Origin of the sequence: Sphingomonas hankyongi (assembly GCF_023516575.1) — a bacterium.
In the GTDB taxonomy this organism is placed as follows: domain Bacteria; phylum Pseudomonadota; class Alphaproteobacteria; order Sphingomonadales; family Sphingomonadaceae; genus Sphingomicrobium; species Sphingomicrobium hankyongi.
Genome location: NZ_JAMGBE010000003.1, coordinates 228,606 through 452,055 on the forward strand (window position 1 = coordinate 228,606; position 223,450 = coordinate 452,055).

The 223,450-nt window shown below is 63.3% G+C and carries 220 protein-coding genes, 4 tRNA genes, 2 other RNA genes, 3 pseudogenes and 1 riboswitch (2 of these 230 only partly in view); of the genes and pseudogenes, 118 read left to right on the plus strand and 111 right to left on the minus strand.

The window, feature by feature from the left end; genetic code table 11:
- Positions 1–851, plus strand: partial view of a recombinase RecA gene (recA, locus tag LZ538_RS09580; protein ID WP_249831795.1) — the 3' portion only. Its footprint begins 232 nt before the window's first position; only the last 851 of its 1,083 coding nucleotides appear in the window; the start codon falls outside the window, past its left edge; its stop codon occupies positions 849–851.
- Positions 852–958: 107 nt separating this feature from the next.
- On the opposite strand, the gene LZ538_RS09585 is transcribed toward recA, so the two are convergent.
- Positions 959–2,239, minus strand: coding sequence for a multidrug effflux MFS transporter (locus LZ538_RS09585; protein WP_249831796.1), 1,281 nt, complete (start codon positions 2,237–2,239; stop codon positions 959–961).
- Positions 2,240–2,300: 61 nt separating this feature from the next.
- Here LZ538_RS09585 and LZ538_RS09590 point away from each other — a divergent pair, with 61 nt between their 5' ends.
- The gene (locus tag LZ538_RS09590) at positions 2,301–3,110 is read left to right on the plus strand and encodes an agmatinase family protein (protein ID WP_249831797.1); all 810 of its coding nucleotides are present in this window, start codon (positions 2,301–2,303) and stop codon (positions 3,108–3,110) included.
- On the plus strand, positions 3,107–4,351 hold the full coding sequence (locus LZ538_RS09595; protein WP_249831798.1) for a M24 family metallopeptidase: 1,245 nt from the start codon (positions 3,107–3,109) through the stop codon (positions 4,349–4,351). Before LZ538_RS09590 ends, LZ538_RS09595 begins: the two co-directional genes overlap by 4 nt.
- Here the strand turns inward: LZ538_RS09595 and LZ538_RS09600 are convergent.
- Positions 4,348–5,664: a dicarboxylate/amino acid:cation symporter gene (locus LZ538_RS09600; protein ID WP_249831799.1), complete on the minus strand. Its 1,317-nt coding sequence runs from the start codon at positions 5,662–5,664 to the stop codon at positions 4,348–4,350. The two genes, LZ538_RS09595 and LZ538_RS09600, sit on opposite strands and share 4 nt — an antisense overlap.
- Before the next feature lie 100 nt (positions 5,665–5,764).
- Here LZ538_RS09600 and LZ538_RS09605 point away from each other — a divergent pair, with 100 nt between their 5' ends.
- Complete coding sequence (locus LZ538_RS09605; protein WP_249831800.1) at positions 5,765–6,577, plus strand: TIGR01459 family HAD-type hydrolase; 813 nt, start codon at positions 5,765–5,767, stop codon at positions 6,575–6,577.
- Between the two features lies 1 nt (position 6,578).
- On the opposite strand, the gene LZ538_RS09610 is transcribed toward LZ538_RS09605, so the two are convergent.
- A complete protein-coding gene (locus LZ538_RS09610; protein WP_249831801.1) occupies positions 6,579–7,538 on the minus strand; it encodes a polysaccharide pyruvyl transferase family protein in 960 nt (319 codons plus the stop codon).
- A 52-nt stretch (positions 7,539–7,590) separates the two neighbouring features.
- On the opposite strand from LZ538_RS09610, the gene LZ538_RS09615 reads away from it, so the two are divergent.
- On the plus strand, positions 7,591–8,709 hold the full coding sequence (locus LZ538_RS09615; RefSeq protein ID WP_249831802.1) for a glycosyltransferase: 1,119 nt from the start codon (positions 7,591–7,593) through the stop codon (positions 8,707–8,709).
- Here the strand turns inward: LZ538_RS09615 and LZ538_RS09620 are convergent.
- A complete protein-coding gene (locus LZ538_RS09620) occupies positions 8,671–10,005 on the minus strand; it encodes a lipopolysaccharide biosynthesis protein (RefSeq protein WP_249831803.1) in 1,335 nt (444 codons plus the stop codon). The genes LZ538_RS09615 and LZ538_RS09620 overlap by 39 nt on opposite strands.
- A gap of 39 nt (positions 10,006–10,044) precedes the next feature.
- The gene (locus LZ538_RS09625; RefSeq protein WP_249831804.1) at positions 10,045–12,072 is read right to left on the minus strand and encodes an elongation factor G; all 2,028 of its coding nucleotides are present in this window, start codon (positions 12,070–12,072) and stop codon (positions 10,045–10,047) included.
- Between the two features lie 172 nt (positions 12,073–12,244).
- Here LZ538_RS09625 and LZ538_RS09630 point away from each other — a divergent pair, with 172 nt between their 5' ends.
- On the plus strand, positions 12,245–13,273 hold the full coding sequence (locus tag LZ538_RS09630; protein WP_249831805.1) for a YihY/virulence factor BrkB family protein: 1,029 nt from the start codon (positions 12,245–12,247) through the stop codon (positions 13,271–13,273).
- Between the two features lie 2 nt (positions 13,274–13,275).
- Here the strand turns inward: LZ538_RS09630 and rpoH are convergent, their stop codons facing one another.
- Positions 13,276–14,184, minus strand: coding sequence for an RNA polymerase sigma factor RpoH (gene rpoH / locus LZ538_RS09635; RefSeq protein ID WP_249831806.1), 909 nt, complete (start codon positions 14,182–14,184; stop codon positions 13,276–13,278).
- A gap of 66 nt (positions 14,185–14,250) precedes the next feature.
- Complete coding sequence (locus LZ538_RS09640; RefSeq protein WP_249831807.1) at positions 14,251–15,177, minus strand: RluA family pseudouridine synthase; 927 nt, start codon at positions 15,175–15,177, stop codon at positions 14,251–14,253.
- A 106-nt stretch (positions 15,178–15,283) separates the two neighbouring features.
- Between LZ538_RS09640 and LZ538_RS09645 the strand changes: the two genes are divergently transcribed.
- The 7 genes from LZ538_RS09645 (at position 15,284) to LZ538_RS09675 (ending at position 21,915) form a co-directional block, all read left to right on the plus strand.
- A complete protein-coding gene (locus LZ538_RS09645; protein ID WP_249831808.1) occupies positions 15,284–15,925 on the plus strand; it encodes a histidine phosphotransferase family protein in 642 nt (213 codons plus the stop codon).
- A gap of 98 nt (positions 15,926–16,023) precedes the next feature.
- The gene (locus tag LZ538_RS09650; protein WP_249831809.1) at positions 16,024–18,360 is read left to right on the plus strand and encodes a chemotaxis protein CheA; all 2,337 of its coding nucleotides are present in this window, start codon (positions 16,024–16,026) and stop codon (positions 18,358–18,360) included.
- Positions 18,357–18,797 carry a chemotaxis protein CheW gene (locus LZ538_RS09655; RefSeq protein WP_249831810.1) on the plus strand — a complete coding sequence of 147 codons (441 nt, stop codon included), beginning with the start codon at positions 18,357–18,359 and terminating at the stop codon, positions 18,795–18,797. The genes LZ538_RS09650 and LZ538_RS09655 overlap by 4 nt, the downstream gene beginning before the upstream one ends.
- A 60-nt stretch (positions 18,798–18,857) precedes the next feature.
- Complete coding sequence (locus tag LZ538_RS09660) at positions 18,858–19,223, plus strand: response regulator (protein WP_249831811.1); 366 nt, start codon at positions 18,858–18,860, stop codon at positions 19,221–19,223.
- 10 nt (positions 19,224–19,233) lie between these two features.
- Entirely contained in the window at positions 19,234–20,337 is a 1,104-nt protein-coding gene (cheB, locus tag LZ538_RS09665) for a chemotaxis-specific protein-glutamate methyltransferase CheB (protein WP_249831812.1), read from the plus strand.
- Positions 20,338–20,399: 62 nt separating this feature from the next.
- The gene (locus tag LZ538_RS09670; protein ID WP_249831813.1) at positions 20,400–21,200 is read left to right on the plus strand and encodes a CheR family methyltransferase; all 801 of its coding nucleotides are present in this window, start codon (positions 20,400–20,402) and stop codon (positions 21,198–21,200) included.
- Positions 21,201–21,240: 40 nt separating this feature from the next.
- The gene (locus LZ538_RS09675; protein WP_430741970.1) at positions 21,241–21,915 is read left to right on the plus strand and encodes an N-acetylmuramoyl-L-alanine amidase; all 675 of its coding nucleotides are present in this window, start codon (positions 21,241–21,243) and stop codon (positions 21,913–21,915) included.
- Between the two features lie 266 nt (positions 21,916–22,181).
- Here the strand turns inward: LZ538_RS09675 and LZ538_RS09680 are convergent, their stop codons facing one another.
- The 3 genes from LZ538_RS09680 to LZ538_RS09690 all read right to left on the minus strand — a co-directional run bounded on the left by LZ538_RS09680 (position 22,182) and on the right by LZ538_RS09690 (position 23,315).
- A complete protein-coding gene (locus LZ538_RS09680) occupies positions 22,182–22,361 on the minus strand; it encodes a hypothetical protein (protein WP_249831814.1) in 180 nt (59 codons plus the stop codon).
- 145 nt (positions 22,362–22,506) lie between these two features.
- Complete coding sequence (locus LZ538_RS09685; RefSeq protein ID WP_249831815.1) at positions 22,507–22,923, minus strand: response regulator; 417 nt, start codon at positions 22,921–22,923, stop codon at positions 22,507–22,509.
- Positions 22,887–23,315, minus strand: coding sequence for a response regulator (locus tag LZ538_RS09690; protein WP_249831816.1), 429 nt, complete (start codon positions 23,313–23,315; stop codon positions 22,887–22,889). Before LZ538_RS09690 ends, LZ538_RS09685 begins: the two co-directional genes overlap by 37 nt.
- 202 nt (positions 23,316–23,517) lie before the next feature.
- Between LZ538_RS09690 and rnpB the strand changes: the two genes are divergently transcribed.
- An RNA gene (gene rnpB / locus LZ538_RS09695) (RNase P RNA component class A) lies at positions 23,518–23,914 on the plus strand.
- 88 nt (positions 23,915–24,002) lie between these two features.
- Positions 24,003–24,542 carry a J domain-containing protein gene (locus tag LZ538_RS09700; RefSeq protein WP_249831817.1) on the plus strand — a complete coding sequence of 180 codons (540 nt, stop codon included), beginning with the start codon at positions 24,003–24,005 and terminating at the stop codon, positions 24,540–24,542.
- A 7-nt stretch (positions 24,543–24,549) separates the two neighbouring features.
- Here the strand turns inward: LZ538_RS09700 and LZ538_RS09705 are convergent, their stop codons facing one another.
- The 8 genes from LZ538_RS09705 to pspA all read right to left on the minus strand — a co-directional run bounded on the left by LZ538_RS09705 (position 24,550) and on the right by pspA (position 27,546).
- A complete protein-coding gene (locus LZ538_RS09705) occupies positions 24,550–24,753 on the minus strand; it encodes a hypothetical protein (protein ID WP_249831818.1) in 204 nt (67 codons plus the stop codon).
- Positions 24,754–24,824: 71 nt separating this feature from the next.
- Positions 24,825–25,241: a SufE family protein gene (locus tag LZ538_RS09710; protein WP_430741971.1), complete on the minus strand. Its 417-nt coding sequence runs from the start codon at positions 25,239–25,241 to the stop codon at positions 24,825–24,827.
- A 35-nt stretch (positions 25,242–25,276) separates the two neighbouring features.
- A complete protein-coding gene (locus LZ538_RS09715) occupies positions 25,277–25,519 on the minus strand; it encodes a hypothetical protein (RefSeq protein WP_249831820.1) in 243 nt (80 codons plus the stop codon).
- Positions 25,516–25,800 carry a hypothetical protein gene (locus LZ538_RS09720; RefSeq protein WP_249831821.1) on the minus strand — a complete coding sequence of 95 codons (285 nt, stop codon included), beginning with the start codon at positions 25,798–25,800 and terminating at the stop codon, positions 25,516–25,518. The genes LZ538_RS09715 and LZ538_RS09720 overlap by 4 nt, the downstream gene beginning before the upstream one ends.
- Positions 25,800–26,111, minus strand: coding sequence for a hypothetical protein (locus LZ538_RS09725; protein WP_249831822.1), 312 nt, complete (start codon positions 26,109–26,111; stop codon positions 25,800–25,802). The genes LZ538_RS09720 and LZ538_RS09725 overlap by 1 nt, the downstream gene beginning before the upstream one ends.
- A 42-nt stretch (positions 26,112–26,153) precedes the next feature.
- A complete protein-coding gene (locus LZ538_RS09730; RefSeq protein WP_249832203.1) occupies positions 26,154–26,483 on the minus strand; it encodes a PspC domain-containing protein in 330 nt (109 codons plus the stop codon).
- A 109-nt stretch (positions 26,484–26,592) separates the two neighbouring features.
- On the minus strand, positions 26,593–26,871 hold the full coding sequence (gene pspB, locus LZ538_RS09735; protein ID WP_249831823.1) for an envelope stress response membrane protein PspB: 279 nt from the start codon (positions 26,869–26,871) through the stop codon (positions 26,593–26,595).
- Positions 26,872–26,877: 6 nt separating this feature from the next.
- A complete protein-coding gene (pspA, locus tag LZ538_RS09740; RefSeq protein ID WP_249831824.1) occupies positions 26,878–27,546 on the minus strand; it encodes a phage shock protein PspA in 669 nt (222 codons plus the stop codon).
- Between the two features lie 167 nt (positions 27,547–27,713).
- Between pspA and pspF the strand changes: the two genes are divergently transcribed.
- Entirely contained in the window at positions 27,714–28,769 is a 1,056-nt protein-coding gene (pspF, locus tag LZ538_RS09745; protein ID WP_249831825.1) for a phage shock protein operon transcriptional activator, read from the plus strand.
- A 79-nt stretch (positions 28,770–28,848) separates the two neighbouring features.
- On the plus strand, positions 28,849–29,421 hold the full coding sequence (locus LZ538_RS09750) for a tetratricopeptide repeat protein (protein WP_249831826.1): 573 nt from the start codon (positions 28,849–28,851) through the stop codon (positions 29,419–29,421).
- A gap of 61 nt (positions 29,422–29,482) precedes the next feature.
- Here LZ538_RS09750 and LZ538_RS09755 read toward each other — a convergent pair whose 3' ends face one another.
- Complete coding sequence (locus LZ538_RS09755; RefSeq protein ID WP_249832204.1) at positions 29,483–30,061, minus strand: urate hydroxylase PuuD; 579 nt, start codon at positions 30,059–30,061, stop codon at positions 29,483–29,485.
- Between the two features lie 160 nt (positions 30,062–30,221).
- Here LZ538_RS09755 and LZ538_RS09760 point away from each other — a divergent pair, with 160 nt between their 5' ends.
- A complete protein-coding gene (locus LZ538_RS09760) occupies positions 30,222–30,875 on the plus strand; it encodes a superoxide dismutase (protein WP_249831827.1) in 654 nt (217 codons plus the stop codon).
- Here the strand turns inward: LZ538_RS09760 and LZ538_RS09765 are convergent.
- Entirely contained in the window at positions 30,872–31,789 is a 918-nt protein-coding gene (locus LZ538_RS09765) for a helix-turn-helix domain-containing protein (protein ID WP_249831828.1), read from the minus strand. The two genes, LZ538_RS09760 and LZ538_RS09765, sit on opposite strands and share 4 nt — an antisense overlap.
- Here LZ538_RS09765 and LZ538_RS09770 point away from each other — a divergent pair.
- On the plus strand, positions 31,761–33,602 hold the full coding sequence (locus tag LZ538_RS09770) for a hypothetical protein (RefSeq protein WP_249831829.1): 1,842 nt from the start codon (positions 31,761–31,763) through the stop codon (positions 33,600–33,602). The genes LZ538_RS09765 and LZ538_RS09770 overlap by 29 nt on opposite strands.
- On the opposite strand, the gene LZ538_RS09775 is transcribed toward LZ538_RS09770, so the two are convergent.
- Genes LZ538_RS09775 through dapF form a run of 6 tightly spaced genes read right to left on the minus strand, consistent with a single transcriptional unit; the run spans position 33,574 to position 38,765 of the window.
- Complete coding sequence (locus LZ538_RS09775) at positions 33,574–34,335, minus strand: ABC transporter permease (protein WP_249831830.1); 762 nt, start codon at positions 34,333–34,335, stop codon at positions 33,574–33,576. The genes LZ538_RS09770 and LZ538_RS09775 overlap by 29 nt on opposite strands.
- Positions 34,332–35,270: an ABC transporter ATP-binding protein gene (locus LZ538_RS09780; RefSeq protein ID WP_249831831.1), complete on the minus strand. Its 939-nt coding sequence runs from the start codon at positions 35,268–35,270 to the stop codon at positions 34,332–34,334. The genes LZ538_RS09775 and LZ538_RS09780 overlap by 4 nt, the downstream gene beginning before the upstream one ends.
- The gene (locus LZ538_RS09785) at positions 35,271–35,897 is read right to left on the minus strand and encodes a septation protein A (RefSeq protein WP_249831832.1); all 627 of its coding nucleotides are present in this window, start codon (positions 35,895–35,897) and stop codon (positions 35,271–35,273) included.
- Entirely contained in the window at positions 35,894–36,811 is a 918-nt protein-coding gene (gene ftsY, locus LZ538_RS09790; protein WP_249831833.1) for a signal recognition particle-docking protein FtsY, read from the minus strand. The genes LZ538_RS09785 and ftsY overlap by 4 nt, the downstream gene beginning before the upstream one ends.
- Positions 36,808–37,968, minus strand: a complete 1,161-nt coding sequence (locus LZ538_RS09795) for a MiaB/RimO family radical SAM methylthiotransferase (protein ID WP_249831834.1) — start codon at positions 37,966–37,968, stop codon at positions 36,808–36,810. Before LZ538_RS09795 ends, ftsY begins: the two co-directional genes overlap by 4 nt.
- Positions 37,965–38,765: a diaminopimelate epimerase gene (gene dapF / locus LZ538_RS09800; protein ID WP_249831835.1), complete on the minus strand. Its 801-nt coding sequence runs from the start codon at positions 38,763–38,765 to the stop codon at positions 37,965–37,967. Before dapF ends, LZ538_RS09795 begins: the two co-directional genes overlap by 4 nt.
- Positions 38,766–38,816: 51 nt before the next feature.
- On the opposite strand from dapF, the gene LZ538_RS09805 reads away from it, so the two are divergent.
- The 4 genes and pseudogenes from LZ538_RS09805 (at position 38,817) to rimM (ending at position 42,163) form a co-directional block, all read left to right on the plus strand.
- Positions 38,817–39,248: a hypothetical protein gene (locus LZ538_RS09805; protein WP_249831836.1), complete on the plus strand. Its 432-nt coding sequence runs from the start codon at positions 38,817–38,819 to the stop codon at positions 39,246–39,248.
- Positions 39,249–39,388: 140 nt separating this feature from the next.
- Positions 39,389–40,879 (plus strand): signal recognition particle protein, encoded by a 1,491-nt coding sequence (gene ffh, locus LZ538_RS09810; RefSeq protein WP_249831837.1) that lies wholly within the window; start codon positions 39,389–39,391, stop codon positions 40,877–40,879.
- A gap of 25 nt (positions 40,880–40,904) precedes the next feature.
- Positions 40,905–41,393, plus strand: a pseudogene (gene rpsP, locus LZ538_RS09815) (30S ribosomal protein S16); the annotation flags it as partial.
- 275 nt (positions 41,394–41,668) lie between these two features.
- Entirely contained in the window at positions 41,669–42,163 is a 495-nt protein-coding gene (rimM, locus tag LZ538_RS09820; RefSeq protein WP_249831838.1) for a ribosome maturation factor RimM, read from the plus strand.
- Here the strand turns inward: rimM and LZ538_RS09825 are convergent.
- Complete coding sequence (locus LZ538_RS09825) at positions 42,160–43,122, minus strand: NAD(P)/FAD-dependent oxidoreductase (RefSeq protein WP_249831839.1); 963 nt, start codon at positions 43,120–43,122, stop codon at positions 42,160–42,162. The genes rimM and LZ538_RS09825 overlap by 4 nt on opposite strands.
- 37 nt (positions 43,123–43,159) lie before the next feature.
- Here LZ538_RS09825 and trmD point away from each other — a divergent pair, with 37 nt between their 5' ends.
- Positions 43,160–43,882: a tRNA (guanosine(37)-N1)-methyltransferase TrmD gene (gene trmD / locus LZ538_RS09830; RefSeq protein ID WP_249832205.1), complete on the plus strand. Its 723-nt coding sequence runs from the start codon at positions 43,160–43,162 to the stop codon at positions 43,880–43,882.
- 14 nt (positions 43,883–43,896) lie between these two features.
- A complete protein-coding gene (gene rplS, locus LZ538_RS09835) occupies positions 43,897–44,295 on the plus strand; it encodes a 50S ribosomal protein L19 (RefSeq protein ID WP_249831840.1) in 399 nt (132 codons plus the stop codon).
- A gap of 16 nt (positions 44,296–44,311) precedes the next feature.
- Here the strand turns inward: rplS and LZ538_RS09840 are convergent, their stop codons facing one another.
- The gene (locus tag LZ538_RS09840) at positions 44,312–45,148 is read right to left on the minus strand and encodes a DUF2189 domain-containing protein (RefSeq protein WP_249831841.1); all 837 of its coding nucleotides are present in this window, start codon (positions 45,146–45,148) and stop codon (positions 44,312–44,314) included.
- Positions 45,149–45,225: 77 nt separating this feature from the next.
- Complete coding sequence (locus LZ538_RS09845; protein WP_249831842.1) at positions 45,226–47,427, minus strand: M20/M25/M40 family metallo-hydrolase; 2,202 nt, start codon at positions 47,425–47,427, stop codon at positions 45,226–45,228.
- A 111-nt stretch (positions 47,428–47,538) separates the two neighbouring features.
- Between LZ538_RS09845 and LZ538_RS09850 the strand changes: the two genes are divergently transcribed.
- Positions 47,539–48,567, plus strand: coding sequence for an aspartate-semialdehyde dehydrogenase (locus LZ538_RS09850; RefSeq protein ID WP_249831843.1), 1,029 nt, complete (start codon positions 47,539–47,541; stop codon positions 48,565–48,567).
- Between the two features lie 3 nt (positions 48,568–48,570).
- Here the strand turns inward: LZ538_RS09850 and LZ538_RS09855 are convergent, their stop codons facing one another.
- Both LZ538_RS09855 and LZ538_RS09860 read right to left on the minus strand, forming a co-directional pair.
- Positions 48,571–49,233 (minus strand): Fe2+-dependent dioxygenase, encoded by a 663-nt coding sequence (locus LZ538_RS09855; protein ID WP_249831844.1) that lies wholly within the window; start codon positions 49,231–49,233, stop codon positions 48,571–48,573.
- Positions 49,234–50,256 carry a hypothetical protein gene (locus LZ538_RS09860; RefSeq protein ID WP_249831845.1) on the minus strand — a complete coding sequence of 341 codons (1,023 nt, stop codon included), beginning with the start codon at positions 50,254–50,256 and terminating at the stop codon, positions 49,234–49,236. It abuts the gene before it with no gap.
- A 47-nt stretch (positions 50,257–50,303) separates the two neighbouring features.
- Between LZ538_RS09860 and LZ538_RS09865 the strand changes: the two genes are divergently transcribed.
- From LZ538_RS09865 to LZ538_RS09875, 3 genes are read left to right on the plus strand one after another with little or no spacing between them, the layout of a single operon-like run.
- Positions 50,304–50,750: a GFA family protein gene (locus tag LZ538_RS09865; RefSeq protein WP_249831846.1), complete on the plus strand. Its 447-nt coding sequence runs from the start codon at positions 50,304–50,306 to the stop codon at positions 50,748–50,750.
- On the plus strand, positions 50,747–51,505 hold the full coding sequence (locus LZ538_RS09870; protein ID WP_249831847.1) for an alpha/beta fold hydrolase: 759 nt from the start codon (positions 50,747–50,749) through the stop codon (positions 51,503–51,505). Before LZ538_RS09865 ends, LZ538_RS09870 begins: the two co-directional genes overlap by 4 nt.
- 53 nt (positions 51,506–51,558) lie before the next feature.
- Positions 51,559–53,421, plus strand: a complete 1,863-nt coding sequence (locus LZ538_RS09875; RefSeq protein WP_249831848.1) for a M2 family metallopeptidase — start codon at positions 51,559–51,561, stop codon at positions 53,419–53,421.
- 53 nt (positions 53,422–53,474) lie between these two features.
- Here LZ538_RS09875 and LZ538_RS09880 read toward each other — a convergent pair whose 3' ends face one another.
- Both LZ538_RS09880 and LZ538_RS09885 read right to left on the minus strand, forming a co-directional pair.
- Positions 53,475–53,909, minus strand: a complete 435-nt coding sequence (locus LZ538_RS09880) for a hypothetical protein (protein WP_249831849.1) — start codon at positions 53,907–53,909, stop codon at positions 53,475–53,477.
- 116 nt (positions 53,910–54,025) lie between these two features.
- The gene (locus LZ538_RS09885) at positions 54,026–54,514 is read right to left on the minus strand and encodes a peroxiredoxin (RefSeq protein ID WP_249831850.1); all 489 of its coding nucleotides are present in this window, start codon (positions 54,512–54,514) and stop codon (positions 54,026–54,028) included.
- 144 nt (positions 54,515–54,658) lie between these two features.
- On the opposite strand from LZ538_RS09885, the gene LZ538_RS09890 reads away from it, so the two are divergent.
- The 7 genes from LZ538_RS09890 to addB all read left to right on the plus strand — a co-directional run bounded on the left by LZ538_RS09890 (position 54,659) and on the right by addB (position 64,179).
- Positions 54,659–55,189 carry a YqgE/AlgH family protein gene (locus LZ538_RS09890; RefSeq protein WP_249832206.1) on the plus strand — a complete coding sequence of 177 codons (531 nt, stop codon included), beginning with the start codon at positions 54,659–54,661 and terminating at the stop codon, positions 55,187–55,189.
- A gap of 108 nt (positions 55,190–55,297) precedes the next feature.
- On the plus strand, positions 55,298–56,710 hold the full coding sequence (ahcY, locus tag LZ538_RS09895) for an adenosylhomocysteinase (protein WP_249831851.1): 1,413 nt from the start codon (positions 55,298–55,300) through the stop codon (positions 56,708–56,710).
- 64 nt (positions 56,711–56,774) lie between these two features.
- Positions 56,775–59,138, plus strand: a complete 2,364-nt coding sequence (locus tag LZ538_RS09900; protein ID WP_249831852.1) for a sensor histidine kinase — start codon at positions 56,775–56,777, stop codon at positions 59,136–59,138.
- Complete coding sequence (tsaE, locus tag LZ538_RS09905; protein WP_249831853.1) at positions 59,135–59,569, plus strand: tRNA (adenosine(37)-N6)-threonylcarbamoyltransferase complex ATPase subunit type 1 TsaE; 435 nt, start codon at positions 59,135–59,137, stop codon at positions 59,567–59,569. The genes LZ538_RS09900 and tsaE overlap by 4 nt, the downstream gene beginning before the upstream one ends.
- On the plus strand, positions 59,554–60,552 hold the full coding sequence (locus LZ538_RS09910; protein WP_249831854.1) for an aminoglycoside phosphotransferase family protein: 999 nt from the start codon (positions 59,554–59,556) through the stop codon (positions 60,550–60,552). The genes tsaE and LZ538_RS09910 overlap by 16 nt, the downstream gene beginning before the upstream one ends.
- On the plus strand, positions 60,549–61,310 hold the full coding sequence (locus LZ538_RS09915; RefSeq protein ID WP_249831855.1) for a nucleotidyltransferase family protein: 762 nt from the start codon (positions 60,549–60,551) through the stop codon (positions 61,308–61,310). The genes LZ538_RS09910 and LZ538_RS09915 overlap by 4 nt, the downstream gene beginning before the upstream one ends.
- Entirely contained in the window at positions 61,303–64,179 is a 2,877-nt protein-coding gene (gene addB / locus LZ538_RS09920; protein ID WP_249831856.1) for a double-strand break repair protein AddB, read from the plus strand. Before LZ538_RS09915 ends, addB begins: the two co-directional genes overlap by 8 nt.
- An 8-nt stretch (positions 64,180–64,187) precedes the next feature.
- Here the strand turns inward: addB and LZ538_RS09925 are convergent, their stop codons facing one another.
- Positions 64,188–64,331, minus strand: coding sequence for a hypothetical protein (locus LZ538_RS09925; RefSeq protein ID WP_249831857.1), 144 nt, complete (start codon positions 64,329–64,331; stop codon positions 64,188–64,190).
- Between the two features lie 41 nt (positions 64,332–64,372).
- Here LZ538_RS09925 and addA point away from each other — a divergent pair, with 41 nt between their 5' ends.
- The 7 genes from addA to LZ538_RS09960 all read left to right on the plus strand — a co-directional run bounded on the left by addA (position 64,373) and on the right by LZ538_RS09960 (position 76,758).
- Positions 64,373–67,774 (plus strand): double-strand break repair helicase AddA, encoded by a 3,402-nt coding sequence (addA, locus tag LZ538_RS09930; protein WP_249831858.1) that lies wholly within the window; start codon positions 64,373–64,375, stop codon positions 67,772–67,774.
- Between the two features lie 59 nt (positions 67,775–67,833).
- The gene (trxA, locus tag LZ538_RS09935; protein WP_249831859.1) at positions 67,834–68,154 is read left to right on the plus strand and encodes a thioredoxin TrxA; all 321 of its coding nucleotides are present in this window, start codon (positions 67,834–67,836) and stop codon (positions 68,152–68,154) included.
- Positions 68,155–68,382: 228 nt separating this feature from the next.
- Positions 68,383–71,121, plus strand: a complete 2,739-nt coding sequence (secA, locus tag LZ538_RS09940; RefSeq protein WP_249831860.1) for a preprotein translocase subunit SecA — start codon at positions 68,383–68,385, stop codon at positions 71,119–71,121.
- Entirely contained in the window at positions 71,100–74,252 is a 3,153-nt protein-coding gene (gene putA, locus LZ538_RS09945) for a bifunctional proline dehydrogenase/L-glutamate gamma-semialdehyde dehydrogenase PutA (RefSeq protein ID WP_249831861.1), read from the plus strand. The genes secA and putA overlap by 22 nt, the downstream gene beginning before the upstream one ends.
- A gap of 183 nt (positions 74,253–74,435) precedes the next feature.
- Positions 74,436–74,750: a UrcA family protein gene (locus LZ538_RS09950; protein WP_249831862.1), complete on the plus strand. Its 315-nt coding sequence runs from the start codon at positions 74,436–74,438 to the stop codon at positions 74,748–74,750.
- 143 nt (positions 74,751–74,893) lie between these two features.
- Positions 74,894–75,985 carry a sensor histidine kinase gene (locus tag LZ538_RS09955; protein WP_249831863.1) on the plus strand — a complete coding sequence of 364 codons (1,092 nt, stop codon included), beginning with the start codon at positions 74,894–74,896 and terminating at the stop codon, positions 75,983–75,985.
- A gap of 5 nt (positions 75,986–75,990) precedes the next feature.
- Positions 75,991–76,758 (plus strand): LytR/AlgR family response regulator transcription factor, encoded by a 768-nt coding sequence (locus tag LZ538_RS09960; RefSeq protein WP_249831864.1) that lies wholly within the window; start codon positions 75,991–75,993, stop codon positions 76,756–76,758.
- Between the two features lie 160 nt (positions 76,759–76,918).
- Here LZ538_RS09960 and LZ538_RS09965 read toward each other — a convergent pair.
- Together LZ538_RS09965 and LZ538_RS09970 are read right to left on the minus strand one after the other, a co-directional pair.
- A tRNA-Asn gene (locus LZ538_RS09965) sits at positions 76,919–76,993 on the minus strand.
- A gap of 98 nt (positions 76,994–77,091) precedes the next feature.
- Positions 77,092–77,850, minus strand: a complete 759-nt coding sequence (locus LZ538_RS09970; protein ID WP_249832207.1) for an NAD kinase — start codon at positions 77,848–77,850, stop codon at positions 77,092–77,094.
- A gap of 244 nt (positions 77,851–78,094) precedes the next feature.
- Between LZ538_RS09970 and LZ538_RS09975 the strand changes: the two genes are divergently transcribed.
- Complete coding sequence (locus tag LZ538_RS09975; RefSeq protein ID WP_249831865.1) at positions 78,095–78,874, plus strand: EAL domain-containing protein; 780 nt, start codon at positions 78,095–78,097, stop codon at positions 78,872–78,874.
- 2 nt (positions 78,875–78,876) lie between these two features.
- On the opposite strand, the gene mfd is transcribed toward LZ538_RS09975, so the two are convergent.
- Together mfd and LZ538_RS09985 are read right to left on the minus strand one after the other, a co-directional pair.
- Complete coding sequence (gene mfd / locus LZ538_RS09980) at positions 78,877–82,368, minus strand: transcription-repair coupling factor (RefSeq protein ID WP_249831866.1); 3,492 nt, start codon at positions 82,366–82,368, stop codon at positions 78,877–78,879.
- On the minus strand, positions 82,365–82,691 hold the full coding sequence (locus LZ538_RS09985) for an FAD assembly factor SdhE (protein WP_430741972.1): 327 nt from the start codon (positions 82,689–82,691) through the stop codon (positions 82,365–82,367). The genes mfd and LZ538_RS09985 overlap by 4 nt, the downstream gene beginning before the upstream one ends.
- 4 nt (positions 82,692–82,695) lie before the next feature.
- Here LZ538_RS09985 and recG point away from each other — a divergent pair, with 4 nt between their 5' ends.
- Positions 82,696–84,753, plus strand: coding sequence for an ATP-dependent DNA helicase RecG (gene recG / locus LZ538_RS09990; RefSeq protein ID WP_249832209.1), 2,058 nt, complete (start codon positions 82,696–82,698; stop codon positions 84,751–84,753).
- Here recG and tyrS read toward each other — a convergent pair.
- Positions 84,750–85,961 (minus strand): tyrosine--tRNA ligase, encoded by a 1,212-nt coding sequence (gene tyrS, locus LZ538_RS09995; protein ID WP_249831867.1) that lies wholly within the window; start codon positions 85,959–85,961, stop codon positions 84,750–84,752. The genes recG and tyrS overlap by 4 nt on opposite strands.
- 46 nt (positions 85,962–86,007) lie before the next feature.
- Here tyrS and LZ538_RS10000 point away from each other — a divergent pair, with 46 nt between their 5' ends.
- From LZ538_RS10000 to LZ538_RS10015, 4 genes are all read left to right on the plus strand, one after another.
- Positions 86,008–86,538 carry a DOMON-like domain-containing protein gene (locus LZ538_RS10000; RefSeq protein WP_249831868.1) on the plus strand — a complete coding sequence of 177 codons (531 nt, stop codon included), beginning with the start codon at positions 86,008–86,010 and terminating at the stop codon, positions 86,536–86,538.
- A gap of 9 nt (positions 86,539–86,547) precedes the next feature.
- Positions 86,548–87,747 carry an exo-beta-N-acetylmuramidase NamZ family protein gene (locus tag LZ538_RS10005; protein WP_249831869.1) on the plus strand — a complete coding sequence of 400 codons (1,200 nt, stop codon included), beginning with the start codon at positions 86,548–86,550 and terminating at the stop codon, positions 87,745–87,747.
- A 76-nt stretch (positions 87,748–87,823) separates the two neighbouring features.
- Positions 87,824–89,221, plus strand: coding sequence for a methyl-accepting chemotaxis protein (locus LZ538_RS10010; protein ID WP_249831870.1), 1,398 nt, complete (start codon positions 87,824–87,826; stop codon positions 89,219–89,221).
- Between the two features lie 118 nt (positions 89,222–89,339).
- Positions 89,340–90,011, plus strand: a complete 672-nt coding sequence (locus tag LZ538_RS10015; RefSeq protein WP_249831871.1) for a DUF6975 family protein — start codon at positions 89,340–89,342, stop codon at positions 90,009–90,011.
- 2 nt (positions 90,012–90,013) lie between these two features.
- Here the strand turns inward: LZ538_RS10015 and LZ538_RS10020 are convergent, their stop codons facing one another.
- Complete coding sequence (locus LZ538_RS10020; RefSeq protein WP_249831872.1) at positions 90,014–90,304, minus strand: PspC domain-containing protein; 291 nt, start codon at positions 90,302–90,304, stop codon at positions 90,014–90,016.
- A 244-nt stretch (positions 90,305–90,548) separates the two neighbouring features.
- Here LZ538_RS10020 and panD point away from each other — a divergent pair, with 244 nt between their 5' ends.
- Together panD and LZ538_RS10030 are read left to right on the plus strand one after the other, a co-directional pair.
- Positions 90,549–90,986: an aspartate 1-decarboxylase gene (panD, locus tag LZ538_RS10025; protein ID WP_249831873.1), complete on the plus strand. Its 438-nt coding sequence runs from the start codon at positions 90,549–90,551 to the stop codon at positions 90,984–90,986.
- Positions 90,987–91,020: 34 nt separating this feature from the next.
- Positions 91,021–91,827, plus strand: a complete 807-nt coding sequence (locus LZ538_RS10030; RefSeq protein WP_249831874.1) for a S1C family serine protease — start codon at positions 91,021–91,023, stop codon at positions 91,825–91,827.
- A gap of 193 nt (positions 91,828–92,020) precedes the next feature.
- Here the strand turns inward: LZ538_RS10030 and LZ538_RS10035 are convergent, their stop codons facing one another.
- Together LZ538_RS10035 and LZ538_RS10040 are read right to left on the minus strand one after the other, a co-directional pair.
- On the minus strand, positions 92,021–92,791 hold the full coding sequence (locus tag LZ538_RS10035) for a class I SAM-dependent methyltransferase (RefSeq protein ID WP_249831875.1): 771 nt from the start codon (positions 92,789–92,791) through the stop codon (positions 92,021–92,023).
- A gap of 92 nt (positions 92,792–92,883) precedes the next feature.
- The gene (locus tag LZ538_RS10040) at positions 92,884–93,126 is read right to left on the minus strand and encodes a YgaP family membrane protein (RefSeq protein WP_249831876.1); all 243 of its coding nucleotides are present in this window, start codon (positions 93,124–93,126) and stop codon (positions 92,884–92,886) included.
- 102 nt (positions 93,127–93,228) lie between these two features.
- Between LZ538_RS10040 and LZ538_RS10045 the strand changes: the two genes are divergently transcribed.
- On the plus strand, positions 93,229–93,762 hold the full coding sequence (locus LZ538_RS10045) for a hypothetical protein (protein ID WP_249831877.1): 534 nt from the start codon (positions 93,229–93,231) through the stop codon (positions 93,760–93,762).
- Between the two features lie 35 nt (positions 93,763–93,797).
- Here the strand turns inward: LZ538_RS10045 and LZ538_RS10050 are convergent, their stop codons facing one another.
- The 3 genes from LZ538_RS10050 to LZ538_RS10060 form a co-directional block, all read right to left on the minus strand.
- On the minus strand, positions 93,798–94,229 hold the full coding sequence (locus LZ538_RS10050; RefSeq protein ID WP_249831878.1) for a hypothetical protein: 432 nt from the start codon (positions 94,227–94,229) through the stop codon (positions 93,798–93,800).
- Between the two features lie 118 nt (positions 94,230–94,347).
- On the minus strand, positions 94,348–95,061 hold the full coding sequence (locus LZ538_RS10055) for a hypothetical protein (RefSeq protein WP_249831879.1): 714 nt from the start codon (positions 95,059–95,061) through the stop codon (positions 94,348–94,350).
- Positions 95,062–95,459: 398 nt separating this feature from the next.
- Entirely contained in the window at positions 95,460–95,675 is a 216-nt protein-coding gene (locus LZ538_RS10060; protein ID WP_249831880.1) for a dodecin, read from the minus strand.
- 191 nt (positions 95,676–95,866) lie between these two features.
- On the opposite strand from LZ538_RS10060, the gene LZ538_RS10065 reads away from it, so the two are divergent.
- A complete protein-coding gene (locus tag LZ538_RS10065) occupies positions 95,867–96,373 on the plus strand; it encodes a hypothetical protein (RefSeq protein WP_249831881.1) in 507 nt (168 codons plus the stop codon).
- A gap of 260 nt (positions 96,374–96,633) precedes the next feature.
- On the opposite strand, the gene LZ538_RS10070 is transcribed toward LZ538_RS10065, so the two are convergent.
- The 3 genes from LZ538_RS10070 to LZ538_RS10080 all read right to left on the minus strand — a co-directional run bounded on the left by LZ538_RS10070 (position 96,634) and on the right by LZ538_RS10080 (position 97,709).
- A complete protein-coding gene (locus tag LZ538_RS10070) occupies positions 96,634–97,056 on the minus strand; it encodes a GreA/GreB family elongation factor (RefSeq protein WP_249831882.1) in 423 nt (140 codons plus the stop codon).
- 64 nt (positions 97,057–97,120) lie between these two features.
- On the minus strand, positions 97,121–97,516 hold the full coding sequence (locus tag LZ538_RS10075; RefSeq protein ID WP_249831883.1) for a hypothetical protein: 396 nt from the start codon (positions 97,514–97,516) through the stop codon (positions 97,121–97,123).
- A complete protein-coding gene (locus LZ538_RS10080; protein ID WP_249831884.1) occupies positions 97,491–97,709 on the minus strand; it encodes a hypothetical protein in 219 nt (72 codons plus the stop codon). Before LZ538_RS10080 ends, LZ538_RS10075 begins: the two co-directional genes overlap by 26 nt.
- 578 nt (positions 97,710–98,287) lie before the next feature.
- Between LZ538_RS10080 and LZ538_RS10085 the strand changes: the two genes are divergently transcribed.
- Positions 98,288–98,827, plus strand: a complete 540-nt coding sequence (locus LZ538_RS10085) for an Lrp/AsnC family transcriptional regulator (RefSeq protein ID WP_249831885.1) — start codon at positions 98,288–98,290, stop codon at positions 98,825–98,827.
- Positions 98,828–98,877: 50 nt separating this feature from the next.
- Here LZ538_RS10085 and LZ538_RS10090 read toward each other — a convergent pair.
- Positions 98,878–99,134 (minus strand): annotated as a pseudogene (locus LZ538_RS10090) (hypothetical protein); the annotation flags it as partial.
- A gap of 108 nt (positions 99,135–99,242) precedes the next feature.
- Between LZ538_RS10090 and LZ538_RS13295 the strand changes: the two are divergent.
- From LZ538_RS13295 to LZ538_RS10100, 3 genes are read left to right on the plus strand one after another with little or no spacing between them, the layout of a single operon-like run.
- The gene (locus tag LZ538_RS13295; RefSeq protein ID WP_283937753.1) at positions 99,243–99,371 is read left to right on the plus strand and encodes a hypothetical protein; all 129 of its coding nucleotides are present in this window, start codon (positions 99,243–99,245) and stop codon (positions 99,369–99,371) included.
- Positions 99,368–99,634: a hypothetical protein gene (locus tag LZ538_RS10095; protein WP_249831886.1), complete on the plus strand. Its 267-nt coding sequence runs from the start codon at positions 99,368–99,370 to the stop codon at positions 99,632–99,634. The genes LZ538_RS13295 and LZ538_RS10095 overlap by 4 nt, the downstream gene beginning before the upstream one ends.
- A 23-nt stretch (positions 99,635–99,657) precedes the next feature.
- Positions 99,658–100,176 carry a pyridoxamine 5'-phosphate oxidase family protein gene (locus tag LZ538_RS10100; RefSeq protein ID WP_249831887.1) on the plus strand — a complete coding sequence of 173 codons (519 nt, stop codon included), beginning with the start codon at positions 99,658–99,660 and terminating at the stop codon, positions 100,174–100,176.
- A 4-nt stretch (positions 100,177–100,180) separates the two neighbouring features.
- On the opposite strand, the gene rpoD is transcribed toward LZ538_RS10100, so the two are convergent.
- Positions 100,181–102,232 (minus strand): RNA polymerase sigma factor RpoD, encoded by a 2,052-nt coding sequence (gene rpoD / locus LZ538_RS10105; protein ID WP_249831888.1) that lies wholly within the window; start codon positions 102,230–102,232, stop codon positions 100,181–100,183.
- A 26-nt stretch (positions 102,233–102,258) separates the two neighbouring features.
- Entirely contained in the window at positions 102,259–104,115 is a 1,857-nt protein-coding gene (dnaG, locus tag LZ538_RS10110; protein WP_249831889.1) for a DNA primase, read from the minus strand.
- Between the two features lie 189 nt (positions 104,116–104,304).
- On the opposite strand from dnaG, the gene LZ538_RS10115 reads away from it, so the two are divergent.
- Entirely contained in the window at positions 104,305–104,682 is a 378-nt protein-coding gene (locus LZ538_RS10115) for a hypothetical protein (protein ID WP_249831890.1), read from the plus strand.
- A gap of 59 nt (positions 104,683–104,741) precedes the next feature.
- Here LZ538_RS10115 and LZ538_RS10120 read toward each other — a convergent pair whose 3' ends face one another.
- The gene (locus LZ538_RS10120; protein ID WP_249831891.1) at positions 104,742–105,194 is read right to left on the minus strand and encodes a GatB/YqeY domain-containing protein; all 453 of its coding nucleotides are present in this window, start codon (positions 105,192–105,194) and stop codon (positions 104,742–104,744) included.
- 120 nt (positions 105,195–105,314) lie between these two features.
- Between LZ538_RS10120 and carA the strand changes: the two genes are divergently transcribed.
- The 6 genes from carA (at position 105,315) to LZ538_RS10150 (ending at position 111,780) form a co-directional block, all read left to right on the plus strand.
- Entirely contained in the window at positions 105,315–106,493 is a 1,179-nt protein-coding gene (gene carA / locus LZ538_RS10125; RefSeq protein ID WP_249831892.1) for a glutamine-hydrolyzing carbamoyl-phosphate synthase small subunit, read from the plus strand.
- 2 nt (positions 106,494–106,495) lie between these two features.
- Positions 106,496–106,948: a hypothetical protein gene (locus tag LZ538_RS10130; protein WP_249831893.1), complete on the plus strand. Its 453-nt coding sequence runs from the start codon at positions 106,496–106,498 to the stop codon at positions 106,946–106,948.
- Positions 106,945–107,220 carry a hypothetical protein gene (locus LZ538_RS10135; RefSeq protein WP_249831894.1) on the plus strand — a complete coding sequence of 92 codons (276 nt, stop codon included), beginning with the start codon at positions 106,945–106,947 and terminating at the stop codon, positions 107,218–107,220. The genes LZ538_RS10130 and LZ538_RS10135 overlap by 4 nt, the downstream gene beginning before the upstream one ends.
- A 12-nt stretch (positions 107,221–107,232) precedes the next feature.
- A complete protein-coding gene (gene carB / locus LZ538_RS10140; protein WP_249831895.1) occupies positions 107,233–110,589 on the plus strand; it encodes a carbamoyl-phosphate synthase large subunit in 3,357 nt (1,118 codons plus the stop codon).
- A gap of 76 nt (positions 110,590–110,665) precedes the next feature.
- The gene (gene greA, locus LZ538_RS10145) at positions 110,666–111,145 is read left to right on the plus strand and encodes a transcription elongation factor GreA (RefSeq protein WP_249831896.1); all 480 of its coding nucleotides are present in this window, start codon (positions 110,666–110,668) and stop codon (positions 111,143–111,145) included.
- An 8-nt stretch (positions 111,146–111,153) separates the two neighbouring features.
- Entirely contained in the window at positions 111,154–111,780 is a 627-nt protein-coding gene (locus tag LZ538_RS10150) for a rhomboid family intramembrane serine protease (RefSeq protein ID WP_249831897.1), read from the plus strand.
- On the opposite strand, the gene LZ538_RS10155 is transcribed toward LZ538_RS10150, so the two are convergent.
- The 5 genes from LZ538_RS10155 to LZ538_RS10175 are packed head-to-tail and all read right to left on the minus strand — an operon-like array spanning position 111,777 to position 113,730.
- Positions 111,777–112,016, minus strand: coding sequence for a DUF4170 domain-containing protein (locus LZ538_RS10155; protein ID WP_249831898.1), 240 nt, complete (start codon positions 112,014–112,016; stop codon positions 111,777–111,779). The two genes, LZ538_RS10150 and LZ538_RS10155, sit on opposite strands and share 4 nt — an antisense overlap.
- A gap of 31 nt (positions 112,017–112,047) precedes the next feature.
- Positions 112,048–112,461: a hypothetical protein gene (locus tag LZ538_RS10160; RefSeq protein ID WP_249831899.1), complete on the minus strand. Its 414-nt coding sequence runs from the start codon at positions 112,459–112,461 to the stop codon at positions 112,048–112,050.
- Positions 112,458–112,829, minus strand: a complete 372-nt coding sequence (locus LZ538_RS10165; protein ID WP_249831900.1) for a DUF3618 domain-containing protein — start codon at positions 112,827–112,829, stop codon at positions 112,458–112,460. The genes LZ538_RS10160 and LZ538_RS10165 overlap by 4 nt, the downstream gene beginning before the upstream one ends.
- Positions 112,826–113,173 (minus strand): phage holin family protein, encoded by a 348-nt coding sequence (locus LZ538_RS10170; RefSeq protein WP_249831901.1) that lies wholly within the window; start codon positions 113,171–113,173, stop codon positions 112,826–112,828. Before LZ538_RS10170 ends, LZ538_RS10165 begins: the two co-directional genes overlap by 4 nt.
- On the minus strand, positions 113,173–113,730 hold the full coding sequence (locus LZ538_RS10175) for a hypothetical protein (protein ID WP_249831902.1): 558 nt from the start codon (positions 113,728–113,730) through the stop codon (positions 113,173–113,175). Before LZ538_RS10175 ends, LZ538_RS10170 begins: the two co-directional genes overlap by 1 nt.
- Positions 113,731–113,875: 145 nt before the next feature.
- Between LZ538_RS10175 and eno the strand changes: the two genes are divergently transcribed.
- The 7 genes from eno (at position 113,876) to LZ538_RS10210 (ending at position 119,899) form a co-directional block, all read left to right on the plus strand.
- The gene (eno, locus tag LZ538_RS10180; protein WP_249831903.1) at positions 113,876–115,165 is read left to right on the plus strand and encodes a phosphopyruvate hydratase; all 1,290 of its coding nucleotides are present in this window, start codon (positions 113,876–113,878) and stop codon (positions 115,163–115,165) included.
- A gap of 83 nt (positions 115,166–115,248) precedes the next feature.
- Positions 115,249–115,560: an FtsB family cell division protein gene (locus LZ538_RS10185; protein WP_249831904.1), complete on the plus strand. Its 312-nt coding sequence runs from the start codon at positions 115,249–115,251 to the stop codon at positions 115,558–115,560.
- A 73-nt stretch (positions 115,561–115,633) separates the two neighbouring features.
- Positions 115,634–116,167 carry a c-type cytochrome gene (locus tag LZ538_RS10190; protein ID WP_249831905.1) on the plus strand — a complete coding sequence of 178 codons (534 nt, stop codon included), beginning with the start codon at positions 115,634–115,636 and terminating at the stop codon, positions 116,165–116,167.
- Positions 116,168–116,249: 82 nt separating this feature from the next.
- Entirely contained in the window at positions 116,250–117,302 is a 1,053-nt protein-coding gene (pdhA, locus tag LZ538_RS10195) for a pyruvate dehydrogenase (acetyl-transferring) E1 component subunit alpha (RefSeq protein ID WP_430741973.1), read from the plus strand.
- Positions 117,302–118,729 carry a pyruvate dehydrogenase complex E1 component subunit beta gene (locus LZ538_RS10200; RefSeq protein ID WP_249831906.1) on the plus strand — a complete coding sequence of 476 codons (1,428 nt, stop codon included), beginning with the start codon at positions 117,302–117,304 and terminating at the stop codon, positions 118,727–118,729. The genes pdhA and LZ538_RS10200 overlap by 1 nt, the downstream gene beginning before the upstream one ends.
- A gap of 40 nt (positions 118,730–118,769) precedes the next feature.
- Positions 118,770–119,405: an isoprenoid biosynthesis enzyme family protein gene (locus LZ538_RS10205; RefSeq protein WP_249831907.1), complete on the plus strand. Its 636-nt coding sequence runs from the start codon at positions 118,770–118,772 to the stop codon at positions 119,403–119,405.
- Positions 119,406–119,593: 188 nt separating this feature from the next.
- Positions 119,594–119,899, plus strand: coding sequence for an EF-hand domain-containing protein (locus LZ538_RS10210; RefSeq protein WP_249831908.1), 306 nt, complete (start codon positions 119,594–119,596; stop codon positions 119,897–119,899).
- On the opposite strand, the gene LZ538_RS10215 is transcribed toward LZ538_RS10210, so the two are convergent.
- Positions 119,896–120,678, minus strand: coding sequence for a LytTR family DNA-binding domain-containing protein (locus tag LZ538_RS10215; RefSeq protein WP_249831909.1), 783 nt, complete (start codon positions 120,676–120,678; stop codon positions 119,896–119,898). The genes LZ538_RS10210 and LZ538_RS10215 overlap by 4 nt on opposite strands.
- Before the next feature lie 100 nt (positions 120,679–120,778).
- On the opposite strand from LZ538_RS10215, the gene LZ538_RS10220 reads away from it, so the two are divergent.
- Together LZ538_RS10220 and LZ538_RS10225 are read left to right on the plus strand one after the other, a co-directional pair.
- Positions 120,779–121,276 carry a hypothetical protein gene (locus LZ538_RS10220; protein WP_249831910.1) on the plus strand — a complete coding sequence of 166 codons (498 nt, stop codon included), beginning with the start codon at positions 120,779–120,781 and terminating at the stop codon, positions 121,274–121,276.
- Between the two features lie 70 nt (positions 121,277–121,346).
- Complete coding sequence (locus LZ538_RS10225; RefSeq protein ID WP_249831911.1) at positions 121,347–121,763, plus strand: BLUF domain-containing protein; 417 nt, start codon at positions 121,347–121,349, stop codon at positions 121,761–121,763.
- Here LZ538_RS10225 and trmFO read toward each other — a convergent pair.
- Positions 121,760–123,091: a methylenetetrahydrofolate--tRNA-(uracil(54)-C(5))-methyltransferase (FADH(2)-oxidizing) TrmFO gene (trmFO, locus tag LZ538_RS10230; protein ID WP_249831912.1), complete on the minus strand. Its 1,332-nt coding sequence runs from the start codon at positions 123,089–123,091 to the stop codon at positions 121,760–121,762. The two genes, LZ538_RS10225 and trmFO, sit on opposite strands and share 4 nt — an antisense overlap.
- Positions 123,092–123,120: 29 nt before the next feature.
- Positions 123,121–124,224, minus strand: a complete 1,104-nt coding sequence (locus LZ538_RS10235; protein ID WP_249831913.1) for a hypothetical protein — start codon at positions 124,222–124,224, stop codon at positions 123,121–123,123.
- Positions 124,225–124,297: 73 nt separating this feature from the next.
- Between LZ538_RS10235 and LZ538_RS10240 the strand changes: the two genes are divergently transcribed.
- Together LZ538_RS10240 and LZ538_RS10245 are read left to right on the plus strand one after the other, a co-directional pair.
- Positions 124,298–124,744, plus strand: a complete 447-nt coding sequence (locus tag LZ538_RS10240) for a DUF488 domain-containing protein (protein ID WP_249831914.1) — start codon at positions 124,298–124,300, stop codon at positions 124,742–124,744.
- A gap of 66 nt (positions 124,745–124,810) precedes the next feature.
- Positions 124,811–125,392, plus strand: coding sequence for a DUF4142 domain-containing protein (locus LZ538_RS10245; protein WP_249831915.1), 582 nt, complete (start codon positions 124,811–124,813; stop codon positions 125,390–125,392).
- Between the two features lie 48 nt (positions 125,393–125,440).
- Here the strand turns inward: LZ538_RS10245 and LZ538_RS10250 are convergent, their stop codons facing one another.
- Together LZ538_RS10250 and gyrA are read right to left on the minus strand one after the other, a co-directional pair.
- Positions 125,441–125,908 (minus strand): host attachment family protein, encoded by a 468-nt coding sequence (locus LZ538_RS10250; protein WP_249831916.1) that lies wholly within the window; start codon positions 125,906–125,908, stop codon positions 125,441–125,443.
- 95 nt (positions 125,909–126,003) lie between these two features.
- The gene (gyrA, locus tag LZ538_RS10255; protein WP_249832211.1) at positions 126,004–128,736 is read right to left on the minus strand and encodes a DNA gyrase subunit A; all 2,733 of its coding nucleotides are present in this window, start codon (positions 128,734–128,736) and stop codon (positions 126,004–126,006) included.
- 349 nt (positions 128,737–129,085) lie between these two features.
- Here gyrA and LZ538_RS10260 point away from each other — a divergent pair, with 349 nt between their 5' ends.
- From LZ538_RS10260 to LZ538_RS10275, 4 genes are all read left to right on the plus strand, one after another.
- Positions 129,086–130,405, plus strand: a complete 1,320-nt coding sequence (locus LZ538_RS10260; RefSeq protein WP_249831917.1) for a tetratricopeptide repeat protein — start codon at positions 129,086–129,088, stop codon at positions 130,403–130,405.
- Between the two features lie 158 nt (positions 130,406–130,563).
- Positions 130,564–132,171 (plus strand): sensor histidine kinase, encoded by a 1,608-nt coding sequence (locus LZ538_RS10265; RefSeq protein ID WP_249831918.1) that lies wholly within the window; start codon positions 130,564–130,566, stop codon positions 132,169–132,171.
- 58 nt (positions 132,172–132,229) lie between these two features.
- A tRNA-Ile gene (locus tag LZ538_RS10270) sits at positions 132,230–132,304 on the plus strand.
- Between the two features lie 63 nt (positions 132,305–132,367).
- Positions 132,368–132,444, plus strand: a tRNA-Pro gene (locus LZ538_RS10275).
- Positions 132,445–132,465: 21 nt separating this feature from the next.
- Here the strand turns inward: LZ538_RS10275 and LZ538_RS10280 are convergent.
- The 5 genes from LZ538_RS10280 to LZ538_RS10300 all read right to left on the minus strand — a co-directional run bounded on the left by LZ538_RS10280 (position 132,466) and on the right by LZ538_RS10300 (position 137,797).
- Positions 132,466–132,723, minus strand: coding sequence for a hypothetical protein (locus LZ538_RS10280; RefSeq protein WP_249831919.1), 258 nt, complete (start codon positions 132,721–132,723; stop codon positions 132,466–132,468).
- A gap of 23 nt (positions 132,724–132,746) precedes the next feature.
- On the minus strand, positions 132,747–134,153 hold the full coding sequence (locus LZ538_RS10285) for a M28 family peptidase (protein WP_249831920.1): 1,407 nt from the start codon (positions 134,151–134,153) through the stop codon (positions 132,747–132,749).
- Positions 134,154–134,218: 65 nt separating this feature from the next.
- Entirely contained in the window at positions 134,219–135,289 is a 1,071-nt protein-coding gene (locus LZ538_RS10290; RefSeq protein ID WP_249831921.1) for a PA0069 family radical SAM protein, read from the minus strand.
- Positions 135,290–135,332: 43 nt separating this feature from the next.
- A complete protein-coding gene (locus LZ538_RS10295; protein WP_249831922.1) occupies positions 135,333–137,096 on the minus strand; it encodes a lytic transglycosylase domain-containing protein in 1,764 nt (587 codons plus the stop codon).
- Complete coding sequence (locus LZ538_RS10300; protein WP_249831923.1) at positions 137,093–137,797, minus strand: uracil-DNA glycosylase family protein; 705 nt, start codon at positions 137,795–137,797, stop codon at positions 137,093–137,095. The genes LZ538_RS10295 and LZ538_RS10300 overlap by 4 nt, the downstream gene beginning before the upstream one ends.
- Before the next feature lie 102 nt (positions 137,798–137,899).
- On the opposite strand from LZ538_RS10300, the gene LZ538_RS10305 reads away from it, so the two are divergent.
- From LZ538_RS10305 to LZ538_RS10325, 5 genes are read left to right on the plus strand one after another with little or no spacing between them, the layout of a single operon-like run.
- Complete coding sequence (locus LZ538_RS10305) at positions 137,900–139,546, plus strand: electron transfer flavoprotein-ubiquinone oxidoreductase (protein WP_249831924.1); 1,647 nt, start codon at positions 137,900–137,902, stop codon at positions 139,544–139,546.
- A gap of 31 nt (positions 139,547–139,577) precedes the next feature.
- On the plus strand, positions 139,578–141,200 hold the full coding sequence (locus LZ538_RS10310; RefSeq protein ID WP_249831925.1) for a tetratricopeptide repeat protein: 1,623 nt from the start codon (positions 139,578–139,580) through the stop codon (positions 141,198–141,200).
- Positions 141,197–142,009, plus strand: coding sequence for a 4-(cytidine 5'-diphospho)-2-C-methyl-D-erythritol kinase (locus LZ538_RS10315; RefSeq protein WP_249831926.1), 813 nt, complete (start codon positions 141,197–141,199; stop codon positions 142,007–142,009). Before LZ538_RS10310 ends, LZ538_RS10315 begins: the two co-directional genes overlap by 4 nt.
- 9 nt (positions 142,010–142,018) lie before the next feature.
- Positions 142,019–143,368, plus strand: coding sequence for an NAD(P)H-hydrate dehydratase (locus tag LZ538_RS10320; RefSeq protein ID WP_249831927.1), 1,350 nt, complete (start codon positions 142,019–142,021; stop codon positions 143,366–143,368).
- On the plus strand, positions 143,368–144,537 hold the full coding sequence (locus LZ538_RS10325) for a class I SAM-dependent RNA methyltransferase (protein ID WP_249831928.1): 1,170 nt from the start codon (positions 143,368–143,370) through the stop codon (positions 144,535–144,537). Before LZ538_RS10320 ends, LZ538_RS10325 begins: the two co-directional genes overlap by 1 nt.
- On the opposite strand, the gene LZ538_RS10330 is transcribed toward LZ538_RS10325, so the two are convergent.
- The 4 genes from LZ538_RS10330 to LZ538_RS10345 all read right to left on the minus strand — a co-directional run bounded on the left by LZ538_RS10330 (position 144,534) and on the right by LZ538_RS10345 (position 148,580).
- Positions 144,534–144,989, minus strand: a complete 456-nt coding sequence (locus LZ538_RS10330) for an MAPEG family protein (protein ID WP_249831929.1) — start codon at positions 144,987–144,989, stop codon at positions 144,534–144,536. The genes LZ538_RS10325 and LZ538_RS10330 overlap by 4 nt on opposite strands.
- 31 nt (positions 144,990–145,020) lie before the next feature.
- Positions 145,021–146,094, minus strand: a complete 1,074-nt coding sequence (locus LZ538_RS10335; protein ID WP_249831930.1) for a winged helix-turn-helix domain-containing protein — start codon at positions 146,092–146,094, stop codon at positions 145,021–145,023.
- A 65-nt stretch (positions 146,095–146,159) separates the two neighbouring features.
- Positions 146,160–147,242 carry a 1,9-bis(guanidino)-5-aza-nonane synthase gene (locus LZ538_RS10340; RefSeq protein WP_249831931.1) on the minus strand — a complete coding sequence of 361 codons (1,083 nt, stop codon included), beginning with the start codon at positions 147,240–147,242 and terminating at the stop codon, positions 146,160–146,162.
- Between the two features lie 117 nt (positions 147,243–147,359).
- Positions 147,360–148,580 carry a type III PLP-dependent enzyme gene (locus tag LZ538_RS10345; RefSeq protein ID WP_249831932.1) on the minus strand — a complete coding sequence of 407 codons (1,221 nt, stop codon included), beginning with the start codon at positions 148,578–148,580 and terminating at the stop codon, positions 147,360–147,362.
- A gap of 210 nt (positions 148,581–148,790) precedes the next feature.
- On the opposite strand from LZ538_RS10345, the gene LZ538_RS10350 reads away from it, so the two are divergent.
- Complete coding sequence (locus LZ538_RS10350) at positions 148,791–149,513, plus strand: aspartate/glutamate racemase family protein (protein ID WP_249831933.1); 723 nt, start codon at positions 148,791–148,793, stop codon at positions 149,511–149,513.
- The gene (locus LZ538_RS10355; protein ID WP_249831934.1) at positions 149,513–150,472 is read left to right on the plus strand and encodes a threonine ammonia-lyase; all 960 of its coding nucleotides are present in this window, start codon (positions 149,513–149,515) and stop codon (positions 150,470–150,472) included. The genes LZ538_RS10350 and LZ538_RS10355 overlap by 1 nt, the downstream gene beginning before the upstream one ends.
- Here the strand turns inward: LZ538_RS10355 and LZ538_RS10360 are convergent.
- A complete protein-coding gene (locus tag LZ538_RS10360) occupies positions 150,469–150,717 on the minus strand; it encodes a hypothetical protein (protein WP_249831935.1) in 249 nt (82 codons plus the stop codon). The two genes, LZ538_RS10355 and LZ538_RS10360, sit on opposite strands and share 4 nt — an antisense overlap.
- A gap of 58 nt (positions 150,718–150,775) precedes the next feature.
- On the opposite strand from LZ538_RS10360, the gene LZ538_RS10365 reads away from it, so the two are divergent.
- A complete protein-coding gene (locus LZ538_RS10365) occupies positions 150,776–150,943 on the plus strand; it encodes a hypothetical protein (protein WP_249831936.1) in 168 nt (55 codons plus the stop codon).
- On the opposite strand, the gene LZ538_RS10370 is transcribed toward LZ538_RS10365, so the two are convergent.
- Positions 150,915–151,598: an alpha/beta hydrolase gene (locus LZ538_RS10370; RefSeq protein WP_249831937.1), complete on the minus strand. Its 684-nt coding sequence runs from the start codon at positions 151,596–151,598 to the stop codon at positions 150,915–150,917. The genes LZ538_RS10365 and LZ538_RS10370 overlap by 29 nt on opposite strands.
- Positions 151,599–151,682: 84 nt before the next feature.
- On the opposite strand from LZ538_RS10370, the gene LZ538_RS10375 reads away from it, so the two are divergent.
- Genes LZ538_RS10375 through LZ538_RS10385 form a run of 3 tightly spaced genes read left to right on the plus strand, consistent with a single transcriptional unit; the run spans position 151,683 to position 154,239 of the window.
- Complete coding sequence (locus LZ538_RS10375; RefSeq protein WP_249831938.1) at positions 151,683–152,792, plus strand: cysteine desulfurase family protein; 1,110 nt, start codon at positions 151,683–151,685, stop codon at positions 152,790–152,792.
- The gene (locus tag LZ538_RS10380; RefSeq protein ID WP_249831939.1) at positions 152,789–153,907 is read left to right on the plus strand and encodes a cysteine desulfurase family protein; all 1,119 of its coding nucleotides are present in this window, start codon (positions 152,789–152,791) and stop codon (positions 153,905–153,907) included. The genes LZ538_RS10375 and LZ538_RS10380 overlap by 4 nt, the downstream gene beginning before the upstream one ends.
- Positions 153,904–154,239, plus strand: a complete 336-nt coding sequence (locus tag LZ538_RS10385) for a 2Fe-2S iron-sulfur cluster-binding protein (RefSeq protein ID WP_249831940.1) — start codon at positions 153,904–153,906, stop codon at positions 154,237–154,239. The genes LZ538_RS10380 and LZ538_RS10385 overlap by 4 nt, the downstream gene beginning before the upstream one ends.
- Here LZ538_RS10385 and LZ538_RS10390 read toward each other — a convergent pair.
- Positions 154,236–154,949, minus strand: coding sequence for an EF-hand domain-containing protein (locus LZ538_RS10390; RefSeq protein ID WP_249831941.1), 714 nt, complete (start codon positions 154,947–154,949; stop codon positions 154,236–154,238). The genes LZ538_RS10385 and LZ538_RS10390 overlap by 4 nt on opposite strands.
- Positions 154,950–155,061: 112 nt before the next feature.
- On the opposite strand from LZ538_RS10390, the gene ffs reads away from it, so the two are divergent.
- The 6 genes from ffs (at position 155,062) to LZ538_RS10420 (ending at position 160,861) form a co-directional block, all read left to right on the plus strand.
- Positions 155,062–155,156, plus strand: an RNA gene (gene ffs, locus LZ538_RS10395) — signal recognition particle sRNA small type.
- Positions 155,157–155,191: 35 nt separating this feature from the next.
- Positions 155,192–156,826, plus strand: a complete 1,635-nt coding sequence (locus LZ538_RS10400; RefSeq protein ID WP_249831942.1) for a DNA polymerase III subunit gamma/tau — start codon at positions 155,192–155,194, stop codon at positions 156,824–156,826.
- Position 156,827: 1 nt separating this feature from the next.
- Complete coding sequence (locus tag LZ538_RS10405) at positions 156,828–157,151, plus strand: YbaB/EbfC family nucleoid-associated protein (protein ID WP_249831943.1); 324 nt, start codon at positions 156,828–156,830, stop codon at positions 157,149–157,151.
- A gap of 54 nt (positions 157,152–157,205) precedes the next feature.
- The gene (locus LZ538_RS10410; protein ID WP_249831944.1) at positions 157,206–158,822 is read left to right on the plus strand and encodes a long-chain fatty acid--CoA ligase; all 1,617 of its coding nucleotides are present in this window, start codon (positions 157,206–157,208) and stop codon (positions 158,820–158,822) included.
- Between the two features lie 65 nt (positions 158,823–158,887).
- Positions 158,888–160,567, plus strand: coding sequence for an energy-dependent translational throttle protein EttA (gene ettA, locus LZ538_RS10415; RefSeq protein WP_249831945.1), 1,680 nt, complete (start codon positions 158,888–158,890; stop codon positions 160,565–160,567).
- A gap of 3 nt (positions 160,568–160,570) precedes the next feature.
- Complete coding sequence (locus LZ538_RS10420) at positions 160,571–160,861, plus strand: DUF1905 domain-containing protein (protein WP_249831946.1); 291 nt, start codon at positions 160,571–160,573, stop codon at positions 160,859–160,861.
- Positions 160,862–160,864: 3 nt separating this feature from the next.
- Here LZ538_RS10420 and LZ538_RS10425 read toward each other — a convergent pair whose 3' ends face one another.
- Positions 160,865–161,593 (minus strand): NYN domain-containing protein, encoded by a 729-nt coding sequence (locus LZ538_RS10425; protein ID WP_249831947.1) that lies wholly within the window; start codon positions 161,591–161,593, stop codon positions 160,865–160,867.
- 167 nt (positions 161,594–161,760) lie between these two features.
- On the opposite strand from LZ538_RS10425, the gene LZ538_RS10430 reads away from it, so the two are divergent.
- Positions 161,761–162,141: a hypothetical protein gene (locus tag LZ538_RS10430; RefSeq protein WP_249831948.1), complete on the plus strand. Its 381-nt coding sequence runs from the start codon at positions 161,761–161,763 to the stop codon at positions 162,139–162,141.
- 21 nt (positions 162,142–162,162) lie between these two features.
- On the opposite strand, the gene LZ538_RS10435 is transcribed toward LZ538_RS10430, so the two are convergent.
- Positions 162,163–162,798: a carbonic anhydrase gene (locus LZ538_RS10435; RefSeq protein ID WP_249831949.1), complete on the minus strand. Its 636-nt coding sequence runs from the start codon at positions 162,796–162,798 to the stop codon at positions 162,163–162,165.
- Between the two features lie 65 nt (positions 162,799–162,863).
- Here LZ538_RS10435 and lipA point away from each other — a divergent pair, with 65 nt between their 5' ends.
- On the plus strand, positions 162,864–163,784 hold the full coding sequence (gene lipA, locus LZ538_RS10440) for a lipoyl synthase (RefSeq protein WP_249832212.1): 921 nt from the start codon (positions 162,864–162,866) through the stop codon (positions 163,782–163,784).
- On the plus strand, positions 163,784–164,245 hold the full coding sequence (locus tag LZ538_RS10445; RefSeq protein WP_249831950.1) for a type II toxin-antitoxin system RatA family toxin: 462 nt from the start codon (positions 163,784–163,786) through the stop codon (positions 164,243–164,245). The genes lipA and LZ538_RS10445 overlap by 1 nt, the downstream gene beginning before the upstream one ends.
- On the opposite strand, the gene LZ538_RS10450 is transcribed toward LZ538_RS10445, so the two are convergent.
- A complete protein-coding gene (locus LZ538_RS10450; protein WP_249831951.1) occupies positions 164,206–164,706 on the minus strand; it encodes a CinA family protein in 501 nt (166 codons plus the stop codon). The genes LZ538_RS10445 and LZ538_RS10450 overlap by 40 nt on opposite strands.
- On the minus strand, positions 164,706–165,848 hold the full coding sequence (locus LZ538_RS10455) for a bifunctional 2-C-methyl-D-erythritol 4-phosphate cytidylyltransferase/2-C-methyl-D-erythritol 2,4-cyclodiphosphate synthase (protein WP_249831952.1): 1,143 nt from the start codon (positions 165,846–165,848) through the stop codon (positions 164,706–164,708). Before LZ538_RS10455 ends, LZ538_RS10450 begins: the two co-directional genes overlap by 1 nt.
- A 50-nt stretch (positions 165,849–165,898) precedes the next feature.
- On the opposite strand from LZ538_RS10455, the gene dusB reads away from it, so the two are divergent.
- Genes dusB through hflX form a run of 5 tightly spaced genes read left to right on the plus strand, consistent with a single transcriptional unit; the run spans position 165,899 to position 172,412 of the window.
- Entirely contained in the window at positions 165,899–166,897 is a 999-nt protein-coding gene (gene dusB / locus LZ538_RS10460; RefSeq protein ID WP_249831953.1) for a tRNA dihydrouridine synthase DusB, read from the plus strand.
- A gap of 58 nt (positions 166,898–166,955) precedes the next feature.
- Complete coding sequence (locus tag LZ538_RS10465) at positions 166,956–169,214, plus strand: sensor histidine kinase (RefSeq protein ID WP_249831954.1); 2,259 nt, start codon at positions 166,956–166,958, stop codon at positions 169,212–169,214.
- Complete coding sequence (gene ntrX / locus LZ538_RS10470; protein ID WP_249831955.1) at positions 169,214–170,596, plus strand: nitrogen assimilation response regulator NtrX; 1,383 nt, start codon at positions 169,214–169,216, stop codon at positions 170,594–170,596. Before LZ538_RS10465 ends, ntrX begins: the two co-directional genes overlap by 1 nt.
- 12 nt (positions 170,597–170,608) lie before the next feature.
- Entirely contained in the window at positions 170,609–171,109 is a 501-nt protein-coding gene (gene hfq, locus LZ538_RS10475; RefSeq protein ID WP_249831956.1) for an RNA chaperone Hfq, read from the plus strand.
- The gene (hflX, locus tag LZ538_RS10480) at positions 171,027–172,412 is read left to right on the plus strand and encodes a GTPase HflX (protein ID WP_249831957.1); all 1,386 of its coding nucleotides are present in this window, start codon (positions 171,027–171,029) and stop codon (positions 172,410–172,412) included. The genes hfq and hflX overlap by 83 nt, the downstream gene beginning before the upstream one ends.
- On the opposite strand, the gene mazG is transcribed toward hflX, so the two are convergent.
- The 9 genes from mazG to LZ538_RS10525 all read right to left on the minus strand — a co-directional run bounded on the left by mazG (position 172,391) and on the right by LZ538_RS10525 (position 180,809).
- Entirely contained in the window at positions 172,391–173,137 is a 747-nt protein-coding gene (mazG, locus tag LZ538_RS10485; RefSeq protein WP_249831958.1) for a nucleoside triphosphate pyrophosphohydrolase, read from the minus strand. The genes hflX and mazG overlap by 22 nt on opposite strands.
- A 66-nt stretch (positions 173,138–173,203) precedes the next feature.
- Positions 173,204–173,791, minus strand: a complete 588-nt coding sequence (locus LZ538_RS13385) for a retropepsin-like aspartic protease family protein (RefSeq protein WP_249831959.1) — start codon at positions 173,789–173,791, stop codon at positions 173,204–173,206.
- A complete protein-coding gene (locus LZ538_RS10495; protein WP_249831960.1) occupies positions 173,788–174,552 on the minus strand; it encodes an MBL fold metallo-hydrolase in 765 nt (254 codons plus the stop codon). Before LZ538_RS10495 ends, LZ538_RS13385 begins: the two co-directional genes overlap by 4 nt.
- The gene (locus LZ538_RS10500; protein ID WP_249831961.1) at positions 174,549–175,328 is read right to left on the minus strand and encodes a TatD family hydrolase; all 780 of its coding nucleotides are present in this window, start codon (positions 175,326–175,328) and stop codon (positions 174,549–174,551) included. Before LZ538_RS10500 ends, LZ538_RS10495 begins: the two co-directional genes overlap by 4 nt.
- On the minus strand, positions 175,325–176,836 hold the full coding sequence (metG, locus tag LZ538_RS10505) for a methionine--tRNA ligase (RefSeq protein ID WP_249831962.1): 1,512 nt from the start codon (positions 176,834–176,836) through the stop codon (positions 175,325–175,327). The genes LZ538_RS10500 and metG overlap by 4 nt, the downstream gene beginning before the upstream one ends.
- A 27-nt stretch (positions 176,837–176,863) precedes the next feature.
- On the minus strand, positions 176,864–177,844 hold the full coding sequence (locus LZ538_RS10510) for a DNA polymerase III subunit delta' (protein ID WP_249831963.1): 981 nt from the start codon (positions 177,842–177,844) through the stop codon (positions 176,864–176,866).
- On the minus strand, positions 177,841–178,467 hold the full coding sequence (gene tmk / locus LZ538_RS10515; RefSeq protein WP_249831964.1) for a dTMP kinase: 627 nt from the start codon (positions 178,465–178,467) through the stop codon (positions 177,841–177,843). The genes LZ538_RS10510 and tmk overlap by 4 nt, the downstream gene beginning before the upstream one ends.
- Complete coding sequence (locus LZ538_RS10520) at positions 178,464–179,642, minus strand: D-alanyl-D-alanine carboxypeptidase family protein (protein ID WP_249831965.1); 1,179 nt, start codon at positions 179,640–179,642, stop codon at positions 178,464–178,466. The genes tmk and LZ538_RS10520 overlap by 4 nt, the downstream gene beginning before the upstream one ends.
- Before the next feature lie 42 nt (positions 179,643–179,684).
- Complete coding sequence (locus LZ538_RS10525) at positions 179,685–180,809, minus strand: lytic murein transglycosylase (protein ID WP_249831966.1); 1,125 nt, start codon at positions 180,807–180,809, stop codon at positions 179,685–179,687.
- A gap of 116 nt (positions 180,810–180,925) precedes the next feature.
- On the opposite strand from LZ538_RS10525, the gene LZ538_RS10530 reads away from it, so the two are divergent.
- A tRNA-Ser gene (locus LZ538_RS10530) sits at positions 180,926–181,015 on the plus strand.
- A 17-nt stretch (positions 181,016–181,032) separates the two neighbouring features.
- Here the strand turns inward: LZ538_RS10530 and LZ538_RS10535 are convergent.
- On the minus strand, positions 181,033–181,470 hold the full coding sequence (locus LZ538_RS10535) for a hypothetical protein (RefSeq protein WP_249831967.1): 438 nt from the start codon (positions 181,468–181,470) through the stop codon (positions 181,033–181,035).
- 144 nt (positions 181,471–181,614) lie between these two features.
- Here LZ538_RS10535 and LZ538_RS10540 point away from each other — a divergent pair, with 144 nt between their 5' ends.
- The 4 genes from LZ538_RS10540 (at position 181,615) to LZ538_RS10555 (ending at position 187,017) form a co-directional block, all read left to right on the plus strand.
- A complete protein-coding gene (locus LZ538_RS10540; protein ID WP_249831968.1) occupies positions 181,615–181,995 on the plus strand; it encodes a BlaI/MecI/CopY family transcriptional regulator in 381 nt (126 codons plus the stop codon).
- Positions 181,992–183,803 (plus strand): M56 family metallopeptidase, encoded by a 1,812-nt coding sequence (locus LZ538_RS10545; protein WP_249831969.1) that lies wholly within the window; start codon positions 181,992–181,994, stop codon positions 183,801–183,803. The genes LZ538_RS10540 and LZ538_RS10545 overlap by 4 nt, the downstream gene beginning before the upstream one ends.
- 92 nt (positions 183,804–183,895) lie before the next feature.
- Complete coding sequence (locus tag LZ538_RS10550; RefSeq protein ID WP_249831970.1) at positions 183,896–184,762, plus strand: hypothetical protein; 867 nt, start codon at positions 183,896–183,898, stop codon at positions 184,760–184,762.
- A gap of 122 nt (positions 184,763–184,884) precedes the next feature.
- Positions 184,885–187,017 (plus strand): outer membrane beta-barrel protein, encoded by a 2,133-nt coding sequence (locus LZ538_RS10555; protein ID WP_249831971.1) that lies wholly within the window; start codon positions 184,885–184,887, stop codon positions 187,015–187,017.
- Positions 187,018–187,021: 4 nt separating this feature from the next.
- Here LZ538_RS10555 and LZ538_RS10560 read toward each other — a convergent pair whose 3' ends face one another.
- Positions 187,022–188,401 (minus strand): HlyD family type I secretion periplasmic adaptor subunit, encoded by a 1,380-nt coding sequence (locus LZ538_RS10560; protein WP_249831972.1) that lies wholly within the window; start codon positions 188,399–188,401, stop codon positions 187,022–187,024.
- Positions 188,398–190,143 (minus strand): type I secretion system permease/ATPase, encoded by a 1,746-nt coding sequence (locus tag LZ538_RS10565; protein WP_249831973.1) that lies wholly within the window; start codon positions 190,141–190,143, stop codon positions 188,398–188,400. Before LZ538_RS10565 ends, LZ538_RS10560 begins: the two co-directional genes overlap by 4 nt.
- A gap of 230 nt (positions 190,144–190,373) precedes the next feature.
- On the opposite strand from LZ538_RS10565, the gene LZ538_RS10570 reads away from it, so the two are divergent.
- From LZ538_RS10570 to LZ538_RS10580, 3 genes are read left to right on the plus strand one after another with little or no spacing between them, the layout of a single operon-like run.
- Positions 190,374–191,597, plus strand: a complete 1,224-nt coding sequence (locus LZ538_RS10570) for an acyl-CoA dehydrogenase (RefSeq protein WP_249831974.1) — start codon at positions 190,374–190,376, stop codon at positions 191,595–191,597.
- A 55-nt stretch (positions 191,598–191,652) separates the two neighbouring features.
- Positions 191,653–192,225, plus strand: a complete 573-nt coding sequence (locus LZ538_RS10575; protein WP_249831975.1) for a LemA family protein — start codon at positions 191,653–191,655, stop codon at positions 192,223–192,225.
- Between the two features lie 2 nt (positions 192,226–192,227).
- On the plus strand, positions 192,228–194,126 hold the full coding sequence (locus tag LZ538_RS10580; RefSeq protein WP_249831976.1) for a DUF2207 domain-containing protein: 1,899 nt from the start codon (positions 192,228–192,230) through the stop codon (positions 194,124–194,126).
- Here the strand turns inward: LZ538_RS10580 and LZ538_RS10585 are convergent, their stop codons facing one another.
- The 3 genes from LZ538_RS10585 to LZ538_RS10595 all read right to left on the minus strand — a co-directional run bounded on the left by LZ538_RS10585 (position 194,127) and on the right by LZ538_RS10595 (position 195,526).
- Positions 194,127–194,678, minus strand: a complete 552-nt coding sequence (locus LZ538_RS10585) for a GNAT family N-acetyltransferase (RefSeq protein ID WP_249831977.1) — start codon at positions 194,676–194,678, stop codon at positions 194,127–194,129.
- Positions 194,679–194,906: a 50S ribosomal protein L31 gene (gene rpmE, locus LZ538_RS10590; RefSeq protein ID WP_249831978.1), complete on the minus strand. Its 228-nt coding sequence runs from the start codon at positions 194,904–194,906 to the stop codon at positions 194,679–194,681.
- An 89-nt stretch (positions 194,907–194,995) separates the two neighbouring features.
- Positions 194,996–195,526 (minus strand): DUF6580 family putative transport protein, encoded by a 531-nt coding sequence (locus LZ538_RS10595; RefSeq protein ID WP_249831979.1) that lies wholly within the window; start codon positions 195,524–195,526, stop codon positions 194,996–194,998.
- 55 nt (positions 195,527–195,581) lie between these two features.
- A riboswitch (cobalamin riboswitch) is annotated at positions 195,582–195,729 on the plus strand.
- A 90-nt stretch (positions 195,730–195,819) separates the two neighbouring features.
- Between LZ538_RS10595 and LZ538_RS10600 the strand changes: the two genes are divergently transcribed.
- Positions 195,820–197,661 carry a TonB-dependent receptor plug domain-containing protein gene (locus tag LZ538_RS10600; protein ID WP_249831980.1) on the plus strand — a complete coding sequence of 614 codons (1,842 nt, stop codon included), beginning with the start codon at positions 195,820–195,822 and terminating at the stop codon, positions 197,659–197,661.
- Here the strand turns inward: LZ538_RS10600 and fabZ are convergent.
- The 13 genes from fabZ to LZ538_RS10665 form a co-directional block, all read right to left on the minus strand.
- On the minus strand, positions 197,630–198,100 hold the full coding sequence (fabZ, locus tag LZ538_RS10605; protein WP_249831981.1) for a 3-hydroxyacyl-ACP dehydratase FabZ: 471 nt from the start codon (positions 198,098–198,100) through the stop codon (positions 197,630–197,632). The genes LZ538_RS10600 and fabZ overlap by 32 nt on opposite strands.
- Before the next feature lie 5 nt (positions 198,101–198,105).
- Entirely contained in the window at positions 198,106–198,690 is a 585-nt protein-coding gene (locus LZ538_RS10610; protein WP_249831982.1) for an OmpH/Skp family outer membrane protein, read from the minus strand.
- A complete protein-coding gene (bamA, locus tag LZ538_RS10615) occupies positions 198,690–201,320 on the minus strand; it encodes an outer membrane protein assembly factor BamA (protein WP_430741978.1) in 2,631 nt (876 codons plus the stop codon). The genes LZ538_RS10610 and bamA overlap by 1 nt, the downstream gene beginning before the upstream one ends.
- A gap of 78 nt (positions 201,321–201,398) precedes the next feature.
- The gene (locus LZ538_RS10620) at positions 201,399–202,526 is read right to left on the minus strand and encodes a M50 family metallopeptidase (protein ID WP_249831984.1); all 1,128 of its coding nucleotides are present in this window, start codon (positions 202,524–202,526) and stop codon (positions 201,399–201,401) included.
- The gene (locus LZ538_RS10625) at positions 202,526–203,686 is read right to left on the minus strand and encodes a 1-deoxy-D-xylulose-5-phosphate reductoisomerase (RefSeq protein ID WP_249831985.1); all 1,161 of its coding nucleotides are present in this window, start codon (positions 203,684–203,686) and stop codon (positions 202,526–202,528) included. Before LZ538_RS10625 ends, LZ538_RS10620 begins: the two co-directional genes overlap by 1 nt.
- Positions 203,683–204,315 carry a phosphatidate cytidylyltransferase gene (locus LZ538_RS10630; RefSeq protein WP_249831986.1) on the minus strand — a complete coding sequence of 211 codons (633 nt, stop codon included), beginning with the start codon at positions 204,313–204,315 and terminating at the stop codon, positions 203,683–203,685. The genes LZ538_RS10625 and LZ538_RS10630 overlap by 4 nt, the downstream gene beginning before the upstream one ends.
- On the minus strand, positions 204,312–204,980 hold the full coding sequence (gene uppS / locus LZ538_RS10635; protein ID WP_249832213.1) for a polyprenyl diphosphate synthase: 669 nt from the start codon (positions 204,978–204,980) through the stop codon (positions 204,312–204,314). Before uppS ends, LZ538_RS10630 begins: the two co-directional genes overlap by 4 nt.
- A gap of 74 nt (positions 204,981–205,054) precedes the next feature.
- On the minus strand, positions 205,055–205,597 hold the full coding sequence (frr, locus tag LZ538_RS10640) for a ribosome recycling factor (RefSeq protein ID WP_249832214.1): 543 nt from the start codon (positions 205,595–205,597) through the stop codon (positions 205,055–205,057).
- A 21-nt stretch (positions 205,598–205,618) separates the two neighbouring features.
- A complete protein-coding gene (gene pyrH / locus LZ538_RS10645) occupies positions 205,619–206,341 on the minus strand; it encodes a UMP kinase (RefSeq protein WP_249831987.1) in 723 nt (240 codons plus the stop codon).
- 81 nt (positions 206,342–206,422) lie between these two features.
- Positions 206,423–207,367 (minus strand): translation elongation factor Ts, encoded by a 945-nt coding sequence (tsf, locus tag LZ538_RS10650; protein WP_249831988.1) that lies wholly within the window; start codon positions 207,365–207,367, stop codon positions 206,423–206,425.
- A 93-nt stretch (positions 207,368–207,460) separates the two neighbouring features.
- Positions 207,461–208,216 carry a 30S ribosomal protein S2 gene (rpsB, locus tag LZ538_RS10655; RefSeq protein WP_249831989.1) on the minus strand — a complete coding sequence of 252 codons (756 nt, stop codon included), beginning with the start codon at positions 208,214–208,216 and terminating at the stop codon, positions 207,461–207,463.
- A gap of 439 nt (positions 208,217–208,655) precedes the next feature.
- Positions 208,656–209,423, minus strand: a complete 768-nt coding sequence (locus LZ538_RS10660; RefSeq protein ID WP_249831990.1) for a CDP-alcohol phosphatidyltransferase family protein — start codon at positions 209,421–209,423, stop codon at positions 208,656–208,658.
- A complete protein-coding gene (locus tag LZ538_RS10665) occupies positions 209,420–210,160 on the minus strand; it encodes a phosphatidylserine decarboxylase (RefSeq protein WP_249831991.1) in 741 nt (246 codons plus the stop codon). Before LZ538_RS10665 ends, LZ538_RS10660 begins: the two co-directional genes overlap by 4 nt.
- A 103-nt stretch (positions 210,161–210,263) precedes the next feature.
- Between LZ538_RS10665 and LZ538_RS10670 the strand changes: the two genes are divergently transcribed.
- The gene (locus LZ538_RS10670; RefSeq protein WP_249831992.1) at positions 210,264–211,493 is read left to right on the plus strand and encodes an NADP-dependent isocitrate dehydrogenase; all 1,230 of its coding nucleotides are present in this window, start codon (positions 210,264–210,266) and stop codon (positions 211,491–211,493) included.
- Positions 211,490–212,146: a hypothetical protein gene (locus LZ538_RS10675; RefSeq protein WP_249831993.1), complete on the plus strand. Its 657-nt coding sequence runs from the start codon at positions 211,490–211,492 to the stop codon at positions 212,144–212,146. Before LZ538_RS10670 ends, LZ538_RS10675 begins: the two co-directional genes overlap by 4 nt.
- Here LZ538_RS10675 and LZ538_RS10680 read toward each other — a convergent pair.
- Together LZ538_RS10680 and LZ538_RS10685 are read right to left on the minus strand one after the other, a co-directional pair.
- On the minus strand, positions 212,123–213,334 hold the full coding sequence (locus LZ538_RS10680) for an FAD-dependent oxidoreductase (RefSeq protein WP_249831994.1): 1,212 nt from the start codon (positions 213,332–213,334) through the stop codon (positions 212,123–212,125). The two genes, LZ538_RS10675 and LZ538_RS10680, sit on opposite strands and share 24 nt — an antisense overlap.
- A 32-nt stretch (positions 213,335–213,366) precedes the next feature.
- On the minus strand, positions 213,367–213,576 hold the full coding sequence (locus tag LZ538_RS10685) for a hypervirulence associated TUDOR domain-containing protein (RefSeq protein WP_249831995.1): 210 nt from the start codon (positions 213,574–213,576) through the stop codon (positions 213,367–213,369).
- A gap of 79 nt (positions 213,577–213,655) precedes the next feature.
- Between LZ538_RS10685 and LZ538_RS10690 the strand changes: the two genes are divergently transcribed.
- Positions 213,656–215,461: a cation:proton antiporter domain-containing protein gene (locus LZ538_RS10690; RefSeq protein WP_249831996.1), complete on the plus strand. Its 1,806-nt coding sequence runs from the start codon at positions 213,656–213,658 to the stop codon at positions 215,459–215,461.
- On the opposite strand, the gene LZ538_RS10695 is transcribed toward LZ538_RS10690, so the two are convergent.
- Together LZ538_RS10695 and alaS are read right to left on the minus strand one after the other, a co-directional pair.
- Entirely contained in the window at positions 215,416–215,862 is a 447-nt protein-coding gene (locus LZ538_RS10695; protein WP_347402764.1) for a GFA family protein, read from the minus strand. The two genes, LZ538_RS10690 and LZ538_RS10695, sit on opposite strands and share 46 nt — an antisense overlap.
- Positions 215,859–218,510, minus strand: coding sequence for an alanine--tRNA ligase (gene alaS / locus LZ538_RS10700; protein ID WP_249831998.1), 2,652 nt, complete (start codon positions 218,508–218,510; stop codon positions 215,859–215,861). Before alaS ends, LZ538_RS10695 begins: the two co-directional genes overlap by 4 nt.
- Before the next feature lie 148 nt (positions 218,511–218,658).
- Here alaS and mtgA point away from each other — a divergent pair.
- Together mtgA and LZ538_RS10710 are read left to right on the plus strand one after the other, a co-directional pair.
- Positions 218,659–219,327, plus strand: a pseudogene (gene mtgA, locus LZ538_RS10705) (monofunctional biosynthetic peptidoglycan transglycosylase); the annotation flags it as partial.
- Between the two features lie 340 nt (positions 219,328–219,667).
- Positions 219,668–220,327 (plus strand): hemerythrin domain-containing protein, encoded by a 660-nt coding sequence (locus tag LZ538_RS10710; protein WP_249831999.1) that lies wholly within the window; start codon positions 219,668–219,670, stop codon positions 220,325–220,327.
- Between the two features lie 6 nt (positions 220,328–220,333).
- On the opposite strand, the gene dnaE is transcribed toward LZ538_RS10710, so the two are convergent.
- On the minus strand, positions 220,334–223,450 hold the 3' portion of the coding sequence (dnaE, locus tag LZ538_RS10715; RefSeq protein ID WP_347402765.1) for a DNA polymerase III subunit alpha. The gene runs 330 nt beyond the window's last position; the window shows 3,117 of its 3,447 coding nt (coding positions 331–3,447); the start codon falls outside the window, past its right edge — the gene reads right to left on this strand; the stop codon is at positions 220,334–220,336.

Genomic DNA, 223,450 nt, shown 5'->3' on the forward strand with positions numbered 1-223,450 from the left:
ATGGGCCGGAGAGCTCGGGCAAGACGACGCTGGCGCTGCATGCGATCGCCGAAGCGCAGAAGAACGGAGGCACAGCTGCATTCGTCGACGCGGAGCATGCGCTGGACCCGGTCTACGCTCGGAAGCTTGGGGTCGACATCGATGAGCTGATCGTCTCGCAACCCGACACGGGCGAGCAGGCGCTCGAGATTGTCGACACTTTGGTTCGTTCGAATGCGATCGACGTGCTGGTGGTGGATTCGGTTGCGGCCTTGGTCCCTCGCGCCGAAATCGAAGGCGAGATGGGGGATAGCCATGTCGGCCTACAGGCGCGCCTCATGAGCCAGGCGCTCCGCAAGCTCACGGGATCGATCAGCCGCTCTCGCTGCACGGTCATCTTCATCAACCAGGTGCGCATGAAGATCGGTGTCATGTACGGCAATCCGGAGACCACGACCGGCGGCAATGCGCTGAAATTCTACGCCTCGGTCCGCCTCGACATCCGCCGCACCGGCCAGATCAAGGACCGGGACGAAATCGTCGGCAACGCGACGCGCGTGAAGGTGGTCAAGAACAAGGTCGCGCCGCCTTTCAAGCAGGTCGAGTTCGACATCATGTACGGTGAAGGGGTGAGCAAGGTCGGCGAGACCCTCGATCTCGGCGTGAAGGCCGGCCTGATCGAGAAATCGGGCTCCTGGTTCAGTTATGACTCGGTGCGGATCGGCCAAGGTCGTGAGAACGCCAAGACCTATCTCAAGGAGAACCCCGACATCGCTCAACGGATCGAGAATGCGATCCGCGGCCGGACCGAAGAGGTCGGCGAGGCACTGATGAGCGGCGTTTCCGACGACGACGATATCGCCGTCGAGTAGGGGCCGTCAGGGCGGCACGCTGACTGCGACTGTAATATTAAGGTTTTGAGAGGCTCCCCGGCGGTGGACGGGACTATCCCTTCGCTCGTCCGCCGTCTCCCTGCTTCCTAGCAGAGATCGTCGGGCATCAAGGGCGTCGGATCTGCGCTCGTGTCGACCTGGATCGGCGCGAACAGCTTGCGAGGTTCAGTGAGGACAATGAGCATCAGCGCGAGCGAGGCGCAAATCGCTGTTCCGACCAAATAGGGTGTAGCGGTACCATCGAAAGATCGGCCAATCAGGAAGCCGACTACGGCCGCTCCAATTGTCCCGACCACCCCCTGGACCGATGATGCTGTGCCGGCGATCGGCGCCATATGCTCCATCGCGAGCGTGCCGAGATTCGATGACGTGAAAGCGAAGCAGCACATCGCCAGCGATTGCAGCACGATGAAGACCGGCAGGCTCTCATGCCCGGACAAGGCAATCGCGGCGTGCGTCAGCACGACCATTGCGAACGCCACCGCCGCCGTGTGACCCACCCGACGGAGACCGAAGCGTCCGACAACGCGGGAGTTGGTCCAGGACGCAAGCGCCATCGGCGCCGCGATCGCGGCGAATACGAGCCCGATTAGGTGAGGGGTGCGGAAATAATCGAAGACGATCTGCTGGACGGAGGAAATATAAGCGACGAGGCAGGCGAAAGTGACCGTCAGCGCCAGGGTGTACCCGCGGGATTGCGGCTCGCGCAGGGTCTGCCAAGCGGCACCTCCGACTTCGCGCCAATTGAGCGATCTTCTGAATTCGGGATGTAGCGTCTCGGGGAGACGCACCCACGACCAGATCAACATCATGATGGCGTAACCAGCCAGTACCATGAAGATTGCTCGCCACGACGCGACGAGCAGGATGGCCTGGCCGATGTTCGGTGCGAGCACCGGGACCAGCATGAAGACCATGAAGACAAGGCTCATCACCCTGGCCATCGCTTCCGCTTCGAACAGGTCGCGTACCATGGCGACCACGAGGACACGGGTAACTGCGGCCGAAGCTCCCATCGCGACCCGGCCCGCGATCAGCAGAGGGAAGCTGCCCGCGAATGCGCAGAGCGACGCAAACAGACCATATAGGATCACTCCCGCCGCCAGGATCGGCTTGCGCCCAAATCGGTCGGCGAGCGGTCCCCAGAGGAGTTGAGTGGAAGCGAAGCCGATGAAATAAGCGATAACGACCAGCTGACGGTCGTTGTCCGCTGCGACGTGCAGCGAGCGCCCGATGTCCGGAAGGGCCGGGATCATCGCATCGATGGCGAGCGCGTTCAGCGCCATGAGACCCGCAAGCAGCGCGGTCATCTCGCGTGTGCCGGGCCGACGGGTGGTCCCGGGTGGATGAGCAATCTCGAAAGGCATGAGGGCGTGCCTGCTGGCGTAGGAGCGCGCGCCATGCAAGAGAGAAGCAGGGGGTGAGCAAGTGAATTCGAAGACGATCCGCCTCATCGGATTGCCGACCGATAGCCATTCTTCTTTTCTGCGCGGGCCGGCTCAAGCTCCGTCAGCCGTTCGCGCGGCGCTCGCATCCGAGCACGGCAACATGGCGACAGAATCCGGGGCCGAGCTTGGCGAAGACATCCGCATTGAGGACAGTGGCGACCTGCCGCTCGACGAAGGCGAGGGAGATTTCGAACGCATCCGCACCGCTGCGGAACGCGCGGCTGGTAGCGGCTCGGTTCCGATTTTCATCGGCGGCGATCACATGATCAGTTTCCCAACTGTCGCGGGAATTGCGGCTGCCTGCGGTCCCATCAACATCCTGCATTTCGACGCTCACCCCGACCTGTACGACGACTTCGGAGGCGATCCGCTGAGCCATGCATCGCCCTTCGCGCGAATTATGGAGGGCGGCCATGCTTCCCGGCTGGTGCAAGTGGGGATCCGAACGCTCAACCGTCACTGCCGCGTGCAGGCCGAACGCTTCGGCGTCGAGGTCATCGAGATGCGCGACTTTAACCCGGAACGCGTGCCGATCCCGGACGCCCCTCTGTACATCAGCATCGATCTCGACGCGCTCGACCCGGCATTCGCGCCCGGCGTGTCGCATCACGAGCCAGGCGGGCTTACTGTGCGCGACATCCTGTCGGTGCTCCATCGGGTGTCCGGACCGATCGTTGGCGCTGACGTTGTCGAATATAATCCGACGCGAGACGTGAACGGAGTCACGGCGGTAGTTGCGGCCAAGTTGGTCAAGGAGCTTGCCGCACTGGCAATGGGGGATGAACGATGAGGGCACGGCTGTCGCGCAGGACCATGCTTGCCGGAATGGCGGCGGCGACGCTTCCCGTCGGGCGCCTGGCTGCCCAGGCTGCGGAGGAGCTGAAGCCCATCCCGATTCCGCCGCCAATCAGCAGCGCCGAGCGACTTCAGAGGCTCACGAGGGCGCGCGACATGATGCGGCAAAAGGGTATCGGCGCGATCCTCATCGAATCCGGTCCTAGCCTCGATTACTATACGGGCATCCAATGGTGGCGCAGCGAACGCCTGACCGGTGTGGTCATCCCCGCCGAGGGCGACCCGATCGTCGTGACACCCTTCTTCGAGCGGCCGAGCATTGAGGAGATGCTCTCGGTCAAGGCCGAAATCCGCACGTGGCAGGAGGACGAGGAGCCCCTCAAGCTCGTTGCCGATTTCCTCAAGGAACGGAAGGTCGTCGGCGAGCCGGTAGGATTTGAGGAAACGAACCGCTTCTTCCTCGAAGATCGGCTGAAGCAGCAGCTTTCCGGCGCTCCAATCGTTAGCGCCAACCCGGTCGTGCGGGCGCAGCGCATGATCAAGTCGCCGACCGAATTGGCGTTGATGCAGGCGGCGGCCGACATAATGGCGGCCTCACTCCGCTATGCCGGTCAGCGCACACGCGTGGGAATGGCGCCACCAGAAATCGATGGGCTCATTGCCGCGGCTCAGAAAAAACTCGGCGGGGCTTATGACGGTGGGCTGGTCCTGATCGGGGAAGCGTCCGCTTATCCTCACGGAAGCAAGCAGCCGCATACGGTCCAACGCGGCGATGTGGTCCTGCTGGACTGCACATGCTCGGTCCACGGTTACCAGGCCGACATCACGCGCACGTTCGTCGTGGGAGACCCGTCGCCGGAAGTGCGCAAGGTCTGGGACCAGGTCCACCGTGGCCAGCAGATTGCGATGACGGCGGCCAAGGTTGGCGCACCCGCGGGAAGCGTCGACGATGCTGTTCGCGGCACCTACGAGAGTTGGGGCTACGGTCCGCGTTACAAGTTGCCGGGAACGTCGCATCGAACCGGGCACGGGATCGGCATGGAAGTGCACGAGCCGATCAACCTTGTGCACGGTGAGACGACGCCCTTGGCGCCTGGCATGTGCTTCTCCAACGAGCCGGGCATCTACATCCCCGGAAAATTCGGCATCCGGCTTGAGGACTGCTTCCACATCACTGCCGACGGGCCGAAGTTCTTCACCACGCCTCCGCCGAGCATCGATCGTCCGTTCGACTAGAAGTGGTCTTCGATCTTGCCTGTACGCTGCACGTGCGAAGGCGCATGCGGCGGTTCGATGTCGGCAGGCTCCTCCTCGTCCAGCTCACCTTCCCAACGCGCGACGACGCTCGACGCGACTGCGTTGCCGACCACGTTGGTTGCTGAACGGCCCATGTCAAGGAAGTGATCGACTGCGAGAATCAGCAGCAGGCCCGCTTCCGGAATGTTGAACATGGACATGGTCGCCGCGATCACCACCAGGCTCGCCCGCGGCACGCCGGCCATTCCCTTCGAGGTGATCATCAGGACCAGCAGCATGGTGATTTCCTGCCCCATGCTGAGGTCGATGCCGTAAGCCTGCGCGATGAAGATCGTCGCGAAGGTCATGTACATCATCGAACCGTCGAGATTGAACGAGTAGCCGAGCGGAAGGACGAAGCTCGCGATGCGCGGGGGCACCCCGAAACGGTCGAGCGCCTCTAACGTGCGCGGGTAGGCAGCCTCGCTCGACGCGGTCGAGAAAGCGAGGACGATCGGATCGCGAATGTATCGGACGAGGTGGCGTGTGCGGGGACCGACGATCACGAACGCCGCTCCGATGAGGAACAGCCAAAGGATCGCGAGGCCGAGATAGAAACTGCCTACAAACTTTCCGAGCGTGGCAATGATGCCCGGCCCGCTCTCGGCAAGCGCGCTGGTCACGGCCGTGAATACTGCGAAAGGCGCAAAGCGCATCACGTAATCCGTGATTTGCAGCATGACTTTGACGAGGGCTTCGACGCCGCGGACGATCGGCATTCCGCGTTCCCCGACTGCGGTCAGCGCAACGCCGAAGAAGATCGAAAAGATGACGATCGGCAGGATTTCGTTGTTGGCCATCGCGTCGAAGATCGACGCCGGGACGAGGTGGGTAACGAAATCCTTGAGATTGAACCCAGCGGTCTCGACGCCGCTGGCAGCCGTTGCAGCGGGGAGGGGTAGGTTCAGCCCGACACCGGGCTGTAGCAGGTTCACGAGAAGGAGGCCCAGCGTCAACGACACGAGGCTTGCGAGGATAAACCATGTGATCGAACGCACTCCGACGCGGCCGAGCGCGGCGATGTCGCCCATGTGCGCGATGCCCGCGACGAGGGTCGAAAACACGAGGGGCGCGATGATCATCTTGATGAGCCGCAGGAACAATGCCGTTACGATGCTCAGATATTCCGCGATCTGCTTGAGCCTGGCGGCGCTTTCTGGCGTGCCGTCGTCGATCGCGGCATTGATTGCCCACCCGGCAATAACGCCGAGCAAAAGCGCAAGCAGGATGAACCTGGTCAACTTCTTGGCCATGCTTCTCCCCTGATTGACGCTGGCGATCGAACCCAAGCCGCTGAGCGGCTAACCGTCAAGCGCTTGCGCCTTTGATGACCGCCTCGCTACGGACTGCGCCGTGACCGACCGTGAAAGCTTCTGGTACAGGCTCGATCCCAGATATCGCCTGATCCTCTGCGACATATGGGGTGTGATCCACAACGGGCGTCAGCTTTATCCGGGCGCTCAGGAGCGCCTGCTCCACTGGCGGGCGGACGGGCGCTGTGTCGTGCTCATCACCAACGCGCCACGTCCGGCCGAGGCCGTTCAAGCTCAACTCGCGCGGATTGGCCTCTCGGACGACGCATGGGACGCAATCGCGTCGAGCGGCGAGGCGGGCGTGGAAGCGCTGAGCAATATCGGCCGGCCGGTCGGTTTCGTTGGGACATCGAGCGATCGCGCTATCCTCGAGGCCCGAAACGTCGCGATCAGCGACGACGATGGTTTTCGCGACGTCGTCTGCTCCGGATTTGAAGAGGGCCGATTCGATGTCCAGGACTATCGCGCCGAGCTGGAACGGATGGTCGAGCGCGGCGTGACTTTCCATTGCCTCAACCCGGACCGGGTCGTCGATTACGGCGGCACCATGTTGCCGTGCGCGGGCGCGCTCGCAGACGTGTATGAGGCGATGGGCGGACACGTCATCTGGTACGGCAAGCCGTTTCGCACCATCTACGATTATGCGCTGGCGCACGGTGGGCATCCGCCTACTGAGGAGGTGCTGGCCGTGGGCGACGGTCTTCAGACTGACATGCTCGGGGCAGCATGGATGGGATTCGATGCGATTTTCGTCAGTGGGGGTATCCACGCCGGCAAGCCGTTTCCGGAAGACTTCGCTGCAAGTCATGGGCTCGGGGACTGGCGCCCCACCGCAGTCGTCGAGCGGCTCTAGGCTAATCGCGCAGGGCGCCGATCAATCGCCGGAAGACCCCGCGATGTTTTGTTTGTGGCAGTGGCTTAGTTGGAAATCGTTCACGGAGTGCTGACCGCAGTTGCCGGTCCGTGGGTTCCAATGTCCTCCGAGCATCAGCCGCAACCGATCGAGCCCTACTGCGACCCTCTTCAGACATGCACCAGGCGAAGGTCTTGGCGATCCACTCGGGCGAAGCATTCTCGACTGTCGACACCGCGGGCCAGCCCAGCATTGCCGCCTGAGCCGTCACCTTGTCTCCGCCCAGCACGGGATCGAATGCAATCACCGGAACGCCAGCCTTCAGCGCATAGACCATCCCGTGCAGCCGGTTAGTGAGCAGAAGGTCGAGCCGACTCATGACCGCGAGCAGCTCGGCTGGTGAGCGAAGCCCTCCTGAATTCCGCGACGCCGGCCAGCGCGTATCGACCTCGATCGTCGCGACATCCCGGCTTGCGACGATGCCTTTCATTAGCCCGATCGCCTCCCGGTGCCGCTGTCGGGGCCCGTATTCCTTCTGCCGTGCAATCGTGCACAGCCCGACGACGGGAACGGGCTTCGTTTCTTGCATGAAAGTGATGTCGGGTCTTGCCGTCCGGTCGGAATCCCGTTCGATGAGAAGATGGAAAGGATCCCATTTCTCCACGGGGAGTACCATTGTCAGGTTGACGCCTATGCGCGTGCAATGCGCGAAACGCTCAAGAGCGATACCCTTGCGCTCGAGCAGTTCGGGCCAGATTGGACCGCAAACGACGATCAGGTGGGTGTAGGCAGCCGGATCAAGAGCCTTCAGCGAAATGGCTCCCGGCAGCGATCGCGCTATCTCGGGCTTGTAGGGCAGGACGTCGTAGGCGATCCCTTCCGTCCCCAGCACATGCTCGACATATTCGAGGCTCTCGATATCGCCGACCGTGGAGAAATGTCCGAGTATCAGAGCCCGCATCGCCTCGTTTCTCGCTTTGCCCGAAAATGGCAGTCGTCCAAGGGTCTCGTGAATGCAACCTTCGCCTGACGTCGCAATTCTGCTCGACCGTTTCGGTTCAGGCGGAGTCGAGCGCGTTGCCTGTCACGTTGCGAATGGCCTGCATGCCGCGGGAATTCGTGTTGAGATGGCCGTGCTGGAGGACAGCGGTCCCGTGCGATCGCTGCTAGACCCGCAAATTGCCGTGGTTTGCATTGGAGCTTCGCGTGCCGGCCGGCGGGAAAGCCGAACGATGGCCGCAGTTCCCGCCATTGCTCGCTATCTGCGGCATCGTAAGCCTCGAATAATGCATTCGCCTGGTAACCATACGAATCGCCCCGTTGCCGTTGCCTGCGCGCTTGCGCGCTTCGCGGGCATGTTCGTTCCCAAGATCACCAACCCGATACTGAACGCGCGGATGGGTCGCCGTCAGCGCTTGATCCGTCGACTGGTGTATCGCTGGGTTCTTCGGCGCGCTCAGACAATCATGGTCTTATCGCGCGCGGCGACCGCAGAAGTCGCGGACATCGATCCGAGCCTCAACGAGCGCGTCCGCGTTGTCCACAATCCTTACGTAAGCCAGGACATGCTGGCGAAGGCCGGAGACCGGAATCCAACTTGCCCACCCATAATCCTCTCGATCGGCCGCCTTTCTGAACAGAAGAACCAGGCGCTGCTCCTGCGCGCTGCTGCCCGTTTGGGTGAGCGCCCGTGGAAGGTCCGGATTTGCGGGACGGGTCCGGACGAGGGCGCGCTGCGGGAATTGGCCGCGGATCTCGGCATAGCCGAACGCGTCGAGTTCGCGGGTTTCGTCAGCGATCCGACAGACGAATATGGAAGAGCAACCGTGCTTGCCCTTTCATCGCGATGGGAAGGACTTCCGGCCATTGCGCTGGAAGCCATCGCCTGCGGCTGTCCTGTCGTGTCTACCGCGAGCTCGCCCGGATTGGTCGAATTGCTCGCGGAGGTCGGTGCGCGTCCGCCAGTCTCGCTCGACGATGAGGCCGGATTTGCCGAGGCGCTGGCGGCGGCTTTAGATGGCGATCTACCTCACGTCCCGAGCAGCGCGAGCATCCCCTACAGTATCCAGGCCTCGCAGGCCGACCATGCGCAGTTATTCGGCGAGCTTCTCGGCCACACGAGCCTGAGATGACGGGCCGATGCGCTGATATTCTCTCCAAACCTGGAGAACGAGTGCCGCAACCATGACCACATAACCGAGAACGAAGGCCGCGGCCGCGCCGCTGAGTCCGAAGCGCCAGGTCAGCGGTGCAACGATAGCAAAATAAACGACCACTCCGATCAGTCGAGCAAGGAAAGGCCCTTCCGGCCGGTCGGCGGCGTAGAGCATCGAGGGAAGCGGGAAGCTGATCATCGCCAAGAGCGGCGCGATGATCAGGATCGCCAGCGCGGAATAAGCGGGCACGAACTGCTTTCCGAAAATCAAGCCGATCAGCGGCTTTCCGCCGAGCAACACGAGCGCGACCAGAAAGAGCCCGACGGAGCCTGCGAGGACCATGCCGCGAAGCATCAGCTTCCATGGGCGCTTGGTTGAATGATCCATGCGCATGACTTCGGGATAGAAGGCGCGGCCGAGGAGATCGGTCGGTTTCTGAGCGCTGTCTGCGAGGCTGGCAGCGGTTCGGTAAAGTGCGGCGCTGGCCGGACCGAGAAGCGCGCCGACTAGCAGTCGTGCGATGGGGCCCCATGCGGCCAGCAGGCTCGAGTTGAGGTTGACATGGATCGCGAAGCGCCAGGCGTTCGGCAGCTCCTTTGGCGATAGTGTCGGCTTCAGGCCTTGCAACAACTCGTGTCGCCTTAGCTCCCGGAATGCGAAGAACCACAGCAGCAGGTCGCCAAGCATATCCGTGGCGAACCAGATGACGACATAGGCGAGGAGAGGAGCGCCCGAAGCCCAGGCCGCGCCCGCCAGGATCGCCCTGACGATCGGGTGGACGATACCCGCGCCGCTTATGAGGTCGAAACGATCGAAAGCGCGAAGCACCCCCTGCGGAGTCATTGCTCCCATTGTCGGGAGCACAAGGCAGTAAAGGACAGCCACGCCGATCAACTCGTCTGGGAGGCCCACGCGCCCACCGATGAAGGGCAGGAGAGCCATGGCGACGATCATTCCCCCGATGCCGCTGGCGATATCGAGGCCGAGTGCGAAATCCGTCGCGCTTCTGAACTCTTGCGTCTTGCTCCCCGTGAGGACCTGGCCGCCGTAGCGGACGACCACCTGCCACGATTGGAACTTGCTGAGACCGCTTGCTGCCTGAGCGTAGCTGTGGATGAGGATCAGCAGGCCGAATGCGGTCACTCCCAGTCCCCGACCCGCGAATGCAAGCGTGGCTATTCCCGCGATCGCGGCGATGATCTTGGACGCGCCGAGATAGCTGCTGTTCTTCAGCAGCGAACGAAAATGCTGGTCCCTGAACCAATGCCTCATTGGCGCGATCTAGGGGATCGATCTCGCCAAAGCGAGGATCTACGCGGGCTCGGGCACCTTCTGCTGGATCACCCGATCCGCGAGCGGACCGTTAAGCTCGGCCAGATGATCGAACGTCGCCTCATAGGTGGCGAGTCCCTGGCTTTGCGATCTGAGTTCTGCTTCCAGACCGCCCAGCTCTGCCTCAGGGATAAGCGCGTCAATGCGGTCCCAACCCGTCCAGCCGTCGCGCGGCGCCATCCCGAGCATCTGGCCGCGACGGCCGGCGATGGCGGAGGTTATGCGGCTAGCCGCACTGGACGGACAAACAACTGTCAGCTTGTGCATGGGTTCGAGCAAGTGCGGGTGCGCACCCGAGAGCGCCTCCTGCATGGCGAGCCGCCCGGCCAGGCGAAATGCCAGTTCTGAGCTGTCCACGCTGTGATAGCTGCCGTCGACTAGCGTCACTGCGACATCAACGACCTGGAAGCCGAGCGGTCCTTTGACCATCGCTTCGCGAACTCCGTCCTCGACCGCTGGGATCCACTGCTTGGGTACCGCTCCGCCGTGAATCTTCTCTTCGAAGACGAAGCCTTCGCCGCGCGAAAGCGGGCGGATCTCGATGATGACGTCGCCGAACTGGCCGTGGCCGCCCGACTGTTTCTTGTGACGTCCGTGCTGGCGCATGGGTTTGCGGATGGACTCGCGATAGCCGACCGCCGGCGCATGCGATTTCACCTCGACGCCGTACCGCCGCTTGAGGCGAGCAAGGACGGTATTGAGATGCTCATCGTTGACGCCTCGCAGGCGGATTTCGTGATTGGCGTCGTCATGCTCGACGATCAGCCCGGCATCCTCTTCGGTAAGGCGCTGCAATGCGCCTGACAGTTTGACGTCGTCCTTCCGATCCGCCGGTTCGATCGCGATGGCGCAGTTACGCGGCGAGTACTCAACGTCGATCGCAGCCGGTACCGCGCCCGAGCCAAGCCATTGGCCGGCCTTCACGGCATCCACCTTGGCGACGGCGACGACATCGCCCGGAGAGCCTTCGCTGACCTTCTGGGTCTTCTCGCCCTGAACCTTGAACAGTGACCCGACACGGGAGTGGCTGCCGTCATCCGTCTTGAGATCGGATCCTTCGGCGATCTTGCCGCCGAGCACCCGAGCAAGCGCCAGCCGGCCAATCGATCCATGCAAGATCTTGAAAATGTACATTGCGGGAGAAGATGCGCCCAGTCGCTCTGCGGCGACCTGCGGCCCCGGCACCTCATGACGCAGGGCCTTCAGGAGCCGTCGGACGCCCCAGGAGCTGCTTGCCGAACCAAACAGGACCGACACGCCAAGGCTCTCGCCTGTTTCTCGCGCAAGATCCTGAAGAACCTTCTCCTGCGTCGGCGCTTCGTCCATCAACAATTGCTCCAGCAGCTCGTCGTCATGATCGGCAAGCTGTTCGAGCATCTGCGTGCGCGCCTGAATTTCGCGTTCCTGCAGGTCGGCGGGGATTTCTATCCGCTCGGATTGCTGACCCGGCCGATATTTGAATGCGCGTTCGAGGGCGAGGTCGACGAAGCCAGCAACCGTCTCTCCGTCCCAGATCGGAATCTGGCGCGCGATCAGCGGCGAAACGCTCATTGGTTGAAGCGCGGAAAGCAGGTCGCGAATGCGGCCATGCGCCTGATCGATGCGATTGACGAAGATCAGGTGCGGGATGCCGAGTTCGTCCAAAGCGCGCAATGCGGGCGCGGCGAGGGGAGCGCGCGCAGGGTCGGGATCGACGACGACGATTGCGACATCGGCGATGGCGAGCGCTCGCGATCCATCCGCGGCGAAGCCAATCGACCCGGGCGAATCCAGGATGGCGAATTCGTCGCCGAGATATTGGAAATTGTAGACATTGAGCTCGGTTGAGCCGCCGCGCTGGCGGCTTTCAGGGCTAGAATCGCCGATGCTGGAGCCGTTGGCCGTGGATCCCAGGCGATCCGTGGTTCCGGCTGCGAACAGCATCGCTTCGGCAAGGCTGGTCTTTCCTGCGCCGGCGGGTCCCACCAGCGCAATCACTCGGGTGCCTTTGGATGGTTGTCCGGCCATGCGACTCTCCCTTCGTCCGTTTTACGGGCGCACGAGTCGCTCAGAGAAGGCGCTCGGGCGCCTGATGGAAACCTCCACCGTCCGCCTGTTTTTAATCGTTGGCAAGGGGGGTCGTTACGGCCCCGTCGCGCTTCGTCGCGGAACGCGCCCGCAAGGCCGTTGTTAAACGGCCATGGTCGATCCGAAAGGTCATCTGGCGACATCGCCCTGGCAGATGCGCGCTCCCGCATGGCAGGACATTGCCAAGCGTACATATGTCCGCACGTGGGACGACAATGTCGGCCTCGTCGCGGCGGGAGTCGCCTTCTACGCCTTTTTCGCGCTCCTTTCTCTGCTCGGCCTCATCGTCCTCATTTACGGCTTCATCGCCGATCCGCTGACCGTCGTTGACCATATGCGCCGGCTGATCGGGATCCTTCCCAGCGACGTCATTCTCCTCATCGGCGACCAGTTGATGACCGCCGTTCACTCCTCCGAGGGAACCAAGGGGGTGGGAGTCGTCATCGCCTTCGCGGTCGCGTTGTACGGCGGCACGAACGGAGCGGCCGCGATCCTGACCGCGCTCAATATCGCTTATGAAGAGAAGGAGAAACGCAGCCTGGCGCGCTTCTACCTCGAAGCGGTGGCGATGACAGTTGCAGCGCTTATTGTTGCGTTAGTCGGGATCGGAGCGACCGCTGCGATAGCCTATTTCCAGCAGCTTTTGCCGGAGGCCACGTCGGCGGCCGTCATCGCTGGCAAGGCCGTCGGTTACGTCCTGCTGATGTTCGGAGCCGCGGCCATAGCGGCTACGCTGTACCGGTTCGGTCCATCGCGCGAGGAGGCCCGCTGGAAATGGATTACGCCGGGTTCGCTCTTGGCCGCGGGCACCTGGCTCCTGCTGACGCTCGCCTTCGGCTATTATCTCGGCAACGTGGCCGATTACAGCGCGAGCTACGGCTCACTTGGGGCCGTGGTCGCGCTTCTCACCTGGCTGTACCTTTCCGCTTATGTGTTCATCGTCGGGGCCGAACTGAATAGCGAGATCGAGCACCAGACCGCGAAGGACAGCACAACGGGCGCCCCCGAGCCGCTCGGTGAGCGCGGGGCATGGGCGGCAGACAATGTCGCGATGACCGATGAGGTCCAAGACCGGCCCGAAGAGGCGAGGGAAGGCGAAAAGCTGACCCAAGCCCAGCCGGAGCTCGTGGACGAACAGTAGGCCTAAGCCGCCGGCAACAATCTCCGCTCGCCGGCCAGGCGCAGGAGCGCGGCCTGCAACTTTTCGAAGGCGCGAACCTCGATCTGCCGGATGCGCTCTCGGCTGACGTCATAGACCTGACTCAGCTCCTCGAGCGTCTTCGGCTCATCGGCCAAGCGACGCTCCATCAGGATGTGGCGCTCGCGGTCATTGAGCGACTCCAGCGCCGTCATCAGCAGGTCGTGGCGAACGCGGCTTTCCTGGTCCTCCGCGATCGCTTCGTCCTGAAGCGGCCCGGTATCGACCAGGAAGTCCTGCCACTGGCCTTCACCGCCTTCATCGCCTTTCAGCGGGGCATTGAGCGAAGTGTCGCCACCCATGCCCATGCGGCGGTTCATCGATACGACCTCTTCCTCGGACACGCCGAGGTCGGTCGCGATCTTGGTCACCGCTTCTGGACGGAGGTCGCCTTCTTCGAACGCGTCGATCTGGTTCTTCATGCGGCGCAGGTTGAAGAAGAGCTTCTTCTGCGCAGCCGTCGTGCCCATTTTGACCAGGCTCCACGAGCGCAGGATGAATTCCTGGATCGAGGCGCGAATCCACCACATGGCGTAGGTTGCGAGGCGGAAACCCCGATCCGGCTCGAACTTCTTAACGCCTTGCATCAAGCCGATATTGCCCTCGCTTATCAGCTCGCTGACCGGCAGGCCGTAGCCGCGATATCCCATGGCGATCTTGGCCACGAGACGAAGATGCGAATTGACGAGCTTCGCGGCGGCTTCGGTGTCCCCATGCTCACGCCAGCGCTTGGCGAGCATATATTCTTCCTCCGGAGAGAGGATCGGGAACTTCTTGATCTCGGCGAGATAGCGGTTGAGTCCGGCCTCCCCGCCGGATGCAGGAAGCGATACGATCCCTTTTTTCTCAGCCATAAACGCTCGTATTCCTCCCTTTGCGAGGGTGCCCGAGAGTGGCGGGCCGCCCTAGCTTGTTAATCCTTATACACCAAGTGCGTTGAACAGTTCCTGCATGTCGGGCGGCATGGCGCTTGCAAACGACAGCCTGCGCTTGGCGACCGGGTGCGTGAACCCAAGCTCCGCGGCGTGCAGAGCTTGGCGATGAAATCCTAGTTCCTTCAATATCTTGCCGTGCGTCTTTCCCGATCTGCCGTAGACCGGATCTCCGACCAGCGGATGGCCGAGGGACGCCATGTGCACGCGAACCTGGTGGGTACGGCCGGTCTCCAGCCTGCATTCGACCAGCGCAGCTTCGCGCAGCACTTCGATACGTCGCCAGTGCGTAACTGCCCGCTTTCCGCGCGCGCCTTCGACGATGGCGATCTTTTTCCGGTTCGTCGTCGACCGCGCGAGGGACGCGTCCACCTTCCCCTCGTTTAATCTTGGCACACCCGTGACGATCGCGAGATAGCGCCGGTCGATGCTATGCGCTGCGAACTGCTTCGCCAGCCCCTCATGGGCGACGTCTGTCTTGGCGACAACGAGCAGGCCGGATGTGTCCTTGTCGATGCGATGCACGATGCCGGGCCTGGCTACACCGCCAATTCCGGACAGGCTGCCACCGCAATGATGGAGCAACGCGTTCACCAGCGTGCCGTCGCGATTGCCGGCGGCCGGGTGAACCACCAACCCTGCCGGCTTGTCGACGACCAGCAGATGCTCGTCCTCGAATATGACCCGCAGTGGGATGTCCTGGGCTTCGTTGTGGGCCGGCTCGGGCTCGGGCACGGCGAGCTGGAAGCGTTCGTCGCCGCGCACCTTAACGGCCGGATCGCGCAGCGCTCGCTCTCCCGAGGCAAGCGCTCCGCTGCGGATCAGCGCCTTCAGCCGTTCTCTCGAAAGCGTCGGCAGGGCATCGGCCAGCGCACGGTCGAGCCGCCACCCTGCGTGGGTGGGCTCCAGGCGCACGTCTACGAACTGCTTACCCCCCACAGCAGTCGATATGGGCTGAAACGGCAGCGTTTCAATCCCTTGGAAACTTGCGCGCTGTTAAACTCTGACGCACTAGGCGGGCATGAACGCGGTAGATCTCGCCAGCTTGCTTTGCTCCCGCCTGTGTCACGACCTGATGTCTCCAGTTGGCGCCCTCAACAACGGGATCGAGCTCCTGGCCGACGAAACCGATCCCGAGATGCGGGAGAAGTGCCTGGAACTGCTTGAGGACAGCGCGCGCGCATCCGCCAATAAGTTGAAATTCTTTCGGCTGGCGTTCGGAGCGGCGGGCGCCTTCGGCGACGAGATCGACGCGCTTGAGGCGGAAGCCGCGCTGCAAGGCGTCTTCGGTCCCGAACGACGGATCGAACTTGGCTGGATGGTTTCCAGCGACAAATTGCCGAAGGGCGCCGCCAAGCTCCTACTCAACCTGGCATTGCTTGCCGGCGACGCGCTTGTGCGGGGCGGGCGCCTGGACGTCGGCGCCGAGATCAGCGACCGGGAGGTTGAGTTAGTGATCCGGGGCGAAGGGCCTCGTATCCTCCTTGACCCAGCGCTTCGGGAAACCCTGGCCACAGGTAGCAGCGGCGGCAGTGTCGAGCCCCGCGCGGCAGGGGCTTGGCTCGCCCACCGGCTGGCTGCCGACGCCGGAGGCACGATCCAATTGTCCGACCCATCCAGTGAGGTGCTGCTGATCGGCGCCACCATTCCGCGAGGCGCCTGACAGAATCCCGAGCCCGCGTCTTTTCCGACAAGGATAACGCCGCATTAACTCCTGCGCTGCATAAGGCCCGACAAGGCCCCGGGGGATTGCACGCGCACATGGACGATCTGATCGCCGATTTCGTTGCCGAATGCCGCGACATGCTGGAAGCGCTGGGCGGAGAGATCGTCGCCTGGGAAGCCCAGCCAGACGATCGCGCTCGCCTCGACAGCATTTTCCGCTTTGTCCACACAGTGAAGGGTAATTGCGGATTCTTCGATTTTCCGCGGCTCGAAGCGCTAAGCCATGCGGCAGAGGATTCGCTGGCCGACGTTCGCGCGGGCCGCCGTCATGCCGACGGCGCCCTGGTTAGCGCCGTCCTTGCCGTCATCGATCGCATCGCCGAGATGGTCGCGGCCATCGAGGCTGGCGAAGAATTCCCTGCGGGCGACGATAGCGCGCTGATTGCCGCTTTGGCTCCGGGCGCAGATCACGCTGCGCCGGCAGTCGCGGCGGTGGCCGAAGGGCAGAAATCGGCTGCCGCGCCGAGGACGATACGCCTCTCCGTTGAGCTGCTTGACCGGGTGATGAGCACGGTCTCGGACATGGTGCTGGCACGAAACGAGCTGGCTCGGCGCCTACGCGAATCCTCGACCGACGTGCCGATCGATGGCGCATTCGAGCGCCTCTCGTCGATCATCGCCGAGATGCGGGACGCAATCACCCGTACGCGCATGCAGCGCATCGAGAATCTGTTCGTGGCTCTCCCGCGTATGGTCCGCGATCTTTCCGCCGAACTCGGAAAGCAGGTTCTTGTCGATATCGAAGGCGGCGACGTCGAGCTCGATCGCGAAATGATCGAGATGATTCGCGATCCGCTGACCCACATCCTCCGGAATGCCATCGATCACGGTATCGAAACTCCTGCCGAACGGCTGAAGGCTGGCAAGCGGGAGATCGGCATTCTGGCCGTGTCCGCTCGGCAGTCCGGCAACCAGATCCTGATCGATATCCAGGATGATGGGCGCGGTATCGACGGGAAGAAACTGCTAGCCAAAGCCCTGGACGTCGGCCTGCTCGAAAGGGACGAGGCGGCAAAGCTGTCTCCGCGTGAACAGCTCATGCTGATTTTCGAGGCGGGTCTTTCGACCGCCAAGGAAGTGACTTCCATTTCCGGCCGCGGCGTCGGCATGGACGTGGTGCGGTCAAACGTGGAGCGAATTGGTGGAGTCGTCGAGGTCGACAGCACCGTGGGCTGCGGCACGCGCATGACCCTTCGCGTTCCCCTGACCCTGACCATCATCCCCGCACTCACAGTGTCGATCGGCAACCAGCATTTCGCCATCCCGCGGTCGGCGATCGAGGAGATCGTCCGGGCCAACGGAGAATCGGTGACCCTCGAGCATCTCGGCGGGGCAGGGGTCGCCACGATCCGCGGCCGCCGCGTTCCGGAAGTCTCCCTCGCGGACATACTCGGACTCGAAAGCGACGTGGCCGAGGAGGATCGCACATTGATCGTCCTGCGGCCGGCTGGCGGCGATGTTTATGCCCTCGCAGTCGACCGCATTCACGATCATGAAGAACTGGTCGTGAAACCTGCCGCGCCCGCGGTGATGAACACCGGACTTTATGCGGGAACCACGCTGGCCGATGACGGCAGCCCCATTTTGCTGTTCGATCCCGCCGGTCTTGCCGAAGTCGGTGGCGTAAGGCTCGAAGCGCAAGAGCGCGCCGCACGGATCGCGGAGGGACCTGTCGCGGCAGCCGCCACAGCTACCCCGGTATTATTGTTCCGTGGACTCGACGGTGGGCGCCGCGCTCTTCGTCTCGCGGTGGTCGACCGGATCGAGGAGGTTCCTGCAGAGGCGGTGCGCGAGGCTGCAGGCCAGCTGCGCGTGCAGCTTGGGGAAACGATACTCCCGCTTGCCGGTGCCAGTGCTGTCCAGCTCGGCGATCGCGTGCGTTTGTTCCGGCTCAACGACGGTGCGCACGAGCTCGGTTACGCCTTCGCGGAAGTCGTCGATTTCGCGGCGATCGAAGGCGAAATCATCCACAGCGATCGAGAAGGCGAGGTCAGCGGTGTCTCGCTCGTTGGCGGCGAGCCTGCCGAGATCGTGGATGCACACTGGCTGTTTGCTCGGCATGTCGGAAGCTCGGCGAGGGGCTCCGAACAGCTCGTCTGCCGCCTGCCCGACGACGACAGCTGGATGCAGAACATCCTCCGCCCGATTGTGGAGGCCGCGGGATATCGTGTTGTCGGCGGTGACGAAGAGGGCGAAGCCGACCTCGTCATCGCGTCTCAGGGCGATGACGTCGCGGAAATTGCGGCCAAGCGCACGATTTGGCTGCGGACCGAACCCGATGCCGCAGGCAAGAAAGACGAGAGCATTTATCGATACGACCGCGCCGGCCTGCTCATGGCGCTCAAGACGGCAAGCGTGGGGAGGGGCAAGTGAATCAGCTGCTCTTGGTTGTCACGATCGCGGGAGAGCGCGTCGCGCTCCCTGCCGCTGCAGTGGAATCGGTGGTCGAGCTCGATACGCTCATCCCGGTGCCGCGCGCGGCTCCCCACGTGGCGGGCCTATCGGCGCTTCGCAGTCGCGTGCTCACGGTGATCGATTGCATGTGCTCGCTGGAGCTTGGCGCAACCGATTGCCCAGACGGCATCCGCGAAGCGGCAGTCGTTGAGCTGGACGGACATCATTACGCTTTGATCGTCGACCAGGTCGAGGACGTCGTCGAGGCCCTGTCGGAACCGACACCCATCCGCGCCGCGATGGGAGAGGGCTGGGAACGGGTCTGCCAGGGGATGATCGAGACGGAGACGGGGCCACTGCTGCTCGTGGATATCGCCGCGCTGGTCGCAGGCAGCGATATCAAGGCAGCAGCTTAAGGTCTTCGTTACCGTTCGCGGATAATAGCTTCACAACTCGGTACGCGGGAAAGCACAGGCATGAAGAGCTGTTTGATCGTCGATGACTCGAAGGTGATCCGGAAGGTCGCGCGTCATATCCTCGAAACCCTTGAATTCGAGGTCGAGGAAGCCGGTGACGGACAGGAAGCCTTGTCGCGTTGCGAGGCGAAGATGCCGGACGTCGTCCTGCTCGACTGGAACATGCCGGTCATGAGCGGGATGGAGTTCCTGAAGCTTCTTCGTCAACGCGGGCATAGCGACCAACCGAAGGTGGTCTTCTGCACGACCGAAAACGACATGGCGCACATCCGAGCCGCCCTCGAGGCCGGAGCCGACGAATATGTGATGAAGCCCTTCGACCGCGAGACGCTTCACATCAAGTTGCAGCTCGTCGGCGTAGCCTGAGGGAGTAGCTGTGGAGCGGGCGCTCGCCACTTCGCGGGACCGCTTCCAGGCGCCGCGACCGACACGCCGGCCCATCCGGCTGATGATCGTAGACGATTCGATGATCGCGCGCGCCGTGCTGTCCCGGATGATCGAGAGCGACGGGGCGTTCGAAATTGCCGCAGTCGCGGGCACAGCCGAAGACGCCATCGACGCACTCGCCCAAGTCCGGGTGGACGTCGTCCTGCTCGATCTCGAAATGCCCGGGGCAGGTGGGCTCAAATCGCTTCCCCGGATCATCCGCGCCGCTGCCGGCGCCAAAGTGATGATCGTTTCGTCGCTCGCGGAGGAGGGGGCGGAGGAAACGGTGGCCGCACTTGCCATGGGCGCGGCGGACACGCTTCCGAAACCTGGCACGGGTCGGTTCAACGGGCGCTTTTCCGAAATTCTCCTGAGTAAGCTCAAGGCTCTGGGTTACGCTGCAGCTCCCGAGCCTACCCGCCGGGCCAGTGTGGATTTGAACCAACCGCTCCGGCCGATGCCGGCGGATCCGATCGACGTGCTTGCAATCGGCGCTTCGACCGGCGGGATCCATGCGCTCGGAGTGCTGTTCCAGGCCCTTCCAAAGCGGATTGGCGTGCCCATCCTCGTTACGCAGCACCTGCCGGTGCCGTTCATGAGCGTCTTCGCTCGGCAACTCGGAATCGCGGCGCATCGTGAAGCTATCGTTGCCGAAGATGGGATGAAGCTTTTGCCGGATCGTATCCTGCTCGCTCCCGGCGACGCGCACCTCACCGTCGACTTCTCGGATTCGCCGACGGTGAAGCTTACGAAGACCCCTGTCGCGAGTGGATGCTTGCCGTCGCTCGACCCGATGTTCGGTTCGGTTGCGGCAGCATTCGGGCGAGGAGCTTTGGGCGTCGTTCTCACCGGCATGGGAAGGGATGGCGCAGAGGGCGCTTCGCGGCTCGCCGCGGGCGGCGGGTCGATTCTCGTCCAGGATGAGGCGAGTAGTGCGGTTTGGGGCATGCCCCGCGCGGTTCTCGAAGCCGGGCTCGCATGCGGCGTCCTGCCGCCGGATAAGATGGCGCGCCGGATCGCCTCGCGTACGGAGGATCAGTCGGGGTGCAAATAAGCGATAGTTCCAGCCGTATCCTCGCTGGTCTTTTGGAGGCGCGTACCGGACAGCAGCTCACGATGAGCCGGCGTTGGCGCATCGAAACGGCGCTTTCGTCGCTTCTGAGAGAGCGCGGGATCGCAACGCTCGACGAGCTGATCACGATCCTCGTCATGGGGAAGGAACCAGGCCTATCTCAGCAGGTCGTCGAAGCCCTGCTCAACAACGAGACTTATTTCTTCCGCGACCGGGCGCCCTTCGACGTCCTTTCCCGCCACGCATTGCCCGAACTGGCGCAGCGACGGCAAAAGACCAAGCGCCTGCGGATATGGTCCGCCGGCTGCTCGACTGGGCAGGAGGTCTACTCCCTCGCGATGCTGTTCGCCGAAGCGCCCGAGCAGTGGCACGGGTGGACGATCGATATTCTCGGCACCGATGTTTCGACGCATTGTATCGATCGCGCGCGCGCCGGCATTTACAGCCAGTTCGAAGTGCAGAGGGGCCTTGGCATAAACCAGACGATCCGCTGGTTTGAGGAATGCGCGGACGGTTGGCGAGGCGTCGAGGATCTGCGCCGGCCGGTCCGGTTCCAGATCCACAACTTGCTCGAGCCGCCCCCGCACCCGGGGGGCTTCGACATCGTGCTGTGTCGCAACGTGCTTCTCTACCTAAGCCCCGACAAGAAGACGCTGGCCTTCGAGCGCCTAGCGTCCGCCATGGCGGAAGACGGGTGGCTCATGCTCGGAGCGGGTGAGACGGTGATCGGCCAGACCAGCAAGCTCGGAACCGATATCAACGCGCGCGGGCTCTATCGTCTCGTTGGTGACGGCAGCAGGATCGAAAAGCGCGTGGGCGATCGAAGAAGCACTTCGGGGGCTTGACCGCGGCACTGTTGCTGTGCGCCATTATGGCGTGCTGGACGTGATCGATCGAGCCTCGCCGAATTTCGACGAGCGGCAGCTGCCCGTTTCGATGATCGTGCTCCATTATACCGGAATGCCGGACTGCGAGGGAGCGCTTTGCCGCCTGACTTCCCCGGAAGCCAAGGTTTCCGCGCATTATTGCGTCGATGAAGACGGGACCATTTACCGCCTCGTCGATGAGTCGAAGCGCGCATGGCACGCTGGCAAATCGCGCTGGCGCGGCATCACCGACGTAAATTCGGCGAGCGTGGGGATCGAGATCGTCAATCCCGGCCATGAATTCGGCTACCGTCCGTTCCCAGACGAGCAGGTTGCTGCGCTTATTCCTCTGGTTGCCGATATCAAGGAACGGCACGGCATCGGCCGCGGCAATGTCGTCGGCCATTCCGACGTCGCGCCAGGCCGCAAGGAAGACCCTGGCGAGCTGTTCCCTTGGTCTGCCCTCGCGAAAAGACGTCTCGCGCTTCCCAGTCCGACGCGGGACTTGATTGATCCTTTCTGGACCGACGCTGGCTTCCTGCTCGCTCTCGAGCGGTTCGGCTATGACGTTACCGACGAGCAAAAGGCGGTGATTGCTTTCCAGCGACGGTTTCGGCCTGACCTCATCGACGGCATCATCGACGGGGAATGCCGCGCGAAGCTGCTGTCGCTACTCCTCCCTCGCCCTCAATAGGGATCGCTCGCCTAGGTCCGCCGGCGAGCTTTTTCCGCGCCCTTCCACGCGGCATCTCGCGCGCGCTGCAATGCGCCAGCCTTTGCTCAGCGCCTTGCGCGGGGAGCATCGCGATGGCGCGTTCCAATGTTAACGCGAGACGCTCGAAGTCGACGGCGATCTGATTCAAGAGGTCATGAGAGGCCGGGCCCATCCAGCTCACCTTAACGACTATGGCGTTCGGCGAACTCACGTGGATCAGGTTTGAGCCGGGTGAGCGACAGCCGCTATCGCTCAAACACTACGCCGGCGAGGCTGCCTTCGACATCGGTAACCGTTGCCTTCAGCTCCGCGACCAACGTCGGCTCGCATCCAGCATATTCCAGAGCCCGCAAGTCCGACTTGAGTGAAATGAGCAAGCGTGCCGTCTCTACGCGAAACTGCTGAAGTTCAACCGGGTCCGGCATCGAGGCTGCTTCCGAGATATCGCGAGATCTGTTTACGCCAGACGCCAGCGGGATGTTGCCGACTGTCGGATACACTTGTTCCTGCAGTTCGGACTAGCCGAGAGGCGGCACGAACTTTCGAGTTCGCGACATCCGGTGCGGCAGGCTAGGCGGCTCCGCCGACAGTGGCGGATCGTGCATTGCCCAACAACCGGCGGATATAGCTGATCACGCCTTGCGGGTCATACGGCTTAGAAAGCTGCGGTCCTTCCTCGCAAAGCTCGGCGGCCTTGTGCGCCGCAGTTTCTATGTTGCCTGCAAGGGCAATTTGTACTGCGGGGCGCTCGCGCAAGGCCCAGGCACGGAATTCGAAGGCGTTCAGCGACCCCGGCGCTTCCGCGTCACAGATGGCGGCGTCCACCGCCAGGGACACTTCGTTCAAGACCGTTCTTGCCTCGTCGGTCGTGGAGGCCTCGATCACGATGTACCCGCAATTGCGCAGGTAGTCCGCGATGGCGTGCCTGACCAGCACGTCACCATCGATGACTAAGACGCACTCGGATTGCTGCGTTTGGTTTGCCATTCCGCCCCCACTAGGTGTTCGACCAGCTCGAGAAGTTCTGACTGCTGGTAAGGCTTTGCGATAAATGCGTCGCCAACATGCTTGGTTTTAGGGTCGAGGTGCGACGAGATAAGGACGATCGGCAAGTTGGGTCGCAGCTTCTTTATCGCGTAGGTCAGGGCCACCCCATCCAGCTCGCCCGGCATTCGCACGTCGCTGAGGACGATATCGAGCGGGTGCCCAGTCGCAATCAGGGCGAGCGCCTCCGAAGCATCGACTGCCTCGAGCACGACGTAACCGGCTTCACGCAAAGTCTCCGCCGTCGTGAATCTCACGAGGACGTCGTCCTCGGCGAGGAGGATGATCGGGATGTGGCCGTCGCCCGGCCCGGCAATCACCTCGGCACTGGTCATACAAACGTCCCTTCGAACGCTGACTTAGGGCCATTGTCGCAACTCGGCCTCACAAGCAAGGAGGCAGGCGTGACCAGCAGGCTGCGGACCGCCCGATGAGCCTGTCACTAACACGACATTCCGGCGCACCTGGTGATGCAGGTTAGAGAATGCGGACGAGACCGACTCGAAAGTGCAGCGGCTTTATCTTATATGGCGCGCGCCAGAGGGCCGGGCGGCCGCGGGAGAGCTTGCTCTCACGAGGAAAGTCCGGGCTCCACGGAACTGCGGTGCCGGGTAACGCCCGGCGGTGCGCCACTAGCTCAGGCGACGGCGTATCAGGGACAGTGCCACAGAAAGGACACCGCCCGCCTTCGGACGGGTAAGGTCGAAAGGGTGCGGCAAGAGCGCACCGCGGACCTGGCAACAGGTTCGGCACGGTAAACCCCACCGGGTGCAAGACCGAATAGGGGCGCCGCATGAGCCTAGGTTCCGGCTCGGCGCCCGGGTTGGTTGCTTGAGGGGCGGGGCAACCCGTCTCCTAGAGGAATGGCCGCACATTCGCCGACGGCTGCAGCCAAGGCGGAGGACAGAACCCGGCTTACAGGCCCTCTGGCAATTCCGTACCCCTGCGCAGTCAGGGGTCTAGACTTCTTGGCCGACGCTCCTGCCTTCGCAGAAGCGCTTTCTGCCCTTATCGGAGCATTGATGGCGAAGCAGAAGAGATCGGATGACTGGGGATTCCCGCGCTGGCGGTCCTATGGCGACAAGGGCCGGGCTGCGGCGAAGCTTCGCCTGTGCGACCGCGAGGGCTGCAACGAGATCGGGGACCGGCCCGCTCCGAAGTCTCCACACAGCCGCGACCGTTGGTACTTCTGCGAGACTCATGCAGCCGAGTACAACAAGAACTGGAATTACTTTGCCGGCCTCAGCCCGGAGGAGGCTGCGCGCCGAGCAGCCGAAGAGGAGCTCGGAAACTCAGGCTTCCGTCAGTCAGCGCAGTGGAAGTGGGCGGGGCCGGGCGACGGCAGCCGCAGCCGGGATGAGATGCGCGCACTCGATGCACTGGAGCTTAGCAGCGATGCCGATTTCAAGGCGGTGAAGGCGGCGCATCGGCGGCTCGTGAAGGAAACGCATCCCGACGCCAATCCCGGCGACGAGGCAGCCGCGAAGCGCTTCAAGCAGGTGCAGGCGGCGTATGACGTCCTTCGCAAGGCGGAAGAAAGAAAGAACGGCAAAGCGGCTTAGTTGGCGCTCATGCACAATCGCAGCCGCAGGCATCGATGATTTCCTGAAGGCGCGACAGGTTCGCCTTCATGCGGGCAATCTGTTCCCTGGTCGCGTCGGAGCCGAGAGCCTGGAATTTCAGTCGGCCCGCCTCCATCAGCGCGATGTCCTCCCTGACGACGGCCGCATTTTGCCGGCATAATTCGACAACTCTCTCCGCCGTCATGGGCACCAGAATCTCCCGCTTAAAGCAGTACTATCGCGTATGACGGAGTCAGCCCAATTGCGCCTTGGCTTTGCCGGTCAGGTCGCCGCGGCGTAGCGCTCCGCAGTTTCCCTCACGAGCGCGATCATGTTCGGAACGCCCTGAGTCCGGTTGGCACTGAGATGCTTGCGTAGCTCGAAGGGTGCGAGGGCTTCCGTGACATCGATTCCGGCGACCTCCGCAGCCGGTTTGTCCTGGACAGCGGAAAGGACCAGCGCGACGATGCCCTTGGTGATCGCGGCATTGCTGTCGGCGAGGAAATGCAGGCGCCCATCCTCGACAGTCGGATAGACCCAGACGGACGCTGAACATCCGCGAACCTTCGTCGCGTCGGTCTTGAGGGCGTCCGGCATCGGCTCGAGCTGCCGTCCGAGGTCGATTAGCAGCCGGTAACGGTCCTCGCCATCCAACAGCTCGAACTCATCGAAAACGTCTTCGATCGGCGGCAATGTCACGCGAGCGAGATAGGCACGCGGGACGTTAGAGTCACCTACCGGTCGTCGCGCAGTTCCTCGATCTGCTTCGCGAGGCTGTTCTCTTTCTCGACCGTAATGCGCTCGAGAACCTTGATGCGCTCCTTGAGCTCGCCGACCTCCTGGCGCAGCCTGAGGGTCTCGGCCCTCTCTTCCGGGCTCTGCTCAAGGCTGTGATGGCGATGAGAGTATTTGGCGCGCAGAACTGAGGCGATCATCACCGCGACGACGATGACGGCGACCATCTCAAAAGGGTTCATTGGGAAAGCTCTCCACTATCGATGCGCTTCGTTTCGCGCAGTGCCTCTATCTGTGCGGCAGTCTGGACGCCACCATCGGTCACAATCTGCTCGAGGACACGGACGCGCTGCTCCAGCGCCGCGTTGCTGGCGGCATATTGAGCGGCCTTTTCGGCGGCCAGGCTGGTTTCGGCCTCGAGCTGCTTTTCGCGGAAGGCGAAGAAGCGCCGCGCCATATAGGCCAGGAACAGGGTGGGAGTGAGGACGACGATCAGCAGTCCGATGAGCTCTCCGATAGCCATCAGGCGTGCCCACCCTTGTCGATCGCCAGAGCCTCGATTTCCTTCGCGAGTGCGGTGGGCTGATCGGTGACAATGCGCTCGACGTTCTGGAGCCGGTCCTTGAGGGAGCCGATCTCGGCGCGCAGCTGAGCGTTCTCATTGGTCAGCAGCTTTATCCGCTCTGTCGTTTCGCGATCGGTCTTCGGATGCAGCGGCGTGCCCCACGATGTTTCGAGGGGGTAGCCATTCTTGATTCTAAGCCAGGTGGTGAAGACCCAGCCGCCCACCGCAATAGCCGTGATCATCGCGATGTACGGCAGGGCTTCCAGCATTATTCCGAGCTTTTCCACTTTTACCCCCTTGTTTGCGTGCGATTAACGCAGCTGCTCGATCTCGCGCGCGAGTGAGCGGTTTTCGGTCGTCACATAGCTTTCGACATCGGCCAGCCGGCGGTCGATCTCGCGCAGGCGGGAGCGGATGTCCCGTGCGGTCCGCGCCGGCGACGCTCGCACGCCCTGCCAGAACTGCCGCTCCTCGGGCCCAGCGAGGTCGAGCGAATGCGGTTTCTTGGGAGTCATCACACCCGCAATGAAGTAGAAGGGCAGGACCGATCCGCCGCTCATGAAGACTGCGGCAAGGAAGCAGACCCGCACCAGCGTTGCGTCGAAGCCCGTATAATCGGCGATACCGGCGCAAACGCCCATGACCTTGCCGTGGCGCGTGTCGCGGTAGAAGCGGGTCCTGCTCGCTGGCTGCTCCGACAGATAGTCGCGGCCGCGATCGTAACGCTGCTCCGGAACCGGATAGCGGTCGTCAGCCATCGAGTTCACCATCGGCAAGCAAGCGCTGGTTCTCACGTCCCGGCACGCATTGCTGGCGCCAGTTCGGGTTTTCGGCGGTCATGATCCGTTCGATCGTGCAGAGCCGGTCGTCGAGGCGGCGAGCGGCGTCGTGGAGGTCGTCCAGCAATTTCTCATCACCCGAGGTGAGGGTGGCGGCCGTCTTCCACTTCGTGATGTAGTGAAAGATCAGCCAGGGCAGCCCAATGAACAAGATGGGCACTACGGTCAGCGGAATCAGCACATCTTCCATGATCGATTACTTCCCCTTGGCCTTCATCGCGGCCTTCATTGCTTCCAGCTCGGCGTCGACCGCTTCGGCGGCCTTCAGCTCCGCGATTTCCTCTTCGAGGCTCTTGGGACCGGTCATCCCGAGCGCGTCCGCGCGCCCTTCGGCGAAATCGGCGCGGCGTTCCAGCAATTCGAAGCGCGAGAAGGCATCTTCGGTGCGGCTGCCGTTCATGATCTCGCGCGCCTTCGCACGCGTGACGGCGCTTTCAAACCGGGCCGAGATGGCGTTCTGGCGGGCGCGGGCCTCACGCAGCTTGTTCTGCAGCTTGGCGATGTCGCCTTCATAGCCCTTCAGCGTGTCGTCGATGACCTTGATCTCTTCGCGCAGGCCTTCGCCCATGTCTGAGGCCTTCTGGCGCTCGATGAGGGCGGCCTTGGCGAGGTCCTCGCGGTCCTTGCTGAGCGCAAGCTCGGCTTTCTCCGTCCAGCTCTTCTGAAGCTCGTCGAGGCGCGTCAGCGCGCGGCGCATTTCCTTGCCGTCCGCGATGCAGCGAGCGGCCGAGGCGCGTACCTCCACCAGGGTCTCCTCCATCTCGAGGATGACCATGCGGATCATTTTCGCCGGATCTTCCGAGCGGTCGAGCAGCTCGGTGATGTTGGCCGCGAAAATGTCCCGCGATCGCGAGAAAATTCCCATTCAGCACTCCATAAATCGAAATCAGGGCCCTAAACCTGCTTCTTTCCATACAAGTGTCGTGCCAAAATGGGCAAAACGTAGCGGAACAGCGAAAAGACCGGTTTTCCGCCGAAAGATCGTCCGAAAATCCTTGCCAAATGGTGGGATTCAGCACCAACAGTCGGTCAATGGAGCGGGCCGAACAATTCATCGGGCAGAGCCTGGCCTTTCTCGACGCGGTCGAGCGAGCGAGCCGAGCAGCGCCGCTCAACCGTCCGGTGCTCGTGATCGGCGAACGCGGTACAGGCAAGGAGCTCATCGCCGAGCGTCTGCACCATCTGTCCTCGCGCTGGGCCGGCCCGCTCATTGTTATGAATTGCGCCGCGCTTCCGGAAAATCTCATCGAGGCCGAATTGTTCGGGCATGAAGCGGGCAGCTTCACGGGTGCCGCCAAGACGCGCCATGGGCGCTTCGAGGAGGCCGATGGGGGGACGCTCTTCCTCGACGAGCTCGGCACCCTGTCGATGCCTGCGCAGGACCGCCTGCTCCGGGCCGTCGAATATGGCGAGATCACGCGCATCGGTGCCTCGAAGCCCATCTCCGTCGATGTCAGGATCGTCGCTGCAACCAACGAGAACCTGCCGCTCCAGGTGGACAGGGGCAAGTTCCGCGCGGACCTGCTCGACCGGCTCTCCTTCGAGGTGATCACCCTGCCGCCTTTGCGCTCACGCGAAGGGGACGTGCCATTGCTTGCCGAGCATTTCGGTCGGCGCATGTCGGTCGAGCTCGACTGGCCGAACTGGCCCGGTTTCAGCTCGCGAGCGGCGGCAGAGCTGCAGGCCTATCCGTGGCCCGGGAATGTTCGCGAATTGCGTAACGTCGTCGAACGCGCCGTTTATCGACATGAAGACCCAGAGCGGCCGGTGGATTTGATCGTGTTCAACCCATTTCATTCGCCGTGGGCTCCGTCGTCCGCACCGGCGGCTTCCGCGGCCACGGCAGCCCAAAGCGCTCTAGAAGGCGTTGATCAGCCGGAAGCGTCGGCAACACCCGCCGTGCAACTGCAGGTTGCCGAGACCGATGATTTTCGTGGAGCCGTGGCCGCTTATGAGCGCTCGCTTCTCGAGGACGCTCTGCGGCGCAATCGCTTCAATCAGCGCGCGACGGCTTCGTCGCTTGGTCTCAGCTACGATCAGCTGCGCCACGCTCTCAAGCGCCACAAGCTGCTGGACGTCGCCGCCTGAGTTTCGTCGCTTAGTCGAATCGCGAATGAAACGGTTTAACGCGAGAAGTACACGGGGCTCCTAATCAGGAGACCTCGGTATGAAATACATACTCCTCGGCACTGCGGCGTTCGCTTTGATGGGCATGTCGCCGGCACCGGCGCCGACCGGCGCACTGGTATCTTCGCTTGGCGGCAGCTCGGCTGAGTCCTGCTATAATGCAGCGGTTGAGCGCGATGCGTCGTCGACTTCCCTGTCGGAATGCAACGCCGCGATTGGGGCGGAGGCGATCCCCTTTGCGGATCTCGTCGCGACCTACGTGAACCGCGGCGTTCTCCAGCTGATCCGCGCCGATTATTCGGCAGCCGAAGCCGACTTCAATCGCGCCATGTCCATGCAGGCTACCCAGCCCGAGGCGTGGCTCAACAAGGGCATCGCGCGCTACCAACAGGGCGACTTCAAGGCTGCCCGCGAAATGTTCAGTCGTGCTCTTGAGCTCAAAACGCATTATGCTGCGCTGGCTTATTTCGGACGCGGCCTTGCTAACGAAGACAGCGGGGATGTTCGGGGCGCCTACGCCGACCTGCGCAAGGCCGCGGAACTGTCGCCCAGTTGGTCTGCTCCTCAGGAGCAGCTCGTACGGTTCAAGGTCGTTCGACGGCCGAACAGCTAAGTCGTTCGACCTTGCACAGAAGAGCCACGCGGCGCCCCCCGCGTGGCTCTTCTTGTGTCCGCTAATGCTGGTTCGTCATCGCCAGCAGCATGGGAATCGAGAGCAAGGTGTTGACCCGTGAGAAGATCATCGCGGTGCGCGCCGACTTGGCTTTCGACGCATCGTCCGCTTCGACGATCCCAAGCGCTCTTTTCTGGTTCGGCCAGATGACGAACCAGACGTTGAACGCCATGATCAGCGCGAGCCACATGCCGATCCCGATCAGCCGGTTCGACGGATCGTTGAGAAGCAGGGCTTTCTCTTCGCCGTAAAGATACGCCAGGATTAGGCCGCTCAGGACGGTGAAGGCCGCTCCCCAACGGAAGTAGAACAAGGCTTTCGGAGCGATATACTTGGAAACGCCCGGCTTCAGTTCGGCCGGCACGGTTGGCATCGTCGGAATCTGCACGAAGTTGAAATAGTAGAGCAGCCCGATCCAGGTGATTCCGAAGAAGACGTGCAGCCACTGGAAGACTCCCAGCCACAGGTCGCTCGCACCCACGCTATTCCCGTAACCGCTATCCGGAAAAACGGCGATCAGGATTGCGAGGGCGAGGCCCGCAACCAGAACCGCCCCAAGATTCTCGAAGAATTTGCCCATCATGTCCCCCTTCGCCGCAAGGCGCGGCTAGCTCGTCGTTTGTAGGGTTGAAATCTGCGCGGCCGCAAGCATCTGAGTTGGACGACATACGGGGCGGGGAGCGCATCCGGGATTGCGCCGTTGGAGCGGTGCCATCCCCCGATCCAGGAGTTGACCTCAAATGCCTTTCCAGCTGCCAGACCTGCCGTACGACAAAGCCGCATTGGCCCCCCACATCTCAGCGGAGACGCTGGAGTTCCATTGGGGCAAACACCATCGTGCTTATGTCAATAAAACCAACGAGTTGATCGGCCAGGAGTCGGATCTCAGCGGAGCGACGCTCGCCCAAGTTGTCCGGGAAGCCCGCAGATCGGGCCATGCCAAATTGTTCAACAATAGCGCGCAACTGTGGAACCACAGCTTCTTCTGGCAATGCCTTTCGCCGGAACGCCAGCAGCCCTCAGGCAAGCTCGCGCACCTGATCGACGATGGCTTCGGCAATGCGGAAACGATGCTGAAACAGCTTCAGGAAGAAGCGGTAAATCACTTCTCCAACGGCTGGGCGTGGCTCGTACTCGACCGAGGAAGCTTGAGGATCACTTCGCTGCACGACGCGGACACGCCATTGGTCCACGATGGAATGGTGCCATTGTTCACGCTCGATGTCTGGGAACACGCTTATTACATCGACTATCGCAACGAGCGTCCGAAGTTCGCGAGTGCGGTCCTGTCGAATATCGTCAACTGGGACTTCGTCGCGCAGAATCTCGACGGTCACGGCGAGCAGCGGGCGGATCAGGAGAGGACGGGCTCGCTGACCTCCGAGCACGCCTAGGCTGCGACGTGGCGGGCTCCGCTCCGCTGCAGTAGCCTTCTTTCCTCTCGGATCTGGTGCGGCGTGCGGCCGATGTACGCCTTCATCGCGCGGTTGAGATGGCTCTGGTCGCAGAAGCCGGCATCCAGCGCGATTTCCACGATTCCGAGATCTGTTTTGCGAAGCTGCCCGACGGCTCGCTCCAGCATCCTGCGCCGCATCGTTTCGCGAACGCCTTCTCCCGCGACGTTTCGGTAGGCGCGCGCGAACCATTCCGCGTGGAGGTCGAGCTCCTGCGCAACGGCCTTCGTTGGCAGCTCCGCTTCGAGGGCCAGATATCGCGCTTTCTCGAACCACCGCGGCTTGGGGTGCCGACGATGTTCGATCGCTCCCGCTACGATGCTCGCGGTCGCACGCCGCAAGTCCGTCTCGCAGGCCTGAGGATCGGACCACAAGGACACCAGGGCACGCGCCCTCGTGGTTGCAGGCCCCGACTGCCAGCAACAGGACCGGTCGAGAGGACGATCGAGGCCAAGCCAGCTCGGATCGAACTCGATCGAAAAGGTCTCCATGCCCGTCGAATGGATGCAGTTGGCATGACAGCGGCCAGCGGGATGAAGGATTACTGCCGGGCCATCGACGTCGAATGCGCCCTCGTCGCCCATGTCCTGATAGCCGCCCAGCCGAGGGATCGTGATGAGGGGCCAGTCGTGGCGATGCTCCTCGATCCGCTGGTGCGGTTCGTGAACGACCCGGATGGAGCGCGCTCCCGAGCAGGACCGGACCGGCAATTCGAGCCCATGAAAACGGTGGGCAGGCATCGCAGAAGGTACTCCTACGAAACGTCCAAGATAGCCCCCGGCATCGATGTTACGGTCGCGGTTCAACCACGTAAAGGAGAAGCGGGTGAAGCTGTTGTCTGGCGCTTTGGCCATCGCCCTGGCGGCGCCCGCCGGAGCCATCACGCTCGGCGAAGCGCAGTCGCTCTACGATCGCAACCAAGTCGCGGATGCCGAAAAGGCGTTTGCATCGATCGCGGCGGATGGAGCTGCGGACGCCGACGACCGCAGTTCTGCCGAGCGCCAGCTGGCTCGCATTGCTTGGCTCATCGACGGAAAATCGGACCTCGCGCTTCGCCACCTGGAGGCGGCCCGCGGCATCGGAGCGAAGCCCTGCGACACGGGTGCAATGATCGCCCGCGTGCTCGACGAAGCAGGGCGCGAGCATCAAGCGTTGGATCGTGGGCCCGAATTACTGGCCTCTTGCAACGAGGATAGGGGCCGAGACGAAATTCGCACTCACCTGATCCACGCGCATCTCGATCTTGCGGCCCGGAACGGTCCTGACCGAACACGCTTGCTTCGTGAGGCTGCTGCTGAAGGCGACAACATTGTCGACCGGGCGGATGTGGAGGGCGCCCGTATCCGGCTGCAGGCGGCGATCCTCACTGCTGACGCCGAAGCAGCCCTTCGCGCATGGAGGGACTTCTTCTGGCTGGAGGAGGATGTTGACGCCCCGCAAGCCTTGCTGGCCGAGGCCGCCGCGGCACGGTTTCGGAAAGGGCTGGCCCTGAACGCGTCAACCGCAGATCGATTGCAGCTTGCCGAGCTGCTGATGCGCGCCGGCTTCGCCGAGGAATCCGAGCGATATGCGGCGGCATTCGGCCTGCCGGGGGGTGGCGCTTCGAACGACCCGGTCTGGCGCAAGCTTCAGAGCTATTGGGACGCCCGGCGCAAGTTGGAGGCGGAAGTCTTGCGCATGAACCGCGCGCTCGCTCGTGGGGCGAATAAGGACAGCCTGTCACTCGATGAGCCCGCAAAGGCGGCCATGGGAGCACTGATGGCCGCGACCGGCGAAGCAGGCGATCCGCGTGTCGTCCTCCTGAAACATTATGGGATTGTCGGTAGTGTCGGGAAGACGAGCGGTTATCCGAGCATCCACATGGGCCACGTGATCGAAGACCATGCGGATCGGGTCACCCAATATGGCAAGTCGGCCGACATCCACTTCCAGGCGATAGACAATATGGTCGCGAACGGCTTCGAATCCTGGCTGTGGGACGGTTCGGCGATGGTTGGTGGTTGGACCGGAGACGGTGTCATCGTCCACGTTCGGCCAGGCTATGTCGGCTCACCGATGCGCGCTTTCCGCCTGACGTACGACAGTCCGGAGCGCCGGGAGTTGCTCGCGCGGCAGGCCAAGCGATCGACCGAGGACATCGCCAAGTTGAAGGGGCGCCCGGTCGCCACGCTGGAAGGCCTGAACGATCGCCTGCAACTTCAGGTCGTCGACCAAATCTGGGCTGGTGCGCGGAGCCGGGCGACAAGCGAAGCTGACGTCAAACGGCTGTTCCTGGCTGAATATTCCAAGGCAAACCTCAACCAATCGATCCGCGTGCACGAAGGGCGTCATGCGATCGACAATACATTGGGCATGGGAGACAACGTTGATCAGGCGGTGCTTGAATATGACGCCAAGCTGTCTGAGCTCGCTTTGACCGCTTATCCCCGAATGGCCCTTCGCAACCTCAATCGCAGCCTTGAAGGAGATGGACCGCACGACCGGGCGGGTGCTCGCATCTTCGCCGACTTCGCCAAATGGATGAACGCGCACAAGGATGAGATCGTGGGCTTTGACCCGCAGGTCGCTGCGCTGGCGCAGCTCGACAAGCTGACGGACGGGCAAATTCGCGAAATCGCGCGCGGGCTCGATCCCCTGGCTAGGACTTCAGGCGGTAACCCGTCCTGAAGATCCACCAGATCACGCCAAGGCAGGCCAGGAAGAATGCAAAAGTCGCCGCGAGCGCGGTTCCGAACGCGACGTCGGCGGTCCCGAAGAAGGTCCAGCGGAAACCGTTGATCAGGTAGACGACCGGATTGAAGAGCGTGATCGAACGCCACGGCTCCTTCAGCATATCGATCGAATAAAAGGCGCCGCCGAGGAAGGTCAGCGGCGTGATGATGAGCAGGGGAATGACCTGCAGCTGCTCGAAACCCTTCGCCCAGATTCCGACGATGAAGCCGAAGAGGCAGAAGGTCGCGGCGACCAGAACCAGGTACAGAAGCATCAGCAGCGGATGCTCGACGTGAACATCAACGAACAAATGCGCCGTCACGAAGATGACGAGCGCAACGCTCATCGCCTTGCTCGCTGCCGCTCCGACATAGCCCAGCACGGTCTCGATCGCCGAAAGAGGAGCTGAAAGGATCTCGTAGATCGTTCCTGTGAAGCGGGGCATGTGAATACCGAAGCTGGCGTTGAAGATGCTCTCAGTGAAGAGCGACAGCATCATCAGGCCGGGGACGATGAAAGCTCCGTAGTCGATCCCGTTTATCTCGCTCATGCGGCTGCCGATCGCTGAGCCGAACACGATGAAATAAAGCGAGGTCGTGATCACGGGCACCGCGAGCCCGGTCCACAGCGTCCGCGCGAAGCGATGCATCTCGAACTTGTAGATCGCCCAGATGCCGCGCCAGTTCATGCGGCTGCCTTGCTGTGGTGGATCAGCCCGACGAAGATATCTTCCAGGCTCGATTGGTGCGTGTCGAGATCCTTGAAGGCGATGCCAGCATCCCTCATCGCCGTCAGCAGGGACGGGATGCCCGTTCGTTCTGCCTTGGCGTCGAATTCATAGGTAAGCGTCGATCCGTCCTCGCTCAGGCGCGGATTCCATTCGGCTAGCGTGGGCGGGATTGCGGCAAGCGGCTCGGCGAGCTGGAGATGGAGCACCTTTCGGCCGAGCTTCTTCATCAGCTCGGTTTTCTCTTCGACCAGAATGAGCTCGCCCTTGTTGATGACCCCCACGCGATCGGCCATCTCCTCGGCTTCTTCGATATAATGGGTGGTCAGGATGATCGTGGTGCCGTGCTCGCGCAGCCGGCGGACCATGTTCCACATGTCGCGCCGAAGCTCGACGTCCACACCCGCCGTTGGCTCGTCGAGGAACAGGATGTCGGGATCGTGGGCGAGCGCCTTCGCGATCATCACGCGGCGCTTCATTCCGCCCGATAATTCCTTCAGGATCGTCTTGCGCTTGTCCCAAAGCGACAGCTCGCGAAGGATTTCCTCGATCCGCTTGGGGTCTGGCCGTCGGCCGAACAACTCGCGGCTGAAACTGACCGTACTGATCAATGGCTCGAACACGTCCATCGTCAGCTCTTGGGGGACAAGGCCGATGCGGGTGCGCGCCTCGCGGAAGTGGCGTTGCCAGTTCTTGCCGTCGATCAGTACTTCGCCGCCGCTGGGCGTGACGATGCCGCAGATGATGCTGATCAGCGTCGTCTTGCCGGCCCCGTTCGGGCCGAGAAGCGCAAAGATCTCTCCGCGTTTGATGTCCAGATCGACGCTCTTCAGCGCATCGGTGCCGCTCGCATATTGCTTGCGCAGCCCGCGTATCGAAAGGATCGACTCGCTCATTTATTCGATCGGTCCGGGCTCGACCGGCTCGGCGTCCTCGCGCATCAGGCCGTGACGCATCAGCATCGGAATATTGGCTGCGGCGAAGAGGAAGGTGAGGGGCAGCGCCCCCCAAAGCTTGAAGCCGATCCAGAAGTTCGTCGAGCTGTTGCGCCAGACGAACTCATTGAGGACGGCCATGAAGGCGAAAAAGACGGCCCAGTTGCGCGTGAGCTTGTTCCAGCCCGGCTGGTCGAGGCCGGGATAGGTTCCACCGAGCACTTTCTGGAGCAAAGGCTTGTCGGCGATGAGACCGAACCCAAGCAGCCCGGCGACGAGCGCGTAATAGACGGTTGGCTTCATCTTGATGAAGGTTTCGTCGTGCAGCCAGATCGTAAGGCCGCCGAGGAGCACGACCATCACCCCTGAGAACAAGAGCAATGGCGAGATTCGACGGTAGCGGATCGCGGAGAAGAGCATCGCCGCGATCATCGCGACCATGAAAGCCCCTGTGGCGACGAAGATCTTGAGCGCGCCCGGGACGGGGGCGAAGAAATTGACGAGGAAGAAGACCAGGAGCGGGCCGAGGTCGATCAGGAGGCGCGCGCCGCCCTCGGGCTCTCGCTGATTGCCGGGAACGCTGCTCATTCCGGCGGCAGTCCGGCGATGGCTCTCGCCACCGCGCGCGGATCGAAGGGTCGGAGGTCGTCCGCCTTCTCACCCACGCCGATGGCATGGATGGGGAGCCCGAATTTCTCGGCTGCTGCCACGAGCACCCCGCCGCGAGCCGTACCGTCTAGCTTGGTCATGATCAGCCCGGTCACGTTGGCGGTCTCGCGGAACACCTCGACCTGCGCAAGGGCGTTTTGGCCCGTAGTCGCATCGAGCACGAGCACTACATCGTGCGGCGCTTCGGGGTTGAGGCGGCCGAGCACGCGGCGGATCTTCGCAAGCTCTTCCATCAGGTGCGTCTTGTTCTGGAGACGGCCGGCAGTGTCGACGATCAGCACGTCGATTCCCTGGGCAGTCGCCTGCTTTACGCCGTCGAACACGATCCCGGCGGCGTCGCCGCCTTCCTTGCCGGACAGGACGGGCGCGCCGATCCGGTCGCCCCAGATCTGCAATTGCTCGATCGCCGCCGCGCGGAAGGTGTCACCCGCGGCAAACAGGACCCCATAGTCCTGCTCCTTGAGCAAACGGCCGAGCTTGCCGATGGTGGTCGTCTTTCCGGAGCCGTTCACACCGATCACGAGGATTACGTGAGGGCGCGGGAAACCCCAGATTTCCAATGGCTTGGCAACTGGAGTTAGGATCTTCTCGATTTCGTCTGCAAGGATCGAGCGCAGCCCACGCTCATCCAGCTGCTCGAACTTCTGCCTGGAGATGGCTTCGCGGATGCGATGCGAGGCTTCAGGACCGAGGTCGGACGCGATCAGCGCTTCCTCGATGTCGTCCAGCGTCGCGGTGTCGAGCGCGGCTTTGCTGGTGAGCCCCGTGAGATTGTCCGCAACCCGCTCGGCGGTTTTCTGAAAGCCGCCGCGCAGGCGATCGAGCCAGCTCATGCGCGCACCGCGGTGAGTTGCCGATCGGCGAAGGCGACGATGCGAACTTCGGCGGTTTCTCCACGAGCGCCATCGGGCAGCACGATCGGCGCGAAGCTGTCGCTGTGTCCCTTTCCGTTGTTTTCGATCAGCGCGCGCTGGGTGGTCCCCACCAAGCTTCGGAGCCAACGGTCGCGCCGCTCGGACGCTTTCTCACGAAGCCTGGCAGCGCGCGATTTGACCAGCTCACGGGGGAGCTGCGGCATGCGCGCCGCCGGCGTGTCGGGACGCGGCGAGAAAGGAAACACATGAGCGGCGACGATGTCGCAATCATCTAGTAATCTTAATGAGTTCAACGCCATTTCTTCAGACTCTGTAGGAAACCCAGCGATCAGATCCGCGCCAATTGTTGCATCCGGCCGTGCGCGCTTGATCCGTTCGACTGCGCGCACTGCGTCGGCACGGCTGTGGCGGCGCTTCATGCGCTTGAGAACCAGGTCGTCCCCGGCCTGCAGCGACAGGTGGAAATGCGGCATCAGCCTGCCTTCGCCAGCGATCAATTCGAACAGCGCCGCGTCTATCTCGATGCTGTCCAGCGATGAGAGCCGCAAACGCCCAAGGCGAGGCTCGGCAACGAGAAGCCGCTGGCACAGACTACCCAGCCCGCCTTCATAGTCGGTGATGTCGACCCCGGTGAGCACGATCTCTTTCGCGCCTCGGTCGAGTTCCCGGACGACCGCGTCGCGAATTGCCTCGAACGGCAGCGAGCGGCTCGGCCCACGCGCCCGCCAGATCGAACAGAAAGTGCAGCGGTGATCGCAACCAGTCTGCACCGCCACGAAACTGCGAACGTGCCCAAGAAAGCCGGCTGGCGCCATGACGTCATTTGCAGCCAAGGCATTGAGCTTGCCTGAATTTCCGACAACACGCGAAACTTCCGGCATCGCTTCGAACGATCTTGCGTCGAGCTCGGCCGCGCAGCCGGTCACCAGAATTTTCTTCGAAGGCGCCTTGCGATGGGCGTGGCGGATGGCCTGCCGGGTCTGGCGCACCGCCTCGTTCGTCACCGCACAGCTGTTGACGACGATCCAATCCTCGCCCGGCGGGGCGGTCCGCGCGATCGTTTCGCTTTCCGCGAAGTTGAGACGGCAGCCGAGAGTGATCGTCTCAAGGCTCATGCAAGGGTTCCGAGGTCGAGATAGCCTTCGAACACATGCGTTGCGGAGCCGCGCATGCGGATCGGCTGTCCGGGCTCCCATGCGATCGTCAGGCTGCCGCCGGCCATATCCACCTGTACGGGTGAGACGGCACGCTTCGTGGCGATCGCCGCCACTGCCGTAGCGCAGGCGCCGGTGCCGCAGGCGAGCGTTTCACCGGCCCCCCGTTCGAATGTCCGCAGCTCCAGGCGATCACGGCTATTGGTGGCGACATTGACATTGATCCGCTCCGGAAAGGCAGGATCGTTCTCGATGTCCGGCCCGATTTCCTGCAGCGGCACCTGCCGCGCGTCCGGGACGAAGAAGACCAGGTGCGGATTACCCACATTCAAGGCAAAGGGCTGCTCCAGCCCGTCCCAGGCCATTGGCAGCGCGGCCGTGTCCATCGCGTATGCGAGCGGAATGTCTTCCCAGCCGAAGCGCGGCTCGCCGAGCGTGACTTCCACCTCGGCGCCCAGATCCTCGCCCTTCAGCATCCCGCCGTCGCTGTCGATGCTGCTGGCTCCGGTCAGCTGCACGACGCATCGGGTTGCATTGCCGCAGCTTTCGACCTCTCCGCCGTCCTGGTTCCAGATTCGCATCTTGAGGTCGGCGGTCTCGCCGGGCTCAAGCACGATCAGCTGGTCGCAACCGACGCCGGTGCGGCGATCCGCGATCGCCCGCGCAAGGTGCGGCGTGACCTCGAACGGCTCTTCGCGAGCGTCGATGATCACGAAATCATTGCCCAACCCATGCATCTTGTGGAAGTGCCGCCGCATCGGCCGCGACTTAGGGAGGGGCCGGGGCCGAGTCCACCGCAAGAGGGCGCCATGCAGAGAGCTGCCAACGACGTCATGCAATCGATCATCTTTTCGGCGGTGCTGGATGCGCTTGCCGCGCTGAAGGCCGGGTCCGGGGGATTGCCCAACCAATTGCTCCGCGACGTTCAGTCGATCCACCCGAACGTGACGTTCGCCGATCTGCCCAAAGCGCTGCAGGACGCGATCGCGAAAAGCACGCGCGGCGCATTCACGCAGCTGCTGAAGGAAGGCTATGCCGTCGGGCCGCGACAGCAGATGCAGCAGACGCGACCGATGGACCGGGTGCCGGAAAGGGATCGGCGCATTCCGAACGATCGCCGCACGGTGCGGCGCGGTCCCGGTCGCCGCGGCCCCGCCGAGAACGAAGGACCGGGGAAGGGGCCCCGAGGACCGGGCGGCCCGTCGCGTCCGCGCAAGCCCAAGGGCAAGCCAAAGTTCTAGCGGTTGAAGTTTGCCGCCTCTGCGGCTAAGTGCCCCCGCGTCCTAAGGACAGACATAAATGTGAGCGCCCACGGGTGCACGCTGGCCGACGAGGTTTCGTCCGCCGGCGTATTTTGCGTTTGAGGTCAGGAGAAGCACTTTTGTTCGACACGTTGAGCGATCGGCTCGGCAGCGTATTTGACCGACTCCGCGGGCGCGGCGCGCTCACGGAGGCCGATGTGCGCTCGGCCATGCGGGAAGTCCGTGTCGCCTTGCTAGAGGCGGACGTCGCGCTCCCGGTTGCCCGCGATTTTGTCGACCAGGTCACCGAGAAAGCCGTCGGGCAGGAGGCCCTGCGCTCGGTCACGCCGGGACAGATGGTCGTCAAATATGTCCATGATGCCCTCGTCGAGACGCTCGGCGCCGACACCGCGGAGCTCGACCTCGGCGTAACTCCGCCGGCAGTCATCATGATGGTCGGGCTTCAGGGGTCGGGTAAGACGACCACGACGGCCAAGCTGGCGAAGCGCCTCACCGAGCGTGAGCGCAAGAAGGTGCTGATGGCGTCGCTCGACGTTGCTCGCCCGGCCGCTCAGGAACAGCTCGCGGTGCTCGGGCGCCAGGCGAATGTCGATACGCTCGCGATCGTGCCTGGCCAGCAGCCGGTGGAGATTGCCAAGCGCGCGATCCAGTCCGCCAAGCTTCAGGCTTACGATGTCGTCCTGCTCGATACTGCTGGGCGCCTGCACGTCGACGACCAGCTGATGGCCGAGATGAAGGCCGTCGCGGGCGCATCGAATCCGGCCGAGACCTTGCTCGTTGTCGACAGCCTGACCGGCCAGGACGCCGTGAACGTCGCGAAGGGCTTCGCGGGCGAAGTCGATCTTACCGGCGTGATCCTGACGCGAATGGACGGCGATGCGCGTGGCGGCGCCGCACTCAGCATGCGGGCGGTGACCGGCAAGCCGATCAAGTTTGCCGGCGTGGGCGAGGGGATCGACGCGCTCGAGGCCTTTCATCCGCAGCGTGTCGCGGGTCGCATCCTCGGCATGGGCGACGTCGTCAGCCTCGTCGAAAAGGCGGCTGAGACGATCCAGGTCGAGGAGGCCGAGAAGCTTGCGGCCAAGATGGCCAAGGGCAAGTTCGACCTTGACGATCTGTGGGCCCAGCTTCGGCAGATGCAGCGCATGGGGGGCCTTGGCGCGCTCGCGAACATGATGCCCGGAATGAAGGGCATGAAGGGCGCCATGGACAAGGCGGCCGACAGCAAGGCGCTTGTCCACATGGAGGCCATGCTCTCGTCGATGACGGCGAAGGAGCGATCCAAGCCCGAAGTGATCAATGCGAAGCGCAAGATCCGCATCGCCAAGGGCAGCGGTACTACGGTTCAGGAGATCAACAAGCTCCTGAAGATGCATATGGAAATGGCGAACGCCATGAAGCGGCTCAAGAAGATGGGCGGCCTCGGAAAGCTCGCCGCGATGTTCAACAAGGGTGGCCTAGAGGGCGCGCTCGGTGGACTTGCCCCCCCGGGCGCGCTCCCGCCTGGTGGGCTCGGTCTCGGTGGAAATGCCGGGGCCGGCCTGCCCGGTCTGGGCGGCGCATCGCCGTTCAACCTGCCTCCCGGCTTCGACAAGTTTTCAAAGAAATAACGCAATACACTGAAAGGAATACTAAATGGCAGTTGCAATTCGTCTGGCCCGGGGTGGGTCCAAGAAGCGTCCTTATTATCGCATCGTCGTTGCGGACAGCCGTAATGCTCGCGACGGCCGCTTCATCGAGAAGGTCGGCACTTACAATCCGCTGCTGGCGAAGGATTCGCCGGAGCGCGTGAAGCTCGACACGGATCGCATCTCGCATTGGCTGGGCGTCGGCGCGCAGCCTTCGGATCGTGTCCTGCGCTTCCTGGATGCCGCGGGCATCAAGGAGCGTCCGGCGCGCAACAACCCGCAGAAGGCCGAGCCGGGCGAAAAGGCCAAGGAGCGCGTCGAGGAGCGTGCGAAGCGCGCTGCGGATGCGGAAGCGGCCGCTGCCGAGGCTGCCGCCGCGCCAGCGGAGGAGCCCGTGGCCGAGGAAGCTGTGACCGAGACCGAGGAAGTGGCTGCAGAGCAGGCTCCGGCCGAGACGGCCGATGTGCCGGCGGAAGAGCCGGTGGCTGAAGAGGCCGCTGCCGAAGCCAGCGCCAGCGAAGAAGCTCCGGCTGAGGACGCTGCCGTTGAGGAAACTCCCGCCGAGGAAGCTCCCGCTGAGGAAGCTGCTGCCGAGGAAACCTCCGCTGAGGAGGCCGCTGCCGAGGCGAGCGCTGGCGAAGCACCTGCCGAGGGCGCCGATGACGTCACTCCTCCCACTGAGGATTCGCCTCAGGCCGAGGAAGCAACCGCCGAAGGCGAATCCACGGAAGAGCCCGCCGAAGGCGCGGCCGAAGAAACCAAGGCCTAAGCATGAGCAATGGCGGCGAGCGTAGGATCGCGCTCGCCGCGATTGCCGGCGCGCATGGCGTCAAAGGCGAGCTACGTCTGAAGCTGTTCGCCGACACCGTCGAAAGCCTGCGGCGCCACGAAAAACTGTATGTGGGAGGCGCCGAACGGCGCCTCCTTTCGGTTCGCGATGGTGGCAAAACCGCCGTCGCACGGTTCGATGGCGTATCCGACCGCGGAACTGCCGAAGCCTTGCGCGGGTCGCTGGTCGAAGTCGATCGCGATGCCTTGCCGCCCTTGGAAGAAGGCGAATATTATCACGCCGACCTGATCGGCCTGCGCGTTGTCGACCGCGAAGGACAGCCGGTCGGCGCCGTCGTGGCGGTCGAAGATTACGGCGCCGGAGACCTGCTCGAGATCGAGCTTGACGGCGGCAAGCGTTCCCTGATCCCGTTCCGGGATGGGATTGCCGATCTCGCGCGCGGCGAGATCGTCGTCGACGCGGCTTTCCTGGCCTAACTCCCCTCTCCGGCTTCCTCCATCTCGGACGTCGGTTCCCGCCAGCGCGGCTCGTCCTTGCAAAGGTCGTTGCGGATCGTGGTGGCGGCAACGCCGCCTTCGCCCATTGCGTGACTGATCTGATCGAGCCCGTGGACCACGTCACCGGCTGCATAAAGGCCTGGCACGCTGGTGCGCTGGTGGCTGTCGCAGAGGAAGCAGCCGTCCTCGGCAAGCTTCGCGCCCACCATCTCGCCCAATTGCGTGTGGGTATCGGACCCGAGCGCCGGATAGACGCTGTCGAAGGTGTGGTGACCTTCCGCGGTGTCGACGACGATGAACTGGTGGGAGATCGCCACCGCCTGCGCCGGTCCGTCGATGCAATCGATCCCGGCCTCCTTGAGCCGGTCCTGGTCTTCCTGCTTGAGGCTGAGCGCCTTGTCCGGCGCAATGAGGGTGACGTCGGCAGTGTAGCTGCGGATGAACACCGCCTCGGCGACGCCATGACTGTCGCTTCCGATCACGCCGACTTTCTTGTCGGTGACCTCATAACCGTCGCAGATCGGGCAGTAGCGGATGAGGCCCTTCGCGAGCGCGTCATCGTGCAGATCCTCGTCCATGGGCGGGCGGCGATTGCTGACGCCCGTAGCGAGCAGCACGGACCGCGCCCGTCGCGAGCCGGATCCCCAGACGACGCAGAACAGGCCGCTTTCCTCGTCCCGTTCGAGCCTGGTGACATATTCGGTCTGGATCTTCGCGCCATATTTGCAGGCCTGGTCTCGCATCCGCTGCAGCAGCTCGTCGCCACTGACGCCGTCGGGGAAGCCGGCGTGATTGCGAGTGCAGGGAATCCATGACGCGCGGCTCTTTCCCCCGTCGACGACGAGGATGTCGAGGTGGAAGCGCGCGAGATAGATTGCGGCGGTCAGGCCCGCCGGCCCGCCGCCGACGATCAGGCAATCGAGTATTGGGTCATCCATGCGCAACCCAATGGATTGTGATAGCGGCGGTTCCGCAATGATCTTCCGCGCCTCCGTATTGACGCTTTACCCGGACATCTTTCCGGGCCCTCTGGGGACGAGCCTCGCCGGCCGCGCGCTGGAGGAAGGGACCTGGTCGCTGGAAACAAAGAATATCCGCGACTTTGCCACCGACAAGCACCGCAGCGTCGACGATACTCCGGCGGGCGGCGGGGCGGGAATGGTGCTGAAGCCTGACGTGCTCGCCGCCGCTCTCGACAGCGTGGCGGACCATCGCCCGATGCTCGCCTTGACGCCGCGAGGAACGCCCCTGACGCAGGAGCGCGTGCGCGGCCTTGCGGCCGGCGAGGGCGTCGTTCTGCTGTGCGGACGCTTCGAGGGTTTCGACGAGCGCATCTTCGAAGCACGAGCCGTAGAACCCGTCTCGGTGGGAGACTATGTGCTCTCCGGCGGTGAGCTTGGGGCGATGGTCATCCTCGACGCTTGCGTAAGGCTTCTCCCCGGGGTAATGGGCGCGGCCTCCAGCGGAGAGGAGGAGAGCTTCGAGCAGGGTCTCCTGGAATATCCGCACTATACCCGACCAGTGACATGGGAAGGGCGCACGATCCCCGAAGTGCTGCGGTCGGGGGATCATGCGAAGATCGCGGCGTGGCGACACGAACGCGCGGTCGAAGATACACGGCTAAGGCGGCCGGACCTGATCGAGCGCCACGGGGGCGCATCGCAGGCACCGCCCTCTGGCGCGCAGCGGAAAAAGTAAAGGCCTGTAGAGCAATGAACCTGATCGAGACCCTCGAGCGCGAAGCCATTGACGCGCTGACCAAGGACAAGCCCGTTCCCGAATTCCGCCCCGGCGATACGCTTCGCGTGGGCGTGAAGGTGATCGAGGGCGACCGCACCCGCGTGCAGGCGTTCGAGGGCGTGTGCATCGCCCGCGCCAACAAGGGCGTCGGATCGAGCTTCACCGTCCGCAAGATTTCGTTCGGCGAGGGCGTCGAGCGCGTCTTCCCGCTCTATTCCCCGATCATCGACAAGATCGAGGTCGTGCGCCGCGGCGACGTGCGGAGGGCCAAGCTCTATTACCTGCGTGGCCGCACCGGCAAGGCCGCCCGTATCGCCGAGCGCCGCGACGTCCGCCGCGACGTTCCGGCCGAGAACGCTTCCGAAGCCTGAGCTTCAGGGCTCTCGCTCAATCCTGACGACGGTTGCGGGCCGGGATCGCATCCCGGTCCACCAGCCGCGTGTACAAATGCCAGGTCGAATAGCCGAGCCACGGAAGCACCAGCGCGAGCCCTACGAACAGCGGGATCGAGCCGAGCACCAGCAGTGCGCCGACGATCAATCCCCAGCGGATCATCACGCCCATGTTCGAATGGGCGGCGCGCCATGACGCCGACACGGCTTCGCTCGCGGTCATGTCGCAGTCGACCAGCATCGGCAGCGAGGCGACGCTGATTGCCAGCACCAGCCAGCCGAACAGTGCGCCGACGGCTATGCCGGATGCGATCAGCGCCCAGCCCCTCGACGTCATGAAGATGTCGCGGAGGAAGTCGCCGATGGTCGGGTGGGCGAGCCAGGTGAAGCCCTCCCAGCCGAAGAAGGCGACGTAGAGCGCGCCTGCAGCGAGCAGCCACAAGGCGAAGATCGCCAGCAGAAGGCCGAAGACGATCCCGATATCGTCGGCGGATGGGCGCTTGCGGACGTCGAGGAAGTGGCCCCAGTTGGCGTGCTGACCGTTCTCGCGGCGGCGCGCGAGCTCGTAAAAGCCTATCGCAGCCACCGGTCCCAGGAGCCCGACGCCGGCGACCACCGGCAGGAAGAAAGGCAGGAGCGGCGCGCTGGTTGTCATCACGGCCGCGGCGACGCCGATGAGCGGGTAGATGAGGCCTACGAAGATGAGATCGCCGCGCATCTCGAGGAAATCGTCAAGCCCCTGACGAAGCGCGATGCGCAAGTCTTCGTCCGTGATCCTGCGAACCGTTATGCCGGCCGCACGGGCATTATCGCTGGTGTGAACAGTCGCCATGACACCTCCTATTCGGTGCCGTCCGGCATCACCCGCCGGGCGCCTCGGCATGCTTTACCAGAAATGGCGTGAGTCGGTCAGAATTTCACGCGATCGAGGGAAATCGTCGAGTCCGGCGCATATTGAGGATGCGCATTTACGGGGCGCGCGTTCACCAGCGTGCGGCCTTGCGGCGGCAGTCCGAAGCGCGTCGCTATGACCTCCGCCTCTATGGGCTGGCGATCCGCAAGCAGGGCCTCGACCACGAAGCCCTCGCAGGTGCGACCCGAGCAGCGCACGACCGCTTTGTCCGGTTCACCCTTAGTGGGAATGCGCTCCAGCTGGCCGGGACGTCCGAGCGCGACCAACATGGTCCTCTCGTCAAAGCGGATAGCCACTGCGTTGGCTCCGCCAGGCGACACCGCGATGCGGACGCGGCGACCCTGGCCCTCGTTCCTGCCGTCGATCAGCCGCGCCTGGGGAAGCGGCACGTCAAGGTCTGGAGCGTCCGCGATCCAGCGCGTGCGCCCGTTGTACGGGAGGATGCCCCGGCTCCATTTGCCCGGAAATCCGGCGGGCAGTGGAGCCTGCTTGGTCGCCACCGCCCATTTCGCTTCTCGGCGATCGAGATCGCGGAAATAATCGATCGTGAAGGCCGCCGGCCGCTCGCTGCTCGAGCGGGGGAGGGCCAGGGCCATCACGCAAAGCGCCAGCATGCCGACGAGCGATGCGGCGACGGTGGGACGGAGACGCTGGGGATCGGTCTCGACGAGAGCAGGCAGCGCCGAGAGCGCCGCAAGGGGCGCGACCGCCCAGAGTGGGCCGTCGATGAGAAGCATCTCGATCTGGGCGAGCAATTGCGCGAACATGACGAACTGCACGGCAATTGCGACCGTGTTCAGGACGGTCCCCGCTGCCCTGGATCGGTGCGCGGCGGCGATGCCCAGTAAGGCAATGGCCGGAGCAAAAAGAAAAAAGATCATGGCTCCTGGAACGACGATGCTTGTGACCGCACCCAGCAAGAGAATGAGCAGCCAGACGGCAGGCCGGGCCTGTGCGAGATCGATCCCTCTACCCCAGCGCGCCCAGGTGGCGGTCATCGCCGCGAGCAGGGCTGCATAAATGCCGAGGTAGGTGGCCAGGGGATAGGCTCGCCAGAAGTCGCCTGCGCGCATCGAGGTTAGCGCAAAGCCGAGCAGCCCTGCCGCAACGGTTCCGCTCAATGCCATGGCAACAGCGACGATCAGCGGCCTGCGATATGCGCGCTGGTGCCACGCAACGAATGCGGACACCAGCAGCAACAGCCCGACCGCAGTTGCCGCTACGGCGATCGGAACCCGGATGAACCAGCGTCCCGCAATGTCTGTGAATACAGCCCGGTCGGCGTGAACCGCCGCGGGCTCAGGAATGCCTGCCAGAGCGCGGGTGGCGCCGAGCACTTCACTACCCATGTGCGCGACGCTTCGGCGGTCGAGCGAAGCTACCGTATCGCCTGGCGTATGATAGCGTGTCTCATTGCCGATGATCGCGTAGTTGAGAATGGTCCAGCCGGCGGGCTTTAACTCGACAACGTCGGTGTAATTGGGGATCAGCTTCGCAAAATCGGTACTGAGGGAATTGGCAAAGGGACGCGTCGAAGCACTCGCATAGGCCGAAATAGCCGGTCCGTTCGGCTCGCTAGTCTCGAACATCGTCGCAGGCCCGGTCACACCACGCGCTTCGACGTTGATCAGCGAATTGACCTGCCTTGCCAGCGGGTCGCCGCTCATGAAGGCGGACGACCCATTGAGGCCGAACTCTTCGCCCTCGTTGAACAGGAAAGTTACCGGACGAGGCGGCGGCGAACTCTGCAAGACGGCAGCGACTTCCAGCAATGTCGCTACCCCGATCCCGTCGTCGGCCGCTCCGGGCCCCGTCGGAGTGCTATCGTAATGCGCGTCGAGCAACACATGCCTGCCTGGCCGCTCTGCTCCGACGGTCGCGACGACGTTCCGAACTCGCGAGCAGCTGACGACGCGCGATCCGGGAAGCGCGCTGCAATCGACTGCGTCGCGGACCAGTGGCTGCAGTCCGACGCCCCGCAGCTCGGCGATGAGCCGGTCGCGCACCGCATCCCCCGCATCGCTGTCCACGGGATGCGGGCGCTGATCGCCGAGGATCCGCTGCAGCCGCGCGACAGCTCGGTCCACATCGAACTCGCCCGCGTTGGGAAGAGCGGGGGGCGCAATGAGAGCCCCCTTCACGGCGAAGCCGGCCAAGAGGAGCCCGACCACCAGCAAACCCCGCCACCAACCGCCCATGTCGGCTCCCCCTCTGCAGACGCATACTGCCAGCTTCGTTCGCGTTGACAATTCGCCGGTCCAAGCCCACTTCGCCGCCACTCCAGCGAGATAGAGAAGGCAGGCAGGTACATGGGCTACCGGGTCGCGGTTGTCGGAGCCACCGGCAACGTCGGTCGCGAAATCTTGAACATCCTGGCCGAGCGGCAATTCCCGCTCGACGAGCTGGCTGCCGTCGCATCCGCTCGTTCGACCGGGGACGTCATTGATTTCGGCGACAGCGGCGAAGAGCTCCGCGTAAAGAATCTCGAGCATTTCGACTTCGCCGGATGGGACATGGCCCTGTTCGCCGCGGGCTCGAGCGTTTCGAAGGAATTCGTGCCCAAGGCAGCTGCGGCCGGCTGCACCGTGATCGACAACAGCTCGCTCTATCGCATGGACCCGGACGTTCCCTTGATCGTGCCGGAGGTCAATTCGCAGGCGCTGGCCGGCTACACAAAGAAGAACATCATCGCGAACCCCAACTGCTCCACTGCCCAGCTCGTGGTCGCATTGAAGCCGCTGCACGACGCGGCGAAGATCAAGCGCGTGGTCGTCGCGACCTATCAGTCGGTTTCAGGCACCGGGAAATCCGGGATGGACGAGCTCTTCGAGCAATCGCGCAACATCTTCGTCGGCGACCCCAACGAGCCGAAGGTCTATCCCAAGCAGATTGCCTTCAACGTCATCCCGCATGCCGGGGACTTCCTCGACGACGGATCGACGACCGAGGAGTGGAAGATGGTCGTCGAGACCAAGAAGATCCTCGACCCAACGATCAAGCTCACAGCGACGTGCGTGCGCGTACCGGTGTTCGTCAGCCATAGCGAGGCGGTGAACATCGAGTTCGAGAATGAGATTTCGGCGGACGAAGCGCGCAACATCCTGCGCGAGGCGCCGGGCGTCATGGTCGTCGATAAGCGCGAAGCCGGGGGATATGTGACGCCGGTCGAAGCGGTTGGCGAGTATGCGACCTACGTCAGCCGCATCCGCGAAGACCCGACGGTCGAGAACGGCCTCTCCCTATGGGTGGTGAGCGACAACCTTCGCAAGGGCGCGGCTCTCAACGCGGTCCAGATCGCCGAGCTGCTAGGCCGAAAGCACCTGAAGAAGGCCGCCTGAGCCTCAGGGATTGTCGGCCCAATGGCGCAGTAGCTGGTTCTGGATCAGCTGCATCATCGTGAAATTCTCGGGCTGCATATTCAGCCCTTCCAGCGCCGCCACTTCGTTGAGATTGTAGAGCAGGTTGCGCCGGAACGGGTCCTGGATCCGGCTTTGGATGAACGTGATGGCGACCAGCCTTTCGCCCTTCGTGACAGGTTCGACCTCATGGAGCGTGTCTGACGGGTAGACGATCGCCTCACCCGGCTTCAGCTTGAAGTTGAGGTCGGCGTCGCCGAGCCGAATGTGAAGCGCGCCTCCCTCATAGCTCTCGGGCTCGTTGAGAAAGATCGTGCAGCTGATGTCCGAGCGCAGGCCGCCGGTGGGCAATTGCATGAAGGCCGCGTCGGTGTGCAGCCCATATTTCATGCCCGGCTTGTAGCGGGTGATCAACGGAGGGGCGATCTTCACCGGAAAGGCGAAATTCAGCATTTCCTCACTGCGAATGAGCGCAGCGTGCAGCAATTGCGCGCTGCGCTGGTACGTCGCCTGGTCGTGGAGCTGCTCGTTCTGCTTCGCCGTGTTGTGCGGGTTGGAAAAGCGTCCATCGACGAAGGGGGCCGAGGCCGCGATGTTACGGCATTCCTCGACCTCCTGCGGGGTCAGGATCGGCAGGACTTTATACATTCAGGCCTCTGACGTGGATCGTTGGAGCGCGCGCGCGAGCAGCGGCGACTCCTGCGCTGCATCCTCCAGCATGGCAAGGGCATCGCTTATGTCTCGGGCACGTTCCTGCGCGGCTTCGGCTATGACTTCGCGGCGAAGCGCGGGCGTGTAGCCATGTTCGACCGCCTTTGAGTAGCGGCGGGTGAGCGGCCCTGTGGCGATGCCGTCGATTTCCTCCGCCGAGGCATCAAATCCGAAGAATTGGCTCGACGTTTCGAGCGCCCCCCGCAGATCTTCGAGCGCTCGGTCGAAATCCATCCAGCGAACCTGATCGGCCTTTAGCACCTCCGCCGCAGCCTCGAGCGAGCTCATCTCGCACGCCCAGGCCGCCGCCGCCTGGTGCGCTTGAGTGGGGAGATCGGCAGGCAAGCCGAAGATGCGGCCGGCCGACCGTTTTTCACGGCTCGAAGCGTAGGCCGCGAGCTCCTGCAGAGATGCCGGTCCTGCGAGGATGGAAGCGATGTACTGAGGTGCGGTGGCGTACATGAAGATCGCTCGCCTCGTTTCCCCCATCAGCTCCGTCGCGATCTCGCTGACGAAGCTCGTCGCTTTCACCAGGGCGAGCTGGCCCGAACGAAAGGTTCGAGAGAAGAGGGCAGGAGCCGCCTTGCTGAATTCCCCACGATGCTCCGAGGGCAGCACCGCGACGTCGCGGAGGAATCGCGGCTCACGCACCGAAAGCACGCCGGTCAATTCTCCGAGAAGCCGTGCAATCAGCGTCGAGCCGACATGCCCGATGTGAAAGATCCAGCGCGCGTCGGTTCTGCCGATCCGCGGAACCGAATCCGCGATCCTTACCCACGGAACAACCCGGAAGTCCCGCGGCGCCTGGAGCATGCGATCGTCGAGAAAGCTGGCCGTGCGATAGGCTTCTTCGTCCATGGCGATGAGCCGGACACCCTGGGAAGCCGGATCGAGCGCCTGAACGAGCCAGCGCGCGTCGCGAGCGATCTCCTCCGTGCTGGGTGGCGGCAAGCTGGACATGCGACCCCTTAGCCTTGCAGTAGGCCGCGAACCAAGGAGGGACGACGATGAGCGATCAGATGGCGGGCGGGTGCGCTTGCGGGCGGGTGCGCTACACGGTCGCGGTCCACGACGACGATGCCTATCTCTGCCACTGCCGCATGTGCCAGCGATCGACGGGTTCGGTCTCAATCGCTTCCAAGAATGTGAAGCAGGCGGAGCTGTGCTGGGACGGGGAGCCGGACTGGTACGACAGCTCTCCGATCGCGGTCCGGCCCTATTGTCGTGAATGCGGGACGTCCTTCGGTTTCAAGTTCAAGGATGGCAGCGAGAACATCGACCTGACCGTCGCGTCGTTCGACGATCCGTCACGTTTCGAGCCGAAACATCATTTCGGCGCGGAGAGCATGCACAGACAGTGGCTCAACACCGAAGGCCTCAAGGAGATACGCACGGACGAATATAAGAAGCTCGTCGACAAATGGGTCGAGGCGACTGGCGAATTCCCGGGATGAGCGAAGCCGTGCTTCATCGCTGGACTGCGTCCGACGGAGTCGAGCTGGCTTACCATGAAATGGGCGAGGGCAGGCCAGTGATCCTGCTCCATGGCCTGTTCTCCGACGCGAATATGAACTGGATCAAGTTCGGCCATGCCGCGCGCATCTCGGGCGAGGGATTTCGAGTCATCATGCCCGACCATCGCGCTCATGGGCAGAGCGGCAAGCCGCACGGCGCCGAGCATTATCCCAAAGGGATCCTGGCGCGAGACCTGCGCGAGCTGGTGGCCCATCTCGGGCTGACGGAATTCGACCTCGGCGGCTTTTCGCTTGGCGCGCGGACCACGGTCGAAGCCGTGGGCGAGGGGCTCCGTCCGCGTCGCGCGATCCTCGGCGGAGCCGGGCTAGAAGGCCTCCGGAACTGGAAGCGGCGCAAGACCTTCTTCCTCGAGACCATCGCGCTGTTCGACAAGGTCCAGCGTGGCGATCCGCACTGGCTGTCGATCCAGTTCATGAAAAGCCAGAAGGTCGATCGGGTCGCCGCCGGCAATTTACTGGAAACGTTCGAGGATGCCTTCATGCAATGGCTGGATGCATTCACGATGCCGACGCTCGTCGTTTGCGGTAGCGAGGATCACGACAACGGTTCGGCCGAGGAGCTCGCGAATGTCCTCCCTAACGCTGAGTTTCGCGAAGTGCCCGGGACGCACATGAGCTCCGTGACCAAGCCGCAGTTCGGCGAAGCGATCGCCAGTTTCCTGAGCGCCGCTTGACGCAGCGCCATTCGCTGTTCAGTCGGCATCGGCTCGTTCCTGGGGAGAGGAAGATGATCAGACTCGTCGCGTCCGTTTCGCTTGGTGCAATTGCCTTGGCCGCCTGCGCGGCTGCGGCGCCTCCGCCCCCATCGGTTGCAGCCGATGCCGGTCCTGCAGCAGCAGCACCGGCGGTCACGCGGACCCCAGAAGGAGCGCGGGAATTCATCGCGGACGTTGAGAAGGACCTTGGCGACTTCAACCTCATCGCCGGCCGCGCAGCCTGGGTGAACGCGACTTACATCAACGACGATACCGATGCGCTGAACGCCTATTTCGGGACGATCGGGACCGAGAAGGGCGTCAAATATGCGACCGAGGCGGCGCAATGGCTGCAGGTCCCCGGCCTCGATTCCGACACGACGCGCAAGCTGAACCTGCTTCGCGGCGCGCTGGTCCTCGCAGCGCCAACCACGCCCGGAGCGGCCGCGGAACTCAACGACATCACGACGCGGCTTCAGTCGAGCTACGGCAAGGGGCGCGCCACCCACAACGGCAAGTCGATCACGGGCGACGACGCGGAGGCCCTGATGGGCTCGTTGCGCGATCCCAAGCAGACCGCCGAGATCTGGCAGAGCTGGCACGAGACGACCGGCCGCCCGATGCGGCAGGATTACCAGCACATGGTCGAGATCGCGAACGCCGGCGCGAAGGAGCTCGGCTATGCCGACACCGGCGCCATGTGGCGGTCCCAGTACGACATGACGCCGGAGCAATTCTCGGCGATGTACGAGCGCCTGCTGAACGAGCTGAAGCCGCTGTACACGCAGCTTCATTGCTACACGCGGGCCAAGCTCAATCAGAAATACGGCAATTCGGTCCAGCCGGCTTCGGGCCCGATCCGCGCGGACCTGCTCGGGAATATGTGGGCGCAGGAATGGGGCAACATCTACGATGTCGTCGCCCCGAAAGGCGCGGGCGACGTCGGCTACGACCTCACCGACCTGCTCGTCGCGCACAAGTACACGCCCGAGCAGATGGTGAAGACCGGCGAGCGCTTTTACACCTCGCTCGGCTTCGCACCGCTTCCGGAGACCTTCTGGCAGAGGTCCCAGATCACGCGCCCGCGCGACCGCGAGGTGATCTGCCATGCATCGGCATGGGACGTGGATGCCAAGGACGACCTGCGCATCAAGATGTGCACCAAGGTCAATGCCGACGACTTCGTCACCATCCACCACGAGCTCGGCCACAATTTCTACCAGCGCGACTATAAGGATCAGTCGTTCCTCTATCAGAATGGCGCGAACGACGGCTTCCACGAAGCGATCGGGGACTTCATCGCGCTTTCGGTCACGCCGGAATATCTCGTCCAGATCGGCCTGCTCGACCGCAGCAAGGTGCCGAGCGCCGACAAGGACGTCGGCCTGCTGCTTCGCCAGGCAATGGACAAGGTCGCCTTCATGCCCTTCGGCTATGTCGTCGACAAATGGCGGTATGGCGTGTTCGACGGCTCGATCTCGGCGACGGGCTATGAAGCGGGCTGGACCAATCTGCGCCAGCAATATCAGGGCATCGTTCCGCCGGTCGCGCGCTCCGAGGCGGATTTCGATCCGGGCGCGAAGTTCCACATCCCCGGCAACACGCCTTATGCCCGCTACCTTCTGGCGCGAGTGCTGCAGTTCCAGTTCTACAAGGCCGCCTGCGACATGTCGGGGTGGCAGGGCCCGCTCCACCGCTGCAGCTTCTACGGCAACAAGCAGGTCGGGCAGCGCCTCGATGCAATGCTGAAGATTGGCGCTTCGCGGCCGTGGCCGGATGCGCTCGAGGCATTCACCGGTACGCGCGAGATTTCGGGCAAGCCGATGCTGGAATATTTCGCGCCGCTGCAGGCGTGGCTCGAGGAGCAGAACCGCGGGCGCCAGTGCGGCTGGTGACGAAAAAAGGGGCGCCGGAAGGGCGCCCCTTGTTCGTTTGACGGCCTGATTGCTTAGCTGATCGGCTGCTGCTTGGCCCGACCGCGGCCGCTGGCGCTGCCGGTCGATCCGCCGGTTTCCTTGAGCGTCAACGCTTCCTCGGCGAATTGCTGCTGCGTCTTGCCACGCGATGAGCGGCCGCTCTTGGCCGACACCAGTGCGTCGGTGCCGGTATCGCTATCCTCAAACGAGAACGCACCGCCCTCGCCCGAGCGCATGTTCTCCGCCCAGTCGGTAATCTGCTCGCTGAGATTGCTGAGCTGGTCGCTGATCTGGTTGCGGCGCGACCACAGGAATACGCCTGCGCCAACTGCCGCCGCGGCGCCGAGGGCCGCAGTCATCGGACGCTCGCGCGCCATGTCGACCATGCCGCTGCTGTACTGATTGCGGCCTTCGGGATTGTTGTTACGGCCGCGATTGCCGCCGCGGCTTCCTTGGTTACGAGCCATCGTTTTTCCTCCATTGGTTGTTACGCTCTCAATCTGATTAAACGATTGAGCGCGTTCGCCGTTTCGCCGCGCTGCGGCGACTCAGCGGTGAGGAGTGCCGATGGAGCGGCGGGTCGTCAGGCGGTCTGCAGCTGGTCGAGCATATATTCCGCGCTCGACGCTCGATACTCGCCGGGAGCCTCGACATTCAGCTGCTCGACGACGCCGTCATTGACGATCATCGAGTAGCGTTGCGAGCGCTGACCCATGCCGAACTTGGCGCCGTCCATGGTGAGGCCCGTGGCTTCAGCGAAGTCGCCATTGCCGTCGGCAAGCATGGTGATGTCCTCGGAGCCATCGCGCGAACCCCAGGCCGACATGACGAACGGGTCGTTGACGGAAATGCATGCGATCTCGTCGATCCCGGCGTCCCGCAGGTCTTGAGCCTTTTCGACGTAGGAGGGCAGGTGACGCGCCGAGCAGGTTGGCGTGAAGGCCCCCGGAACTGCGAACAGCGCGACCCGCTTCCCGCCGAAGAATTCGCTGCTGCTGGTCTGCTGCGGTCCTTCCGCTCCGGCAATCGCCAGCGGAACGTCGGGAAGGCGGTCACCTACCTGGATGGTCATCTTCTTGTCTCCTCGCATCTGCGTCGAAGCGGCAGATAAGGCCGCCCACGGCAGCGCTCAAGGCTTGCCCACATCGGGGCTGCGGCCCATTGTTGGGCCGTGGCAGACGAACCGACCTTCCTGTCCGGCAAGTTGCTTCTAGCGATGCCGGGAATGGCCGATCCCCGCTTCGAGCGGGCCGTGATCGCCTTATGCGTCCATGACGAGAACGGTGCGATCGGGATCGGCATCGGTCACAAACGGGCGGGAATCAGCTTTAGAGGATTGCTCAAGCAATTGGACATCGACCCCGGCCAGGCCCCGGACAATGCTGTGCACCACGGCGGACCGGTCGAGCCGGGGCGAGGCTTCATACTGCATTCCACGGACTGGGGCGGCCAGGACACGCTGCATGTCACGGGTCCCCGCGGAGAGATTTTCGCGATGACCGGAACGATCGACGTCCTGAAAGCGATCGCGGAGGGGCGGGGGCCGTCAAACTGGATCGCCTCGCTTGGCTATGCCGGCTGGGGCGAAGGGCAGCTGGATGAGGAAATGACGCGGCACGGCTGGTTCGCCGCGCAAGGAACGCCGCAGATCCTTTTCGACACGCCGACCGACGAACGATGGGCTGCCGCATTCAAGGCGGAAGGGATCGACACACGCCTTCTCGCAAGCGAGACAGGCGCCGCCTGACCATCATATAAAGATTTCTTTATATTTGCCTTTGCGGCGGCGCCCGTCTAACGGCTCCGCCGACGGCGCTCCGTACAGCGCATCCTCAATCACTTGGAGATTTTCGACGTGGCTACGCAGGCTGAAACACGTTTCAACGACTATGTCGTGAAGGACCTCGGCCTGGCCGATTTCGGGCGCAAGGAGATCGAGATCGCCGAGACCGAGATGCCGGGGCTGATGGCTCTCCGCGAAGAGTATGGCGCTTCCCAGCCGCTCAAGGGCGCGCGCATCACCGGTTCGCTTCATATGACGATCCAGACCGCGGTGCTCATCGAGACCCTAATCCATCTGGGTGCGGAAATCCGCTGGGCCAGCTGCAACATCTTTTCGACGCAGGACCATGCCGCCGCCGCGATCGCTGCCCGCAACATTCCGGTTTTCGCGGTGAAAGGTGAAACGCTCGAGGAATATTGGGCCTACGTTACGCGTATTTTCGACTGGGGCCACGACGAGACCTGTAACATGATCCTGGACGATGGCGGGGACGCGACGATGTTCGCGCTCTGGGGTTACCGCGTCGAGAAAGGCGAAGAACTGTTCACTCCGTCAAATGAGGAAGAGGAAATCTTCGTTGCGACGCTGAAGAAGTTCCTGGCGGAGCGCCCCGGTTACCTGACCAAGACGGTCGAAACCATCAAGGGCGTTTCGGAAGAGACGACGACGGGCGTTCACCGTCTTTATGAGCTGGCCAAGACCGGCAAGCTTCCGTTCCCGGCGATCAACGTCAACGACAGCGTCACCAAGTCCAAGTTCGACAACCTTTACGGCTGCAAGGAATCTTTGGTCGACGCCATTCGCCGCGCGACCGACGTCATGCTTGCGGGAAAGGTGGCCTGCGTGGCCGGGTTCGGCGACGTCGGCAAGGGCTCGGCCGCTTCGCTCCGTAACGGCGGCGCCCGCGTGATCGTGACCGAAGTAGATCCGATCTGCGCGCTTCAGGCCGCGATGGAAGGTTACGAGGTGGTGACGATGGAAGAGGCTGCTCCGCGCGCGGACATCTTTGTCACCGCGACCGGCAACATGGACGTGATCACGCTCGACCACATGCGGGCGATGAAGGACATGGCGATCGTTTCGAACATCGGCCACTTCGACAGCGAGATCCAGATCGGTGCGCTCGCCAATATGAAGTGGACGGAGATCAAGCCGCAGGTCGACGAAGTCGAGTTTCCCGACGGAAAGCGCATCATCGTCCTTTCGAAGGGCCGTCTCGTGAATCTCGGCAACGCCACCGGGCATCCGAGCTTCGTCATGTCGTCCTCGTTCACTAATCAGGTACTCGCCCAGATCGAACTGTGGACGAAGAGCGACCAGTACAAGAATGACGTCTATGTCCTCCCGAAGCACCTCGACGAAAAGGTCGCGCGGCTTCACCTCGGCAAGCTTGGCGTCCACCTGACGAAGCTGAACGACAAGCAGGCCGCCTATATCGGCGTATCGCCCGAAGGGCCGTTCAAGCCCGACCATTATCGTTACTAAGCTCGGATTCTTCCGCCGCTAGAATAGCTTCCTTTTAGCTCCCCAGTCGCCCTATGAACTGGGCATGGGGAGCATGGGATCGGCGGGGGTTGTGTGGGCAGTCGTTGCGCTCAGCCTTTTGTGGCTTGCGCTCGCCTTCACGCTCGCCGTTCGCGCGGCCAAGCGGTTGCAACTCGCTGAACAGGTCCTGGGGACAGCGCGAAGCACAAAGTCCCTTCTTGAGCGCACGCCCGCACGGCCCCTTCTGGTGAGACCTGACGATCGGGTTGAGGCCGATGAGCGTTTGATGCGCGACCTCGGCCTCAAGTCGCCGCCTGAGCGGCTTTCCGATCTTTGCGGCAACGATAGCGGGCTTGTCGCTGACGATCTTGCGCTGCTCGCCGAAGAGATACAGGCCGCGCGGGTTTCGGCGGGAGAAATCTCCTGCAAGGTGCGCGCGAATGGGTCGCCGCGGGTGTTCGAAGTCCGGGGAGCGCCTGCGCCCGAGCCGGAACCGGTCGGCAGCCTGCTTCTGTGGTTTTTCGATACAAGTGTCAGCGAAGAGGACCGGGCGCGCATTGCGTTGCGGCTGCGGCAGACCGAAGGGGCGCTCAATTCGCTCACACAGCTGATTGAGGCCGCTCCATTTCCCATGTGGTACCGTGGGCCGGACCTGAAGCTGGGACTGGTCAACAGCGCTTTCGTCCACGCCGTCGAAGGGGAAGATGCTGCAAGCGTGATCGCAAATGGTCTCGAACTCATCGATGCCGGCGGAGAGGAAAGCGCGGTCGCCGCGGCTCGCAAGGCTCTGGAAGGCGAGCGCATCAGCTCGCGGATGCAACCCGCCATCATTCGCGGTGAGCGGCGGATGCTCCGCGTCGTCAATGTGCCGCTCTCGACGGGCGCGGTCGCGGGGTTTGCGATCGACGTGCAGGATCTCGAGGACGCGCGGACCGAATTGTTGCGCCACATGGAATCCCAGCGTGAGCTGGCGGACCGGATGACGGCGGGCACGGCGCAGTTCGACGCGGAAAGAAACCTGAGTTTCTTCAACCGGCCGTTCGCCGTGATGGCCCAACTCGATCCCGAGTGGCTCGGTGAGAATCCGGAATTCGATCGCATCCTCGAGCGCATGCGCGACAACCAGCGCCTGCCTGAGGCGCGCGACTTTCCCGTGTGGAAGTCGGAGCGGCGTGGATGGTTCACGAGCCCTGAAGAGGTCATCGAGGAGGAGTGGATGCTTCCCGGCGGCGACCATATTCGCGTCGTCGCCCAGCCGCTGCCGGATGGCGGTCTCCGGCTCATCCTGGAGGATAGGACTGAGCAGCTCCGTCTCGCGTCCGCCCGCGATACCCTGTTGCGGGTTCGCTCGGCGACCTTCGACAACCTCTTCGAGGCCATCAGCGTATTCGCGAGCGACGGTCGGCTGTACCTCTGGAATCGACGTTTCCGCGAGGATTGGGATCTCGACGAGGAATGGCTTGCCGAGCACCCGCGCGTGGACGAGCTCGTTCCCGCCATGGCCCGTAAGCTCGTCAACCCGACTGCCGCCGCGCAAATCCGGGAGATGGTGCGGCAGACGACGAATGAGCGACAGTCGGCAAACGGCCGGGTCTCGATGACCGATGGCAGGCATTTCCAGTTTGCCGCGGTGCCGCTCCCGGACGGGAATGCGCTCTTCACGATGGTCGACGTGACGGATTCGACCCGCATCGAGTCGGCGCTTCGGGAACGAGCCGCTGCGCTCGAGGAAGCGGATCGCGTGAAGACCGACTTCGTCGCGAACATGAGTTACGAGCTCCGCACGCCTCTGACGTCGATCGGCGGCTTCGCGGAGATGCTTGAGGCCGGCTACGCAGGCAAGCTGACCGCGAAGGCCTCCGACTATGTTGCGGCCATCATGGAAGCCGTTGGCCGCCTTTCGAAGCTCGTCGACGACGTGCTCGACCTGACGACGGCAGATGGCCGCCCGGTGGCCCTGGAGCGTGAGCGCGTCGACATCGGCGGCCTCTGCCGGGCTGCCGCAGATGTCGCACGAGCGCGGGCCGACGAGAAGTCGCAGCGCCTCGATATCGAGATTTCCCCCGCCGCCGGATTCGTGATCGGCGACGTCCGACGACTGCGGGAGTCGGTCGAGCACGTCCTGCAAAATGCCATCGCCTACACTGACCGAAAGGGTCGCATCCGGCTTGAGGCGGATGGCGATGAGGACAAGGCCGTCGTTCGGATCAGCGACAATGGCTCGGGCATCGCCGCCAAGGATTTACCACGCGTATTCAATCGGTTCGACCGCGTTGTTGAGGAGAATGTTCGGGGTGAGGCGGCGCTCGGCCTGGGGTTGCCGCTGACCCGCCAATTCATTGAGGCACACGGCGGGACGGTCGAGCTCGAATCCAAGAAGGGGAAGGGGACCACCGTCACACTGACTGTGCCGCGCGGGCTTCAATGAACCTCGAGGACGAGGCTGCGACCGCAGCTGCCGGCGCGCGACTCGCAACGGTGGCCCGGCCTGGCGACGTGATCACGCTTTCAGGCCCCCTTGGAGTCGGCAAGACGGCGTTTGCTCGCGGTTTCATCGGGGCACTTCGACATGAGGGGGAAGTGCCAAGCCCGAGCTTCTCGATCGTGCAGCCGTACGAGCAGCTGGAACCGCCCGTTTGGCATGTCGACCTGTATCGGCTTGAGGACGAATCCGAGCTGGACGAGCTTGGCCTGGATTCCGTCGCTGACGCGGTGCTTCTGGTCGAATGGCCTGATCGGGCGGGCGAGAATGCATGGCCCGATGCGCTCGCTCTGGCGTTGGACTTCGGCGAGAAAGGCTACAGAATCTTGACAGCGAAGGTGCCCCCGTCATGGGAGGGCCGATGGCCGTTTCCATGAGTCCCCCCGCGCATGCGCATGATTTCCTTGCCGGTTGTGGCTGGCAGGGTGCCGAGATCCTTCCGCTTGCGGGGGATGCGTCTTTCCGTCGTTACTTCCGAGTAGTGCGCGGCGATGACACTGCGGTGCTGATGGATGCGCCCCCGCCGCACGAGGATCCGCGGCCATTCGTCGCGGTGGCCGAATGGCTTGCGTCGGTGGGTTTGAGCGCTCCGCAGATTCTCGCTCGCGACTTGGAAAAGGGCATGCTCCTGCTCGCCGACTTCGGTGACTGGAGGCTGAGGGAGTTCCTCGACGACGATCCCCGTCGGGAGAAGGACCTCTACGCACTTGCCACGGATGTCCTGGTCCATCTGCACCAGCACCCGCCCATGCCCGGATTGAAGGTTCACAGCCTCGAGCAATGGCTGGAGGAGCTGAAGCTTTTCACCGACTGGTACTGCCCCGCGGTCGGATTGGAGGTGGATGCGCAGGCTTACCAGGCCGCATGGCAAGGCGCCCTGAAACCGGTCGCCGAGGACGGCCTTAGCCCCGTAACGGTACTGCGCGACTATCATGCCGAGAATGTCATGCTGGTCGAAGGGCGCGCGGGCGTCGAGCATTTCGGCCTTCTGGACTTCCAGGACGCCCTGGCCGGCCATCCGGCTTACGATCTTGCGTCGGTTCTCGAGGACGCCCGTCGGGACGTTCCGGAAGAGATCGAGGACGCCATGATTGCCCGCTACGTAGCCGCGACTGGGCAGGATCAGCGCTTCGAGCAGGCCTATTGGGCGCTCGCCGCACAGCGCAATACGCGCATCCTCGGCGTTTTCACGCGCCTGTGGAAGCGGGACAACAAGCCGCATTACCGTCGTTTCCAGCCGCGCATGTGGGGTCTTCTCGAGCGCGACCTTGCGCAGCCTAACCTGGAGCCGGTCAAGGCGTGGTTCGACGAGCACCTGCCGCTCGAGTTTCGGCGCGAGCCCTGGAGTGAGGCGGCATGAGCCAGGCCCGCAAGGCATTGAGGCTTCGCGCGGAAGTCCCTGCGCGGGTACCGAATACAGCGATGATCATGGCCGCAGGACTGGGCAAGAGGATGCGCCCGCTGACGGCCACGAAGCCGAAGCCGCTGATCGAAGTCGCGGGGAAGGCGCTGCTCGACCATGTGCTCGAGCGGCTGCGGATCGCTGGCGTCCAAAGGGTCGTCGTCAATGTCCACTACCTCGCGGACGCGCTCGAGGCGCATCTCTCGAGCCGGGCAAGCGGCCTCGAGATCGTCATTTCGGACGAACGGTCGCTTTTGCTCGAAACCGGGGGCGGGCTCGTCAAGGCCGCGCCGCTGATCGACAGCGATCCGTTCCTCGCGATCAATAGCGACAATCTATGGATCGATGGCCCTGCCGACACCCTGAAGCTGCTCGCCTCGCAATGGGACGATGAGAGGATGGACGCGCTCCTTCTGCTGGTGCCGCTCGCGCGCGCCGAGAATCATCATGGGATTGGCGATTTCCATATGGACCGCACGGGCCGCGTGAGGCGACGCGCGAAGAGCCATGTCGCGCCGTTCGTCTTCACTGGCGTTCAGATGGTGTCGAAGCGCCTGCTGCGCGATGCGCCGGATGGGCCGTTCTCGACGAACATCCTCTGGAATCGCGCCATCGATGAGGGGCGCTGCTTCGGGGCCGTTCACCAGGGCCTGTGGTTCGACGTCGGGACTCCGACGTCTATCCCTCTGACGGAAGCTGCGCTGCAGGATGCCTGACCGGGCCGCGGAGCGACCCGCCGTCTATTCGATTCCGGGCCATCGTTCGTTCGCCGATTCACTTGCGGCAGGCCTTCTGCAGCGCTTCGGAGCGGAGCCGCTCGGGCTGGCGCGGGGCCGGATACTCTTGCCGAACAACCGCGCCGTGCGCGCAGTCACCGACGCGTTCGTGCGGGTCAGCGGGACCGGATTGTTGCTGCCGCGACTGATTCCGATAGGCGATCCGCAGCTGGACGAGAGAATTGGCGGTGCGCTGGAGGTCATCGACGATGAGCCGATCCCAGCCGCGATCGACCCGCTCGAACGACTGCTGACGCTCATCGGCCTGGTGCGGCTTGGCGACGAGAGCACTGCGGAGGCAGCGCGCCTTTCGGGAGAGGTCGGTCGAACGCTCGATGCATTGCAGATCGAGGACATCGATCCGCCCCAGCTGCGAACCGCCGTCGCGGAGACCGACGATCTTGCGAACCACTGGGAGAAATCGCTCTCAAGGCTACAGAAAGTCATAGAAAAATGGCCTGTCGTCTTGGCGCAGCGTGGCAGGATCGATCTCACCGAGAGGCGAAACCGCCTGCTACGCCGGCTTGCCGATCGCTGGCGCGATAGCCCGCCCGAAGGATTCACCGTCGCTGCCGGCATCACCACGGCTGCGCCGGCGGTGGCCGCCTTGATGGCACGCGTAGCGTATATGCCTGGCGGAATGGTCGTGCTTCCCGCCCTGAGCCTGGCGGATGTCATGCCGGACGAGGAATGGGATGTGCTCGGGTCGGAACAGACGCACCCGCAATTCCACCTGAAGCTGATGCTCGACCGGATGGGCGTGGCACGGGGCGAGGTCGAGCCGTGGCGCAACGCGGGTCGTTCGGCCTCATCGGCGAAGCGCGGGCGCGCCGTCGCCAATGCGATGACCGCACCGGATTTCTCCCACAAATGGGAGCACCTGCCCGCCCCTGAGCGGCGGCTGACCGGAATCCGCCTTGCGGAATTACCCGATCCCGCCTCCGAAGCGCAGGCCATCGCCCTGGCCTTGCGCGAGGCGCTCGAAACCCCAGGCAGGACGGCTGCGCTCGTGACTCCCGACCGGCATCTCGCGAGGCGTGTGTCAGCGCTGCTCGCGCGATGGGACATCGCGGCAGACGACAGTGCCGGCACGCCGCTGTCCGAGACGCCCGCAGGGACGCTGCTTCTGGGCATTGCCAGCGCAGCGGCCGAGGAACTGGCGCCTGTCCCATTGATGTCCCTGGCCAAGCATCCACTCGTCGGCGGAGAGGGTGAGGAGCGGGTTCGTTGGCTCGACGTCGTGCGCGCCCTCGATCGCGCATTGAGAGGGCCGCGGCCTGCGCCGGGACTGGCGGGGCTGGACGCGCATTTCGGGGAGAAGAAGGTCACGGGCCGCTGGGAGCCGGTGCGCCGCAAGATACAGCTTTTGCAGGATCTGATTACCGGTCCCGTCTCCCTCGCCGACTTCGCGACCCATTTGGTCGAAGCGGTCGAGAGCCTTGCTTCTGACAGGGCGTGGCGTGGTCCGGCGGGTCGCGCTGCCGCGGAGTTGCTTGGCGGCTTGCAGGCTTCAGAAACGGCTCGCACCCTCACGATCGAGCCAACGGACGCGCTCCCTTTATTGCGCCAGCTGCTCAGTGCTCAGTCCATTCGCCCGCCCTATGGCGGGCATCCCCGCATCTCTATCTGGGGCTTGCTCGAAGCACGGCTGCAGCACGCGGACCTCATCGTGCTCGGGGGCCTTAACGAGGGTGTCTGGCCGGCCTTGCCATCGCCGGATCCCTGGTTGCCCCCCAAGGTGCGATCGGCGCTCGGCATGCCGGGGCTCGAATTCCGCATCGGCCTGTCCGCTCACGACTTCGCCAGTGCGCTTGGAGCTCCCCAGGTGTTGATTACCCGGGCTCGTCGAGACGGACGCTCGCCAACCGTCGCCTCGCGCTTCCTCCTTCGCCTGCAGGCAATGACCGGGGGTCTGGCGCACGACGTGCGGCTTGAGCGAATGACAGCGGTGCTCGACGATCCGGGGATGCCGCGACCTGTCAGCCGTCCCGCCCCGCAGCCGCCTGTCGAACAGCGTCCGGATCGAATTTCCATCACCTCGGTAGATCGGCTCAACGCGGACCCTTTCGCCTTCTACGCGCAGGCAATCCTCAAATTGCGCGCGCTGGATCCGGTCGACGACGACCATACGGCGCGATGGAAGGGCACGGCCGTTCACCAGGTCTTCGAAGACTGGCTTCAAGAAGACGATTGCGATCCCGCTAAGCTTCGAGGCCGTGCCGAGCAGCTGCTTGCGGGCGAGGCGATCCACCCGATGCTGAGAGCGTTATGGGCTCCGCGTCTCCTCGAAGCGATCGACTGGATGGCCGAACTCGAGCGAGCCAATCGAAAAGCGGGAAGGCGGCCTCTTGCGGCGGAGATCTCGGGCGAGGCCAGCCTAGCTGGCATCACCGTGCACGGACGTGCCGACCGGATCGATCGGCTCGCGGACGGCGGCATAGCGATCATCGATTACAAGACCGGCGCTCCGCCGCGACAAAAGGCCGTGGATGCCGGGTTTGCCCTGCAGCTCGGCTTGCTGGGACTGATTGCTCGCGCCGGCGGGTTCGAGGGCGTGAGCGGTGAACCCGAAGCATTCGAATATTGGTCGCTTACCCGGCACAAGGGCCGTTTCGGCAAGCTAATGCGGGCTGACGAGAAGACTGGCGCTGACGAATTCTTGGCGCGGAGCTATTTTGCCTTCGCCCGCGCGGCGCAGAGATGGCTTACGGGCACCGAGCCGTTCACGGCAAAGCTGAACCCGGCCTATGCGCCCTATGGCGACTATGACCAGCTCATGCGGCTGGAGGAATGGTACGGCCGCGGATGAGGAGCAGCTTAGCGCTTCGGCTTTTTCTTGACCTTGGACGCGTAAAGCAGGGCTGCGACGATCGCCGCCGAGCCGATGCCGACCGCGACGCCTGCCTTCACCAGTTTCTGGCGGCGTTCCTCACTCGCTTTTTCGGATTCGTCATTGGTCATGCCTCGGTCTGTATGGTGAACGGCGAAGATTGGGAAGCGGCGTGACCGCGCGTTTCAGGCCACTTCCGGAACTCGATCCCACACAGGCGAGCGCTGCCGATCCGGGGGCGCATGCGGCGCTTTCGGCATCCGCCGGGACAGGAAAAACTCAAGTCCTGACGGCGCGGGTCTTACGACTGCTTTTGCAGGGCGCGCGCCCGGAATCGATCCTGTGCCTGACGTTCACAAAGGCAGCTGCGGCGGAAATGGCGAACCGCGTGGGGGCACGCCTGGCAAGCTGGGTCCGGCTGAAAGACAGCGAGCTGGGCACGGATCTGCTCCACGTGCGCGAATGCAACGATCCGGCCACACGGCAACGCGCTCGCCAATTGTTCGCCAAAGTGCTGGATTGCCCCGGCGGGCTCAAGATCCAGACGATCCACAGCTTCGCTCAGTCCTTGCTTGCTGCATTTCCGATGGAAGCCGGGATCATACCTGGCTTCCAGCCGATCGAGGGGCGCGCGGAGCAGGAACTCGTGCGCCGCACGCTTGCAGACCTTTTGACCGATGCAGAAGCGAGCGGCGACGCGCAATTGATCAAGGATGTTCAGTGCCTGAGCCGCCGTCTCGGCGAGACCGGCGCAGTTGAGTATCTGCAAGTCTGTGCCAGGCGCTCCGATGCGCTTGGCTCCATTGGACCGCGAGATGCGATCGAGCCGACTGTGCGGCGGATGATGGACCTGCCCGAAGGATCCCCGGAAGAATATATCGCGGCCAATTGCGGCGATGAGGGCTTCGACTGCGAGCTCCTGCGGGCAGTTGCGGACGCCAATCGCAGATGGGGCGCGCAAACCGGAATCGCGCACGCTGAGGCTATCGAAGAGTGGCTCGGGCTCACCCCCATCGAGCGGGCGGCGCAACTCCAGAAGCTCCGCAAGGTCGTTCTAACCGAAAAGCAGACGCTTCGGGTTTCAGCGGGCCAGACCAAGGCCGAACCGCACTATGAATCCCACGCCGGGCGCTTGGCCAATCTGATCGGAGAGCTGCTGCGTATCCAGAACGGTGCACGCATCGCCGCCGACATGGCGGCGGGGCTGCGCGCAGGTCAGGCCTTCGCAGCCGCTTACACGCGTGCAAAGCGCACCGCCGGCGTCGCGGATTTCAACGACCTGATTGATTGGACCCGACGACTGCTCGCTACGCCAGGGATGGGCGACTGGGTCCGCTACAAGCTCGACAGGCAGATCGATCATGTGCTGATCGACGAGGCCCAGGACACCAACGCCGACCAATGGGAAATCGTTCGTCACCTCGTCGATGAATTTTTCACCGGTGCGAGCGAAAGCGAGGCTCGGTGGCGCACTCTTTTCACCGTGGGGGACTTCAAGCAGGCGATCTACGGCTTCCAGGGAACCGATCCCTCCGAATTCGACCGCGCGCGTCGTGACTTCCGGGCAAAGTCCAATGCATTGCGCGATGCCGAGGACTTGTTTGACGTAGCTGCGCAGCGGGCGCTTGAATTTCGCGACCTGTCGATCGCCGCCAGTTTCAGGTCGGCGCAGCCCGTCCTCGATACCGTCGATGCAGTGATCGATGAGCTGGGTTACGCATCGCTGGGGTTGCCGGACCAGCCCCCGGCGCATCGCGCGTTCCATTCCGCCCGGCCAGGGCAGGTTGAGCTCTGGAAGCCCTTCGCTTTTGACGAGATCGAGGACGATGAGGAGGAGGGCGAAGAGCGTTGGGTAGATGTGCGCGACCGCATGTACGCCGGCCAGCTTGCGCAGCGGATCCGAGACCTTGTCGAGGAGGCTCCGGCGCTCGCTTCCACGGGACGCCAGCTGAGCCCAGGCGACATCCTAGTCCTCGTAAGAAGCCGGGGCGAATTGGCCTCGCTGCTGGTCGCGCGCCTGTTCTCGGCGGGTGTGCCCGTTGCCGGCCTCGACCGGCTGCATCTGCATGAGCCGCTTGCGGTCCAGGATTTGCTCGCCGCCGTTCGTTTTGCGGTCCAGCCGTCCGACGATCTTAGCCTTGCCTGCCTTCTCGTCTCTCCACTCTTTGGCTGGGACCAGGACCAGCTCCGCGAGCTCGCTTATGGTCGTGATGGCAGTCTTTGGTCTGAGCTGCGCGACCGTGCGGCAGAGGGCCTATTGTTCGAGCGGGCGCGCGCGCAGCTGTCCGAGCTGCTCCGGATCGCCGACTTCGTCACGCCTTCGCGTTTCCTCGAGACGATACTGACCGGCCCACTTCAGGGCAGGCGTAAGCTTTACTCCCGCCTTGGAATGGCGTCGCGCGATCCGATCGATGAGCTGATGAACAGCGCGCTCGAGTTCGAGCGCAACGAGACTTCGTCGCTAGACGGGTTCCTGTCCTGGTTCTCGCGGGGGGAAGTGGACATGCAGCGCGACCCTGGGATGCCGGCCAACGAAGTGCGCGTCATGACGGTGCATGGCGCCAAGGGCCTGGAGGCTCCTGTCGTCATTCTCGCCGATGCCACCGCCGATCCCGCCCGTCTGGGCCGGACTCCGCTGAGCGTGGATTTTCCTTTCCCGGAGGTCGGCACGCTCCCGTTCGTCCGCCCTAAGAAGGATGAGCGAATTTCGCCCTTCGCCGAGTTGATCGCGCTGCAGGAACAGCGGGACCTCGAAGAGCATTGGAGGCTCCTTTACGTCGCAATGACACGGGCTGCGGACAGGCTTATCGTTGCCGGTGTTGCTCCGACGAAGGACCTCCCTGCGAACTGCTGGCATCGCGCCGTCGAGCGAGGTCTAACCTCTCTTGGAGCGACCGAGAACGAAGGGGGCGGACTAGTCCATGGCGGCGGTGTGGCGTCCATACCTCGGTCGCGTCCGACCAAGCCGCAACTGCCTTCGATCTTCATTCCTTCCTGGGCTGTTCAGGCGGCGCCCAAGGAGGCGCGTCCACCGCAGCCGCTTGCACCCTCTGCTGTGGCTGTCGACGATGAAGCGGCGCTTCCTCCAAGCGATGCGATGCGCGCGGCGGCACGTAGAGGCGTGCTGATCCACCAACTGCTGGAGCGTTTGCCGGCCGTAGCCGCGGACGAGCGTCGTGCGGCCGCATTGCGGTGGCTCGAGCGTAGCGGCGGGGTCACCGATCCCGGCGAGCGGGACGAACTCACACAGCTGGTCTGCCGGCTTGTTGCCGACCCGCGCTTTTCGGCACTTTTCGGTCCTCAGTCGTTAGGCGAGGCACCCCTTGCGGCAACACTGCCGGACGGGCGTGTGATTGCGGGCACCGTCGACCGATTGCTGGTGAGCGATGACGAAGTCCAGGTGATCGACTTCAAGACGGGCAGGGTACCGACAAACGAAGAGCAGATTCCGGCCTCTCACCGTGCCCAGATGAGCGCCTATGTCGAAGCGCTCAGAATAATCTTCCCCGGTCGGCTAGTCCGCGCGACCTTGCTTTATACGGCCGGCCCGCAGCTGTTTGAACTTGCGGCTTGAGAGGCGCAAGTCGAGACACCATATGCTTGTTAACGTTCTACGCGAGGAGATTCGCCGCCATGGCTACCAAGACTGTCACCGACCAGAGTTTCGCAAGCGACGTCTTGGGGGCGGACGGGCCGGTGCTGGTAGATTTTTGGGCGGAATGGTGCGGTCCTTGCCGTATGATCGCGCCGGCGCTCGAGGAAATTTCGAACGAGCTCGGCGACAAGGTCACCGTCGCTAAGCTGAACATCGACGAGAATCCCGACACCCCTGGCCGTTACGGCGTTCGCGGCATTCCGACGATGTTGCTGTTCAAGGGCGGCCAGCCGATCGCCCAAAAGGTCGGGGCCGCTCCACGGAGCCAGATCCAGCAGTGGATTGAGGGTAACATCTAAGCGCCGCCGACGAGGGAGCTGTCATCGGGAGGTTCGGTTCCGGCGAGCCCGCGTGTGTCGGGCCGGAACCGCACGTTTCCGCACATGCACCCTCCGGTAAGTCCCATCTTCGTCTCCGCTTCAATTGACTACGGCAGGGCCGCTCCTTACATCGCCGCCGACAGTTTCCCAGCGTCGGCGAGAGGACTTCCGCCCCTTCTTGAACGCGCGGGCTTTTAAGGGATTTCCATGTTCGCCGGATTGGCAAAGAGCATCTTCGGATCGGCCAACGACCGCTATGTGCGCGGTCTCGGCAAATATGTTGACGCCGTAAACAACCTCGAATCGTCGGTCATGGCGCTCAGCGATGACGATCTCCGCGGTCAGACCGAACTATTCCGCCAGCGCCTCGCCAATGGCGAGAAGCTCGACAGCATATTGCCGGAGGCATTCGCGACGGTCCGGGAGGCCGCGAAGCGGACCCTCGGCCAGCGTCACTACGACGTGCAGCTGATCGGCGGCATCGCCCTTCATCGGGGCGAGATCGCGGAAATGAAGACGGGCGAGGGCAAAACGCTCGTCGCGACGCTCGCGGTTTACCTCAACGCCCTCGAAGGGAAGGGCGTCCACGTCGTCACCGTCAACGACTATCTCGCGCGCCGCGACGCCGACTGGATGGGCCAGATCTACCGTTTCCTGGGAATGACTGTGGGCGTGATCGTTCCGAACCTGTCAGACCAGGAGCGGCGCGACGCCTATAATTCGGACATCACCTACGCGACGAACAACGAGCTCGGGTTCGATTACCTGCGCGACAACATGAAATATTCGCGCGATCAGATGGTGCAGCGCCCCTTCAATTTCGCGATCGTGGACGAGGTCGACTCCATCCTCATCGATGAGGCGCGGACGCCGCTGATCATTTCAGGTCCTACCGACGACAAGTCCGACCTCTACATTGCCGTCGACGAGCTCGTGAAGACGCTCACCGAAGCCGATTACGAGAAGGACGAGAAGCAGAAGTCGGTGGTCCTTACCGAGGAAGGCACCGAAAAGGCCGAGCGGCTGCTGGAGACGCGCGGCCTGATCGAGGGGCGCAACCTCTACGACATCGCCAACACGCAGGTCGTTCACCACTTGAACCAGTCGCTGAAGGCGAATGTGATGTTCAAGCGGGACATCGACTACATCGTGAAGGACGGCAAGGTCGTCATCATCGATGAGTTCACCGGCCGCATGATGGACGGTCGGCGCTGGTCTGACGGCCTCCACCAGGCCGTCGAGGCCAAGGAAGGCGTGGACATCGAGCCCGAGAACCAGACGCTCGCTTCGATCACCTTCCAGAACTACTTCCGAATGTATCCCAAGCTGTCGGGCATGACCGGCACGGCGATGACCGAGGCGCCTGAATTCTTCGACATCTACAAGATGAACGTCGTGTCGATCCCGACCAACGTCTCCGTCCAGCGCGTCGATGAGGACGACGAGTTCTACAAGAACATCAACGACAAGTTCGCGGCCATCGCCAAGGAGATCAAGGAGCGGCAGGAGAAGGGCCAGCCGGTCCTGGTCGGCACGGTCTCCATCGAAAAATCCGAGATGCTGTCGGAATTTCTGCAGCGCGAAGGCATCAAGCATTCGGTGCTCAATGCTCGCTTCCACGAGCAGGAAGCGCACATCGTCGCCCAGGCGGGCCGCATGGGCGCGGTCACGATCGCCACCAACATGGCTGGCCGCGGCACCGACATCCAGCTCGGCGGCAACCTCGAATTCCGGATGCAGGACGAATCGCCGGACCTGATCGAGGGAACGCCGGAATTCGACGCACGGGCTGAGAAGGTTCGCACCGAAATCGCCGAGGAAAAGCAGAGGGTGCTCGACAACGGGGGCTTGTTCGTCCTCGGGACCGAGCGGCACGAGAGTCGCCGCATCGACAACCAGTTGCGCGGCCGCTCCGGTCGTCAGGGCGATCCGGGCCTTTCGCGCTTCTATCTGAGCCTCGATGACGACCTGCTGCGCATCTTCGGCCCGCAGACCATGTTCGCGCGGCTGATGAACAAGAATCTCGAGGACGGCGAAGCGATCGTCAGCCCGTGGATCTCGAAGGCGATCGAGACGGCCCAGAAGAAGGTCGAGGCGCGCAATTACGACATCCGTAAGCAGGTCGTCGAATTCGATGACGTCATGAATGACCAGCGAAAGGTCATCTACGAGCAGCGCGCCGACATCATGGATGCCGAAAGCGTCACCGACGTCATCGACAACATGCGTGCGGAGACGGTCGCGGCGATCGTCACGGTGCATTGCCCGCCGGGCACTTATCCCGAACAATGGGATGTCGAGGGCCTGAAGGACAGCCTCGACGCCGTGTTCGGGCTCCAGCCGCCTGTCGACGAATGGCTGCAGGAAGAAGCCGTCGAGCCGGAAATGGTCGCCGAGCGCGTCCAGCAACTCGCCGACGAGAGCATGTCAGCCAAGCTCGAGAGCATCGAAGCCGAGAATTGGCGGAACGTCGAGAAGCAAATCCTAATCCAGACGCTCGACCATCACTGGAAGGAGCATCTCGCGACCCTCGACGCGCTGCGCCAGGTCATCCACCTGCGCAGCTACGCGCAGAAAAAGCCCATCGATGAATATAAGCAGGAGGCCTTCCTGCTGTTCGAACGGCTGCTGGTCTCGATCCGCGAGGAGGTCACGCGCCTTCTGATGCGCGCCCAGGTGCAGGTCGATGCTCCGCCGATGCCGGTGCTTCCCGACTTCATTACCCAGCACCTCGATCCCTTCTCCGGCGACGACGATACCGCCGATGTCGATGCGAGCACGGGCGCGATCCTATCCAACCTCCCGCCGCTGTCGAACATTCCGCAGCCCTCGCTGCCTCAACGCGAGGCGGAAGGCGGGGTGGTCGAGGCGCCGGTGAGCCGCAACGCGCCTTGTCCGTGCGGGTCGGGCAAGAAGTACAAGCATTGCCACGGGCAGATCGCGTAACCCCGGTGGCGAAAGCCGCGCGGATTGATCGAGGCGCGCTCAGGCGCGCCTATCGCCCAGACGAAGAAACCGTCGTTCGCGAGCGGCTCGATCAGGCGAGGCTCGATCCATCGCTTGCCGGCGAGGCGACAGCAACGGCGCGCGCCCTGGTCAAAGGCATGCGCGCCCACAAGCCTTCGGGTGTCGACGCATTCCTGCAGGCCTATGACCTTGGCTCGGAAGAGGGCATCGCAATGATGTGCCTCGCCGAGGCGCTTCTTCGCATTCCGGACGCTCACACTGCTGACGAGCTTATCGCAGACAAGCTCTCGGGGCCCGACTGGTCGGACAAGCTGGGCCGCTCCGAGTCCGCTTTTGTCAATGCGGCGACCTTCTCGCTGCTGCTCACAGGCAAGGTGATCGAGGGAGCACAGGACCGGAGCGATAACTGGCGCGCGGCCCTGGGTCGCGCAGTCGGGCGGCTTGGTGAGCCGGTCGTGAGGACGGCTGTCCGAGAGGCAATGAAGATCCTCGGGCGGAATTTCGTATTCGGCCGCGACATCGACGAAGCGCTCAAGCGCGCCGAACCTGAGCGTAAGCAGGGCCTGAGCCACAGCTTCGACATGCTGGGCGAAGCCGCAAAGACCTTCGCGGACGCCGAGCGCTATGCGGAAGCGTATCGGTCGGCGTTGAAGCGCATCTCCAAGGAAGCGAAGGCTGGGTTCAGGAGCTCGCCGGGCATTTCGGTCAAGCTGACCGCGCTTCATCCCCGCTTTGAGTGGAGCCATCAGGAAGCGGCCGTCGCGGCGGTTGTGCCGATCGTCCGGGAGCTGGCGATGTTGGCGTCCAAGGCAGATGTGCATTTCACGATCGATGCCGAAGAAGCCGATCGGCTCGAGCTTCAGATGGATGTGTTCGAGGCGCTCCTCGCCGACGGCGAGCTATTCTCCAATGGCTGGGGCGGCTTTGGGATGGCGCTCCAGGCCTACCAGAAGCGCGCGGCGCCGCTTTGCGATTGGGTGATCGAAGCAGCGAGGGCGCATCGCCGCAAGCTGATGGTCCGCCTAGTAAAGGGCGCCTATTGGGACACTGAGATCAAACTGGCTCAGGTCGGCGGTCTGGCCGATTATCCGGTGTTCACGCGCAAGGTGGCCACCGATGTCTCCTATATCGCCTGCGCCAAGAAGCTGCTGGCCGCGACCGACGTGATTTATCCGGCCTTCGCCACCCATAATGCCAATACGATCGGGCAGGTGAAGGCACTCGCGCATGGCAAGGCGTTCGAGTTTCAGCGCCTCCACGGCATGGGCGAAGAGCTTTACGAGGAGCTGAGCAAGCTCGAGCGAGGCATTGGCGACAAGCCGACGCCCGTACGCATTTACGCACCGGTGGGAAGCCACAAGGAGCTGCTCGCCTATCTCGTGCGACGCCTGCTTGAGAATGGCGCCAACTCCAGCTTCGTGAACCGGATTGCCGACGAGCAAGTCTCGGTTGAGGAACTGACCAAGGACGCGGTGGCCGAGCTTGGTGCGCTTCACCCCAAGCGTAATCCGAAGATCGTCCTGCCGACCGAGCTATTCGGCGCTCAACGCCGCAACAGCGCTGGCGTCGACCTTAGTGACCCCTTGGTCCGCGAGCCGCTGTTGGAGCGACTTGAGGCGCTAAATACGCGCACATGGACCGCGAAGCCCGGGATCGGGAAGGGCGAGGGTAGGGCAATCGTATCGCCCCATGACCATAGGATTACCGTCGGAACGACCTTCGAGGCGACTGCCGACGAGGTCGATCGGATGGTTCGTGCCGGGCATGCTGCTCAGGTCGAATGGGATTCGCTCGGCGGCGAAAGGCGCGCGCAGCTGTTGGAAAGGGCCGCCGACCTCTACGAAGAGCATGCGGAAGAGTTCTTCTCCCTTTGCACTCGCGAAGCCGGCAAGACTTTGATCGACGGCGTGCTCGAAGTGCGCGAAGCCGTCGATTTCCTGCGCTTCTACGCGTCCGAAGCGCGACGCCAGTTCACAAAACCTCTTCCCCTGCCTGGGCCCACCGGGGAGCAGAACGAGCTGCGGTTGCACGGCCGCGGCGTGATCGGCGCCATTTCACCCTGGAATTTCCCGCTCGCCATCTTCACCGGCCTGGTTTCGGCGCCGCTCGCTGCGGGCAATGCGGTGATCGCAAAGCCTGCCGGGCAAACACCGCTGATCGGCGCGCTCGCGATCGAGCTGATGCACAAGGCGGGGATTCCCAGGGACATCGTCCAGCTCGCACCCGGCTCCGGGCGGGTCGTGGGCGGAACGCTGACCGCGCACCCGCTTTTGGCCGGGGTCGTGTTCACGGGATCGACGGAGACTGCGCGGACGATCAACCGCACGTTGGCCGAACGCGACGGGCCGATCATTCCGTTCGTGGCAGAAACAGGCGGCCAGAATGCGATGATCGTCGATAGCTCGGCACTGCCTGAGCAGGTGACTCGCGACGTCATCTCCTCGGCTTTCCAGAGCGCCGGCCAACGCTGCTCGGCCTTGCGCGTGTTGTTCGTTCAGGAAGAGGTCGCCGACGGGATGATCGAGATGATCTCCGGCGCCATGGAAGCATTGACGGTAGGCGACCCGAGCGACCTTGCGACCGACGTGGGCCCGGTTATCGACGAGGCTGCGAAGAAGGTTCTCGATGACCACCTCAAGTGGCTCGACAAGAACGCGAAGAAAATTTGCCGGTTGAAGGCACCGAAGGAGGCGGCGAACGGCTGTTTCGTCGCCCCGGCCTTCTATGAAATCAAGTCGCTGAGCCAGCTTAACCAGGAGAATTTCGGCGCGATCCTCCACGTCGTCCGATTTGCCGGCGACGAGCTCGACAAGGTCGTCGAGCAGATCAACGCGACCGGTTTCGGCCTGACGCTCGGCCTGCAGAGCCGCATCGACACGGTTCGTGACTATGTCGAGGAACATGCGCGCGTCGGCAATTTCTACGTCAACCGAAACCAGATCGGTGCAGTGGTCGAAAGCCAGCCCTTCGGCGGCGAAGGCCTGTCCGGCACGGGCCCGAAGGCGGGCGGCCCCCATTATGTCGCCCGGTTCGCAACCGAGCGCGTGACCTGCATCGATACCACTGCCGCCGGGGGCAATGCCAGCCTGATGGCTGCCCTCGAAGGCTAGCGCCAGCGAGCTTCGTCGCGCGAAACGGCGGTTTTGCAGCACTTTTGAGGTCTTTGCAGCGACGATCCCGAACATGGTCGCAGGCTGCACGCCTTATATTACAGCTTCAGCCAATCCCTGATGGCGACGTTCAGAAAGGCCAAATCGGCCTTCGGACGCCGGACCAAAAGAAGGGATTATCACATGCGTATCTTGCTCACTTCGCTCGTGCTGGCTTCCAGCCTTGCTGCTTCGCCTGCACTGGCCCAGCCCGGTGCCGAGGAATTCTCCGTTTCGATCGCCTACGGCGATCTCGACGTCGCCAGCGATGCCGGCGCGAACGTCCTCCTCCATCGAGTGAAGGCTCGTGCCGACCAGTTCTGCGTCGGCGCAGGTGACTCCCCGCTCCAGCAGACGCTGCAGGTGCAGACGTGCCGGGCGAAATTCATCCAGGCTGCCGAGCAGAAGATGCAGCTTGCCGATTCCGGGTCGAGCGCCGTTCGCATGGGCGGCCGCTGATGCCCCGATGGGAGAGCGGCAATCCTCCCCAGCCGTCGCTCTCCCATCAATCTTGCTGCAAAAGCCGCGGTTTGTGCGACGAAAACCGCGCTATCCTTGTGAAAACAGGTTAGAAGCCGGCGCTGAACAAGCGGGTCCACTGCATGAAATTTCTTTCGTTCACGCGTCCGGAGATTGCCCGGCAGGCCGCCAAGCTCACGTTAGGCATTTGGGCGTTCACCTTCGTCCTCTTTCTGATGCCAGGCCTGGTCGCGACAGGTCACGTCCCGAACTTCGTCATAGGCTTCATCCTCGCCGACATCGCGGTGGGCATCGTGCTCTCCGTGTTGCTGTACATGGCGGCCGAGCGCGTCGCCGAAGCGAGCCTTTCAACCAAGGTCGTCGTTGTATCGGCCTGCGTTTGCGCCGCGGCGTTCGTCTTCTCCTTGTTCGACTCCCTGCTTGGCGGCGAGATCATTCGCATCTTCATGTCCGCTCATCGCATCCCGAAGGATGTGGTGAACATGACCGTGTCGAACTTCATCAGCTTCTCGTGGCTCTACGGCCTGCTCGGCTCGGTCTATGTGATCCTCCAGGCCAACGCCGTGATGCGTGAGCGCGATGTGCAGCTGATGGAGGCGCGGGCTCTTGCGCAGACTGCGCAGCTCACGGCCCTGCGGCTGCAGCTGAACCCCCATTTCCTGTTCAACACGCTCAATGCGATCTCGTCGCTGATTGTGACGGGCCGCAATCGCCACGGGGAGGCTATGCTGAGCAAGCTGTGCGACTTCCTCCGCACCGCGCTGGCAGCGGACGGAACGGGGTCGACGACCCTCGGCGAAGAATTTGAGGTGCTGCAGACCTATCTGGAGATCGAATCGATCCGCTTCGGCGATCGGCTGACCGTGGATTTCGAATGCCCTGCGGAGCTGATGGACCTGCCAGTACCGAACTTCATCCTCCAGCCGCTCGTCGAGAATGCGATCAAGCATGCGGTCGCTCCGACCAGCAAGCCGGTGATCATCCGGGTCGCCGCGCGTCGCGAGGGCAACGACATGGTCCTTAGCGTCAGCGACAATGGCGGCAGCCCCGCGAACACCGGCGGGACCGGCGTGGGGCTTGCGAACACGCGCCGCCGCCTGGAAGTCGAGTATGGCGGCAAGGCTCGACTGGAGACGATGCCGCACGATCAGGGTTTCATCGCGATCATTCGGCTGCCGATCGATGCCGACCGGTCGCTGACCCTGGTAGCCTGACGATCATGTTGCGTACCCTGCTCGTTGACGATGAGCCGCTTGCGATCGAGCGCCTCCAATTCCTCCTCTCCGACATCGCCAGTGCCGAGGTCGTCGGAACGGCGACCAACGGCCGCGAGGCCAGCGAGCAGATAGAATCGCTGAAGCCGGATCTCGTGTTCCTCGACGTTCAGATGCCGGAGCAGAATGGCCTTCGCGTCGCTTCGACGCTGGAAGGAGAAGATCGCCCCGAGATCATCTTCGTCACTGCTTTCGAACATTATGCGGCCGACGCCTTCGAGGTGGAGGCTGCGGACTATCTGTTGAAGCCCGTCCGTTTCGACCGGTTGTGGCAGGCCGTCGAGCGGGCCAAGCGACGCAAATATCTGCGCGAGCTGGCGGCGCGGGATGGTGAGCCCGATACGACGTCGGAACCGCTGACGCAGGCCAAGTCGCCGCATGAGGACGGCATTTGGGTCCAGACGCGTTCGGGCGCGATCTTCGTCCCGACCGAGACCATCGACTGGATAGAGGCGCAGCGGGATTATGTGATGCTGCACACGGCGACGCGGAGCCACATCGTTCGAATGTCGATGCGCTCGCTGGAAGACTCGCTCGATCCGATGCAGCTGGTGCGTGTGCATCGTTCCGCCTTTGCCCGTCCCAGCAACGTGGTCGAGGTCCAGCGCATGGGCAGGTCGATCAGCGCGCTCGTCATGCGCGACGGCGCGATTATTCCGGTCGGGCCCAGCTACGCCCACGGCGTCGCGCAGCGTCTGAAGCTAAGCGAGTAGGCGTCCCGCTTCGGGACATCAGGGTAAAAGGCGGGAGCAGGGCATTGACGCCCGCGTTATGGGAACCTGCGGGGTGGTCCACAGGACATGAACGCATTCCGCCGGAGCGGCTGGCCCCCCGGGCCGGCCGCTTCGTTGTTTTCGCCCATCCTTGGAAGAATGGCTCCCCGGGCCTGATTCGAACAGGCGGCCGTCCGATTAACAGTCGGATGCTCTACCGCTGAGCTACCGGGGAGCAGCCACGCAGACCGTGCTGCAGGGCAGGCGGGCTAGATAGCGCCCGGTTCCTTAAAGGCAAGTGTCCAAGCGCCCGATCGTCAAATCGCGGCGCAATCAGGTCGCGAATTGCTCCATCGCGATCCGCTCGTCGAGGGCATGCTCCGGATCGAACAGGAGGGTGAGGGACCGCTCGCGGTCGAGCCCGATCTCGACTTTCGTGACGTCACGCACCTCGATCTGATCCGCGACCGCCGAAACGGGCCTATTCTCCGGCTCAAGCACCTGGAGGCAGACGGCAGTGTCGTCGGGCAGGATCGCGCCCGACCAGCGCCGTGGCCGGAACGGGCTGATCGGGGTCAGGGCAAGCATCTTGGCCTGAAGCGGAAGGATAGGCCCGCCGGCCGACAGATTGTATGCGCTCGAACCCGCGGGCGTTGCCACGAGCACGCCGTCGCAGACCAGCTCAGGGAGCGCGACGCGTCCGTCGACAAGCACTTCGATCTTGGCCGTCTGGCGGGTCTCGCGCAGTAGCGACACCTCGTTAATCGCTGCGTGAGTGAAAGTTTTGCCGCCGACCGTCGTCGCACGCATCTCGAGTGGCGCGACGCGGATCGCCTTTGCCGCGGCGATCCGCTCGGAAAGCCGGTCCAGCCGCCATTCGTTCATCAGGAAGCCGACCGTTCCGCGATTCATGCCGAACACCGGCTTTGGCAGTCCGCGCTCCAGCATGTCGTGAAGCACGTGGAGCATGAACCCGTCGCCTCCGACGGCGACGAAAATCTCCGCTTCGTCGGGCGATGCGAACTTATAGCGCTCGCGCAGCAATGCTTCCGCAGATCGCGACAGCTCCCGGTTCGAAGCCAACAAGCCGATGCCGAGCGCGCCGAGATCCTGCACCCTGTCGCCCGTGGGCGGAGACGCGTCCGCGTTCAAGCCTCGTCCTTTTCACTGCCTCGGCCTCCCGCAGCATAGTGGCTTACCAAAGCAGCGTCACTGTCCCGTTTCGGGTCGTGCCCTGGGGTGCCGCTTCCGACCGAGGCGGCCGCGCGTTAGGCCGGCGCTCATGTTCAAGTGGGAAAGCGTATTCTCGTGGGGGAGGCGGGCGTCGGATACCCCTTTGCCGGCGCCCGCCCTGCCGACCAACGATCCGCTGCTCGAGAGCATGATCGCGCATGAGCAGATCGACGTTCTCTACCAGCCGGTCATCGAGCCCGCCACGGGCAGGATCACTGGCGCTGAGGCCCTGGCGCGATCGGCCATCGCGGATTCAGCGACCAGCCTGTTCTCTCGCGCAGCGGCTTCGCGCCTGGACGAGCGGCTTTCGCGCCTGGTCCAGCGCAAGGCCTTACGCCGCGCGGCAGCATGGGAAGGGCCCCTCAGCGGCTTGGGCGTTTCGATCAATCTCTTGCCGCGGGAGATCATCCGCGACGATTACGACAGCTGGCTGCTCGAAGAGATTGCAATTGCCGGGATCGCCTCGTCGAGGGTGACGATCGAGATTACCGAGAGCGCCCTCGTCACCGATCATGAAGCTGCGTCGGAGCATCTGGCGCGCCTCCGCGACGCGGGAGTGACCGTCGCCGTCGACGACTTCGGAAGCGGCTATGCCAGCTTCTCCTACCTCACCAACCTCCCGATCGACGTCCTCAAGATCGATCGCGGACTGGTGTCGGCGATTGTCGAGCGAGAGCCTGACCGCCTCGTCGTCAGGACGTTGATCAACCTCGCCCATGAGCTCGGACTCAAGGTGCTCGTCGAGGGCGTTGAGAGCACTCCCCAACTTGTCCTCCTTTCGGAGTGGGGATGCGACCTTTACCAGGGCTTCCTGGGTGCCGGAGCGTTGACGGAAGACGAGCTTGCCCGGTTCGTCGGCGCGGCCCACGCCGAAGCGGCATAGAACTAGGCCGGCTCCAGCTCTTTCTTCGCGGCGGCTTCGCCCGCAGCGGCGACCCTCGCGAGTCCCCGCGAGAGCTGCAGAGCGCCGTTGAGGCGCGCATCGGCCGTCGGCCAGTCCCGCGATACCGCCAGCTTGCTATCGGGCCGCAACCTGGCCGAACCCTTCAGGCGGTCCATGTAGCCGAGCAGGCCCTGCAAATCCGGGAAGCCGGTATCGGCGAAAGTCACCACCGCGCCCTTCGGACCCATGTCGAGCTTCGCGATCATCGCCTTGCGGCAATTCAGCTTCACTTCGACGATCTTCATAAGGTTGGCGGTTTCTTCCGGAAGCGCGCCGAACCGGTCGATCAGCTCGGCGGCGAAGGCGTCGATCGCGGGGCGGTCGTCGAGCTCGCCAAGCCGACGGTATAGCCCCATGCGCAGATCTAGGTCGGGGACATATTCCTCCGGTATCATGATCGGCGCGTCGACGCTGATCTGCGGAGTGAATTGTTCCGTTCGCGCGACCCCGCCGGCCTTCATCTCGACGATCGCGTCCTCAAGCATCGACTGGTAGAGCTCGAAGCCGACTTCCTTGATATGTCCCGACTGCTCATCGCCGAGCAAGTTCCCTGCGCCCCTTATGTCGAGGTCGTGGCTGGCCAGCTGGAAACCGGCGCCGAGGCTGTCGAGGTCCGCCAGCACTTGAAGACGCTTCTGGGCAGCTTCGGTGATCGAACGATCCGCGGGCATCGTCAGATAAGCGTAAGCGCGGGTTTTCGAGCGTCCGACCCGCCCGCGAAGCTGGTAGAGCTGGGCAAGGCCGAAGCGATCGGATCGATAAACCAGGAGCGTATTGGCGCTCGGGATGTCGAGACCGCTCTCAACGATGGTGGTGGAAAGCAGCACGTCATATTTACGGTCGTAGAAGGCGCTCATTCGCTCTTCCACCTGGCTCGCGCTCATCTGTCCGTGCGCGGTGACGAACTTCACCTCGGGCACCTGGCTTCGCAGCCACTCTTCCATGTCGGCGAGATCGGCCACGCGCGGAACGACGAAGAAGCTCTGACCGCCGCGGAAATGTTCGCGGAGGAGCGCTTCGCGCAGCACGACCGCGTCCCACGGTGTCACGTAGGTCCGCACCGCCAGCCGATCGACCGGAGGGGTCTGGATCACGCTGAGGTCGCGCAGCCCCGACATTGCCATCTGGAGCGTGCGGGGAATTGGCGTCGCGGTCAGGGTCAACACGTGAACGTCCGCCTTAAGCGCTTTCAACCGCTCCTTGTGCGCAACTCCGAAATGTTGTTCCTCGTCGACAATAACGAGTCCCAAGCGCTTGAACTCTATGCTTTTCGCTAGCAGCGCGTGCGTGCCAATGACGATATCGACAGTGCCGTCCGCCAAGCCTTCCTTGGTCTTCCTGGCCTCCGCCGCGGGCACGAGCCGGGACAGACGGCCGATGTTGATCGGGAAGCCCTGAAGACGATCGACAAAATTGGAATAATGCTGGCGCGCAAGGAGCGTCGTCGGACAGATGAGGGCGACCTGCCTGCCCGACATGGCCATTACAAAGGCCGCACGAAGGCCTACCTCCGTTTTTCCGAAGCCCACATCGCCGCAGACGAGCCGGTCCATCGGCTTGCCGGCCTCGAGGTCCTGAAGCACGTCCGAGATCGCGCGTTCCTGGTCGTCCGTCTCTTCATAAGGGAAGCGATCGACGAACTGGGGATAGCTGGCGTCGGGCTCGGCCACGACGCCTGCGCGTGTCGCGCGAAGCGCCGCGGTCTTGATAAGCTCGCCCGCGATCTCGCGGATGCGCTCCTTCATGCGCGCCTTGCGCCGCTGCCAGGCTTCGCCGCCAAGGCTGTCCAGCGTCGCGCCGCCCTCGCTTTCGCTGCCATAGCGCGAAAGAAGCTCGATATTCTCGACCGGCACGTAGAGCTTGTCGCCCCGCGCATATTCCAGCGCGACGCAGTCGTGCGGCACCCTGCTGACAGGGATTTGCGTCAGGCCCTCGTAGCGCCCGATGCCATGGTCGGCGTGGACGACCAGATCGCCCGGCGAGAGGGTCGCGAGTTCCTGAAGGAAAGCGTCTGCTGCCTTGCGCTTCTTGCGCCTGCGGACGAGGCGATCGCCGAGCATGTCCTGCTCGGTGAGCACTGCGACGTCCGGCGTGGTGAAGCCGTGGTCGAGCGGCAGGACGATCAGCGCCGGCTGCGTTTTCGAGCCAAGCGCTTGCTGCCAAGTGTCGACTTGCTTCTGGCCTTTGATCCCATGATCTTCGAGCAAGCCGCCGAGCCGTTCGCGAGCGCCCCGAGTGTAGCTTGCAAGGACGATCTTGCGGCCTTCCCTGCGCAGCTTGCCGATATGCTCGGCAACGGCTTCGTAGACGTTGGCTTGCTGAGTCCGTTCGGGGGCGAAATCGCGCGCCGCTTCGACGCCGAAGTCGATGATGCGCTCGGACTCGGGTTCCGGGAAAGGCGACGCCAGATGGATCGGTCGCGCTGAAACGAGCTCGGCCCACTCCTTTTCCATGATGTAGAGCGCGCTCGGTTCGAGCGGGCGATAGCTGCCGGGCTCGCCTTCCATGGCGCGCACGCGATTGTCGTAATAATCGGAGATGGCGTCGCGCCGCGCTTCCAGCGCCTTGTCCGCGGCGCTCTCGCGAACGATTAGATCGTCTTCACCAAGATGATCGAACAGGGTCTCGAGCCGCTCTTCAAGCAGTGGCAGCCAATGCTCCATCCCGCTCATGCGGCGGCCGTCGGAAAGCGCCTGGTAGAGCGGATCCTGGGTCGATGTGGCGCCGAACTTTTCGCGATAGCGCGAACGGAAGCGCTTGATGCTCTCCTCGTCGAGAAGCGCTTCGGACGCAGGCATCAAGGTGAATCCCTTCGCCTTGTCGGTCGAGCGCTGGTCTGCGGGGTCGAAGCGGCGAAGGCTGTCGATCTCGTCTCCAAAGAAGTCGAGGCGAAGCGCCATTTCCTCGCCGGCGGGAAAGAGGTCGATGAGCGACCCGCGGACTGCATATTCGCCATGCTCGGCGACGGTGTCCGCTCTCTGGTATCCTAGAGCATTGAGCTGATTGATGAGCGCCTGCCGGTCGATCCTCTCGCCTTCGGCAATGTGCCGCGTAAGCTGGCGAACCCGGAACGGTGTCAACACGCGCTGGCTCGCCGCCGCGGCAGTCGTGACGAGAAGCTGCGGCTTGTCGGACTTCATCTGTAAAGCGCTCAACGTTGCGAGCCGCTCCGCCATGACCCGCAGCGCTGGAGACGCCCGATCGTAAGGCAGCGAATCCCATGCCGGAAAGGTGAGGACCTGGATCTCCGGCGCGAATACGGGGACGGTTTCGGCGAGTGCGCGCATCGCAGTCTCGTCGGCCGCAATCACGACCGCGCGCCCACGGGCCGCACGGGCAAGATCCGCCGCCAGCCAGGGCAGGAAGCCTGCCGGCACGCCCGCGAGCGTTAGCGGATGTTCGGCGCGCAGGACGCGCTGCAGCGGCTCCTTCATCGCGCGATCCGGATGTAGGTCAAAGTCTTCAGCGCTTCGATCATGGGACCGGCGAAGCGCTCCGGCGGCTCGGCGGTTCCGTGCGCCCATGCCATGATGTCCACGTCCTGGCTCTCGAGCATCTCGGCGAACAGTGCGCGCTCATCGGCGTTCCACGACGCATTGTAGGCGTCGAAGAACCCACCGATCAGCATGTCGGCTTCGCGGGTGCCGCGATGATGCGCGCGCCATTGCAGGCGCTTGAGGTCCGGATCCGATGGCATTGGCGCCATGTAGCCACGTACCTTCATGATTGCGAGGAGCGAGCCGACGCGGCAATCCATGGCAATGCGCCCCGAAATCCTCAATCCGCTGTTCGCCGAGGTCGAGGTCCTAAAGGGCGTAGGTCCGCAGGTCGCCAAGCAGCTCAAGAAGCTGGGCCTGACGCGCGTGGTTGACGTGCTGTACCATTTGCCGACAGGCTCGATAGAGCGCGTGCGAGCCCCCGCTGCCAGCGCTGCTTTGCTGGGGCGAACCGTCATCCTCGAACTCACGCCCTATCAAGCGAGAGAGAATCGATCTGGGCGTGGGCCCACGCGAATCTTCGCGAGGGACGCCGACGGCAACACGATCAGCCTCATCTATTTCAACAATCCGGGCTGGGCGAAGCGCCAGCTCCCGATGGGCGAAATGCGCATCGTCTCAGGCAAGCTCGAAGCTTATGGCGACGAATGGCAGATCATTCATCCCGAAGTCGCGGAAGCAGGAAAGGGACCCCAGCCAGCGGTGCGGGAGCCCGTCTATCCGTTGACGGAAGGCCTGACGAACCGCCGGATGGGGGAGCTTGCTCGCGACACGCTCGAGCGCGCACCTGAACTTCCCGAGTGGATCGAGGCCAGCCAGCTCGCGCGCGACGGGTGGCGGGACTGGCGATCCGCGCTGGTGGAGGCGCACCGTGAACCGGGGACTGACGCGCGCCGGCGCCTCGCCTATGACGAAGTGTTCGCGAACCAGCTTGCATTGCTGCTGCTGCGTCAGTCGCAGCGCCGGCGGCGGACGATCCCACTCCCCGGTACTGGTGAGCTGCCGCGCAAGCTCAGGCTCCCTTACGAGCTGACCGAGGCGCAGCGTCGCGTCATTCGCGAGGTCCGCGGCGACATGGGGCAGGACGTCCCGATGCTCCGCCTGCTGCAGGGCGATGTCGGCTCGGGAAAGACCCTTGTCGCGGTGGTGGCGATGCTCGCCGCAATCGAATCCGGCGCGCAGGCTGCCTTGCTCGCGCCGACCGAGATCCTCGCGCGACAGCATCATGCGACCTTGCTTGCCCAGCTCGACAGCGTCGGCGTTCGCGTTGCGATCCTGACTGGACGGGAAAAGGGCAGGGCCCGCGACAGTGTGCTGATGGGCCTGGCTGATGGAAGCATCGATATCCTGGTCGGCACGCACGCCATCTTCCAGGAGAAAGTGGCCTACAAGAATCTCGGACTTGCGGTCATCGACGAGCAGCACCGCTTCGGTGTTTCCCAGCGCCTATTGCTGTCCGCAAAGGCCGAGCGGCCGCCGCACTTGCTGGTGATGACCGCCACGCCGATTCCGCGAACGCTGACCCTGACACAATATGGCGAAATGGACGTCAGCCGGATCGACGAAATGCCTCCCGGCCGCACCCCGGTCGAGACCCGCGTCATCAGCGAGGAGCGCCTGACCGAGGTGGTCGATGGCCTCGGACGTCACATTTCGTCCGGCGGCCAGGCCTATTGGGTTTGCCCCTTGGTGGAGGAAAGCGAGAAGTCGGATGCCGCTGCTGCCGAGGAGCGCGCGCGCTTGCTTCGCCAGCGCTTCGGTGACGACAGGATCGGTCTGGTTCATGGTCGGATGAAAGGTCCCGAAAAGGACGCGGTGATGGAAGCATTCGCGTCCGGCCAGCTGGCAGCGCTTGTTGCAACCACCGTGATCGAGGTCGGCGTGGACGTGCCTAACGCCACTCTGATGATCGTAGAAGGGGCCGAGCGCTTCGGTCTCGCCCAGCTTCACCAGCTGCGCGGACGGGTCGGCCGAGGGACAGGCAAGAGCACCTGCCTCCTCATCCGCGGACAGAATCTAACCGAAGTCGGGCGCGCCCGGCTATCGCTGATGCGCGAGACCAATGACGGCTTCAGGATCGCGGAGGAGGATTTGCGGCTGCGGGGGCCTGGAGAAATCCTCGGTACCCGTCAGTCGGGGGAGGAAGGTTTCCGCGTCGCGAGCGCGGAAGACGTCCAGGAGCTTGCCCCGATCGCCCAGAGCGATGCCCAGCTGCTGCTGGATCGGGATGGAGGCCTTGCCGGACCTCGCGGGCAGGCGGCGCGTATCTGCCTTTACCTTTTCGAGCGCGACCAGGCCGTGGGGCTGATTCGCTCGGGCTAGCGCACCAGCAGCCCGTGACGCTTCTTGCCGAGGCTGAGCCTTCCGCTCGTTGCCATCATCGCGGGGTCGCTGATCACGACATCGTCGAGGCGCACGGCGCCTTCGGCGATCTTGCGCTTCGCTTCCTTGTTCGAGGGCGTGAAGCCCAGCGCCGTCAGCGCATGCGCGACTGTCATGCCATCGCCGACATTCAATGTCGGCAATTCCTCGCCCGCGCCACCGGCGCCAAAGGTTTCGGCCGCGGTGCGTGCCGCGGCCTCGGCTGCCTCTCTTCCATGAAGCATGGCGGTGGCTTCGGTCGCCAGCACGATCTTCGCTTCGTTGATCTCCGCGCCCGAAAGCTTTTCGAGCCGCGCGACTTCGTCGATCGTCAGGTCCGTGAAACGGCGGAGGAAGACGCCGACGTTCGTATCGTCGACATTCCTCCAGAACTGCCAATAATCGTAGGGGCTCAGCAGATCCTCATTGAGCCACACCGCACCCCGCTCGGTCTTGCCCATCTTTGAGCCGTCGGGATTGGTGATCAGCGGCGTAGTGATCCCGTAAATCTCTGTTCCCTCGATCCGGCGCGTAAGCTCGATGCCGTTGACGATATTCCCCCACTGGTCGGAGCCGCCCATCTGCAGCCTGCAACCCACGCGGCGGGAAAGCTCCAGGAAATCGTACGCCTGGAGGATCATGTAGTTGAACTCGAGGAAGGTCAGCGGCTGCTCGCGATCCAGACGGATTCGCACGCTGTCGAAGGTCAGCATGCGATTGATGGTGAAATGGCGCCCGACGTCGCGAAGGAACGGCACATATTCGAGCTTGCTCAGCCAATCGTCGTTGTTGACCAGCACGGCGTCCGTGGGACCGTCACCGAACGTCAGGAAGCGCTCGAATACCTTGCGGATGCCAGCGATGTTGGTTGTGATGTCGTCGTCGCTCAGCAGCTTGCGGCTTTCGTCCTTGCCGGTCGGATCGCCGACTTTCGTCGTTCCCCCGCCCATCAGGACGATCGGCTTGTGCCCTGCCTGCTGGAGCCGGCGAAGAAGCATGATCTGCACGAGGCTGCCGACGTGCAGGCTCGGGGCGGTCGCATCGAATCCGATGTAGCCCGCGACAACCTCCTTGTTCGCGAGTGCATCGAGCGCTTCGGCGTCGGTGACCTGGTGGATGTAGCCGCGCTCTTCGAGCAGCTGGAGAAGGGAAGATCGGAAGGACGTCATCAGGTGTCGCTTAGCGTGATGACCTCCGCGCTGCTACTGGTCAGGAATGCCGCTCAATCTGATTCCACATCCGGCTGCGTCTCCGTCAAACCCGTTCAAGGTTTGGGCGACGATTGAACATGCAAGCGCGCTTGGCTCGACGGCTTCGACGAATATCTGGTTTGGCGTCGGCGCGCCGGCCGAACGCTTCGTCATTCCCGAGCCGAAAGACCCTGCGCGCGCGGACGAGCTTTGGCAGACGACTTGCTTTGAAGCCTTCCTGCGCATTCCAGGCGCCGATGCCTATCGCGAGTGGAATTTCTCGCCTTCGGGGCGGTGGGCAGCGTACGATTTCACGGCTTATCGTGAAGGCATGGCGCCGGCGGACGTCGCAGCCCCTTATCTCAGGGTCGAAGACAATCTGATCTGGTGGGCGCTCGGAGCGACCATCGCCGTCGATGCGGATTCGGTCTGGGCGCTTGGGCTGTCGGCGGTTCTTGAGGAAAAGGATGGCACCAAATCCTATTGGGCGCTGGCACATCCAACGGACCGGCCCGATTTCCACGACCCCGGTTGCTTCGCGTCACACCTGCCGTAAGCAGCGGGCATGACACTGTTCGGAATAGACCGGCTGCTTGCCGAGCCGGAGCTTCGCCGCCCGCTGGAAGGCAAGCGTGTTGCGCTGCTCGCCCACCCGGCATCCGTCACGCGCGACCTGACGCACAGCCTCGATGCGCTGGTCGCCGCCGGGCTGAACGTCTCGGCCGTATTCGGTCCCCAGCATGGCGTTCGCGGGGACCTGCAGGACAATATGATGGAGTCGCCGGACTTCACGGACCCGACTTACGGAATGCCGGTCTTCAGTCTTTATGGTGAAGTGCGTCGTCCCACCGGGCAGTCGATGGGCACGTTCGACGTGATCCTGGTCGACCTGCAGGACCTCGGCTGCCGGATCTACACCTATGTGACGACGTTGCTTTACGTGCTCGAAGCGGCTGCGGAGCATGGCAAAAGTGTCTGGGTCCTCGATAGGCCCAACCCTGCCGGACGCCCCGTGGAAGGGCTCACCCTGCGCCACGGGTGGGAGAGCTTTGTCGGTGCGGGACCGATGCCGATGCGACACGGGCTCACGCTGGGGGAGCTCGGCCGCTGGTTCATCGACCAGTTCGAACTCGATGTCGATTATCGCGTGATCGAGATGGAAGGTTGGGAAGCCGGGGAGGAGCCCGGTTGCGGTTGGCCTGCGGAGCGCGTGTGGATCAATCCAAGCCCCAATGCGGCCAACCTCAATATGGCGCGGGCCTATGCCGGCACGGTCATGCTCGAAGGGACGACGCTGAGCGAGGGCAGGGGCACCACCCGTGCATTGGAATTGTTCGGCGCACCGGACATCGAGCCCCGCAAGGTGATGGCGGAGATGGAGCGGCTTGCCCCTGAATGGCTGGCGGGCTGCAAGCTCCGCGAAATCTATTTCCAGCCGACATTCCACAAGCATGCGGACGAGCTCTGCCGCGGCGTCTTTATCCATGCCGAGGGGCCGTTCTACGATCATTCTTCCTTCAGGCCGTGGAGGTTGCAGGCGCTGGCCTTCAAAGCTGTTCGGAACCTGAATCCGGACTACGATCTCTGGCGCGACTTCCCGTACGAATATGAGTTCGACAAGCTCGCCATCGACGTGATCAATGGCTCTTCGCTTCTGCGCGAATGGGTCGACGACACCACCTCCAAGCCGGGTGACGTCGACGCCGTAGCTTGCCCGGATGAGGAAGCGTGGGAAGAGGAACGCGCGAAGCATCTCCTCTACTGAGCCGACATAGTTAACGAAGAAGTAGGAGGTTCATGCGTAAGCCGGGCCTCGGGTTCGTCGGGAGCTGGGCAGAGGCATGGCCACGCAAGGGATCGAAGAGGTTACGGAAAATGCGATCCGCGCGGTTGCGCGCGATTGCGGGTCGCTGTCGATGGAGTGCAGCGACGTCGCGGGCTACGTCCAGGGCGTCGCAACGCGCATCGGCGAGCATCTCAAGATGCTGGACCAGCTCGAGGAGGTCACCGGACGGCTGATGTCCGACCAGGCTCGCGTATCCGACTCTACGGACGAAGCGCGGCTACTGTCGGAGCAGGCCAAGGCCAAGCTTGAGGCGGGCCGCGAGGCCATCGAGGGCACCATCGACGGCTTCAAGGGCCTGACGGAGCTCGTCGTCCAGCTCGGCGAACGGATGGCCGGTTTCGCTACTGCGATGAACCAGGTGCAGATGGTCTCATCGACGATCGAGACGATCGCCCGCAAGACCAACATGCTGGCGCTGAACGCGACGATCGAGGCTGCTCGCGCCGGGGACGCGGGACGCAGCTTCGCAGTGGTCGCGGCGGAAGTGAAAAAGCTTGCGCACGACACCCGCGCGGCGACGAGCCAGATTGCCTCGACGATCGGCGAGCTCACGCGCGAAGCGAGCGCAGTCACCAACGAAATCAAGACTGGCGTCGACCGCAGCCGAGCGGCCCAGTCGGGCTTCGGCACGATCAGCGACACCGTGCGAGAAGTTAGCGAGATCGTCGGCATGGTCGATCGCCAGACAGAGGGCATCGCCCACTCGACGAGCATGATCCAGACCAGCGTCGACCGGGTCAAAGCGGGCCTCACTGATTTCGCTTCGGGTGCCCGGGACAGTGGCAAGGACCTGACGAGCGCTGAAAAGCGCCTGGCTCATCTCGAGCTCTTGTCGAATACGATGCTCGACACGCTCGCGAATTCAGGCGCGGAGATCGACGACACCCCCTTCATCCTGAAAGCGCAGGAAGCTGCTCGCCTGGTGATGGCGGAGATCGAGCGCGCGATCGACAGTGGCGAAATCTCGGTCGAGGACGTTTTCGACCGCGATTATCAGATCGTCGAAGGCTCGAACCCCGTTCAATATCGAGTCCGGTTCAATACGCCGGCGGATAGCTACGTGCGGCCGATCCTGGATCGCACGAAGGCAACAGACGGGCGCATCATCGGCACTGCGATCGGCGACATGAACGGTTATTTGCCGACCCACCTTAGCGAACGCAGCCATCCGCAGGGACCGGACCCGGTCTGGAACGACGAACATTGCCGAAACATGCGCATCATGATCGACGATCAGACGCGCATGGCCCTGGCCAGCGACAGGCCGGCCACCCTTGCGACATATCGCATGGAGCTGGGCGACAAGTGGATCCCGGTGAAGAATATCTACGTCCCTCTGTGGTTCAAGGGCCGTCGCTGGGGCAATTTCGAGCTTGCGTACCGTGACGACTGAGCCGTGGACGCCCGGTCGGTCACCGAAAAGCTTACGACGGCATAAACCTCGTCTTTACGCCCTTGGGTTAGGGCTGGGCAGCTAAGTTCTGGGAAGCCCAGGCAGCAAGGGGATGGGAATGGCGGTTAATCGGTCCCTCGAGTCGACCCCGGTCAGCGTCGCTGAGGCGCAACTTGCCCGCGTCGCTGGGGAGGGATGCGCTCGGCATTCTCACCTGAATTCGCTCCTGGAATCCTCCGGACGCGAATCGGCGCGGGATCTCACTGATGCGGTGCACCTGCTCTGCAGCCTGCATGGCCGTTACCCGGGATTGATCGAGATTGCCCTGCAACGATCCGCGAAGGGGTCGACACAGGAATGGCTGGAACGCGCGTCCGAGGCTTTCGAGCGGGAACGGCTTTACCTGGTGCGGCTGACGGCCGCGGTCGGTCCGCTGCCAAGCACCCCGGGCGCCGCCGAAACCGAATCCAGTCTCGTCGCTGCCCGTCACGCTCTTGAGACTCTCGCAACTTCCGAGCGCGGTGGATGCGCCCTTGGTGCCGCCAGCGCTTTGGTCGGCGACTGGTGGCCTATTCGCCGATTGATGGACCGCGCAGCATCTCGCGTCGGCATTGAATGCCCCGCACCGTCGCTGCCCGACGAATCTTCGATCGTCGACGTGATCCACGGCGCATGCGACTCCCCGGCGAGCGAGCGGGCGCTTCGTTTCGGAGCCGAGCAGCTACTATTGCAGCATCGCGCCTTGTTCGATCTGCTCGAAGCCAGGGCCTCGGCTCGCGACTGCTGGTAAGGTTAGGCGGCTTTCGCCAGCTCGCGCTGCTCGTTTGCCGGTTCGGCAAGCTGCATTTCACCGGCTTCGGAATGCACTTTCGCCTTCGGGAAGAGCATGCGTGACGCAAGCACCACAAGCCCGAGCACCAGATAGGCGGCAATCGCCATGGTCGGGCTGATCAGGACGCTCGCTGCAAACGGGATCCGTAGGAGCACGGGGTTGAAGCCGAAATCCTCGCCGATTCCTTCGCAGACGCCCAAAATCGTATGGGACCGGAGGGGCAGGGCAACGTAATTTTCTTGCGCCGACATTCTTAAACTCCCGTGGCAAGTTCGTGCTCCCCTCCGAGCAAGACTTGTGCCAAAACCAACAAATGTCGCTGTTTCAGCATCTTACCCAACATGCGCAGCAGCGATTTGGGAATTTCCGCCACGCATTGTCGCGCATAGTTGGGAATTCCCACCTTATGCTGCAAGTGCGATATTGCACTGCAGCACTTGAATCATGGATTTACAGTGCAAATCTGCTAGAGGCGCGCCGAACCTGTGGCGTCCCATGAGGAGTGACCCGCCCGTGATGCGGATCATGATGAAGTCGAAAATTCACCGTGCAACGGTGACCCAGGCTGACCTGCATTACGTCGGCTCGGTGACACTGGACGCCGCACTGATGGAGGCTGCGGACCTGCTCGAAGGCGAGCAGGTTGCGATCGTCGACATCACCAACGGCGCCCGTATCGAGACCTATGTGATCCCCGGACCCCGCGGGAGCGGCGTCATCGGCATCAACGGTGCCGCTGCGCATCTCGTCCATCCCGGCGATCTAGTCATCATTATGAGCTATGCGGTTCTCGACGATGCCGAGGCGCGCGCGCTCAAGCCGACCGTCGTCCACGTCGACGACCGCAACCAGGTGGTGAAGATCGGCAACGATGCGGCCGAGCCTGTTCCGGGCAGCGACCAGAAGCGGGGCGACCAGGCCGAAGCTGCCTGAGGGAACGCAGCGGCTCCTGGCAGATTTTTAGCCCATGCCCGCAACCCGCCGCTATTCTCTCGTTATACTATTCCTGTTCGCCGCGGTCATTGGCGGAATGATTGCCCGCATGCTGCCGATCGGCGAGGCAGACGGCCCAACTGCGGCAGCGCCCGCTCTCCTCGCCGGATCGACCGATTTGCCGTCGCTTGTGCGCAAGACAGCCCCGGCCGTCGTCAATATCGCTGTCCTCCAGCCGTCACCGGCCGAGCAGAATCCGCTCCTGCGGGACCCCTTCTTCCGGCAATATCTCGGAGTTCCCGATAGCGCGCTGCAGCCTGCGATCTCCGCTGGCTCCGGCGTGATCGTCGATGCCGCCCGAGGACTTGTGGTGACGAACTTCCATGTCGTCCAGAATGCGCGCGCAGTCGAAGTGGGGTTGAAGGACGGGCGTCACGTTCCGGCGGACCCGGTGGCGTTCGAACCGGATCTCGACATTGCCGTGCTGCGAATCGAGGCGCGGAACCTGTCGGCGCTTCCGCTGGGTGACAGCTCGAAGCTTCAGGTGGGACAGTCTGTCGTCGCCATCGGCAACCCGTTCGGGCTGGGCCAGACGGTGACCGCGGGCATCGTCAGCGCCACCGATCGCGCGCTTGGCCAAGGCGATGAGCGGCGTTTCATCCAGACTGACGCTCCGATCAATCCAGGAAATTCCGGCGGTCCTTTGATCGACACGGCAGGAAGAGTGATCGGCATCAATTCCGCGTTGTTCAGCCCCAACCGCGGCCAGGGCAATGTCGGCATCGGTTTCGCGATCCCCAGCGAAGTGGTCCGCGGCGTCGTCGCCCAGGCCGAGCGCTAAATCGAGTTGGAGGAAAAGAAGCCCTGCCCGCGAGGCAAGGGGATGGGGCAGGGCTTCCACACGCTCGGATGTCCACCGGGCATCCTGTGCTTCGTTCCGGCAGGCCGCTCGAGCTCGCATCAAGAGAGGTCTGCTGAGACCGTGTTTACCTCCGGGCCGTTAGCGGCGGATGAGGGAAACTGGTTTAGGGAAATTAACTTTCGGCCTGCGCGGGCAGCTTCCGGGACGGAGTCCAATTCTCGCGCTGCGGGACTTCGAACGGCTTGAACGCATCCCATGAACGCTGGTCGCGCCGCACCTTGCGGAGCACCGAGCAATTGGGCACCGGCAGATGAGCGACAGCGTAATCGGGACGGTTCGCCTTCACATAGTTCACGACGGTCTCGATCGCCGGGAAGAAGCTGTCGTCGAGCACGATATAGCCGCCGAGCGCCAGCAATTGATCCGCCAGGACAAAGTCGGTCATCACATTTTCGAACCGGTGGCCGCCGTCGATGAACACCAAGCCGGCGCATTCCGGGCCGCGGTTCTCGATCATCGCCGCCATCCCGGTCTCCGAGCTTTTCATGATTCGGCGGAAGGCCTTCGGGAAGCGCTGCTCCAGATAGGACTGGACGATCTTGCCGCTACCGTCCGGAAGTCCAAAGGGATCGAAGATGGCATGCACGAACGGCTTGCCCTGCAGCCTGCGGGTCCCGAGGAGGATCGCAGCGGTCGAGCCCATGCCGAAGCCGACCTCGACCGACAGGAAGGTGGGGCATTCTTTTGCCAGGAAAGCGAGAAGCCCGGCCTGGCCGAGCGACACCCGGACGTTGGCGAGATGATCGACGCGACCGTCCGGATGCTTGAAATGGCCGGTCTGAAGCGCGTCGATCGCCAGCGCGATCGCCTGCTCCTCCTTCGCCAGTGCTTGAAGTTCGGCAATGAGCTTCTGCTCGGGCGGAAGACGCAATTCTACGGACATGCACGATTTCCCTGGACGCTAGCTTCGGCCCCGCGGCGATGGAGCCGTAACAGCAGTCGCGCAAGCCCGTCAGTTAAGCGAATCGGTCCGATTCAGAGGCCGGCCCGGTCGTCCGTGCTGGAATAAGGTTGTTCCTGGATCGAGGTATCGACGTCGATCAACTTGTAGACGATGCAGCGCGCAAACAGGCCGGTGAGCACAAGATAGACGCCGACGACTCCGGCGATGATGCCCGCGATTGGCCCGCCGAGGACCCCGAGATAGACGAGCAGGCCGAGCCCAAGCCCGACGACGATCCGAACCACCCGATCCTCAGGTCCGACATTCCTGTCCATTGCCATCACCCCTTTGATTAGCGCTGAGCAGCCCTACTAGGCCATCATTCGCGGGTTGCGAAGTGTTTCGAGCAGGGATTACGTTTTCAAAGGGGACGAAGCATGTTCGAGCATTGGGGCGAATTCTACCTGATGGCCGGAGGCGCCGCCGCGGTGCTGATCGGCCTCATCTTCGTGGTCATCAGCCTGATGCAGGACCGAAAGCGCTCGACCGTGCTCACCGGTTCGAAGCTCTACATGGGCCCAATCGTGCTGGGAGTGAGCTTCGTGCTGGTGCTTGCGGCGGCCGCGCTGACGCCCGGCATCGGCCCGCGGTGCATGGCGGCCGTATCGGGCGCCATTGCCTTGTGGGGCCTGGCGCGCGGGCTGATGTCCACCGCCGGCATCCGCAACCTCAAGGACGAGGTGCACTGGACCGACATCTGGTTCTACGGCGTGCTGCCGACCTTCCTCTACCTCGGCCTCGGGGCGGTCGCCCTCGCGTTCTGGTTCGGTTGCCCCGTCGCGCCGCAAGGACTCGCCGGCTTCGTCACACTGGCCCTGCTCCTCGCCATCCGCAACGAGTGGGACCTGATCACCTGGATCGCGCCCAGAAGCGATGCGTCCGAGCCCGGATTCGGCGACGATCACGGCTGAGGGCGCCGGACTTCCGGCCCAGCGCCCCGCAATCCTTACTGGCCGCCGACCATCGCCAGATATTGCTCCGGGGTCACCGGACCGATCGCGAAGGTGTCGGTGTGGACCGCGATATATTTGCGGAACTCGATCGAGGCCGCGGGCCCTGACGGAAGGCCCAATTTCTTCGCCGCGGCGTCGACCGCGTCGTCCTGCGCCGGTGTCGTGACCGGATCGATCGCCAGATAATCCCAGCTGTCGCCGTCGGTATGGGCATAGAGCTGGCCCGGAGCGATGCCCGCGGCCTGCGCGGCGCGATTCTGGTTGGCGAGCCAGCGGAGCAGTGCGACCTGCTGCCCCGGAGCGGCGCGGTAGAGCGCAACCCTTGCCCTCGGCGGGTTGTTCGTCCCGGCCTGCGCATAGACGATCGTTCCCGACGCAACGGCGCCGAGAGCCGCAGCCGCGGCGAGCTTCATCAGCTGTTTCATGTGACCCCCTTCGTTCTGGTGAAGAACACGCGGGATACGTCCGGCGCGCCCCCGAGCCCCGTCGCGCCGCGCGCGCCCCTGCGCCCGAAACAACAGTAAGTCAAACAACCAGGCTGGCTCAGCCGCCGATCTGTTCGTAGTCGATCCGGATCCGGACCCATTCGCCGATCATCGCCTTGCCGTCCTTCCGCGGCGGGCGGACCCGGAACTGCCACGCCGCCTGCCGCACGGCGCTGGCGAGATGCGATCCCGCGGGAGACTGGCCGAGCTCGATGCAATCCTCGACCCGGTTCTGCGGGGCCGTCCGGCAGGCGATCAGGCCCCAGCCCGCCGGCGCATTGCGCGGCAGATAACCGCCAAGCTCGGCATTGGTCGGATGGCGCGCCCACTCCGCCGCGTAGAGAATCTCGCCATGCGGCCCGCGGCCCACTTCCTTGCTGTCGCCCTGGCCCGGGCTCGCCTTGGGCAGGTTGCGGATATCGCCGGCGGCCATGTCGGCGCTGCTCATCTCGATCCAGGGCTGGGTTTTGGGCGTGGGCGGGGGTGGAGGGGCGATGGTCGGCTTGACGGGGAGGACGATCTTCGGCGGCTTCGGGACGGGCTTGTCGGTCCCCGGCGAGGCCTTCGCCACCTCGGCCTTCCGGCTGTGCGATTCGGGAATGAGGTCGACGATCGTCGCATTGCTCGGCTTCTGATCGGGCAGGGGGATGACGCCGAGCGTCAAGAGCGCGAGGATCAGCGCGCCGTTGACCGCCAGCGCCAGCGCAAGCCCCGACGCACGCCGTTGCAGCGGCGGGCGCTCGTAGGGCGCGGAGAGACGGTAGGTGCTCAAGGTCGTGGCTGGTGTCTGTCAGGCGTCGCGTCGGAAAAGGAGGATAGCCGCCCCGCGACTGAATGGGGAATGAAAAGACTGCCGTTGGAACTCGCGTCGGCTTGTCGACGTTCGGGGCCTCCATGGATGACAAGACGATCAATCTCTGGCGACAGATCGAGAATTCCCGCCGCAGCGGACCCAAGCGGGCGCTGCCGACCAAGACCATTCCCAAGCCGATCAACGACAATTCGCGGCCATTACGAAGGCGAATGAACGAAAAGGGGGGTCCTTCCACTTCCTCCACTTTGTGAACTTTCGCAGGCTCGGTCGTCAGGGAATGCGGCCGCGATTTCATCCCCCAGCTTAAGGCACAAGCAGGGGCTTGTAGGACAGCGAATTCGTCAGTCGGCGCGCAGTCAGGCGGGCGGGTTCAGGGTGAAGCCGACCCTGATGGTCACCTGGTAATGGGTGACCTTGCCGTCTTCGACATGGCCGCGGGTTTCGATCACCTCGAACCAGCGGACCTTGTCCAAAGTGGTCGATGCGCGCGCGATGGCGCCCTGGATCGCATCCTCGATGCTCGTCGGCGAGGAGCCGACCAGCTCGACGATCTTGTAGACGTGGTCAGACATGGCCTGTCCTTCCTAGCATAAATTGCCGGGCGACTGGCGATGATTACCCATCGTTGCCGGTTATTGCTGATATAGGTTATAAACATGGGAACGGGCGCAGTATGCGTCGCGCATCTATTCTCGCCCGTAAGTTCACATGCTCGGTATCGCCGCGCGGCAGCTTCATGCCGCGAAAAGGGAAGGAGCGCGCGATGCATTTCGCACAAATGGGATTTTGTGCCGCCGGACTGCTCGCAATTGTCGCAGCTGGCTGCAGAGATCCGAATGATGCGGCAAACGTTCCACAGACGCCCGTCAATCCCAGCCTTATCGAATTTGCGGGAGCGCATAAATGTCCGAGGCCCGCTGAGGCGCCAGGCGGAGCTATAGCGCCAACCGACGATAACCCTGAATTTGCCTTCAATGGCGAGTTTGCGGACGACTTCGATTGTACCCAATCAGGTCCGGTGAGATGGCCTGTTGATTCTACAGATGCAGCCGACAACTGGTACATCCAGAATGTCGACGGGCTGATCCGCAAATGCGGAGAAAATGATCCACGGACCTGCAGGGTGAGAGCACTTCGACTGTGTTCTAAAGGGGCAGCGTATCCGGAAAGTGATACGCAGGATCATTTCGGACCGTGCAAAACGAAGACTGAAGTGGGGCCGGCGGGCTGCGAAGTCTGCTTCGATCAAAAGACCGTGCTTTCGTCCTGACGTGTCGAGATGCGAGGCCGGCGGTGAGTTGGGAATTGCCGCAGGCACGCTTCCCAGCGGTCCCTGAAACGTAAGCGCTCTCCGCCGCCTCGCAGAGATATTGCTCGTCGCTGACCCTTCTCCATCCAGGTCACCACCTGGCCGTCGAGCGGTTCCTATAGCGCGATATTAGCCATAGCGCCGTCCGGGGTCGCGGAGGTGCCGTGACGGTGCCTGCGGATGTTCCGCCGGACCAGTCGAACATCTAATCTGCGAACGCGTCAGGCGTCGGGAGGCGTGCCGGCTTCCTTGACCCGAATGATCCGGATACGCCGGTAATTGCCGAACAGGTCGGGCCAGCGGATAGTCTGACCTTCCCCCAGCCCATATAGCGCGGCGCCCATCGGCGTCAGGATTGAGATTCGCCCTTCGGCTATGTTGGCGTCCGCGGGCAACACCAACTTGACCTCGCGGGCTTCGTGCGTCCGCTCGTCGACGAAAATTACTTTTGAGCCCAAACGAACGTGACCTTCGGGCATTGTCTCGGCGTCATAGAGCTCGGCGCGCTCGATCTCCTCAAGGAGCATTGCGGCAACCACAGGCTCCCTGTTCTCGGCGTGGAGCGCCAGGTCGGCAATCAGGTCCGACTCTGCCGCTAACAGGCGAATGGGAGGTCGCGATGAAGGCGATTGCGATATGGGCATAAAAAACTCCGTTGAATTGAATTGGGGTCCGAGCGACGCCCGTCGACGCGTCGATGCGCCGCCGTCAGGAAGCCACCGGCATGAAAAGCTCCAAAATAAGCCAGCAGACCATGAGGATCGCGCCGATCAGCGAAACCGCCCGCAGCACATCCAACGCGTCGAGCCGGAAGTGCCTTTTGTGGTCTTTCATGAAGGCGTCGAGCTGGGGCCGTACATTATCATTGGCGGTCAGCAACCCAACCTCGAGATGCCGGGCTTCCTTCATAAACTGAAGGATTTCCCGGCAGTCGTCCTCGGATACGTGAGGATAATGATTGAGAAGCTTCGCGATCCGCTCGCGTGTCGAGGGCGCGGGACGCGCTTTCTCGATAGGGAACAAAGAAGTAGTCACGGTAATCTCCGATAATTGTTGGCAGTCGGGCGTGGCGCGCCACTCAGCCTGAGAACGCGAAGCGCTCACGGCGATTGTGCTTCCACTTCTTCTGATCGACCTTCTTCAGCTCGCGCTCGATGGCGCGAGCCCGGCCGAACATCCGTCCGTCCATCTCTTGAAAGCGATTGTCGGATGCGAAGAACATGAAGCCGCCCGGAACGCGGATGGCGATGCCGACGGTGCGGCGATCGAATTCGACTGCAAAACGCTGGGTATTCACGGGATTTTGCTCCCGACGAGCGGGGACGGCTCCTGGGACTGTCTGCTCGTCACAAAACTGAGGATGTGCGCTCGCGACAATGCGATGCGCGGCTCTTGGACTGGGCCCTAAGAGCCCTGCTTCCCGCAGGCGCCGCTTAGGGCGCTAGAGTCGTGCCGTGCTGCTCTCTGGGTGGAGCTGCGGCCGAATGAATTGAGAGTGGCCAGTCATAACTTCAATATGGACAACAAGCGGCTCGACACAAGGTTGCTCCCAGCCGCCCGCGATCGAAGGTGGATCGCTCGCGGGAAAGCTGTCCGCCAGCGCCTGATCGAGGAGCTTTTCGCGGTGGCTGATGACCTCGCTACGCATTGCCGAACTTACTAAGTCGTCACGAAGATGAGTGCGGGCAATCCGATGGTAAGGATCAATCCGAACATCAGCCCCTCGATCTTGTCCCTGGTTGTCAGGCGCTCGCTGGCTGTGTGCGTCGTCACTTCTGTCTCCTTTCATGATGAAGAAACTTATATCCGACGCGCTGGCGCAGGTGGCGTTGAAGTTCTTGACCTGAACCGCAGACTCTGCGGTGTTGCGGGCAAATGGCCGCAGACAACAATCTCGACCGAATCGACCGCCGAATCCTGGCAGCACTTCAGGCGGACGGGCGACTGACCAACCAGGCACTGTCGGAGCAGGTTGCGTTATCGCCGAGCGCCTGCCTGGCGCGCGTGCGAAGACTGGAAGAGAGCGGAGTGATCCGCGGCTACCACGCGCGGGTAGATCCGTTCGCCCTCAATGTCGGACTGGTCCTTTACGCGGAAGTTACGCTCAAGGGACACAGTCCCAATGATCTCGGCGGGTTCGAGCTTTTGATCCAGGATATTCCGGCCGTCGTCGAGGCGTCTCACATGACCGGCAACTATGATTATCTCTTGAAGGTCGTGGTCGCGGACATGCGCGAGTGGACCATGCTGGCCGAGCACATGACCAGCGCCGGAGTGGGCATCGACCGCATCAACACTCATGTGATGATGAACAAACCCAAGTTCTTCGTTAGGATACCCTGTCGAGAGCAAATGAGCGGTGCCTCGCTCATGTCCGAAATGGGTCGAAAGGAGACACCAGCGTCACGCGAGTGAATCGCGTCAACGGAGTCAGCTTCGCTAACGCGCTGGCGGAAGGTCGGCGTCTAGAAGCTGGATTCCCGCTTGCGCGGGAATGACGAATGGGCTTGGCAGCTCGATTGTTGGTCTAAGAACCACCGCATCTTCAGGCTGCGGCTCGTGTGCTTCAGCTTCCTCAAAGCGTTGACCTCCTGGCGTCGGTCGTCTCCGGCAATCTAGATTGCCTCTGACTCCCCTCGATCTCCCGGATACGCTCGCGGCTAACCGAGAACTGCTGCCCAACCTCTTCCAGCGCGAGATCGGTGTTCATGCCGATGTCAAAACCGGGCGGTTCTGTTACTGTTGTTTCCCAGTTGGACGGCCTTGCTTGTCGGCGGACAGGTGTCGCCCGTGTGCGCGGATCCAGGGTTCCGCCCGCCGGAGAGCGGCGATGGCTCATTATGCAACCGAATTCTCCATCCGCAGGCTGTGGACGATCTTCGCCGCCAGCATGGTCGTCATGTTCGGCGCGCTGCTCTTCTTCGGCCTGCAAATCTACTCAACGTCGGCCTGGCGATGATGGTGTTCCTGTCGCTGTTTCCGCAGGGGCTGTTCCAGGCCTACCAAAGCTTCACGCGCGATTATGCCTATGCGCGCAGCCCGGAGGTGATCCATTCGCCGGTGATGCAGGCGCTCGTCTGGGCGAGGGTTCCGGGCGACCTCGTCTTCACCGTCGGAGTCGTCGCCTTCACCTTGTTCATGCTGCGCGCCCTGTTCGGCGGCGAGAAGGCGAAAGCGACGCCATCCGCTCCGTCCGACGGGCTGCTCCAGCCCGCGGAGTAATCGCCACACATCCGGAGGCTAAGATGCGAAACACTGCGGTCGAAATCCTCGACACCCACCAGGTCATGGCGGTTTCCACCCTGCGGCCCGACGGATGGCCGCAGACCACGATCGTCGGCTATGTGAACGAAGGCCTCACGGTCTATTTCCTGGTCTTCCGGTCGAGCCAGAAACTTGCGAACATCCGCCGCGACATGCGCATTTCTGTTGCTGTCGGGGGCGAGCCGAGCGCGCTCGACCAGCTCACCGCGGTCTATGCCGCCGCGCACGCTGTCGAGATAAAGGATGCGGCCGAGCGCGACCGCGCGTGGACGCTGCTGCAGGAGCGGCACGGGAACCTCGCCGCCTTCGACCTTCCGGAGCAGACCGACGCGGCGATGATCAGGGCCACGCTGCAGCATGTCTCGGTGCTCGATTACCGCAAGGGCCCCGGACATATCGAGGACCTCTCGATCGGCGAGGACGGGACGCCGCGATACGATGCCCGGGAAGAACCGTGGGGCTCGTCAGCGCTGAAGCCGGGGATGATCCGGCAGAGCTGACGAACTACTGATCCAGGAACGACCTCATTTTACGGCTGCGGCTCGGATGCTTGAGCTTGCGCAAAGCCTTGGCTTCGATCTGGCGGATACGCTCGCGGGTGACCGAGAACTGCTGCCCGACTTCCTCCAGCGTGTGATCGGTGTTCATGCCGATTCCGAAGCGCATGCGCAGCACGCGCTCCTCACGCGGAGTTAGCGAGGCGAGGACGCGGGTCACCGTCTCCTTGAGATTGGACTGGATCGCGGCGTCGACCGGGATCACTGCATTCTTGTCCTCGATGAAATCGCCGAGGTGGCTGTCTTCCTCGTCGCCGATCGGCGTTTCGAGGCTGATCGGCTCCTTGGCGATCTTCATCACCTTGCGGACCTTCTCCAGCGGCATGGAGAGGCGCTCGGCAAGCTCCTCCGGAGTCGCTTCGCGGCCCGTTTCGTGCAGGAACTGGCGGCCGGTGCGGACGAGCTTGTTGATCGTCTCGATCATGTGCACCGGGATGCGGATGGTGCGCGCCTGGTCGGCGATCGAGCGGGTGATCGCCTGCCGGATCCACCAGGTCGCGTAGGTCGAGAATTTGTAGCCGCGGCGATATTCGAACTTATCGACCGCCTTCATCAGGCCGATATTGCCTTCCTGGATGAGATCCAGGAACTGCAGCCCGCGGTTGGTATATTTCTTGGCGATGGAGATGACGAGGCGGAGGTTGGCCTCGACCATTTCCTTCTTGGCGATGCGCGCCTCGCGCTCCGCCTTCTGGACCTGGTTGACGATGCGCCGGAACTCACCGAGCGAGGTGCCGGTGCCCTGAGCGATGTTGGCAATGTCCGAACGAACGCGTTCTACCGTGTCGCGCTCCGCGGCAGCGAAGGCGGCCCATTTCTTGTCGATCTTGGCGACGTCGTCGACCCAGCTCTCGTCGAGCTCGCGGCCCATGTAGTTTTCGAGGAAGCTCTTGCGCGGCACACGGTGGCGCTCGGCAAGGCGCAGCATCTGGCCGCCGAGCGCGGTCAGGCGGCGGTTGTAGCTGTAGAGCTGCTCGACGAGATATTCGATCTTGCTGCCGTGGAACTGGACGCTCTCCACTTCCGCGGTCAGCTGCTCGCGCAGCTTCTGATACTTCTTCTCCTCGGCGGCGGGGAATTCCTGCGCGGCCGCGAAGGCTTCCATGCGCGATCCCTGGACCTTGGAGAATTTCTTGAAGAGCGAGGTGATGGTGGCGAACTTCTCGAGCGCGGACGGCTTCAAAGTCTCTTCCATCTGAGCGAGGCTGAGGGTGTTGTCCTCATCCTCTTCCTCGGCCTGCGGCTGCGTGCGCCGCTCGACCATGTCCTCGTCGTCTTCGGACTTTTCCTCGGGCTCGTCCTCGACCTCTTCCTCTTCCTTGATCGAGGGGCCGGCGACCTTCTCGCTGATCTCGCCTTCGGCGCCTTCGCCTTCCTCGGTCTCGTTCAACTGCTCGGCGGTCGGGCCCTTGGACAGCATGGCTTCGAGATCGAGGATCTCGCGCAGCTGCATGCGGCCGTCGTTGAGCGCGTTCGACCATTCGATGATGGCGTTGAAGGTGATCGGGCTCTCACAGAGGCCCCAGATCATCGTGTCGCGGCCGGCCTCGATGCGCTTGGCGATCGCGATCTCGCCCTCGCGGGAGAGCAATTCGACGGCGCCCATCTCGCGCAGGTACATGCGCACCGGATCGTCGGTGCGGTCGACGGCTTCCTTCTTGACCGCGGCAGCGGGGCGGGGGCCACCGTCGTCGAGCGGGTCGACCTCGTCCTCGACGATGCTTTCGGCCTGCTTGTCTTCCTCTTCATCGTCGTCGTCGCCGCGATCCTCGCTCTCGACGACGTTGATGCCCATGTCGTTGATCGCGGACATGATGTCCTCGATCTGCTCGGACGACATCTGGTCCTGCGGCAGCGCCTCGTTGAGTTCGTCATAGGTGACGAAGCCGCGCTTCTTCGCACGCGCGATGAGCTTCCTCACCTGGGCGTCGTTGAGGTCGATCAGCGGGGCATCGCCCGCCTCGGCCGCTTCGACTTCTGTTGCTTCGTTTTTCGCCATAAGCCCTTGTTCTCTTTGGCCGCCGCTTAATCGGTGCCGGCAAGCTTCGCCAGCCTCTGTCTAAAATCCTGCTGCGCCGCGATCAGGCGCTGCTGTTCCTCCAAGGCCTCATCGGTGAAATCCCGCTTCAGCCTTTCCGTTGCATCCTCGAGGGCCTTTTCGACTTCTTCCGCCGCCGCGATGATCTCGACCGCCGCCGCCAGATCGCTTCGGGCGCGCTCGGGATCGCTGTCGCGTCGGGTAAAGGAAAAACCCATGGCGCGCTGGGCCCTCCCACCTGTTGGGCCACCCGTTGCTCCATCGGCGCCCAAGATAGTGCCGAGCGCGTCACGATCAAGCGCTGCGCCCGAGAAAGCGGCGTTGACCAGCTCGTCGCGGAGCTTCGCGGTGCCCTTGTCGGTGATGGCAAGCGCGGCGAGCTGCTCGCAATGGGCCGGCAGCTCCTCGGGGAAGTTGGCGAAGCCGAGGATGAGGGCACGCGCCGTCGGACCGTCGATACCGCTGGCGGCGATGGCGCGCGCCTGCGCACTTGCGGGCGGCGTCGGCGGAACGAACCTGCCCCTCTGGAACGAGCCGCGTCCGCTGTCGCGCGGGGCGAAGGGGCGCGGTGCTGCGGCCTGGCCCGGGCGGCGCTGCTCGTAGAAGCGGCTGAGCCAGTCCTCGCGGTAGATTCGGCCGAGGTCGGCATGGCCGATCGCGGCGGCGTGCTGGACGAGGCGCTGCTTGAGGCCGGCCCAGGCCTCCGGAGTAGTGAGCGGCTCGGTCTCCGCCTCGTGGCGCCACAGGCGCTCGACCAAAGGCTCCGGGGAGGCGAGCAGGACCTCCATCGCCTCGCGGCCGCCGGCTTTCACGACGTCGTCGGGGTCCTGGCCCGCCGGAAGCTCAACAAAACGCAGGGTGCGGTCGGGGCTGATAAGGGGCAGGGCGCGGGTCGCCGCGCGAATGGCGGCTTTGCGCCCCGCGGCATCGCCGTCGAAGCAGAGGATGGGGGAAGGATCGAGCCGCCACATCCGCTCCAGCTGCGCTTCGGTGACTGCAGTGCCGTTGGGCGCAACCGCTTCGGATATGCCTGCGCGGTCGAGCGCGATCACGTCCATATAGCCTTCGACCACGATCAGGCGCTTGGCGGCGCGGCTGGCAGGAGAGGCGAGGTCGATATTGTAGAGGGTTCGGCCCTTGTCGAAGAGCGGCGTATCGGGGGAGTTGAGATACTTGGGCTCGCCCTGGCCGAGAATGCGTCCACCGAAGGCAATCACGCGGCCGCGCGCATCGCGGATCGGGATCATCAGCCGTCCGCGGAAGCGATCGTAACTGTCACCGCCGTCATCGGGCTTGATGAGCATGCCCGTCTCGATGAGCTTGTCCTCGCCGAGCTTCTCGAGCGCGCGCTTGAGGGTCGAGCGGCCGTCCGGGGCGAACCCGATGGCGAAGCGCCTGACCGTGGCCTCGTCGATCCCGCGCCGCTTGAGGTAGTCGCGGGCTTCCGCACCGGCGAGACCCTGCAGCTGCTCGGCATACCAGGACGCAACTGACGCCATGACGTCAGTCAGTGACGCAGTGCGCTCGGCGCGCTCCTTCGCCTGTGGGTCAGGAGCTGGGACGTCCAAGCCCGCCTTGGACGCGAGCTCCTTCACCGCGTCCATGAAGGGCATGCCGCGATTGTCGGTCAGGAACCGGATCGCGTCGCCGTGCGCGCCGCAGCCGAAGCAATGGTAGAAGCCCTTGTCGTCATTGACGGTGAAGCTGGGCGTCTTCTCATTGTGGAAGGGGCAGCAGGCCTTCCACTCGCGCCCGGCGCGGATCAGCTTCACGCTCGGCGCAATGACCGCGCTGAGCACGGTCCTTGCGCGCAGTTCGTCAAGCCATGCGGGAGAGAGCGTCACGACTCGACCCTATGCGCGAATCATCGATCAGCAAACGACAGCGAAAAAGTTATCCACAGATCGCCACAGCGAACTGATTCCAAAGGATTCATAACGCTCCTGAAACAGGCTTTTTAAGGTTAATCTGTGCCCGTTCCGAAATAGTGCGCCGGGAGAGCGCGAAGCGGGACGATCAGAGGAGGGGGTTCTATGTTGAAAAAGATCGGCGGGCTCGCCCGCGCTATCTACATTCTACTCGCGATCGTAGCCGGTTTTGTTGCGTTGGGCATGATGGACGTTGCCCTGGTTCTGGTCGTGCTTGGCCTGATCGCGGGGCTTGCAATGCCGCGCGACAGAATGGTCATGGCCGGCGTGCTCCTGCTGGCCTTGCCGGCCCTCGGAGCGGCTCTCACCCATGTACCTGCGATCGGCGCGCAGCTCGCAGCAGTGTGCGGCAATCTCCAGCTGGGAGTCGCCGGCGCGCTGGCAACGGCTCTTGCTATCATGCTGTACGAACTCGTGATGGAAGGCGTCATGGGTCTGACAGGCGGAGCGGGCGCTGGAACGCCAGCCGCAGCAACGCACTAAGCCTTAATCAACGCTTCGGCCCCGCCGCTCTCCGCTGCGGGGCCTTTTTCGTGCATCCGCTAGGAGAGGGCCGCCTTGACCAGCCCGGACGCCCGTGCAGGCTCGATCGACGCGCCGAGGCGCTCCTTCACCAGGGCCATGACCCGCCCCATGTCCTTCATCGAGCTGGCACCAGTCTCGGCGATGATCTCGCGGATCTTCGCTTCCGCTTCATCGTCGGACATCTGCGCGGGCAGAAAGCGCTCGATCACGCTGATTTCGGCTTCTTCTAGCGCGGCGCGGTCCTCGCGGCCGCCCTTGCGATAGATGTCGGCGCTTTCGCGGCGCTGCTTCACCATCTTCTGCAGGACTTCGATGACGAGAACGTCATCGTCCTTGGGCGCGCCGCCGGTCCGCGCCTCGATGTCGCGGTTCTTGATCGCCGCTTGCATCAGCCGCAGCGTCTGGGTGGACTCTCTGTCGCCGCCCTTCATTGCGGCGATCGTGGCAGCCTTAATGTCGTCCCGGATCATCGGTTCGCCCTAGCGAGCGAATAATCCGCTGACCAGCGTTGACCGGGCGCGGCAAAGCGCATAGCGGCAACGCCTTAGCGACATCGCTGCAAACCCTTTTGACGGAAGGCTCTTCCCGCCATGGCCGACGCACGACCTGCACCCGCGCCCCAGCCCCAGGGTGCGACGGGAGTCGTGGTCTTCGCCGATGGCCGCGTCGTGTGGGGTCAGGGCTTCGGCGCCGAGGGCGAGGCTGTCGGGGAACTGTGCTTCAACACCGCGATGACGGGCTATCAGGAGGTCATGACCGATCCTTCCTATGCGAAGCAGGTCATCGCCTTCACCTTCCCGCACATCGGCAATGTCGGCGCCAATGACGAGGACGTCGAAGCGGCGGAAGCCCATGCGCTTGGCTGCCTGGTGCGAGAAGTGGTCACAGAGCCTAGCAATTATCGGGCGAATTACGGCTTTTCGGACTGGATGAAGAAGTGGGGCCGGATCGGCATCGCGGGTGTCGATACGCGGGCGCTGACCAAGCTGGTCCGCACCGAAGGCCCGCCGAATATCGCGATCGCCCATCATGCTGACGGCAAGTTCGACCTGGATGCCCTGCAAGAGCTGTCCGCCGACTGGCCCGGCCTGGAGGGCATGGACCTGGCGAAAGACGTCAGCCGCCTGCAGGTCGAGCGCTGGAGCGGCGGCAAGTGGGCCTGGGGGCAGGGCTATGAGATGGGCGGAGACGACGAGAGCCGCCCGCACGTCGTCGCGGTCGATTACGGCAACAAGCGCAACATCTTCCGCAACCTCGTCGAGGCCGGAGCGCGAGTGACGGTTGTCCCGGCGACCGCAACCTTCGAAGAGATCATGGCGCACGAGCCCGACGGATTCTTCCTGTCGAACGGGCCCGGAGACCCCGCAGCGACCGGCGAATATGCGGTCCCGGTGATCCGGAAGATGCTGGAGACCAAGAAGCCCTTGTTCGGCATCTGCCTCGGCCACCAGATGCTGGCGATCGCTGTCGGCGGCAGGACGAGCAAGATGTTCCAGGGCCATCGCGGCGCCAACCATCCGGTGAAGCGGCTTGCCGACGGCCGGGTCGAAATCACCAGCATGAACCACGGCTTCGCGGTCGAGCGCGAGGGCATGCCGGACAATGTGCGGGAGACGCACATCAGCTTGTTCGACAATTCGAATTGCGGAATTGAACTGACTGACCGTCCCGCGTTCAGCGTGCAGTACCACCCGGAAGCTTCACCGGGTCCTCAGGACAGCTTCTACCTGTTCCAGAGGTTCGTGAGCAGCATCACGAAGGAGGCATGAGCATGCGCATTTCCATTTTCGCGGCAGTGGCACTCTTTGCGACACCTCTTCCCGCGCAGGAGATCGTCGAAGTGCCGGCCAGCAAGGCTGGCGTCGCGCTCCCGGAGGACATTTTCGGATTGCCGCAGGGGCAATGGTATATGGCGAAGCAGGTATCCCAGGGAAATGAACCCTGTACGCCCGATGCCTGCGAAGCCGGCTTCAATTCCGGCAATCTGGTCGTGAGCGTCGAGCACGCCGGCAAGTTCACACAGGTGATCGCGGGGTTCCGGGGCTGCCAGTCGGTTGCTTTCCAGGAACTGGAGACAGGCGCGAGCCCGGGAAAATCGCGGCGCGGCGAGTTGTCCAACCTGATCAAGAAGGTCGTGAAGGCAGCCGAGCAGAGCTGCAAGTTGAAGGCGCCGGAGGTCCCGAAGCTGGATGTGGCTGCGCTATATCCCAAGGCGGCGACGTGAGGCCGAGGACGTTAGCTGTTCCAATGCTTGCCGCGGGCCTTTCGGCCTGCGTCACTTCGGCGCGGCTGCATGAGCAGACCGAGCTCAATTCCGTCGGGCAGCGCTGCGGGCTCGCGCTTGGCGAGCTGTTCCAGGACGAGAGCGAAAAGAGGCTGCTGTTCATGGTCAAAGTGGAGCCGACGCCGCAGCAGCGCGCCTGCGTGGCCAAATGGGCCCGCAAGAACGGCCTCAAGACCGTCTTCGTCGACAATATCGCGTTTCCAGAGAGTTGATGCCCCAAGCCGATGCCTAAGCGTACAGACATATCTTCCATCCTGATCATCGGCGCCGGCCCGATCGTCATCGGCCAGGCGGCTGAGTTCGATTATTCCGGAAGCCAGGCGGTCAAGGCACTGAAAGCCGAGGGATATCGCGTCACCGTCGTCAATTCGAACCCGGCGACGATCATGACCGACCCGGAACTGGCCGACGCGACGTATATCGAGCCAATCACGCCGGCGATCGTCGCCAAGATCCTGGAGAAGGAACGCCCGGACGCCGTGCTTCCCACGATGGGCGGGCAGACGGCGCTGAACACCGCCCTCGCTCTCTACAAGGATGGAACGCTCGACCGGCTCGGGATCGAGCTGATCGGCGCCAATGCGGATGCGATCGAGAAGGCGGAGGACCGGCTCAAGTTCCGCGAGGCGATGGACCGGATCGGCCTGGAAAGCCCGAGGTCCGCGATCGCGCACAGCCTCGAGGAGGCCCTGGCCGCTCTCGAGCATGTGGGACTCCCCGCCATCATCCGCCCGAGCTTCACATTGGGCGGCACGGGCGGTGGAATCGCCTATAACCGCGACGAGTTCGTCCAGATCGTAGCGGGGGGCCTGGAGGCCAGCCCGACCACCGAAGTGCTGATCGAGGAATCGGTGCTCGGGTGGAAGGAATATGAGATGGAAGTCGTGCGCGACCGCGCCGACAACGCCATCATCATCTGCTCCATCGAGAATATCGACCCGATGGGCGTCCACACGGGCGATTCCATCACCGTTGCGCCGGCACTCACGCTGACCGACAAGGAATATCAGAGGATGCGCTCCGCATCCATCGCCGTGCTGCGTGAAATCGGCGTGGAAACAGGCGGTTCCAACGTCCAGTTCGCGGTCGATCCGAAGACTGGCCGAATGGTCGTCATCGAGATGAACCCGCGCGTCTCACGCTCTTCGGCGCTGGCCTCGAAGGCCACCGGCTTTCCCATTGCGAAGGTCGCCGCGCGTCTCGCCGTCGGCTACACGCTCGACGAGATCGCCAACGACATCACTGGAGGCGCGACGCCGGCAAGCTTCGAGCCGACGATCGACTATGTGGTGACGAAGGTCCCGCGGTTTGCGTTCGAGAAGTTCCGCGGAGCCGATGCGATCCTGACCACGTCGATGAAGTCGGTTGGCGAGGTGATGGCCATCGGCCGCAACTTCCAGGAAAGCCTGCAAAAGGCGCTGCGCGGCCTCGAGACGGGTCTTTGCGGGCTCGACCGGGTGCGGGACCTCGAAAACGCCGATCCCGCGACGATCGAGAGCCAGCTCGCGCGGCCGACGCCGGATCGCCTGCTCGTCGCCGCCGAGGCGCTTCGGCAGGGCTTCACGGTCGCGCGCATCAACGAGATCGCGGGCTTCGATCCCTGGTTCCTGGAGCGGCTGCAGGAAATCGTGTTCGCGGAAGAGGAAGTGCGGATGCACGGACTTCCGCAGGACGCGGCGGGGATGCGGCGCCTGAAGGCCATGGGTTTCTCGGACGGGCGGTTGGCGCAGCTTGCGCTTCGGTCCGCGCACATGGACCGCGAAATGAGCGAAGCCGTCGCTGCCGGCGGCGGCGGAATGGTCCATAGCGCCGTCAGGATGATGACTGGCGGCGTGACCGAGGGCGAGGTCCGGGCTCATCGCCACAAGCTGGGCATCCGTCCGGTGTTCAAGCGGATCGACAGTTGTGCTGCCGAGTTCGACGCAACGACGCCCTATTTGTACTCGACCTATGAAGCGCCCTTGTTCGACGAGCCCGAGGACGAGGCCGAAGTTTCGGGCCGCAGGAAGGTCATGATCCTCGGCGGCGGGCCCAACCGGATCGGCCAGGGGATCGAGTTCGACTATTGCTGCTGCCATGCCGCTTTCGCGCTCGGGCGCGACCGCGAAGGCCAGCAGGGCGCCGGATTCGAGACCATCATGGTCAATTGCAATCCGGAAACGGTGTCGACGGATCCGGACACGTCCGACCGGCTCTATTTCGAGCCGCTGACGGCGGAGGACGTACTGGAGATCGTCCGGCGCGAGCAGGAGAAGGGCGAGCTTCTCGGCGTGATCGTTCAGCTCGGAGGGCAGACGCCGCTGAAGCTCGCCGCGGAACTGCAGGCGGCGGGCGTGGCCATACTCGGCACCTCGCCCGACAGCATCGATCTTGCGGAAGACCGGGAGCGGTTCGCGGCGCTAGTCGCCAAGCTCGACCTCAAGCAGCCGGCGAACGGCATCGCAAGGAGCCGCGAGGAAGCGCTGAGAGTCGCCGAGCGCATCGGTTATCCGGTGCTGCTCAGGCCGTCATATGTGCTGGGCGGCCGAGGCATGGAGATCGTCGACGGCCCGCAGCAGCTAGATCATTATATCGCGACCGCGGTCCAGGTTTCGGGATCCTCGCCGGTCCTGATCGATCGCTATCTCCGCGATGCGATCGAAGTCGATGTTGACGCGATCTGCGACGGCGACTCTGTCGTGGTCTGCGGCGTGCTCCAGCATATCGAGGAGGCCGGCGTGCACTCCGGCGACAGCGCCTGCGCGATCCCGCCGCACAGCCTCGATCGCAGCGTCGTGCAGGAGATAGAGCGCCAGACCCGCGAACTCGCGATTGCGCTAAAGGTGCGCGGGCTGATGAACGTGCAGTTCGCCGTGAAGGACGCGGAGGTCTACCTGATCGAGGTGAATCCGCGCGCGAGCCGCACGGTGCCGTTCGTGGCCAAGGCCATCGGCAAGCCAATTGCGAAAATCGCGGCGCGCGTGATGGCAGGAGAGAAGCTCAAGGGCGAGATCCAGCACGCGTTCGACTATATCGCCGTGAAGGGGCCGGTATTTCCCTTCGCGCGCTTCCCCGGCACCGATCCGGTACTTGGACCGGAAATGAAGAGCACCGGCGAAGTCATGGGAATCGACCGGGATTTCGACATCGCATTCGCCAAGGCCTTGCTTGGAGCCGGCATGATCCTGCCGCAAGGCGGAACGGCCTTCGTTTCGGTTAAGGACGCGGACAAGGACAATATCCTGCCGGCGGTCGAGAAGCTGATCGAGCTTGGCTTCGCGATCATCGCCACAAGCGGTACCGCCGCGCACCTTCAGTCCAAGGGCCTTCCAGTCGAGGTGGTGAACAAGGTCGCGCAAGGACGGCCGCACATCGTGGACAAGCTGCTCGACGGCGATGTGGACCTCGTTTTCAACACGACCGAGGGCTGGCAGTCGTTGAAGGACAGCCATTCGATCCGGGCGACGGCCCTCAACCGCAAAGTGCCGTATTTCACGACGGCCGCGGCAAGCCTGGCCGCGGCGCGCTCGATTGAGGCGGTGCGGGGACATGCGCTTGAAGTCGCCTCGCTCCAGTCCTATTATTCCGCCTCCCCCGACTGAGCCTCCACCACAGTTTTGTACCTCGGCCGCGGGCCCTTCGGCCACGCTGAGGAAAGTTTTGAAAAGGGATTTCGACATGGCCAGTGCCGATAAGGTGCCAATGCTTGAAGAAGGGCACCGCAAGCTCAACGACGAGCTGAGGCGGCTCAAGAGCGAGGAGCGGCCCGCGGTGGTCGAGGCCATCGAGGCTGCCCGGGCGCACGGCGATCTTTCGGAGAACGCCGAATATCATGCGGCGAAGGAGCGTCAGGGCCATATCGAAGCGACGATCGCGGACCTCGAAGACCGCCTCAGCCGCGCGATGGTCATCGATCCCAAGAGCCTGTCGGGCGACAAGGTGGTGTTCGGCGCAACCGTGACCCTGCTCGACGAGGACGAGAAGAAGGTGAAGTACCAGCTCGTCGGCCAGGTCGAGGCGGACGCCAACCAGGGGCGGATCAGTTACAATTCACCGCTCGGTCGCGCGCTTATCGGCCGCCAGGTCGGAGAGGAGGTCGAAGTCTCGACCCCGTCCGGCGACCGCTATTACGAGATCAAGAAGATCGAATTCGTCTGATCCGGGCGATGGACCGGATCCCCCGCACCGCAACGGTCGCGATCAGCGCCTTCACGGTGCTGGCGTGGCTGATCACGTCCATCGCCTTTCCCGGAGAGGCGGCGATGGTCCTGGGGTTCACGCCGGCGCGCCTGAGCGGCGGAGATGTCCCTTGGGCGGTGATTCCCGCTTTCCTGACGCCACTGACCGCGACGATCGCGCATGCCGGACTGGTGCACATCGGCTTCAACATGCTGATGCTGGCGTGGTGCGGGATGGCGGTCGAGCGTGTGCTGGGCCCATGGGGTCTGATCATCCTCTACGTGGTCGGCGCCTATGCAGCGGCCGCGGGCCAGTGGCTGGCGGACCCAATGGGCGTGATCCCGATGTCCGGCGCAAGCGGAGCGGTCAGCGCGGTGCTCGGGGCCTACTCGCTCAGCTTCGGCAGAGCCAAGCAACTGACCCGATCCGTGCGCGTCAATCGCTGGCTCAACTCCGCCTGGTTGCTAGTCGCCTGGGTAGGTCTGCAACTCGCCATTGGATGGCTTGCGGGGGTCCAGGGTGTGTTGCTGGCAACCCCGGCGCATATCGGCGGCTTCCTCGCGGGAATCCTGCTGCAGCGGCCGCTGCTGCTGTGGCGCTATCGGCGGGCTTAAGCCGATTCTCTAGGCCGCGATATTCCCTCGGCGTCAGGCTCGAGCAGCCGATGCAAATGCACGACAACATATTTCATCTCGGCATCGTCGACTGTGCCTTGCGCACGACCGCGCCACGCGTCCTCCGCGGCGGCATAGCTGTCGTAGATGCCAACGAGGTCGATGCTGTCGAGGTCGAAATCGAGTCCGCGAGGATCTTTCACCCGCCCGCCAAAAACGAGATGCAGCTTGCTCATGGCCGCTCGCTAGCGAACCCCCCGCCCAGCCTCAAGACCGCGACTTGGCGGCGTCGAAGGCCGATTGGGCGGATGCCTTGGCGGCTTCGGACACGCCCTGGAACAGCGAGCGGAGCGTTTCCTCGCCTTTTTCGCGCGTGATCCCCAGTTCCTGGAGTCGCTGCGATCCGGTTTCACGCGCAGCATCTGCAGCCGCCTTTGCACTTTCGCGCAGCCGGCGAGCAGTCGGACGGACGGCTCGGGTCTCCGCCTGGGTGCGCGGCAACAGAGCGGCAATCAGCGCGCCGGCAGCAATTCCGCCCGCAAGCGCGATGAACGGCGCTTCGCTCAGGCCGTCCGCGGCGCGGCGACCGGCATTCTCGTAGGCCTCGATCGCACGCTGGCGGGGGGAGCGACTGGCGTCGCCGCGGCCCTGGCCATTCTCGGCGGGATCATACTCACTCATTCTACTGCCTCCGTCTTATCCTGTTTCTGAGCGGCCTTGCGGGCCTTCCTGGTTTTGCGCTTGGTGCTGACGCCGTCGACGACGTTGCTCGCCAGATCCATCAACGGTTCGCGCGCAAGGAACATGGTGATTGCCGCAACGATCCCGGTGGTGGTGAGTGGCCGTGCCTTCACGGCATCGACAGCATCTTCGACCAGATCCGCGCCCTTCGTCTTCGCGCCTTCCCATGCATCGCGGGTCAGGGTCTTGGGACTGAGCCGCTCCTGAAGCTCATGGGCCGTGCCCATCAGCTTGGAGCGGGCGCGTGCGGTTTCGATCCGCGCGGCGGCGACTTGCGGGCTGTCCGGTTTTTCGCTGGCGGTCGTCATAGATCGCGCCTCAGCCGCTGCACGCCATACCAGGCGAGCCCGCCGGCGATGCAGCTGAAGAGAAGGAATGTCACAAGCCCGGCGACGACGGTTCCCAGAAGCCACACGAGCGCTCCGAACAACGTGAAAGCGAGCATGACGACCGCAGCCTGCAGAATGAGCAGGGCGGCAAAAAACAGGCCAGCGGGGAGCGCCAGCGCCTTTCCCTTCGCCGTAGCAATCGCCTTGGCGAGACCAATCTCGGCCCGAGCATAGGACTTACCGTCCTCGATCAGATCGTGGACGATGTCGCCTACGGGCCGTTCCGCGCGCGGCGGTGGCGACTGCTCGCTCGGCTTCAGCATCAAGCCTCGTCGTCGTCCTCATTATCCGAGCCGAGGCCGCTCTTAACGAGCCTCGCCACGACGAAACCAACCACTGCGGCACCGGCCAGTGCAATGCCAGGGCTGTTGCGGATGAAATTGCGAGTGTCCTCGATCAATTCGTCCGGGTCCTTTTCTGCGATCGTATTGGCCACATTCTCGATCGCTCCTGCGGCGCGGCGGGCATAGTCGCCATATTCGGCGCCTAGCCGCTCCTCGATCCCGTCCGCGGTATCGCCGACCATGCGAGAGACGTTCGCGAGCGCCTCGGACGTGCGCTCCAGGCCCTGGGTGACGAGGCCGCGCGCACGCTCGCCGGCCTGGCTGCTCAACTGTTCGCGGCCGCTCCGAAGGCGGTCGGCAAGTGCAGTTCCGGAGCTGGAGCCCGCGGATGCGGTATCTTCAACCGTGATCGTTCCTGCATCATCGTCGCTCTCGCGGTCGGTCGCGATCGACCCGGTGTTCGCGGCGCCTTCGATCACCGTGTCAGTCCCGTCCGGCAAAGTATCGTTCCTGTCATCACCAGCTTGTTGGATCATGAGCGAGTTCCTCCTTTGCCGGTTTCAACCCTGCCGCACGACGCTCGTTCCGGCCTTCCGCAGCGAAAGTTGCACAGCCGGACGCCGTGCCTATACGGCCTCACCAATACACCCCCATCATTACGCTTCCGCAAAAAGGAATGCCATGACTGCCATTATCGATGTCCATGCCCGCCAGATCCTAGACAGCCGGGGCAATCCGACAGTCGAAGTCGACGTCACGCTTGAGGACGGGAGCATGGGTCGAGCAGCTGTGCCGTCCGGAGCTTCGACCGGGGCGCATGAAGCGGTGGAACTGCGGGACGGCGACAAGGATCGCTGGGGCGGCAAGGGTGTCCAGAAAGCGGTTCAGGCAGTGAACGGCGAGATCGCGGAAGAGATTGTCGGGATGGACGCCGAGGATCAGGGCGAGCTGGACGCGGCGCTGCTCGCGCTCGACGGAAGCGAGAACAAGGGGCGCCTTGGCGCGAACGCTATCCTTGGTGTTAGCCTTGCGACAGCCAAGGCGGCCGCAGATGCGCTCGGCATTCCACTCTATCGCTATGTCGGGGGAGTCGACGCGAGCCTGCTCCCCGTGCCGATGATGAACATCCTCAACGGCGGAGCGCATGCCGACAACGGCATCGATTTCCAGGAGTTCATGGTCATGCCGGTCGGCGCTCCGACCTTCGCGGAGGCGCTCCGTTGCGGAGCAGAGATTTTCCACGCGCTCAAAAGTGCATTGCACGAGGCCGGACTCGCCACGGGCGTGGGCGACGAAGGCGGTTTCGCGCCGAACATCGCGTCCGCCCGCGAAGCACTCGACTACATCGGGAAAGCCGTCGAGACGGCAGGATACCGGATCGGCGATGAAGTCCTCCTGGCGCTGGACTGCGCCTCAACCGAATTCTTCAAGGACGGCAGCTACCAGATGACCGGGGAGGGCCGCAGCTTCTCTCCCGCGGAGATGGTCGATTTCCTCGCCGACCTCGCTTCTGCTTATCCTATCGCGTCGATCGAGGACGGCATGGCCGAGGACGACATGGAAGGCTGGAAGGCGCTGACCGATCGCCTGGGTGACCGAGTCCAGCTCGTCGGCGATGACCTCTTCGTCACCAGCACGAAGCGGCTTCAGCAGGGCATCCAGGACGGTATCGCCAACTCGATCCTAGTGAAGGTCAACCAGATCGGAACGCTGACGGAGACCATCGAAGCGGTCCGCCTGGCGCAAACCTCCGGCTACACCGCAGTGATGTCGCATCGTTCCGGCGAGACGGAGGATTCGACGATAGCCGACCTCGCGGTCGCCTTATCGACGGGGCAGATCAAGACCGGAAGCCTGGCTCGTTCGGACCGCACGGCCAAATATAACCAGCTGCTTCGGATCGAAGAAGAGCTCGGCGACGTCGCGCGCTATCCGGGGCGTGGGGCCGTCAAAGCATATTCCGCCGCCTGATCCACAACTTATTCCCGAATTATCAACCGGATCATCCATTTCCGCTTGCGTTCGCGACTCCTTCGTGATTCTCTCTAAGCGCGATGGGAGGATCGAAGCGCATCTCCGGCCTGATCCGCCGCGCGGCGATGCCCGCGCTGGCGCTGATCGTTGTCGGCACTTTCGCGGGACATGCCGTCGCCGGACCCAATGGGTTGTTGGCCTGGGGCGGATATCATCGCGCGCTCAAGGAACGGCAGGCCGAGCTTGCGCAGCTCGAACAGGAACGCGCGCAACTCCGTCATCGGTCGCAGCTGCTCGATCCCCGCAAGGCCGACCCCGACATGGCCGATGAGCTTGTCCGGAAGGACCTTGGACTCGTCCGTCCGGACGAAGTCGTCATTCCGCTCGACTAGGGCTCCACGAATTCGGCAGTTGCGCGGGAATGCAGCGGGCGGCAGTCTGGATCGTCAGCAAAAGGGGGTTTTGATGCGGCATATGTGCGCGCTCCTGGTCGCAACCGCGATCACCGCTTCCGCTTGCCAAAAGACGCAAACGCCAACGGGAGGCACGGAAGGTGCGGCGCCGGTGACCCAAGCAGCCTTGGTGGAGCGCGGGAAATATGTCGCGACGATCATGGACTGCGCCGGATGCCATAACCGCGGCAGCTTCAGCCCGAAGCCGGAGGAGGGACATCTCGAAGGTGGCACGATCGGCTTCGAGGTCCCCGGCCTGGGCGTCTTCTACCCTCCCAACCTCACGCCGGATGCAGAGACCGGGTTGGGGCGGTGGACCGAGGCCGACATCATCAAGGCAGTGCGCACCGGCCAACGCCCCGACGGACGCGAGCTGGCGCCGGCCATGCCATGGCACGCTTATTCGGCCTTGAGCGACGAGGATGCGAAGGCGTTGGCCGCCTATCTGAAGTCCATGCCACCCGTGAAGAATGCGGCTCCCGCGCCCGGGCCGAAGGAAAAGGCGCCGCGGCCTTATGTGACTGTGGTCGCGCCGGACGGTCACTAGCGCATGCTCGGGCCGGGGCCGGTTGCCGCCCGGCCAAGCGCCTCCTATAGACCGCGCCGCTTCCAACTTGAGAGAGATCGCCGTGGCGCGAACCGCGAAGAAGGCTGCTGCTCCGGCAGCGCAGCAGGAACCCCAGATCGAGCGTCCGCCGCAGCCAAAGCGCTATGAGGCGACAAAGGACGAGCTGCTGCAGTTCTACCGCGAGATGCTGCTCATTCGCCGCTTCGAGGAGCGCGCGGGGCAGCTTTACGGCCTCGGGCTGATCGGCGGCTTCTGCCACCTGTACATTGGCCAGGAGGCGGTCGGCGTCGGCCTCCAGAGCGCGATGACGGTCGGCAAGGATAGCGTCATCACCGGCTATCGCGACCATGGCCATATGCTGGCCTATGGCATCGATCCCAAGGTCATCATGGCGGAGCTGACCGGGCGCGCCGCCGGCATTTCCAAGGGCAAAGGCGGCTCGATGCACATGTTCAGCGTGGAGCACGGCTTCTACGGCGGCCATGGCATCGTCGGCGCGCAGGTCAGCCTCGGTACCGGCCTGGCGCTGAAGCACCAATATAGCGGTGACGGCGGAGTGTGCCTGACCTACTTCGGCGACGGCGCTTCGAACCAGGGCCAGGTCTACGAAAGCTTCAACATGGCGAAGCTGTGGAACCTGCCGGTCATCTACGCGATCGAGAACAACAAATATGCGATGGGCACCAGCGTTCAGCGATCGCATTCCGAGCCGTTGCTCTACCGACGCGGCGAGAGCTTCAGGATTCCCGGCATCCAGGTCGACGGCATGGATGTTCTCGCAGTCCGCGGGGCCGCCGAGGTCGCCCTAGAATGGACGCGCGGTGGCAAGGGCCCCATCATCCTGGAGTTGATGACGTACCGCTATCGCGGCCATTCGATGTCCGACCCGGCCAAGTACCGGACGCGCGAGGAAGTGCAGGACATGCGGGAGCATCGGGACCCCATCGCGCATGCCGAACGCGACCTTGCTGCAATGGGCGTCAAGGAAGATGAGCTGAAAGCCATCGACAAGGAGATAAAGGATATCGTGGTCGGCGCCGCCAAGTTCGCTGAAGACGCACCCGAACCGGAAGCGTCGGAATTGACCACCGACGTGCTGGTGGAGAGCTACTGATGGCGACCGAGCTCAAGATGCCCGCTTTGTCCCCGACCATGGAGGAGGGGACGCTCGCCAAATGGCTGGTGAAGGAGGGCGATGACGTCAAGTCGGGCGACATCCTGGCCGAGATCGAGACCGACAAGGCGACCATGGAATTCGAAGCGGTCGACGAGGGGAAGATCGCCAAGATCCTGGTCCCGGAAGGAACGGATGGGGTGAAGGTGGGGCAGCCCATCGCGCTGCTTGCTGCTGACGGCGAGCAGGTCAGCGACGCCGGATCGGCAACGCCGACCGCGGACACTCCCAAACCGGCGATGAAGGAAGAGCCCGCGATACCCGCGCCGGAGTCCCAACAGGCCGAAGCCACGCCGACGCCGCATGTATTCGAGACCGCGGCTCGCGATCTCGTGGCCGACGTGGCTGCGACGCACGACGAGCCGGAGGTGCCGGAGGGAACGCCGCTAGTGAGCTCGACGGTTCGCGAGGCGCTGCGCGACGCCATGGCGGAAGAAATGCGCAAGGACGAGCGCGTCTTCGTCATGGGCGAAGAGGTCGCCGAATATCAGGGCGCCTATAAGGTCACGCAGGGCCTGCTCGAAGAGTTCGGAGCGAAGCGCGTGATCGACACGCCGATCACCGAATATGGCTTCGCCGGCATCGGGTCGGGCGCGGCGATGGGCGGGCTGCGTCCCATCGTCGAGTTCATGACCTTCAACTTCGCGATGCAGGCGATCGACCACATCATCAATTCGGCCGCCAAGACCAATTACATGTCGGGCGGACAGATGCGCTGCCCGATCGTGTTCCGTGGGCCAAATGGCGCAGCTGCTCGCGTGGCCGCGCAGCACAGCCAGAATTACGGACCGTGGTACGCCAGCGTTCCCGGCCTAGTCGTGATCGCGCCGTACAGCGCGGCCGACGCCAAGGGCCTGCTGAAAGCCGCCATTCGCAGCGAAGATCCGGTCGTGTTCCTCGAGAACGAGCTGCTCTACGGCCAGCATTTCGACGTCCCGCAGATGGACGATTACGTGCTGCCGATCGGCAAGGCCCGGGTCGTGCGCCCGGGCAAGGATGTCACGATCGTCAGTTATTCTATCGGCGTCGGCGTGGCGCTCGAGGCTGCTCAGGAGCTGATGGGGCAGGGCATCAATGCGGAGGTCATCGACCTTCGAACGCTGCGCCCACTCGATAAGGCCACGGTGCTCGAAAGCCTGAAGCGCACCAATCGGATGGTCGTGGTGGAGGAGGGCTGGCCAACCTGCTCGATCTCCTCGGAGATCATCGCAATCGCGATGACCGAGGGCTTCGACGACCTCGACGCGCCGGTCATGCGCGTCACCGATGCGGACGTTCCCCTGCCTTATGCGGCGAACCTCGAGAAGATCGCGCTCATCAAAGCCTCCGAGGTCGTCGAAGCGGTGAAAGCGGTCACCTATCGCTGACGATCCGCTCGGCGCCGACCGTCGACTGGCGCTGACCCACGTGCCCCCGGCTCGCCGTCGAGCCGTTGAGGCGCTGTTCCTCATCGATGCGGCAATGGGCGATGTCGTCAGGACAACCCGAGAACCGCAGCTCGGGCCGATACGGCTTGCCTGGTGGCGCGAACGGCTGGAGGAGCTCGACGCGGGAGCAGCAGCCCCGGCGGAACCGCGGCTTCAGACGGTCCACAGCGAGCTCTTGGCCCGTGGGGTTAGCGGACGCGACCTGGCAGGGCTCGAGGGCGGCTGGCTGCGGTTGTTCGACCCATTCCCTTGGGACGTCGCCACGAGCGAAGCGATCTGGTTCAGGGGCAATCTCCTGTTCGGACTCGGCGCGCGGCTGCTCGGCAAGGCGGACGAGCATATCCAGGCCGCGGGCGGCCTTTGGGCGCTGGTCGACGCCGCACGGCATTGTAGCGACGAAGCCTCCCGCCTCCTGCTCCTGAAACAAGCGCGGACGTTCGCGCGCGGGCTGTCCGCCGTGCAGTTCCCTGCATTCCTCAGGCCCTTGTCGATGCTGGCTGCGCTGGCGATTCGCGACATCGGCAAGGGCGAGCCTTTCGAGACGGAAGGAACGCCGGCGCGCGCCGCGGTGATGCTGGTGCACCGTTTGCGGGGACGCCTGCCCAAGTTGACATAAGCGCCGGCGTAACTGAGGAAACAGCGGTGCCGAATCTCCTACCGAAGGAGGTTTCAGTGCTGCGTTTCCTGGCGGGGGCTATCGCCTCATTCCTTCTGCTAACCGGCGCTTTTCTCCTTTGGCAGAGCCATGCCGAGCAGGGACCTGCGCTCCCACCTGCTCCACCACCACAGTCGGCAAGTCCTTCAATGCTGAAGCCGCTGAAGGCACCCGAAGCAACGCCGCAAAGCCGCGAGGCCCGGCGGTTCAGCCGCGCCGACAAGGACAAGAACGGCCGCGTGGAGCGAGAGGAGCTGCTTGGCCTGCGTCGGAAGGCGTTCGCCAAGCTCGATACGAACCGCAACGGTTCGCTCAGTTTCGAGGAATGGGCGATCAAGTCTATCGACAAGTTCCAGGGAGCAGATCGCGACCGTTCGGGTTGGCTGACACCCGCGGAATATGCGACGACAGCGCCTCCGCCGCCCAAGAAGAAGCCGACGTGCGCCTGTGACTAGGCCTCGTCCGAGACCGGCGCCACCACTCGCGGCCAGTTCTGTTCGACCACGCGGCGCAAGTGCGTCCGGCTGACCGGAATTTCCATGCCATTGCTGAGCTTCAACCAGCGTTTGCCGCTTCGAATGAAGCTTCCGGCGACCGCGCCGCTCGCGACCCACCAACTGCGGTGGACCTGTAGGCCTTCACGCGAATCCAGTTCGGCAATCGCATCGCTGAAACGATGCAGTATCAGGGTCGAGCCCGACTTATGATGGATCCGGACATAATGATCCTCGGACTCCAGGGCGACGAGGTCGGCGCGCAGCGATTGCGGAACGCGTCCACCGGCTCGCGGACCCGTTTCTTCCCCCGCCGCTAAGGAGGGCAAATCATTGTTCGGCTCGGACGAGGTCCACGCCTGAATTGCCACGATTATTCCCTGAACCGCGACGACCGCCAGGAACAGCATTGGGAGATTGCCGATCGTGATGACCCGGCTTGGCCGGACTTGCACCAGCGCCCAGCTGACGATGAAGGTCTGCGGCAATCCTGAAAGCAGGGCGATTGAGATCGTCCGAAGAATGACTTTCTGCGGCCTTGGGCCGATGAGCCTGGCGGCCGCGAGCGCGAGCAGATAGCCAGTCCCGACGAGCGACAGCCAGAACAGGGCGCGAAGCCCCGGGGACATCGAAGCCTGCGACCCGAACGGGCCCAGAAACGCGAGCAGAAGGCCGAGAACGATCGCCGCCAGCACGTGACGCCTCCATCCACCCGTCGATTCGCGAATCGTGAACTGCATTGGCCGTGGCTTAGCGAAGGCTGCGCGTCGCTTCACGAAATTCGCCTTTGCTGCGGTGAAGTTGCCAGCTTCATGCCGCCCAACACGGGAGGAGCTTAAAATGAAGAATCGCTGGATGTGGGCAGCTGGCCTGGCGCTCTCATTGGCCGTTTCGGGCACTGCGAACGCCAAGGGCATCGAAGGACTTTGGAGGTTCGACATCATCAATCCGGGGGGCACGACCTTGGGCGCCATGACCATCCAGACGCGCGATACCGTCCAGCGGCAAGCGAACGCGCAACATGACTGGGCGATTGCGAAGGGCCGGGGAAGCGACGCTTCGCGTGCGACCGCGCATTCACGCGACAAGGAGCAGCCGAACCTCACGGGCTACACCGGCTTCGCGATGACCGACCAGGGCGGCCACGCACTTCCGATCGAAAGCATCGACATCCAGGGCGGCGCGATGACCATGGTCGTCAATTCGCCGCGAGGACTCGTCATCTTCAAGGGGACGATCGATGCGGAAGCAACGCGCTTCGACGGCAAGCTGACCTATCACAATGGCCAGGTGTACGACATGCGCGGAGTCAAGCAGGAGCGACTGCTAACCCCCTAAGGAGCCTGACATGAGCCGAGGTGCGACTGCTAGAGCTTGCTAAGGCGGCTCGAAGCCTTACAGCGCCGGAATGACTTTAAAATCACTGACTTACACCAGCCTTGCTCGGCTTGACCTGACAGCGGACGATCTGGAGGCGATCCATCGGACCGCGCGCGATGTGAACGCCCTCGAAGGCGTCACCGGCCTTCTGATCTTCAACGGCACGCATTTCCTTCAGATCATCGAGGGATCGCCGGCCGCGATCGATGGGCTTGTGGAGCGGCTGCGGCAGGATCGTCGTCACAGCGGTCTCGAGGTTCGAGACGAGCGGGAAGTCTCCGAACGAAGCTTCCCGGATTGGTCCATGGAACTGGTGAGAGTCAGCGCGAGCTTTTTCGAAGCCAAGGAAACAGTGTCCGATCGCCTTCCCGAGACGATCTCCGATCCGGTTCGCGACCGAGTCATCCGGATGACGGAGGCGATCTCGGGAACGGTAAGCTTCTAGGCGAGCTCCGCCGAGCGCACGCTGTTCCGCCATTCGGCGAACGCCGAGCGCGCTCGATCCGTATACATCTTCTTCCGGTCGGCTTTCTTCGTCCTTCCGGGGATGGGAGGCATCAGGCCGAAGTTGACGTTCATCGGTTGGAACGTCTCGGCATCGGCGCCGCCGGTGATATGTCCCAGCAGTGCCCCCAAGGCAGTCTCGACCGGGGGAGGCGGCAAGGTTTCACCGCGCAGTTCAGCTGCGGCGAAGCGAGCCGCAAGGATGCCCACGGCGGCGCTTTCGACATAGCCTTCGCAGCCGGTGATCTGGCCGGCGAACCTAATGTTGGGCTTGGACTTCAGGCGCAGCTCTCCGTCCAGCAGCCGGGGAGAGTTGATGAAGCTATTGCGATGGATTCCGCCAAGCCGCGCGAACTCGGCGCTTTCGAGGCCAGGGATCGTGCGGAAGATGCGTACCTGCTCGGCATGCTTTAGCTTGGTCTGGAAGCCGACCATGTTCCACAAAGTGCCGAGCGCATTGTCCTGCCGAAGCTGGACGACCGCATAAGGCCACCGACCCGTCCGAGGATTATCGAGCCCGACACCCTTCATGGGTCCGTAACGGAGCGTTTCGATGCCGCGTTCCGCCATGACCTCGATCGGCATGCAGCCCTCGAAATAGGGCGTGTCCTTCTCCCAATCCTTGAACTCGGTCTTCTCGCCGGCATTCAGCGCGGCGACGAAGTCGTCGTACTGCTGCTTGTCGAGGGGGCAATTGATGTAGTCCTTCCCGCCCTTGTCCCAGCGCGCGGCCATCCAGGCCACCTCCATGTCGATGCTGTCGCGATGGACGATCGGGGCGATTGCATCGAAGAAGGAGAGGGCGCCTTGGCCTGTCTCCTCCGTGATCGCTTCGGCGAGTCTCGATCCGGTCAGCGGCCCTGTCGCAATGATTGTCGGATGGTGAGGAAGAATATCCACTCTCTCTCGCACGACCGTGATGTTCGGATGCTGCTCGATCGTTCGCGTGACCTCAGCCGCGAACGCTTCGCGGTCGACGGCCAGTGCCGAACCCGCCGGAACCCGGTGCAAGTCCCCCGCACGCATTATCAATGAGCCGAGCGCTCGCATCTCCTGGTGCAAGAGGCCCACGGCATTGTGCTCTGCATCGTCGGAGCGAAAGCTGTTCGAGCAGACCATCTCAGCGAGCCGGTCAGTCTCGTGCGCGGGCGTCATTTCGCCTCCACCGCGCATTTCGCTCAAGCGGACGCGCAAGCCAGCCTCTGCGAGCTGCCACGCGGCTTCGCTTCCGGCGAGCCCGCCACCGACGATGTGAATGTCGAAGATCACGCGGGAGCGGTTAGCCCCGCTAGAGCCGTCTAGTAAACCGGACGCGGCCCCACAGCCTTGAGCTGCGGGCGAGGAAGCTGCGCGGCCAGCTTCTGGGGCAAGAGCCGCAACAGCGGCTCACGCATCGCGGTCCATCGCACGGCGAGGAAGGTCAGCATGAGGCCGCAGACGAGAAAAGCGATAGCGATCCCGCTTCCCCCGACTCCTACTCCGCCGAACAATGCGATCATCGCCGGCACGGCATAGACCATTCCGGAGGTCAGCAGCGACCGCCGGTCGATCACCAGCGCGACGGTCGCGAAGACGAGGAAAAGGACGAGGACTGCGGCCGCCTGGCCATGGTTGGGGTCGGCAATCTGCTGGAACATCCGGCCCCAGCTGGCCGCATCGCCTTCAACCCCCAGGAGCAATGTCATCGCACCTTTGACGATGAGGAAGCCAGCGGCGATGTGCATCCAGAAAGCGACGTCGCTGCGCACGGTCTCGCGCCGTACGTCGCTGATATCCCACCACATCGCCCAGACGAACAGGAGCGGACCCACCACCGCGCTGACGAGGTCCACCCCGAGACTCGGGAGTTCCGGGAACAAGGCGCGGACCGCGTTTACGCCGACGTTTACGAGGGCGACGGCAAACGCGGCGAAAGCGATCGGCAACTGGAAGCGCCGCCACCATGCGTAGCAGGCCACTGTCGCTACGGCGGCGGTCAGCACGTAGGCGACGGCCGGCGCCTCGACCCCGCCATACATGTGCAATGGGTCGAACCCGGTCGTCAGCAAGCCCACCGTCAACGCAGCTCCGGCGCAGCCAATCGCCCAGACGACGAACAACACGAAACTGGTCAGCATGAGCCTACGCTTCTCGGTGAAATAGCGCGCCGCAACCCAGCAGGCGAAGGGGAAAGCCGCAGCCGCGTAAGGGAAAGTGGCGCCGACAAGGGTGATCAGCGTGACGGTCACCATCGCGATCCCGATCGCTGCCATGACGTCGGCAAAGCCGCTGACCAGCGCAAACCGCTCTTCGGTGGCGCTCGGCGCGTGACGCAGCCGCTCATCGAAGCGGCGCAGCTCGTCTGCCTGGTCGCTCCGGATCACGCCGGCTGCCACAGCGGCGTCGAGGTCGAAATGCTCCATACGCAACAGCCCCTTCAGGGCGCGCGCTTTAGCAACGCTTCGCGAACAAGCGGTTAAGGCGTAACGGGGCGGAATGCGGATCTTCACCATCGGATATGAAGGTGCGACGGTCGCGGAGTTTCTCGCCGCGCTCGAAGGGGCGGGCGTCGAGCGGGTCATCGATGTGCGCGCAGTACCCAATTCGCGGCGTCCGGGATTTTCGAAGACCCCATTGCGAAACGCGCTCGCGGAAGCCGGAATCGAATATGTCCATCTCCGCGCGCTCGGCACGCCAGCCGACGGAAGGGCGGCCGCGAGGGCGGGGCGGCACGCCGATCTCGAGCGAATCTACGCGGGTCAGCTGGAACTGCCGGAAGCGATCGTCCAGGCTGCGCAAATGACGGAGCTGGCGGCCGAAAAGCCGAGCGCGCTTTTGTGCTATGAGCGCGACCCGGCGCATTGCCACCGAACGCTTCTGCTCGATGCGGTCGCGCCCGGTGCAGACGTCAGGCACCTGTTCGCCTCAGTTACGGTAGATTAGCGGCAGGAACCGCCGTCGCCACTGACAAGTTACTGTAGCGGAACAATCAGGAAGGGAGACGCCTCGATGAGGAAATTGGCACTCTTGGTAGGCTGCACGCTTGCGCTTGCTGCCTGTGAAACCACCCCGCCTCCACCGCCCGATCTCAACAATCCGTTGTTGGCTCCGGGATTCCTGGCGCAGGCGAGCAGTGCGAACCAGTTCGAGATCCAGTCGAGCCAGCTCGCGCTTCAAGCGTCGCAAAATCCCGCCGTGCGGAATTTTGCGAATGTGATCATCGCAGACCACACGCAATTGGGTCAGCGGGTTGCGGCCCTTGGCGCCTCCGCGCATTTGCCACCGCCGCCGCTGGGCCTGCTGCCCGCCGATCAAGCAACGCTCGACCAGCTTCACGCAGCCGGGACCGGTTACAGCTTCGACCAGGCGTATCAGCAGGCGCAGATCAACGCGCACCAGCAGGCCATCGGGCTGATGCAGAACTATGCCGCAAGCGGCGATGTGCCGGTGCTCCGCAGCGCCGCCGGAGAGGCTGTCCCGGTGATGCAGCGGCACCTGCAGATGGCTCAGTCGCTCGTGCTGACTCCACCGCCGCCACCGCCGCCTCCGCCGGCTCCACCGCCGGTCGGACGCTCTGGCGAGCGCGGCTGACGCCTAGCTGCAAAGGAAAAGGGCCGCCAATCGGCGGCCCTTCTTCCGTCAGACGACCGGGAGTTCCTCGGCCTGAGTTTCCCCGTCGAGCAGTGCCTCGATATCCGGGATGGGCCGCCCGCTCATTTCCTTGTTCACAGTGCACACGAGCCGTCGCTCAACTTCCTTGTGCAGGCATTTCTTGAGGACGCCGAGCGCCTTGGGTGGAGCGATGATGGCGAGCGCGTCGAAATCGTTCCGCAGCACCCGGGCCTTCAATTCATCGGCCGCATCCTTGATCCAGCGGTCCTCTTCCTGCTGCTGAAAGTCGGTCTCCTCATAAGTGGAGCGCCCGTAGCCGGCACTCTGCTTCGTAGCGCCGGGAGCGTCGGTCTTGATATCGCGATCCTTCCTGTCTTCCCGCTGATCGTGGGCTTCCGTGCGCAGGTCGATCTGGTTTTCGTCTCCGCGATTTCTGAAGAAAAGCATCTTGCGGCCGTCGGCGACCAGGACCAGCGCATTGTGGGGAAGGGGCATAGACGTACTCCTTGAAAACAGGCCTTAGGAGAACGCGACCCGGTCCCGCCCGGTTTCCACTGTTCGTCGCAGTAAAGTCCGCGCCGGACCGATAGTTACTCCTGCTCCGGATCGGCGGGCTTCTCAAGCTCGCTTTCACCAATCACCGCATCGGGCACAGGCTCGACCTCCTCGCCGCCCTCGACTTCGATCTCTTCCTCTTCGCTTTCGTCGATGCGGGCGACGCTCACCACATGCTCGTTTTCCGCGACTCGGAAGATGGTCACACCCTGCGTGTTCCTGCCCATGATCCGGATATCGCCGACCGTCGTGCGGATCATCTTGCCCTGGTCCGTGACGAGCATCAGCTGCTCGCCCTGCCTGGCCGGGAATGACGCGATGACGCGGCCGTTGCGCTCCGACGTGTCGATGTTGGTGATGCCCTGGCCGCCGCGGTTGGTGCGGCGATACTCGTAGGCGGAGGAGCGCTTTCCATAGCCGTTCTCGGTAACGGTGAGGATGAACTGCTCCTTCTCCGCCAGCTCGGCAAAGCGGTCGGTGGGCAAAGTGCACTCGACATCTTCACGGTCGCGCCACTGTGGGCATTTGAGATAGGCTTCGCGCTCCTCCTGCGTGGTTCCGACGCGATGGAGGATGGACATCGAGATCACCTCGTCGCCTTCCAGCAGGCGCACACCGCGAACGCCAGTCGACGTCCGCGACTGGAACTCGCGCACATCGGTGGCGCGGAACCGGATCGCCTTGCCGTTGCGCGACGCGAGGAGGACGTCATCCTCCTCGGTCAGGAGCGAAACCCCGATGAGCCGGTCAGTCGGATCCGCCTGCTCATCGCTCTCGTCAGTTTCGGCCCCTTCGCCGCCCGACGTGCCGAAACGCATGGCGATCTTGCCGGCGGTCGGAATGTTGGTGAAGGCCGCCATGCTGTTCCTGCGGACGGTGCCGTGTGCGGTCGCAAACATGATGTGGAGGCGGCCCCATTCGTTCTCGTCCTCGGGAAGCGGCAAGACCGTCGAGATGGTTTCGCCGTCCGCGAGCGGCAGGAGATTGACCATTGGACGACCCTTCGTGTTCGGGCCTCCTTCGGGCAGCCGCCAGACCTTCATGCGGTAGACGCGGCCGAGATTGGAGAAGAAAAGGACAGGGTTGTGGGTCGAGGTCACGAACAGGTTGGTGACCGCGTCCTCTTCCTTCGTCGCCATGCCTGAGCGACCCTTGCCGCCCCGCTTTTGCTCCCGGAAGACGCTGAGCGGAGTGCGTTTGATGTAGCCGGCGACGGTCACCGTCACGACCATGTCCTCGCGCTCGATCAGGTCCTCGTCCTCGATCCCGTCGGCGGCAGGCGCGAGCTCGGTAACTCGCGGCGTGGCGAATTCGGCTTCGACCTCGTCGAACTCTTCGCGCATCACCTCATAGAGGCGGGCGCGATTGCCAAGAATCTCAAGAAGTTCTCCGATGCTGCTTGCAAGCTCAGCGAGCTCTTTGCCGATCTCGTCGCGACCCAGCGCGGTCAGTCGATGCAGGCGTAGCTCGAGGATCGCGCGCACCTGTGCTTCGGAAAGCTTATAGGTCTTCTCGCTCTTCTGCGGCTCGACGGCTTCGACCAGCGCAATGTACTGGCGGATCTCGTCCATCGGCCATTCGCGAGCGAGAAGCTTTTCGCGGGCTACGGCCGGGCTCGCAGAACCGCGAATGAGCTTCACGACCTCGTCGAGATTGGTGACGGCAACGACCAGGCCGAGCAGGATATGGGCGCGCTCGCGAGCCTTCAGCAGCTCGAACTTCGAACGGCGGATAATGACTTCTTCGCGGTAGCGGACGAAGCTTTCGATGATATCGCGAAGGGTCAGCGTTTCAGGGCGACCGCCGCGGATCGCGAGGACGTTCGCCGGGAACGACGATTGCGCCGGCGTGTGCCGCCACAGCTGGTTCAGGACGACGTCGGGCGTGGCATCGCGCTTCAGGTCAATGACGATGCGGACGCCATCGCGGTTCGATTCGTCGCGAATGTCGGACACGCCTTCGATGCGGCGGTCCTTCGCCGCCTCGGCGATCTTCTCCACGAGGCCGGCCTTGCCGACCTGATAGGGGATTTCGGTGAGAACGATCGATCGACGGTCGCCGCGACCTTCCTCGACGTGGGCGCGGCTGCGCATCAGGATCGATCCGCGGCCGGTGGTGTACGCGTTGCGGATACCGCTCTGGCCAAGGATCAACGCGCCCGTCGGGAAGTCCGGACCCTTCACATGCTCCATAAGCCCTTCGGAGCTAATCGCCGGATCCTCGATATACGCGCGGCAAGCCGCAAGCACCTCGCCCAGGTTGTGCGGCGGGATGTTGGTCGCCATGCCGACGGCGATTCCGCCTGCGCCGTTCACCAGCAGGTTCGGGAAGCGGGCAGGGAGCACCTGGGGCTCGCGCTCCGATGCATCGTAGTTGGGCTGGAAGTCGACGGTATCCTTGTCGATGTCGCCGAGCAGGAAGTTCGCGACGCGCGCAAGCCGCGCCTCGGTGTAACGCATGGCGGCCGGCGGATCGGGATCCATCGAGCCGAAATTGCCCTGGCCGTCGATCAGCGGCACTCGCATCGACCAGCTTTGGGTCATGCGGGCGAGGGCGTCGTAAATCGCGGAGTCGCCGTGCGGGTGATATTTACCCATGACGTCGCCGACGATGCGGCTCGATTTACGATATTGCCTCCCCGCGACGTAGCCCGCTTCCTGGCAGGCGAAGAGGATACGGCGATGGACCGGCTTGAGGCCATCGCGCACGTCGGGCAGCGCCCGGCTGACGATCACGCTCATCGCGTAATCGAGGTAGCTGGTCTTCATTTCGTCGACGATCGAGATCGGCGCGATATCGCCGCTATTGTCGTTGCGTTCGTCCACGGGCGGTTCAGTGGCCAAGTAAACTTCCTGTCGTTAGGGGAATGCACGCGAGGGTTTGCGGCAGGATGCCGGCCCCCGCGACTCTATCTAGTGACCGTAACCGCCAAGCGCCACCCCGCGCGCGCACGCGTGTACGCACGCGCGAGCAATTCACTTAGGACGGTTCAAAAAGAGTTCAGCACGGAACGGGCAAAGCCGCTGCATTCACACTGGCTTGGCGGACGCTTCCGTCAGGACTAAGCACCTTCGCCGCAGATTGGACGGCCCGCGCGCGGGCAAAAGGAGACTTTCGATGCAAATCACTGTTGGTCGCGCTTTCGTAGCGCTCCTCGCCGCGGGCGTCGCCGCGCCCGCGATCGCTCAAGGAAGCTACGGTTCCACCGCTCCGCAACAATCGCGCGGGGCGCCGACTCCGGACCAGCAGGAAGAGGAATCGGCAGCTCCATCCCGCGGAGCGCCGACCGGGTCCGCGCCGGCGAAGGAGGAAATCCAGGGCGGGATCAAGCCGTCCAAGGGCGCCATGAAGCCGATCGTCGAGCTGCAAAAGGCAGTGGCGGCGAACGACCAGGCGAATATCCCGGCGAAGCTGGCCGCTGCCCAGGCGGCGGCGACAACCGCAGACGACAAGTACCTGGTCGCCCAATTTCAGCTGAAGATCGCGGCCGCCAAGAACGATCTTCCGAGCGTCGCCTCCGCAGTCGACACCATCGCGGCCTCGGGAAAGATCGACAGCCAGAAGGTCGGAGCACTCTATCGAGGGCTTGGCGGGTCCTTCTACAACGCCAAGCAATATGATCAGGCCGCAGCTGCTTTCGCGCGGGCAGTCTCGGTAAATCCCGCTGATATTGAATCGCTGAAGCTGGTTGGCGAGACGCAGCTTGCGCAAAACAAGCGGCCCGAAGCTGCAGCCACTTTCGGGAAGGTCATCGCGGCTCGTAACGCCGCCGGGCAAAAGGCGGAGGAGGACCTCTACAAGCGCGCGGTCCAGCTCGCTTATGATTCCAAGGCCGCCAATGCGACCCAGCTCGCTCGCGAATGGGTTGCCGCCTATCCAAGCCCCGACAGCTGGCACAATGCGATCGCCATCTATCGCAACCTCAACCAGCCTGACGTCGAAAGCACGCTCAGCCTGTTGAGGCTGATGCGCGCGACGAAAGCGATGACCAACCCCGGCGATTACGCTCTCTATGCTGCCGCCGCGGCCGACCAGCGCAACTATAATGAAGCACAGGTCGTCATCGACGAAGGCATCGCCGCGAAGGTGGTCGACCCGTCGAGCGCACGCTTCAAGGACATCATCGGGCCGCTCAAGACCAAGCCGATCGCGACTGCAGCCGATCTCGCGACGGCCAGCAAGACGGCCGCGACGGGCGCCGCCCTGCTGGGCATAGGCGATCGCTATTATGCCCTCGGCGATTATGCGAAGGCGGTCGATGCCTACAAGGCGGCCCAGTCCAAAGGCGCGGACGCCGAAGTCGCCAATCTCCACATCGGCATGGCGCTGACCGCGGCCGGCGACAAGGCCGGCGCAACGCAGGCGTTCAACAGCGTCAAGGGCAGCCGCGCGGCAATCGCCCAATATTGGCTGCTGTATCTGCAGGGCCGTGCCTGACCCGGCCGTACATCGAGAAGCGCTGAAGGAGGCGTTCGCGAAAGCGGACGCCTTTTTCACATGTCCGGGGCGGCTGTGACCACAACTTCGAGACTGTCCCGTTTCGGGATGGTTAAGAGGTGCCGCCTTAGCGCCACCCGGCCCTGCACATAGAGCCGATGTTTGGTGCGTCTTTAGGTGCGGGACATTCGGTGCGGTTCGACGATCGCTTACTCACGGTGCTGAACCATTCGGCAAGCGACCGCCACGATGCGGCGGTGCGCTGGCGGCAGCTTGTCGACCTCGTGGCTCGTGCCGGACCGAACAGCTCAAGTCCCGTCGTGGTCCAGGCGCTCGAGGCCATCCGCGATGGGTCCAACGATGTGGACGAGCCGCTTCGCGCGGCCGCGGCTCGCGCGGTTGCGGCGCTCCCGCTTCCCCTCGGTCTTCTTGAATGTTTCGCCGCTGACAAATTGAGCGTGTCTGCGCCTGTGCTGGCCGCTGCAAAGCTCGATCCCTCTGAATGGGAAACCGTCCTTCGCGTGGCGGATTCGGAGACGCGCCACTTCGTGGAAGCCCTGCACCCGCAGATAGGCGCTGAAAAAATTGCGGACCTGACGGATTCGCTGGTTGAGCCGGCCGGGCCAGTCGCCGAAACGTACGAAGAACCTGTCGCAGGCCCCAGCACGGATATCCCTGTCGGTCCGTCGCTGAGTGAAGTCGTCGCGAGGATCGAACGCAGGCGGCGGAAGCGTGCCACGCAGCCGCCGAGCCTCGAAGCCACCCCGGGCACCATATCGATCGGGACGCCGTCGCTGTTCCGCTGGGAGTGCGGCCCGAGCGGAGAGATCGTCTGGGTGGAAGGAGCACCGCGAGGCGCCTTGATCGGCCGATCCGTGGCGCGCGCACAGGAGATTGAAGGGGACACGGTCGAGGAAGATGTCGTGCGCGCCTTCGCCATGCGCGCTCCGTTTCGGGACGGCAGTTTCACGATCGGAGGAGACGGCCTCGTCTCGGGCGACTGGAAGATAAGCGGGATACCGGCTTTCGATCCCGCTGACGGGCGATTCGCCGGCTATCGCGGCATCGCGCTTCGAACCGAGCCGCCGCGACGCGAGGAGGACGCGGCGGATACGCTGCTCGACCCGGATTCGCTTCGTGAGCTCGTCCACGAGATCAAGACGCCACTCAATGCGATCATCGGGTTCGCAGAGATCATCGACGGACAATATCTCGGCCCCGCTGACCGGCGCTATCGCGAACGCGCGGCCGATATCGTCGCCGAAGCGCGCTTGCTCCTGGGCGCCATCGACGACCTCGATTTCGCTGCAAAGGTCCATTCCGCCAGCGACGACAGCGCCAGGCGCGTCGACATGGCCGAGCTGATCGAGCGCGCAAGCCCATCGCTGCGCGCCCTCGCGAGCGATCGTGGCGCCGATATGGAGATCGCACTGTCCTCACGAGTGCCGCCGATTGCTGTGGAACCCGAACTGGCCGACCGGCTCATCTACCGCTTCTGCTCCGCGATGATCGACGCGGCGAGCGCGGGCGAGCGACTGCGTCTATCCATAGACCAGAGCGGCGACCAGTGCCGCTTGTCGGTCAGCCGGCCTGTGGCCTTGAAGGGACTTGCGGAAGCGCGCTTGTTCGACCCTGGGCAGACGAAGGAGCCCGAAGGGACGCGCATCGCTTTTTCCTTGAAGCTCATTCGCGGTCTCGCGCGCATTGCCGGCGGCGATCTCGTTACATCGCGGGCCGGCCTGTCGCTGACATTCCGAAGGGCCTGATCGCGGCAATCGCGCTTGGCGCGGGCGTTCGCGCCGTCTATCTCGCCAAAGCCGGGGAGGGCCTGTAGCTCAACGGTAGAGCCGGCCGCTCATAACGGCTAGGTTGGGGGTTCGAATCCCTCCGGGCCCACCATTCATCATCCGCGTCCGATCAAGGGTTGGCGACGACGGTGATCGGCCCTAGGTGCGGGGCCGTCGGGGAGTAGCGCAGTCTGGTAGCGCATCTGCTTTGGGAGCAGAGGGTCGCAGGTTCGAATCCTGTCTCCCCGACCAACATCCCGCAAAACCGCCAGCTTATTGCTGGTTCGTATTGTTCGTCTGGACGTCCTGGTTCACGGTCACGTCGACGTCGGTGTTCTGCACCTTGTTCGCGGTCTGCTGAACGTCGTTGGCGATCGCTCCGCCAACATTCTCGGCAAAATTGCCGACGTCAGCTGCGGCATTCTCCGCAGTATTCTGGTCATATTGGACCGTCACCGCATTGCCTTCCTTGCTGACGTTGCAGCCAGCCAGAGCCGCAGCAACCAACGGAAGCATGATGATCGTCCGCATGAAATCCTCCAGTCTTTTGACGCCTAACGCTGTTTACCCCGTTTCGGCTCCGGCTCAATTGGCCCCGCTAGCACGGCAAGCATTGTCGTCCACGCCGCAACATTCTGCCGCAAATCCTCCTTGTCGATCTTGTCGAGCGTATCGTCTGGCGTGTGGTGGATGTCGAAATAGTGCGTCCCGTCCTGGCTGAGGCCGACTGCAGGGACACCGGCAGCGATCAAGGGTCCGATATCGGACCCGTCTGCTTGCTCAAGCGAGCCTGGAACAATGCCGAGCGGGGCGAGCGCAGCCTGCAAGAGCCGTGCTTCATCCTCTCGCCCCTTGCCCAGCTTGCTGTCGACCTTCCAGATCCGACCGGCACCGAAGTCGCTTTCGGCCACGGCATGGTGCGGCTGTGCGCCGTATTTCTTTTGATAGTCGAGGCCACCGAACAGGCCGATCTCTTCAGAGCCGAACCAAACCACCCGGATGGTTCTTAGCGGCCGTCCGGCCGCCTTGATCCGATGCGCCGCGGCGGTGGTAATGGCCAGGCCGGCCGCGTCGTCTATTGCGCCGGTACCGAGATCCCAGCTGTCCAGGTGCCCGCCGATCAGGACTGGCGGCAGGGAAGGATCACGGCCCGGCACTTCGGCGATGACGTTGCCGGATTGCCCGGGCTGGGTCTGGGAAACGAGCGTCAGATGCATGGTCACGGGCTCGCGGCCCTGCATCGAAGCATGGCTGAGGATGCGCTGGAGCTGCTCCGCGTCGGGAATGCTGAGAGCGCCGGCGGGAATTGGCTTCACGCCGGGAGCGAAGGTCTGCACGCCGGCATGCGGATTGCGGTGATAATCCGTGCCGATTGAGCGAATGACGATCGCAAGCGCGCCTTTGCGGCTGGCCACGCTCGGTCCCTGCCGCCGCGGGCCGCCGAAAAAGCCATAACCCGATCCGTCCTGCGTCCGCTGCATGGCGTGGCTGACAAAAACGATCTTGCCGCGAACGGCCGAATCGGGCGCTGCTTCCAGCGCCTGCTCGCTTTCGAACCCGACGACTTCGCCAGTGATCCCATCGGCACCGGTCGATGCACTGTTTCCCAGCGCCGCAATCACGAGCCGTTGCGGGAAGGGAGCGACAATCTCTGCGCTTTCGAAGCCACGGGTCCAGCTCGCGATCGGGAAGGATTCAACGCGGACATTTGAGAAACCGAGGCTCCGCAGCCTGCCGGCTGCCCATGTGCGCGCGCGAGCTTCCGCCTCGGTGCCCGCGAGACGCTGGCCGACTTCCGTCGTGAGGTCCTCAGCGATCGTCCAGGCAAGGCGGTCATCTAGTGCCGCCTTCTGCAGATTCGTGATTGCTTCCGGCACTTGCGGAAGGGGGGCCGGAGCCTGTTGTGCGAGCGTGGAAGTGGAGGCGGCGAGAATGATTGCTGTGAACAGAGAACGCATCATTCGCCGCTACGGAGTGACTCTGCCCAAGTCACGCACTCAATCGATAAAAACTGCGGAGGCATCCATCAAAGAAGCCGCATCTGGTTGCCTTCCGGCGGCCGAAAGAGGTCCGTTCGAAGCGGGAACTTCACGTTCCGCAGCCCATATTTCTTGGCGGCGATCTCGAAGCGGGTCCTGATCAGCTCCGCCCAGGGCCCTTGCCCGCGCATCCTGCTGAAGAAGTTCGGGTCATTGTCGCGGCCGCCTCGCAGGGAGTGGATCGTCGCCATGACCTTCGAGGCGCGGTCAGGATAATGCTCCTCCAGCCACGCACGAAAGAGCGGCGCCACTTCATGCGGAAGCCGGACCGGGAGATAGAAGCCGCCAGGAGCGCCGGCCTCGACCGCTGCTTGGACGATATGTTCAAGCTCATGGTCGGTGATTTGAGGGACGACTGGAGCGATTGCGACATAGCAGGGGACGCCGGCGGCATTGAGGGCCTTGACTGCCGCAAGGCGCTTGCGGGGTTGGGGGGCGCGGGGCTCGAGCGTCCGCGCCACCTTCGTGTCGAGTGACGTCACCGAAAGCGCGACCGACGCAATTCCGAGCTCCGCCGCGGGCTTCAGAAGGTCGAGGTCGCGCAGGACCCGGTCCGACTTGGTGGTGATCGTGAATGGATGGCGCGTCTCGAGGAGAAGCTCGATCACCGAACGCGTGATCCGCCAGCGGTCCTCGATCGGCTGGTAAGGATCCGTGTTGGTCCCCATGGCGATGGGGCGGCATTCGTATCCCGGGCGCGATAATGCCGCGTGCAGCAGCTGGGCTGCATCGGGCTTGACGAACAGCCGCGATTCGAAATCCACGCCGGGCGACAGGTCGTGGAAGGCGTGGGTCGGCCGTGCGAAGCAATAGATGCAGCCGTGCTCGCAGCCGCGATAGGCGTTGATCGAGCGGTCGAATCCGATATCCGGAGAGCTATTGCGCGTCAGGATCGACTTCGGACGCTCTATCGTCACGGTCGTCCGTCGCTTCGGCACTCCGTCCAGCGCTTCCACTTCGTCGAGCCAATCGGCCTCGACGAAATGCTCCTTCAGGTTGAAGCGTGTCGGCGTCGGATTGCGCGTCGCGCCACGCCCGGAATTCGACTCGACCGGCATTGCGCCAGCCTAGAGCGAATACGAGAACAGAACAAGAACGTTATTAGTGCTGGAGGCGGGTCATGCTCGTCGGAAAACTAGGCCAATGATGCTCGGCCATGGCCTTGAGCGTGGGCGTGTCCTGCCTGTTGAGACCCTGGTAGACCCACATGTTCCGAAGCACCGACGGAACGTAATAACGGGTTTCCCAATAGGGGATGGATTCGATCCAAAGCAGAGGATCGCCCTTGTCGTTGATCGTCGCCCAGCGCGCGACGGGGAGGGGTCCGGCGTTATACGAAGCGATGACCCGTGGAAGCTGGCCTGCCGTGCCGGGATTGCCGCGCATCATCTCGATGAAGCTCTGGCCATATTCCAGATTGTAGCTGGGATCGGTCAGCACGCTTCGCGAATAAGGGACGCCCCGGTTGCGCGAGACGAGCTGAGCGGTGACCGGAAGCACTTGCATGAGCCCAACCGCGCCGGCGTGGCTGATCGCGGTTCGCCGGAAGGCCGATTCCTGGACGATATGTCCGTAGGCGAGCGCGGGATCCACACGCCAGCCATTGAGCGGATTCCAGCTTGGGTTCGGATAGCGATCCGCGGCATCCGCGACGGCGCCCCACTGCCCATTGTTCGCCAGCCAAAGCTGCGCCGCGGGCAACTCCAGACGCTTCGCGACCTGTATCAGCGCATGATGCTCGGACGGAGAGCCGATCTTCGCCTGATAGCGCAGCATCTCCTCCGCCAAGGGAGTCTCGCCAATCTTTGCTAGCTCGATCGCCCGACGGACGTTGGGGATCTGGTCGATCGACGGATCGCGGTTGAGGTTCGGATCGGGCGGAAGCTTCGTATCCATGCCCAGAGTCTGACGGGCCAGAAGTCCGTAGAAGCTCTCGTTCGACCCTGCCGCTGCCTTCAGCAGAGGCGCGACGGAACGCGGTCGGCGGCAAGCCTGCTCGGCGCGCGCGGCCCAGTAATAAGCTCCTGCGCGTAATTCGCGCTGCTGGGCGAGCGATGCGGTCTGCTGGAAGGCGCGCGAGGCGCTGTTGCAGTCACCCATGCGCCACGAGGCAAGGCCTGACACCCATGCGGCTTGCGACGCCCATTCACCCTGCGCACCCTGGCGCCAAGTGTCCGCGACCCGCCGGGCATCGAGATCGAGCCCGTTTACGTAGAAGATCCAGGCCACGCGCTGGCCCGCTTCGGCCCGCGCTTCGACCGAAAGCTGCGGCGCTGCGAGAAGCAGTTGAGCTTCCGCCCCAGCGTGGTCGTTGGCCTTTACATAGGGATCGAGAGCCGCCCGCAGCTCATCTGCCACAGGTTCGCCCTGTACTGCACGGGCGCGGTAACGGACCGGGGCCGACCCCAGGTTGAAGAGCCTCTTCGTCGCCACGATCGTTGGAGCGGAGAGCGCGCCTCGCTTCAGCGCCATGGCCGCCAGCTGCGGGCCTTGGGGAAGGTCGGGCGCCTCAGCGAGCAATGACTGGATCGAAGCCAGGTCGACCACGGGAGAGTCCTTCGCGGTGTACAGCTCGGCTTTTGCTATGGGGGTGAGCGGGCTCGAAGGGAGGGCGTAAATGCCGGCGCGCGCGGATGCCCAATTGCCCGAATAAATTGCATCGAAAACACCGCGCCAGTCCCTGGGCACCGCAACGACCGGAGCGGCGGGAGGCGGGGGCGCGATCACCGGCACTTCCTGCGGCGCGGCGGGGATCTCACCCGGCGCCTGCGCTGCCTGATCTTCCGAAAGCGGTGCTAGCGGATCCTGCGCGAACACGGGCGCTGCCCAGATCAATGTTCCGAACGCCAGCAATCCAACTTTCAAGATTCATCCTCCATAAGCAGCAACAGGTCCCGCCATGCCAGTGCCTTGTCTAAGGGCCGATTAATGAGATGCCGGGGATGAAACGTCGCGACGGTCCGCACGCCCTCGACCTTGTGGACGTGACCACGCGCTTGCACCAGTCGCTTTCCGAGCAGCGCAACACAAGGGCCGTCTCCAAGCAGGAGCAGGCGTTTAGGCTTGGCCAGGCGCAAGTGACGTCGGGCGATATCCGCGCACTCCGCGCGATCCTTATCGCTCATGCGCGCGCCCGGGCTGTAGAAGCAGGAAAGAGAGGCGCTGTACGCAGCATCCGCACGTATCCCGATGGCGGCGAGCATTCGAACAGCCAGCTCCCAGGCAACCCCTCCGATGGGCTGGCCGGCGCTGAAATCTTCAAGAGCCGGAGCGTCGCTGAGCAGCATGACGGCCGCGTCCTCCGGGCCGTGGGGCATGATGCGTTTCGCAGTTGCCGATGCGAGCGGCAGCTGAACGCTCTCGGACAACCACTGCCGAAGCTCCACGAGCGTGTCCGCCGTCGGCTCCGAAATGTTCGGCGCCGTCGGTGCAGCCGTTGGCGGAGTTGGACTAACGGGTGCAGGGCGCATCCAATTGCGTGGCTGTTCCTGGATCGCCACGTCGACGCCAGCTTCCAGCCACCACGAAAGCGCGCTCCGCGCTTCCGCCATACCAATCGTTTCCAAATCCCCGCCCACGCCTTAATCCTCCCCGGCATTGACGCCATGGTCAAGGAATTGGCAGGGCGGACGAGTCGAATTGTTCACCCCGCGCGATGAGAGGTTTGAATGACTGAGCGGGAGTCCATGCAATATGACGTTGTGATCGTCGGGGGCGGGCCCGCAGGGCTCAGCGCCGCGATCCGGCTCAAGCAGCTCGCAAGCCAGGCGGGCCGCGACCTTTCCGTCTGCATTCTCGAAAAAGGCAGCGAGATCGGCGCGCACATCCTCTCAGGCGCCGTGATCGACCCGAAAGCGATCGACGAGCTCATCCCCGACTGGAAAGATCGCGGCGCCCCTCTGACCGTGCCAGTCAGCGAGAATCACCATTGGGTGCTCACGGGCAAGGGCAAGTTCGGCATCCCCGAGATGCTGATGCCCCCCTTCATGCGCAATCGCGGGACGTACACTTTGAGCCTCGGGAACTTCTGCCGCTGGCTTGCCGGGCAAGCGGAGGAGCTGGGCGTCGAGATCTTCCCCGGATTTCCCGCCGCGGAAATCCTTTACAACGATGACGGGGCCGTGCGGGGCGTAGCCACTGGGGACATGGGCATCGCCCGCGATGGCAGTCATCGGGGCGACTACCAGCCCGGGATCGAACTGCACGCGCGCTACACCTTCTTCGCGGAAGGGGCGCGGGGACACCTGACCAAGCGACTTACCGAGCTGTTCAATCTTCGCGAAGAAAGCGGCCCTCAGGTCTTTGGCCTTGGGATCAAGGAATTATGGGACATTCCTGCGGAAAGGCATAAGCCCGGGCGAGTGATCCATACGCAGGGCTGGCCGCTCGACGACGCCTGGGGCGGCGGCTTCCTCTATCACCAGGAGAACAACCAGGTCGCGCTCGGCTTCGTGATCGCGCTCGACTATTCCAATCCGTACCTCTCGCCGTTCGAAGAGATGCAGCGGTGGAAAACGCATCCCGCCATCCGTGCCGAAATCGAAGGCGGCCGGCGCGTCTCTTACGGAGCGCGCGCGATCAACGAGGGCGGATACCAGGCCATTCCCAGGCTAGTTTTCCCCGGCGGCGCGCTGATCGGCTGCTCGGCCGGCTTCGTGAACGTGCCCAGGATCAAGGGCACGCACACCGCGATGAAATCGGCCATGCTCGCTGCCGAAGCCGCGTTTGAGGCTATCGCGGCCGACCGCAGCGCCGACACGCTCGATGCCTATGAGTCCGAGCTTCACAGGAGCTGGATCGTCAAGGAATTGCGGATGGTGCGGAATGCGCAGCCCGCAGTTTCCCATTGGGGCGGGCTCATCGGCACCCTCTATGCCGGCCTCGACATGTGGCTGAACACGCTCCGCATCGGGGTGCCGTGGACGCTGAAGCACAAACCCGACAATGCGACCCTTCGGAAGAAGGAGAATGCGACGCCGATTTCCTATCCCAAGGCGGATGGCGTGCTGACCTTCGACCGGCTGTCTTCCGTATTCGTCTCGAACACCAACCATGAAGAAGATCAGCCGGTTCACCTGACGCTCAAGGATGCGGACATACCCACGGCGATAAATTTGCCGGTCTACGCGGGGCCCGAGCAGCGCTATTGTCCGGCAGGTGTTTATGAGTTTGTCGAGGATGGCGGTGAGCCGAGACTGCAAATCAACGCCCAGAATTGCGTTCACTGCAAGACGTGCGACATCAAGGACCCGACCCAGAACATCAACTGGGTCACTCCCGAGGGTGGCGGAGGACCGAATTATCCGAACATGTAAATTGCTGGCGGGGGTGGCGCTCGGTGTCGCCATGATCGAGCCGGCGAGCGCTTCCGTCCGAGTCAACCGCATCGACAATCCGGCTCTGATCTATGTGCAGGCCCGCGCCGCCTCGATGATCGGCGATCACGAGCAATCGGCGGAGCTGCTGGGCGCCCTTGCCCAATCCCAGCCAAACGATGCGGATTTGGCGCGGAAAGCTATCACCGAGGCCATAGGCTCGGGCCAGATGGACCTTGCGCTCAGGCTGATCCGGTCCGTTCCTCCACAGACGCTCAGCAGCGAGGCGCGATTGCTGGCCGCGGCGGATGAAGTTCGCCGGCGCCGGGCCGACCGCGCCCTGCCGTGGCTGGCGGTCAAGGGCGATACTGGAGACCTGATGTTCCTCGATCCGCTGCTGCGGGCGTGGTCGGCGGCAGACCGGAACGACCTGAACGGGGCGCTCAACACGATCGACCAGGTCAATGCCAATAGCCTGCTTGGACCGCTTCGCGCGGAGCAGCGAGCGTTCCTCCTGCTGAAGTTCCGGTGCACAGCGGAGGCCGAGCCTTTCGCCCGCCGAGCGATCGGCAATGCAGGCGCGCGCGAAACGCCGCTTCGGCTCGCGCTGGCGGATGCTTTCCGTGCCGCGGGCGATATTGCTCGGGCCCAGATCATGCTCGAAGGCCTGGGCGCGGATGAACCGGCAATGCGGCAGAAGCTGCTTGCCAATAAGCTCAATGGGGAGCGGGTCGAAGATAGCGCTGAGGCGTTCAGCTGGGCCCTGACGTCATTTGCAGGCGACATTGCACGATCTCAACGAGCCGTACCTCCGGTTGGGCTCGTCCAGGTCGCCCGTTATGCCGACCCCAGGAACAGCAGCGCGATCCTTCTCCTCGCGATCCTGCTCGATGGCCGGGAGCAGGAAGACGAAGCATTGGCTTTGCTCCGCAGCATTCCGCAGGACGATGCGTTGATCAGCCAGGCCCGCGACGTGCAGGTCCGGCTGCTGACTGAAAGCAAGCGCTTCGACGAAGCTTTCGCACTTGCGTCTTCGATGGCTTCCGATCGCAACGCGGGTATCGGCGATTTCACCCGCCTGGGCGACGTCTACCAAGCCATGGGACGGAACACCGACGCTGCCAACGCTTATGGCCGGGCGGTCTCTCTCGCCAAAAACCAGGGTCTCAAGAACGAGCTTTGGACCCTCATGCTGCTGCGGGCGAGCGCGCTGGAAGAAGCCAACCGCTGGCCCGAGGCACGGGGCGACCTGGAGCAGGCCCTGGCGATGGCGCCGGATCAGCCGCTTCTCCTGAATTTCCTGGGTTATGGGAAACTCGAACGAGGTGAGGACCTCGACGCCGCCGAAGCGATGATCCGCAAGGCGAGCGAACTGTCGCCGGACGACGCATCGATCGCGGATTCCCTTGGTTGGGCTCAATACAAGCGCGGCAAGCTCGAAGAGGCCGTGGCCACGCTGCAAGGCGCTGCCGAGAAGGACCCCGACCAGGCCGAGATCCAGGAGCATCTCGGGGATGCCCTCTTCAAGTCGGGACGCCGCTTCGAAGCTCGCTTCGCCTGGAACGCGGCGCTTGGAATTGCGGAAGACGACGTCGCGGCGCGTGTGAAGGCCAAGCTCCAATCGGGGCTTACGGCCGCGAACGCAGCTCCTTGAGCGTCGCCAGGGAAATCGCGGCTGCCAAGATCAACCTGGCGCTGCATGTCCGCGGCAAGCTCCCGGATGGACGGCACGCCATCGAGACCATTTTTGCTTTCTGCATCGACGGTGATCGGCTGAGTGCCGAGCCGGCCGCGGAGCTGACGCTCGGAAGCAGCGGCTTATTTTCTCCCGAGCTGCCTCACAGCGAAGACAATCTCGTCCTCAAAGCCGCCCGCGCGTTGCAAGAAGCGGCAGGCGCCAATTCAGGCGCTGCGATCCTCCTCGAGAAGCGGCTGCCGGTCGCGTCGGGCATCGGAGGCGGCTCGGCGGATGCCGCCGCGGCGCTACGCCTGCTGACTTCCTTGTGGAACATCGATCCGGCGCATGCCGAACGGGTCGCGCCAGCGTTGGGCAGCGATGTGCCCGCGTGCCTCCTAAGCCTCTCTGCGCGCGGAGAGGGAGCGGGGGACCGCCTCCAGCAGATTGCATTGCCAGAGGTGTCGGGAATGCCCGTGCTGCTGGTGAATCCGCGCGTCCAGCTTTCGACCGCGGAAGTCTTCGCGCGCTGGGACGGCATCGATCATGGGCCGCTCGGGGAGGACTGGCGGCATGGCCGAAACGACCTCCAGCCCGCTGCGGTACAGCTTGCACCGCAGATAGAGACCGTCCTTGCGTGGCTTTCTGCGCAGATCGGAGCGACCCTGGTAAGGATGTCCGGTTCGGGCGCAACCTGTTTCGCTTTGTTCGACAGCGAGGTGCCGCGTGACCGGGCGGCCGAGGCGGTGCCACGCGAATGGTGGCATCTGGCGACCAGCCTCCGCTAAAGGCGGCGCATGCGCCCGATCCTGACCGCCGATCAGATGCGCTCCGCCGAGCAGCGGGCGATCGATGCGAGCACGAGCGTCGAGCAATTGATGGAGCGGGCAGGGGCGGGCCTCGCGGAAGCCGTAAACCGGTTCGCCGGGCCGATGCCGGTACTCGTGCTTTGTGGACCGGGGAACAATGGCGGCGACGGCTATGTCGCGGCCCGGCACCTGGCCGAGCGCGGCATCGAAGTGCGTGTTGCGGCGCTGGCGGATCCTGCGAGCGACGCCGCGAAATGGGCGCGGTCGCAATGGGCGGGCGAAGTCGAAGCGCTATCGGACGAAACCGCCGAAGCTCCCATGCTGATCGATGCCTTGTTCGGGACGGGTCTCAAGAGAGGCCTAGAAGAGGCTGCTAGCGAACGCTTTTTGCGCCTTTCAAGCCGTTCGAAAATTCGAATCGCCTGCGATCTTCCGAGCGGCGCCGACACCGACACAGGCACGCTGCTGAGCCAGGTGCCCGAATTCGACATGACGGTGACTTTCGGCGCGCTGAAGCCTTCCCATCGACTCTACCCAGCGATGCACCGCTGTGGGCGCGTGGTGCTCGCCGACATCGGGATCGAGGCGTTGCCCGACTGGCACGAGATCGGCCGCCCGGCCCTGCCGCCCCTGGACCCCGCCGGCCACAAATATGATCGTGGGCTGGTCCATGCGCTGGCGGGAAAGATGCCGGGCGCAATCGCACTGTCGGCGATCGCCGCGGCCCGCGCGGGGGCCGGCTATGTCCGGGTGAGCACGTCAAGGCCGATCGACGGATTGCCCGCTGCGATAGTGCAGCTCGACACGGCGGAAGTGAACGACGAGCGTATCGGGTGCCTGCTCGTCGGGCCGGGCCTGGGGGACGCTCCTCAGGTGCTTACCCTCGCCCTGACATCACGATCTCCAAAGGTGATCGACGCCGATGGCATAACACATCTCGGCGATCCGGAACGCCTGCGCGGACAGGATGCGATCATCACACCGCACTCCGGCGAATTCGCCCGGCTCTTCGGCAAGATCGAAGGCAGCAAGCCCGATCAGGCGCTCGAAGGCGCACGTCGAAGCGAAGCCGTCATCGTGTACAAGGGTCCCGATACGATCGTCGCGGCTCCTGATGGACGAGTGGGGTTTGCGCCACCGGCTCCCCCCTGGCTGGCGAGTGCAGGCACGGGTGACGTGCTCGCCGGAATCATAGCGGCGATGCGCGCTCGCGGCTTGCCGGCGTTCGAAGCGGCTTGCGCGGGCGTCTGGCTTCATGGCCGGGCGGCGGAGATAGCGGGGCCGCAGATGATCGCCGACGACCTGGCTCGCGCGGTCCAGCAAGCCCTCGCGCTTTGATGGCCGAGGAGGTCGTCCGGATCGCAGCGCGAGGGGATGGCGTGACGTCGACCGGCCGCCACGTGCCCTTTGGGGTGCCCGGCGACGTTCTGCTGGACGATGGAGCGCTTGCTCCCGGGCCGCATCACCAGGAGCCGCCTTGCCGCCACTTTCCAGAATGCGGCGGTTGCCAGCTGCAGCACGTGGATGACGAAGCTTATCGTGGGTATCTCCAGTCGCGCGTGGAGACTGCTCTCTATCAGCATGGGCTGGCGACCGAAATCCGCGAGCCGCATCTCTCACCCCCCAACAGCCGCCGCCGAGCGACGCTACGAGTACTGAATACCGCCCAGGGGGTGGTAATCGGATTCAACGCGGCCAAGTCCCATCGCATCGTCGACATGCGGGAGAATTTCATCCTGAGGCCTGAATTGCTCGCACTGCTCGAGCCATTGAGGGAAATGCTGCGCCGGCTGCTTCCTTCCAAGAGCCCGGCTGAAGTCCACATGACGTTGATCGACCAGGGCGTCGATCTGTTGCTGAAGGGGCTTTCCGCCAGCAAACTCGAAGCGATCGAGACCTTGGCGGCATTCGCAACGGCGCAAGGACTCGCCCGGCTCAGCATGGACCAGGGCCTCGGGCCCGAAACCGTCTATGAGCCTGAACGGGCGACTATCGCCTTATCAGGAATTCCGGTCGCCTTTCCCGTCGGCTCATTCCTGCAGGCTACCTCGGACGGCGAAGCGGCGCTCGTAGCGACAGTCCGTGAGGCTGTCGGAGACTCGAAACAAACCGCGGATCTCTTTGCCGGCCTGGGCACCTTCGCGCTCGCAACCCGCGCTACCTATGCCGCGGAAGCGTCCAGGGACGCGGCGGCCGCGCTGCAGCAGGCCGCGAGGGCTGCTCGCGTCGAGCACAGGGACCTTTATCGGCGACCACTGGATTCCGGGGATCTCGATCAGTTCGAGGCCGTCGTGTTGGACCCTCCTCGCGCAGGGGCGGAAGAGCAAGTCCGATCGCTCGCGGCGTCAAATGTGAAGCGCGTCGCTTACGTCAGCTGCAATCCCGCAACCTTTGCGCGCGATGCTGCAATGCTGGCCGCTGCCGGATATGCGCTGGATTGGATCAAGCCGGTCGGGCAGTTCCGCTGGTCGACCCACATCGAGCTTGCCGCCGCCTTCTCGCGCTAGAAGTTCAGAACCCCGCAATCGTGGAGGATCCGGGCTCCCGCGTGGACCGTCAAGCCAAGAAGGCACAAGGTTGCGAGAAAGAAGAGCGGGAAGCGAATGGCCACGATATTCACCGTCGACTGCACGATGCTGTGTACCACGCGCAGCCCGACGTAGCCCCAGGCGAGCCAGTAATTGATGCCGGAACCCATGCCCATCAGGGCGAGAGTCAGCGCGATCGCATAGAAGATCGTCGGCTGCTCCATCAGATGGTTGTAATTGTGCGAAGGCCATTGCGCCTCGTCCGGCGCGCGACCGTCCAGGTTCACGCCGCGCGACCCGCGCGGGATGGTGCTCCAGGTGATTCCCAGCTTAGCAAAAGCGGCACGCCGAGCGACCGCCATCCATACAAGCATGACCAGCGACCAGGCGACCAGCGCCACAACCGGTGCAAGAATAGGGCTATATTCCATCGAACCCTCCCCCTCGATGCGGAAAGGTGCGTCAGATCGTTTCGGTTGGCAACTTATACGAGCGGCGCCGAGCGAGGGCGATCCCGCCGGCCACGCAGCTGACGAAAGCCATGGCCTCCAGGCCGGCGGTCACGGCCTCGCTGACCGGCCCGAAGCTGCGCTCTCCGACAAGCGAACCTATGCCGTCCAGGCTAAGCCGCGAGCTGTGGACCTGCTGGACGAGCAGGTTGAGGCTGCCGCCGAGCAGGTGGCCGCCCATCAATGTAACGAGAACGCCTGCAGCAGCGCCGATTAATGCCGCATAAGTGACGCCAGATCGGAAACTGCGCGACGGCCGCTGAACCGCGAGGACCGTCGCAAGCCCGGCGGCCGCGCCAAGCATCGCACCCTCCATCGCGCCGGCGAAGTCCACGGGTGGAATTCCGAGGAGCAGGAGAAGGGCGTCATGGCCGAGGAGCTTCACGACTGTGCCAACGACGAATCCTCCGGCCGCGCCGCCGAGGACGCTCCACGCATTTATTCCACGCGTCATGCGCGCTGCGGATGCAATCCCCAGCGACACTCCAGCGCCACCCACCAGCGCGAGCAGTCCCGTCAGCGATACAAGCACGAGCAACAGCGAAACGGAGCCGACATCCGCTTGCGGCTGCGATGTGCTTATGAGGCCGTAGAAGAGGCCCCCGAGCAGGCCCGCCATGCCACTGCCCAGGGTGCCCGCGACCGCCGTCAGCAGGAAAGGCCGCGAGGACGGGCTTCCGTTTGGGCTCGGCTGGGGTTGTGCGCCCTCAACGCCCTCTACGGCCGCTATGAAGCGATAGCCGTGCTTCGGCACCGTTTCGATGAAGCGTGGAGCGGCGGCATCGTCGCCGAGTTGCCGGCGCAGGGTCCGGATGCATTGCGTCAGCGCCTCGTCGGTCACCGGGACCCCGCGCCAGACTTCGTCGAGGAAGCGATCCTTGGTCACTAGCCTGCCTTGCTCGCGAACGAGCAGGGTCAGGGCGTCCAGATAACGGCCGTTGAGCTCAACAGTGTCGCTGCCGCGCAGAAGACGCCTGTCAGCCACATCGAGCAGGAAGTCTTCAAAGCGAAAGCAGGCCGGCGTCATGTGCCCGCGAATGAAGCAGGGGCTGCCCCGGCAATCAACCGCGGCAAGCCCCTGTTGGCAGGAAATCAGTCGAACAGCTTGGCGAAACGCCGCTTCTCGCGGTTGCGCCAGGCGCCGCGATGCCAGGCGTCGCTCGCCAGCAGCGGCAGGACGGAAGTCGCCTCTGCGAAAACCATCTGCTCCATGGCGGTCGAGACCTTGCCCCAGCTCGCCGCTTCCTGAAGCGTCGACGAGGAGCAGGCGCCGTCCCGAACGTCCGCAACGGTGATCTGCACGGCGTATTTGTGAACCTCGACGTCATGGTGCCCGAGGATCTCCGCGCAGACCACGGTATCCTGCGTGAAGTTCTTCGGAACACCGCCGCCGATCATCAGCAGGCCGGTGGTGCCCGCCTTGATCTTGATGTCGGTCAGCTCACGGAAGTCCGCGATCGCATCGAGCACCATGTAGTGGCCGCCGCGCTTCATGGCGTCGACCTGGTGCTTCACGAGACCGAAGCCTGCCGAGCTGTCGACGAACGCCGGGCAGAAAATGGGCACATCATGCTCGTAGGCGAGCTGAACGAGGCTGCCCTGCTTCTTCGCGTTGCCTTCGCTCAGCCACTTGCCCATCTCGCGGATGAAAGCGCGGCTCGAGTAGGCGCGAGGCTCCAAACTGTCTGCGATCTTGCCGATAGTGTGGTCGCAGTCCTGCAGCTGCTCCTCGTCGATATAGGTGTCGTAGATGCGGTCTATGTAAAGCGAACGCAAAGTATCATCGTCAGGAATTTCATTGGCTTGGTAGTGTTTGTGACCGAGCGCTTCGAAGAAATCCATGTCCACGATCGACGCGCCCGTGGCGACGATCGCATCGACCATGTTCGACTTCACGAGCTCCGCATAGAGATCCATGCAACCGCCAGCCGAGGTCGAACCCGCGATCACGAGGATGATCGAGCATTCAGGATCCTCGATCATCGTGTTGTAGATGCCGGTGGCGCGGGCGAGATCGCGGCTGGTGAAGCTCATCTTGCCCATCGACTCCACGATCGGGCGAGCATCGAACTTGGTGATGTCGATGTGCTCGATCGGCGTCGAAAGCAGCTCCGCCTTACGCGTATCGTTGATCAGCTCAGGCTCCTGAACCTTGTTCAGCGTGTCCGTTTCCATGTCATGCTCCAATGGTTGCCGCGCCTATAGGCTCGACAGTCGAAAGAGGCATGTCGTTTGTTAGCGGGGGACAGCCTCACCCCTGATCCCTCCTGCGCAACGCGGGAGGGGAATCCGTTACAGCCGAACGACGTTCGAGTGCTGAGTTTCGCCGTAGAGCGTCGCCATCGGTTCGTCGTCGACCACTTCGGTGCGTTCCGCGCCAAAGCCGTTGAACGCGGTGCGCATCGCGCAGCCATAAGCCCCAAGCATGCCGATCTCGATATAATCGCCAGTGTCGACATCGGCGGGAAGCTGGAACGGCCCCGCCATGCGATCCAGGTCGTCGCAAGTCGGCCCATAGAAGCTGAAGTCCATCGGTCGGACCTTCGCTCCGCGCTCGCTCACCAGGCGCACGGGATAGCGCCAGCCAATGTGCGCTGCATCGAACAGGGCGCCATAGGCCCCGTCGTTGATATAGAGCTCATTACCGCGGCGCTTCTCAACCCGCACGAGCAGGCTTGCATATTCGGCACAGAGGGCGCGGCCCGGCTCGCACCACAGCTCGGCCGAGTAGCTGATCGGCAGAGCCTCGAACGTCGAGTGGATGACGTCAAAATAAGCCTCGAGCGGAGGTGGCTCCATGCCCGGATAGGTCGATGGGAAACCGCCGCCGACATCCACGATATCGACGGTGACCGCTGCGTCGACGATCGCGTCACGAACGCGGCCCATTGCTTCTGCGTAGGCGGTCGGGGCCATAGCCTGGCTACCAACGTGGAAGCAGATGCCTAGGGCGTCCGAGGCCTGACGAGCCGCGAAGAGCAGCGCCTTCACGTCAGCGGGCTGCGCACCGAACTTTGCGCCGAGGCTGAGCTTCGCATGCTCATTGTTGACCTGCAGGCGGACCAGAAGATTGAGGTCGCTTGCCGGCTTTCCGTCGGTGGACGTCGCACGGACGATCTTCTCCAGCTCCTCGAGCGTATCGAGGCTGAATGTCTTCACGCCGTGGCTGAAATAGGCTTCCGAGATAGCCTCTTCGGCCTTCACCGGGTGCATGAAGCACAGCACGGCCTCGGGAAGCGTCTCGTGGACGAGCCTAATCTCGCCGATCGACGCGACATCGTAATGCGTCACTCCGGAATCCCAGAGGATCTTCAGCAAGGCCGGGGACGGGTTCGCCTTGACCGCATAGAGCGAACGGCCCGGAAACTTCTCCACGAAGAAGCGGGCCGCGCGCCGAGCGGCGTGCGGACGAAGCAGCGTTACCGGCTGGGCCGGTCGGCTCTTTGCGATGTCGGCAACCGGGTTGCCGACAGGGGTGGACGCTAGCCCCAGCGCGCGATGATGCTTGTGCAACTCAAGGGACCTCCAAATGCCAGTCGGCAAACGTTGACGAAAAGCTGCCTTGCGGTTGGAAGTCCCATGGGGCAGCGGCGCGCGATATATGTTTGCGGACTACTGCTGTAAAGATTTTTTGGACCCCAGTGTCGCAAATGGGGGAACTTTTGTCGTCGATTGGCAACAGTTCGTCGGAATCCAGGAAATACAAGGAGTTACGCGAGGATCATGAAGCATGTCGGCATCCTGGCACATAGCTTCGAAGGCGCGGCTCTGTGCTTCCGCACGGTGTGCCTCGAGGGGGCAAAGCGGCTCGGTCCGCATAATCATCCCGAAATCACCATGACCTGCGTCGCGATGCACCACATGCTCGATGCATGGGAAAGAGGCGACCACAAGTCGATCAGGGGCATGTTCGTGGACGATGCGAAGAAGCTGGCGGCGGCAGGCGCCGATTTCTTCGTGCTGCCCGATAACACTGCGCATATAGCCCTGGAGACCGAAGGCGAGCCCTTCGCCATTCCATGTCTCCACATCGGCGAAGTCGTCGCGGAGGTTGCGAGCGAACGCGGACACCGCAAGGTCGGGATACTCGGAACGAAGTGGACGATGACCGGTCCGGTCTACCCCGGCGCACTCGGCCGGCGAGGCATTGAATGGGCCGTGCCGGACGAGAATGATCGCAAGATCGTCGACGACATCATCTTCAGCGAGCTTTGCCTGGGCGTTTTCACCGACGCGTCGCGCGATGCCTACTTACGGATCATCGACAAGCTGGCTGAGCAGGGTTGCGATGCGGTCGCGCTCGTTTGCACGGAAATTCCGCTGCTGATTACGCAGGAAGTGACGCCTCTTCCGATCCTGGATTCCACGCGGCTGCTCGCCAAGACCGCTGTCGAGGTCGCACTCCAGGACAGGCCCATGCCCGAGTGGCGGGGAGGACCTGTCTGATGCTGGCCGAAGCGGCGGAGCTCAGCCGCGAGCAAGTGATCGAGGCCGCGGAACGTATCTCGGGCCTCGTCGAGCGCACGCCCCTCATCGAGAGCGCGATCGCGGGAGTGACCGTCCTGCTGAAATGCGAGTGCCTGCAGACCGGCGGGGCATTCAAGCTTCGCGGCGCTACGAATCGCCTGCTGCAGCTGACGCCTGAGGAGCGGAAGGCGGGCGTCGTGGCATTTTCCTCCGGCAATCATGCGCGGGGTGTCGCGATTGCGGCAAAGCGGCTAGGCGTGCCGGCGGTGATCGTGATGCCGTCCGATGCACCGGCGGTGAAAGTCGAAGGTACGCGCGCGGAGGGCGCGGAGATCATATTCTACGACCGGCGAACCGAGAGCCGGGAACAGATCGCAGCGGATATTTCCGCTAAGACCGGGGCGGTGGTGGTTCCTAGCTTCGACGATGCGATGATCGTCGCCGGGCAGGGAACCGTCGGGATCGAGGTCGCAGAGCAGCTTGGCAGCCAGCCTGCGCGCATAATCGTACCCTGCGGCGGCGGCGGACTGGCATCCGGGATCGCGCTCGCTGCTCCGGGCGCGGAGATTGTCGTGGTCGAGCCTGCGGGCTGGGACGACATGGCTCGGTCACTCTCCGGAGGGGACATCGTGCCGGTGGCCTCTGATGCGCCCCCGACCTTGTGCGATGCACTACAGACGCCGCGCGTCTCGCCGATCACGTTTGCCATCCTGCAAGATCGGCAAGCTACCACGCTATCCGTGACCGATGATGAGGTGAAGCAGGCTGTGCGATTTGCCTGGCGGCGGCACGGCCTGACGGTCGAGCCGGGCGGCGCCGTAGCTCTGGCAGCCCTGCTTTCTGGAAAAGCCGAGCCGGTCGAAGGTACGATCGTCGTTCTGTCTGGAGGCAATATCGATCCGGCGCTGCATGCGCGGATCATCGGCGACGAAGCTTAGGCCGCGCCCCTCGCGCGATACTCGCCGGGCTCGACATGAGATGGGCTCGAGCGTTCGACGACCTGGGTGAGCTCTTCAAGCTCCGCAGCAAGGGTCTTCAGCTCGCCCACCAGGAATCGCCGCTCGTTCTCGGCCACCGACTGCGAGGCGTCGAGAAGGGTATCGAGCATCATGGCGATGCACGGCAGGATCGTCTCCTCGATCCGCTCGAACGCCTCGGCGAGGCGTGCCTCCTTCTCTGCCATCGGCATACCGGGCATAATGGAGGAACTGTAGTTAAGTGTTGGTGAAAACGACCGTCCGATGAGCGCATTTTCGTCCGCAGCGCCGGCAATCGCGATGATCGCGGCGTTCCTGCTCCTGATAGGCGCTGCCCGGCTGATTCGCCAACGTCAGTCGCGCTCGCGCGGCGTGCTCATGCTGGTCGCCGCGTTTGTAATCGTCATGAACGTGATGATCTGGACGGTATAGCCGGCTTGATGGGGTCCGTCGCGAGCCGCATGTCGAGATATTCGTCGACCGATTTCATCAGCAGGTCCAGCTCGTTAGCGAAGAAGTGGTTCGCTCCCGGAATCAGATCGTGATGGATCGTGATGTGGCGCTGCGTGCGGAGCTTGTCGACGAGCTTCTGTACTGCGCCGGGAGTGACGACCTCGTCCGCTTCGCCCTGGATGATGATTCCCGAAGACGGGCAGGGGGCGAGGAAGCTGAAGTCGTACATGTTCGCCGGTGGCGCGATTGAGATGAAGCCGCGAATTTCCGGGCGGCGCATCAGAAGCTGCATGCCGATCCAGGCGCCGAAGCTGACGCCTGCAACCCACGTCGTCTCTGCCTCGGGATGGATACTCTGCACCCAGTCGAGCGCAGAGGCCGCGTCCGAAAGCTCGCCGATGCCGTTGTCGAACACGCCCTGGCTCTTGCCCACGCCGCGAAAATTGAAGCGCAACGTCGCGAAACCGCGCTTCACGAAGGTTTGGTAGAGCAACTGAACGATCTTGTTGTTCATCGTTCCGCCTGCCTGCGGGTGCGAATGCAGGATGAGCGCGACGGGCGCGCGCGGGCGGGTGCCAGGATGGAAACGACCTTCGAGACGGCCCTCGGGACCAGGGAAAATAACTTCAGGCATCGGGTGGTTGGGCTCACGTATGATTGACGCCGCCGGTTACGGGTGCGCTCGGGCGGCCGCTCCTATATAGGGGCGCCCGTTCAGGTGGCAATCGGCAGGAATGTACGGCTTTTGAGCGCGTTCGAACGCATCTATCTCGATCATGCGGCAACGACGCCGGTGCTGCCCGAGGCGTACGCCGCGATGGCTGGCGCGCTCGACGTTTGGGCCAACCCCAGCTCGCCGCATGCTGACGGACGACAGGCGCGTGCGGCGCTCGAGGCGGCCCGCCGGACCATCGCAGAAAGTCTCGGCTGGCGTCATGACGTCATCTTCACTTCGGGGGCGACCGAGGCGCTCCACATTGCCGGCTCACGAGTGAAGGTCCCAGGGCGCATCATCGGGGCTACGGAGCATGATGCCGTAATTTCAGCAATGGGCGCGTCCGCCACCACCGCGCCTGTCGGCTCGAACGGGCTCGTGGATCTGGAAACACTGGCGGATGCGCTGAACGAAGTGCCCGCGCTGGTGGCGGTACAGCATGTGAATAATGAGACCGGCGTGGTCCAACCTGTCGATCGCATCTTCGCGCAAGTCCGCGAAGCAGGGTCATTGCTCCTCGCCGATTGCGCTCAGAGCGCGGGCAAGCTTCCGTTACCGGACGCCGATTTTATTGCGATTTCAGGTCACAAGTTCGGCGCGCCGTCCGGGATCGGAGCATTGCTCGTCAAAGATATCGGCACTCTCTCTCCGAGCGGCGGCCAGGAACGCGGCTATCGCAGGGGAACGGAGAATTTGGCTGGCGCGACCGCGATGGCGGCTGCCCTCGACAGCTGCGCCTTTGGGGAAGCCGTGCCACGCATCCGTGAATTGCGCGGACGGCTTGAGAAAACGCTTCTTACCGAAGGCGGCGAAGTGATTGCTGCGAACACCGAGCGGAGCCCATTCATCGGCGCCTATGCGATGCCGGGCGTGGCAAGCGCGAGCCAGCTCGTTCAGTTCGACCTTGCCGGTATCTCCGTCTCGGCCGGCAGCGCCTGCTCCTCCGGAAGCATGAAGGCGAGCCGTGTGCTCGCAGCTACGGGGGTCGCACAGGAGATCGCAGGGTCGGTTGTCCGTGTAAGCTTCGGCCCGCGAACGACCGCCGACAATATCGATCGGTTCGTGAACGAGTGGTGCGCCATTCGTGACCGCGCGGCAAAGGCCGTCGCGTGATCTACCTCGATTATCAGGCGACGACCCCGGTTGCTCCCGAGGTCGTGACGGCAATGGAGCCATGGATCTCGGAGAAATTCGCCAATCCTCACTCTCCTTCGCGATGGGGACGAGAAGCCGAAGCCGCGATTGAAGTGGCGCGCAAGGACGTGCTGAAGTCAGTCGGGCTTGGCGGCGGCAGCATCGCCTTCACGGGCAATGCGACCGAGGCGCTCAACTGGGCTCTCAAAGGCACCGTCGAGAAAGCTCCGAGGGGTCGTAATCGCATCATCACCGTCGCGACCGAGCATGCGGCCGTCCGCGATACGTGCGAGTGGCTCGCGGGGCAGGGCGCCGACCTGACGATTCTCCCCGTCAGAAATGACGGGATCCTCGATCTCGAGCTGCTGGAGCGCGAACTCGACGAACGCGTGCTCGTCGTCGCCGTCATGCTCGTGAACAATGAAATCGGCGTGCTTCAGCCTATCTCGGAAATCGCAAAGATGGCTCATGAGGCCGGAGCCTTGATGCTCTGCGATGCCGTCCAGGCGCTCGGCCGGGTCGATATTGCCGAAGGTCCCGACCTGGTCGCGGTGTCCGCGCACAAGATCCACGGACCGAAGGGGGTCGGGGCCTTGTGGATGCGCAAGGGCGCCGAGCCCGCGCCTTTCATGCATGGCGGAGGGCAGGAGCAGGGACTGCGCTCAGGGACGCTTTCGCCTGCGCTGTGCGTCGGCTTTGGAGCGGCGGCAAAGCTCGCCTCAGAGCGGATCAACAAGGATTACGACCATGTGCTCAGGCTGTGGGCAGCCGCGACAAGGGCGCTGGGGCCGGCGTGGGAGATCAATGGCAGCGTCCGGCACCGCTATTTCGGCAATCTGAATGTCCGGAAGGAAGGGGTCGACGGAGCGAGATTGATCGCGGATCTTCGCGATATCGCCTTTTCGCTCGGCTCGGCGTGCGCGAGCGGCTCCGGTCGCCCGAGCCACGTTCTGAAGGCGCTCGGCCTGGACCAACGTAAAGCCCGATCCTCGATAAGGCTCGGCTTCGGCCGTTACACCAGCGACGACGAGCTGATCGATGCCTGCGAGCGCATTTCGGCAGCGGCATACCGCCAGGAGAAGTTGAAAGCGTGACCCTGGTGCGTTTTCTCCGGGCGGATGGAAGCCTGGACAAGGAAGTTGAAGCGGCGCCGGGCCAGCGGCTGCTCGATGTGGCCTGGGCCGCGCGCGAACCGCTCGAAGGCGCTTGCGAAGGCGTAATGGCCTGCTCGACGTGCCACGTGATTGTCGATGCGGTGGATTTCGAGAAGCTGCCCGTAGCGAGCGAAGAAGAGGAGGATCTCCTCGATCTGGCGGCGCACGCCGGACGGACCTCCAGGCTGGCATGCCAGATCATCCTTACGGAGGACATGAAGGAACTGACTGTCCGGATCCCGCCAGGAGCGACGAACTGGATGGGCCGCTAACCTCCGGTCGGCAGCGAATTCCCGACGCGCGTATCCGGCGCGTTCTTCTTCGGCTTGGCGCGGGGAGGCTTGGAGGGCCTGACCGGAACCAGCGCCGCGAGGTCCGCAAGGCTGAGCGCACCGCTCCGCTTGCTGTCTAGAAGGTTGAAACGGTCGATCGCGGCCTGCCTGAATTCGGCGAGAGAGATGCCGCGGTTGAAGTCGGCATCGGCGGCAGCGACCGGCTGGGGCATGTTCAGCAAAGCGTACCGTGCAGCACCTTCGAGAAGGTCGTTTCCGCCGCCGCCATGCCAGCCAACGTTTGCCCACTCGTCATGCTTGCCGTGTGGCACAGCTTCCTTCTTGGCCGGTGGCGCAGGGTCTCCCCGTGCCCGACGCCATTTGGAATTGACCTGGATCTCGGGCGCGACCTCCCATTCGTAATGCGAGAGCTCGTCGGGGTCGATTTCATTGTCGTGATTGAGGTCGAGGATGGCGAAGAAGCGATCAGCGTCGCCGCGCATCTCATCCGGGGTCAGCAGTCCGTCGCGGTTACGGTCCGCCTGATAGAACCAGAGCGCCAAGGTATTGTCGCTGGTCGATTTTGCCCGGAACGGCTCGCCCATCGGACTGATGAATGGAGCCCATGCATAGCCCCTGACGGTAATTGCCGGCCCATCCGACTGCGCCGCAGCGGCGGCCAGGGTCGCGACGATCGCCGATAAAAGCATGCGCTGGCTCCGGAATATGCCTTCTCAGCTTCTCTTACCCGCGTGAACTGGAGATGAAGAGAGTGCGGTGCCGGACAGCTTGCGCGGGGGGCGGCCTTACCCCATATGCCCGCGCGGAAGTCGGCGGACGGCGCTGTCGCCAACCTGGTCAGGTCCGGAAGGAAGCAGCCACAACGATTTCGTGCCGGGTCGTCGGCTTCCACCGCTCGCAATGACGAACTTGACCCCCTAAACCGTTGTTGATGGACGACGCCGAATCGCCGGGCCTGGGGCTCGACCTTCCTGAAGAACCCAAACCGGCGGCGGAAAACTCCGCCTACCGCGTGCTCGCCCGCAAATATCGGCCGCAGACATTCTCCGAGCTGATCGGGCAGGATGCGATGGTCCAGACGCTGGCGAACGCCATCAAGCGTGGCCGCATTGCCCATGCCTTCCTTCTCACCGGTGTCAGGGGCGTCGGGAAGACTTCAACGGCACGGCTCATCGCCAAGGCTCTCAACTGCATCGGGCCGGATGGGCAGGGCGGGCCGACGATCACCCCCTGCAACGTCTGCGAACAGTGCCGTGCCATTGCCGAGGGGCGACATATTGATGTGATCGAAATGGACGCCGCATCACACACGAGTGTGGACGATATCCGAGAGATCATCGACGCAGTCCGGTACGCTTCGGTCAGCGCGCGCTACAAGATCTACATCATCGACGAAGTTCACATGCTTTCCAAGAATGCTTTCAATGCGTTGCTCAAGACCCTTGAGGAACCGCCTGAACATGTGAAATTCCTCTTTGCGACGACCGAGGTGAACAAGGTTCCGGTGACGGTGCTTTCGCGTTGCCAGCGCTTCGATCTGCGACGAATCCCTTCCGAGAAGCTGGCGGCCCATTTCGCGGAAGTGTCCAAGGCAGAAGGCGTCGAGGTCGAGAGCGAAGCGCTAGGAATGATCGCGAAGGCCGCCGAAGGGTCTGCACGAGACGGCTTGTCCATTCTCGACCAGGCAATCGCCCATGGCGCGGGTGCCGTAAGTGCCGACCAGGTCAGGGATATGCTCGGACTCGCTGACCGCGGACGCATCCGGCGCTTGCTTGGTCTCGTGCTGTCCGGCGACGCGGAAGCGTCGCTGGCCGAGCTCGACGAGACTCACGAACTTGGAATCGATCCCACGCAGTTGCTGCGGGGACTGATGGAGGCGTTGCACTCGGCCACACGGGCCAAGGCGGGCGCGTCCGCCGATCCGCTCCAATCGGTCGAAGAGCGCGAAAGCGCCGGGCAAATGGCTGACGCGCTTTCGTGGGGGACGATTCACCGCCTCTGGCAAATGCTTCTCAAGGGTCTGCAGGACGTCGAGATAGCTCCAGATCCGCGCGAAGCGGCGGAAATGGCGCTGCTGCGGTTGATCCATGCGGCCGATCTTCCCGACCCCGCGTCCTTGATGGCCAAGCTCACCGGGGAGGGCTCGGCGGCTGCCGGGCCGGTGTCGACGGCTGCTCGCCAAGGAGGCGCGCCTTCCGCTTCGCTGCCGCCGGATTTTTCCTCGCTGGTCAAGCAGGTTGAGCAGAGCGGAAGGCATTTGCTCGCGCAGCAACTGCACGATCAGATCGGGCTTGTTCGTTTCGCGCCTCCAGAGCTGGTCCTGAAGCCGATGCGGCCACTCGGCGGCGACTGGCCACGCGACCTCACAGTCGCGCTTAAAGCGATCACTGGGACAAGCTGGCAAGTCTCACTATCGGACGAAGCGGGTGAGGCGTCACTGCTGGATCAGGAGAAAATGGCCGAGGAGCGCGTTCGCGCGGATGTAATGGCCGATCCGAATGTCCGCGCTGTAATGGACGCGTTCCCGGAAGCCGAGCTCGAAACTTTCTCAAACAAGGGCGCCTGACATGCCAGACTTCGACGAAATCCTGAAAATGGCGCAGGAAGCGCAAAACGAGCTGCAGAAGGCCCAGGATAATCTCGACAAAGTCGAGGTCGAAGGCGTCAGCGGCGGCGGGCTCGTGAAGATCCGCGCGACGGCCAAGGGAAGGATCCTGGGCGTCGACATCGACGAAAGCCTGTTGTCGCCTTCCGAGAAGAGCATGGCCGAAGACCTGATCGCAGCGGCAATCAACGACGCGCGAAGCAAGGCCGATGCGGCAGCGGCCGCGGAGATGCAGAAGATGCAAAGCAGCCTTCCGCTCCCGCCCGGGTTCAAGCTGCCCTTCTAGACCATTTTTCCCACGGCCGTTTTGCGGCATATGCGCTTCTCAAGGGAGGCGCCGATGTCAGGTGGCTCAACATTAGGCGCGATGCAGGACTTTCCGCTCCGCATCATGCGATTGATGGATCATGCCGAGCGCGAGCATGGCGACCGCGAGATTGTCGCGGCCCGGCCCGACGGAACAACGATCCGAACCAACTGGATCCAGCTTGCCGAGGTCGCGCGCCGAATGGCGCAGGCGCTCGAACGGCTCGGCGTGAAGCCGGGTGAGCGAGTCGCGACCCTGGCGATGAACCATGACCGGCATCTGGCCGCGTGGTTCGGCGTCGTGGGCATGGGAGGCGTACTGCACACTCTAAATCCTCGCCTCTTCGACGATCAGCTCACCTATATCATCGGTCATGCCGAAGACCGGGTGATCCTTTATGACGGCACGTTCGAGGCGATGGTGGAGAGGCTCAAGCCGCAGCTGCCGTCGGTCTTGCGCTGGATACGTTTTGATGACGAGTTCGATGAGTGGGTCGCAGCGGAGGATGGCAATTATCGCTGGTACGAAGGCGATGAGCGCGAACCGTGCGGCCTCTGTTACACCAGCGGAACCACGGGGAACCCCAAAGGTGTCCTCTATGAGCATCGCTCGACGGTGCTTCATGCCATGTCGATCATCGCGCCGGACGTATTCGATCTTTCGGCTTGCTCAGTGCTGCTCCCGGTCGTCCCAATGTTCCACGCGAACAGCTGGTGCCTGCCATATGCGGCGGCGATCACCGGCCTGAAACTGGTGGTCTGCGGCGAAACCCGCGCCGAACGCATCTGTGAGCTGTTCAACGCGGAGGGGGTCACCCATTCGGCCGGCGTGCCGACGGTCTGGCTGATGATCATCGATCATGCCGAGGATACGGGCGCCAAGCTCGGTAAGCTGCACACGATCATCGTCGGAGGATCTTCCGCGCCGCCGGCAACGATCCGCTGGTTCCGCGAGCGTGGAATCCGCGTCCGGCATCTGTGGGGCATGACCGAGATGACGCCGATCGGCACAGTGGGTGCACCTCCCGCCAATTGGGATTCGATGAACGACCAGGAGCAGCTCGACTATGTGTCGCGCCCAGGACGGTCGCTGTTCGGGGTCGAGCTTCGGATCGTTGATGACAATGGCAAGGTCCTGCCGCGTGACGGGCAGAGCTCGGGTCACCTGCAGACGCGGGGCGCGTCCGTAGTCCGACGCTACTTCAAGAAGGACGAGGATTGCGTCGATGCGGACAGTTGGTTCGACACGGGCGATATTGCCGTCATCCATCCGGACAATACGCTTCGACTGACCGACCGCGCCAAGGATGTGATCAAATCAGGCGGAGAATGGATCAGCTCCATCGAACTGGAAAATCAGGCCGTCGGCTGCCCAGGCGTGCTCGAGGCAGCAGCCATCGGCATCCCACACCCGAAATGGGATGAACGTCCGCTCCTCCTCGTCGTGCGCGACAATGGCAGCGAGGTCCGCGACGCCGACATCCGCGAATATCTGTCGAGCAGGGTCGCCAAATGGTGGCTGCCCGACGCCATCGAGTTCGTCGACGAGTTGCCGCACACCGCAACCGGGAAGCTCAGCAAGAAGGACCTTCGCGACAAATATCGCGACTATCGGTTCTCCGACGCGGAGGCGATGGTCGGCCGCGACTAGAAAAACCGACCGCGCTCGCCTAACTGGCGGCCAACTCCCGTCACTCGAAGGAAATCCGCGACCCCATGGCCGCCCAATATGCATTTGTCATGAAGGACATGACCAAGTCCTTTCCCGGCGCGCAAAAGCCGGTTCTCAATCACATCAACCTGCAATTCTATCACGGCGCCAAGATCGGCATTGTAGGACCGAATGGCGCCGGCAAGTCGACCTTGATGAAAATCATGGCTGGGCTGGACAAGGACTTCCAGGGCGAGGCCTGGCCGGGCGAGAACGTCACTGTCGGCTACCTGCCACAAGAGCCGCAGCTCGATCCGAGCAAGACCGTGCTCGAGAACGTCAAGGATGGCGCCCGGGACGTCGCCGATATGGTCGATCGCTTCAATGCGATCTCCGCGGAAATGGGCGATCCCAAGGACGACACTGATTTCGATGCGCTCATGGAAGAGATGGGCGAGCTTCAGGCGAAGATCGACGCGGTCGATGGGTGGACCCTCGACAATCAGCTGGAAGTCGCGATGGAGGCGCTCCGCTGCCCTCCGTCCGACTGGTCAGTTGAAAATCTCTCCGGCGGTGAGAAGCGCCGTATCGCGCTGACGCGCCTGCTTCTCCAGAAGCCGTCGATCCTGCTGCTCGACGAGCCGACAAACCACCTCGACGCTGAAAGCGTGCAATGGCTTGAGAACCACCTCAAGGAATATCCGGGGGCGGTGCTGATGATCACCCACGACCGTTATTTCCTCGATAATGTGGTCAGCTGGATCCTCGAGCTCGATCGCGGGAAATACTTCCCCTACGAAGGCAATTACTCGACCTACCTCGAGAAGAAGGCGAAGCGCCTGGAGCAGGAGGAGCGCGAGGAGTCCGGCCGCCAGAAGGCGATCCGCGACGAGCTTGATTGGATCAGGCAGGGTCCAAAGGGCCGCCAGACGAAGTCGAAGGCCCGCATCGCCAAGTTCGACCAGCTGGTTGCGGCGCAGGAAAAGCACGTCCCGGGCAAGGCGGAGATCCTGATCCAGGTGCCCGAGCGCCTTGGCGGCAAGGTGATAGAGGTCAAGAATCTGACCAAGGCTTATGGCGACAAGCTTTTGTTCGAGGATCTCTCCTTTAGCCTGCCCCCCGGCGGAATCGTCGGCATCATCGGCGCGAACGGCGCGGGTAAGTCGACCTTATTCAAGATCATCACCGGCCAGGAAACGCCGGACTCCGGATCCATCGACATCGGTCCGACCGTCCATCTCGGCTATGTCGACCAGAGCCGCGACCACCTCGATAATTCCAAGAACGTCTGGGAGGAGATTTCGGACGGCCTGGATTACATGAAGGTCAACGGCCACGACCAGTCGACGCGCGCCTATGTCGGCGCCTTCAACTTCAAGGGCCAGGACCAGCAGAAGAACGTCGGCAAGCTGTCCGGCGGCGAGCGCAACCGCGTCAACATCGCGAAGATGCTGAAGCGAGGCGGCAATGTCCTGCTTCTCGACGAGCCGACCAACGACCTGGACGTCGAGACGCTTGGGGCCCTTGAGGAAGCGATCGAGAATTTCGCCGGATGCGCCGTCATCATCAGCCACGACCGCTTCTTCCTCGACCGCCTGGCGACCCACATCCTCGCCTTCGAGGGCGACAGCCGCGTCGAGTGGTTCGAGGGCAACTTCGAGGCTTATGAGGAGGACAAGGTCCGCCGCCTGGGCGAGGAGGCCACCCGACCGCACCGGATGAGCTACCGCAAGCTCACTCGCTAACCCGTGATCACGGTCACCTCGCTGCTATGGATCTGGAAAGGGGAGGCGGCCGGGCGCTGGTACTTCATCACGGTGCCCGACGAGCAGTCGGCCGAGATCAAAGCGCATGCGTTTGAAAATCCTCGCGGCTTCGGATCCGTCAAGGTCGAAGCCACAATAGAGGGCGTCACTTGGAGGACATCGGTATTTCCTCTGAACAACGGCGGCTATCTGCTTCCAGTCAAAGCGGAAATTAGACGCAAGGCGGACCTGTCGACGGGAGACCAGGTCACGGTGAACCTGCGCCTGCTTTGAAGGCTAACGTAGCCGCTTAACGAGCAGGAGGCCGTCGTCGCCGCCCTTCACTTCGAAGTTGGGCACGGCCTTGATGAGGTCCGAGAGGCGGGTGAAACCGTAGTTGCGAGCTGCGAAGCTCGATACGGCTTTTGCACGCTGTCCGAGCTCCGACAGGGAGGTATAGCCCTCATCGTCGCGCTTGGACGCTTTGTAGGCAGCGCCGAGAACCTGCAGCAGCTCCGGGTCCACCGGGCGCTGGCCCTTGCCGGTCGCGGGCTGCTCCAGCTGCTCCTCGTCATCAAGCGCGAGTGCGCCGACGTCGAAAAAGCGGGTGCAGGCTTGCTGGAAGGAGAGGGGCGTCTTCGCCGTCCCGAACCCGTAGACGGGGAGGCCGTCTTCTCGGATGCGCTGCGCCAGTGGCAGGAAGTCGCTGTCCGAGGACATGATCCCGAAACCGTCGACGTTGCCGCGGTACAATAGGTCCATCGCATCGATGGTCATCCGCATGTCAGTCGCGCTCTTTCCCTTCACGACGTCGAACTGCTGCATCGGAATAATCGAGTGCAGCCCGGTCAGTTGCCCCCAGCCCTTGAGGCTCGCCTTGGCCCAGTTGCCGTAGGCGCGGCGGATATTGATCGTGCCCAATTCTCCAAGAACCAGAAGCACTTCGTCGAGATGATCGGGGCTTGCGTTGTCGGCATCGATCACAAGCGCGATGTTTTTCTCAGTCTCGCCGTTCACTTCGCGCATTTGCTCGAATCCTGCTCTTTTCAGGCTTTCTATCGCAGTAGCGCGCAATGGCCACAATTGGCCGTGAACTTCGTTTCGTTCCTGAACCGTTCATGCCCGATGCCGGAACGAATACGCTTCCCGTGCACTTTAGTCAGGCACGGGGGCCGAGTAGGAAGGGACGAGACATGAGGAAGATTGGTCTTGCCGCAGTCCTGGCCGCTAGCGTTGCCGTAACTGGTTGCGCTACGAGCCCGTACGGCTACGGCTACAACGATCCATATTACGGAAATGGTTACAACCAGGGCTATTATCAGCAGCCCTATGGCGGCAATCCGCAGGCTCGCGGTGCCGTGACCGGCGCTGCGGTCGGTGCTGCCACCGGCGCGGTTGCCGGCGCGGTTCTCCCGGGTATCAAGCCGGGCGTCGGCGCTCTTGCCGGCGCGGTTCTGGGCGGCGTTCTAGGCGCCTCGATAAACGGCCGACAATATTATCGGGATACGCGCGGTTATTGTTACTACGTCGACCAGTACGGTCAGCCGCACTACAGCTACGACGTTCGCTGCTAGAACGTTCCAAGCTTTGAACTGCTAGACGGGGCGGAAGTCACCTTCCGCCTCGTCGAGCATGTAAAGGCGCCCTTCCGCGATCGAGAAGTGGGCGCCATGCAGCATGAGCCGGCCATCCCGCTCTCGTTCCGCGATCCATGGAAATGATCGCAGGTTAGCCAGGCTGACCTTCACCGCCTCCCGTTCCATCTCCAGGAATGCCTCACGATCGAGGTCCTGATGGTGCGCGCGCACATGATCGCGCGCTGGCGCCAGCATGCGAACCCAGTCGGCGATGAAATGCCCTTCGCCTGGCTCGGTATCGTCAAACTGGCCCGTCAAAGCGGCCGCGCAGCCGCCGCAGAGGCCATGCCCCATGACCAGAATTTCCCCGACCTGCAGCTGGGTCACCGCAAACTCCAGCGCTGCCGAGACGCCGTGGAAGCCTCGGGTCGTTTCGTACGGTGGGGCCAAAGCGGCGATGTTGCGCACCACGAACATTTCGCCGGGACGAGCGTCGAAAATCTGTGCCGGGTCGACGCGGCTGTCGGCGCAGGACAGGATCATGACCTGCGGGCTTTGCCCCTCGGACAATTCCGACCAGCGCTCACGCTCCCGCGCCCAATCTTGCTCGCGAAAACGGCGATAGCCTTCGATCAATCTGGAAAGGTACGGCATGCTCCCGCGCTAGCCGCTGGAGGCGAGGGGTGGCAAGCCGGCCTGCCAATCGCTATCTGGCCGCCATGAACGCCCCGGCCGCCGTCCCGCCCAAACAGCGCAAGCCCGACTGGATCCGGGTCAAGGCGCCCGTCAGCGAGGGCTATCACAAGACACGCCGCCTCATGCGGGACCTCAACCTGGCGACGGTTTGCGAAGAAGCTGCCTGCCCGAACATCGGCGAGTGCTGGACGAAGAAGCACGCCACGGTGATGATCCTGGGGGATACCTGCACGCGTGCCTGCGCATTCTGCAACGTGAAAACGGGCATGCCCCGAGCCGTCGATCCACTGGAGCCCGAGCATGTCGCCGTCGCCGCCGCGGAACTGGGACTGGAGCATATCGTCGTCACATCAGTCGACCGCGACGATCTGCCCGACGGCGGGGCGTCGCAATTCGTGAAGGTCATTCAGGCGCTGCGCCGCAACACGCCGGGCACCACGATCGAGATCCTGACTCCCGATTTCCGCAACAAGAGCGAAGCGGCGGTCGAAGCGATCATCGAGGCCGGTCCCGACGTCTACAACCACAATCTCGAGACAGTGCCGCGCCTGTATCCGACGATCCGCCCCGGCGCGCGCTACTACGCGTCGCTGCGCCTGCTCGAGAGCGTGAAGCGGAAGGCTCCTCATATCTTCACCAAGTCTGGCGTAATGGTCGGCCTCGGCGAACAGCGCCTCGAAGTGCATCAGGTCATGGACGACATGCGCTCGGCCGGGATCGATTTCCTGACGATGGGCCAGTATCTGCAGCCGACGCCCCGACATGCGAAGGTCGAGGAGTTTGTCACGCCGAAAGCGTTTGACGCCTATGCGGCCATCGCACGAGCAAAGGGCTTCCTCCTCGTCGCCGCATCGCCGCTGACGCGGTCGAGTTACCATGCCGGCGACGATTTCAAGAAGATGCAGGCGGCCCGCGTGGCGCAGCTGGAGCGTTCGAACGGCTAATGCCGCGCCACAGTGAGACGAAGCACCTTCCGTTCAGTCCGGAACAGCTGTTCGAGCTGGTCGCCGACGTTGCTTCCTATGACCAGTTCTTGCCTTGGGTCGTTGCCGTGCGCATTCGATCCTCGAGCGAAGCCGAGACGATTGCGGATCTCGTGGTCGGCTTCAATGCGTTCAAGGAGCGGTTCACGAGCCGCGTCGTGAAGGAGCGACCGACGCGCATCTGCGTCGATTACGTCGAAGGGCCGCTCAAGTATCTCCACAACGAGTGGAAGTTCGATCGCGCTGCCGACGGCGGGACGGATGTCGGCTTCTCGGTGGACTTCGCGTTCAAGTCTCGCATCTTCGAAGCCCTGGCAGGCTCGATGTTCGATCGGGCCCTGCGCCGAATGACCAACGCTTTCGAACAGCGCGCAGCAGCGCTTTACGGCATCAGCAGCTCGAGCGCGCAGAGCGCTGCCTGAAGCCGAACCCCGGCGCGGTTCTGACCCTCGAACAGCTTCTGGTCGGCCACGATCTTGGCCGGATCGGCATCGCGTTCGGCGCGCGCGAAAACGACCGTGCCCACGGGCTTGCCGGGTGAGCCGCCCCCTGGGCCCGCGATTCCCGTAATCGCCACAGCCACATCGGCTTCGGAGGCCGCCAGGGCGCCACGGGCCATAGCCCAGGCAGTCGCGACACTGACCGCCCCGAAAGTCTCCACCACTTCCTCGCTGACCTTGAGCTCGTGGACTTTCGCGGCGTTGGAATAGGTGACGTAGCCCGCTTCGAAGACGTCCGACGATCCGGGGATTTCGGTAATCGCGGCGCTGACCAGGCCACCGGTGCAGCTTTCCGCGACGGCAACGCGGCGCCCTGCGGCCCGGTTTGCATCGACCACTTCGCGAGCCTTGCTCACCAGTTCTTCGGGAAGGAGGGAATCCATCAACGCGGAGAGCCCATTCGGATGCTGGCCAACGCGCTGCAGGCAATTCCTTCGCGGCGGCCGGTGAAGCCCAGACCTTCCGTGGTCGTCGCCTTCACGCTCACCTGCTCCACCGCAATCTCCAGGATGGAGGCGATCCGATCGCGCATTGCGGACCGATGTGGCTTCACTTTTGGTTCCTCCGCAATGACCGTACAATCGACATGATCGATGATTGCTCCCTTAGAACGCAAAAGCGAAGCAGCGTGAGAGAGGAAAAGTTCGGAGTCCGCGCCCTTCCACTGTGGATCGGATGGCGGGAAGTGATCGCCGATGTCGCCGAGGCCGCCAGCGCCGAGCAAGGCATCGGTTATCGCGTGCAGGACCACGTCCGCATCGCTGTGCCCCGCAAGCCCGCGCGAATGGGGGATGGCAATGCCCCCGAGGGTGACCGGGCCGGCACCCCCAAATGCATGGACATCGAAGCCGCTGCCGGTTCGCGAGACAAGCGTCCCGGCGAGCCAGGCCTGCGCGCGTTCGAAGTCAGCAGCCGTCGTCAATTTTTCGAGGGCAGGGTCGCCAGGTACCGACGCGACCGACATTCCCGCCGCCCGCAAGACGGTCGTCTCGTCCGTTGGCGAAGGTCCCTCCCAAAGGTCGTAGGCCCTACGCAAAGACTCTAACCGGAAGAGTTGGGGAGTCTGCACCCGCACTATCCCGGTTCGATCGAGCGGTTCTCCAAGCAGGTCCCCGCTTCTAGCGAGCGTATCTCCGACTGGCATCACCGGGGCGGCGCCTTCGTAGAATTCGAGGGCCGGCAATAGCCGATCGATCACAGCTGGCGGACAAAAGGGGCGGGCGGCATCGTGGATCAGCACTGCTTCGTCGTCGACGGTTCGCAAGCCCGCCCTAACGGAATCAGAGCGTTCTTGTCCGCCGGTAATCAGATCGCCGACGTTCAGACCGCTAAGGGCGGCGCCTGCAAGCTCATCCTGACCGTCGCCGACTATGACGCGGAGGCGCCTAACCGCGGGATGAGAGAGCAGGGCTTCTGCTGCCCAGCGGAGGATCGGTTTGCCCGCGATCCGCCGATATTGTTTCGGGACATCGCCGCCCATGCGCTGGCCGCTTCCTGCCGCGACGATCAGGGCCGTGACGCTCATCGCGCGCGCCTTGCCCCTACACTGTGCCTCCTGTAAAGGCGCGCCTTCTCATGCAGATGCTGAAGCCAATCAGGATCGGCCCCGTTGAGGTCGCGTCGCCGGTGATTCTGGCGCCGATGACGGCCGTCACCGACCTGCCGTTCCGGCGCATTGTCAAGCGCTATGGTGCCGGGCTGACAGTCAGCGAAATGATTGCCAGCCAGGCAATGGTCCGCGAGACGCGGCAGTCGCTTCAGAAGGCGATGTGGGATCCGGCGGAAGAGCCCGTGTCGATGCAGCTTGCCGGATGCGAGCCGCATGTGATGGCGGAAGCAGCCAGGCTGAACGAGCAGCGCGGCGCGGCGATCATCGACATCAACATGGGCTGCCCGGTGAAAAAGGTCGTCAACGGAGAGGCCGGCTCTGCTCTGATGCGTGACCTCAAGCTCGCATCGCAAATCATTGATGCAACGGTAAAAGCGGTCAGCGTCCCCGTCACATTGAAGATGCGGATGGGCTGGAACCACGACAGCCTCAACGCACCTGAGCTGGCGCGCATCGCCCAAGACCTTGGGATCAGGATGATCACCGTCCATGGCCGTACCCGTTGCCAGATGTACAAGGGCGAGGCGGACTGGGCCTTTGTGCGAGGGGTGAAGGAAGCCGTATCCGTTCCAGTGATCGTCAACGGCGACATTTGCTCCACCGACGACGCGAAAGAGGCACTACGCCTGTCCGGCGCCGATGGGGTCATGATCGGGCGGGGCGCCTACGGACGGCCCTGGCTGCTGGGTCAGGTAATGGCGGATTTGGGAGATGGAGGAGCGAGGCCCGACCCCAGCCTCGACGAGCAGCTCGACGCCATGCTGGAGCAATATGAGGCGATGCTCGAGCTCTACGGCACGCATACCGGGGTGAACCTCGCGCGTAAGCATGTCGGCTGGTACACCAAGGGGCTTCCGGGCTCGGCCGAGCTGCGCAACAATGTGAACCAGCAGGACGATCCGTCCGTGGTCAAGCGCATGCTTCGGGACTTTTACGCGCCCTGGCTGACTCGCTCCGCGGCCTGAGCGGATACCGCAACACAAGTGTGTTGTTGGTGCAACGGCCATGCTAGGGCCGGAGGCAATGGACGCGCGTACGGCCGAATCGCCGATGACCTCGCAACTGCAAAGATGGCTCGAAAGGGAGCGCGCAAGCGGGCGCTTCTACGATCGGGTGACGGTCGCCGTCGCCCTGTTGCTCATCGGCATGACGGCGCTGAGCATCTATTTGCTCCGCGAGGGCGCAGAGCCGGGAAGCCTGCTGTCGCCGCCGCTCATCGCGCTGCTTCTCATCGCGAACCTGATTCCGGCAATCGCCTTGATGGTTCTGTTCTCGCGCAAGGTCGCGGTGAGGAGGGCCGAGCACGGCGGCCTCGGCAGCGGTCGTTTGCACACCCGCCTGGTCGCCTTGTTCTCGGTGCTGGCCGCGGTTCCCACCGTTCTCGTCGCGATTTTCGCATCGTTGCTTTTCCAGAGCGGCCTCGAATTCTGGTTTTCAGACCGCGCGCGCGGAATGCTCGAGAACACCGTCCAGGTCGCGCGAGCGACCTACGACCGCGAGGTTGAGCGCGTCTCGAACGAGACGGTGACGATGAGCGGAGACCTTGCGGGCTATCTGAAGCTGGTCGCCATCGACGATCCGCGCTTCAGTGAGGGATTTGGCCGTCAGGTGCTCAACCGCAATCTTTCTGAAGCCATCATCATCAATGTTGGTCCCGACGGCGTACCCAGGTCGCTGGCGCTCGTGAATCCATACGATCGACCGCTCGAGAAGATCATCACGCCCCAGAAGATCAAGGATCTCGGCAACAAGCCCAGCGTACCGATCAACTCATCCGATCGCATCGGCGCGCTGACGCCGCTCGATTACGGACCGAACACCTATCTTTACGCGGCACGCGTGTTCGAGCCCCAATTTCGCCAGCAGATCGCCCGCGCGAACGATGTCCTCCACGACTATCAGGTCCTGCTCGCGCGATCGCGGATCAACCAGTTGCGCTTCAACGCCGCCCTGCTTCTTGGAGCGCTCGTCATCGTCGGCCTCGCCATTCTGACGGCGCTGAAAATGGCGGATCGGCTCGTACGCCCAGTCGGGCACCTCGTTGCTGCTGCAGGGAGGATCGAGGAGGGCGATTTCTCGCCGCGAGTACCCGTCACCGAAAGCGAGGATGAGATTCAGACTCTTTCGACGGCGTTCAACCGCATGGCCGGAAGGCTGGAGGAGCAGACCGGCGCGTTGCGAAACGCCAACCTGCAACTCGAAACGCGGCGAGCCTTCATGGAGGCAGTGCTCTCAAGCGTCACCGCCGGCGTAATCGCGCTCGACGCCGCGAACCGCGTCCTGCTTGTGAACCGTTCGGCTGAAGCTCTGCTCCGCCGCACCCAAAACGAAGTTGAAGGTCAGCCGCTCGGGGAGCTTTCGACCGATCTCGACGAGTTCATGCGCGGCGATCGACCGGAAGCCAATGTTCTGATCGCGGCCGACGCCGGCCAGCGAACTCTCGCCGTGAAACGCGTTCGATATTCGGATGGGGCGGTGCTGACGTTCGATGACATCACCGATCAGCTCACGGACCAGCGCCGGGCAGCCTGGTCTGACATTGCGCGCAGGATAGCGCACGAGATCAAGAACCCGCTGACGCCCATCCAGCTTGCAGCAGAGCGGCTGCAACGCCGGTTCGGCCAGGAAGTGAAATCTGACAGCGAAACCTTCGAACGGCTTACCGGGACGATCATTCGGCAGGTGGGTGACCTGCGGCGCATGGTGGACGAATTCTCCAGCTTCGCGCGCATGCCCAAGCCGGTGTTCAGGCTCGAGAATGTGCACGAGGTCGCGCGTCAGTCCGTCTTTCTTCACGAGGTTGCGCACCCGGCGATCGCCTTCGCGCTGGAGCCACCGCAGGGCGATTTCGAGATGGTTTGCGATCGCCGTCAGCTGGCGCAGGCGCTCACCAACGTGGTCAAGAATGGCGTTGAAGCTATTGAAAGTCGAAGGAATCGCGGAGAGCACAGCCTCGCAGGCGACCGCGTCGAGCTCCGCCTGCACGAGGAGGAGGGTCAGCTCATCATCGACGTCCTCGATACGGGCATCGGCCTTCCGGAAGACCGCGAAAGGCTGACCGAGCCTTATGTGACCACGCGCGTCCGGGGGACCGGCCTTGGCCTCGCGATCGTGAAGAAGATTGTCGAAGAGCATATGGGTGAGATTGCCTTCCTCGACCGGCCCGGAGGTGGAACGCACGTCCGTATCGCTTTCGACGTCGGCAAGCTGGCGGCGCTTGATAAGGCTGAAGCGGCCGAGGAACCCAAGGACGAGGATGGCGAAAGCGAGGATGCCGAATAATGGCGCTTGAAGTTCTGGTGGTGGATGACGAGGCGGACATCCGGGAGCTCGTCAGCGGCGTACTCGAAGACGAGGGCTATGCGGTGCGCACGGCCGCGGACAGCAGTGCCACGCTCGACGCGGTCGAGGAGAGGCGCCCGTCGCTCGTGCTCCTTGACGTGTGGCTGCAGGGGTCCCGCTTGGACGGCTTGCAACTGCTCCAGGAGATCAAGCGGCGCGACCCGACCATTCCGGTGCTCATGATCTCCGGGCACGGAAACCTGGACACGGCCGTCGCTGCTGTCAGGGAAGGCGCGATCGACTTCATCGAGAAACCGTTCGAGGCAGAACGGCTGATCTACCTCGTCGGCCGGGCCACCGAAACAGATCGGCTTCGCAGGGAAAATGTGGCGCTCAAGGCGCAGGTCGGCGCCGAAGACCAGCTCCAGGGTGCGTCAGTCGCAATCAACACGGTGCGCGCGACGCTGAAGCGCGTTGCGCCGACCGGGAGCCGAGTGCTCATTTCGGGACCGCCGGGCGTCGGCAAGGAGATCGCCGCCCGCATGATTCACCAATGGAGCCCGCGCGCCAGGGCACCTTTCATCGTGCTTTCGGCGGCTACCATGAGCCCTGAGCGGGTCGAGGAGGAGCTGTTCGGAAGCGAGACGGACGGCGTAGTTCGTCCGGGCTTGCTGGAGCATGCCCATGGCGGGACCCTTTTCCTTGATGAAATTGCCGACATGCCGATCACGACACAGGGCAAGATCCTGCGAGTGCTCACCGACCAAAGCTATCACCGCGTCGGGGGGCAGCGACCCGTGAAGGTCGACGTCAGGGTATTGTCGGCCACTTCGAGGAATCTGCAGGACGAGATTGCGGGGGGCCGCTTCCGGGAAGACCTATTCTATCGTCTGAACGTGGTCCCGGTGCGTTTGCCGGCGCTCCGAGAGCGGCGGGAAGACATTCCCGAGCTCGTGAACCATTTCCTCGCGCGTTTCGCTGCGGAGCGGCGCATGCTGGCCCCCTCGATATCCGACGAAGCAATTGCTGCCCTGCAGGCGCACGACTGGCCGGGAAACGTCCGGCAGCTGAGGAACATCATCGAACGCACGATCATCCTCGCACCGGGAGACCGCATCTCCTGCATTGAAGTCGACCTGCTCCCGCCGGAGGTGCTCGAGAATCAGGGCGCGATCGGCGGCTCGAGCACCGCCATTGCGATCATGGGTAGCCCGCTTCGCGAGGCAAGGGAGTCATTCGAGCGCGAATATCTGAAGATCCAGATCCGCCGTTTCTCCGGCAACATCTCGCGGACCGCATCGTTCATTGGCATGGAGCGCTCCGCCCTTCACCGAAAACTCAAGGCGTTGGGGATCGGCGATAAGCGAGAGGGGGAAGAGTAGGAGTCCGCCACGATGGCAGCGCGATCGCTGAGCCTGCAGGATCATTTCCTAAACAGCGTTCGCCGGGCGAAGCTGCCGGTGACCATTTTCCTGGTCAAAGGCGTAAAGCTGCAGGGGACGATCACTTGGTTCGATTCCTTCTCCCTGCTTTTGCGGAGGGATGGCGCGTCCCAGCTCGTCTACAAACATTCGATCTCGACGATCATGCCCTCGGAACCTCCGCCAGACCTCGTTCCTCCGAACGAAGTACAGCAATCGAGCGGCGCAAAGGCCGCGCTGCAGGATTTGTTCCTCGCTGCGGCCGCTCGCCAGCAGGAGCGCATGACCTTGTTCCTCGTTAACGGCGTGATGCTCCAGGGTTCGATTGCGGCCTACGATCAATTCTCCCTGCTCCTTGAACGCTCCGGTCAAATCCAGCTCGTCTACAAACATGCGCTGTCGACCCTTCAGCCGGCGCACGCGCTCAATCTGGAGCAGGGCCCGCCGGACGACGGGGAGGCTAGCCCTGAATAACAATTTCGACGGTAATGGAGCGATCGAGGTCGCCCGCGGAGAACGGGCCATCGTCGTTGTTCCCGAAATCCCGCGCGATGGCTCACGCCGGTCTGCGGAGGCACGGCTGGAGGAAGCCGAGGGCCTGGCGGAAGCGATCGGGATAGAAGTGGTGAACGAACGCGCGTTCCGCGTGCGCACCGTTCGTCCCGCAACGCTGTTGGGCAAGGGCCAGGTCGACGAGGTCGCTCAACTTGCCAAGGACAGCAGCGCTGGCCTGCTGATCGTCGATTCGCCGCTGACTCCGGTTCAGCAGAAGAATTTGGAGGAGGAGGCCGGCACCAAGGTGATCGACCGCACCGGCCTCATCCTGGAGATTTTCGGAGAACGTGCTGCGACGGCCGAAGGCCGGCTGCAGGTGGAGCTGGCGCATCTCGACTACCAGGCAGGCCGCCTGGTGCGGAGCTGGACACACCTCGAACGGCAGCGCGGCGGCTTCGGGTTCCTAGGCGGTCCCGGCGAAACCCAGATCGAGGCCGACAGGCGCATGATCCGGGACCGGATGGCTCGAATCCGCCGGGAGCTCGAGCAGGTGAAACGCACACGCTCCTTGCACCGCGATCGACGTCAGCGCGCGCCATGGCCCGTGATTGCGCTCGTTGGCTACACGAACGCCGGGAAATCGACGCTTTTCAATCGATTGACGGGCGAAGATGTGTTCGCGGAAAATCTGCTGTTCGCCACGCTCGACCCGACCATGCGCGATATCCGGCTTCCCGGTTTCGACAAGGCCATCCTGTCCGACACCGTCGGGTTCGTATCCGATCTGCCCACTGAGTTGATCGCCGCCTTTCGCGCAACGCTCGAGGAGGTGAGGTCGGCCGACCTGCTCGTCCACGTTCGCAACATGGCGCATCCGGACCGGGAGGCGCAGCGAGAAGATGTAGAGGACGTCTTGGTCTCCCTCGGCCTCGGGGAAGAGGGGACTCCGCCGCGCCTGGAGACCTGGAACAAGGTGGATTTGCTGCCCGCTGAAGAGCGCGAACGGCTGGGGGAGGAGGCAAAGCGGCGAGACGACGTGGTCCCGGTGTCCGCCTTGACCGGGGAAGGTCTCGAAGAATTGCGCGCCAAGATGGCGGAAAAGCTCAGAATAGGGGAGCAGGTGCACCAGATTAGGTTGTCTGCAAGCGAAGGCGGCAAGATCGCCTGGCTGCATTCGCGAGGTGAGGTGCTCGATCAGCGCATTGCGGATGAGGAAGTCGAATTGCAGGTTCGGCTTTCACCCGACAACTGGGCTCGCTTTCAGGCGCTGGAATCTGCCTGAACCCGTTTAGCGTCCACCCACAACGCTTCCTTCTCGTCGAGGGACATTTCTTGGAAACCGGCCACGTGCTCGATCGCACGGAAGCGCTTTTCAAACTTGCTGTTTGCCTCGCGCAGAGCTGCTTCGGGCTCAATGTTGAGATGTCGTGCGAGGTTCACGGTGGCGAAGAGCAAATCCCCTAATTCTTCGAGCTTGCGCTGGTGATCGCTTTCGGCGTCCAGCTCGGCAAGCTCTTCGTCGATCTTTGCCCGCGGCCCGGACGCGTCCGGCCAGTCGAAACCGACACGGGCGGCGCGACGCTGCAGCTTGGCGGCGCGTTCAAGGGCCGGAAGGGCCAGCGCTACGCCGGCCAAGGCGCTGACGTCGGAGGACTTGGCTCGTTCGGCTGCCTTGATTTCCTCCCAACCGGGGCTTGTGCTCGCGCCGCCGAAGATATGAGGGTGGCGGCGCTCAAGTTTGTTGCAGATCCTCTCGATCACGTCTTCGAGGGCGAAATGACCGGCCTCAGCAGCCATTTGTGCGTGGAAGACGACCTGGAGCTGTAAATCGCCGAGTTCATCGGCAAGTGCGTCCATGTCGTTTCGAGCAATAGCGTCCGCGACCTCATAAGCCTCTTCGATCGTGTAAGGCGCGATCGTCTCGAAGCTTTGCTGGCGATCCCATTCGCAGCCGTGCTTCGGATCGCGCAACCGCTGCATGATGGAAACGAGGCGCTCAAGCGGCATGCGGGGGCCCTTTTTGGAAACATTCTTTAAGTATGATAATATGCATTATGTAAACTATACAGATGATCAGGGGACCAAAACTAGCCAGCGCCCTTCCACTCCCCAGCGGGTCAGCGACGACAAGAAGTTCATGCCGAGGACATTGAGATTGTCGTGCTCCGCGACCTGAAGGCGAACGTCATTGCGGACAATGTCGCCGACCTCGAGCCGCTCGGCGCGCCCGCTGGAAACCCGGATGACGCCATTGCCTGTACGCACGACCTGATCCGGGCGCGGAGAAATCTCAACTCCGACGCGTTGCGCAGTCTGCCGGTCGATCGTCGTCATGGTCGCGCCGCTATCCACCAGGAACCGCACGGACTGACCGTTCACCTGCGCGTCGACCCAGAAATGGCCGTCGATCGCCATCGGGACGCGCGTTTCGCGCCCCTGCTCTACCGGCGTTCCAACCGCTTCAGCCTTGAGCCTTTGCGCAACCCAACCGAAATCGTCCCGGAAGGTGAATAGCACGAAGCCCGCCGCGAAGATGGCGACCCATGCGAGCAACATGGTGATCAGCTTCGCCGCCGGTTCCCGTCGCGACATCAAGGCGCTCAGCACCAACACCATCGCCATGATGATATAGAGCCCGCCGAGCATGAGATCGTTGGTCACAACGCGATCTCCAGCCCGTCATAGGCCGGCTCGGCCCAATCCGGCAGCTCACCGACGAGCGTGCGATAGTCCAGGCCGTTGCCCATGTGGGTCAGGTATAGATGGCCGACGCCAAGCTCACGAGCCCATCCGAGGACCCCATCCAAATGTGCGTGCGTCGGATGGGGGCGCCGTGTCAGGCAGTCGCTGATCAGCACATCCGATTTATCATACAGCGCCGCCATGTCGTCCGTCATGTCGCTGTAATCAATAGCATAAGTAACCGAGCGTACGCCCTCGTCGAACCGCAGGCCAAGCGAGGTGGTGCTCCCGTGGGGCTGGTCGACCGTCCTCACATTCGAGTTACCAAAGGTCCACCCCTGGCCAATTTCTAGCGGCTGGACGATCGGCCGATAGAAGTCGCTTTGGGCGAAGGCGTAACCGAAACGCTGTTCGAGGCTTTCCAGAGTGTCCGCTCGGCCAAGGAGCGGCACAGGAGCATCGAGCACCTGCGATACCGGCCTGAGCTCGTCGACTCCATGCACGTGATCGCCATGATCGTGCGTGACGATCACGGCCCGAAGACGATCGACATCCGCATCGAGAAGTTGCTGCCTTAGATCGGGCCCGCAATCGACGAGCACATGCTCTCCCGAGCTTTCAACAAGAATCGAGGAGCGCAGGCGGCGGTTGCGCGGCTCATTAGGGTCGCATTCGCCCCAGTGATTGCCGATCTTGGGAACTCCGGTCGAGGTCCCGCAACCAAGGATGCGGATTCTCATGCGCTCGCCCGGCTGAAAAGCCGGAAGAAATTCTCCGTCGTCGTTTCTGCCAGGCGCTCGGGCTCCTCTCCCCGCAATTCGGCCACGAAATTCGCGGTGTCCGCCACGAAGGCAGGTTCGCAAACCTTTCCCCGGTTCGGCACCGGCGCGAGAAACGGCGAATCCGTCTCGACCAGCATCTGATCCGCGGGCAGCCACTTGGCCGTGTCCTGCAGGTCGCGCGCATTCTTGAAGGTCACAATCCCGGACAGCGACACGTAGAAGCCCAGGTCGAGGCCCTTCCGAGCGAGCTCAGCGGATCCGGTGAAGCAATGCAGGACGCCCGTGACGCCACCCCCGCGCACGGCGGCCTCCAAGATCTGTGCCGTGTCGCCTTCGGCGTCTCGCGTGTGGACGACGAGAGGCAAGCGTGCCTCTCTTGCTGCATCGATATGTGCCTGAAACCGCTCGCGCTGCGCACTGCGATCCGATTTGTCGTAGAAGTAGTCGAGGCCGCACTCACCGATCGCGATCACGCGCGGATGTTTGGCGCCATCGACCAGCGCAGATGCCCCCAGGTCGGGATGCGCATCCGCTTCATGCGGATGGACGCCTACCGTAGCCCAGACATCATCGTGGCGTTCGGCGACGGAGATCACGTCACCCCACTCCTTTTGGCGCGTGGAGATATTCAGGAAGCCTTGAACGCCACGTGCGCGCGCATTCTCTAGAACTTCGTCCTGGCGCTCCGCGAGGCCTTCGTAATTCAGGTGGCAATGGCTATCGATCAGCCTCACGCCGCCGCATCCTCCTCTTCAGGAAGGTCGAGCCGCGGAAACAGCGGAGTCGGCGCGGCGATGGGAACGCCGCCCTCGGCCGCGTCGATCAGCGTGATAAGCTTTTCGGCGGATGTCGGGATAACCGGCGAAATCGCGCCGGCGAGTTGCCTGATCGCTTTTACGAGGGTGCCCAAAACGGCGGCCATGCGCTCCGGATCGGTCTTGCGCAGCGCCCAGGGGGCTTGCTCATCGACATAGGCGTTGCACGCGAAGACGGCGCGAAGCCACGCTTCGATGCCGACCGAAAAGGCGAACCGATCGAACGATTCTGGCATTTCCGCCGCCGTCGTCCGCTCCACTGCCTCGATCAACTGGACGTCGGCGGGGTCCTCACCTGCGGCAGGAATGATCCCGCCCAGGTTCTTGTGTATCATCGACAAAGTGCGCTGCGCCAGATTGCCGAAGCTGTTCGCCAGCTCGGCATTGGCGCGGTTGACGATCGCCTCGGCGCTATAGCTTCCGTCCTGCCCGAAGGGGACCTCACGCAGCAGGAAATAGCGCAGCGCATCCACTCCAAACCGGTCGACGAGCGCCATCGGATCGACGACATTGCCGACGCTCTTGGACATCTTTTCGCCCCGGCTGAGCAGGAAGCCGTGTCCGAACACCTGCTTGGGTAACGGCAGCTTTGCCGACATCAGGAAGGCCGGCCAGTAAACGGTGTGAAAACGAACGATGTCCTTGCCGATCAGATGTACGTCGGCGGGCCAGAAACGGTCGTACTGCTGTCGGTCGTCTGGGTACCCCACTCCCGTCATGTAGGTCGTGAGCGCGTCGACCCAGACGTACATCACGTGCCCGGGCGAATTCGGCACAGGAACGCCCCAGTCGAAGCTGGTACGTGAGACGCTCAGGTCCTTCAGGCCAGCTTCCACGAAGCGAAGCACCTCGTTTCGCCTGCTTTCGGGCCGGATGAACTCGGGATTGTCACGATAGAGCTTGAGAAGAGGCTCCTGATACTTCGACAAACGGAAGAACCATGTCTCCTCTGCGGTCCATTCGACGGGAGTGCCTTGCGGCGACAGCTTGTCGCCATTCTCGTCAGCGACGAGTTCGCTCTCGTCGTAGAAAGCCTCGTCGCGGACCGAGTACCAGCCCTCGTAGCGGTCGAGATAGAGGTCGCCCGCCTCTTCCATCGCCTTCCAGATTTCGATGCTGGCGCGGTGATGCCTAGGCTCGGTAGTTCGAACGAATGCATCATATGAGATATTGAGTCTCTCGGCCATTTCGCTGAAATAGCCTGACATTTCGTTGGCGAACTCCAACGTCTCTCGGCCTTCGCCGCGTGCGGTCTGAACCATCTTGAGACCGTGCTCGTCAGTCCCGCCGACAAAGCGGACATCGCGGCCTCGACTGCGCTCGAAACGCGCGATGACGTCGCCCGCGATCGCTTCATAAGCGTGGCCGATGTGGGGGCGACCGTTTGGATAGCTGATCGCGGTGGTGATGAGGAAAGGTTCGGGCATGCGATGCCCGCACCTAGCGGCGAGCGTCTAGGGCTTCAAGGAAGCGGGCTGCGCGACCTCTGCCAAGATACCGCCGATCTGGAACACGGTTGCCGCGGCGTCCAGTGACAGGCGCGGGGCTAGGACTGCAAGCTCGCGGGCCTTGGCATAAGCATCGAGCGCGCGTTCGCGTTTCGCTCCGTCCAGCTGGCGCGCCTCGCGAGCAATGAGCGTGGGAGCAAGATCGAGAAACGCGGCATAGCGGTCGGCGGCAGCCTTCTTGCCAAGCTCTGTTGCCAGCGAAGATCGCCGTGCGTTGGTGGGGTCGCCCTGGCGGAGGATCGCGACGGCGCTGTCCTCAAGCTTGGCGAGGTCGAGCTCGGCAAAGGCCAAAGCACGTCCCGCCGAACCCGCCGACATGGTGATGATCCGCTCACGCTCGACGTGACTCAGCTTCGAGGCATGCGCCTCGAGAATTGACGTCATGGCGTCATCGTTGAGAGGTTGGAAATCCAGGCGTCGGCATCGCGAACGGATGGTCGGCAGAAGACGTCCCGGGGCATGGCTCACCAGAAGGAAGATGCTGTTTGGCGGCGGCTCTTCGAGGATCTTGAGCAACGCATTGGCGCCGGAAGCCTCGAGCTCATCGACAGTATCGATGATGACGACTCGCCAATCCGACAGGGCGGCGGTCAGGCCGAGGAATTCGCCAAGCTCCCGGACCTGATCGACATTGATGTTGCGCGCAAGATTGCCAGTCTTTTCGTTCACAAGACGCTCAAGCCGCCGCATGTCGGGATGGCTGCCTGCCTCGACCAGCTTAACAATCGGGTGCTCGTCGGAGGTTTGCAGACCGGGCAGGTCAAACGGCGGGCCAGCAGCCTCCGCAAGCATTCGGCGTGCGGCTGCCTGGGCGAACGTCGCCTTCCCTACCCCGCGCGCTCCGGCGAGCAGCCATGCATGGTGCAGCTTGCGCGAGGTCCAGGCGGCCGCGAACTGGTCCACCGCCTTGTCCTGGCCGACAATCATTGCAGCAGGTCCCGGAGAGCTTCCATGAGACGTCGCGTGACCTCGCCGGGCGTACCGGAAGCGTCGACAATCCGAACCCGTTCCGGCTCCTCAGCGGCAATCAGCCGAAAGGCCAGGTCGACTTTCTGGTGATATTGCTCCGAGCGGCCGCCGATGCGATCGCTGTTCTCGTTGTCGCGCGCCCGCGCCCGGGCACCGCCCTCGGCCAAAGCGAGGACTAGGGTCCGATCCGGAAAGCCGTCATCGACGGCGAAGGCGTTGATCGCGCGGACCTGCTCGATGCCCAGCTCCCCGGCGCCCCCTTGATAGGCCAGCGAGCTGTCAAGAAAGCGGTCGCAGAGGACCCAGCGCCCTGCCTGTAGTGCCGGTTCGATGGTGCGCTCGTAGTGATCGGCCCGCGCGGCCGCGAACAGGAGCGCTTCTGCGCGGGCTGTCCAGCGGTCCTCGGCACCGCTCAAAAGCAACTCGCGGATTTTCTCGGCGCCTTCGCTTCCGCCGGGCTCTCGCGTCACCAGAACATCGATGTCGCGGTCCTTAAGGGCTTGCGCCAAGGCGCGGACCTGGGTCGATTTTCCTGCCCCCTCCCCGCCTTCCAGGGTGATGAACCGTCCGCGTTGCGTCACGCCATCCCGATGAGCTGCTTGAGGCCAAGCCAGATGCGCCCGAACAGACCTGCACGCCCGACCTCCTCGCCAGCGACGAGCGGCACGATTTGCTCGCCCGTATCTCCGGTGAGGATCACCAGGTCAGCGACGTGCTGCCCCTTTGCGATTGGGGCAGCGATCGGCCCCTGATATCGAATTTTCATCTTGAGCGGAGCGGAGGACAGGCCGGCGGGGATCGTCACGGCCAGATCCCGTGGAGCGACCAAAGGCACTTCGCTCTCACTTCCAAGCTGCACCTGGGCCTTGCCGACACTCTGCCCCGACTTGAACAACGGCTTTGCCTGCCAGGCGTTGAAGCCCCACTCCATCAACCGCGTGGATTCCTGCACGCGCGCGTTCCAGCTCGGAAGGCCCGCCAGCACTTCGATCAGGCGGCGCCCGTTCTGTTCGGCGGAACCGGTGAAGCCATAGCCGGCCTCCTCGGTGTGTCCGGTCTTCAGGCCGTCAGCGCCCGGCACCTTGCCCAGGATCGGGTTGCGATTCTGCTGGGTGATGTCCTGGCCAGACCCAAGCGTCTTTCCCCATGTGAAGGACGTCTGCGAGTAGAACTTCTTGTACAGCTGCGGATGGCGTTCGACCGAGGCCCGCGCGAGCGTGGCAAGATCGCGCGCCGTCACGTAGGTGCATCCCTCGTCCGGCCATCCGTTGCTGTTGCAGAAGCGGCTGTTCTTCAGGCCGAGCTGCCGCGCAAAGTCGTTCATTTGGTTGGCGAAGGCCTGCTCCGTGCCCGCGATGCACTCGGCGAGGACGACGGAGGCGTCGTTGCCGGAGAGGGTCACGATGCCATGGATCAGATTCTCGACGCTCACTTGCTCGCCAGGTGACAGGAACATGGTCGAGCCTGCCGCTGGGCCATGCCACTTCTGCCAGGTCTCGGGCCTCACCGTGCACATCTTGCTGAGCGGCAGCTGCCCCTTGTCGATCAGCTCAAAGGCAACTTCTGAGGTCATCATCTTGGCCATGGACGCCGGCGGCATCCTCATGTCCGGATCCTTGGAATAAAGGACTGCGCCCGACGACAAATCGATCAGGAAGGCGGTCCTGGCGGGCGTGTCGAACGGCGGCGCAGCAGCGGGCGCGGCACTGGCGAACAGGAGCGAAGCGGCGGTGGCAAGCAGGATTGAACGCGTCATGGAAGGATCGATTTCCCCGATTCAGGCGGCACTCCCGCCTGTCTATCGCCGAGCTATCGCGTTCGCCAGCAGCCCGATGCTCAAAGCGTAATAGTTTGAGCAATTATAATCGAGGATCGCACGATAATTGGTCGTCAGCAGGTAACCGTCCGCATAGGCGCCGGGGGTTTCCATCAGCGACGCCATTTCCGTGTCGGGAAGGCCCCGCCCACCGGGGACGATTCCGAGCGAGCGCCATTCCCCGACCGTCAACCAGCGGCTGTGGCGCCGATAGACAGCAGGGCATCGCGTCGGATTGAGGCGCGACTGAATGGCTGAGCGGTTCAGCGTCGACGGGATTCGGACCGGCACGCCCCAGGGCACGTTCGGCTTCCAACCCGCGTCGCGAAGGTATCTAGCGATCGATGCGAAGGCGTCATCCTCATTCCGCCAGATGTCGGCGTAGCCGTCGCCGTCGCCGTCCGCGCGCAGGCGAAGGGCCACTGACGGCATGAATTGGGGGTAACCGGTCGCTCCCGCGTAGCTGCCCTTCAACTGCCACCGCTGGACCCCCTGGTCCATCAGCTTCAACGCGGCGATGAACTCGTCCTCGAAGAAGCTGCGGCGCCGGCCTTCGTAACCAAGCGTCGCCAGGGCCTCGAGCAGGTCGAACCCGCCGGTGACGGTGCCGTAGCTGGTCTCCTTGCCATAGATCGCGATTATCACCGATGGGTCGACGCCATATTGCGACTGGATGCGAGACAGGTTCGGCCAGTGGGAGGAATAGCGTGCCTGTCCACGGTTGATCAGCGATGTCGTGATGTGCCGACTTAGATAGGGACCGTAGTTCGGCGCATAGCTACCGTACGTGTAAGTGGGCTGCTGAGCGCGATCGAGCTCCATCACCCGCTGGTTGAGGCGCAGGTTCGGTATGACCGACAGGATCGTTCCTTCGCGGACGCCTGCCGTTCGAGCCCGGCCAGTCAGATAACTCTTATATTGCTCGAAAGGGCTGGACGACTGCGCGGTGAAATACTGTGCAGCGGGGAGCACCGCGGCCGGCTGCGCTTGAGCGATTTGGACGGGGCTCGGTGCCTTTGTCTTGGGTTCCCGCCGCACCTCCGCGGACGGCGTGGCAAGCGCCATGGCTGAAACGGCAAGCAGGACAAGACCCCCGAGAATCCGCAATTCTACGCTCCTCATCACAACCGAGGCTAAGCTGGACTAACTGTTCGACGCCAGCTTGGTTCACCCCGTGCCTTGCACAGCTGGGCGCGGCACGCGATAGGCTTTTCACCCGATGCGGAGAGGTGGCCGAGTGGTTTAAGGCAGCGGTCTTGAAAACCGCCGTGGGTGCAAGCTCACCGTGGGTTCGAATCCCACCCTCTCCGCCACTTCCAGGAATCTTCGATCAAAGCGCTCGCTTCAGTCCGTGCAGTCCGACGACCCGCCCGTCGGACACTATGGGCACTGCAAGTATCCTGATCCAACGGCTCTCGTCGCCAGCAGGCTCCAGGGCAGGCTCAAGGGCAGCATCCAGGATGAAGCCAAATTTGCACCGCAGCGCGTAGCTGCGCACCCTTTCCAGCGCTGCTTTGGAAAGTTCGGTATACCGAGTCACCGCCCATTCCCGTTCGAGCGGCGTCCCTGGAGGCAGCTCGAATAAATCGTAGACCTTTTTCGACCAGGTCAGCTTGTCATGATCCGCGATGTCGCACTGCCAGTATCCGGCCTCGGGATCCTCTCGCGAATGTCCGAGGTCTGGCACGGACGTGAAAACATGTCCTTCGACGAATGCCCTCGGCGGTTCGTCGTAGAATAGCTCGTAAACGAACGATCGGTTGGTCAAGCTTGCCCCCTGTCTGTCATCATCTAAAAAATCGGCGACCTTGGCAAAAGCCGTCCCGGCTTTCATTCATCTTGCGTTCACGCTACAAATGTAGCACATGCTACAAATGTAGCGCACCGAGTCGGTACGCAGGAAAGGAATGGAATGCTAAGCAAGCTGCCCCCTCGCGAACGTCAGATCGTGGACATCCTGTATGAGCGAGGTTCGCTCGCGGTGTCGGACATCTGTGAAGCGCTGCCCGACCAACTCAGTGGGTCGGCGGTGCGCGCGATGCTGAAACGGCTGGAGGACAAGGGGTTTGTCCAACGCAGCGATTCCGAACGCGGTTACCTGTACAGCCCGGTCGTGTCGGAAACCGCGGCCAAGAAATCCGCGCTCAGCGAAATCGTTCGCGTCTTCTTCAATGGATCGCCGGCAAGCGCCGCTTCGGCGCTTCTCGGCATGTCCGACAAGCTCGACACCGACGAACTGGACGAAATCGAGGCGATGATCGCCCGAGCGCGCAAGGCCAAAGGGGGCCAATGATGCACATCCTGATCGCGATCGCGCTGAAGTCGCTGCTGGTGGCCGGAGCCACGCTCGGCCTCCTTGCATTGCTCAGGCATCGTTCGGCTTCCGAGCGTTCGTGGGTCGCTCACATCGGACTTCTCGCGCTTATCGTGATCGCTTTCGCCCCGCTCGTTCTCCCACGCTGGAATGTGGCAACCCCTGCCCTGCTCAGCGCTCCAGCCAAATCAGAGATCACAGCTCCGTCCCCGGCGCCGTCCACCATCCGCAAGAGTCCCCTTCCGGATGCGACGACGCCGGCGGCGGTCCGCCTTGAGGTCTCCACACCGGCGATCAGCCCCGCCGCTGCGGCCGCCGCGATCTATGCCGTCCCCGCCGCCATATTGTTGCTCATCACATTCCTGGCTCTCGCGCGTTTGATCGCGTTGCGGGCAAGGGCCGAAGTGCTTGTCGACAGTCGTTGGCTGAGCGCCCTGGCGATGGCGCAGCGGCGAATGGGCTTCAAGCACGGCACTGCCCTGCTGACCAGCGACGAGTTGGGTTCCCCGATCAGCTGGGGCCTGATGCGGCCCGTGATCCTTCTGAACTCGCGCGCCGTCGAGGCGGCAGGCGAAGCCGAAGCGATCATTGCGCACGAACTGGCGCACGTGGCGCGGCTCGACTGGGCCAAGCTGATGCTCGCCCGCCTTGCAACGGCGCTGTTCTGGTTCAACCCGCTTGTCTGGCTTCTTGCTCGCGAGGCCCACCAGCTGCGCGAGGAATCAGCCGATGACGCCGTACTTGGCGCCAACATCGCCGATACGGATTACGCCCAGTTGCTCGTTGGTGTCGCCCGGCATGAATGCTCGGGACTGCTTCTTGGGGCACATGGCGTTGCGCCTTCGAAGAGCTCGCTTGCCCGGCGTGTCGCCCGCGTGCTCGATAGTGCCTCGCCGCGCGGTCCTGCTGCCGGCTCGTTCGCCCTGGGTGTATTCACTGGCGCGATCCTCATCGCGGCTCCGCTCGCGGCGCTTACCCTGACGCCGGCCAACGAGAGCAAGCTGAATGCTCCGAAAGTGGCGGCCGCTGCCGATCCGGCCAAGCCTTATTACGCGGCCGAGCCGGCGCCGGCGGACCTGCCGAACATCATTGCGGACGGGGTGACCACGGCAGTCGCTGCCATCGCAGCGGACCCAGTGAAGCCAGCAGCAGATGCGAGAGAAGCTGCGCTCGACCACGCCGCCGAGGCCCGCCAGGATGCGCTGGATCAGGCGGCGGAAGCACGCGACGCAGCCATCGAGCAGGCGCTTGCGACGGCAGAGCGTGCGCGCGTCAAAGCGGTGAAGATCGCTGCCGCCCATGGCGACCATGACCTGGATGCACTTATTCAGATGCGCGCTGTCGGCATCTCACCCGAATATGTGGCCGCGATGCGAGCTGCGGTTCCAGCGCTCGCGCGCCTTGCTCCCGAGGACTTTGTCGGACTGAAGTCGGTCGGAGTGACGCCAGACTTCGCTCGCGACATCGTCGCCGCCGGCTTCCGCGGCATCGACGAAGACGGACTGACGGAAGCGCGCGCAATCGGTCTCACCGGCGGCTACATACGCGCACTCACGGCGGCCGGCGTGCGCGGCAATCTGGATGATTTCGTGCAGCTGCGGGCTGTTGGGATCAGGCCCGAGTTCGTCCAGCGTCTCCGCAGCGCGGGCTATACGACGAGTGACCCCGACAAGCTTGTCGAGCTGCAGGCGGTGGGCGGCGAGCTCCTCGGCCCTCGGCCACCGCCCAAGCCCCCGAAGCCGCCGAGGCTGCCAAATGTTAACCCGGCCGACGACCCCGGCGACTGACGACTAACCGACCAAACGACTGAGTTTCGATTTGAAGCGCCTCAACCGGCAAACGGGCAAGCTTTGCCCGGAGAAATCAAAGGAGAGCGACTATGACACGCTGTCTCGCATTCATCTTTGCATTGATGCTGGCCACGCTATCCGTTGCCTCGGCCTGCAGTGCATCCGGCCCGAACTGGGTGCGGTTCACCCTGCAGCAGGAGCGCGATAGCAATCAGATCCGTGCCTCGTTCGAGCAGGATCGCGGTCATGGGGCGGGCAACTGGTCCACAGGCTTCATGCCGCACCAGATTACCGGCCTCGATACCGCCGGGTTTCGGGCCACTGGTACCCGCCCGCTCCGTTTCGCCGTAATCCGCGAACCGGGCCGGCTCGATTGTTCTGGCCAAGGCGGCAATTCCCAGGCGACAGGCGATTGCCGTTTCACCGCGGATAATGCCTTCGCCCAATTGCTGGACAGCCGCGGTATCGGCCAGCCGACCAACGACGAAGCCTTCAGCCTAATGGTTGTGAATGCCCGCCGCGAACTTATCGACGCAATTGCGCAGGCCAAATATCCGACACCGCGGATCGACGACCTCGTCTCCCTTGCGGCGCTCGACGTTACAGCGGACTATATCAGGGGCTTGGCGACCGCTGGCTATCGCCCCGAGAATATCGACACGCTGGTGGAGTTCAAGGCGCTCGGCATCACTCCGGCCTACATCGCGGGCTTCACTAAGATCGGCTACCGCAACATCGATCCGGACGACCTCGTCCAGCTCAAGGCGCTCAACGTCACCCCGGAATATATCACCGGTTTCCAGAAGCTTGGATATACGAACCTATCGGCCGACCGGCTCGTCGAACTGAAGGCTGTGGGAATCACGCCAGAGTTCGTCGCCGCCGTCCGCGAGCCCGGATCTACTCCGTCGGTTTCCGACCTCGTCGATCGCAAGTTCGGCGCCCGCCGCCGTTAGCCACTTCACCCATTCGTAGGGCCCGTCGGCCCTGCCGGTCGAACCGTCTGTCGGTTCATCGAAGCCACATCGTCGCTCGGTCGGCGAACCCATAGCCGCGTCTCAAACAGAGGGTTATTTGGATGCGTACAGGCCTGTTCACTACCGTTGCGACGGCTGCTTTGATTAGCGCGTCCCCGGCGTTCGCTCAGTCGAACACCGGTGGCGACACGCCGGTGCCCGCGCAGCCGCAAAACGGGCGGACGACGTCCTATGACGCCGCTTTCTTCGCGCAATATGCACCTCGAACGGCGCTCGACATCGCGCGGCGGGTGCCCGGCTTCAACCTGGATCTTGGAAACAACGATATCCGCGGCTTCGCCGCCGCGGCCGGCAATGTCGTCATCAATGGAGCTAGGCCGAGTTCGAAGGCGGAGACGCTGGAAACAACGCTGCAGAGAATTCCGGCTCAGCGCGTCTCCCGCGTCGAGATCGGTCCGGGCGACTTGTTCGGCGCTGACTATTCGAGCCGAAGCCAAGTCCTTAATATCATCATGTCTGCAGCGGGCGGCATTGACGGCAACATAACCGGCTCCATGCGCCGCCTGTACACGGGCAAGGTCGTCCCCGATGGCTCCGCCTCCGCTCTCATCCGGCGCGGCGCATCCACGTTCAATATTTCCGGCGGCTTCAACAACACCCTCAATCACGAAGAAGGCACCGATACCCTGGTCGACATGTCGAGCGGGGACTCGCTGGAATTCCGGCGCAAGTTCAACAGCTACCACGACTTCAACCCCTATCTGTCGGGAAGCTGGGCGCTCGAGCGCGCGAATGACGATGCGTTTCGCGCGAACGTCCGCTGGTCGCCGGGGCAGTTCGACCTTTTCCAGCGCAATCGGGTGACCCCGGCCGACGAGGCGCCGCACGACGACAACCTCATCCAGGACTATGACAATCCGGTGTTCGAGCTTGGTGGCGACGTCACCCGCCCATTAGCCGGCGGAGCGATCAAGCTTGTCGGGCTCGCGACCCGCCGCAAGCGCGATTACCTCGACGACTATATTCAGCGCGACGGCCTGATCGAGGATGGCGCCGTCCAGAATGGCGGGTTCAAGCAGACCCAGAAAGCCCAGAGAAATGAGTCGATCGGCCGACTGAACTGGACTCGGCAGGACCTGGCCGGCTTCTCTGTCGAGGTGGGCGCTGAGACCGCGCTCAACACGCTCGACAATGATACCGAGTTCTTCACCATCGAGCCGGATGGCAGCGAGACCAAGGAAAACCTGCCTATCGAGCATGCGAAGGTGAAGGAGACGCGTGGCGAGCTTTTCCTGAACGTGGGTAAGACGATCAATCCGAGCCTGCGCGTTGATGCCGGCCTGCGCTACGAATTCTCCCATCTCACGGTGCGGGGCGATGCGTTTACCGACCGGCGGCTCAAATTCCTGAAGCCGAGCCTGACTGTGGACTGGAAGCCGGGATCCGACTGGCACACCCAATTCTCGGTGCGGCGCACGGTCGCTCAGCTCAACTTCTTCGATTTCGTCACTTCGGCGGAAATCTCCGCGGACCGGATCAACGCCGGCAATGAAAATCTGGAGCCGCAACGCGCATGGGAATTCCGCGCTACCGGTGACCATCCGCTCTTCGGCGAGGGCCTGGTCAAGCTCGACCTCGGTTTCGACCTGATCAGCAAGCTTCAGGACCGCATCCTGATCGAGGACCCCGAGACGCACCGCTTCTTCGATGCTCCGGGAAACATCGGGACCGGCAAGCATCTGTTCGCTCATCTCACCGTCGACGCTCCGCTTGGGCGCTTCTGGAAGGGGCTGCGCGTCAAGTTCGACGGCACGGTGCGCAGGACGCGGGTCCAGGACCCGATCAGCGGGGAGATGCGCAACTTCAGCGATTACTATCCCGACTGGGAGTGGAGCGTGGACGTGCGGCGGGATTCCGGCGCCTTCTCCTACGGTTTCGTGGTCAACGACCGCGACCGCTTCACGTTCTTCCGAACGGACGAGTTTGACATCAACTACAATGGCGGGCCCTACGCCACCGCCTTTGTCGAATATCGCCCCGGCCCGCGAACCTCGATCACGTTTGACATCGACAATGCCATCGACACCCAAGCGTTCCGGCGTCGGTTACGGTTTATCCCGAACCGCGCCGAACCCGTATTCGGAATCGACGAGTTCCGCGAACGTAACCGCCACCTCAATCTCGGCCTGACGATCAAACAGACGTTTGGCGGCGGCGGGGCAGCGACGAACTAGAGCATCAATGTTCGTGGAATGAGCGGCGCAGCGCTCCGGAAAGCGGCTCGAACGCATATTGCAGCGCCGTGCGCTTGCGGAGCGGGATCTGCACACTCACCGGCAAGCCGGCTCGAAGCACGTCGGCGCCGCGCACCTCCTCGACCTTCTTCAGCTCTGACAAGGGCACATCGATCTCGGCAGTGTAGTAAGAGGCGCCGGTCTTCTCATCGGTGAAGGCATCGGCGGAAACGCGCGTCACCTTGCCCTTGAGCGCCGGAAGCGAGCGCTCGTGCAGGGTCTCGAAACGAACGAAGGCCTCCTTGCCTACACGCACATCATCGCCATCCGCGACCGACAGTTTCGCTTCGATCGTCAGCGGCACCCGATCGGGAACGATGTCCATCAACTTCTGCCCGGGCTCGATCACGCCACCCGGAGTGAAGACGCTGAGGCCGACAACCGTTCCCTCGACCGGTGCGCGGATTTCCGTGCGAGCGAGCATGTCCTGCGCCGCGTTGAGCTTGGGGAGGACGTCGCTGAGGCTCGCTTCGACCTCGCGGAGTTCGCTTGCGACCCGCTCCATGTAATTGCTCTGCGCCTCCAGAGACTGAAGCTTGCTTTCGCTCGCCTGACCGTGAGTCTGCGCAATCGTCGCCGTATATTGACCGCGCTGTCCTTCCAGGTCTGCCTTCGACCGTTCCAGCGCGCGGATTCGATTCATCGACACGAACCCTTTTGCCGCAGCCGACTGCATCCCATTCAGTTCTTCGTCGATCAGCCTCAGTTGCTCGTTGATGGCGGCAAGCTGGCGTGTGTAGCCCTGCCCCTGGTTGCCCGCCTGGCCTACCCGTTCGCCGAGGGCGCCGCGCTGCGCGAACAGGACCGCCCTGCGCGTACGCATCTGACCCGCCTGAATCTGCAGGGCTTCAGCGGCGGAAGCCTTGTCTTCAGGCCGAAGCTGCGCGAACTCTGGCGGGGGCGTTATGGTCGGCCTTCCGCTCTGCTCGGCATAAAGACGCGCTCGCTGGGCAAGCAGCCCTATCGCCTGCGCGGACAATGCCCGCTCCTGAGCTCGGACATCCGCCCCGGCGAGGCGGATGAGCACCTGGCCTTTCTGGACGCGACTGCCTTCCTTGATCAGGATTTCGGAAATGACGCCGCCTTCGCGGTGCTGGACGGTCTGGCGCTGGCCCGAGACGGTCAGACGCCCCTGCGCCATCGCCGCCGCATCGAGGCGCGCAAATGCCGCCCAGCCGAGGAAGATGACGAAAAACGCAACTGCGATGATGACCCCAATGCGGATGTCGCGCGTGGGATTGTCCGTCCCCGTCTCGTCAGCCAGCGGGGTCATGGCCGTAGTCGTCAGGTCGTAGGAGCCGGTTGTGGTGAGCGCGGTACTCATGAGCTGGTCTTTCCTCCGGTGACCACACGGGTCGGCGGTGGCGGCGGCGCGATCTTACGAAGAACCTCGTCCCGCGGCCCGAACATCGCGAGGCGGCCGTCTTGAACGACCATCAGGCGATCTACGACGGGCAGCACGCTAAGCCGATGCGCGACGATCATGATCGTCCGTCCGCGCTTCTTGAGCTCTTCGAGGGTGTGGACGAGTTGCTGGTCACCTTCCGCGTCGAGATTCGAATTGGGTTCGTCGAGGATCAGATATTGCGGGTCACGGAACAGCGCGCGAGCGAGAGAGACACGTTGGGACTGACCGACGGATAGCCCCTTACCCCCAAGGCCCAGCTGATAATCGTAACCGCCCGGCAACTTCAGGATCATCTCGTGGGCGCCCGCGGTACGCGCCGCCTCCACGACCGCCTCGTCGACGGCAGCCTGATCCTCTCCGAGGCGATTCCTGAAACGGGCGATATTCTCCTTGACCGTTCCGGCGAACAATGACGCTTCCTGCGGCATGTAGCCGATATGCTCGGCGAGCCGCTCCGAATCCCAGTTGCGCTGGTCCGCGCCATCGAACCTGATGAGGCCGGCGGCCGGAACCGCAGCTCCCGCTAGAGCGCGAACCAAAGTCGATTTGCCTGCGCCGCTCGGCCCGACAATCGCGATCATCTCACCCGGATCCACGTTGAAGGTGATCCCCGCGATGATCGGTCGGCCGCCGGGACCCGCGATTCCCAGGTTCTCCGTGGCGAGATGCCCTTGGGGCTCAGGAAGCTGCGTCAGCGCGATATCGGCCGGAGTCTCGACGAACAGGTCGCGCAAAGTCTGGTATGCGCCCCAGGCAGACACGATCCCCTTCCATCCGCCGACGATCTGATCGATCGGGGCCAGAGCGCGTCCGACGATGAAAGAGGATGCGAACACGGCACCTGGGCTGACCTTCGCATCGATTGCAAGAAGCGCGGCTAGACCCAACGCAAGCGATTGCAGGAGAAGTCGGACGAACTTGGACAGCGCAGTGAGGCCGCTGGAGTTGATGCTGGCGTCGGTCTGCAGCTGCATCATCGTATGCCGGTCACCGAGATGCCCGCGAACCATCGCACGACGAATGCCGAGCGCTCGAACCACATCTGCTTGGGCGACGGTGAATTCGAACCCCGCATAAGCTTGGCCGGCCGCTTGGTTGGCAAGCTTCAGCGGCTCGTTCGTCGCGCGCTCATTTCGCCACGCCAGGAACAGGCTCAGGCCCGCGCCCACCAGGGCTAGCAGGCCGATCCAGGGATGAATGAGCGCCGCGATGAGGATGTAGACCGGAATCCACGGCGCATCGAAGACCCCGACCATAACCGGACCCGTCAGGGTCTGGCGAAGGACGTCGAACTCTCGAAGCGCCTGCTTCGCGATCCGCTGGGTGCCCAATTCCGGCCTTGCCAGGGTCGCGTCCAGGATCGCTCCGGACAGAACCCGATCCAGGCGCACGCTGGCGCGGACCAGCAGGCGGGAACGAACCGCATCGAGGCTCGATAGGGCGCTGAGCGCAAAGATCAGGACAAGTGTCAGGAACAGAAGAGTGATGCCGCCAGCAGTCGGAATCACGCGATCGTAGACCTGAAGCATGTAGAGCATCGGCGCGATGAAAAGCAGGTTCAGGAGAGCGCTGAACAGCATCGCGTAGAGAAAATGCCGCCGGATGGCGTCGGCTGCGGTCTGAATCACCGCCGGCTGCGTTCGCAGGGGTTTTAGCACTCGTTCGCCTTTGCCCGTTAAGCACCAGATGGCTCCGGCGTTCTTACGACCGGATTACTTGGACTGCACCGCTTTTGTCAGCGAGCCCCTCCCGGCGCGCGCAATCGCGTTAAACCCCTTTGAAGTCAAGCACTTCGGAACACTCAAGCTCCTTGCTGTTGTGCCACTCTGGCACTTGTCGCCCGACAGGTCTAAGGAGCGTCGCATATCTGACATCGCGGGGAACAAAGTTGGCGACTTCACGCATCGCGGACGTGGTTGAGCATCACGAGCCTGCCCTACTGCCGTTCGATTGGCAGGATCCGTTCGACCTCAATCACCAGCTGACGGACGAGGAGAGACTCGTTCGGGACACGGCTGAAAGCTTTGCGCAGGAGAAGCTGCTGCCGCGCGTCACGTCGGCTTATCTCGAGGAGCGGTTCGACCGGGAGATCATGAGCGAGTTCGGCGAGTTGGGCCTTCTCGGCGCGACCATACCGCATGAATATGGCGGTGCGGGACTTGGCTATGTCAGCTATGGCTTGATCGCTCGCGCGGTTGAGCGCGTCGACAGCGGCTACCGCTCTGCCATGTCCGTGCAGTCCAGTCTCGTGATGTACCCGATCTTGGCTTACGGGTCCGAGGAACAGCGCCAGAAATATCTGCCCAAACTGGCCACCGGCGAATGGGTCGGATGCTTCGGCCTCACGGAACCTGACGCTGGCTCGGACCCAGGCAGCATGCGTACGCGAGCCGAGAAGACGGCAGACGGATACCGGCTCACCGGCACGAAGATGTGGATCACCAATTCGCCGATCGCGGACGTGTTCGTGGTCTGGGCGAAATCCGACGCCCACGGCGGCAAGATCCGCGGCTTCGTGCTCGAAAAAGGCATGCCGGGATTGTCGGCGCCGAAGATCAAGGAGAAGCTCAGCCTTCGCGCATCGATCACCGGTGAGATCGTGATGGATGGTGTCGAGGTCGGTGAGGACGCGCTGTTGCCGAACGTCGAAGGCCTCAAAGGCCCGTTCGGCTGCCTCAACCGTGCTCGCTACGGAATCAGCTGGGGCTCTATGGGTGCGGCGGAAGCCTGCTTCGCGGCCGCGCGCCAATACACTCTGGACCGCAAGCAGTTCGGTAGGCCCCTCGCCGCCACACAGCTCGTCCAGCTCAAGCTGGCCAACATGGCGACGGAGATCACGCTCGGACTTCAGGCCTCGCTGCGCGTCGGTCGGCGCCTCGAAGCCGGTGAGCTCATTCCCGAGACGATCAGCCTGGTGAAGCGCAACAATTGCGGCAAGGCCCTGGAGATTGCTCGCGTCGCGCGGGACATGCACGGCGGGAACGGCATCAGCGCGGAATTCCATGTGATCCGCCACGCGGCCAACCTCGAAACCGTGAACACCTATGAGGGGACGCACGATGTGCATGCCCTGATCATGGGACGTGCGATCACGGGTCTTGCTGCCTTCTAGCGGACAAACTTAATCGCCTTTATGTTCGCCCCTCCAACGCAAGGGGGGCGTTCACATGGGCATGGCGGGTTGGATCATCCTTGCAACAGTCGTTCTGCTGCTGCTGTACGTCATCGGAGTGTACAACAGGCTGGTGCGCCTGCGCGCGCTCGTCCGTGAAGGATTCAGCGGAATCACCGTCCAGCTTCGGCGCCGGGCCGACCTGATTCCGAACCTTGTCGAGGCGGTGCAGGGATATGCGGCCCACGAGCGCGAGGTCTTCGAGGAAGTGTCGCGGGCGCGGGCTGCAACGGTCAACGCAGGAAGCGTAGAAGCGACGGCGTTGGCCGACGCCCAGATGACCGGCCTTCTGGGGCGCCTTTTCGCGGTTGCTGAAGCCTATCCCGAGCTCAAGGCCAGCACGAACTTCCTGCAGCTTCAGGATCAGCTCGCAGGAATCGAAGGCGAGCTGCAGAGTTCGCGGCGCTATTATAATGCGACGGTTCGGGACCTGAACCTTACGATCCAGAGCTTCCCGCCGGTCCTGATCGCACGGCCGATGGGCTTCACCGAGGAGCCTTTCTACCAGGACGAGGATCCCGCCATTCAAACAGCGCCGAAAGTGTCGTTCGCACGCCCGGCGGCGTGAGCATGCGGTTCCTTCGGCGCGTTCTACCTGCGCTGCTGTTTCTCGGGGCCTCGGTCGCGGCCCAGGCAGATGAACGGATTCTCCGCTTCTCGAGCGACGTGCAGATCCAGAAGGACAGCTCGCTCCAGGTCACCGAGACGATCGACCTTCGCGCCGAGAACAATGCGATCAACCACGGCATCTATCGGGACTTCCCGACGCGCTATCGCGGCCGACACGGCAGTCAGGTCCGCGTCGGGTTCGAGTTTGAGGGAGCGACGCTCGATGGAGCCGCCGTGCCGGCTTCCGTCGAAGCCGCCCGCAACGGCGTCAGGATCAAGATCGGCGACCCGGAAACCTATGTCTCCGTGGGCGAGCATCGATACCAGCTCCGCTATCGCACGACCCGCCAGATCGGACGCTTCGCCGAATTCGACGAGCTTTACTGGAATGCCACCGGGAACGGCTGGATGTTTCCGATCGACGTGGCCGAGGCTCGAATTCGATTGCCGAGTGCATCCAACTTCGGACAGCGTGCAACCTACACCGGCCCTCAAGGATCGACTGCCGCAAATGCGGAGATTGTCGACGAGAAGCCGGGCGACATCCTCTTCCGCACCACCACGCCTCTCGCGCCCTACGAAGGCCTGACCGTCGCCGTCGCCTTTCCGAAGGACATCGTCGCGCAACCAGGTTCGGGCAGTCGGTTCCTCGACTGGCTTGCCGATTACGGCCCGCCGGCGGCTGGCGGGCTCGCTCTTCTTGGCTTGCTGGGCTTTTATTACGTCGCCTGGAAGCGGGCCGGCAGGGACCCGCGCGCGGGGACCGTGGTCCCTCTCTTCTCTCCGACCGACGATCTGACGCCGGCGGCCATGCGCTACGTGACGAAAATGGGCTCGGACAACCGCACCTTCGCTGCCGCTCTCGTGGATATGGGGGTTCGCGGGCATATCCGCCTCGTCGAAGAGGACGGCGGCTGGTTCTCCCGCGACAAGACTCGAATTGAGCGACTCCCGTCGAACGAGCCGCTACCCGACGAAGAGCAGGCCGCCCTCACTTCCCTCGTCTCACCGGGCGAATCGATCGTGATGGAGCAGAAAAATCATACGAAGTTTTCGGCTGCAAAGAACGTATTAGAGCAAAACCTGAAGAGACGGTACGAAGGAAAACTGTTCAACAAGAACTGGGGCTGGGCAGTTGCCGGCGTGCTCTTCTTTGCGGCCGCCCTGTGGCTCGTCGCAGCAAGCGTGGTGGCAGCGAGCGGCATTTCCCTGACATCTGTGCTGGTCCCGGTAGGCGCGGCAATCACCACCGCCCTCCTCTTGCTATGGATTCAGTCCGCTACAGCGACCGGCAAGTGCCTGATGATGATCGTCGCGATGATTTTCGCGGCGCTGGCTGTCACAACAGGCGGTCCCGTGATCCTTCAGGCTCTGGCGATCGGCTGGTGGCAACCTTTCATCCTGCCCTTGCTCGCAGCGCCGCTAGCCCTTTCGGCCTTCGCCTGGATCGACGCTCCCACGAAGGAGGGAAGGCAGGTTCTCGACCGAATCTCCGGGTTCAAACAGTATCTTTCCATTACGGAGCGCGATCGGCTCGATCGCATGCATCCGCCGGAGGACACGCCTGAGCTCTTCGAACGCTACCTCCCTTACGCAATCGCGCTGGGGGTCGAGAACCGGTGGGCTGAGCGCTTCGCTGGAATACTCGCTGCGGCCGCCGCGCAGGGCCAAAGCGGGATGGTGTGGTATTCGGGACATCACAGCCCGTGGAGCGACCCCGATGGATTCGCCAACAGCGTCGGGTCCGCCCTGTCGAGCACGATCAGCTCTGCTTCCACGGCGCCAGGCTCGAGCAGCGGATCTGGCGGGGGCGGATCTTCGGGCGGCGGCGGTGGCGGAGGTGGAGGCGGCGGCTGGTGATCAGGCCGCGCGACGCTGCCGGCGCCAAAGGCTGATCGGCTCTTCGCGATAGACGCCGTCGGGTTGCCGCTGATATCCCAGCCGTTCGGCAAGCTTGATCGATGGCATATTCCCGATCGAAATGATCGCGACCGTTTCCTGTGCGTCGAGCGTCCTGTCCGCCCACTTGAGAAGCGCGTCGCAAGCCTCGCGGGCGATGCCCCGGCCGTGCACCTCCGCGGCAAAGATATATCCCAGCTCCGGCACCCCCTCGATCGAGGGACTTATCTCACGATGATAGTCGAACAGCCCTACGTGGCCGACGAGCTTGCCATCGGACTTGCGTTCGGCCGCAAGCAGGCCCGTGCCTTGAAGGCTCCATAGGCCGACGCCCCCCAGCAGGCGCCGCCAGGAATCCTCGCGACCGAACAGATGCCCGCCGAAATGCTCCATGACGACTGGGTCCGAGAGGATTGCCGCATGCTCGTCGAGGTCGTCCTCACGGAATCCGCGCAGCAGCAACCGCTCGGTCTCCAGCTCTGGAGCCGAGGTTAGCGACGAAAATCGCGGCAATTACTTCTTGCCGAGGGTGAGGCCGCCGAAGCGCTTGTTGAAGCGCGCGACCTGTCCGCCTTCCTGCACCTGGCGGGTGCCTCCGGTCCAAGCCGGATGCACCTTCGGGTCGATCTCGAGGTGCAGCGTATCGCCTTCCTTGCCCCAAGTGGAACGGGTCTGGAACTTGGTGCCGTCGGTCAGCTCGACGGTAATCGTGTGATAATCGGGATGGATACCGGACTTCATGCGTAATTTCCTTGGGTTAGCGGCTGGTTTCCGACCAGCTCCGCAAGGTTGAGCGCGCGCCCTACAGGGCGCCGCGGAAACTTTCAACCTCAGGCGGGTTGAGGTTCAGCTCGCAGGGTGGGCAACGCCCGCTCGAGGAGGGCAAAGCCGAGGAAGAGGATCGCGCTGAAGAACAGGTCCCCAGCGACCGTGTTCTGGAAGAACGGAATGGCGGCAACATAGCAGGCGGCGAGGCCTGGTATCGTTTGCGGATACATTCCCGAGAAAAGCCAGACGCCGAAATTGGTGAGAACGAAGAACAAACACGAGCTAGCGAGCGCGGCGCCGCCGACGCGCAAGGCACTTATGCGCTTCAGCGCCGCCCAGCCGAGCACCACCACCAGAGCAACGCTGACGTACTGGACGATCATTCCCGGATAGAATCCGAGCACAAGATCGCTAAGCAACAGCGCCCCGAGCGGGGCTGCAAACGCAACAGGTCGCCGACCCAGATATGCGCCGCTGAATAATGCCATCGCTCCGAGAGGAGCGAAGTTTGGCGGATGCGGGACCAACCGCATTGCTGCGGCCGAAACGATCGCGGCGAGGATCACGAGCATACGCATATGATTGGTCGTCATGCTGCGCTGAATAGCTTCGTGCGCGCCGATTTGACAGCCCGTTGAACGGCGGCTTAGCAGAACGGGCGACCAGGGTGCCGCCCACAAGCTTGCTTGGCGGGGGCGGTTCAAAGGGAAGCCGGTCCAAATCCGGCGCTGTGCCCGCAACTGTGACGCCGAAAAGCTCGGCGAAGCCAGGAACCTGCCTTGGTCCGTCGTCCGTTTCCCCGGCCGGGTCCAGCCGCGGGGGCGTGGGCCGGCCGTCGCGGAATGCGACGCATCCCTCTGTGACGACTTCGTCAACAGGAGGATGAATGCCCGCTCTACCAATCGAAACAGCCCAGATTGTGATCACCGCTTCGCGCTCCCCTGGAAGCGAAGCCGAAACGCCTGCAAGCGTAACAATCATCGATCGCGACCGCATAGAGCGCCTGGGGGATGCGCTGGTACCGAGCCTTCTACGGCTATCGCCCTCCGTGGCCGTTACAACCCAAGGCCCTACCGGACTGCTCACGGAAGTTCGCATCCGTGGCGCCGAAAATAACCACACATTGCTCTTCATCGACGGCATCCGGGCCAATGATCCCGCCACCGGCGATTTTGCCCGCTTCGAGTTGCTCAACGCGGATCTCGCTTCTCGCGTCGAAGTGGTTCGCGGCCCTCAATCCGCGCTTTGGGGTTCGCAGGCGATTGGTGGGGTCGTCGCTGTCAACGGAACCGCCGACAGTCCCGGATATGCCGCCTCGGCCCAGGCCGGCTCCTTCGCTACGCTGAGGGGCAGCGGCTACGGCGCGCTGACTTCCTCAGCCTCTAGCATCGCCGCAGCGCTTGGTTGGCAACGCGCCGACGGCATCGATAGCTTCGGCGCGCCGGGAGGTGACAAGGACGGCTACCGCAATCTTTCCGGCAGGGTTCGAGCGACGACGCGCGTAAGTTCGTCGCTCGAGCTAGGGGCCAGCGCAATCGCGCTCACCGGTCGCGCGGAATTCGACGGTTACAGCCCGATCACCTTCGAGCGGACCGATACGCTCGACAACAGCCGCAATCGCCTTGTCGCAGGAAGGGTCTGGGCTGCGTTCGGCGGAGAAACAGCGCCATGGAGCGGCCATATTGGAATTTCGGCGCTGAGCTCGTCGAACCGGAACTATCTCGTCGACAATCCCGTCAACCGCACGAGCGGCACGCGCCAAACGATCGATGCGCAGGTCGAACGACAGTTCGTCGCTGGGAAGCTCGAGCAACGCTTCATCCTGGCCGCGGACGCGGAGCGAGAGACGTTCGAGGCGCGCGACGTCATCTACGCCGGAGCGACCGATCAGGATCGCGATCGCTCGCATCATGCGCTGACGGCCGAGTGGCGCGGGACGCGTGGCGGCTTGAGTGGCGACCTTGCCGTCAGGCACGACATGTTCAACCGGTTCAACGATGCGACCACGGTCCGAGCCTCGCTCCTGGCCGAGGTGGGCAGCGGTTTCGCTCTTGCTGGCTCTTATGCCCAAGGCATCGCCCAGCCGACGTTCTTCGACCTGTACGGATTCTTCCCCGGCGATTTCGTCGGCAATCCGGATCTCAAGCCCGAAAGCTCGAGAGGCTTCGAGGGGTCGCTTCGCTTCAGGCGCGCAAAGCTTGCCGCATCGCTGACGGCCTTCCGCCAGCGTCTCCATGATGAGATCGTCGACAATGCGACCTTCACCAGCGTCGTCAATTCGGAAGGCGTCAGCCGCCGGTGGGGGATCGAAGCTGAGCTTGCCTGGCAGCCCCTGCCCGATCTTCGGCTGACGGCTGATTATGCCTATCTCGAAGCCAGCCAACCAAGCGGGATAATCAACGAGCGGCTCGAGGAGCAACGGCGTCCCAAGCACAGCGGTTCGATCGCGGCGGACGGATCGTTCGGCAGATGGAGTTATGGAGCGTCCCTCGCCTTCGTCGGCGCGCATCTTGACCGCGAAGAGGTCTTTCCCTTCGGCGTGGTGCGTCTTGATCCCTATTGGCTGGCGGGGGCGAGGTTGGCGTACGCGGCATCGCCTCGGGTGCAGATCTTTGCCCGAGGCTCAAACCTTTTCGATGCGCGCTATGAAGATTCGGTGGGTTACCGGACGGAGGGACGTGGACTGTTCGTCGGAATCAGGCTGGCGGATCGGCGATCATCGCCGTGAATTCGCACTCGGTGGCGATCTCGCCATCGAGCATCGCGCGACCTGCGAACTTGCACACCCGGGCACGCTTCTGGAGAAATTCGACTTCGAGGCGGAGCAAGACGCCGGGCTCCACGGGCTTGCGAAACTTCACGCCATCGATCGACATGAAATAGACCAGCTTGCCAGAGCCAGCGAGGCCGAGGCTTTCGACCGCGAGCACTCCCGCCGCCTGCGCCAAAGCCTCCACCTGGAGCACCCCGGGCATGATCGGACGCCCAGGGAAATGCCCCTGGAAGAATTCCTCATTGATGGAGACCGCCTTGATAGCCACGATCCCCTTGTCCGGGTCGAGGCTCTCGACACGATCGACCAGGAGCATTGGATAGCGATGCGGCAGCGCCGCCATGACCCCCCGGATATCCAGTTGGCTGGCGGCGCTGACCGTCTGATCGCTCATCCCGATTAGCGGCCCGGCGGCGTCTGCTGGGCCTGCGCCGGTGCCGTCGTGGCGATCGTCGGCAGGGCGGTATTGAGGCCGGCAAGCACGTCGTTCGTGACATCGATGCTGGCGGAAGAGGCGAGCGTGGATCCCGTTTCAAGCAGGACGGTGGCGCTGCGGCGCTGCATCACCTGCTGATAGATCGGGCCGAGCTTGGTCGCGATCTGCTGCTGGATATACTGCTGGTTGCGCTGGATCTGCTGTTGCTGCCGACTGATTTCCTGCGCGCCCTGCTGGCGCTTCTGCTCGAATGCACGGACGCGCGCCTGAAGGGCGGCGTCAGGCTCTTTGCCATTCAGCGCATTGATCGCGGTCTGGATGGCTTTGCCCTCCGTCTCGAGCGGAGTGGATAGTGCCTTCTCCCGAGCCTGGAGGCCGCTGACCTGGCTGCGGAGCGCCGCCGTGGCCGTCTTGCAGGCATTGCACTGACCGGTAACGCGCTCGAGATCGACAACCGCGATGACCGCGGCCGGGATCGCCTGGGCCTGTGCGGCCGTCGGCAGGATGGTCGCGGTAACGAGCGCGGCCGAAAGGATGATCTTCTTCATTAGAATGCAGTCCCTACGTTGAAGCTGAACAATTTGGTGTCGTCGCCATCCTGCTTGAGCAGCGCTTTGGCGAGATCGAGGCGGATCGGGCCGAACGGCGAGACCCAGTTGAAGCCGATGCCAATAGACATGCGTGGGCTAGCAGAATCGCCGAGATAGAATTCCTTGAAACCGGACGTGAAGTTGAAAGTCGCCGGGCAGTCTTCCTTCGTTTGGCCGGGCTCAAGCGTGATTTGCGACGCTGTACTCCCTGCCGGCGGGCTGCACACGCCCGGGATATCCTGTAGTTGCGGAGTCGTCAGCTTGAACAGCGACCCGACGTCCACAAACGCCGAAGGGCGAATGCCCAGGTTACGGATGCTGGCGCTGACGGGGAATTCCAGTTCCAATCGTCCCATGTAGTAGGCACGCCCGCCAAGAGCGTCGACAATGCGCGCCTGGTCGGTCGCCAGGGTGCCGTCCTCATTGTAAGGCACGCGTTGGACGCGCGGCCCGATGCCACGAATGTCGAAACCGCGAAGCTGAGGCCCGAAGAAGCGGTCCGTCAGACGAACCGGATCCTCAAATTCGCTCGGTGCATCGTTGCCCGACCGAATGTATCCGCCCTCACCATGAAGCGAGACGACCCAATTCCCGAAGAAGCTGCGCCATTTGGTGGCGTTCACGATCGTGCGGAAATACCGGTTGTTGCCGCCGAGGCCTGCGAAATCCTGCGACAGGATGGCGCGCTCGCCGTGCGTTGGGCGAATGCCGTTGGTCGTGTCGTAAGCTAGCGAATATCCGATCAACGATGTCGTCGTCTTGCCGACTTCGTTGCAGAGATAGGTGCCGGCCTTGAAGGGATCGCATTCCAGGCCCCTGGGTCCCGTCGGTCCGTCCGGATCGGAATAGAAGGTGTCCTTATCCAGGGTAATATTGTCGCGGACCAGGCTGTAGCGACCGCCGAAAGTCAGAAACTCCGTCAGCGGGAAACCCGTGCGCAGCGCGCCGCCCGTGCTCGTCTGCGAATAGGTGGTGTTGCGTTGGCCGCCGACAAAATTGAAGCTGTTGTAGTCGCGACGGAAGATCTGGCCCCCGAGAAGGATTGGCTTGTCGAGGAAGTAGGGCTCGACAAAGCCCAGCTGAATCGACTTCGAGTAACGTGAGTAGTTGATCGATGCGTCGAGAGACTGCCCCATGCCCCTGAAGTTGTTCTGCGACACGGCCAGCTGAAGGACGAACTTTTCAAGGCTTGAATAGCCGCCGGAAAGCGAGATCTGGCCAGTCGATTTCTCTTCGACGTTGACGCCGAGAACGACGCGATCCGGCGCGGAACCCTCGTTCTGCTTGATCTCGAGATTGTCCTGGAAATAGCCAAGGCTCTGGATGCGGTCCTGGCTTCGTTTCAGCTTCAACGCATTGAATGCGTCACCTTCGTTCACCCGGAACTCGCGGCGGATCACCTTGTCGTGCGTGACCGTGTTTCCGGAGACATCGATGCGCTCGACATAAACGCGCGGGGTTTCGCCCACGCGGATAGTCACGTTCATCAGACGTTTTTCCGGGTCGCGGTCGTAAGCCGGGTTGATGTCGGCAAAAGCGTAGCCGAGGTTGCCGGCTTCCTCGTTGACCTTCGTCACCGCATCTTCGACCGCTTTGGCGTTGAACCAGTCGCCCGGCTTCAGATCGACAAGCTGAGTCACGCGCGCTTCAGGCAAGTCGCGAAGGGCGCTGTCAGCCTCGATCGTCCCGAACTTGTAGCGGGGGCCTTCCTCGACGACGTAGGTGATGACGAAGTCGCGACGATCGGGAGTGAGTTCGGCCAGCGCCTGCGCAACGCGGAAGTCCGCATAGCCTTCAGTTAGATAGAAGGCGCGGAGCTTTTGCTGGTCGGCGGCAAGCCGGTCCGGATCGTAGGTGTCGTTCGACTTCATGAAGCCCAGCAGACCGCCGGCTTCGCGCGTGAACATCTCCTTGCGCAGCCGATCGTCCTTGAAGGCCTCATTGCCGATGATGTTGATGCGCCGGACCTTGGCGAGGTCGCCCTCGTAGATCTCGAACACGACGTCGACGCGGTTCTGGTCGAGCTGGACGATCTTCGGCTCGACGCGCGCCGCGAAGCGGCCCTGGCGACGGTAAAGTTCGAGAATGCGATCCACGTCGGCGCGAGCGGCCGAACGGGTGAAGATCTGCCTTGGCGCAAGCTTGATCTCGGGCCGGATCTTGTCTTCCTTGAGCCGCTTGTTGCCCTCCAGGACGATGCGGTTGATGACCGGATTTTCGCGAACGGAGATCACCAGATCACCCGTCTCGGCGCCCGTAATCGTCACGTCGGCGAAGAGCTGGGTCGCGTAAAGGTCCTTCAGGGCCTGATCGAGCGTTTGCGCGGTGTAGGTCTGCCCGGGAGAGAGATTAGCGTACGCACGGATGGTCTCCGGCTCGAGACGCTGATTCCCGCGGACAGCGATCGATCGCGCCGTACGAGCAGTCGGTTCAGCCGTGACTGGAGAGGTCGGCGCGGGAGCCGGTGACGGAGGAGGCGTCGGCGCGGGCGCAGCCTGGGCCAGCAAAGGCGCAGCCGAGCCGCCGAGCACGGTTCCAATGAGAAGCAGTGCGCCGGCGCGCTTGCTGAAGCTATTCGACTCTGAAATCACTCGTCCCCGCCTTATCGTGATGCGGTCCCGGCGGTGGCCACCGCCTTTTCCGAACTCCGCCCTGCCCTAAGCCTGCTACCCAATCAAGCGCTGAAGCCGATCCCACAAACCAAGCGATCCCAGATCGTTGACGGTAGTGAAGATTAGCAGCGCAAGGATAAGCGCAAGTCCGCCGCGAAACGCCCAATCGAGCGCGCGAGCGCTGATCGGACGACGTCGGACAGCTTCAACGGCATAGAAGAGCAGATGGCCACCATCCAGCATGGGGACTGGCAAGAGATTGATGAATCCGAGATTAATTGAGAACAGCGCCATCAGCTGGACAAAGGGGAGCAGGCCCAGCTCCACCCCCTGCCCCGCGACCTGGGCGATCTTGATCGGCCCGCCGAGCTGTTTCGGGGAGATGGCGCCGCGGATCAGCTGCACCAGTCCGTCTGCGATCGACCGGGTGAGCCGCCACGTATAATCGCAGGCTAGCGGTACGGCTCGGTAGACCGGGATCGGTTCTCCGATGCCAGCGCCCGGATAAACGCCCAGTAGGCCGCGCTCTTGCTTCTGGCCCGAAGCGTCCTCGAGGTAATCCGAGCCAAGCTTGACTTCGACCTCGCGGACAGCGCCGCCGCGCTCGAAAGCTATATCGACCGTCTCGCCCGGACGGACAGCCACCACGTTGAAGATGTCGTCGAAGCTCGGCGTATCGCGGCCGGCGACCGAAATGATGCGGTCGCCCGCCTGGATCCCGCCCGTCGCGGCAGCACTGCCCGCCTGCACTGCACCGATGACGTTGGTGCGCGGCGTTCCGACAAACGTGAAGAAGGCCGCAAAGATCAGGATTGCGAGAAGGAAATTCGCCATCGGTCCGGCGAGCACGATGAGGAAGCGCTGCCACGCAGGCCGGAACTGGAAGGCCCTGTCGCGAAACTCCTCCGGGACATCGCTTTCCTCGCCCGGCACGCTCGCCGCATTCATGTCGCCCACGAACTTCACGTAGCCGCCGAGGGGAAGCCAGCCGACCTTCCAGCGTGTTCCCTGTCGGTCGGTCCATCCTAGGATCTCGCGGCCGAAGCCTATCGAGAACACCTCTGCGGGGACCTTGAACCAGCGCCCGACGAGATAGTGGCCGAGCTCATGGAAGAAGACGAGCGGGCCGAGGGCGCACACGAACGCAATGAGCACGAGCCAGAGGGGCGGCTGTGAAAGCATCAGTGGCAAACCGCTTTCATGGAAGACTGCACATTGAGGCGTGTCTCACGATCTATGTCCAGTACCTCTGCGATGGATTGCGGCGGCAGGTAGCTTGCCTGCGCCAGGGCGTCCTCGACGATGCGCGTGATGTCCGTGAATCGAATTTCACCGGCCAGGAAGCTTGCGACCGCGACTTCGTTGGCCGCGTTCAACACAGCAGGGGCAGAGCCCCCTTGCTCCAATGCCTCGCGCGACAGCCTGAGCGCCGGAAAACGTTGCGTGTCCGGTTCTTCGAAGTCGAGCCGGCCAACGGATTTGAAATCGAGGCGCTGGGCAGGCGTCGCGAGACGCTCGGGCCAACCCAGGACATAAGCGATTGGGATCCGCATGTCAGGCGAACCGAGCTGCGCAAGGACGGACCCGTCGACGAACTCGACCATGGAGTGAATCACCGATTGCGGGTGAACGACGATGTCGATCCGTTCCGAAGGCAGGCCGAACAGATAGTGGGCTTCGATCAGTTCGAGCCCCTTATTCATGAGCGTCGCCGAATCCGTAGAGATTTTGGGGCCCATCGCCCAATTCGGGTGAGCCACCGCCTGCGCCGGGGTCATCGCCTCCAGGTCGCTCGCTGCCGCGGTCCGGAAGGGACCGCCGCTCGCAGTCAGCACGATTCTCGAAACATCGTCTCGACGACTGCCTGCAAGGCATTGAAATATCGCATTATGTTCGCTGTCGACCGGAAGGATGGTGGCGCCGTTTGCGGCCGCGGCATCCGTCATCAGCGCTCCGGCCGTCACGAGCGCTTCTTTGTTGGCGAGGCCAATCGTCTTTCCGGACTCTACCGCCGCCATGACCGGCTGCAAGCCAGCACAACCGACAATCGCGGCGATCACCAGTTCGGCTTCGCCCGACGCCGCCTCGGCAAGCGCAGTTTCCCCGGCCGCGGCACGGCAATCCGTGCCTGCGAGCCGGGTCCGGAGGTTGTCGAAATGCGCTTCATCGGCAACGACCGCTAGCCTCGCTCCCGTCCGTCGGGCAATATCCGCAAGAGCATCGCTATTACTCGCGGCCGTCACGGCGACCACTTCGAAGCGATCGGGCGAACGTTCGACGAGATCGAGCGTGGACGAGCCGATCGAGCCCGTCGCGCCGAGGATGGCGATCTTCCGTCTCACGTCAGCCCCAGTAGCTGAGCGATGGCCGTGAGAACAGCGACGGGGACCAGGCCATCGAGCCGGTCAAGGACGCCGCCATGGCCTGGAAGCCAGTGCCCGGAATCCTTTACTCCGGCCCTCCGCTTCATCCAGCTTTCGAAGAGGTCGCCGGCCTGGGCCGCTACCGCGAAAATTGGCGCGAGCATTAACAGCAGGGTCCCTAGCCCTGTCATCAACGCCCATGCGCCGCCGACAATGGCGGCCGCAACCACTCCGCCACAAAGGCCGGCCCAGGTCTTGTTGGGGCTGATCGAGGGGGCAAGCTTCGCCCTGCCGAATGTCCGCCCGGCGAAGTAGGCGCCGATATCCGTCGACCAGGTCACCAGGAACACCCAAAGCAGCAGCTCGAGCCCGTGGACGTCCCGCTCGCGTACCCAGAGCAGCGAAAGGGCTGGAGCGAGAGCGTAGAAGAAGCCCCCAATCTTCCACGACAGGCCCCAGTCACGAACGATACGCGTCCACTCATAATACATGGCTGTCGCGACGGCGGCGACGGCGACGGCGAAGATGGTTCCGCCAACCGCCGAAGCCAGGAGTGCAACGGCGATCATTACGACGCCCGTCAGAGTGCGGATCGCGAGTTCGCTCATCGGCCACCGAATCGACGCTGGCGTCTTCCAAATTCTTCGATCGCCGCGACAAACGCCTGCTCGTCGAAGTCAGGCCATAGCGTATCGACAAACAAGAGCTCTGCGTAAGCCGCCTGCCACAGCAGGAAGTTCGACAGCCGAACCTCGCCTGACGTCCGGATCAGCAGATCGAGATCCGGGAGACCATGCGTCTGAAGCTCTGCTGAAATTGCGTCTTCATCGATCGTCGTCGCGTCCAGTGATCCATCGTCGGCGCGCTGGGCGAGCGCTCGTGCGGCGGCAGCGATCTCCTGCTGTGAACCGTAATTGAGCGCGACCACCAAGGTCAGACGATCATTTCCAGCGGTGCGTCCGACTGCCCGTTCGAGCCGCTCCGTAAGATCAGGGCCGAAAGCGGAATAGTCGCCGATCAGCTTGAGGCGAACACCCTCTTTCAGGAGCGTGTTCAGTTCGCGCTCGAGGTAGAAGCGCATGAGCCCCGTCAGGTCGGCGATTTCTTCGGAGCTGCGGCGCCAGTTTTCCGACGAGAAGGCATATAGGGTGAGCACTTCTACGCCGTTATCCGACGCCGCCCTGAGGGCGCGGCGAACGGATTCTGCTCCAGCCTTGTGACCTGCGACACGCGGCAGCCCGCGCTGCTCCGCCCATCGGCCGTTACCGTCCATGATGATGGCGACGTGGCGGGGGACCGCGGTCCCGCCGTGCGCGCCTGTCGCGCCCTCAGGCGCGGGTGCTGGCTTCACTTGCCGAGGATTTCCTTTTCCTTGGCGTGGGCGGCCTCGTCGATCTCCTTGATCGTGTCGTCGGTCAGCTTCTGGACCTCATGTTCCAGCCGCTTGCGCTCGTCCTCGCTGATCTCATGCTTCTTCTCGTCCTGCTTGAGATGGTCCATTCCGTCCCGGCGGACGTTGCGAACGGCCACGCGAGCTTTCTCCGCATACTGGCCCACCAGCTTGGCGAGCTCCTTCCGGCGCTCCTCCGTGAGCTCGGGGATCGGCAGGCGGATCATCTGCCCGTCGGTCACCGGGTTGAGCCCTAGCCCGGCGGAACGGACTGCTTTCTCTACCGGCCCAACATTGGAACGATCCCACACCTGGACCGAGATCATCCGCGCCTCCGGCACGCTGACCGTCGCAACCTGGTTGAGCGGCATGTTCGCGCCGTAAACTTCGACATGCACGGGATCGAGCAAGGCAGTCGACGCGCGGCCTGTCCGAAGGCCCGCAAGATCATGCTTTAGCGCTTCGAGCGCACCGTGCATGCGTCGCTTCAGGTCCCCCATGCTGATGCTTGTCGTCATCTTTTACTCCTCGTTCTGCACGATCGTCGCCATGCCGCGACCCGAAAGCACCTCAGCCAGGTTGCCCGCTTGGCGTACGTTGAAGACGACGATCGGAATATTGTTGTCGCGGCAAAGGGCGACGGCGGCCGCATCCATCACCTTCAAGTCGTCGCTAAGGACCTTGCTGAAGCTCAGCGTCTCGTAACGTTTCGCGTCCTTCACCTTCTTGGGATCGGCACTGTAAATGCCATCGACGCTGGTCCCCTTGAACAAAGCGTCGCAGCCCATTTCCGCCGCTCGAAGTGCCGCTGCCGTGTCGGTCGTGAAATAAGGATTGCCCGTGCCTGCTGCGAAAAGAACGATTCGGCCCTTCTCGATATGCCGTAATGCTCGGCGGCGGATGTAGGGCTCACTGACGCTGGCCATCGGGATTGCGGACTGAACCCGCGTCTCGGCGCCAAATTTCTCGAGGGCCCCCTGCAATGCAATTGCGTTCATGACTGTCGCGAGCATGCCCATATAGTCGGCGCTCGCTCGGTCGAAGCCTTTCGCAGCTGCGGCCATGCCGCGGAAGATGTTGCCGCCGCCGACCACCAGGCACAGGCCCGGGCAATGCTCGCGCGCAGCAATGATCTCCTTCGCTAGCGCATCGACGGCATCGGGATCGATCCCGAACTGACCTTGTCCCATCAACGCCTCGCCGGAGAGCTTGAGCAGGATCCGGTTGAAGCGTGGGCGGGTCATCAGGGAGGCCGTCCTTCAGTGCAAAGAAAAGGGCGGACACGCTCTTAGCGCGCCCGCCCCATTTTCCAACTGCCTTACTGCTTAGGCGACCGGCTCGGGCTTGTTCGTTCCCGCGGCGGCCGCGACTTCCGCAGCGAAGTCGTCCTGCTTTTTCTCGATCCCTTCGCCCAGCTGGAAGCGGACAAAGCTCTTGAGCTCAATGCCAGTCCCGGCATCCTTGGCGGCCGAGGCAACGACTTCGGCGACCGGGGTCTTGTTGTCCATCACGAACAGCTGCGACAGAAGCGCATTATCCTTGCGGAACTTGGCAAGGCCGCCCTCGACCATCTTTTCGATGATGTTCTGCGGCTTGCCGCTTTCCTTCGCCTTTTCCATCGCGATCCCGCGCTCGCGCTCGACGAGCTCGGACGGGAGCTCTTCGGCCGAAAGAGCCAGCGGATGGGCTGCGGCGACATGCATCGCAATCTGCTTGCCAAGGGCCGTCAGCGTCTCGGCGGGAGCAGCACTCTCGAGCGCGACGAGCACGCCGATCTTGCCGAGGCCCGGCGCCACCTGATTGTGAACGTAGGACACGACGGCGCCCTGCCCGACTTCTACAAGCGCTGCGCGGCGCAGCGACTGGTTCTCACCGATCTTTGCGATGTTGTCGGTCAGCTTTTCCTGGACCGTACCGCCCTCGGGATACTGAACAGCTCCCAATGCCTCGACGTCGGTGCCATGCTGAAGCGCCAGCTTCGCGACATTGCGGACGAAATCCTGGAAAATCTCGTTCTTCGCAACGAAGTCAGTCTCGGAATTCACCTCGACAACGGCGCCGCGCTTACCGTCAACCGCAACGCCGACAAGACCCTCTGCGGCTGTGCGACCGGCCTTCTTCGCGGCTGCCGCAAGGCCCTTGGCACGCAGCCAATCGATGGCCGCTTCCATCTCGCCATTGGTTTCGGCGAGCGCCTTCTTGCAGTCCATCATGCCGGCGCCGGTGCGCTCGCGCAGTTCCTTCACAGTCGCGGCCGTGATCTCAGCCATTTCTATTTTCCTTTCGTTCCCCGGCGAAGGCCGGGGTCCAGTCCAGATTCAATATAGGTCCGGGCCCCTGCATCCGCAGGAGCGCAGTCAGTTTCAGGCTTCCAGCGCGGGCTCGACCGGCGGCTCGGCCATTTCGCCGATGTCCTGGCCACGCGCAGCGGCGTTGCCCGAACGGCCCTCATTGACTGCCTGCGCGACGGAATCGCAGTACAAGCGGATCGCGCGGCTGGCATCGTCATTGCCGGGAACCGGGAAAGCGATACCGCTCGGATCGCTGTTCGAATCCAGGATGGCCACAACCGGAATGCCCAGCGTGTTCGCTTCCTTGATCGCCAGCTCTTCCTTGTTGGTGTCGACGACGAACATGACGTCGGGGAGACCGCCCATGTCGCGGATGCCGCCCAGGCTCTTCTCGAGCTTGTCACGCTCGCGAGTCAGCTGCAGCACCTCCTTCTTGGTGAGGCCCGCGGTGTCGCCCGAAAGCTGCTCCTCAAGGGTCTTCAGGCGCTTGATCGAGTTCGAAATGGTCTTCCAGTTGGTGAGCATGCCGCCCAGCCAGCGATGGTTGACGAAATGCTGACCCGCAGCCTGGGCCGATTCGGCAATCGCGTCCTGCGCCTGGCGCTTGGTGCCTACGAACAGTACCTTGCCGCCCCGGGCGACAGTCTGCTGAACGAAGTCGAGCGCGCGGGCGAACAGTGGAACGCTTTGCGACAGGTCGATGATGTGAACGCCATTACGGTCGCCGAAGATGTACGGCTTCATCCGCGGGTTCCAACGATGGGTTTGGTGGCCGAAATGCGCTCCGGCCTCGAGCAATTGCTGCATGGTGACGACCGTGGCCGCCATAATCTTTCTCCTTCCGGTTCTGCCTCAGCGGAGCCGAATGACCAGCCTTACGGCCGGCACCGGTATGTAAGCTCCGCCTGTGGGATGCGCGGCCACCTAGCGAAAGGGACGGCCGCTTTCAAGGGGAGGAAAACCAGCCGGCTTGACAAAGAAGAACAAAACAGGAACGTTGTTTCACCTCAACTGAGCGCCCTGCTCCTTGCTGGAACGAAACGTGTCCAGATTGGTTAGGCGCTCTCAAGAAGGACCGATGCGATGATTGCAGCCCTGGCCACCCTCGCCTTCCTAGCCACTTTGTGGCTCTTGGTCGTCGTGGGCGCGGCAGTCCTTGAGGAAAGCGGCGCAAAGATCGCCGCCGCCCTCAAGGGGCAGTCCGCAAATGGTTCTTGCCTGCAGTTAACGCCGGCGCGCATCCGCCCTCGGACCCGGGTGCAGCAGCCTATGCGCGTCCGGCCCCGCTGGCGCGACGCCGCCTGACCCTCGCATATCCGGCAAGGCTGAAGGGTATCATCGCCAAATAGAGAAGTGCGACGACCAGCAACGTATGCCACGGAGCGCGAATGAGGGCTGCTCCGAGCAGCGCCACTCCAGCAAGCGCAAATAACCGCCAGCCACTGCGAATGCGAATGCTGGACCAGCTATAGGTCGGGATGCTCGAAATCATCAGCAGTGCGATGAAGATCGTCCATGCCATGACCAGTGGCCAGGCGCGGAACGCTTCATTGCCGGTGATCAGCCACAGGTAGATCGGCACGAACGCCAGGCCTGCTCCCGCCGGAGCGGGCACCCCCGTGTTGAACCCGGCAGACTTATGGGGTTGATCGGCTGCGTCGATGCGCGCGTTGAAACGCGCAAGCCGAAGCGCGCAGCATACAGCCAGCGACAGGGCGGCAATCCAGCCGAAGCGCGGTGCGGTCTGCAACGACCAGAGGAACAAGATCAACGCGGGAGCTGTGCCGAACGCAATATTGTCGCTCAGGGAATCGAGCTCCGCGCCGAACTTGCTCTGTGCCCTCAGCAGGCGCGCAATGCGCCCGTCCATTCCATCAAGGACGCCCGCTAGGACGATTGCCCCGAGCGCCTTTTCCCACTCGCCTCCAATCCCGAAGCTGACACCCGTGAGACCCAGGCACAGAGCCATTGCGGTAATGGCATTGGGGATCATTGCGCGGAACGGTATCGGCCGCGGCTCGCTGTCCTCGTTCATTGGCTGGTGCCGGTAAGTCCCGGATCGACACCGATCTCCGCGAGCACTGTTTCGCCTGCGATCGTACGCTGACCCAAAAGGACGCGCGGGCCGGTCCCGGCCGGCAGATATACGTCGACGCGGCTGCCGAAACGGATCAGGCCGACACGCTGCCCAGCTTCAACTGCATCGCCTTCCCGAACGAACGCGATAATGCGGCGAGCGACCAGGCCGGCGATCTGCGTGAAACCGATCGCCGTTCCGTCGGTCCCCTCAACGAGAAAGTGCTGGCGCTCATTATCTTCACTCGCCTTGTCGAGATCGGCGTTCACGAACTTGCCGGGGATGTAAGCGATGCGCTTGACCCGTCCGGCAATGGGCGCGCGATTGATGTGAACGTCGAAGACGCTCATGAAAATCGATACGCGCGTGAACTCGCCTTCCGCCAGCAGCCCTGCCCCCCGAAGCTCCGGCGGGGGCGGCACCCGAGCGATCAATGTAATGAGGCCGTCGGCTGGCGCGATGACCAGTTTGTCCCCACGAGGCGTCGTCCTGACGGGGTCTCGGAAGAAGGCCGCGACCCAGATGGTCAGGCCGACGAGCAGCCAGCCGAGCATCTGCCAGTGCAGCAGGAAAGCGAACAAGGTGATGGCGCCTGCGCCGACCGCGAACTTGCGCCCTTCAGGGTGGACTGATGGGAAACGCCATTTGACGTTGGTTGTGGTGAGCGGACTGTCCGGCTTCTCAAGGGCTGGCATGGCGCTTCCCTTAAAGCGCAGCACGCAGGCGCACAACGCCGCGGTTGCGCCCGTTCCGCGCGCATCCTAGAGCGCGGGCGAAATCTGAAATCGCAGGACTGACATGGCCAAGATCAAGGTGAAGAACCCGGTCGTCGAGCTCGACGGCGACGAGATGACCCGCATCATATGGCAGTGGATCCGGGAGCGCCTGATCCAGCCTTATCTCGACGTCGACCTCCGCTATTTCGACCTGTCCGTCGAGAACCGCGATGCGACCGACGACCAGGTCACCATCGATGCAGCCAATGCCATCAAGGAGCACGGCGTAGGCGTCAAATGCGCGACCATCACGCCAGACGAGGCGCGGGTCGCCGAATTCTCGCTCAAGAAGATGTGGAAGTCGCCCAACGGGACGATTCGCAACATCCTCGGCGGAGTCATCTTTCGCGAGCCTATCGTCATCTCCAATGTCCCGCGCCTGATCCCTGGCTGGACCGACCCGATCGTCGTCGGCCGTCACGCATTCGGCGATCAGTATAAGGCAACCGACTTCCGCGTTCCGGGGCCCGGCAAGCTCACCATGAAGTGGACCGGCGAGAACGGGGAGGTGCAGGAATATGAGGTGTTCGATTTCCCCGGCTCGGGCGTGGCCATGGGCATGTACAACCTCGACGAAGCCATTCGCGAGTTCGCTTATGCCTGCTTCAACTACAGCCTCGACCGCGGCTGGCCCCTCTACCTCTCCACGAAGAATACGATCCTGAAGGCCTATGACGGGCGCTTCAAGGATATCTTCCAGGAGATTTACGACAGCGAATACAAGGCGAAGTTCGAAGCTGCTGGCATTGAATATCAACATCGCCTGATCGACGACATGGTCGCATCCGCGCTGAAGTGGAGCGGCAAGTTCGTCTGGGCCTGCAAGAACTACGACGGGGATGTGCAGTCGGACCAGGTTGCTCAGGGGTTCGGCTCGCTGGGCCTGATGACCTCGGTGCTGATGACTCCCGACGGCAAGACCGTCGAGGCCGAGGCTGCTCACGGCACGGTTACCCGCCACTATCGGATGCATCAGCAGGGCAAGGCGACGTCGACGAACCCGATCGCTTCGATCTTCGCCTGGACTCGCGGGCTTATCTACCGCGGCAAGTTCGACGACACGCCCGAGGTGGTCCGCTTCGCCGAGACGCTCGAAAGGGTTTGCGTCGAAACGGTCGAGAATGGCCAGATGACCAAGGATCTCGCCATCCTCGTGGGTCCAGAGCAGGCGTGGATGACGACCGAGCAATTCTTCGAGGCGATCGTGAAGAATCTCGAAGCGGCAATGGCGGAAGAAGGCGTCGCTGCTTGAATTGGAGACGACAGGGCATTTACGCCCTGCTGCTCCTCATTCTCCTGTCACCGCTCGCCGCTCCGCAACTGCTGGCTTTCCCTTTTTCGGCTCGCGTCGGGGGTCATGACATCTACTCCGAAGCGCCGATCGGGCCGCGGATTAGCGAGATCGTGGGTCGCGCGGACGATGTTGCGCGGGGTTCGCCGATCGCAGGCAGCGCCGGCGATCAGCCGATTTTCCTGACCGACGGCGGGTGGCGCTGGATCTGGCTTTCGCTCGGTTCGCTCGGCGCCTTCGCGATTAGCCGACCGCTGGTCGAGGCAATTGTCGTGAACCGCAGCGATCAATCGGCGGATATCGTCCGCAATGGCCGGGCCGTCGGCGGCCGGCGCTCCCTTTCAGGAACCATCGCGCACGAGATGACGCATGGCTCGATCCGGACTCACTTCGGGGTTACAGCCGACTGGCGCTATCCGGCGTGGCTGCGCGAGGGTTATTGCGATTATGTCGCCGGCGGCGGGTCCTTGTCGGACAAGGAAGCAGCGAAATTGGAGCAAACGGGTACGAAGCACCCTGCCCTGATCTATTGGCGGGGCCGCAAGCAGGTGGAAGCCGAGCTTCGTCGAAACGGCGGCTCCGTAGACAAATTATTCGCCGCGCACCGAATCTAGAGGGGAGCGCACGCGCTCCCGCCTGAAGCCCAGCCCGATGATCCGCCCGGGAATGCGTCGGAGCATGGGAAATCGATTGAGCATCCGGATCAACATGGGCGCCTGGCGTATCGGCTCTCCGCCCTGAAGCAGTCGCCCGATGACGCGGTCCTGCGCAGCTTTCTGCCCAGCCTGGATGATCTGCGTCGGCAGCATGCGCCGGTCCTGCACCTTGTGAAGTAGGGGATCGATGTCGTCGCCCCGCCGCAAAGGGACCGCGAGCGCGTTCGCCGCCGCCACCGCATCCTGGATGGCAAGGTTGATCCCGATGCCGCCGATCGGCGACATGGCGTGGGCGGCATCGCCGATCGCCAGCAGGCCCGGGCGCCACCATTGCGTCAGGCGATCCAGCTTGACCGTCAGAAGGTGGAGATCGGTGATCTCGTCCAGGTCAGCGAGATCGAGATCCGGCGGTGCAGCCGCGGCCACCTCCTCACGGATCGCATCGATACCTCGCGCCTGATAGGCTTCGGCAGCGCCTTTCGGGATGAGGAAGGCGCATTGCCAATAGTCGCCGCGGTCGATCATCACGAGAAGCCGTCCTCGCTCGACGTTTCCCCGCAAGGCCCCTTGAGCCCGCTCCTTCTTGCCTACTCGGAACCAGAACACGTCCATGGGCGCCCCCAGGTCGGCGAGGGGCAAGAGATTCCTGGCGATCGATGACCGTCCGTCGGCCGCAATAGTCAGTTTCGCTTTCCGCTCGCTTCCGTCGCCGAGCCGGACTCCAGTCACCCTCCCCCCACTTTCGACGAAAGCGGTCACGGGGGCGGACATCTGGAGATCGAATGTCGGAAAAGCGGCTGCTTCTCCCCGGAGGAAGTCGAGGAAATCCCACTGGGGCATCATGGCGATGAACGGCGCGGCGGTGTGCAGGTGCGACAAGTCCCCGATCGTCCATTCACGACCGGCGATACGCAGCTCAGCTCGATCGACCCTGTCATGCGGCCGCGCAAGGAAGCGCTCCAGCATTCCAAGCTGGTCGAGGATCTCCATGGTCGAGGGGTGGACGGTGTCGCCACGGAAATCGCGAAAGAAATCCGCGTGCTTCTCGAGAATCTGAACCTTGCAACCGGCCCGCGCGAAGAGGAGGCCCGCCATCACGCCGGCCGGTCCGCCGCCGACGACGATCAGATCGAGGTCTGACGTCATGACGGCTGTTTCGCAGCCTGATCAGTCGCGGGTCAAGCCTTCGACAAGGCAGATGCCTTGTGCGCCGCTCTTGCTCCCTCCTCCGTCTCGACGAGATATTCGGGATTTTCCTTCGACGCTGCGACCTTGTGACCCTTGATCGTCATCGGGGAGGTTATCTTCTTCACGACCTTTCCACGGGCCGTCCCGCCGTGCGATTTCCACGAGACGCGATCACCCGATTTCGGTTGATTTGCCATCATCCAAGCTCCTTCACATCCCCAACACTTTATCGCGCCGTCAGGGTGACACCCGGCTACCGACCTGCTCTAAAGCCGGTAGATGCACGGTGAGTTCAGCACGTCCGGTTTCAGCGATGCGCTCGTGGTGCTGGGAGCTGCGGGGATCATCATCCCAGCGTTCACGCGGTTCCGTATTAGCCCGGTCATCGGTTTCATCCTGATTGGGATCTTCGTCGGGCCGTTCGGGCTCGGCGCATTGACGCACAGCTATCCGGGGCTGAACTACGTTTCGATCTCGGACGCCGAACGGATCGAACCGTTCGCCGAGCTCGGGATCGTGCTCCTCCTCTTCTCCGCCGGCCTCCACATCAGTTTTCGCCGGCTACAGGCGATGCGACACACCGTTTTCGGGGTCGGAAGTGCGGAGCTGATCGGAAGCGCCGTCCTGATCAGCGGCGGGCTCCTGGCCTTTGGCGTAGCTCCGCAACCCGCGATCGCGCTGGGACTTGCGCTGTCCCTTTCGTCCACGGCCCTCGTCCTTCCCATCTCCGGCGTGGAAGGGCCCGTGGGCCGCTCCGCATTCGCCATGTTGCTGTTCGAAGATCTGGCGCTCGTGCCGATGCTCTTCGCGATCGAGGTCATCGGCGGTCACGCAGAAGGTAGGGAATTCATTCGCACCGCCCTGCTCGCGATAGTCCTGGTCGCGGCCATGCTTGCCATCGGCCGGCTCGCTCTGCCCTCGCTCTTCGCCCAGGCGGCAAGAGCCAAGAACCCTGAACTCTTCCTCGCGATCAGTCTCCTGACGGTGATCCTCGCCAGCCTCGCGACAAGCGCGGTCGGGCTCTCTCCGATCCTGGGCGCGCTCATCGCCGGCATTCTGATCGGCGAAACGGATTACCATGCGGAGGTCGAAACGATCGTCGCTCCGCTGGCCGGTCTGGCGCTGGGGATATTCCTGATCACCGTTGGAATGCGCATCGATCTCCGGACGGTCACGCAGGAATGGCCTACGATCCTCGGCGCGGCCGCCGCAGTGCTGATCGCCAAGGCGATCGTCACGACGCTGTTGCTTAGAGTATCTGGATCACGGCGAGCCGTTTCCGTCGAGACAGGCATATTGATGGCCAGTCCGTCCGAAACGAGTCTGATCGTGATCTCCGCCGCAGCGGGGGCCGGACTGCTTGCCGCAAGCGAGGCCAATTTCTGGACGACCGTGACCGCGATCGGACTGACGGTCACGCCGCTGCTAGCCAAGCTCGGCCGTTTTGCCGGGAAGCGCGCCGCCGCCCAGCATCTCGCCGATGAGCTCGATTCGACCGTGGAGGGAGCGAAACTGGGGCAGGTCTTTGTCCTTGGCTTCGGGCGCGTCGGACGGATCGTCGCCGAAATGCTCGAAGCGCATGGCAAGGACTATCTCGCGGTCGATGCCGACATTGACGGAGTCGCCGCTGCACGAGCCGACGGTTACGACGTGCTTTTCGGTGATGTGTCCCGGCCAGAATTTCTGAAGCGCCTCGCAAAGCGCGAGCCGAGCGCCTTCATTCTTACGATGGACAATCCGGTGCTGGTCGGCCGGCTGACACGCGCGCTTCGCAAGGCATTCCCGGATCTGCCGATCATCGCTCGAGCTCGCGATACCAGCCACGCGAGCAAGCTTTACCGCGCCGGGGTGACCGACGCCGTCCCGGAAACGCTCGAAGCGTCGCTCCAGCTATCGGAAGCGGCGCTGGTCGATCTTGGCGTCGCGATGGGACCGGTCATCGCGAGCATTCATGAAAAGCGCAGCGAACTTCGCGCGCGCATCATGCAAGAAGCCGAACTGGATGAAATCCCGGCTTTGGGGCGACGGCTAAGAGACGTTCAGACGTCCCCCGCTGGATCAAACCGAAGCACCCCCGCGGTATAGGTCCTGTGCTGCGGGTCATCCGCGGGATGCCGGCTACCGTCGTAAACGACCACCTCCTCGAAATCGAAGGGCGACAGTCCTGCAAGGCAGGCGACGTTGATGCCTAACTCGTTCGGGTTGGACCGGCGCTTGTGGTGGGTGTAGATCCCGCAAACCGAGCAAAAATGGTGCTCGGCGCTCTTCGTGTTGAAGCGATAGGTCGCCAGCTTGTCGGCGCCCTCATGGACTTCGAAGCCCTGAATGCTACCCGTCACGGCGATTGCGCCGCGCATCCGGCAGATCGAACAAGTGCATCGACGCGCGGACGCGAGCCCTTTTGGAAGTTCGGCCGTGAATTTCACAGCACCGCAATGGCAGGATCCGCGAAGCGTGATCGGATCGCCGCTCTGCGTGTTGATCACGCGGCGACCTTCTCCAGCGCGTCCCTGACAGCATCCAGCGCCGCCTGAGCCTTGGAACCGTCGGGACCGCCGCCCTGGGCCATATCGGGACGGCCGCCGCCCCCCTGCCCGCCGAGCGTAGCAACCGCGGCTTTCAACAGGTCGACGGCACTTACCTGTCCCGCGAGGTCATCCGTGACGCCGACCGCAACGCTGGCCCGGCCCTCATTCACAGCCACGAGGGCGCCGATGCCGGAGCCAAGCCGCTTCTTCATTTCGTCAACAGCTGCGCGCAAGCCCTTGGGATCAAAGCCATCCACGACCTGGCCGAGAAATTTATGCCCATTGACCTCTTCGGGCGCGGGACCCTCGGATTTCGCGGCCCCGCCCATCGCCAGAGCTTTTTTGGCGTCCGCAAGCTCGCGCTCCAGGCGCTTGCGATCCTCCACGAGCGCAGCGATGCGCGCGGGCACCTCGTCAGGTGCGGCTTTCAGCGTCGCCGCCGCTTCGCGAAGTTTCGAATCACGGTCGGTCAGCCAGCGTCGGGCAGCCTCTCCGGTCAGCGCCTCGATCCGGCGGACCCCTGAGCTGACTGCGCTTTCGCTGATGATCTTGAGGAGCTGGATATCGCCGAGGGCACGAACATGCGTTCCGCCGCACAGTTCCACCGAATAGTCGGCATCGGCGCCGCGACCCATCGAGAGCACGCGAACCTCGTCGCCATATTTCTCGCCGAAAAGCGCCATGGCTCCCGCCGCGATCGCGTCGTCAGGAGTCATCAGCCGCGTGGTGACGGCCTCGTTACCGCGAATCTGCGCATTCACATCGGCCTCGACCTGATCGATCTCTTCCCGCGTCAGCGCCTTCGGGTGCGAGAAGTCGAAGCGGAAATAATCGGGCGCGACCAGGCTGCCTTTCTGGGTCACATGCGTCCCAAGCCGATGTCGAAGCGCGGCGTGCAGGAGGTGCGTTGCGCTATGATTGGCCCGCACGCGGTCACGCCGCATGGAGTCGACGATCTGGTGGACGCTCTCACCGACGGAGAGTTCGCCGCGAGTGATCTTGGTCCGAAGGACGTGAAGCTTGCCCAAGGGTTTTGACGTGTCCTCGACTTCGCCAGATAAACCCTTGAGTGTGCTTAGCTTTCCGGTGTCGCCGATTTGTCCGCCGCTCTCGCCGTAGAAAGGTGTCTGGTTGAGGAGCACCTCGACCGTCTCGCCGACCTCGGCGCTTTGAACGCGTGCGCCATCCTTGACGATCGCAAGCACGACGCCCTCGCCCTCGTCGCCGGAATAGCCCGTGAACTCGGTCGCGCCATATTCCTCGGCAAGGTCGAACCAGATGTCGTCGCTCGCCTTCGACCCGGAACCCTTCCATGCGGCACGCGCTTTGGCCTTCTGCTCGGCCATGGCGCGCTCGAAGCCGTCCTGATCGACCCGAAGTTCCTTCTCGATCAGCGCCTGCTCGGTGAGGTCGAGCGGAAAGCCATAAGTGTCGTATAGCTTGAAGGCGGTCTCACCCGAGAGCGTTTCGCCCTTCCCCAGGCCCTCGGTTGCTTCATCCAGCAGCTTGAGCCCAGTCGCAAGCGTCTGGCGGAACCGAACTTCCTCCTGCTGCAGCGTGGCTTCGATCAGCGGCTGGGCGCGAACAAGCTCGGGATAAGCGGCGCCCATTTCCGAGACGAGCGACGGCACCAGTCGGTGCATCAAGGGCTCGCTGGCGCCCAGAAGGTGCGCGTGGCGCATTGCACGGCGCATGATGCGGCGGAGAACGTAACCCCTGCCCTCATTGGCCGGCAGCACGCCGTCCGCAACGAGGAAGCCAGAAGCCCGCAGGTGGTCGGCTATGATGCGATGGCTCGCGGCCATGTCCGCCGACTTGTTCGACGTCAGCGACTCCGAGGCATGGATGAGCGCTTTGAACGTGTCCGTCTCGTAATTGTCGTGAACCCCCTGCAGCACCGCGGAGACACGCTCCAGGCCCATGCCCGTATCGATCGACTTCTTCGGCAGTTCGGACACGATCTCGCCCGCCGCCTGCTCATACTGCATGAAGACGAGGTTCCAGATCTCGACGAACCGGTCGCCATCCTCATCGGGGCTTCCGGGCGGCCCGCCAGGCAAATGATCGCCATGATCGTAGAAGATCTCCGAGCAGGGCCCGCAGGGACCGTCGTCGCCCATCGCCCAGAAATTGTCCTTCGTGGGAATTCGGACGATCCTGCTCTCGGGAAGGCCGGCAATCTTCTTCCACAGATCGAATGCTTCGTCGTCGGTGTGATAGACGGTCGCCGTCAGCCGGTCCGGACTAAGACCCCATTCCTTCGTAATGAGGTTCCACGCCAACTCGATCGCGCGATCCTTGAAATAATCGCCGAACGAGAAATTCCCGAGCATTTCGAAGAAGGTATGGTGGCGCGCGGTGTAGCCGACATTGTCGAGGTCGTTGTGCTTGCCGCCGGCGCGGACGCACTTCTGCGAACTGGTGGCCTGGCTGTACGGCCGCGTCTCAAGCCCCGTGAACACATTCTTGAACGGCACCATCCCCGCGTTGACGAACATGAGCGTCGGATCGTTGTGCGGCACCAGCGGGGCCGACGGGACGCGCGCGTGGCCGTTCTTCTCAAAATAATCGAGGAATCCGCGCCGGATGTCGTTGGTCGTGGTCATTGTGCTCGATGATGTAAATGTTGCGCTGCAGTGCGGCAAGGCGAGCCCCTTGGCACGAGGCGGTCGCGCCCGCTAGCAGGCGGTCGTGGCAAAAGCTGGCTCCATCCCCCGTTACAAGCGGCAACGACGCCGCCAACCGCGATCACCGATCGCGCGACTCATCGGCTGGATCGTGAAGCTAGTCGTCGCTTTTTTCGTCGTCTCGATCCTCTGGGTTCTCGCCTACCGATTCGTACCGCCCCCCATCACCGGCACGATGCTTGGAGACGTTTTCGCCGGGCGCGGCCTCACGAAGGATTGGATGTCAATCAACGAGATCGACCGCGACATGGTCCGCGGCGTGATTGCAGCCGAAGACAGCAAGTTCTGTTCGCATAACGGCTTCGACATAGAAGCCATTGAAGATGCGATGAAACGTAACGCTTCAGGTGGACGAATCAGAGGCGGCTCAACGATTAGCCAACAGACCGCGAAGAACGCTTTCCTGTGGCAGGGCGGCGGCTATTTCCGTAAAGGACTCGAAGCCTGGTTCACGTTCCTCATCGAGCACCTCTGGGGCAAGCGCCGGATCATGGAAGTCTATCTCAACGTCGCCGAAACCGGCATCGGGACCTATGGCGTCAACGCCGGCTCGCAACGCTATTTCGGCCATGACGCGAGCGCCATGAGCGCCACGGAAGCAGCGCGAATCGCTGCCGTTCTGCCCCTTCCAAAGAAGCGGGGTGCCGTCGCTCCCAAAGGCTTCACGCGGCGATACGGGAATACGATCAGCGCGCGGATTGGTGTCGTCGGCCGCGATGGCCTCGACGCATGCGTCTACCGGGGGACGAAGGCCCCGGCGAACAAGGCGCCTCCGCCCGTAAGCAAGGCGCCGCGACCTTTGCCGGGTGAGGAGTATGAAAGCGCAAAGGCGCTGCCGCCGGTCGAAAATGTCGTGCAGGAGTTACCGCCGGCGTCGACGGAGCCCCTGGTCGTAAACGAGCCAACGCCCGCCGAGCCTCAAAACCCGGTCCAGATACCTCCGCCATCCGAACAGCCTCAGGATCCCGCGAACGGCGTCTAGCCCTGCGCCGAACGGTTCGCGAACTGCCTTCGCGAGCGGAACGGCGCCTCTTCCCTGACCGTTGAACCCCCAAATTCAGCCAAGGAGGAATAGTATGGCAACGCGTACCCAAAGCCGCCAATCCAATCGGGCAACTTCCAACCGCAGCTCCTCGCCGCGCCCGGCTTCGAGCCAATCCCGAAGCCGCGATAGCCGCAGCGCCTTTTCCTGGGGCGACGGCGCGGGTCCGGTTATCGCCGCAGCACTTGGCGGAGTGGCGATCGGGTTGGCTGCAAATTACGGTCGCAAGGCGCTGATGCAGGGCATGGAAGCCGCCGTTGGCGATTGGGACGAGATCCTCTCAGCAGAACATGACGTGGGCCTCGCCGTCTTCGACAAGATGCTCGCCACCGATGAGAGCCAGACGTTCAAGCGCAAGATGCTGCTGATGAAGCTCACCCATGCGCTCGACAAGCACGCGCACCAGGAAGAAATGGTCGTTTATCCGGCGCTGCGCGAAGCCAATGAGGCAGTCGACGCCGACCACCTTGAAGGCGAGCACGGCTACATAAAGACGTTCATTTACGATCTGAACGAGATGGGCCCGGATGCCTCCAACTGGCTCGAAAAAGTGCGGGAGTTCCGGGCGCTCGTTTCCAAGCATGCGCATATGGAAGAGGAGCAGGTGTTCCCGCGCTTCAAGCAGGCCCTGAGTGAAGAACAGAACGCGCGGATCACGAGCCTCGTGAATCGCGACGGCTTCTGGATGGCCTGACGCCGTTCAGCCGACGAGGGCGAGCTTCGGCGCTTCCTGAAGTGACAGGTCGACGCTCCCCTCCCCGGTTAGGAGCTCGATCCTGGCCGCAAGCTCGCCATCGAGGGCAAAATCGCGCCCCGCGATGATCGAAGCCTCGCGGGCCGAGCTTATGGGAACGACAAACCTGACCAGGCCATTGCTGCCGCGAACTGCTTTAAGCTCGGAAACCAGCCTCTGGATGACCGATGCGTCTGTAACTCGCACCGTCATTTGCAAGCGCGTTCGCTTTGCCAGCTCCGCCAGCGGCTGAAACCGCTTGATCGTTACGCGCGGCGTCTCGTCGCCGGCGCGGCAGTCCAATTCAACGCCCAGCAAACCGCACAGCCCCTCTTTCGCCGCGCTTTCGAGCGCCGCGCATACGTCGTCGTCGAATGCCGTGCAGACGAATTGGCCGGAACTATCGCTGAGCGTCGCCATCATATACCGGCGACCCTTGGCTGAAACGCGCCAGCGGCTGTCTTCGACCAGGCCGGCCATCGTCGCCCCGACACGCTCCCCTTCTGCAATCCGCGTCTCGGCGATCTCCGCGAAGGTGCGCACCTTGTGAGCGGCAAGGACGTGGCGATGCGTGTCGACCGGATGAGCGGAGAAATAGAAGCCAAATGCCTCGCGCTCCGCAGACATCCGCTGCGCAAGAGACCATGTGGCATCTCGCGGCATCCGAATGGGCGCGGCTTCCGCTGAGTTGACTCCAAACAGCCCGGCTTGGCCACTCGTGCGCTGGTCGTGGGCGCTTGCAGCATGCGCCAAAATCGTCTCGGCCGCAGCGAACACCGCCGCCCGATCGGGCTTGATGCTGTCGAATGCGCCAGCCGCGGCAAGGCTTTCAAGCTGCCGCCGATTGAGCAAGCGCGGATCGATGCGGGCCGCGAAGTCCTCCAGGCTCGAGAAAGGTCCGCCGCGCTCGCGCTCTTCGACGAGCGCGTCCATCGCCTTCTCGCCGACACCCTTGAGAGCCCCGAGCGCATAGCGAACCGCATCGTTTTCCACGGTGAAATGGGCGCGGCTGGCGTTGATGTCCGGCGTCAGGCAGGCAACGTCGCCGCGACGCAAATCTTCTACGAAGATGCCGAGCTTGTCGGTCAGCGCCATGTCGAAGCTCATCGAGGCCGCGTAGAACTCCGGCCGGTGATGCGCTTTCAGCCATGCGGTGTGGTAGGCGACGAGAGCATAAGCCGCAGCGTGGCTCTTGTTGAAGCCGTAGCCGGCGAACTTGTCGATCAAGTCGAACAGCTCATTGGCCTTGGTAGCCGGGATTTGGTGGTGCTCCGCGCAACCTTCGACGAAGGTGGCTCGCTGGGCGTCCATCTCAGACTTGATCTTCTTGCCCATTGCCCGACGGAGCAGGTCGGCGCTTCCGAGCGAATAGCCGGCTAGCACCTGCGCCGCCTGCATCACCTGCTCCTGGTAGACGAAAATGCCGTAGGTCTCGGCAAGAATGCCTTCGAGCAGCGGGTGCGGATATTCGATTGGGGCCCGGCCGTTCTTGCGGTCCCCGAACAACGGGATGTTGTCCATGGGGCCCGGCCGGTACAGCGCAACGAGGGCGATGATATCCTCGAACTTCGTCGGCCGGACCGCTGCCAGCGTGCGCCGCATGCCTTCGGATTCCAGCTGGAAGACCCCGACCGTGTCACCGCGCTGGAGCAACTCGTAAACGGCATCGTCATCCCAGCGCAGGCTGGCGAAATCTATGTCGATCCCCTGTTCCGCCAGTAACCGCTGGCCCTCCTTCAGGACCGACAGGGTCTTGAGTCCCAGGAAGTCGAACTTCACCAGCCCCGCCGCCTCGACATATTTCATGTCGAACTGGGTCACCGGCATCTCGGAGCGCGGATCGCGATAGAGCGGCACCAGCTCGTCCAGCGGCCGGTCGCCGATCACCACGCCTGCGGCATGGGTAGAGGCGTGGCGGGGAAGCCCTTCGAGCTTCATTCCCAGGTCGAACAAGCGCTTGACGTCCTTGTCGCTTCGATATTCGGCCGCAACCTCGGACACCCCGTTGAGAGACCGCTCCAGCGTCCATGGATCGGTCGGATGGTTCGGGATCAATTTCGCAAGTCGGTCGACCTGGCCATAGGGCATCTGCAGTACGCGGCCCGTATCCTTGAGTACCGCACGCGCTTTCAGTCGCCCGAAAGTGATGATCTGCGCGACCTTGTCGCGGCCGTACTTGCGCTGGACGTAGGCGATGACCTTGTCGCGATGGGTTTCGCAGAAATCGATGTCGAAGTCGGGCATCGACACGCGTTCCGGATTGAGGAACCGTTCGAACAGCAGGTTCAGCGCAATCGGATCTAGGTCAGTAATGGTGAGCGCCCACGCAACGACCGAGCCGGCGCCCGATCCGCGGCCCGGGCCCACCGGTATGTCATTGGCCTTCGCCCATTTGATGAAGTCGGCGACGATCAGGAAGTAGCCGGCAAACCCCATGCCGACGATGATTTCGAGCTCATAATCGAGCCGGTCGAGATAGGCCTGACGATCTTCGGCGCTGCGGTCCTTCAGACGCTCGGCCAAGCCTGCATGAGCGTCGCGCCGAAGCTGTTCGTCCTCGTCCTCTCCGAGGCGGGGCAGGATCGGCTTCCGCTGAGGAGCCGCCACGGCGCAGCGCTGGGCGATCACGGAAGTGTTGGCGAGCGCCTCGGGGAGGTCGGCGAAGATCTCGGCCATCGCGGCCCCGTCCTTGAGCCAGGCCTCCGCCGAGGAGGAAATCCGGTCGGCCGTCTCCACATAGGCAGAATTGGCGATGCACAGCATTGCATCATGAGCGGCATGGAAGGACGGGTCGGCATAGGCCGCGGGATTGGTCGCCACGATCGGCAAATCGCGATCGTAGGCGAGATCGATGAGCGCCTCTTCCGCGGCCTCTTCCACGCGATCGCCGCGTCGGCTGATCTCGATGTAAAGGCGATCGGCGAACAGCGCGCTCAACTCATCGAGATAAGCTTCGGCAGTGCTTCGTTGCCCGTCGGCGAGGAGACGAGCCAGCGCCCCTTCCGCTCCTGCGGTGAGAGCGATCAGCCCCTCCGAATAACTTCCAAGCTGATCGAAGGCGACATGAGGATCCTCTTCGACGGG

What these genes read in the sequence shown, in the direction of transcription:
- LZ538_RS09780 (WP_249831831.1), bottom strand. Translation starts at nt 35,270, where the DNA reads ATGAGCGAGTCGATCCTTTCGATACGCGGGCTGCGCAAGCAATATGCG.
- LZ538_RS09630 (WP_249831805.1), top strand. Translation starts at nt 12,245, where the DNA reads ATGGTCGATCCGAAAGGTCATCTGGCGACATCGCCCTGGCAGATGCGC.
- LZ538_RS10630 (WP_249831986.1), bottom strand. Translation starts at nt 204,315, where the DNA reads ATGAGCGAACTCGCGATCCGCACTCTGACGGGCGTCGTAATGATCGCC.
- pspB (WP_249831823.1), bottom strand. Translation starts at nt 26,871, where the DNA reads ATGGAAGATGTGCTGATTCCGCTGACCGTAGTGCCCATCTTGTTCATT.
- LZ538_RS09660 (WP_249831811.1), top strand. Translation starts at nt 18,858, where the DNA reads ATGAAGAGCTGTTTGATCGTCGATGACTCGAAGGTGATCCGGAAGGTC.
- LZ538_RS09615 (WP_249831802.1), top strand. Translation starts at nt 7,591, where the DNA reads ATGCAACCTTCGCCTGACGTCGCAATTCTGCTCGACCGTTTCGGTTCA.
- LZ538_RS10225 (WP_249831911.1), top strand. Translation starts at nt 121,347, where the DNA reads ATGACTTTAAAATCACTGACTTACACCAGCCTTGCTCGGCTTGACCTG.
- pspA (WP_249831824.1), bottom strand. Translation starts at nt 27,546, where the DNA reads ATGGGAATTTTCTCGCGATCGCGGGACATTTTCGCGGCCAACATCACC.
- LZ538_RS09785 (WP_249831832.1), bottom strand. Translation starts at nt 35,897, where the DNA reads ATGAGCAGCGTTCCCGGCAATCAGCGAGAGCCCGAGGGCGGCGCGCGC.
- LZ538_RS10065 (WP_249831881.1), top strand. Translation starts at nt 95,867, where the DNA reads ATGCATTTCGCACAAATGGGATTTTGTGCCGCCGGACTGCTCGCAATT.
- LZ538_RS09850 (WP_249831843.1), top strand. Translation starts at nt 47,539, where the DNA reads ATGGGCTACCGGGTCGCGGTTGTCGGAGCCACCGGCAACGTCGGTCGC.
- mazG (WP_249831958.1), bottom strand. Translation starts at nt 173,137, where the DNA reads ATGCCGCTTGAGCGCCTCGTTTCCATCATGCAGCGGTTGCGCGATCCG.
- LZ538_RS10040 (WP_249831876.1), bottom strand. Translation starts at nt 93,126, where the DNA reads ATGGACAGGAATGTCGGACCTGAGGATCGGGTGGTTCGGATCGTCGTC.
- LZ538_RS09865 (WP_249831846.1), top strand. Translation starts at nt 50,304, where the DNA reads ATGAGCGATCAGATGGCGGGCGGGTGCGCTTGCGGGCGGGTGCGCTAC.
- LZ538_RS09885 (WP_249831850.1), bottom strand. Translation starts at nt 54,514, where the DNA reads ATGACCATCCAGGTAGGTGACCGCCTTCCCGACGTTCCGCTGGCGATT.
- gyrA (WP_249832211.1), bottom strand. Translation starts at nt 128,736, where the DNA reads ATGAAGACCAGCTACCTCGATTACGCGATGAGCGTGATCGTCAGCCGG.
- LZ538_RS10250 (WP_249831916.1), bottom strand. Translation starts at nt 125,908, where the DNA reads ATGCCCCTTCCCCACAATGCGCTGGTCCTGGTCGCCGACGGCCGCAAG.
- LZ538_RS10580 (WP_249831976.1), top strand. Translation starts at nt 192,228, where the DNA reads ATGCGGTTCCTTCGGCGCGTTCTACCTGCGCTGCTGTTTCTCGGGGCC.
- LZ538_RS10045 (WP_249831877.1), top strand. Translation starts at nt 93,229, where the DNA reads ATGTTCGAGCATTGGGGCGAATTCTACCTGATGGCCGGAGGCGCCGCC.
- LZ538_RS10665 (WP_249831991.1), bottom strand. Translation starts at nt 210,160, where the DNA reads ATGCCAGCCCTTGAGAAGCCGGACAGTCCGCTCACCACAACCAACGTC.
- LZ538_RS09685 (WP_249831815.1), bottom strand. Translation starts at nt 22,923, where the DNA reads ATGGCAAACCAAACGCAGCAATCCGAGTGCGTCTTAGTCATCGATGGT.
- LZ538_RS10510 (WP_249831963.1), bottom strand. Translation starts at nt 177,844, where the DNA reads ATGATTGTCGGCCAGGACAAGGCGGTGGACCAGTTCGCGGCCGCCTGG.
- LZ538_RS10550 (WP_249831970.1), top strand. Translation starts at nt 183,896, where the DNA reads ATGACACGCTGTCTCGCATTCATCTTTGCATTGATGCTGGCCACGCTA.
- LZ538_RS10540 (WP_249831968.1), top strand. Translation starts at nt 181,615, where the DNA reads ATGCTAAGCAAGCTGCCCCCTCGCGAACGTCAGATCGTGGACATCCTG.
- LZ538_RS10435 (WP_249831949.1), bottom strand. Translation starts at nt 162,798, where the DNA reads ATGCCGTACCTTTCCAGATTGATCGAAGGCTATCGCCGTTTTCGCGAG.
- LZ538_RS09645 (WP_249831808.1), top strand. Translation starts at nt 15,284, where the DNA reads ATGAACGCGGTAGATCTCGCCAGCTTGCTTTGCTCCCGCCTGTGTCAC.
- LZ538_RS10160 (WP_249831899.1), bottom strand. Translation starts at nt 112,461, where the DNA reads ATGAGTGAGTATGATCCCGCCGAGAATGGCCAGGGCCGCGGCGACGCC.
- LZ538_RS10690 (WP_249831996.1), top strand. Translation starts at nt 213,656, where the DNA reads ATGCACGGTGAGTTCAGCACGTCCGGTTTCAGCGATGCGCTCGTGGTG.
- addB (WP_249831856.1), top strand. Translation starts at nt 61,303, where the DNA reads ATGCCTGACCGGGCCGCGGAGCGACCCGCCGTCTATTCGATTCCGGGC.
- carA (WP_249831892.1), top strand. Translation starts at nt 105,315, where the DNA reads ATGGCCGACGCACGACCTGCACCCGCGCCCCAGCCCCAGGGTGCGACG.
- LZ538_RS10030 (WP_249831874.1), top strand. Translation starts at nt 91,021, where the DNA reads ATGCCCGCAACCCGCCGCTATTCTCTCGTTATACTATTCCTGTTCGCC.
- LZ538_RS10170 (WP_249831901.1), bottom strand. Translation starts at nt 113,173, where the DNA reads ATGCTGAAGCCGAGCGAGCAGTCGCCACCGCCGCGCGCGGAACGGCCC.
- recG (WP_249832209.1), top strand. Translation starts at nt 82,696, where the DNA reads ATGCGCCCCGAAATCCTCAATCCGCTGTTCGCCGAGGTCGAGGTCCTA.
- LZ538_RS10235 (WP_249831913.1), bottom strand. Translation starts at nt 124,224, where the DNA reads ATGGAGCATTTCGACCTCGACGCCGCTGTGGCAGCCGGCGTGATCCGG.
- LZ538_RS10120 (WP_249831891.1), bottom strand. Translation starts at nt 105,194, where the DNA reads ATGATCCGGGACGACATTAAGGCTGCCACGATCGCCGCAATGAAGGGC.
- LZ538_RS09620 (WP_249831803.1), bottom strand. Translation starts at nt 10,005, where the DNA reads ATGAGGCATTGGTTCAGGGACCAGCATTTTCGTTCGCTGCTGAAGAAC.
- LZ538_RS09670 (WP_249831813.1), top strand. Translation starts at nt 20,400, where the DNA reads ATGAGCCGGCGTTGGCGCATCGAAACGGCGCTTTCGTCGCTTCTGAGA.
- LZ538_RS09950 (WP_249831862.1), top strand. Translation starts at nt 74,436, where the DNA reads ATGCGTATCTTGCTCACTTCGCTCGTGCTGGCTTCCAGCCTTGCTGCT.
- LZ538_RS10000 (WP_249831868.1), top strand. Translation starts at nt 86,008, where the DNA reads ATGCCGCTCAATCTGATTCCACATCCGGCTGCGTCTCCGTCAAACCCG.
- LZ538_RS09795 (WP_249831834.1), bottom strand. Translation starts at nt 37,968, where the DNA reads ATGAGCCTTGAGACGATCACTCTCGGCTGCCGTCTCAACTTCGCGGAA.
- LZ538_RS09925 (WP_249831857.1), bottom strand. Translation starts at nt 64,331, where the DNA reads ATGACCAATGACGAATCCGAAAAAGCGAGTGAGGAACGCCGCCAGAAA.
- metG (WP_249831962.1), bottom strand. Translation starts at nt 176,836, where the DNA reads ATGCCCGAACCTTTCCTCATCACCACCGCGATCAGCTATCCAAACGGT.
- LZ538_RS10175 (WP_249831902.1), bottom strand. Translation starts at nt 113,730, where the DNA reads ATGATCCAACAAGCTGGTGATGACAGGAACGATACTTTGCCGGACGGG.
- LZ538_RS10670 (WP_249831992.1), top strand. Translation starts at nt 210,264, where the DNA reads ATGGCCAAGATCAAGGTGAAGAACCCGGTCGTCGAGCTCGACGGCGAC.
- ettA (WP_249831945.1), top strand. Translation starts at nt 158,888, where the DNA reads ATGGCCGCCCAATATGCATTTGTCATGAAGGACATGACCAAGTCCTTT.
- uppS (WP_249832213.1), bottom strand. Translation starts at nt 204,980, where the DNA reads ATGGACGGTAACGGCCGATGGGCGGAGCAGCGCGGGCTGCCGCGTGTC.
- LZ538_RS10165 (WP_249831900.1), bottom strand. Translation starts at nt 112,829, where the DNA reads ATGACGACCGCCAGCGAAAAACCGGACAGCCCGCAAGTCGCCGCCGCG.
- LZ538_RS10010 (WP_249831870.1), top strand. Translation starts at nt 87,824, where the DNA reads ATGGCCACGCAAGGGATCGAAGAGGTTACGGAAAATGCGATCCGCGCG.
- LZ538_RS10155 (WP_249831898.1), bottom strand. Translation starts at nt 112,016, where the DNA reads ATGAGCAAGCTGCATCTCGTTTTTGGCGGGCGGGTGAAAGATCCTCGC.
- rplS (WP_249831840.1), top strand. Translation starts at nt 43,897, where the DNA reads ATGAACCTGATCGAGACCCTCGAGCGCGAAGCCATTGACGCGCTGACC.
- LZ538_RS10320 (WP_249831927.1), top strand. Translation starts at nt 142,019, where the DNA reads ATGCGCCCGATCCTGACCGCCGATCAGATGCGCTCCGCCGAGCAGCGG.
- LZ538_RS10405 (WP_249831943.1), top strand. Translation starts at nt 156,828, where the DNA reads ATGCCAGACTTCGACGAAATCCTGAAAATGGCGCAGGAAGCGCAAAAC.
- lipA (WP_249832212.1), top strand. Translation starts at nt 162,864, where the DNA reads ATGAACGCCCCGGCCGCCGTCCCGCCCAAACAGCGCAAGCCCGACTGG.
- LZ538_RS10060 (WP_249831880.1), bottom strand. Translation starts at nt 95,675, where the DNA reads ATGTCTGACCACGTCTACAAGATCGTCGAGCTGGTCGGCTCCTCGCCG.
- LZ538_RS09880 (WP_249831849.1), bottom strand. Translation starts at nt 53,909, where the DNA reads ATGGCTCGTAACCAAGGAAGCCGCGGCGGCAATCGCGGCCGTAACAAC.
- LZ538_RS10280 (WP_249831919.1), bottom strand. Translation starts at nt 132,723, where the DNA reads ATGCGGACGATCATCATGCTTCCGTTGGTTGCTGCGGCTCTGGCTGGC.
- LZ538_RS10285 (WP_249831920.1), bottom strand. Translation starts at nt 134,153, where the DNA reads ATGATGCGTTCTCTGTTCACAGCAATCATTCTCGCCGCCTCCACTTCC.
- LZ538_RS10465 (WP_249831954.1), top strand. Translation starts at nt 166,956, where the DNA reads ATGGACGCGCGTACGGCCGAATCGCCGATGACCTCGCAACTGCAAAGA.
- LZ538_RS10220 (WP_249831910.1), top strand. Translation starts at nt 120,779, where the DNA reads ATGAAGAATCGCTGGATGTGGGCAGCTGGCCTGGCGCTCTCATTGGCC.
- LZ538_RS10595 (WP_249831979.1), bottom strand. Translation starts at nt 195,526, where the DNA reads ATGACGACCAATCATATGCGTATGCTCGTGATCCTCGCCGCGATCGTT.
- LZ538_RS09700 (WP_249831817.1), top strand. Translation starts at nt 24,003, where the DNA reads ATGGCGAAGCAGAAGAGATCGGATGACTGGGGATTCCCGCGCTGGCGG.
- LZ538_RS10095 (WP_249831886.1), top strand. Translation starts at nt 99,368, where the DNA reads ATGATGGTGTTCCTGTCGCTGTTTCCGCAGGGGCTGTTCCAGGCCTAC.
- LZ538_RS09755 (WP_249832204.1), bottom strand. Translation starts at nt 30,061, where the DNA reads ATGGGCAAATTCTTCGAGAATCTTGGGGCGGTTCTGGTTGCGGGCCTC.
- trmD (WP_249832205.1), top strand. Translation starts at nt 43,160, where the DNA reads ATGATCTTCCGCGCCTCCGTATTGACGCTTTACCCGGACATCTTTCCG.
- LZ538_RS10355 (WP_249831934.1), top strand. Translation starts at nt 149,513, where the DNA reads ATGCTGGCCGAAGCGGCGGAGCTCAGCCGCGAGCAAGTGATCGAGGCC.
- LZ538_RS09715 (WP_249831820.1), bottom strand. Translation starts at nt 25,519, where the DNA reads ATGAACCCTTTTGAGATGGTCGCCGTCATCGTCGTCGCGGTGATGATC.
- LZ538_RS10575 (WP_249831975.1), top strand. Translation starts at nt 191,653, where the DNA reads ATGGGCATGGCGGGTTGGATCATCCTTGCAACAGTCGTTCTGCTGCTG.
- LZ538_RS10290 (WP_249831921.1), bottom strand. Translation starts at nt 135,289, where the DNA reads ATGCCGGTCGAGTCGAATTCCGGGCGTGGCGCGACGCGCAATCCGACG.
- LZ538_RS09960 (WP_249831864.1), top strand. Translation starts at nt 75,991, where the DNA reads ATGTTGCGTACCCTGCTCGTTGACGATGAGCCGCTTGCGATCGAGCGC.
- rpoD (WP_249831888.1), bottom strand. Translation starts at nt 102,232, where the DNA reads ATGGCGAAAAACGAAGCAACAGAAGTCGAAGCGGCCGAGGCGGGCGAT.
- LZ538_RS09690 (WP_249831816.1), bottom strand. Translation starts at nt 23,315, where the DNA reads ATGACCAGTGCCGAGGTGATTGCCGGGCCGGGCGACGGCCACATCCCG.
- ntrX (WP_249831955.1), top strand. Translation starts at nt 169,214, where the DNA reads ATGGCGCTTGAAGTTCTGGTGGTGGATGACGAGGCGGACATCCGGGAG.
- LZ538_RS09610 (WP_249831801.1), bottom strand. Translation starts at nt 7,538, where the DNA reads ATGCGGGCTCTGATACTCGGACATTTCTCCACGGTCGGCGATATCGAG.
- LZ538_RS09805 (WP_249831836.1), top strand. Translation starts at nt 38,817, where the DNA reads ATGCAGAGAGCTGCCAACGACGTCATGCAATCGATCATCTTTTCGGCG.
- rpsB (WP_249831989.1), bottom strand. Translation starts at nt 208,216, where the DNA reads ATGGCGGCCACGGTCGTCACCATGCAGCAATTGCTCGAGGCCGGAGCG.
- LZ538_RS10310 (WP_249831925.1), top strand. Translation starts at nt 139,578, where the DNA reads ATGATCGAGCCGGCGAGCGCTTCCGTCCGAGTCAACCGCATCGACAAT.
- LZ538_RS09725 (WP_249831822.1), bottom strand. Translation starts at nt 26,111, where the DNA reads ATGCTGGAAGCCCTGCCGTACATCGCGATGATCACGGCTATTGCGGTG.
- hfq (WP_249831956.1), top strand. Translation starts at nt 170,609, where the DNA reads ATGGCAGCGCGATCGCTGAGCCTGCAGGATCATTTCCTAAACAGCGTT.
- rpoH (WP_249831806.1), bottom strand. Translation starts at nt 14,184, where the DNA reads ATGGCTGAGAAAAAAGGGATCGTATCGCTTCCTGCATCCGGCGGGGAG.
- eno (WP_249831903.1), top strand. Translation starts at nt 113,876, where the DNA reads ATGACTGCCATTATCGATGTCCATGCCCGCCAGATCCTAGACAGCCGG.
- LZ538_RS10210 (WP_249831908.1), top strand. Translation starts at nt 119,594, where the DNA reads ATGCTGAAGCCGCTGAAGGCACCCGAAGCAACGCCGCAAAGCCGCGAG.
- rimM (WP_249831838.1), top strand. Translation starts at nt 41,669, where the DNA reads ATGAGCAATGGCGGCGAGCGTAGGATCGCGCTCGCCGCGATTGCCGGC.
- LZ538_RS13295 (WP_283937753.1), top strand. Translation starts at nt 99,243, where the DNA reads ATGGCTCATTATGCAACCGAATTCTCCATCCGCAGGCTGTGGACGATC.
- LZ538_RS09855 (WP_249831844.1), bottom strand. Translation starts at nt 49,233, where the DNA reads ATGTATAAAGTCCTGCCGATCCTGACCCCGCAGGAGGTCGAGGAATGC.
- LZ538_RS10070 (WP_249831882.1), bottom strand. Translation starts at nt 97,056, where the DNA reads ATGCCCATATCGCAATCGCCTTCATCGCGACCTCCCATTCGCCTGTTA.
- LZ538_RS10335 (WP_249831930.1), bottom strand. Translation starts at nt 146,094, where the DNA reads ATGACGCCGGCCTGCTTTCGCTTTGAAGACTTCCTGCTCGATGTGGCT.
- LZ538_RS09845 (WP_249831842.1), bottom strand. Translation starts at nt 47,427, where the DNA reads ATGGGCGGTTGGTGGCGGGGTTTGCTGGTGGTCGGGCTCCTCTTGGCC.
- LZ538_RS10350 (WP_249831933.1), top strand. Translation starts at nt 148,791, where the DNA reads ATGAAGCATGTCGGCATCCTGGCACATAGCTTCGAAGGCGCGGCTCTG.
- LZ538_RS10610 (WP_249831982.1), bottom strand. Translation starts at nt 198,690, where the DNA reads ATGAAGAAGATCATCCTTTCGGCCGCGCTCGTTACCGCGACCATCCTG.
- LZ538_RS09985 (WP_430741972.1), bottom strand. Translation starts at nt 82,691, where the DNA reads ATGGATTGCCGCGTCGGCTCGCTCCTCGCAATCATGAAGGTACGTGGC.
- tsaE (WP_249831853.1), top strand. Translation starts at nt 59,135, where the DNA reads ATGAACCTCGAGGACGAGGCTGCGACCGCAGCTGCCGGCGCGCGACTC.
- LZ538_RS10455 (WP_249831952.1), bottom strand. Translation starts at nt 165,848, where the DNA reads ATGAGCGTCACGGCCCTGATCGTCGCGGCAGGAAGCGGCCAGCGCATG.
- LZ538_RS10390 (WP_249831941.1), bottom strand. Translation starts at nt 154,949, where the DNA reads ATGCTTTTATCGGCGATCGTCGCGACCCTGGCCGCCGCTGCGGCGCAG.
- LZ538_RS10680 (WP_249831994.1), bottom strand. Translation starts at nt 213,334, where the DNA reads ATGACGTCAGACCTCGATCTGATCGTCGTCGGCGGCGGACCGGCCGGC.
- LZ538_RS09625 (WP_249831804.1), bottom strand. Translation starts at nt 12,072, where the DNA reads ATGGCCGGACAACCATCCAAAGGCACCCGAGTGATTGCGCTGGTGGGA.
- rpmE (WP_249831978.1), bottom strand. Translation starts at nt 194,906, where the DNA reads ATGAAGTCCGGTATCCATCCCGATTATCACACGATTACCGTCGAGCTG.
- LZ538_RS09760 (WP_249831827.1), top strand. Translation starts at nt 30,222, where the DNA reads ATGCCTTTCCAGCTGCCAGACCTGCCGTACGACAAAGCCGCATTGGCC.
- LZ538_RS10005 (WP_249831869.1), top strand. Translation starts at nt 86,548, where the DNA reads ATGACACTGTTCGGAATAGACCGGCTGCTTGCCGAGCCGGAGCTTCGC.
- LZ538_RS09680 (WP_249831814.1), bottom strand. Translation starts at nt 22,361, where the DNA reads ATGCCGGACCCGGTTGAACTTCAGCAGTTTCGCGTAGAGACGGCACGC.
- LZ538_RS10560 (WP_249831972.1), bottom strand. Translation starts at nt 188,401, where the DNA reads ATGAGTACCGCGCTCACCACAACCGGCTCCTACGACCTGACGACTACG.
- LZ538_RS10330 (WP_249831929.1), bottom strand. Translation starts at nt 144,989, where the DNA reads ATGGAATATAGCCCTATTCTTGCACCGGTTGTGGCGCTGGTCGCCTGG.
- fabZ (WP_249831981.1), bottom strand. Translation starts at nt 198,100, where the DNA reads ATGAGCGATCAGACGGTCAGCGCCGCCAGCCAACTGGATATCCGGGGG.
- LZ538_RS10130 (WP_249831893.1), top strand. Translation starts at nt 106,496, where the DNA reads ATGCGCATTTCCATTTTCGCGGCAGTGGCACTCTTTGCGACACCTCTT.
- LZ538_RS10370 (WP_249831937.1), bottom strand. Translation starts at nt 151,598, where the DNA reads ATGCCTGAAGTTATTTTCCCTGGTCCCGAGGGCCGTCTCGAAGGTCGT.
- dapF (WP_249831835.1), bottom strand. Translation starts at nt 38,765, where the DNA reads ATGCGGCGGCACTTCCACAAGATGCATGGGTTGGGCAATGATTTCGTG.
- LZ538_RS10555 (WP_249831971.1), top strand. Translation starts at nt 184,885, where the DNA reads ATGCGTACAGGCCTGTTCACTACCGTTGCGACGGCTGCTTTGATTAGC.
- dusB (WP_249831953.1), top strand. Translation starts at nt 165,899, where the DNA reads ATGCAGATGCTGAAGCCAATCAGGATCGGCCCCGTTGAGGTCGCGTCG.
- LZ538_RS09860 (WP_249831845.1), bottom strand. Translation starts at nt 50,256, where the DNA reads ATGTCCAGCTTGCCGCCACCCAGCACGGAGGAGATCGCTCGCGACGCG.
- LZ538_RS10710 (WP_249831999.1), top strand. Translation starts at nt 219,668, where the DNA reads ATGGCAACGCGTACCCAAAGCCGCCAATCCAATCGGGCAACTTCCAAC.
- LZ538_RS10085 (WP_249831885.1), top strand. Translation starts at nt 98,288, where the DNA reads ATGGCCGCAGACAACAATCTCGACCGAATCGACCGCCGAATCCTGGCA.
- tsf (WP_249831988.1), bottom strand. Translation starts at nt 207,367, where the DNA reads ATGGCTGAGATCACGGCCGCGACTGTGAAGGAACTGCGCGAGCGCACC.
- carB (WP_249831895.1), top strand. Translation starts at nt 107,233, where the DNA reads ATGCCTAAGCGTACAGACATATCTTCCATCCTGATCATCGGCGCCGGC.
- LZ538_RS10115 (WP_249831890.1), top strand. Translation starts at nt 104,305, where the DNA reads ATGTTGAAAAAGATCGGCGGGCTCGCCCGCGCTATCTACATTCTACTC.
- LZ538_RS10305 (WP_249831924.1), top strand. Translation starts at nt 137,900, where the DNA reads ATGACTGAGCGGGAGTCCATGCAATATGACGTTGTGATCGTCGGGGGC.
- LZ538_RS09870 (WP_249831847.1), top strand. Translation starts at nt 50,747, where the DNA reads ATGAGCGAAGCCGTGCTTCATCGCTGGACTGCGTCCGACGGAGTCGAG.
- pyrH (WP_249831987.1), bottom strand. Translation starts at nt 206,341, where the DNA reads ATGACCCGCCCACGCTTCAACCGGATCCTGCTCAAGCTCTCCGGCGAG.
- frr (WP_249832214.1), bottom strand. Translation starts at nt 205,597, where the DNA reads ATGGGGGACCTGAAGCGACGCATGCACGGTGCGCTCGAAGCGCTAAAG.
- LZ538_RS09775 (WP_249831830.1), bottom strand. Translation starts at nt 34,335, where the DNA reads ATGAACTGGCGCGGCATCTGGGCGATCTACAAGTTCGAGATGCATCGC.
- LZ538_RS10685 (WP_249831995.1), bottom strand. Translation starts at nt 213,576, where the DNA reads ATGATGGCAAATCAACCGAAATCGGGTGATCGCGTCTCGTGGAAATCG.
- LZ538_RS10190 (WP_249831905.1), top strand. Translation starts at nt 115,634, where the DNA reads ATGCGGCATATGTGCGCGCTCCTGGTCGCAACCGCGATCACCGCTTCC.
- LZ538_RS09600 (WP_249831799.1), bottom strand. Translation starts at nt 5,664, where the DNA reads ATGGCCAAGAAGTTGACCAGGTTCATCCTGCTTGCGCTTTTGCTCGGC.
- LZ538_RS09750 (WP_249831826.1), top strand. Translation starts at nt 28,849, where the DNA reads ATGAAATACATACTCCTCGGCACTGCGGCGTTCGCTTTGATGGGCATG.
- LZ538_RS09910 (WP_249831854.1), top strand. Translation starts at nt 59,554, where the DNA reads ATGGCCGTTTCCATGAGTCCCCCCGCGCATGCGCATGATTTCCTTGCC.
- LZ538_RS09890 (WP_249832206.1), top strand. Translation starts at nt 54,659, where the DNA reads ATGCCGGGAATGGCCGATCCCCGCTTCGAGCGGGCCGTGATCGCCTTA.
- LZ538_RS09825 (WP_249831839.1), bottom strand. Translation starts at nt 43,122, where the DNA reads ATGGATGACCCAATACTCGATTGCCTGATCGTCGGCGGCGGGCCGGCG.
- LZ538_RS10100 (WP_249831887.1), top strand. Translation starts at nt 99,658, where the DNA reads ATGCGAAACACTGCGGTCGAAATCCTCGACACCCACCAGGTCATGGCG.
- LZ538_RS10445 (WP_249831950.1), top strand. Translation starts at nt 163,784, where the DNA reads ATGCCGCGCCACAGTGAGACGAAGCACCTTCCGTTCAGTCCGGAACAG.
- greA (WP_249831896.1), top strand. Translation starts at nt 110,666, where the DNA reads ATGGCCAGTGCCGATAAGGTGCCAATGCTTGAAGAAGGGCACCGCAAG.
- LZ538_RS10545 (WP_249831969.1), top strand. Translation starts at nt 181,992, where the DNA reads ATGATGCACATCCTGATCGCGATCGCGCTGAAGTCGCTGCTGGTGGCC.
- LZ538_RS10400 (WP_249831942.1), top strand. Translation starts at nt 155,192, where the DNA reads ATGGACGACGCCGAATCGCCGGGCCTGGGGCTCGACCTTCCTGAAGAA.
- LZ538_RS10150 (WP_249831897.1), top strand. Translation starts at nt 111,154, where the DNA reads ATGGACCGGATCCCCCGCACCGCAACGGTCGCGATCAGCGCCTTCACG.
- tyrS (WP_249831867.1), bottom strand. Translation starts at nt 85,961, where the DNA reads ATGACGTCCTTCCGATCTTCCCTTCTCCAGCTGCTCGAAGAGCGCGGC.
- LZ538_RS10340 (WP_249831931.1), bottom strand. Translation starts at nt 147,242, where the DNA reads ATGGAAACGGACACGCTGAACAAGGTTCAGGAGCCTGAGCTGATCAAC.
- LZ538_RS10260 (WP_249831917.1), top strand. Translation starts at nt 129,086, where the DNA reads ATGCAAATCACTGTTGGTCGCGCTTTCGTAGCGCTCCTCGCCGCGGGC.
- LZ538_RS10425 (WP_249831947.1), bottom strand. Translation starts at nt 161,593, where the DNA reads ATGCGCGAAGTGAACGGCGAGACTGAGAAAAACATCGCGCTTGTGATC.
- LZ538_RS09730 (WP_249832203.1), bottom strand. Translation starts at nt 26,483, where the DNA reads ATGGGCGTTTGCGCCGGTATCGCCGATTATACGGGCTTCGACGCAACG.
- LZ538_RS10245 (WP_249831915.1), top strand. Translation starts at nt 124,811, where the DNA reads ATGAGGAAATTGGCACTCTTGGTAGGCTGCACGCTTGCGCTTGCTGCC.
- LZ538_RS10365 (WP_249831936.1), top strand. Translation starts at nt 150,776, where the DNA reads ATGAGCGCATTTTCGTCCGCAGCGCCGGCAATCGCGATGATCGCGGCG.
- LZ538_RS10430 (WP_249831948.1), top strand. Translation starts at nt 161,761, where the DNA reads ATGAGGAAGATTGGTCTTGCCGCAGTCCTGGCCGCTAGCGTTGCCGTA.
- LZ538_RS09585 (WP_249831796.1), bottom strand. Translation starts at nt 2,239, where the DNA reads ATGCCTTTCGAGATTGCTCATCCACCCGGGACCACCCGTCGGCCCGGC.
- LZ538_RS10495 (WP_249831960.1), bottom strand. Translation starts at nt 174,552, where the DNA reads ATGAGAATCCGCATCCTTGGTTGCGGGACCTCGACCGGAGTTCCCAAG.
- LZ538_RS10050 (WP_249831878.1), bottom strand. Translation starts at nt 94,229, where the DNA reads ATGAAACAGCTGATGAAGCTCGCCGCGGCTGCGGCTCTCGGCGCCGTT.
- LZ538_RS10600 (WP_249831980.1), top strand. Translation starts at nt 195,820, where the DNA reads ATGCCCGCTCTACCAATCGAAACAGCCCAGATTGTGATCACCGCTTCG.
- LZ538_RS10450 (WP_249831951.1), bottom strand. Translation starts at nt 164,706, where the DNA reads ATGGATTCCCTCCTTCCCGAAGAACTGGTGAGCAAGGCTCGCGAAGTG.
- pspF (WP_249831825.1), top strand. Translation starts at nt 27,714, where the DNA reads ATGGAGCGGGCCGAACAATTCATCGGGCAGAGCCTGGCCTTTCTCGAC.
- LZ538_RS10620 (WP_249831984.1), bottom strand. Translation starts at nt 202,526, where the DNA reads ATGCTTTCACAGCCGCCCCTCTGGCTCGTGCTCATTGCGTTCGTGTGC.
- LZ538_RS09650 (WP_249831809.1), top strand. Translation starts at nt 16,024, where the DNA reads ATGGACGATCTGATCGCCGATTTCGTTGCCGAATGCCGCGACATGCTG.
- LZ538_RS10520 (WP_249831965.1), bottom strand. Translation starts at nt 179,642, where the DNA reads ATGACGCGTTCAATCCTGCTTGCCACCGCCGCTTCGCTCCTGTTCGCC.
- LZ538_RS09900 (WP_249831852.1), top strand. Translation starts at nt 56,775, where the DNA reads ATGGGGAGCATGGGATCGGCGGGGGTTGTGTGGGCAGTCGTTGCGCTC.
- LZ538_RS09720 (WP_249831821.1), bottom strand. Translation starts at nt 25,800, where the DNA reads ATGGCTATCGGAGAGCTCATCGGACTGCTGATCGTCGTCCTCACTCCC.
- LZ538_RS10660 (WP_249831990.1), bottom strand. Translation starts at nt 209,423, where the DNA reads ATGAACGAGGACAGCGAGCCGCGGCCGATACCGTTCCGCGCAATGATC.
- hflX (WP_249831957.1), top strand. Translation starts at nt 171,027, where the DNA reads ATGCGCTGTCGACCCTTCAGCCGGCGCACGCGCTCAATCTGGAGCAGG.
- LZ538_RS10360 (WP_249831935.1), bottom strand. Translation starts at nt 150,717, where the DNA reads ATGGCAGAGAAGGAGGCACGCCTCGCCGAGGCGTTCGAGCGGATCGAG.
- LZ538_RS10015 (WP_249831871.1), top strand. Translation starts at nt 89,340, where the DNA reads ATGGCGGTTAATCGGTCCCTCGAGTCGACCCCGGTCAGCGTCGCTGAG.
- LZ538_RS10240 (WP_249831914.1), top strand. Translation starts at nt 124,298, where the DNA reads ATGCGGATCTTCACCATCGGATATGAAGGTGCGACGGTCGCGGAGTTT.
- LZ538_RS09875 (WP_249831848.1), top strand. Translation starts at nt 51,559, where the DNA reads ATGATCAGACTCGTCGCGTCCGTTTCGCTTGGTGCAATTGCCTTGGCC.
- LZ538_RS10200 (WP_249831906.1), top strand. Translation starts at nt 117,302, where the DNA reads ATGGCGACCGAGCTCAAGATGCCCGCTTTGTCCCCGACCATGGAGGAG.
- mfd (WP_249831866.1), bottom strand. Translation starts at nt 82,368, where the DNA reads ATGAAGGAGCCGCTGCAGCGCGTCCTGCGCGCCGAACATCCGCTAACG.
- LZ538_RS10410 (WP_249831944.1), top strand. Translation starts at nt 157,206, where the DNA reads ATGTCAGGTGGCTCAACATTAGGCGCGATGCAGGACTTTCCGCTCCGC.
- LZ538_RS10185 (WP_249831904.1), top strand. Translation starts at nt 115,249, where the DNA reads ATGGGAGGATCGAAGCGCATCTCCGGCCTGATCCGCCGCGCGGCGATG.
- trxA (WP_249831859.1), top strand. Translation starts at nt 67,834, where the DNA reads ATGGCTACCAAGACTGTCACCGACCAGAGTTTCGCAAGCGACGTCTTG.
- LZ538_RS10215 (WP_249831909.1), bottom strand. Translation starts at nt 120,678, where the DNA reads ATGCAGTTCACGATTCGCGAATCGACGGGTGGATGGAGGCGTCACGTG.
- LZ538_RS09595 (WP_249831798.1), top strand. Translation starts at nt 3,107, where the DNA reads ATGAGGGCACGGCTGTCGCGCAGGACCATGCTTGCCGGAATGGCGGCG.
- LZ538_RS10265 (WP_249831918.1), top strand. Translation starts at nt 130,564, where the DNA reads ATGTTTGGTGCGTCTTTAGGTGCGGGACATTCGGTGCGGTTCGACGAT.
- LZ538_RS09955 (WP_249831863.1), top strand. Translation starts at nt 74,894, where the DNA reads ATGAAATTTCTTTCGTTCACGCGTCCGGAGATTGCCCGGCAGGCCGCC.
- panD (WP_249831873.1), top strand. Translation starts at nt 90,549, where the DNA reads ATGAGGAGTGACCCGCCCGTGATGCGGATCATGATGAAGTCGAAAATT.
- ftsY (WP_249831833.1), bottom strand. Translation starts at nt 36,811, where the DNA reads ATGAGCTGGCTCGATCGCCTGCGCGGCGGCTTTCAGAAAACCGCCGAG.
- LZ538_RS09840 (WP_249831841.1), bottom strand. Translation starts at nt 45,148, where the DNA reads ATGGCGACTGTTCACACCAGCGATAATGCCCGTGCGGCCGGCATAACG.
- LZ538_RS10020 (WP_249831872.1), bottom strand. Translation starts at nt 90,304, where the DNA reads ATGTCGGCGCAAGAAAATTACGTTGCCCTGCCCCTCCGGTCCCATACG.
- secA (WP_249831860.1), top strand. Translation starts at nt 68,383, where the DNA reads ATGTTCGCCGGATTGGCAAAGAGCATCTTCGGATCGGCCAACGACCGC.
- LZ538_RS10035 (WP_249831875.1), bottom strand. Translation starts at nt 92,791, where the DNA reads ATGTCCGTAGAATTGCGTCTTCCGCCCGAGCAGAAGCTCATTGCCGAA.
- LZ538_RS09765 (WP_249831828.1), bottom strand. Translation starts at nt 31,789, where the DNA reads ATGGCCAAAGCGCCAGACAACAGCTTCACCCGCTTCTCCTTTACGTGG.
- LZ538_RS10325 (WP_249831928.1), top strand. Translation starts at nt 143,368, where the DNA reads ATGGCCGAGGAGGTCGTCCGGATCGCAGCGCGAGGGGATGGCGTGACG.
- LZ538_RS09915 (WP_249831855.1), top strand. Translation starts at nt 60,549, where the DNA reads ATGAGCCAGGCCCGCAAGGCATTGAGGCTTCGCGCGGAAGTCCCTGCG.
- alaS (WP_249831998.1), bottom strand. Translation starts at nt 218,510, where the DNA reads ATGACCACGACCAACGACATCCGGCGCGGATTCCTCGATTATTTTGAG.